Below are 230,686 nucleotides of genomic sequence, written 5' to 3'. Positions count from 1 at the left end.
AGGGCTACAGCAGCGTCTATAGTGATTTAGGAAAAGTGGAAAAATCATACAAAGAAGCTCGAACAGTATTATCAATAAAAAGAAAATTCCCTGATGAAGCAAAAGACATCCATGGCTACCAAAGCTTAGGAATCTATAAGTATATTGATGTTTTGATAGAAAAAGCGGGTACAGACCAAAATGAAAACTATTCGCTAAAAAAGCTTCAAGAATATGATAAAAAAAATAACACCGATCTCGTCGAAACATTAGAAGTGTTCTTAAACAAAGACAGCAATGTCCACGAAGCCGCGTGTTTACTAAATGTTCACACCAACACGCTAAACTACCGGCTGAAACGAATAGCAGAAATTGGCGAAATTAACTTGAGAGATCCAAACCAAAAAATAACCCTCTACCTAGACCTTAAACTTGAAAAGTTCAAGTAATAGTGGTGCCTGTCACCTTGGTGACAGGCACCGTCTGTTTGAAAATTTAAACAAAACAAAATTTGATTTTTTTGATTTGAAAGCCCTGTCATTTTTCCTTTTATATCAAGGAATTTGTGAACGTTTTGTGTAAATCTACAAATTGAGTTCTTTTATTTCTGCTATCTAAACAAAGAAAAATTCTTGCGAAGGGATTATTCTAAAGTCAGAAAAAATCACTAAGGACTTCTAAGGGGGATAACGATAATGATTATTGGCGTAGTGAAGGAAATCAAAAACAATGAAAACCGTGTGGCATTAACTCCAGCAGGGGTGGTTTCATTTGTACAGGCCGGACATAAAGTATTAGTTGAAAAAGGGGCTGGAATTGGAAGCGGTTTCGTAGATGTGGATTACGCTCAAGCAGGTGCTGAATTGATTGAGTTAGCAGCTGATGTTTGGAATCAGTCTGAAATGATCATGAAGGTGAAAGAACCGCTTGCAAGTGAATACAAATATTTCCGTGCAGGTTTAGTATTATTTACGTATCTGCATTTAGCTGCAGAGCCTGCTTTAGCTCATGCACTTAAAGACAGCGGTGTAATTGCCATTGCTTACGAAACAGTATCCGTTAACCGTACGCTTCCGCTTCTTACACCAATGAGTGAAGTAGCTGGCCGTATGTCTGCACAAATTGGGGCACAATTTTTACAAAAGTTTAATGGTGGTAAAGGTATACTTCTCGCAGGTGTTCCAGGGGTTAGCCGTGGTAAGGTGACCATCATTGGCGGCGGTATTGTCGGAACAAACGCAGCAAAAATGGCAATTGGTTTAGGCGCAGATGTAACGATTATTGACCTAAGCGCAGACCGTCTTCGTTACTTGGATGACGTTTTTGGAAACCAAATTAAAACATTAATCTCAAATCCTTTTAATATTGCTGAAGCAGTGAAGGAAGCAGACTTAGTGATAGGTGCGGTATTAATTCCAGGTGCAAAAGCGCCTAAACTAGTTACTGAAGAAATGGTTAAAACGATGAAGCCTGGTTCTGTTATCGTTGACGTTGCAATCGACCAAGGCGGAAGCGTTGAAACGATTGACCATGTAACCACTCACGACAACCCAACTTTTGAAAAACATGGTGTGGTTCACTATTCCGTTGCCAACATGCCTGGAGCGGTTCCAAGAACATCTACAATGGCGCTTACAAACGCGACTGTTCCTTATGCGTTACAAATTGCGAACAAAGGTGTTGTGAAGGCCATTTCTGAAAATCCAGCATTAAAGCTTGGAGTAAATGTTGCAAACGGTGAAGTTACGTATGAGGCGGTAGCAAAAGATCTTAACTATGTATATGTACCAGTGGAAATAGCATTAGAAAAAGAAATTGTATTGAACTAACCATCTTGGTACCCTCAAGTTTATCTTGAGGGTTTTTTCATAGGGGAATTCAGGAGGGAAATTCATGAATCAACAGAGTTATCGAGATACATGGGCTGAAGTTTCAATAGAGGCAATAAAACATAATACTAACCAATTCAAAAAATTCATAGGTTCGCCCGTGAGCTTGATGGCTGTGGTAAAAGCAGATGGTTACGGGCACGGGGCAGTCCCGGTGGCTAGAGCCACTGTGGAAGCGGGCGCAGATTACTTAGCAGTGGCCATTTTGGATGAAGCTATCGAACTGCGTGAGGCAAGGATAACCGAGCCCATTCTTGTATTGGGTTATACTCCCATCCGTTCCATCCGGCAGGCGATTATTGCTGGGGTTGATATAACTGTTTTTAGTGAGGATGTACTTGACGAAATTATTATTCATTCCGAGGAGCTTCAAAAAACGGCAGCCATCCATTTAAAAGTGGATACTGGCATGACCAGAATTGGTGTTCAAACCCGTGAAGAAGCACTGGTTTTAGCAGCCAAAGCGGTTGCGTCTCGATTTGTCTTTCTTAAAGGTATTTTCACTCACTTTGCCAACGCCGATAGTGAGGATTCCTCCTATACTCGTCAGCAATTCGAGAGATTTTGTTCGGTAATTACCTTTTTAGAAGAGAACGGAATGTCTATCCCTTTAAAGCATTGTTGTAATACCGCTGGGACAATGAATTTTCCTGATATGCACCTAGATATGGTCCGTGTAGGAATTGGTTTGTATGGTCTTTATCCTGACGTTTCGTTAAAAGAACATTCCATATCACTTCAGCAAGCTATGACACTTAAAACGAAAATTGCGGGTCTTAAAAAGGTAGCCAAATCGCAGCCGATTAGCTATGGATGCACCTATATCCCTTCAAGTGAAAGGGTAATTGCTACACTTCCAATCGGGTATGCAGATGGACTCTCCAGACACCTCTCCAACTGCGGGCAATTTCTTGTACACGGACAAAAGGTTCTCGTGGCAGGTCGGGTCTGTATGGACCAAACGATGATTGATGTAACAAGCGTACCCTCCTGTCAGCAGGGAGATGAAGTGATTATTTTTGGAGGAAATGGTGAAGCCTTTCAATCAGTCGATGAGATTGCGCTTCTTATGGGGACGATTAACTATGAGGTTGTCTGCTTAATTGGAAAACGTGTTCCGCGTATTTATAAGGTCACAGAAAACGAAATTCACGAACAAGTAAGTTCAAAAAAAATTCATGAATTCCTTTCCTTTGTTTAAATTTTTCAAAATTCCGAAACGGGTTGTGGTAACAAATACCAAATATATGTTACAATATTGTTAGTTTATTATTATAAACCTAGGTTTATTATTTAAAACAAAGGAAGGGGATTTTCATGGCTATTCTATTTAAAGGTATTATTCCACCCGTACCAACCATTTTGTTTAAAGAAGGTAAATTAGATAAAAATGGGATGGGAAATCTAATCGATTTTCTTATTGAGTCAAAAGTAGATGGGCTTTTCTTTTTAGGATCAGGCGGAGAGTTTGGACAAATGCCATTTGAGTTAAGAAAAGAAGTGGCTGAATTTACAACTCACTATGTAAATGGACGTGTTCCTGTTTTAATTGGAACAGGCTCCCCAAGTACAAACGAAACAATTTCATTAAGCCTTCATGCAAAAAGCGTTGGCGCAGATGGCGTCGTTGTGGTGAATCCTTTTTACTATAAGCTGACTGATGAAAGTCTTTTTCAACATTATGCAGAAATAGCTGAGAATGTCGACCTGCCAATTTTAATATATAACTATCCAGAATTAACTGGTCAGGATCTATCAGCTGACTTTGTGTTAAAACTTGTTAAACAATATCCGAATATCGTTGGTATCAAGGACACCGTTCTAGCAGTAGGACACACACGAGAATTAATTCAGGTCATTAAGTCCGAACGACCGGATTTTGCTGTGTTCGCTGGATATGATGAGCATCTCCTTAATACATTGGCACTCGGTGGTGATGGTTCAATTCCTTTAACAGCGTCTTTTGTACCTGAAATTTCAGTAGGAATCTATCAATCCTTTAAACAAGGAGACTATGCAAAAGCGATTGAGCAGCACCAAAAATTAGCTGCCCTACTTCCTTTATACAAACTCGATTCACCTTTTATGAATGTGGTAAAAGAAGCGATTCGCTTACGGGGAATTGACATTTCTACAGAAGTTTTAGCTCCGGTTCGTTCTGTCAGCACAGAAAAGCTAGAACGAGTTAGAAACATTTTAGAAGAAAATTCTATTATTGTTCCTCAACATCACTCTTAAGAAGTGTGGCTGTTCAGTGGCTTAAGGCATCTGGGCAGCTATTTTTTTCCATTATTCATTTCCCCTGTACATGTTATCCTCCTCTTTCATTTATAATAAAAACATATACATACTTAAGAATTTGAAAAAAGGTGATACTTTGTCAGAAAAATATTGGGTTCCCGCAATTGAACGAACCAACCTCGTGATTGGTTTAATAGCAAAGGAACCAGGAAAGCACAGATTAATAGACCTTTCAAAGGCCTTGAATATTAATAAAAGTACCATGTTTTCGCTGTTAAATACGCTGGAAACGCTGGGGTGGATTGTAAAAGATGATGGGGATACCTATACATTAGGACCCACTTTAGGAGGATATAGTGCCGCTTATTTTCGCAAGTTCAATCTCTTGGAATTATTTTATAAAGAAGCGTCAAAATCGGTAAAAGTTATCGATGAAACGATCCAAATGGGAACACTGCACGGAACCAATATCGTATATTTAGCAAAAGAAGAAACCGATTCCCGCGTCCGCCTTATGTCAGACCCAGGAATGCAATTCCCAGCTCATGCAACTGCTATTGGAAAAATCCAATTAACTCAATATAGCTATGAAGAGTTTCAAAAACTCTATGCAAATAAGCAATTAGACCAGTCGACTCCTTTTACGGTGAAGGATAAGGAAGAACTTTGGCAGCAAATTGAAGCCGCCAAAAAGGTCGGATATATTTGTGAAGAACAAGAGGCAGCCCTAGGATTTTATTGTGTCTCCGCCCCAATTTACAACCACGAAAATAAGCTAATCTATGGAATAAGCTTCACCATGATGGAAAACAGCTGGAACGCAAAAAAACAAAAAGCCATCGATGAAATAATCGACCTAGCTTCCCGGTTGTCAAAACACGCTGGATATGTTTCTTGATCGGTGCCTGTCACCAAGGTGAGTCCTGCAAACCTTTGAAAATAAATCCAAAAAAAACAGGTCACATCAACTTTGGATGTGACCTGTTTTAAACTATAATTCTATCTTTGAAACAGGTAAAAACAGCTTAATCCCACGTTTATTAAATGGTAATATTTTCAAATCGGCAATTAAATGACTGATATATCCACCAAGACAGGCATAATAAACACCATGTATTCCAAGGGATCCTTCTAGTTTTGAAGCGATAAACCCAAAGAAAATGATACCCAAGATAGAATGAGTATAGCTGCGGTGCGAGGAGATGGACGCTATTACGATATAAACCCCAAGCAGAATCAACCATATTTCAGATAACGAGATTCCCCCTGCAAGCACACCAATTCCTGTAATGGTTAACATATGCTTTTGTTTGATGAGTGATGAGACAATGATAATCGCGAGACCAATTCCGATACCAAGCCATTTATCCACTGCTCTGCCCTCATAAAAACTATAAAAGACCATTAGCATCCCGATAAACAATGCAGTCAGCCGAATCACTTTGTGGGATAGGGTAATTTTACCGCGAAGCTTTCCATCAATATCTAAATCCGGCATTAATCCCGAAACTGCTCCTAGTCCAACGAGAATCATAGTCTCAGTCGGAGAGGACTGAAAGGTGTTTGCCGCAATAAATCCTGTTGCGGCTCCAATTGCTGTGTGTGCGGTACCATTCAAAGTTACATCCACCTCTATTTTTGCTAATAAATCTTATCATACAACAAAACACTTGTTCTGTTTAGAAGTTTTCTATAAAATCCTACTAATATCCTATGAAAAAATCATCACTTCCCTAAATAATTTTCAAGAAACTCCGCCATCTCCGAATAGGAATTTAGTTTGTTTTTCAGTTTCATCATCGTATGTCCTTCTTCTTCGATGCGAATATACCGGACTGGATGTTTACGTTTCTTTAGTTTGCTGACAATTTGATCCGATTCTTTGATTGAAACACGAGGATCGTTCACACCATGAATAATCATTAGCGGTGCTGTAATCTTATCTGCATGATTCAAGGGGTCAATTTGGTCAAAAAAGGCACCATCCTTTTCAATGGTTCCATATTCGGCCTCTCGCAATTTTTTTCGCCAAGCGCTGGTTGTCTGCAGGAATGTTCGGATACTCGACATACCTACGATATCAATGGCCGCTGCCCACAATTCCGGAAAGTGGCTGATAGCAGCGAGTACGATAAATCCGCCATAGCTCCCTCCGACAATCGCTGCCTTATCAGCATGAATATCCCCTGTTTTTTTCAGCCATTCCATTAAAAAAATTACATCCTTTACCGCGTCCATTCGTTTTCGACCATCATCAAGATGCGTATAGGTTTTTCCATAACCAGTACTGCCGCGGATATTGGGGGCAACCACCGCATAACCCTGGTTTAAGAAATATTGCAAAAACGGGCTGTAGACCGCACGGCTTTGGCTTTCCGGTCCTCCATGAATATAGACCACCACTGGGGCTTTCTCAGCATTATGATTAGGCTTATAGTAAAAGGCAGGTATTCGAAGCTGGTCAAAGGACGGGAACGATATTTGTTCAGGCTCAATTAATTTTTCCTCTAAGATAGGTGCGCGCGAGATGTAGGTAAGCCGCTTCGCTTGGAGCGTCTTTATGTCCACCTCCCATATGTCAGGAGGATGAGTGGGTCCATTTAACACAAAGCCCAGCTTTTGTTGATTCGGTGAGAATCTGAGATTATAAATCACTCCCATGGGTGTATCCCACGTAAATAATTTACTTCGTTCCAAATCGATGAGGTGACCCTTTGATATTCCGCCTACATTTACGGAAAAGGCTATTTTGTTTTTATCCTTATTCATGGCTAAGTCTTCAAGATCCCACTCTGCCCTCTCCAGCCAGGTAAATTGTTTTGTAGATAACTCAATCAATGCGAGTCCAAAGAACTCACTTTCCTGATTGGTTAAAAAATATAGATGATTCCCTTCCTTATTAAAGTGAAAATCCTTATAACTGGCTTCACCTTGATGCTTAGTGATCCAGTCCATTTTTCCGGTAGAAAGTGAAAATACCCCTAAATCATGATCAAGGGGAGAGTTTGCTTTTTTTACTAAAAGCGATTTTCCATCAGGAAACCACTTTTCCACCATATACGTTCCGTCCTGGGTAAATACCCGGCGAATTTCCAGAGTCTCTAGATTTTGAATATAAATATCTAAATAAGCTTGATTCCGACGGTTACTGGACCAAGCAATCCATTTTCCATCTGGTGAGCTGTCACCAAATAAATGGAGATGTTCTGGCGAGTTGGTCAAAGCTTGTTTTTCACCATTCTCCTTTAATAAGTACAGCTGCTCCTTTTCATCGCCATCCGCATCCATCCCAAACACCAAGTCAGACGTTCCAGCAATATATTTAATAAAGGTAATTCCCTTCATCGTAAAAGAGGTTTGCGCCGGCCACCTGTCCTCTCGGTCAAGCTCCCATACCTGCGGGACTCCTGTAAAATCCGAAATAAAGCTTATTTTCTTACCTCTCGGATCGTATTCAAAACTTTTTACCATACGAACGTGGATATAAGGGTCAATGGTTATTTCCTTCATTCTATTACCACCATTCACTTGGACTTTGTAAAAAATATCCTCCTTTCATTCTATTTAGGTTGGTTACTGTTCATTCGGTATTATTGGGCAGAAAAAAGAGTCTTTTGTTGGATGATGGACAAATCTCGATAAGGAAGTTAAAGATTTGTCTTTCATCAGGGGGATGAAGGACAAATCTCATAAAGAGAGCTAGACATTTGTCTTTCATCAAGGAGATGAAGGACAAATCTCGTAAAGAAGACAAAAGATTTGTCTTTCATCATGGGGATGAAGGACAAATCTCGTAAAGAAGGCAAAAGTTTTGTCTTTCATCATGGGGATGAAGGACAAATCTCGTAAAGAAGGCAAAAGTTTTGTCTTTCATCATAGGGATGAAGGACAAATCTCGTAAAGAAGGCAAAAGTTTTGTCTTTCATCATGGGGATGAAGGACAAATCTCGTAAAGAAGGCAAAAGTTTTGTCTTTCATCATGGGGATGAAGGACAAATCTCGTAAAGAAGGCAAAAGTTTTGTCTTTCATCATGGGGTCGATAACGAGATTTGTCAGTATTGCATTTTTCAGACTTCAGGCGATTGAAATTTAAATCGTCTATTGTTACTCTAAAAATTCAATAAACCATTTTACACATTGATAGGTGGTTTCCCAATCCGCTAAATCCTCTACACCCCAGCATGCATAAAGTGTTCCTAGTGCAATCGCAGCTTTTAGCAGTCGCCCGCGATCAAGTCCCATTTGTCCGCTGATTGTATCGATACGTAGCTTCAGGATAGTTCTTGGATCGGACTTTGATTCTAATTGATTGATTAAAAAAGAAATCACATCAAAATATGGGTCCCCTGCGACACCTTTTGGGTCAATGGCCATCCAGCCCTTTTCCTCAGAATAGAGAATATTTTCATGGTGCAAGTCGCCGTGAAGCAGCTGGGGTCCTTCCGATGTTTCCATTACCTGATGAAAATACTCCTCTGCTAACTGAACATGTTTCAAGGGAATAGGGCCCTCTCCAGCATTCCGGTACCGTGTTAGTCCCTCAAACCAGTGGGAGAGGGATGGCGTCGGTGTTCCTACTGGTACCGGTCTGCGAATGGCCTTCCAAACTTTTATGAAATTTTCTAAAACAACCATTTCATCACTTTCAGCAGAAAGCATTTTTCCAGGGACCAGACGTTCCAGCAGCATGACACCATTTTCAGGGTCAGACTTCAAAAGCTTGGCACACCCTTCCCCATTATAGGCTTGAAGCGTCACCATCTCATTTCTGGTGTCAAAGTTCGGAACACCAAGTTTTAAAATCAATGGAGTTCCATGTGAATCCGTCACTTTTATAACGAAATTATAAGAAAGATTATCCACAGGACCTTCACTCGTTAGCTCCCATTTTTGTAAATAAGTTTCGACTCTTTTTTCTAAAGACTCTATCCAAGCCTCTCCAGCCTGGCCAAATGCGTTGATGATTTTTTCCTGAAATTTTCTAGAAATTATCATAAAATAGTATTCTCCTAACTTATTGCATTTTCTAGAATTTATAATTCACCATTCCCCCTCATAATCCCTTTTTTACAAAAAAAGAGACGAATCGAGGGGGGACGATTCGTCTTTTTCAAAGCATTTTACCATTCTATCCCCTTTGTCTCGAGGGCTTTTCGTAACCTTTTGATGGCTTGATTATGAAGCTGTGAAATGCGGGATTTATGTAATCCAAAAACTTTACTTACATCGGTAAAGCTTAAATTTTCAAAGTATACTAATGCCAAAATGAGTTTTTCCCTTTCTGGCAAGGTATCAATCAGCTCAGCTAAAGCTTTTTTCCGTTCTTTTGCTTCTAGCCATTCTTCCTGCTTAATCGATTTATTGTCCTCAAGTTGTTGAACCGCTGCATTTTCTTCTAAGCTTTTCGGTTCGTCTAATGAGTCTTGATGAATAAAGGAGAGCTGTAATTGTGTTTGTTCATATTCCTTCATGCTTATTCCCATATGTTCACTCACTTCTTTTGGAGTGGGACGACGCATGTAGGATTGTTCTAATGTCTCCAAGGCATTCCGGTATGTTTTCTCTTTTTTTCGCAATGTTCGGGATACATGGTCATTTTGGCGTATTCCATCGAGAATTTCGCCACGAATCCGCTGAGCAGCATAGGTTTCAAATTTGATTCCTTGGGTAGGATCAAACTTTTTACCCGCATCCCACAAGCCTGTCATTCCAAAAGAAATGAGATCATTTTCATCCGCCGCATCAGATAGGCTCCTTTTCATATGCCTTACAACCTTATGAACCAATGGAATATATTGATCCATTGCCTCTTCCACATTCCAATTCACTATATATTCCCCTTCCCAAACATTATGACCTTAGCATTCTAGAGAAATTTCGAATAAACCCTTTAATACCTTTGTGTTCTTGTGACACCGCTGTACCTGCAACAAATCTTTCAGCTAAATTTCTTAGCGTCGTTGACGCAGTCGATCGTGGATAAGCGATATAAAAAGGAACTTGTTTCAATACAGCTTGTGTAACGGCAGAGTCATCTGGAATCGCTCCAAAGATCTTTATTTCTTTGTTTAAAAAGGATTGAACAGCTAGTTTCACTTTACTGGCAACCTCTATTCCTTCTTTTTGGCGCGATACACGGTTTACTACTAATTGAAACGAAAGCGCAGGATTTTGGCTATGTAATATTTTTATTACAGAATAAGCGTCTGCTATTGCAGTCGGTTCAGGCGTTGTAAGGAGGATAATTTCATCCGCTGACAAATGACATTGTTGGGATTCAACGGTTAATCCTGCCCCCGTATCAATCAGAATAATATCGGCATACCCATGAAGTTTTTCTATCTCCTGAAAAAAATACTTTCTCTCCTCATCCTGTAATTGAAGAAGTTGCTGAAATCCAGAACCGCCAGCAATATATTCCAACCCTCCAGGTCCTTTTTCTAATACACTCCAAATACTTTTCCGTTCTCGAATCATATCCCACAAATGATGCTTTGGGGTCGTCCCCATTAAAATATCTAAGTTTGCCATGCCGATATCGAGATCAATTACGACTACCTTTTTTCCTAGCTCCATTAAACTAAGTGCAAAGCTTAAAGTGAAGTTTGATTTCCCCACCCCTCCCTTACCAGAAGCAATCGTAACAACTTGGGAAATCCACTCATGGCTAACTAGGGAGTTAGATAATTGTCTTAATTGATGTGCTTGATCCTGCTTCATTCTCATCTACTCCTAGAATCTTTTTTGCCATAAAAAGGGGGTCTGTCTTCATAATATCCTGAGGAACTCCCTGTCCTAAACTCACATAGGACAAAGGATAAGGATAGTGATAGACCATATTAAGAGCAACACCGTAGTAGCTCGTCTCATCCCACTTTGTTAAAATAAGCTTGTCGATTGGGACTGATTTCATCTGTTCAACGATGTTCCGCATATCTCTCCATCGGGTTGTCATACTAAGAACTAAATAATTTTCCTGCGGTATTGTGTAGTGTAAATATTGATTGATTTCTTCAATATATTCTTCCTCTAGATAATTTCGGCCGGCACTATCCATAAAAACCATATGGCAGCCTTTCAATGCCTCCATCGATTTTTGCAAATCGTTTGGGTTGGAAACAACTTCTAACGGGATATTCAAAATCCCCGCGTATGTTTTTAACTGCTCCACCGCTGCTATCCGGTAAGTATCCGTCGTCAACAAACCAACCTTCTGCCTTTGTTGAAAAACACGAGCTGCAGCTAACTTGGCAATTGTTGTCGTCTTACCTACACCGGTAGGACCTACTAAAGTAATCAAAAACGGGCTTGAATCTATATCTTTAGCTTTTCCTTCTTCTAAAAGCTGTTCAATATTCGCTAAGAAGCATTGCTCAATCTCTTGAGCAGATAAGTTTTGAATCTGCTTCATTTTCACCTTTTTTACAATATACTGAATGACTTCTTCGTCCACTTCTTGTTCCCGGAGGCGAAGCACCCACTTTTCCACTGCCTTTGGTATGGAGTTCTTTTCATCCTTAACGATGGCACTAATTAATCCCTTTACCTCGGAAATCTCTTTCAGTACTGCGTGCTGAGTATCATTCACAGGTTTTTCGGTTTCTATAGCCAATTCCATATGAGTCGGATTTACTGCATAATGATCGGCTGCAGCCACCACTTCAACCTGTTTTTTTCGAAATAACCCGAAAAATCCTCCCGTTTTAATTGGCTTCGTACTTAAGATGAACGCTTCCGTCCCTAAATCATGAAAGATCATCGGATAAGCTTCCGTTACGTTGTTGACGACATATGTTTTGATGATCATAGATTTACCACTCCAACACTCTGCACTTCTACATTTGGTTCCAACTCGTTATAGGAAAGAATTGGAATATCAGCTAATGTCCGTTCCATCATTTGCCGGACATACATCCGAATTCCTGCGGATGTTAGAATAATTGGCCGGATTCCCAGTTGTGACATTTGCTCAATTTTTTGAGAAAAGGAATGAATCATCTGATTGCTTGATTCAGGATCAATTGTGAGGACATCACCTTGCTCGGTCCTAGAAATCGACTCGGCTAGTTTCTTTTCAATACCCGCACCGACCTGAATCGCGTGAACAACGCCGTTTCGAACATATTGAGACGTTAATTGACGGGCTAAGGCTTGCCTAACATATTCCGTTAGGATGTCGGGATTTTTCGTATAAACCGAATAATCGGCGAGCGCTTCAAATATAGAGGTAAGGCTTCTAATTGAAACATTCTCCTTCAACAGCTTTTGTAACACCTTTTGAACATCACCAACAGAAAGGATATTCGGAATTAACTCATCTACTAAAGATGACTGGTTTTCTTTCACATGATTAATTAATTGGGTTGTTTCTTCTCGTCCTAAAATTTCATGAGCAAATTTACGAATCGTTTCCGAAAGATGCGTGCTGACAATCGAAGAAGGGTCGATGACGGTATAGCCAAACAGTTCTGCCTCGTCTTTCTTGTCCTCTGTAATCCATAACGCAGGCAGTCCAAACGTCGGCTCTACCGTTTCAATACCATCGATTCCATGTTCCTCATCATTAGGATTTAGCATCAAGAAATGGTCTAATAAAATCTCACCCTTGGCTACTTCATTTCCTTTTATTTTTATCACATACTCATTATGACGGAGCTGGATATTATCACGAATGCGAATGACGGGAACGACTAAGCCCAAATCCAACGCAATTTGCCGGCGAATCGCAACAACCCGGTCCAATAAATCCCCGCCTTGATTGACATCTGCAAGCATAATCAAACCAATCCCAAATTCGAATTCAATCGGATCCTCTCTTAGTAAGGAAAATACATTTTCCGGCTTCCTTACTGCTTCTAGCTCTTGTTCCGTTTGTGTACTCTCTATCGCTTCCTCTTGTTTTGTGCGTTTGTTTTGAATGCTATACGCAGCAAAAGCGAGCAGTCCGGCAATCCCCCAAGTAAGGAATATCCCAATCGGTGTGACGACTCCCAGCAACGCAATACATCCAGCTACAATATACAATAGGCTTGGGTACGCAGACATTTGCTTCGTTAAATCATCACCAAGATTACCCTCCGAAGCAGCCCTCGTTACCATAATCCCTGTTGCCGTAGAAATTAACAGAGCAGGGATCTGACTCACCAAACCATCACCAACAGATAATAGCGTAAATGTATTGATAGCTTGCGAAAAATCCATCCCGTGCATCGTCATTCCAATGATAAATCCACCTATGATATTTATAATTAGAATAATAATGCCCGCGATGGCATCGCCTTTTACAAATTTACTTGCACCATCCATCGAACCGTAAAAGTCCGCTTCTCGTTCGACTTTGCTTCTTCTTAGACGTGCTTCCTGATCATTGATCATCCCAGTATTTAAGTCAGCATCAATACTCATTTGTTTTCCGGGCATGGCATCTAACGTAAAGCGGGCAGCCACTTCCGCTACCCGTTCAGAACCTTTTGTAATCACGATGAATTGAATAATCACCAAGATTAAAAAGACAATAAAACCAACAACCATATTTCCGCCAATGACAAAGTCACCAAATGTTTCAATAACGGCTCCAGCTTTAGCTGTTGAAAGGATGGTCCTTGTACTGGATACATTCAAGGCAAGACGAAAGAGAGTTGTCAGCAGAAGAAGGGCAGGAAAGATCGAAAAATCCAGCGGTTCTTTCGTGTTCATTGTTATTAATAGAATCATAATTGAGATGGAAAGATTGATAATTAGCAATATATCTAACATGAATGTTGGCAGTGGAATAACCATCATCGCAACAATCATGATAACTGCAAATAATACACCGAAATTTTTTATCGTCACAACACGACCTCCTCTACTTGCTTAATGTACCTCTCACTTTATAAACATAAGCCAGTACTTCCGCTACCGCTTTAAATAGCTCTTCTGGAATTTCTTCTCCAATCTCAACGCTTGCATATAAGGTTCTCGCTAACGGTCTGTTCTCCATGATGACAACCCGATGCTCCTTCGCCACTTCCCTCATTTTAAGAGCTAAATAATCAGCACCTTTTGCCACCACAACCGGCACCTTCGTTTTCCCCGCCTCATAAGCAATTGCAACGGCAAAATGCGTTGGATTGGTAACCACTACCTGTGCTTTCGGAATTTCCTGCATCATCCGTGCACTTGAGATTTGACGTTGTTTTTCCTTGATTTTATGTTTAATTAACGGGTCACCTTCGGACTTTTTATGTTCATCTTTAATATCTTGTTTAGACATACGCAAATTCTTGGCATGATCAAATCGTTGATAAAAGAGATCCGCCACCGCAATGACAAGGTAGACAGCAGAAATAACCATACCCAGCTTTACCGTCAGGGAACCAAGAAACGAAACCATCCTTAACGGTTCCATTTGCGGCATTTTCAACAACTCCGCTTTTTGCTGCCAAAGAAATATCCCTGTTACCGTTACAATGACCACTAGTTTTAAAATCGATTTAATGAGTTCTACCAAGGTTCGTGCCGAAAAAAGACGTTTTGCCCCTTCAACCGGATTGATTTTTTTTAGGTCCATTTTCACTGCTTCAGTGGAAACAAGAAACCCAACCTGCGCTAACCCAGAGACAAAACCGCCCAGCCAGGCTGCCAGGATAATGGGACCTGCAATGATTACACTATCCTTTAATAGTTTAAAGAATAATAATGAAATCGATTGTTGTGTTACATCCATTACTAACCAATCCGTGAATCCTAGCCGATACATATGTAAAAAGCGTTCGGCTATCTGCTCCCCATAAAAGGACAAGAAAGAAAAAGAACATAACAGGACAATGGCATTCGATAAATCGGTACTTTTGGCTACCTGTCCTTTTTTCCTTGCCTCTTGCTTTTTTTGCGGTGTGGCTTTTTCAGTTTTTTCAGCAAATAACTGCAAATCTAATGTTAAATACATCTTTTAAGCCCCTAGTATCTTCAACATTTGTTCGAAGGAATGAATCATCGTCTGAACCAGCTTTTCCATTACGATTAAAAAGACCGGAATGAAAACAAATAAAACGATAAAATGAACGGCCATTTTAATTGGAATTCCGACTACAAATAAATTCATTTGTGGTACCGTTTTAGCTAATATTCCTAACGCGATATCCACTAAAAAAATCGTTGCAACAATGGGTGAAGCAATTAATATCGCAATCCAAAACATGTCTTTTACAATCATCAGCGATAACTGAACGAGGTTTTCCGAAACACCTGCAGGCAGCCAGGAATCGATTGGAATCCAATTGTAACTGGCCAACACTCCTCTTATTAGGACATGGTGACCGTCTATGGACAAAAAAAATAACATTGCGACTATATAGAAAAATCTTCCTGTTAGATTTTCCTGGATTCCGGTTTGTGGATTAAACATGGTCGCCATTGCAAAACCACTTTGCAAGTCAACAAAGCTTCCAGCCAGCTGAACAGCATACAACAAAAGATTTGTAAAAAATCCTAAGCATAAACCTATAAGGACCTCTTTTAAAACAAGCAGGATAAAAATAGAATCCATCTCAATCATCTGTTCAGGCTGAATCAAGCCAACCACTAGCAAACTGGTAACAAAAGCACTTCCCCACTTGAATGGCGCGGGAATTTGCCGTTCCATCCATAATGGTGCCGTTACAAAGAAACACGTTAACCGTACAAACACTAACAAGAATATTGGCAAAAGATTTAGGATACTCATAGTATTACCCTATGAAACGTGTTAGATTTGATAGGATATTCCTTGTGTAATCAACGAGATGAGTGAGCATCCAAGGACCAAAAAACAACAAACTGACAAAAACAGCAATGATTTTCGGGGCAAACGCCAGTGTCTGTTCTTGGATTTGCGTGATCGCTTGGAAAATACTAATAATTAATCCAACCGCCAAGGCCACGCCTAAAACAGGAGCCAAAACGAGGATGGTTAAATAGATCGAGCTTTGCGCAAGCCCCATAATGCTGTCTGGTGTCATAATGTTACTCCTTATTTAAAGCTTACGAATAAAGATTGCACGACCAAGTTCCAGCCATCCACTAAAATAAATAAGAGAATTTTAAAGGGCAGTGAAATAAGTGAAGGCGGCACCATCATCATTCCCATTGCCATAAGAACACTGGCGACAATCATGTCGATAATAATAAACGGGATAAAGATTAAAAAGCCCATTTGGAAAGCCGTTTTGAGTTCACTAATCGCAAAGGCTGGAACCAATGCCGTTAGTGGAATATCTTCAACCGATTGGATATTCTTCGTGTTTCTGTATTCTAAAAAAAGCTGTAAATCACTTTCACGCGTTTGTTTTGCCATAAACTCCTTCATAGGAGAAACTGCTTCATCCAATGCATCTTCTTGACTTATCTTTCCTTCTAGAAAAGGTTGAAGAGCCTGGTTGTTCACTTCTTGAAAAGTGGGTCCCATGACAAAGAAGGTTAAAATGATACTAAGTCCCATGATGACTTGAGTCGGCGGCATTTGCTGCGTGCCGAGTGCGGTTCGGACAAACGAAAGAACAATCGCAATCCTCGTAAACGAAGTCATTAATAATAAAATACTAGGTGCAACAGATAGAATCGTAAGAAGGAGGATTAACTTAATCGATAAAGCTGTACCTTCTATATTTTCCGAGCCTCCCATATCTATGTTAATCCCTGGAATGGAAGTGGTATCTATTTCAGCAAAAACAGGATCTTGTCCTAAAAATAAGAGCAAAGGTGTAAGAAGGAGGAGCTTTTTCATCCATTCTCCCCCTTTTTTGGTTGGTGATTACCGGATTTCACTTCTTTTAATTGCTTTAAGAGGAATTCATCCCACTTTTCCTGTGAGGTCTTCTTTAGCTGAGATCCCCATTTGGTTACCGGAACAATTGGTTTGTCCGCAACCGATTCGAGCATCCTTCTTTGTTCTTCACCCGGCGGAATGGTTCGAATGAGATTCACATCTTCCCCCACACCCAATAGGTATAAGGTATCTCCCACCATCACCATTTGTAAGGAACGATTGTTACCGAGTGAATGCCCGCCTAGTGCATGAAACGGACCCCCTCCGGAATAGTTCTTCGTTTTCTTAGATAAGTATTTTAGTACGATAAAAAGAAGTAACAAGATTAATAGGAAAGAACCGATAAATTTTAATGCATAAGGGACCACTGAAGCCTTTCGTGGTTCGGGACTTGCTTTTGTTACCGATTGATCTGCCGGTGATTCTTTTTCGAATTGTTCATATACGGTTCCCTCTTTTGCTTCTACAACCGATAGTGGTAAAAGGGAAACCAGCAGACTAATCGTAAGTATTCTAATCCATTTTTTCCATGTACACACAAGACTGTCCCTCTTTACTTAATTTTTCTCTCTTTTTCCTGATCAGATATCACGTCTGTAATCCGGATCGCAAATTTGTCATCCATAACTACTACCTCGCCGACAGCAATCGAATGTTTATTAACCAGCACATCCACATATTCTCCTGCTAGTTTATCTAAGCCAATAACCGAACCCCTTTTCAGCTGAAGAAGTTCCCGAACCGTTTTTCTGGTTCTGCCCAGTTCAAAAGAGACTTGAAGGGACACGTCCGTTAATAGCTGTATTTGTTGTCTCTCAGCAGTTGTTGGTGTCTGTTCTGGAAGTGGTGAAAACTGCACTGACTGAACTGCTCCAAGGACTCCGTTCTTCTGTTCCTTCACGTTTGTCCGCTCCTTTCAAAAGAGGGTCTTACAGGGATAGATGTTGATTAAAGTGGCGAATCGCAGCCATTTCATCCATCAGATCCTGCTCGATTTTTTTCTGTTTCTGGACATACTTTTCAAACGCCTTATCACGCAAATGATTCCATGTTTTTTCATCCTTTTGTTTATCTAATAAATCCAGTTTCTTAACTGCCATTTCGTTATCAATTAGATGGATCTGCGCTTCTAACTTAGACATTTCTTGGTTTAAATATCTGAAATACTCATTTCGTTGTTGGATATCAGCAATGGAGGCAGTCCCTTTTCCTGTTTCCACCTGTTGTAAAAATAGGATTCTTTTCTGTTCCAAGGACCGATGTTCTTCCATGATAGCTTCCTTTTTCCTCCCGATTTCCCCCAACTCTAGTAAAGCTTGCTCTTTTTCCTTTTCTTTAAGGTTTAAAATGTGAATATATGGAAATTGAAAAGTCACAGTCGTCCATCCTCCCCAAATTTAGTTAGCAGTTGTTCAATGGTAGATTCTATCGATGGGGATTCATTTGTCCCTTGCTTCACAAATTGATCAATCCATTCCTTCACATCCACAGCCCGGTCAATATCCCGGTCCGTCCCCCTCTTGTAAGCCCCAATTTGAATTAAATCCTCTGCATTTAGATATACACTTTTATGCTGCTTTAGGATCTCCGCTGCCTGTATATGTTCACGGGTTACAATTTCACTCATCACACGGCTTACACTCGATAAAACATCTATCGCCGGATAAACCCCTCTTCGGGCAAGGTTCCGGTCTAAGACGATGTGACCATCTAAAATCCCGCGAACACTATCGGCAATCGGTTCATTCATATCGTCGCCATCTACCAATACCGTATAAAATGCCGTAATACTTCCATTTGCATTCGTTCCTGCTCTCTCCAATAAACGCGGCAGCAAAGCAAAAACGGAAGGAGTATATCCTTTCGTTGCTGGAGGTTCACCAATCGCTAAACCAATTTCCCTCTGTGCCATCGCATAACGTGTGACAGAATCGAGCATTAAATTAACATTCATCCCTTGGTCCCGGAAAAACTCGGCAATCGCAGTAGCAATCATCGCTCCCTTGATACGAATCAGTGCCGGCTGATCTGAAGTAGCTGCGACGACCACCGACTTTTTCAACCCTTCCTCACCTAAATCCCGTTCAATGAAATCCAATACTTCTCGGCCTCGTTCACCAATTAATCCAATGACATTGACATCTGCTTCTGTGTTCCTGGCAATCATGCCTAAAAGAGTACTTTTCCCTACACCGCTGCCAGCAAAGACCCCGACCCTTTGCCCTTTTCCGACGGTTAACAACCCATCAATTGTTCGAACACCTACACTCAAGGGTTCTGTGATCCTTGGTCTAGTTAAGGGGTTCGGAGGGAGATTATCTGTTCCTGCTTCCAGGAGTCCAGCAGGAAGTGTGCTTCCGTCCATCGGATTGCCTAGACCATCCAACACTTTACCTAAAAGGTCCATTCCTACCTTAACGGTTAGCGGTTTTCCTGTTGATACAACATCACAACCAGGTGCAATCGATTGAAGTTCTCCAAGCGGCATCAATAACACCTTATGATTACGAAATCCTACCACCTCAGCCATTATTGGTCTCTGCTGCTGCGGGGAAAAGATATGACAGATATCCCCCAGTTTCACATCGGGACCTTGAGACTCAATGGTTAAACCAATCACCTGTGTAACCTTTCCGTTCATTTTGATTGGATTAATCGTTTCTAGCATATCGAGATAGGATTTAATCTTCCATTTACTCACGTGAATCCTCCTGTTGATAAGCAAGAAGCACTTTTTTGATTTCACTTAGCTGTACATCAATTCTTGCATCCACACTGCCAGACGAGGTTCTAATAATACAACCACCCTGCTGAATGGAATAATCTGGGAAAACCTTTATCTCTATCTGTCCGTTATTCATGGCCAGTAATTGCTCTCTTTGTTTTTGGACAAATGAGAAATCTTCAGGAGCCACACCAATTGAAATCGAGTCTGTCTCGTACACAGACGACAGTGTCTGTTTAATAATTTCGAGTAAAGTCTCAGGATGAGTTTTCAATTCTTGCTGTATCACCTTTTTCGCAATTTCCATCGTCAATTCCATCACAAACGGGTCAGCTTCTTGAATGATAACAGCTTTTTCTTGATAGGCTTGCTCTAATAAATCGGCTGCTTTTTGCAAATGAATTTGATACTGTTCCTTTGAATGCCGAATGCCATCCTTGATCCCAAGCTGATAGCCTTCATCATACCCCCGCCGTTTTTCTTCTTCCAACTGTGAACGAAAACTTTCCTCTTCCCTTGTGCGCCATTCGTTTAATTCTTCTTGTGCACGTTCCTTTTGCTGCTCTATCTCCAACAGTAGTTGTTCTTTCTGAAAATCAAATGGCTGGATCTGCATTTCTTCCGCCAACATTTGCACTCGTTGTTTCACACCGACAACCTTTTGACCATTTTTTGCTACAACATTAAATGATTTTACGAGTCTAGATGACACGATTCTCTTCCCCATTTCGAGAAATGATGATGACACCATCTTCCTCTAATTTACGAATGACGGTTACAATTCTGCCTTGTGCATCTTCCACATCTTTCACACGAACTTGCTCATTTGAGTTCAACAATTCTTCAAGACCCTCTTCGCGTCGTTTTGAAATATTTCGATAAATGGCATCCTTTACTCCTTGGGTTGTCATTCTTAACGCCAGATAAAGATCCTGATTTTGAACATCCATTAACACTCGCTGAATCGATCGATTATCAAGATAAGCAATATCATCAAACACAAACATCCTCTGTTTGATTTCATTGGCTAATTCAGGATCCTCATTTTCCAATGTTTCAAGAATATTTTTTTCAGTCCCGCGGTCTACACTGCTTAATATACTGACAATGGAGTCAATCCCTTTTTGCGCTTCATGCTTCTGAGAGCTTGTCATCGTTAATTTTTCTTGTAAAACCTGCTCCACTTGTTGAATAATTTCCGGTGACGCGGTGTCCATCATTGCAATTCGTTTGGCAATTTCAATTTGTCTTTCTGGTGGAAAGACAGAAAGCGTCGCTGCTGCCTTTTCTGCATCTAAATAGGATAAAACCAATGCCACGGTTTGAGCATTTTCGTATTGAAGTAAATGATAAATTTGTGATTGCTCGACCTGTTGAATAAACTGAAACGGTTTGTTGTTGGTCCGATTGCCCATCCGTTTGAGAAAACCTGCAGCTTTATCCGGACCAAAGGTACGTTTTAATAATTCTGTTGCCGTATCAATTCCTCCATACGAAACGATATTTGAGTCTACGGCCAGTTGATGAAATTCCCTCATGATCTTCTCTTTTACATCTGAGGTAACCCTGCGCAATTCGGTAATTTCCTTTGTGATACTCTCGATTTCTTTTTCTTCTAAATGTTTCATAATCCCCGCAGAAACATCAGGTCCGACGGACAGCAATAATATTGCAGCCTTTTGTGTGTTTGTATACTGTTCCATCTAATCGCTCCTTACCCCTAATCCCTTGAAAGCCAATTTCGCAGCAGTCCTACAAATTCTTCAGGCTGTTGCATTGCCATTTGTTCCACTTGTTTTTTTATGGCCACCTTTTCATCTTCCTTCAACTCAACAGGCTTGACCGGTGCTTCTTGAAAAATCGGAAACGGATCGTCCTCTTCCTCTTTTGATTTTCTCCGTCGCACTAAAGTGAATAGGATAATTAACAAAACTAATCCGCCAGCACCAATGAGGGCATACCTCCACCAGGCCCCTGGTGGGAAGATACTAGATTCTTCCTCTATTTTCGGCATTTCTGCTTTCCCGTTAAATTCCTGAGAGAACACGGTAATTCGTGATTGGATATCTTGATTGGTTAAAGCTGGATTTGAGCTTAGTGCCGTTCGAACAACATTGGAAAGTATTTGTTGAATACTATCCTTCGTACCCTGTGTCAAGGATGCAGGCTGCTCTGGATTTGGGGGTTCCACTCCGACATTGATGGTCAAATCTTCAATTTTATATGGACTTTGTACGATTTCATTTGTGATTCGATTTACCTCATAGTTCACACGTTCTTCTGTTTCAACTGAATTATTTTCTTGAGATGGATTCGTAGCAGCATATCCAGCAGCCACTATATCCGTTTCTCCCGTTCCATCAACACCAGCAGCCGTATCTTTGCCGCTGTAAGTTTTCTCTATTTTTTCCACACTGACTTTAAGGCCATCGTTTTCAGCAGCCGGCTCTACTAAATCCTCACTTGTCTTAACTTGGTCGAAATTAAGACGTACAAAGGCTTTAACAAGAACTTTATTATGACCCATGATCGTACCGAGCATTTGTTGCAGATCCTTTTGAATATCGACTTCAATATCTTTTTGAATCTTCCGTTGCTGCTCATAATTATCTAATGCACCAGTCAATTGTTCCGGCAGGTCCAATCCTTGCCCGCCCTGGTCCGTCATAACAATATTTTCTTTAGGCAGGTTCGGAATACTTTTTGAAACTAAATGATATAAAACTTGAATTTCCTTTGGTTCTAATTCATATCCCGGCTCCAGTTCAATGACTGCGGAGGCTGAGGCTTGATCCTTCTCATCCGGTTGGACAAACAAGCTTTCCTGAGGAGTTGTGATCACAACAGCAGCATTTTTCACTCCTTCGACATGCCGCAGCAAATCGGCTACTTCTCCTTGAAGTGCCTCTTTTTCCATTGCATCCAACTGCCGGTCAGTTGCTCCAAACTGCAAATCCTTTGTCATATCAAAAAAACTGATGGTACCCGTTTCCGGGAGTCCCTTTGAAGCCAATGAAACTAATAAATTATCAACATCTTCCTGTGGCACAAGAATTGTTGTCCCATTACGATCCAGTTTATAATCGGTATATCCTTCTTGATCCAATTCTGCTTTGATATCGCCAATTTCCTTTTGACTCATCTCCGTAGTGAATAATGGGACATAAGTAGATCTTGATAGAAAAAAGATAGAGAGAGACAATGCCACTATGATGGCGATAAAAATACCAATAAATAGAAACTTTCTTTTTTTACTGACCGAATTCCAAAAATATATGTATTTTTCTTTAAAGTCACGTATTTGTTGATTCATGCTCACTCCACTATTTCATCTGTAGATTTTTACTAGATTTGCATTCTCATCATTTCTTGATAGGCTTCAACCGCTTTGTCCCTTACTTGTGTCGTTAGGGACACGGCAATACTTGCTTTTTGCGCAGCGATGGTGACATCATGTAAATTAACCGCTTCCCCTTTTGCCAGCGATAATGACTTCGATTCAAAGTTTTTCACCGCACCATTTGCGTCCTGGATATACTGATTCAGCAACGTTCCAAAAGAAGAATCAGCTGGACTTTGAGGCTTATTCATCGTAGGTAAACTATTCGTAAATGCTTGAATACTTGATATGTTCATCATCTATTTACCACCTTATCTTCCAATCTCAAGAGCTTTTACCAGCATCGATTTGCCTGCATTAAACGCAGTTACATTTGCTTCGTAGGCACGTGAAGCTGCCATTAAATCGACCATTTCTTTTGTTACATCTACATTCGGCATCATCACATAACCTTGCTCATTACTGTCAGGATTCGAAGGATCATACACCGCCTGAAATGGGCTGGTATCTTCTACGATTTTATTTACTTGGACTCCAGAGAGTTCTTTCTGCAGATAATCGCCAAAAGATGAGGGGTGGTTTGCGGTCACTTCTACCATCTTTCGGCGATAGGGCGCCCATTCTCCGTTAATAAATTGCCCTCTAGTTGTATTCGCATTCGCAATATTAGAGGAAACGACATCTAACTTTAAACGATTGGCGGTTAAGGCCGATCCGCTAATCGAAAGAGATTGAAATATCGACATTGTTTTGATCACCTCGCCCTAATGGCTGTTTTTAGTAAATTAAACTCTTCATTCAATCCATATGTTAACGACTGATACCAAATGGTATTTTCACTTAGCTTCGTCATTTCATAATCTAAATCCACACCATTACCACTGTTTTGGAAAACGGTATTTTCCTGCTCAAGCTTAGGAGAAGGAAGACGAGATGTTTCTCCAATCAAGACATGCCTTGAATTGGTGCGGTTCCCAATAAACTGTCCCTTTACTTCTTGCTGTAGCATTTCTTCAAAGGATACCTTCGTAGGTTTAAAATAAGGGGTATTTACATTGGCGATATTATTTGAAATGGACTTTTGACGTAAAGAGGACGCATCTAAAGCTCTCGACATAATTCCAATCATCTGATTCATCTATTCACCCACTTTTATAAATCTTCTAAACTAGAATGATTTCATCGCCTGTATCCAGGTTGTTTTTAACTCTTGGAACATTCCCTCTATTTCCTTAAGAATCTCGATGTCTTTCGTGATGTTCGCTTCAATCAATCTTTGTTTCATATAATCATAGAGAGAAAAAAGAGAGTTGGATGTTTCAATTTCCATGTTTAGTGTCACCATGAGTTCTGTAATAATTTCTTGTGTTTTCATAATCAAAGAATGCGCCTTCGCTGGATCCTTTTTCTCAATGGCTAGCTTTGCCTGATTCAGAAATTTTACACCTCCACTATAGAGCATGAGTGTCAGTTCTTCTGGTTTTGCCATCATGATTTGATTTCTTTGGTAGATTTCATTTGGATTAATCATCATTCAGCACGTCCTTTACTTCTTACTGTCATAAAAAACTCCCTTTGAAACCGTGACCCAATCTTCGTATTGACTTCTAAGGTATTGTTCATTTTGTGCGTAACGAACACGGTGTGAAAGTCTTTTCATCATATGTTGCATTTTGCTTTGAATTTCCTTCTCAAGAATGATAAGTTCCTCGAGCTGCGCCTGAATGTTTTCATTGATGAGGACCATTCCAGCTTCCGCATCCAACTTATTAATAGTTGAAATACAGGCTTCCCTCTTTTCAATCAAAACAGGTACCTTTCCCTCTTCTCCTTGATGCAAAGCTTTCGATACTGCCTTCGTTAGCTCCAAATATTGCTTCAACTGTGTTTCTTTTTCCTCTATCATCTTTTCCTCACCCTAATGACTGTCATAAAGGAGATTGGCAAATTTCCTTTATTCTTACCCCGAAGTGTTCTTCAATCACCACCACTTCACCTTTTGCAATCAACTTGTTGTTCACATAAACATCCACTGGTTCGCCGGCCATCTTATCTAATTCGACAATCGATCCACTGGTCAATTCAAGAACTTCACTAATCTTCTTTTTTGTTCTTCCCAACTCCACAACAATCTCTAAAGGAATATCTAATAGAAGGTCCAAATTCATTTTTCCATCTAGGTTTGGCCCAAAATCATCCGACTCTAGCTCGGTAAACTGAAACGATTCATTGATTACACTCTGTTTGTTGTTTCCCAGAAGTACATCCATTTCATCTTGTGTGAGTTTCCCCTTTTCAATCATTTCTGCCTTCTCCTTCTATCAAGTGCTCAATCTTAACAGCAACTCTAGACTTCTTCGTTCCCGGGTGCGCTAAGAACTTCAATTCTTCATTTACCCTTACTTGCAGAGGTTCATCCACTAATTGGTCTAATTGGATGACATCATTGACGTTTAAACCTAGGATTTCTTCCATGGTAATCGTCGCCCGCCCTAACTCCGTAATAACAGGAACAATTAAATGCTCAATCCGTCCTTGTAAAAATTCACTTTCTTCCTTGTTTTTGACCCATTTTCCATGTCCATACCAATTATGGGAGGATAACTTTGGAATAAACGGTTCTAATAATATGTATGGAATACAAAGATGCATAGTTTCTTCCACTTTTCCAACTGATAGTTGGAACGTGATAACAATTACCGTCTCCGTGGGGATACCCAATTGCAAAAACTGGGGATTGGTTTCCATGTTCACAAACTTCAGCGGGAGCACCATAATATCACTCCAAGCTTTCTGCAGGATTTGAACAACTCCCTCCAACAAACGCTTTAATACATTGGCTTCGATGGGAGTTAGGGCAGCCCTTCCCCATTCCCCTGCTGTTCCTTTACCACCTAAAAGACGATCAATCATTACAAATGCCATTTCAGGTTTTAAATCCATCGCCATTCGGATCCCTTGTTCACCTGATTCAAATACACTTAAAATCGTGGTGTCCGGCAGCTGGTTAATAAATTCCTCATACAGCATTTGTTCAACCCTAGTGACCTCTACTTGGACAAATGAACGTAACTCAGACGAAATAAAGGATGCAAGCTGATAAGCAAAGTTTTCATGGATTCTCGTCAGCACCCGTACCTGATCCATCGATAACCGCAATGCTTTTTTAAAATCATATACTTTCAAATTGGTAGAGGTACTACCAATTTGGGAATTTGACACACGATAGTCCATTCAATCACACCTCTCCCTTCCGAATACCTGTAAAAAAAAACAACAAAAAAAGACGAGACTATTCCGAAGAAATAGTCTCGTCCATAGCTAAATAAACTAATAGATTAGGACAATCTATATTTCGGCAACTGGCTGGCATACTGTTTCCACAATTTAGCCCCTATAGCTTTGCGTCGCTGAGTTTCCTCAGGTTTGCCTTTTTCAATTTTTTAGAAATTATTAAGTACAAAAAAAGCATAACATTACAATTATTATTTTTCAAATATATTTTGTAGAATACCCCCATAAAATGACGAATTAAATCGAATGTTTACAAATATTTAACATTAGCTGACAGTTTTTTGTAAAAATATATCAAAATATGTAAAAAAAGAGAGAATATCACTATTGATACTCTCTCTTACTCTATTATCTTTTTAAATTCACCAATTCTTCCAATATTTGATCTGACACTGTGATGATTTTGGAATTCGCTTGGAATCCACGCTGGGCGGTAATCATTTCGGTTAATTCTTCGGATAAATCAACATTTGACATCTCAAGTGCTCCTGAGATAATTTGTGCATTGCTTCCATTTGTAAGGAGAGTAGCAATGGAGTCTGGATCTGCATTAGGTGTTAAAGAATACAACGACCCACCTGCTTTCAATAACCCCTTTGGATTGTCAACTGCTATGGTTCCAATTTTCAAACCGGAATCTTCACTTGTTCCATCCGGGTTGACACCAATAATGCGGCCATTTGCGTCAATGGAAAACGTAATGTATTGATCTGGGATGTTAATGGGTTCCCCATCTTGGCCGACTACAAACATACCATTCTGATTGACCAAATTATTACTGCTGTCTAATGTGAAATTCCCAGCTCTTGTTAAAAACTGCTTCTGAGCCGGATCTTCAACCACAAAAAAAGCATCACCATCAAGATAGAGGTCGGTGCCAATATTAGTTGTTGTCGGACTTCCCGGTGTGTGAAGAGTATCAATGCTGCCAACTCTTATTCCCAAACCCACCTGAATCGGATTTGTCCCACCTGATAGTGGAATTGGATTCGGACCTGGTGTTTGTGTTGGACCTGTTGCTCCTTTAACTGTCTGACTAAAAATATCTTCAAATACAACACGGCCTTTTTTAAATCCAACTGTATTAACATTCGCGATATTGTTACCAATCACATCCAATTTTGTTTGAAACCCTTTTAATCCGGATACCCCTGAATTTAATGAACGAAGCATGTGTTTGTTCCTCCTCTTATTGATTCATTTCCATTGAATGGATAGAACTTGATAAAATTTCTTGGTCACCGATTTTATAGTAAACTTGATTATTCTTGTAATTAATTCCTGTAACCGCTCCGCTCTCTTGTACATTGGTTTCTGGATTTGTCCAGGTAACGTTATTGCCAAGAACATAAGAATATTGACTTAAGTTATTGCTTGAATCCAGGTATGCTGTCAGCGAGTTATTCAAGTTGGACAGCTGTTCTAAGACACTTAACTGTGCCATTTGCGCGACGAATTCCCCATCTTTTTGCGGTTGTGTTGGATCTTGGTTCTGAAGCTGTGTAACCAATATTTTTAAAAATGCCTCTTTTCCCAGCTCCTGCTTTGGCTGGGTGCTCGTTGTTGATGTTGAGTAGGAATTAATCGTAGTGATGGATGTCATTTTCTCCCTCCTTACACGGTTGTATTGATTTGTGAAACCCATCCGGGGTCTGTTATGTAATCGCGGTATTCATCTTGTGTTGGAAGCTGAATTGGTTCACTTCGCTTTCGCGAATCCTGCTGACCCTGCCTTCCGTTCGATTCTCCCTTTTGAGAGAACGCACCCATAAAGTTTAATTGGGTAGAGGTTTGCTGTGTAATATCAATCTTCCCGACTTGCAATCCTTGTGTTTCTAGTGCCGAGCGTAACACTTGAACATGCGATTCAAGCAATTCCTTTCCTAAAGGAGTACTGGTAAGAAATTCAGCTGTTAACTGTCCATCCTGAATCGTTACCTTTACATCTACCTTCCCTAAATGCTCAGGAGTAAGAGTAAATGCAGCCTCGATTCTATCTCCCATTCCAGTAACATTTATCGATGATTGGAAAAACTTTGTTATTTCTTGATCAAATTGGTCAGCATGTACGGTTTGAGAAGTAGATAGTACGTTCTCACTTGAAATAATCGGCTGATTCGTCGGCGTTGGATTGTTCAGGGTAATGAACTCTGCCGGAGAGTTTTTATTGGGTTGGACTGCAATCTGCCATTCACTTTGCCCTGAATCCTCACTAATTTGATTTAACCCTTCTAATCCTTTAATTGTTTCAGTTCCTTCTGTTACCTTAAAAAAGGATACAGCATCAGGCTGTATTTCTCCCATTTTCCCAGCTGGTGGCGATGGATCATTTTTGAACGATTCGAGAACGGGATTATTGAATCCTTGTTTCGAAAATATTGGTTCACCTTGTGAAGGAAAATTTTCAACTAACATAGGTTTAAGAAGAGGTTCCATTAATGGATGCTGCTGCGGTAAAAGCAGCTGGTTAACCAGCTCCGTTGACTCTGCATCTTTTTCTTCCATTTGCCCAATAAGTTGCAAAAACGCTTCAAAACCAGTAGCCTGTTCTCCCTCTTTCGCTGCCATTTTGCCTGTTTGATTAATTCCGTTAATTTGTATTCCTGAAAGCTGGATCACGTTCTGCCACCTACTCTTTCCTTTTTATAAAGGGTACCCATTAAGCCAAATTACTCCCCATTGTTAAGGTATCAAAGTAGCGCTGAACACCTGTTACCCAGTGATTATTAAGTTGAGTTGGGTCATTAGCCGCTCCGATTGGTGCATACTTGGCTCCGATTTGAGCGATGGTTAATTTCCCTTTATCTAAATAGTTTTGACGGAGGTTACGAGCCATATCAAAAATGCTCTCTTCAATGGATGAATAAGATTTTAAACCGTTTTTCCCCATCATTCCTGCGACATTTAATTTAAAGCGCGCCGCGTTAGAAGATCCATTACCCGTTTCATGGATTGAAATAGCTGCCAGAAGAGCAGGATCGATGTCATACTTTTTACCAGCCTCTTCAAAAAGGTGACCTGTATTCTGTAAAACCCCCTTTAGATGGGAATTAAGATCGTCGCCACCAGTTTTGGCAGGAGTAAGGGAAGTAGTTTGCAAAGTCCCCACTTCTGGCTGAGAAACAAACGAATTGAAACTAGTAAGGAGCAGGGATGAAATATCTAGATTACTAGTAGATTTCTGATTCAATTCGGTTTGCAACAGAACTTGTTGAAGTAAATTCTCGAAGGAACTGCTGGTAAGACCTGATTGATTGGAAAGATTACTTTGCCCTAGGCGCGCTGTATCCAAGATAGTTTTTTGAAGTAACCAATTACTAGACAATGATCCAATATTCATAGCCTACATCCTCCCGCCCATTTGCTGAGATAGCCATGAGCTTTGTGAATTAAGACGAGACATCGCTTGCTCCATTGCTGCAAATTGGCGATAGTATTGTTCTTCTTTACTTTGTAGCTTGACTGTTTGGCGGGCAATATCTGTTTGCGTATTCGACAATAACTTCCCTATAATACTTTGATCATACTGGTTATTCCCGGTGTAACCCGCTTTATTGGTCAATTCTTTAATCCCGTCCTGTAAAGTCTCAGAAATCTGATTAATAACACCACTTGTTCCTTTACTAGGATCTCCAAGTTGTGAAAACAGTTTTTCAACTGCATCAGGGTCAGCTTGAATGGCCTCTCTTAATTTTGTTTCGTCCACATAAAGTTTTCCTTTGTCCTGATAGCTTCGAGATGAAATCCCGATTGACGAAAGTGAATTGTATGAACTTCCATTATCAATAATAGAAGTCATCGTACTGCGCATTTTTGTAACCAGTCCAGATAAAATACTATCACTGCGAAGAAGACCGCTTTTTGCTTTCTCCTCCCACATTTCAATTTGTTTCTCTGACATCTCACTTTTCTGCTCTTCCAAAAGTGGCAGGTAATCCCTATAAACAGGATCACTTACAGCCTTATTTATTTTTTCTAGCAGACCATTATATTGATCGACAAAATCTTTTATATTTTTAACGACTCCGTCCGTGTTTTGTGAAACAGTAACCGTGCTTGCCCCAATGGTTGGACTTTTAAAGGAAAAATTAATTCCCATGATGGTCGCATGATTTGATGTTAAGGTCGTAATTTCATTTCCATTAAAGATGACATTGGCATTTTGTCCTGTAGCAACTAAGTTTGATGTATCTTGGCCAAGTGTGTTACTTAAAAATGATTGACTCGCTGCACTAGTATTCATGCCTAGGTCAATTTTGGTGGTTTCACCTGTTTCCTTTGTTTTTAACGTAAATTGCTGTAAGGTCGGATCATAAAAAGCTTGCAGTCCTAAGCTTTTCCCCGTACTATCCTTGGCACCATTTATTTTTCCGACTACATCATTGATCGTATCTGTCGTTTTAATATCAAGCGTTACCGTTTCATTGTTTACATTCATTACAATCGAAGTATCTGCAGTTAATTGCCCTGCACCTTGAACGGTATTTCCAAGCGACTTCGTTGGATCTAAATATACTTTTTCCCCAGTAAAAGTAGCTGAACTAGCCAATTGCTTTACTTCCACAGAATAAGTACCTGCTAGGGAAGTGCCTGAAGAAGTGGCTGAAACGGAATGCTCTTGGCTAGAAGTGACATCAAACGTATTATACGATTTTGATAGACCCATATTTAATACAGTATTCGACCGAAACGCTAACAAATCCGCATTCCATTGCCGATATGTATCACTTAGCCATGTTTGCTTTTGTTGGTTTTGTTTCAGTTTATTAAGCGAGATACTCTCGGCACTCATCAGCTTTTTAACAATAGAGTCTGTATCCATTCCTGAAGCAAACCCTGTTAACCTAGTGATAGAGGAATAATTCACTGCTAATCACCCCATATAAATTTAATCTCTGTAATAGTATCGGCAGGTTGTTTAGAGGAATAGAGGGTTTTTTGTAAAAAAATAAGGTTTGTCTGATATTTTTGGGGTATCCTGAAATATTGTTTGCTTCTGATAAACCTTCTCAGCAAAGCAATTTACTATGCAAAACTGGCCCTAGGGGATCCTAGGGCCATCATGTTATTTTACTTCTACAGTTTTCTTGGCAATGATTAAAGTACCATTTTCTAAATAACCACGTAATTCAAGGGTGACTTCGCCTTTTTGCCAATCAAAGTCTTCCCGTTCGAACTTAAAATGACCTTTTTCAGCTTGCTTTTGCAATCCATTATTCTTTGGATCCGCTGCTACACCGTTTAACGTAACGCTAGAAATATCAAAGGAGAAAGATTGGTAGTCTTCAGGTAATATTGCTTTTACCGTGAAGATTCCTTTATTTCCTTTAATTACTTTCGGTAATACCTCAAGAGTAGCCGGAATGTTCACTAGGAATTCCTTTTCTACTTGAGTGGTCCATCCAGCAGCATCAGTTACAGTAACAAGAAGCTTGTATGCACCTGGTTCGCTAAGCGTAATCTGGTCACCTTTTTGAAAAGACTTACCGTTAACCGTAACCTCTTCAACTGCGATACCTGAAAGGTTATCTGCTGCAAGGAAATCCAATGTAAAGGTTGAACCAAGCTCCTGTTCTGCTGCGATATCAAACGAAACCGTTGGAGCCGTTTTATCAATCTTCACTTCTACAGTTTGCACTTCTTCTACATTACCTGCGTTATCCACGCTGTAGAAAGATACTTCATTTACACCTTCTTCAGTAACTGTAAATGCTGTTCCTGCAACGAATTCTGCGCCATTAATAGAATAGAAGGTTTTTGCTACGCCACTAAGTGCGTCCGTTGCTGTTAATTCTACTGCTACTTCCCCTTGATTCCACTGGTCGGTAACATTCGAAATAGTCTCTGGCGCTTCAGTATCAATCTTCACTTCTACCGTTTTCTCTTCTTCTACATTGCCAGAGTTATCCACGCTGTAGAAAGATACTTCATTTACACCTTCTTCAGTAACTGTAAATGCTGTTCCTTCTACGAATTCTGTGCCGTTGATAGAATAGTAGGTTTGTGCGACTCCACTAAGAGCATCCGTTGCTGTTAATTCTACTGCTACCTCCGCTCGATTCCACTGGTCGGTAACATTCGAAACGGTTTCCGGTGCCTCAGTATCAATTTTCACTTCTACTGTTTTTACTTCTTCTACATTACCTGCGTTATCCACACTGTAGAAAGATACCTCATTTACTCCTTCTTGAGTAAAGGTAAAGGCTGTTCCTTCTACGAATTCTGTGCCGTTAATAGAATAGAAGGTTTTTTCGACTCCACTTAAATCGTCGGTTGCTGTTAATTCAACAGCCACTTCTCCTTGATTCCATCCATCCTCTACATTCGAAACAGTCTCCGGTGCCTTAGAATCAATTTTCACTTCTACTGTTTTCACTTCTTCTACATTACCTGCGATATCCACGCTGTAGAAAGATACCTCATTTACTCCTTCTTGAGTAAAGGTAAAGGCTGTTCCTTCTACGAATTCTGTGCCGTTAATAGAATAGAAGGTTTTTTCGACTCCACTTAAATCGTCGGTTGCTGTTAATTCAACAGCCACTTCTCCTTGATTCCATCCATCCTCTACATTCGAAACAGTCTCCGGTGCCTTAGAATCAATTTTCACCTCAACTGTATTCACTTCTTCTACATTCCCTGCGTTATCCACGCTTAAAAAGGATACTGTATTCACTCCTGGATCACTTACAAAAACGGTCGCACCTTCAACATAATCAGCACCATTCAAGGAGTAATATGTTTCTTTAATTCCACTAAAATCATCGGTTGCCGTTAGTTTCAATAGGTATGACTCGTTTAACCACTCGTCCGTTACGTTCGAAGTAGTTACCGGAGGAGCTTCATCAATTTTCACTTCCACTGTTTTCACTTCTTCTACATTTCCTGCGTTATCTACGCTGTAGAATGAAACAGTAGTAACTCCAGCTTTACTAACTACTAAGCTAGCACCTTCAACAAAATCAATACCATTTAAAGAATAATAGGTATTCGCAACTCCGCTTACATCATCGGTTGCGGTTAATTCTACTGATACAGCCTCGCGATTCCACTTATCAACTACATTTGATTCCGTTACCGGTGCGGTCGTATCATTTTCTCCAACCTCGACAACAACTGTGCTGGATGAACTAGACTCTGTGCCTGCTGGTGAAACCGGAACAATAACATACGTATGTTCACCCGATTCTAAGCCTGGCAATGATAATTCCGGATCACTCGTATTTCCAACAAGAACCCGTTCTCCATTTACTTCTTCATACACATTATAGGAATCCGCATCCTTAACGGTTTCCCAGCTAAGAATAACATCGTCACCATTTGCTGTTGCTTTTGGTGCCTCTGGTGCCTCTAACACAGGTTCAACCTTGCCAGTAACCTGGTTTGAAAAAGGTGAATCTCCATACTTACTGTGTGCAATAACTTCATAGGTGTAAGAACCATATGGCATATTGTTAAATACGATACGGGTATTTGGTGTAGGCTGAATCAACGTACGTTCACCATCCACCACCTGATATATATCGTATGAAGTTGCATAATCCACTACATCCCACCAGAGAGCAATCGACTTAGCTTCCTGATTAACGAATACTTGTACATAAGGTGCCTCTATTTCAGGATAAACAATCGTCGCTTCCACTAGAGAAGCCTGTGCAGATTCACCAAAACGATCACTGTAAGAGGTGATTTCATACACATAATCGCCTTCTGGTAAATTATTAATCGCTGTATACGTATTGTTAATATCAGCAACAAATTTCCGTTCACCATTTATTACCTGGTATAACTTATAGCCTGTTGCATATTCTACTTTGTTCCATTTTAAATAAAGTGTATCTACATTTAAGACAGAGCCTGAAAATCCTTCTGGTTTCTGCATATCTGGATAAATCACTCGTTGCTCCAACCGTGCAGGTGCTGATTCACCAAAACGATCACTAAATCCAGTTACTTCAAAAATGTAGTTGCCTTCTTCCATATTAGGTAAACTCAGTTGCGGATAAGGTGTCTGTGTAAGTAAAACCCTTGAACCATCAATGATTTGGTAAACCTTGTAGTTCGTGGCATAATTGACTTTATTCCAAGTTAAGGTTCCATCATTTCCATTCGTTATCGATAAATTTATATTCCCAGGGACCAGTACATCTGGATGAATAAGAGGAACCTCGATACCTGCAGCATTTTCTGATTCTTTAAAGGTATAGCTGTAGGAAGTTACTTCGTAAAAATGGATTCCTTCTGGTACATTTGTAAGCGTCACATTTAAATTAGTCGTTGAAGTAACGAGCGTTCTCTTGTTATCTTCAACTTTATAAATATTATACTTATTCGCGTGGTTAGAACGATCCCAGCTTAAGGTCACGTCATTACCGTTCGCTACAGTATATTTCAGATTAGCAGGTGCCTCCATATCTGGATACACAATATCCGCTTCAACCCGGGCTGCCTGTTCGGATTCTCCAAAAACACTATTATATGATGTTATCTCATATACATAATGCCCTTCTGGCAAGGTAGTAAACGCCTGGGTCGTCTTCTCCGTTGTCGTGACTAATTTTCTTACTCCATTCACTACTTGATAGACTTTATAATAATGGACATAACTTGCAGCATCCCAAGTTAATGTTAAATCATAGAATCTTTCAACCTTTGATTGGATATTGCCAGGTGCTTGCATTTCTGGGTAAATAATTTCGATTGAAACGGGCGCAGAAAGTGGTGACTCTTGACCGCTGACAATCGCAGATACAGCAAATGTGTATGTTCCTTCTTTTAAGGATATAAACGCCTTATTCGTGGTAGGCTGTGCAACCAGTGTTTTCGTTTCACCATCCAATCTGTACACTTTGTATCCTGAGCTGTAAGAAACGGCATCCCATTCGACCACAGCGCTGCCAGGGTAACGTTCATAGACTTTTACATTCGTTGGTGCCTGCAAACTTGCAGCATAAACTCCCATAACAGGCAGTATCAGTTGAATGAATAGCAAAACACTAATAATGGCTGAAAGCTTTCTCATTTTTTTCAATATAAACCCTCCTTTTTATAAAAGTAATAATTTTTATCAAAAAAAAGAGATTTAAGACGCCTTAAATCTCCTTTTTTATTTGTTAACGTAGTAATTGAAGAACTGCCTGAGGCTGTTGGTTAGCTTGAGAAAGCATCGCTTGAGCAGCTTGAGAAAGAATATTATTCTTTGTGAATGTCATCATTTCTTTTGCCATATCAACATCACGAATACGAGATTCTGCAGATGTTAAGTTCTCAGCTGTTGTGCTTAAGCTGTTATTGGTAAATTCAAGTCGGTTTTGTACAGCACCCATTTTCGAACGCTCAGCAGCAACCGTTTCAATCGCTGTGTTGATAGCTGTAATGGATGTGTTAGCAGCAGCTTGTGTTGAAATGTCTGCACCACCTACTTTAAGTGAATCTCCGTCTGTTAATGCTACGGTAGATGAAAATACTGTTGTACCTTCGTCTCCTTTGAATACAATTCCGTTAGTAGAACGTGCTACGACTTCTCCGTGTGCATCTAAAAGAACATTATCTCCTGCATTGTAAGTATATGAACCTGCCTCAAGACCAGTGTTGCCGAAAGCAGCCGTTGCTTTCACATTTGTTCCATCATAGCTTAATGTACCTGATGTTACTGCTTGACTAAAGACAAAGTTATCATCACCAGCGGTTCCATCAAATGCCTTTGTAGTAAAGGTCAATCCATCCGTACTAGCTGCGACAACCTTACCGTTTTCATCCTTTACTTCATAATTCCCAGCACTTCCAGAAACACTGTATGTTCCAGCCTTAAGTGTATCCCCAGTTATAGTCCCAACTTCTGTAATAGTGTCAGTTTGTTCGATTCCAACTTTCCCCGCAACACCTAAGCTAAATGATTGAGCATCACCAATCTTAAGGCTCATGTTTTGGTCTTGGTTCGCACCAATTTGGAATGTACCGTCAAATGAACCGTTTAATAGTTTCTTACCATTAAATTCCGCAGAGGAACCGATACGGCTTACTTCTTCAGCTAATGTGTCAATCTCCGCTTGAAGCTTTACACGGTCAGATGATGTATTAGTATCGTTGGCAGACTGAACAGCAAGTTCACGCATACGTTGTAAAATAGAATGTGTTTCGTTCAATGCGCCTTCAGCTGTTTGAAGTAAAGAAACACCGTTTTGTGCGTTCTTTTGTGCCACTTCTAATCCACGGATTTGTCCACGCATTTTTTCAGAGATTGCTAGACCTGCTGCATCATCACTTGCACGGTTAATACGAAGACCTGAAGACAATCTTTCCATGTTTTTCGCTGCTGCATTAGATCCAGCTGTTAACTGACGATGTGTGTTAAGTGCTGCTACGTTCGTGTTAATTCTCATTTTATGTACCCTCCTATAGTTGAGGAATATTTTCCCTCTCTACTTTTATATATCGACATGGAATTAGAGAGTGTAGAGGGGATTATAGAAAAACTTTTTATTTTATTGCAATTTTTCTTCGCTGGTTTTCCATGGCAAAGATCTCTTTCACCAACCGCTTTTCATCACTACTAGATAGATTTAAAAATTGAATTCCATAAAAAAAACTGCTTCTATTGATTCTCTCAATTTTTCGAACAATTCTCCCTTCTAATGAAAATTCCTCATCATTTAGGTAAAAATGAACCCTAACATATACCTGCTGCTTTAAAGGAAAGTCATAATAGGAGATGATTCCTGCTCCACCTGCACTTATATCCTCGATCTCACAATAATTATTTCGATTCACATCGATACTTCCTACTTTGAGAACTTCCATAATTGAATTTTTGATCATCACTCGTAGTCTGAAATTGTCCCTTCGATTAGTCTGTTTCTCTTCTTTTTTTAGCTTTTTTTGTTTCTTCAATTCTTTTAGTCTAGCTAAATATATAATAGAAGAAACTATGATCACTGCAGTTACTATTATTAAAATTAAATACGTTTCCATACTTCCCCCTCATTTAATGATGAAATAAGACATCCCCATCTCATAAGGGAAGATGGGGAAATCGAAAAACTATTTTTTATCGTAAAAAGTCAGCTAAACTTAACTGCATGATTTTACCACCAGCGGTTAGCGCAGCTTTTAAAGCTGTTTCTTGCAAGGTCAATTCAGTAAAGGCTTTAGTAATATCCGTATCCTCGGTATTTGACAGCATTTTTTCATTTAAAAATTGAGCTTGATCCAATTTATTGGCAGCCAGTTCAAGTAAATTTTGATTGGTGCCGACTATGGTCCGTTGCGTAATCAGGTTATCAATTTGTTTGTCTACAGAATTCAATAATGAACCTGGATTTTCCCCATTTTCTAATGTTAGTGCAAGATTCTCCATTGTTTTAAATAAGTTTTTCCCATCAACTTCAAATCCAAATACGGAAGAAGCATGAACCTTTCCATTTACACTGATTCCTTGGCCGATACTCCATTCTTTTCCGTTCTCACTCGTCTGTTGCAACATATCATTTTGATATGGCTGAGTATTCAGTTCTGTTCCCGAAAATAGGTAACCACTGCCATACGCTGTATTCGCAATATTCCCCACTTGCTGGATCAGGGAGCGAATTTCAACTGCAATATTTTTTCGATCGCTGCTATTTACAGAATCATTACTGGCCTCTACGGTTAGCTCGCGAACGCGATGTAGAACATCGGTGACATTCCCAAGTGCCCCGTCCATCGCCGTGCTCCAATCGATGCCATCCTGTGTATTTTTTTGAAATTGCTCAACATGACTAAGGGAGGAACGATAGGTTAATCCTTTTAGTGCGTCACCAGGTTGATCCGATATCTGTTCGAACTTTTTCCCAGAGGATATTTGTCCCTGAAGTTTCTCCATAGAGGTATTATTACGATTTAAATTTTGGATAAATTGCTGGCTCAGCATTTGATGTGTAACGCGCATCCTTCTCCTCCTTTCATGTCATAATCTATGACCTTTACTTCATTCCATTAATCAATGTATTTAGTAGATCGTTTACCGCGGACACATAACGTGCAGCAGCATTATAGGCTTGCTGGTATCGAACCATGTTTGTCATTTCTTCGTCAATTGAAACTCCAGAAACAGACTGTCTACGATTGTCTACCATTTGAACCATCGACGTAGCATTTTCACTTGATAACTGTGTCTCCTGAACGTCGGTTCCTAATTGTCCAATGACTTTTTTATAAAAATCACCAATGGTTGTGTTCGTCCCACCAATATCCATTTTTTGAAAAAACACATCACTCATCAAAGTTGCATTAGAACCATCACCAATATTATCGGACGCTGCAGCTGCTACTTTAGCAGGGTAGTCAACCAAAACTGGATTGATGATGATATTTCCTGCATCTTTCGGAGGCTGAGTCGGATCATCTTTATCGACAAAAAACAGTAATTTTTCTAATGGAGCATTTGGATTCTCACTTCTCGCTTGGACATCATCCAAATTCCTTGCATTATCACCTGCATGAATCGCATTCATGCTATCTGCTATAGTCGTAGCCAAAAGATTAATACTTGTTCTTAACTCAGGAATCCGTCCGATGGTTGTACCAGATGCATCCATATAACCAAGTGTTTCAATCAAACCCTTGATTTCCCCGCCTTTTAATCCCACCAGATTACCAGCAATTCTGGCCCCGCCGTCCTGCGGATTCACAGTAAATGAGTTGGCTGTATTACCTTCAACTAGCTTTACGCCACTAATCGACACATCTATCTTTCCATTAACGGTGGAAGTAACCTCGATGTTAGCAATTTTAGAAAGGTTATCGAGCAGTAAATCGCGGCGATCAAGCAAATCATTGGGTTGTTTCCCAGCACCAATATTTTGTGCGATTTGTTGATTTAAAGTAGCTAATTCACTTGCTGCTGCATTCACTTCATTCGCTTTAACTTGAAGCTGATCTGCTAAATTTTTTTCGTAATCTGCAATACCCGAAAAGATTTGATTTAAGTTACTCGCTACTTCTTTTCCGTTCGCTACGACAACTACTCTTGTGGATATACTTTCCGGTTGTTTTGAAAGCTCCTGCAAGCCTTGCCAAAAACGATTGAGGGAGCTGCTTAAGCCCGAATTTGAAAGTTCATTAAAAATATTTTCAAGCTGAGAGAGAGAATTTGCTTTTGCTTCCCAATACCCAGCTTTCTGCTGTTCATTCTGAAACTGGTTGTCTAAATAACTTTCGCGAATGCGTCGAAACTCCGAAACCTCCACACCCGTTCCCATTTGCATAGGTAGCGTTCCGTTATTCGGATTCGGAGAGGCTAGTGGTAGAGTAGCCTGCAGCACAGCTTCTTGCCGCGTGTATCCCTTCGTGTTCGCATTGGCGATATTATGTCCTGTTGTACTAAGTGCGGTTTGTTGGGATAAAATCGCTCTTTTCCCGATTTCTAATCCATGAAAGGTTGAGTACATCTTTTTTCTCCCCTATGCTTTTAAATCAAACAAACGAGCATATTCTCTTGAATCTTGGGCTTCCGCTTCTGAACTATAAAGACCCGAATCCTTTGATTGCGGCAGCATTTGCTCGATCATGAACTGTGTATAGGTTAAAGACTGCTGAATCAATTGCTGATTATGTTTGTTTACCTTATCAATTTCTTCGAATAAACGCTGAAGTAATTTCAGTTTTGACTCCCACTCTGCTTTTGTGACTCCGTCTGGCTGTTGTTCTATTAACTTTGAAAGGGGAAGATAGGATTTGTCGTGCTCTAATACTTCCATTCTCATCTCATCTACTTCTTTAATTTTTTTGATGAGCTTCGATTCATCCGCCATGATACCAAGTAACGGATTAATTTCTGCAGAAATTAAGATTTCCTGCTTTTTCTTTGCCGTTTCTAATAATGTGATATGCAGGTCAGTTAACATCTGCAAGACTTCTGTAAGGTTATTCATCGATTTTGGCACCTGACTTCCAAGCTGAGAGTAATTTATCCGCTAACTTTTCACTGTCCACTTTGTAGGTACCATTGGCAATTTGACTTTTCAATTGCTCAATTTTTGCATCTTTTTCTTTTTGTATCTGAAGTTTAGCTTCACTTGATAATTCTACTTTTTCAGCTTGTTGTTTGGTTGTTACTTCTTCCCTTTTTGGCTGGTTATTCTTTTGGTATGCCTGATATGCCGCATCAAGTCGATTAATTGGATTGATTTTCATAAAGTCCGCTCCTTTTAACTCTATCCATACTTTTTCTATCGGCAGTTTATCGTTTAATGTTTAGAGTATTTCTCATATTTTTTCAAAAAAAGAAACGGCAGCATTTAACCGCCGCCGCTTGTTTAGTATTTATTACGTTATGACCTCATGATCCCATTTGCAATTCCCATCATTTGATCCGCATAGCTAAGCGCACGGGCATTCGCTTGATAGCCTCTTTGCGCTTTGATCATATCAGTCATTTCCTGATTTAAATCCACGTTAGACGATTCTAAAAACCCTTGTCTGATTTGAAAGTTAGAATCTACAGCCCTAATGGTTCCGCCCGTTATTCGGTATACCCCTCCATCATCCTTTAACTGCTGTGGATTGGTGAAATCGACCAAACCAATTTGCTGGTTTGTCCCCATAATGGTTCCGTCAACGGCTACCACAAATTCATTGTCCGCGCTCCATTCAATTGGATTTCGATTTTGATCAAGCAGCACGTCTCCATGATCGTTTACCAGTTGAAATCGACCGCCGCCAACGGGAGATTGTTGAAAGGCCCCACCTCTCGTATACAAGATTTCCGTTGTTGTTCCTGTTGTTCGTTGTACTTGGAAATAGCCGTTCCCTTCAACCATGAAATCAAAGGGTTGGTTCGTTTGCTTAGGTGCACCTTGAGTCAAATCCAATGGTGTAGCTGCAATACGTGATCCAAAAGTAGTTCGAATGCCTTGAGGAGACAAACGTCCCACCTCCTTTTCTTGCTCTGCTTGGTTTTGAATCGAAACGGTTAGATTTTCACTAAAAGCGGTTTCTCTACGCTTAAAGCCTGTCGATTCCACATTGGAAATATTATTTGCGATGGTATCTAACTTCCCTTGGTAGGCGCGAACACCGGACGAGGCAATAAATAAAGATGTATTCATAGCTTTTATACCCTTCCAATCGTGTTTAATTGTTCTAGTGTTTTATCGTAGGCTTGAAGTACTTTTTGATTGGCCTCATACAACCGAATATTCGTCATCATTTCGGTAATCGTTTGGGATGTATCAACGTTTGATTGCTCGATCATTTTATGGTGCAGCTGCAAACCTGCAGGGAGAGTCTGTGCAAGCATAGCTGGTACTGCCCCCTCTAGCTCATAAAGACCATTATCTTTTTTCACTAATTGGTTGGGGTTTTCGACCACCATGATTCCAAGTGAGGCAACGGTTCGTGCACGCGCTGGGTCATCAGGGCTAACAATGATATCCCCGTTACTTTGGATGGACACATTTCCAAGTGTCAATTCTTGGTCCGATATGGGTCGGCCATTTTTTCCTAAAACCAAATCTCCGGACGAGGTCGTCAGCTGTCCATTTTGATTTACCGAAAACCTTCCGTTTCGTGTAAATTGGAAACTGCCATCAGCGGTTTGCACGGCAAAAAAGGCAGCTGGTTTTATGTTTTCCCCGTTTTCTACAATGGGAGGCAACGCTTGGTCGTTAATAGCGACATCAAAAGGCAAGTTACTGTTCACCAGACTTCCCTGCGAAAAAAGAGGTAAGGTTTCTTGATTATACACTCCCATGGACAAAGTACCGATTTTTGGTGCTTCTCCCGAAGTTTCTGTTTGACGAATGCGCTCCAATAACATTTCGGGAAAGGAACGAAGCGGACTTGAATCCTGTTTAAAACCTGGAGTCTCAACATTAGCCAAATTATTCGTAAGTGCATTTTGTCTTCTTTGCAACGCAATCATCCCAGATGCAGCGGTATCAATTCCTCGAAGCATAGTCGTGCTCCTCTCTACATGTATAAGTTTACTAATAGTCCTTTAATTTCACCGATAGTCTTCAAAAGGTCAACCGAAACAGTTTGTTTTTCCATCACCTGTTCCGAAAGTTTGATCAACTGCTGATCAATTTGTTTAATTATTTTTAGTCTTTTATCTCTTCCATTGGAGTGAAATGACCGATACTCTTCTATGGAGTAACCATTTTGTACCACTTCTTTTAAAAAATCTTGAATGCTTTGTTTATACGCTAGTAAATCTTTTACAGATTGAGAGGTACTTAACCGAGTACCGCTTTGATCCAAATCCTTGAGAAGGGTTTGCAATCGCTCCTGTGTTAAATCAAATTGTGTTTCCTGAAAAATTTGTTGAAAGGAAGAGGATTCTTTCCCTTTCTCCCGCACAGTTATAAAGCGATCCTGACTGATAGTTTGACTTTGTTGGATCTTCAAGCGGATACCCCTTTCATGATGGTTAACATCACTTTATTAAAAAAAGAAAACTGTCGAAATTTTCCGTTTCACGTAGAATGCAATTTATTAAAACTAAATTAAAGATAAACTAAAGGAGAAATTTATGTCTAGTATTTTTGGAATTTTATTGGCACTCCTCGCAATTGGTATAGGGATGATGTTAAAGGGAGCACCACTCGCATCCTTGAACAACCCCGCGGCATATCTGATTATTTTTGGCGGAACAGCCGCTGCCGTGCTTATTGCATTTCCGTTTCGAGAAATCAAAAAGTTTCCGAAGCTGTTAAAAATTTCTTTATTTGAACCGAAGCTTCCTTCGAAAGCAGAACAGGTTGCTAGATTAATAGAATGTGCGGAAATGGCCAAAAAAGAGGGTTTTCTAGCTTTAGAGGAAATTGCTGAAACAACAGACGATCCTTTTTTTAAAAAGGGGCTCGAAATGATCATCGACGGCTATGATGCGGAATTCATTGAGGAAGTGTTATTCGATGAAGTCGAGGCGATCGAGCAACGTCATAAAACAGGCGCACTTATTTTCACCCAAGCTGGTACGTATGCTCCGACTCTTGGTGTACTTGGGGCCGTAGTCGGTCTAATTGCCGCACTCGGCTCATTATCCGAAGTAGAAAAACTCGGTCATTCGATTTCAGCTGCTTTCATTGCTACCTTACTTGGGATTTTTTCCGGTTATGTACTTTGGCATCCATTAGCGAACAAATTAAAGAGACTTTCCAAACAAGAGCAAGAATTAAAGCTGATTATCATTGAAGGGCTGATTTCTATCTACCAGGGAGTTTTACCAAGTGCCTTGGAGAAAAAGCTGACGGTTCATATTCCTCCTTCTGAACGCCATAAAGCAGAAAAGCAACTTGAACAAGATGATGATTTTGAGGAGAAATCGGCATGAGAAAACGGAAAAGAGCCTTTAACTCTGACCACGATGAACATATAGATGAATCCTGGCTGATACCATATGCTGACCTTTTAACTCTGTTACTTGCATTATTTATTGTCTTATATGCATCCAGCACCGTTGACAAAGATAAATATCAATCGATCATGGAATCCTTTCAATCTGAATTAACGGGGACAAAAATTGACAATCAACAAGCAGGTCTATCGCCGAACCCTTCCTCTCCACAACTAGAGGTAGGACTGCCAGAGGAAGAAGTAAAAGGCGAAACCAATGACAAAGAACTGGATGTATTAAGGGAACAGCTCGAAAGCTATATAAATAACAATAGTCTGCAGGATATGGTCTCTCTCCAAGAAACGGAAAAGGGAATTGAAGTTTCGTTAAAAGACGTTGTGTTATTTGATTCTGGAAGAGCGGATTTAAAAGAGCGCTCGTATCAAACCTTAAACGGGCTTGTCGGTTTGATTAATACCGTTCCGAATCCGATCAGCATTGAAGGTCATACTGACAATGTTCCGGCACACAATACTGTCTATAATTCCAATTGGGAACTGTCTGCCGCTCGGGCCGCAAGTGTTCTCCACTACTTTGAGTCACAAAAGGTTCAAGCAAATCGCATGCAGTTTTCAGGATTTGGAGAATTTCAGCCTCTTTATCCAAATGATTCGGATGAAAATCGCCAGTCAAATCGGCGAGTAACTGTTGTGATTTTACGAGAAAGTTAAAAATTTCTGGGGAGCAGAGGATGCAACTGTGAAAAAGGTTGTTATATATGGGGTTAGTATACTAGTTTTATGTTTTTCTATATTGGCAGACGTGGGTACAGGCCGTAACGAAGAAGACGCGGCTGCTACTCCCTTTACAAAAGTGGTGTTGGCCGAGGAAATCCAATTGGATGTACCTTTACTCAATCAAATGGATGAACCCCGGTTATTCAACGGCTGTGAAGTAACCAGTTTAGCTATGTTACTGCAATATTGGGGAATCGACGTAACTAAAAATGAACTCGCCGCACAAATCCCAAGGGTTCCTCTTCTCTACGATGATGGGAAAAGTGGAAATCCCAATATGGGATTTGTTGGTGATATGGAAACTGGTCCTGGTTTAGGTGTCTACCATGGACCGATTTTTTATTTAGCGAATACCAATGTCAATGACCAGTTGGTGGTTCAAAATTTATCAAACTATCCTTTTTCCTCCATCCTGGAAAAAGTAAGTCAAGGTCTTCCTGTTTGGGTGATTACCACCACCAGCTTTTCACCCTTACCCGATTTCGAAACATGGTCTACACCACAAGGGACCGTTGGAATTACGTTTAAAATGCACAGTGTCGTCATTACCGGCTACGATCAAGAATACATCTATCTCAACGATCCATACGGTACAAAAAACAAAAAAGTGGATAGAAAAAATTTCATCTCCTCATGGGAGCAAATGGGCTCACAAGCAATCGTCATCGAACCCAAATAAAAGGTTGCTAAAGAATCTATTTAAGTTATTTATCATGTTTTTAGTTTTTTTCGACATTTTATTAAACTTTTAAATCAATGTTGTCGATACAATAGAATACTAAGGAAAATTCACCAAAAATAAAAAAACATTAATCGTACGAAAAGGCAAAATGACCGAAAGGTGATGACGCAAAACTATAGGGGCTAAAGTGAAAAACAACGCTAGCCAGTTACCGAATATGTAATCCTTCCTACGATTAAGTGAAAATGGAGGAAAAATTAATGTTAACTTTTATACTAGGCGTAGCCATAGGAGCACTTACCATGCTAATCACCATGAGTCTAATGGCAGTAGCAAAAAACGCCGATCAACAAATGAATCTTTTCATATCAAAAGAATAATAAAATTGCTAGAATGACTGTCCGCCTCAGGTGGACAGTGTCCACGGGCGGTGCCTGTCACCCATAAAAAAGACGATTCGGGGGGAACGAATCGTCTCTGTGCCTACAAGTTAGGCAGCTGCTTTATTTTTTTCAGTATGAGTATTTAGTGTTTTACGGATGAATGGAACCACCCAGCGGTCTAAACCATATCTTCCAGCATTGTAGCCCGCTGTTAAGATAATGAAGCCTAAGAAGATGTCTGTTGGGTTATGAGATACGGTTCCTGCTAAGAAGAAGCTGAAGTTCATTACTAGACCGAAAAACATTGCTGCTGTTGTTAAACATCCTAGAAGAAGTCCTAAGCCGATTAACGTTTCGCCCCAAGGAACGATGAAGTTGAATACATCGATGTTTTGTAAAGCAAAGCTTTCTAAGAAGTTAGCGTACCATCCGTATACCATGTTGCCATCTGGTCCTTTTACTGGATTTGCAATCGCACCTTTTAGAAAACCAGAAGCGTCAAACCCGCCTGTTAATTTATGAAAACCAGCAGTGAACCAAGAGTAGCCAAGGTATAAACGAATAATAGTTAAAATAGCTGCTGAGATTTTATTTTCTCTTAAAAAGTTGTTAAACATAAGTCATTCCGCCTTTCAAAATTTGTTTGCTCTTTATACTTACACTATATTGGATTTTGTTAGTTAGTAACATAGGTATAGTGTTAAGTTCACAGTTTGTTTGAAATGTTATGACGGAAGTTTGAACAACAGTTATGGTAATCAGGATAATGCAGATAAAACGTCTTCTAACGTAGGTAATGCAGAAATTGCACCCACCTTAGTACATACTAAAGCACCAACTCTATTACTAAAGTAAATAATTTTTTTAAGCTTCTCAAAGTCTTCTATCTCAGGGTTATCTTTTGCGAATTGGAATAAGGTTGCCCCAACAAATGCGTCACCGGCACCTGTCGAGTCAACGGATTTTATTTTTACACTTGGAACAATTTCACTTTTTTCCCTATTTGACAGATATGTTCCCTCACTACCTAATGTTACAGCAACTACTTTCGCTCCTAATTCATGAAGATGATTTGTTCCCTCTGCCAAGTTAGGGATTCCTGTAATTAGTTTTAGCTCCTCATCGCTCACTTTTACAAAATCAGCTAAGGAGCTTCCCTTCTTTGCCAAGTGGATAAATTCGGAAATTCTGTTTTTCCATAAATCTTTTCGGTAATTAGGATCAAATGAAATAAATTTCCCTTGTTCCTTTGCATGACGCATTACTTGAAAATAAGTGGATTGAAAGGGGTCGCTTAATAAAGCAGTGGCAGAACCAAAATGATGAATTGCAGCCTCATTTAGCTTATCGATATCAATTTCTTCCTCCACTAAGAAAGCATCAGCACCGCGATTAAATACAAAATCTCTTTCGCCATTTGCCTGTAGGGATACAAAGGCCAATGTGGTTGGATGAAAATCATCGAACACAAGCATTGCTGTATCTACTTGGACATCATCCAGCGTTTTCTTGAGAAAATGTCCAAATGGATCATTTCCGACTTTTCCGCTAAAAAGAGCTGTCCCCCCTAATTTCGCAATCGTCGCACAGACATTAGCCGGCGCTCCCCCAGCTTGTTTTTGAAAATTTTGTCCTTTTAATAAGTTAATGTCCACATCGGTACAGAAAAAATCGATTAATAATTCACCCATGCATATAATTGATGAACTCAAACCAAACACCCTCCTTTTAAAAAATAAAGCTCTAACCATTTAACCGATTAGAGCTTCCATATTTCGTTTACTTGCTCCAAATGGAATCAAGTTCCGTGACGTTTAATTCCAACACATTTGTAGTTCCTTCATTTGAAAATAAAACGAGTTTTTGCCCTGATTGGGATGGAAACAGTAAGCTGGTAATAGCAGCCTCACCATTGTTTGCAAATACCTCGACTGAGGATGTATCTAAAAACAACTGAAGTTTCAATCTTTGATTATCCAACTTTAATGGTGCTTCTTGTACCGCTTGGAAGGATGTCGAAAAGGTATGTTCTCCAGAAAGTGTTCGGTCAACAAATAACTTCTCTTCTGCTGCATTATAACCAATGACTGTTTTTTCCTCTTCAGAGTGTTGGATGATAAGTCCAAATTGGCCTGAACTTTCTTTTTCAAACTCAATGGTGATTTCCATTAAAGAATGAGGTAACGGGATTGAAATCGCGTTTCCTGATTCAACTGACAATTTTGGGTAGGATTTCGTTTCTTTTCTAATTCTACTAACCTCAGCAACTGGTTGTTGGAATAAGCGGATGCCAGCATCATTTGCAGCCAAGGATAATTCTCTTGGTAACGTCATGGCACTTCGCCATCCCTCTGTAGGGACTTGATTGGCATAGCGCCAGTTACTCATCCATCCAAGATAAATACGTCTTCCATCTTGGATATCAGACCAGCTCACACCTGCATAATTATCACGGCCGTGATCTAACCAAAGAATCGTCGAATCCTCATGGTCATTTACAAAAGTTGTTCCATCAAACTGGCCGATAAAATATTGCGTTCTGGAACCTTCTGCTGATTCACCGTTATCACCGATACTTACAATCATTACCCACTTTTCTTGACCGCCATCTACCGGTAGTTTGAATAAGTCAGGGCATTCCCAAACACCATCATGGGAACCGGCAGTATGTCCAAATTCGCTGGCAAACTCCCATTCTTTTAAGTTAAGGGAAGTATAAATCGTAATCGTTTGACCTGTAGCCAGGACCATCACCCATTTATTTGTCTCTTCATGCCAAAAAACTTTAGGGTCACGGTAATCGGTAATGTTCACATCTGAAAGGACAGGATTGCCTTCAAACTTCACCCACGTTCTTCCATTGTCCTGACTGTAAGCTAAGCTTTGTTGCTGAAGTGGCCGATCAGAATCAGGGTAAGTGCCGGCACTCGTATAAATTGCAACCAATCCTGGGTGATCTTTTTCAAAAAATCCTGTGGTATTGTTCCAATCGACGACCGCGCTCCCTGAAAAAATGGCTCCCAGATCATCCGGATATAAGGCAATCGGAAGGTGCTCCCAATGAATCATGTCTTTACTTACCGCATGTCCCCAGTGCATGGGTCCCCAGGTCGTACCAAATGGATGGTGTTGATAGAACAAATGATATTCATCATTAAAAAAGACCATTCCATTCGGATCATTCAGCCACTTTTCTTCCGGTGAAAAGTGAAATTGTGGACGATACTGTTCTTTATAGGTTTTTGTCATTTTTTTCGCTCCCTTTTTAAATAAGGCTGTACGTAGACAAAAGCACCTGTACAGCCTCGAGACGTTTACTGGGTATTATTCCTGATTTCGGTCGTAACCTTTTTGCTTAATATCCAGCCATTCTTGTAGCCCTAGGCGATCTAATTCTGCTAGATATTCCTTCCATTCTTTTTCAACACCGCCATTTGCAATCCATTCCGCACGTTTTCGCTTAATATAAGCAAACAAATCTGTTTCGATCACAGAAAGTCGATCTAGGTCCTCAATTGAGAAGAATACACGTGGGTAAATATTATCAGCTTCCATGTAAGGAACCATAACTTCTTTCATTAAGTTCAATCTCCATGCAGCATCGTCTGGTTTTGTCGTCACCGTACCGTAGTAGCTGTCTAAGATCGCTAATGGGCCGCCAACAGATGTTTTTTCTCTTAATTCAACGGGTGCTGTACCTTCTAAAGGAAGATGTTTTAACATCTTTGAAGCCTCATCCATCCCAAAAATATTTTGTTGCTTTTCGTCACCATACGTACCCCAGTTATTCTGTACGGATTGAGACGGATCATAAAGCTGGTCAATCCACTTCGCAGTTAATTCAAGGTTTTTATTTGCGGATGTAACCACTAAACGTGAGCGGTCAAAGCCCATTCCATTTGTTCTCGCAACATTTTGATGGCCTTCTGGACCTTTTAATGGCGCTAACAGGTCGTAATTATCGCCCATTCCAGTGATATTTCCTTTATCCCATGTGAAGTACAAACCATATTTTTTGTCTCGGCCTTTTGCAAGATATGTGTTCCAATCATGCTCAAATGCCTCGATATCGATTAATCCTTCATTGTATAAATCGTTGAACCAGCTAATGGCCTTTTTATAGCTTTCATCAGCTGCAGTAAGTTTTACTTCTCCATCATTCGTTACCACCGTGAAATCCCAGTTATCTCCTAAACCAAATGCACCGAATAATGAATGGGGATCCTGTCCGCCATCGTTAATAATGAATGACATTGGAATCTCGTCCGCTTCACCATTACCATTTGGATCCTGGGTTTTAAAAGCAAGTAAGACTTGCTTTAACTCTTCGGTGGTCTTTGGAACCTCTAATCCTAATTTGTTTAACCATTCCATATTAATCCATGGGAATGCATCAAGAGAATGAATACTTTCTTTTCCTTCACCCAACTCCTCAATCCATGGAAAAGCATAGATATGGCCATCAGGCGCCGTCATCATGGCTTTGTATTGTGGTGCTTTTTCAAGGACAGCTTGTAAGTTCGGCATATACTGAATTAGATCCTCAACCGGTACAATAACTCCATCCTTCGCATGCTTTAATAGTTCATAATCGCTGAAACCGGCATTAAAGATAGCGTCTGGAAGCTCACCACTAGCGATAGCTAAATTTCTTTTTTCATTGAAGATGTCAGTGGTGTAGTTTCTCCAATCAATTTTGACACCCGTTTGATCTTCTAAGCGTTGAAAAATTAACTTCTCATTTGGATCCTCAGGAGCTAATGGTGAACTGGATGTCATAATCTTTAGTGTTTTTTCCTCTTTCAATGGGAAGGTTACATCCTTTAACTCATAATCCTTAGAAGAGAAACTTTCGCTGCCACCGCTTTTGCTGGTACATCCCGTTAATAGTAACGAACCTGAAAGGAGTAGTGCTGAAGCGGTTGTAAGCATTCTTTTTTTCATCATAAACCCTCACTTTTTTGTATTATTTTAGTGAACCAACCATTACTCCCTTTTCAAAATACTTTTGGAAGAATGGGTACATAATCAATAACGGTAAACTTGCAATGACAATCGATGAATAGCGAATCATTTCTGAAATCCTCATTAACTCATTCCTTGCCTCTACATCCGCAACCATTCCAGGCTGTACTTCGTTTTGAATCAATATCGAACGCAAAACTAATTGCAGAGGATGTAATTCCCGATTATCGAGGTACATCATGGCATCGAAGTAGGCGTTCCATTGTCCAATGAATGCATATAAAGCTAGAACAAAGATAATCGGTTTCGATAAAGGTAAAATGATTTTAAAAAAGATTTTTAAATCGGAGGCGCCATCAATTCGTGCAGCCTCCTTCAGTTCATTTGGAACCGCTTTAAAATAAGTTCTGGCAAGAATAATGAACCAGACATTAACAGCACCAGGCAGGATAATCGCCCAAATCGTATTCAGCATCCCTAAATCACGAATAACAAAATATGTTGGAATCAAGCCTCCTCCAAAAAACATGGTAAATAAGAAGAAAACCATAAATACTTTTTTTCCAACTAAACCATCTACTGATAACGTGTATCCCGCAAAGAGACAAACGAGTACAGTCACAATCGTAAATCCAGTGGAATACAGGAGTGAGTTGATAAATCCTCTCACAATGGTGTCATCGGTAAAGAGTCGCGTATAACCTTCTAATGACCAATCAGAAGCATTTAACGATAGTCCTTTTCGAATGATTGCATTCGGTTCTAGGAAAGACGATAGAAAGACATATAATAGTGGTCCTACTATGGCAAGGACGATAATCGTTAGTAGAATATTATTGGTCAGAAGTAGAATTCGGTCGCCCTTTGGGTGTTTGATTTGGTTGTTCATACTTTTCCTCCTTCCTTATACGAGTCCTTCGCCTTCGTTTAGTTTTTTAACCACTTGATTGACAACTCCAAGTAAAATCACATTCACAACGGCATTAAATAATCCAACCGCGGTTGCAAAAGAATAATCACCTGCCAGCAGTCCTCGTTTATAAACATACGTAGCAATAATTTCTGATGCTGGTGAATTCATTGACGTTTGCATTAGGTACGCTTTTTCAAAACCAATTCCCATAATTCCTCCAGCTGCTAAGATAAACAAGACAGCCATAACTGGCTTGAGTGTTGGAAGATCGATGTGCCAGATTCGTTGGAGGAGTGACGCCCCGTCCAGTGTTGCAGCTTCATGAAGCTGCGGGTCAACGTTCGCCAGTGCGGCAACGTAAACAATCGATGCCCAGCCTGCACCCTGCCATACTCCCGACCAAATGTAGATGGATCTAAAATAATCAGGATCTGACATGAACGAAATCGGCTTATCGAGAAATGATGATAACAATGCATTTATAGGTCCAACCGGTGATAGAAAAAGAAAAACCATTCCGGAAACAACAACCACTGATATGAAATGCGGTGCATATAGGGCCAATTGAATATTCTTTTTCACACTCGATTTTCGCAGTTGGTTTAACATCAAGGCCAAAATAATCGGAATCGGGAAACCGATGAGTAGTTCAAATGAACTTAATTTAATTGTGTTCATCAGAATCTCCATAAAATTGGGTGATGTTAGGAAACTTGTAAAATGTTTAAACCCTACCCACTCACTCCCCGCAATCCCCCGGATAGGACTAAAATCTTTAAAGGCTATCGTCGCACCGTATATAGGGATGTACTTAAAGATAATTGTAAGAATAACGGCAGGAGCAATAAGCAAATAAAGAATATAGTTCTTTTTAATATAAGTAAGGTTCTTGCTTAGTTTTGTAGTTGTTGCTGGTTTACTAACCGATATGGTTTGCTCTGCTTTTACTATTTCTTCCACTCTCTTAACCTCCTATCACTTAGTTCAGCTGAAAGCACTTTCAACTTGGGTTAAATATAACAAAATGGTAGAAAGGAAGAGTTTAATATTTTTGGTTAAGGCAGTTTAATATTTTCGGGAATTTGACATCGCTTTCACTTTGTTTTTTCGATATGATGGGAAGGAGAAAGGATGTGGGAAATGGGATGTTGAATATGCCATACAAACCCAGGAGTGAATCACTTTTATTAAAGGTTTTACGAATTTTGAACAAACGTATGAAATTAACCGAAGATGATCAGAGGTATTATCAAAATCAAGAAAAAGGGTATCAAGGGGAAGTGCAATTCGATAGGTTGACGGAGAAACTTCAACGTGACTGTCATATTTTGAATGATTTGCAGCTTGAGAGCAACAAGTCTAGTTTTCAACTAGATTCATCCCTTATTTTTCAAGACACCTATTCCCTTTTTGAAGTAAAAAATTTCGAAGGCGAGTACGTTTATGATCCTGAATATTTTAAAACACTCAGCGGACGAGATTTCCAGAACCCCCTAGACCAACTAAAACGAAGCAAGTTAATGCTGAGTCAGATTCTTCATTCACTAGGAATTAAACTAACAGTTGAAGCATATGTCATTTTCATCAACCCCCAGTTTACCTTGTATCAAACTCCACCTGACCTGCCTTTTATTCTTCCAACCCAGCTTGAAACCTTTATGAAAAAATTAGACCAGAAGCCATCACGGCTCAATCAGTCGCATGTAAATCTAGCGGACAAGCTTATTTCATTGCATCAAACAGTACCGCCCAAGATCCAGCTTCCTAACTATAGCTATGAAACGTTGAAAAGAGGGTTAACCTGCTGCAATTGTGAATCATTTTCAGTGACGATTGTTGGGAAGAAATTGATCTGTGATAACTGTGGAGGCGAAGAAATGGTAACAGTCGCCGTAATGCGTAATGTAGAAGAATTCAAGCTTCTGTTTCCCGAGCGGAAAATCACTACAAACGTTATTCATGAATGGTGTGGCGTAATCGATTCTAGGAAAAGAGTAAGCAGAGTTCTGAGAAAGAACCTTAAAATTACAGGTCTTGGCCAGTGGGCCTTTTATGAGTGAGATGGAGAATGTCCTATAATAAAGTTTTTTATCCTTAAGGCATTGACTTAAGGATATTTTTTACTCTCGTATTTTGAAGATTGATTAAAAAGACATATCTTTTTGTTACTCTTGGGGGTTTTGTCATCAATGTTATCGGTTGGGAACTAATCTTATTGGGCTCCAGCTTGATTTGTCCTCAATACCCCTCCTTGTGGACAAATCCTGATCTAGCCCTCGCTTCTTTTGTCCTCAATCCCCCTTCTTGAGGACAAATCCTGATTCAGACCTCGCTACTTTTGTCCTCAATCCCCCTCCTTGAGGACATATCCTGATTCAGACCTCGCTACTTTTGTCCTCAATCCCCCTCCTTGAGGACATATCCTATTTCAGACCTCGCTTCTTTTGTCCTCAATCCCCCTCCTTGAGGACATATCCTGATCTAGACCTCGCTACTTTTGTCCTCAATCCCCCTCCTTGAGGACATATCCTGATCTAGCCCTCGCTACTTTTGTCCTCAATACCCTTCCTTGTGGACAAATCCTGATCTAGACCTCGCTACTTTTGTCCTCAATGAGGACATATCCTGATCTAGACCTCGCTACTTTTGTCCTCAATCCCCCTCCTTGTGGACAAATCCTGATCTAGACCTCGCTACTTTTGTCCTCAATCCCCCTCCTTGAGGACATATCCTGATCTAGCCCTCGCTTCTTTTGTCCTCAATACCCCTCCTTGAGGACAAATCCTGATCTAGACCTCGCTTCTTTTGTCCTCAATCCCCCTCCTTGAGGACATATCCTGATCTAGACCTCGCTACTTTTGTCCTCTCCTTGAGGACAAATCTAGCATTCACATGAAAAGATTTGTCCTCAAGCACGTGTACAACCGGAATCTATTCTCACATACATAAAAAAATCCCCTAGCCACAAAGACTAGAGGATTATTTTTTGATATCCTTTAAACCATTATTAATCTTTTTGACAGCTATGTTTGCTGCCTCTTCGACATCCTTTCCATGCAGCCCGACTTCTTCAAATAGATCCTTAATCGCTTCGCTGATGACTGGATAAGCCGGAGTTATTGGTCGACTTTTCGAGTAGTTTTGGTCTTGTTGGACAAAGATATTTTTGGGATATTCATTGAGTTCAGGAAAGTCTTTAGCTACAGAGTATCTTGCAGGTAAGTCACCGGAAATTTCAACGAACAATTTCGAACCCTCATATCCTGTAGCGAATTTCACAAATTCCCAAGCTTCCTCTGGATGCTTGGTCCGCGACGATATCCCAAGTGCCCATCCTCCATTCGGGACAACTTGATTTTCCCCCTTCGGCAGGGGTGCCACCCCAAAATCTTCACCTAACACAAAACCAGGTGTTTGTTGCAATTGCCATATATCCCAAGAACCCAATACTGTCATCCCAAGCTTATCTGTTTCGAAAGGGGCCGGAGGCATTTCAACGGCCGCTACCCCATGCTTACGATATAAATCTTGATAAAATTGCAGGGCTTTTAATGCTTCGGGAGAATTGAGATACCCCTCAGCTGTTGACCCATCTGGACTAATAACATCTGCTCCGAACTGCCAAAGGATCGGCATTTTAAAATAAGCTGGCCCTTCTCCAACATTAAAGCCTTGGGCTGGGTCAATCCCTATCACACCTTTTGCAGGATTGTTGATTTTTTTAGCAATCTCCATCACTTCATCCCATGTCATCGGATTGTCTGGATTTCCCGAAGGAAAGGGAATTCCCGCCTCCCTGAAAAGATTCATATTGTAGAATAAGGCAATACTTGATTCGACAATGGGGGCAAGGTAAATTTCATCTTTATAAGTTAAACCCTTTAAAACCCCTTCTGGAATATCGTCAATATTACCTTCCTCTTTCATATAAGAATCAATCGATAATAGTGAACCGGAATTAGCATAAAGAGCCAAGTTCGGGCTATCAATCGCCATAATATCGGGATGGTTTCCTGCCGCCAGTTCCGTACGCAGCCTTAATTCGTATTCACTTCCCCAGTGCATTGATTGCATATTAATTTTAATAGTGGGGTGCGCTTCTTCAAAGGCAGCAACCATCTCTTCATAGGCCTGATTAAACGCTGGATTCGCTAGATTCCGTAAAAAGGTAAGCTCGACTTGCTTTATCGGTTTCTCTTTATCTGGACTTTTACCTGATAAAGAAAAAAGGGCTAATCCCGCTATACCAAAAACAATGATGAGGATTATCCATTTCTTCATCTAATATCCTCCTCCCTACAAACCAACCTATTCCCCTATCGAGTTGCGAAATTCCACAGGTGTTTGTCCAACGTGTTTTTTAAATACCGTACTAAAATACCCCGAGTTTGAAAACCCTACTAAGTTACTGACATCAATGATTTTCAGCTGTTTATCTCTAAGCAATTGTTTGGCATGATTCATCCTCAAATTAACCAGATAATCACTGAAGTTTTGACCGACTTGATGTTTGAATGTTTCCGATAAATGGGCACTATTAATGTGAAACAAGGCCGATAAGGTGGTAAGGGATATTTCACTCGCATAGTGCTGGTCCACATAATGGCGGATACTATCGATTAATTTCTTATTGGAAAAACGAGCAAGACGCACTCTTTCAATGATTAATGAGGCCAATTGAATCAGGTCCTCTTTCACTTTATGTTGAGAATAAAGCTTCCATATATTTTGTTGGCAATTCCAAATCGTATTTTGAATGTCCTTTGTCTCGACATCGTACTTCTTAGCTAATGACCCCAACATAAATAACACTTGGTTAGCCGCAAAGGAAAAGGACATAACCGAACGTCCTTCTGATCCTTCAAGAATAATCTGCAAATTATCATTAAATGCAGCGAAATCTACATTTTCAATTGAATTGGTTATTCGTCTCTCAAAATCCGGAGAAAAGTCAAACACTTTTTCGCTAGCAGCAGTTTGATCGATAATCTGTGACTTCGCTCCAAGTTGACTTTGGCTCCAAGCAAGTAAACTGGATATATATCCACTTCTAAATTCTGAAAGTCCATTCACAATCGTACCAATACCGATGACTGTTTCTAAATTTAATAGCTTGTTAACGGTTTGTTGAATTTGCAAAACAAAATGATTAGCCGCTGAAGAATTGGAATCAATTAACTGTAATAATTGAACCATATTAGGATAGCTTGGATCCGTAAATAAATAGGTTGCTTTCTGCTGTTGCGCGATTTCCTTACACAATAACTGAAATGGAGTTCTTAGTTCCTCTAGGCGAATTGGATCATTACTTTCCCTAATTTCCACTGTTATAAACTGTACCCTCGCATTTTCATTTGCCAGTTCCTCTAGCTGAAGCTGCTGCAGCCTCTCAATCACAATCGGAAGCTGTAATCGTTCTTCTTTTGCTAAATGAAGAATAAATTGTTCCTGCAATTCTTGTAAGTGAGAATGAACGAGTCTACTCATTTGCGCCATTTCAACCTGTTTTCTTTTCTCTTCCTCTATTTCTTTCCGTATTTTCCTCAATGCTTCTACTAATTCATCTGGGGCAACAGGTTTCAATAAGTAGTCTTTAACACCTTGCTGCAGTGAATTCCGTACATAATCAAAATCGGAATAACCTGATAAAACGATGACTTTTACATGAGGAAACTCTTGATGACAACGTTTGGCCAATTCTACTCCATCCATAATAGGCATTCTCATATCAGTAATCACTATATCGATATCCTGGGTTTGGAGGATTTCAAGAGCTTCTAGTCCATTTGAGGCCTCTTCTACAAGTTTAAATCCCTCTTCTTCCCAATCTACTTTTAAGCGTAATCCTTTTCGAATTTGAATCTCATCATCTGTGATTAACACCTTCATCCTGTCTATCCCCCCTTTTCAAATCAATCAGCAATGTAATCTTCGTTCCTTCATTTTTTGTAGATTCAATTTGATAGGAAAAGTCATCACCATAGGTAAGTTTTAACCGTCCAACTACATTTCTTAGCCCAATGCTGTTCCCTTTGCTTTCCAATACGTGTAGGGTTTCATCTGATTGGGATAATAAATCCGAAATGATCTCCTCTGACATCCCCATCCCTTTATCTGCCACTGACAGGCACAACTGACTATCAATCACTTCCGTTTTTATAAGAATATCTGCAAACGTCTTTTCACTGAAACTATATTTCACAGCATTTTCAACAAGTGGTTGTAAAATGAATTTTATTATAGGAATCGTTATCGTGTCAGGATTTACATCCATTTGAATCGCAATGGTGTTCTCATATCTTAACTTTAATATGTTCGTGTAACTTTTAATATAGTTTACTTCTTCACCTAACGGCACAATATTGCTTTTTGTATTAAGAGAATATCTCAGCATTTTTCCTAAATAAATGCTTACATTCATGACCTCTTTATTTTTCTCTTGAAGCGCTAAACTTCCTATAATTTCAAGGGTATTATTTAGGAAGTGAGGGTTGATTTGTAATAATAAGGCTTTATATTCCGCATCTTTCCGGCGCAAATTGGCTTCATATTCTGTTTCAATTAAATTCTGCAATTGATCAATCGTATGTTCCGTAACATTAATAAGGTAATCCACTTCATTATTCTGAGATTTAATGTGGGGCATAAAACGTTTTGCCCCTGAAAAATCTCCCCGTTCGATAAACACAAGCGCTTTTGCCAGTTTTCCTAAGGGACTTGTTATGTTGTTAGAGAATATGACCGAAGCCACAATCGTGATCAAAAAAAGGACTGCACTCGTTAACAGAAGGTTTCGCTGTAAATGATTGGCCCTTGCGAATAAATCGGACTCTGTTACTTCACTGACTAAGATCCAATTCCCTACTGGCAGCTTTTGAAAGAAAACTAAATACTTCTCCTTCTGATAAGCAGCTTCAATTAGCCCTTCTTTAGCATCGCTAGTGGTGATTTGCTTTAAACTTTGTTTCAGGATTGAATTTGGAGTCTCTATCTTTCCTGACAAAATGTTTTCACCCTGCTGATTTAACAAATAGGTATGCTCATTTTGTCCGATTGTTATTTTATTTAGAGCGGTTTCTAGTAAAGCAGATGGGAAATTCACCTTAATGACCCCGGCACGTATCATCGTATTAGTATCAATGAGGGGTAAAATATAGCTATTGATTTTCTTTTGTTGCAGTTCATGACTTTGCTGAAATGGATCTAAATGCGACTTAACATAGTCCTGATGATGTTGGGTAAAGTCCTGATACCAATCTGTTTCATGAAGTGAGGAATGAACTCCCCAAGTCCCCGTCCCATCATCAAGCATCACCGAAATCGACATCGTATTAGAATTATTAATCATAATCGAGGATAGATCCTGTTTTAGTTGGTTCATCAATAAATCGATTTCTTCCTTCTCAGCCCCCTGTCTATTTAATCGAATCCATTCTTGCGTGGTTTGGTTAACAAGCACCTGTTTGCCCAAATCCTCTGCCTGAGTAGTGACGGAATCAACATAAAGTGAAAACTGATCCATCATTTCTATGGTCAACTCTTGAGTCTGTTCTCGAATAACAGAGGTAAAAAAGCTAGGAATAATAATTGATAGAATCACAAATGGAATTGTTAGCAAACATGTAAAAATAAGTAATAAACGATTGCGTAATGAAAAAAACATGCCACCCTCCTTCAAAAAAGAAGCTCGGAAACCCTTACAATTTTTTTATTAATAGGAATAATCCATTATAGCACTTAAATATTGCTAGTCTCTAGTACGTGCAAAACAGAGAAAAGCAGGAGCAATTTAGGAGTAAATTTTGATACTTTCAGGCTTATGTGTCAAAATAGGTAGGAAAATCCATTGGTAGTATCGAACTTGTATAATGATGTACGCAATTCTTTCAAAACGGAGGACATAGATGATGAGAACAATGAGACTAGGAAGCAGCACGTTAGAGATACCGGTTGTAGCGGTTGGCTGCATGCGGATCAATTCACTTGAAAAGAACGAGGCTGAACGCTTTGTCCAAACAGCGTTAGAGCAAGGGGCGAACTTCTTTGACCATGCTGATATTTATGGTGGTGGAGCCTGTGAGGAAATTTTCGCCGACGCGATACATATGAATGCCGAGGTTCGTGAGAAAATCATCCTGCAATCAAAATGCGGTATTCGAAAAGGGATGTTCGATTTTTCAAAAGAGCATATTTTACATTCGGTGGATGGAATTTTGAAGCGGCTAAATACCGACTATCTGGATACATTGCTCCTGCACCGTCCGGATGCGCTGATGGAGCCGGAAGAAGTAGCAGAGGCATTTGATACACTTGAAAGTTCAGGAAAAGTACGTCATTTTGGTATTTCCAATCAGAATCCCATGCAAATTCAACTGCTCCAAAAATATGTGAAGCAGCCTCTTGTAGCCAACCAGCTGCAGCTAAGTATTACGAATGCTAATATGATCTCCAATGGAATCAATGTAAACATGGAGAATGAATCCGCCATTAATCGTGATGGCAGCGTGCTAGATTTTTGTCGATTGAACGACATCACCATTCAGCCTTGGTCACCATTCCAGTACGGATTCTTTGAAGGTGTATTCCTTGGTAATGAAAAGTTCCCAGAATTAAACCAGAAAATTGATGAAATAGCCGCTAAGTATGAAGTAAGTAATACCACTATTGCGATTGCGTGGCTGCTTCGTCATCCAGCCAAAATGCAGCCAGTAGTTGGTACGATGAATGTCGACAGATTGGTGGAATGTTGCAGGGCAAGTGAGATTCGTCTAACACGCGAAGAGTGGTACGAAATATACCGTGCTGCTGGAAATATCCTTCCATAAACATACAGTTCCAAAGGAAAGGAGTGCCGTTAAGGGCACTCCTTCTGTCTTGAGTTGATATGATAAAAGGGTTTAACCCTTATTCATCATCAACCTCGCCATCACCAATTTCATCCTCTTCCTCTACATCCTCAAGCTTTTCCCCTTCTTCAGGCGGCTCATCCCTTCCACAACCCGTAATGTTGAAAAGAGAAAACCCTAAAAGTAACATCATCAATAACCTTTTCATTTTCATACCAATCACCCTCCTTTTATCTCTAGCGTTTCCAGATTAACCAGTAATATGAAAGAAATTTGGTGCCTGTCACCACACGTGGACAGTGTCCACGTGTGGTGACAGGCACCATTTATACATCACTGTATAATTGTTTTCTATTCTTCATCTGTCGGTTCTTCTTCTGCCGCTTCAACAACTGTTTCTTCTTCATCTACCACTTCTTCTTGTTCTTTTTCTGCTTTTATTCTGGTGATTTCTTCAGTTAGTTGTTCAAATGCATTGAGTCTATGATTGGCACTAGCCAATAGATCATCGATGATATGAATGAATTTTTCATAGGGGACGCCATTTTCGCTGCAGCCTGTGATCATTTTGAGCAAGTCTTTTTCATACAAATGATAGCGTTCTTTGAAGGTTTTTGAATCCATGGTTAAAAAATACTCGTCATCGACTACAAATTCGTTAAACACTTTTTTCGTTAAACGTCTTTTGGTAACCTCTATATCTTGTTTATCCTTTTCATTGTCGTAGTGAGCCTCATCCTCATATTCAGAACAAAGGGTGTCATAGATTTTCTCCAATAGCTCGGTCGGATTTAAATACTGTAACTCTTCCACAAAATCCCTCCCTTTATTATATTTGCCCAAAAAGGGTACTTTTCGACAACAATAACAAAAAAACCGCCCCAAAAGGAAGCAGTTCGGTTATATATGTATGAGTTTTACCCTTTGACCAGGTTTAAGATAGGACAGAAGCACAATATCTTCCTCGACTACTCTTCCGACAACATTAACCCGATCTTCGGCTGGCAGGTCACAAAGGGTGATTTGAATTTCTCCACGGTATCGCCCGTAGAGATCATTATCCCTTGTAATACTTCCAACAATACGTTCTGAAGTATTCTCAGGCACGATAGGTTCCACAGTTCTTGTATCCATAAATCGTAAAACATCACGAGCAAAATCTGGACGGAGTTTAAACTCACCTTCTTGAAATCCCTCAATGCGAATAGCTACATTAGCATTTTCATTAAATTCTATTAACCTCTTAAGAAGAGTCTCACTTACCTCTGGATCACCAATATAGATGTCCTCAACCCCAAAATGGGCTAGCTCCAAGGCCGCCAAAAACGGATCCATTTCTCGATGCTCCTCCAAAGTTGGAAGTCCTTCAAAAAGTGGACCGCGTTTTTCCCCATCACCTGGAATATATGCACTCACCGGTATTCCATATTTCCCAAAGCGTTCATTTTGTCTTTCAAAAAACAAATCAGATAATCCCGTCTCAACCCTTGGATAGAAATTATGCCAAGCTAAAAGCTGATCCGCTTGTAACCCATCATCCAAAAGTGCACGCACTTCATCTTCAAACAAAATGCTCGCATTCAGCGCAAGTTTAAACTCCTTCGCTAAATTCAAAATTAGCTCATTTTCAAAAAAGTCATCGAGTCTGAGGCCGCTAACCCCAAGTGATTTTAAATCAAACAAGCTTTCTAATCCCAAGTGGCCAGGCGTTTTCAACGAAACATCTGCATACACTTCTATGCCCGCTTCCTTCGCACACTGAAGCAGCGTCATCGCTCGACCCGCTAAATCGCCAGATTCCTCTGGAATGTGAAGCGAGGTAAACGCCCGCTTCACACCCATTTTTCCAGCACTTGCAATTCTTTCTTCTGCTAAAGAATCATTTAAATAAAAGGAAATACCGATCAAATTTGCACCCACTTTTACTATTTTTTCTCAATACTATCTGTTCAATCCAAATTCGACCAAAACAGCACGTACATTCCCATTATGGTAATCAAGCCGTTCAGAAATTTTCTCTACCGGTGAATTTGTTAAAAGGTGAATAATAGCTGGTTTAACCTGTTCATTTGAAGCTTCAAAGGCACGAGCTGCCTCTTCAAGTGTGGAACCCGTTGCTTCCTGAATAATTCTTATAGCCCGGTCCCGAAGCTTATGATTACTAACACGCAAATCCACCATTAAGTTTTGATAAACTTTACCTACTTTAATCATTGTGGCAGTAGAAAACATATTCAAAGCCATTTTTTGGGCAGTCCCCGCTTTCAAGCGCGTTGAACCTGCAATCACTTCAGGACCCGTCTCGATCTCAACAGCCACATTGACCAATGGAGAAATGGCTGCCGCTTTATTGCAGCAAATTAATCCTGTGAATGCTTGCTTGGAAGCAGCATACATAATAGCCCCCTTAACAAAAGGTGTCCGTCCACTAGCTGTTAAACCAATAACAAGGTCATTGGATGTGACGGAATAGGCTTCAAGCGCTGCTGCCCCTTGAGATTCACTGTCCTCTATCGCTGGCTTCGAATTCCGAAGCGCCTCATCACCTCCAGCGATTATTCCAATAAATTGGTTCGGAAAAAGATTGAAGGTCGGCGGAATTTCCGAGGCATCCAAAACTCCCAATCTGCCACTGGATCCAGTTCCAACATAGAACACTCTTCCATTTCCATTAATAACTGGCACTGCCGCATCTACTAACTGAGCAATCATCGGGAGCACATCTTTTAGTGCCCTTGCTACCAACTCATCTTCCTCATTCATTAAACGTGCAATATCAAGAGATGACAGGGTGTCAATACTAGTTGTTTTATGATTAATTTGTTCTGTTGTTAGATTACTTAATTTCATTTACTCTTCCTTTCAAATATCTTGTCGATTGTTTCTTATTTGATTTTTCCTAAGAAGATTGTTTGTCATGAATCCAAATAATCCTGTAAAAATAAATACCACTAGTGCAGGGATATTCCATTCCAGATTATAAAAGCTAATTAAATCCTTAAAGGCTTTTTTATGATTAAAGAAAAAGATGCCATTCAAAATTAGAAGTAATAGAAACACAGCTCCAATCGCAATTAAATACTTCCAAGCGTTTACTTTTCCATCATTTTTAGCCAAATCATCTTCATATTTTACATTTTGCTGTTTTAATTGTTTATTTTTTTCAATCAATTGCTGATTCTGATCTTCCATCTTTATTTTTTCATCCAGTAGAGCTTGCTGCGTTGTTTTTTGAACATTAAGAATTTCATCCAGCTCTTTATTCCTCATTTCTAATTCTTTATTCGCTTCCTTAAACTCCTCAATTACCTGAAGTGCAGTTTTATTATCTAATAGCTGGTTACCCGAATGGGAGTAACTTACTATGGATTGCACCATTTCAGTAACCGGTAAATCCATTAGCTCCTCAAACTTTAACATCGCACTCACACATTTTAATGTGGTATTTGCTTTGTTATCCCACTTAAAGTCGATACCCGCTTCCCCAGGGTTTGTATTGGTCATGTTTTGCATAATGATAACCGTTGGAAATACTAGTTTTTCAATCGTTTCCTCAATATCCGCAGTATAAGCATCATGTTCCTTTAACATTACTAAGGCCTCAAGCAACAAATTAACAATATTTGCGGATATTGCAATATCAATCCATAGCATTTCTTGATTTCTTTTTGTTTCCAGCGTAGTAATAAATGTCTTAATTTTTTCAATATCTTTTAATAAAATGGCCGCTTTGATGTAATGAACAATTTCAATTTCATTATATCCAGTTAAGTCCTTACTGGTAATCAGACTGTTTAACTGTTCTGTCGTGAACTCAGTATCGATTTGAAGCTCTAAGAGAGTGTTATACGCTAATACACATTCAATCTCCGCCTCTTCACCACTTAGGAGAGCAAGTTTCATCCAGTTGATGGTGTTTTGAGTTTCCTCTGCCTCTACGCCTAAATACTTAGCCCGAAGCCATAATAGTGAAGAAGTAGGTACTAAAAGTCCATTATAAGATGCATTATCTACTAAATTTTTCTGAGCATACTCGAATACAGGCTTAACTATCTCCAAGGTAAAAGTAGAACAAACTTCTTCCATTTGAGTAAGGACCTTTAACGTTTCCACAGAGCTCCAAAAGCTATCATCAATTAATTTATTTTGTTGGAAAATCCTATGAATCTTGATTTCTGTATCCTGCAAAATTCTTAAAGCGAATTTCTCACGTCCTGCAATAAAAAATTGCTTGAAGTTATTCCCTTCAGGTTCAATTCCTATATATTTAACCTTCCCCTCATTAATATATGGATTAAGGAATTGATCGACCTTATTTAACAATTCCCCTTTTTCTTGATAGTCACAATCCAAATTAGTAGGACCTAAGACAACAATCGAATGAATACCTTGTTCAATCTGTTTTTTAAATTCTGACAAGTCACTAGAAAGCTCATACAACTTAAAGCGATAGTTCTGTGAATTTAGGGTTTTCAAGAAGAATTCGAAGGCCATGCTATTGTAGGCTGCATCCTTTAAAATGGCCGTATTGCATTTCCCTTCAAGGACAAACAAAATCATATTTTGAAGTAATATTTCCTCTCTCTGCCAATCCAAATTTAACGAGGAAATTACCACACGGTGTTTGGAGGTCTCACGGGGAGTTATAAGTAACGGTCTCCTAGAAGAATTCTCACTTTCATCGTGTAAAAGAACATCCCATTCTGTGGAATCAACATCATCCAAATAGTGCCAATAAAGCCCCTTTTTCCGTATACAGTGTTGCTTTAATTCCTCAATCGATACGTAATTGGGATAATTAAATAAAGGATGTGATTCTGTTATTCTGGACTTAATAAAGTCCCCCTTTGTTACATCTTCCTTTACTCGTTTTACTGCCTTTGGTGATTTCATAGGTAAAAATTTGTATGTACCTCCGGGGTCACTTGAACTTCCTGAAGCGATATTCAATTGATGAAGAATCAGACATCCCTTGCCCTGATTCAGAAAAATAGAGAATGCATGCACAAACGAATCGGATTCTACTTCGGCTTTAATACTTTTCTCACTTAGCGAGTTAGAACTGAAAATTACGGCATCAATCTCGCCAGTACCCAGTTCATATTTCAGCTTTTTAATATTATGTGATGTATATAGATTTACATTTTCCGATTGATATCCAAAGTTTGCTAACAATGGGCGAATATCCGATTTACTAGCATAAGACATATAAACTTGGTTTTGTATAAGTGCGATTTTTTGCACAAGACCACCCTTTTTACCGATAAATAACATATAGGTATATATTATCATAAAAAACTAGCAAATTTAGGTAAACTCAAGGGATTTCATATTTAGCATGCTCTCCGGATTAAATAGGCATGTTTAAGAAATACTAAAAGACGATTCGCAAGTGAACGAATCGTCTTTGTGCCTACAGCTAGGCTGCTGCTTTATTTACCACCCTAGCCGACTACTAAGGGAGGTAATATGGGCGATATGATGACGTCCATGCCATGCATACATTCCAATAGTGTTCCCTACTGTTTGAACACCGGAATCAGGATGGACGAAAGTTTTTTCTAAATCAGATTCTATCAAAGAACGCAGCAATGTTACCCACCTCCCATGCAATGCTTCTAGGAGAGACAACGAAATTTCAATCGGTAACTCCGAATCCGGAAGTTCCGCCCACCTATCTTCGAAATAAGGTCTAATCGTTGGCTTATCCTCCGTCAGCGCTAATTTGAATCGAATATAGCTGTTCATATGGCTGTCTGCAATGTGATGGACAACTTGGCGAACAGTCCATCCTCCTGGACGATAAGGTGTATCGAGCTGTTCCTCACTTAAATTCCTTACTGCCTCTCTTAGTCGAAATGGTGCAACTTCAATTTCCTTGACCCAATTTTCAACCACTTGCATTGAAAATATACCAATCGGATACCGTAAATCTGCCATCTTCCAACTCCACCTCCAATTATTCATTAGGCTCTTTTCTCAAAGGTTGTTGCTTTTTAAAGGTAAAACCAATTGATTGAGCATTATTTTCATTGAGAATAGCCTAAATTAATGAGAAAAGAGCCTGCAAACTTAGTTCAAAAGCTCAAAACAGCTTATTCCACGTTAAAATCAGCTTTAAGATTTTAACAGCAATGTTCACGAAAACAGCCATTCATTAACATATTCTCAAAGTTTGCGACTATGTATCTCCCGAAAACTCCGACTGTTGACTTCACAACTAATCGTTTAATTAAGACTACTACAAAATCGAACTTTTAACAGTTTCTAAGAAAATTCTTTGTCGAGGAATAGTCAAATGTATTCGCCTAATATTGGTTTAGGAGCACTACTTGTACTTGGTTATGGAATAATAATTGGCTATTTTATCCTGTTTGTCCAAGCGATAAAAAGACTCAAAGCAAATAGACCATGTCAGCCAACATGGTCTTCAAAGTATCTGTGGTACCATTGGATTGTTTTAATCAATCCGGATTCAAAGTCATACAAGGGTTTCCAGCCCAACACATCCCTGGCTTTTTGCGCACACAGATATTGAATGCTAGGTTCATGACTTGTTTGATTTTGAATAATCGGCATTAAATCATTTTTCATCAACTTTGTTATTTTATCCACAACTTCCAAAACCGTCCGCGGGCTTTCATAACTGAAATGAAAGGCTTCACCTGCAATCGGGCTGCTTTCCATTTTCTCTGCCACTAGTAAATGAGCGCGAATACCATCTTCTATATAAAAAAAGTCCCTGGCAGAGATCCCATCACCCCTTATTACCGGTGCTTGATTTTTACTAAGGGATTGAATCGTTTCTGGAATCAGCCTGGTAAAATTCAGATCTCCACCGCCAAATAAGTTTCCACAGCGAACCATACAAACCGGAAGCTTATAGGTATGAAAGTACGCAGCGGCTATTAAGTCCGCACAGCTTTTTGAAACGTCATAAGGATGTCTCCCGGCCAAAGGCATGGACTCGACATATGGCGGATTTGCGCGATCACCATACACTTTTTCACTAGAAGTAACAATTACTCTTTTTACGGAAGTCTGCCGGCAGGCCTCTAAAACGTTCCAAGTGCCGCGGATATTTGTCTCAAATGCCGTGATGGGATTGAGGTGTGCCTCCCCCACCACAGCTAGTGCTGCCATATGAAAAACAGTATCAATTTCATTGTCTTCGAGGGCTTTTTTAATTATCTGAAAATCACCCAGGCTCCCCATAACATAATTTATTTTGTCATGTAACAGAGGCTTTCTAACAAGCGCAGTTACATTTGCGCCTAAACGCAGCAGTTCCTGCACCAGATGACTTCCAACAAACCCTGTACTGCCAGTCACAAATACGTTTTTATTTAGCCAGCTCTGCATTTAACATCATGCCTTCCACCAATAGAATTAAGAATCTCTTATGCAGAATTCTTGAACGGTATTTCTGCCTTGCTCAGAGATTACCCATTTCAATTGGTCTAGATTTCTCTCAAACTGAAACTCACCACTTTTAACCAATATTCCAAAATGAACGCCAATTTTGGCAATAAGAAACGGAAGAACTTCGATTTCCTCCTGTGTCAACGGCCCGTACCCTTTCAAAAATTCCTGCGTCACCATTTCATTTCGCCGCTGGATAAGAAAGAAATAAAGTGCATAGGCAACATCAAATACCCGTTCACCCTGCTGTAAAGTATCAAAATCCATGAAACTGCAAACCTCGTGATTCTCGTTAAACAATTGATTACTTGGATTCCAATCACCATGAATGATTGTCTTCGGCAGGTTACTTTTGTTGATGGCAGAAGTTTCCAACAAGCGATACAAGTCATCAATTGCATTCCCCTCATGATTGGGCAGGGTATGACCATCTTTTATCAATTCCTGTATCATGGTTGCAGGATCAAGCTGAAAATAGTGATAAACACCCGTTGATTTCGGACCATTCCCTATCCCAATTAGAGTATCGTGCATCCGGCGCAGCGTTTTCCCACTATAATAAGCTTGCCTAGGGACCCATTGAAAACGGGAGGCTTCTACGAAAGGTGTAATCTGGACCACAAACTCCTTATAATTAGTGTAAGATAAACCTTCCGTATTAAGAAGTGGCAAAAGGGCTGGAACACCCTCTTCAGCAAGCTTCGAAACAATAGAATAAGCGTAATGCAGCCTTGCTTCTTCGACTTTCCTAAGGAAGATTCGAACCACGAAGCTGCCCTTGGTCGTGCGGATTTTCAGATTACCGTTAATGTAACCACCCCCGAGAATGTCTTCTACCTCCTGCAGTCTTCCAATCCTGAATTCCCTGCAAACCCGCATAAGGTCTTTCACTGCTGCCCCTCCTTTTCATGAAAACTACCAATACTTTTGTAAATCCTCTTTCGTTGCAAATCCGTCAAACTTAGGCTCAATTTGCTTCACCAGCATCACAATCCCTGCAAGAACATCTTGATAACGCGTGAAAACAAACGGTGTGTTTTCCACTGTTTCGTGGACGAGTTCCACTTTATTTTCATTATTTATGACCCTAACACCGCTAAAGTGATAAAAAATAAGCGGGGTTTTGTCGATGAAGACTCGATCCTCTTTTTCTAAAAAAGTATATTTGCGATAATTCCATATTCCAACATTCACACCCGCTGTTGTGATATCACAGATGTTTGAAAACAATTTCGGCATTTCGTTTAGATACCTCTGATCGCCAAATATCCCCTTCTGCGGGTCAATTCTACAAGCCTCTAGTGTCTTTTCCTTCCACCAGGATAAACAGGATATTCCCATCTCATCACGCTTAAAGCTGATAAATCCCGAGTTATACTCACCTGTTAACCTTGTCAGCTTTTTGACGAAGCTCGCTCTCCACTTAGGACTGTATTTCTCCTCTCTGGATAATAAAACTGAGCAATCCCCCTGCGCTTTAAAAATCTTTTCAGGGTCGTCCCAAAAATATAAATCTGAATCCATAAAGGTGACGCGCATGACTTCAGGATATTTTTGAAAAATTGTCTCCAGCCATAACCCTTTTAACGACCAGCAGTATTCATGAATTCTCCGTTCTTTTTTTAAAGCTAAAATTTCCTCACCCAGCTCTTCATCGAGGGTGGCATGGACGTTTTTCCAATTCAATTTGTTCAGTACCTCAAATGCCTCTTGGTCCACACAAAGGACATAAAAACGAAAATCCCCAGCCCTGACTTTATTTAATGATGAAGCTAGTGTAAGAAACTGATACAATCTACTTTTCGTCATAATCGTGCAGTAAACACTTTCCATAAGATAACACCTCATTTCTTTCATAGACCTGCTATACTAAGCTTTCTTTTGAGTTTTTTGATATCAATGAGAATCGGGTCACTATGAATGCTGCGTGATTCCTCTATCGGCATAGCTTCCCCAACCAATCCATAATAGCGAAGATCCATATGCTGACTAATGATAAAAAAACAGGGAACTAAATACGTGGGCGAGAATAATTCAATCACCTTGGTTGCGGGGGTGCAGAAGACGATATTGGTAAGCCCCGCACCATGTGGAGAAACAATTACTTTTGCAGATTGAAATAGTTGTAATTTTTCTATAAAAGATAAGGTTGATAGTTTGACCTTCTTAAATCCGTATTTTTCCAACACATTGAATACTTCGTTTTCATTCAATAACGGGCGATGTAAAGCATCTTCACGGCTAATAAAAATACGCTCATATCCAATTCCCTTTGAAATAGAACCCTTCTTTAAAAATTCCCTTCTGAGAAACTGACAGACACTTTTGGATACATGGGCCGTGTTTGAGGTAGGCGAGGAAACGATTAATTCCTTGGCTAAAAGATGCGTCTGTGCATCCACTTCTAGGAGCTGATCCTTTGAAATACCGAGTAATTGCAGGCTTTCATCCTGAAACTGACAATAGTCCTTCCGGTAATGCTTACCTCGATTAATCACAATCCGGTCGAAAAGAAAGCCACCTTGGCGAAGTAATTCCAACCGCGGCAGCACATCAAACATCCAATGGAAGTAATTAAAACTAACTTGAAATGTGATGACCGCTACTCTTTCAGGCAAATAGGTAATCGAAGGAAGATTCTCATGTTCATAAATGGAATGTGTCGGGGGAAGGCGGTTGTACTCAAACGAAACATCCCACAGCAGTTTGTTATCAGGAGTTATCACACTCCCGTTAGTTCCCCAAACTCTCCCAAAGGGAATTCTAGCGATAAAGGGGTGTGCCGGTTCAGGATAGAAGTTCCACCTTATACCTTTTATTCCTTTATCCCGCCAGTTGATTTTCGTTGTCTCCTGCGGAAATGTTTGATAATTTAATGAGGATACATAATCGATTGTTTTTAAGTGATAGCCGATGGGGGGTTTTATTTTCATTCACCACCTTAATTCCAATATTTTTGCAAATCTACTTCATCTGCGAAACCATTAAACGTTGGATCAATCTCCTCTACTTGCTCAATTACCTCATCAATGGCTTCATAATATATTTGATAAAGGAATGGACGTTTCCTAAGATTCACACGATTAACAGATTGTATTTTATTTTTGCCTGTCACGCGTAAACCACTAAAGTGGAAAAAAATCAGCAAATGCTCGTCTATTGAAAAGGTTCCATCTACATTTGAAAACTGATATTTCAATTCATTCCATGGACCAATATTGACTCCAGGTATCGTGATGTCGCAGATGCCAGGGAATAAACCAGATAGCTCGTCTAAATATTTCTGATCCCCGAATATTCCTTCTTCAGGGGCAATCTTACAATTTTCCAAGCATTTTTCCTTCCACCAGGTAACTGCTTGAAGACCAATTTCATCCTGTTTAAAGGAGATAAAACCCGAATTGTATAATCCCGTTATTTTGCTGCGGCGCTGAATGCTTTGATTGGCTCTAGGGCTATATTTTTCTTCGATTGAAAGCAGCACCGAACAGTCATAATGATTTTTAAAAATCACCCTTGGGTCTCCCAAAAAATACAAATCTGAATCTAAATACGTAATCCGGTTAACGAAGGTGTAATTCCGGAGTACAAATTCGCAAATAACCGGCTTCAACGTCCAACAGTATTCATGAACCTTTCGTTCATTCTTAAGTAAGACAATCCTTCCTGGTAATTTTTTTTCGCGAATGAGCTTCGAATTTTTCCAGTTCATTTTTTTTAAAAGGTTGTATGATTCCTCATCTATACAATGAATAAAGATGTAAAAGTCATCACCCATCACTTTTTTTAGCGAATTCAGTAAGGCTAAACCTTGATAAAGTCTTGTCCTTGACAAAATTGTGCAAAAAATGTTCTCATAATGATCAAATCGATTCCTCATTTTAACTTCGGATTCCATGCATTGTTCCCTTGCTCCCACATCTCATTGATATCTAATACATTTTTGTAAGTATCAATGGCTGTCCAAAATCCATCATGAAGATAGACTGATAATTGACGGTCCTGCGTTAATTTTTTCAACGGTTCCTCTTCAAATATGCATTGGTCATCGTCCTTTAGGTAGTTGAAGACCTCAGGATTTAAAACAAAGTAGCCCCCATTGATAATTCCGTCAGTCTGCGTTTTTTCCTCAAAGGATTCTGCGATTCCCTGATTGACGGTTAAGGTGCCAAATTGACTCCTTTTCTTGATCCCTGTTACAGTCGCAATCGTTCCTTTCGACTTATGAAATTGAAGTAACTCATGTAAATTAACATCAGATAGTCCATCACCATAGGTTAACAGGAAACTTTCATCCCCGATATATCCCTCAGCCTTCTTAATTCTGCCTCCAGTCATGGTATTCAACCCGGTATCAACAAATGTAATCTTCCACTTTTCTGCCGGACCTAAGATTTTAATACCACCAGTAGAGGAGTCCATTGTAAAACTATTATTCTTCCATTCGTAGTCCATAAAATATTCCTTGATTTTGTCGCCTTTATAACCGAGTAATAAAATAAATTCATTAAAACCATAGTTTTGATAGAATTTCATAATATGCCAAAGAATCGGCTTATCCCCGATCATTGCAAGCGGCTTCGGAAGCTCATTGGTGATTTCATTCATTCTCGTGCCTTTTCCTCCGCAGAGTATAACGACTTTCATAGTTCTCCCCCTTTCGTTTGGTTAGCTTTTTAAATATTCGTCGATTTGCTGTAAGCAGACAGCCTTAACATCCTTTTGGGCTAAATAAGCCCTTGTCCATTCCACACTTTTGTCAATTGCCTGCTCGACATTCCATCTCGGATACCAGCCCAATTTGAATTTAGCCTTCGAGCAATCGAGACGTAAATAATGGGCTTCATGGGGGTGCGGTCCTTGGTCCACATCATAAGAGGCGCTGGTTCCCCATTTCGCACAAATTTGTTTAACAATCCATTCCACCGTCTTCCCATCCCCATCATCCGGACCGAAATTCCATCCTTCAGCGAACGTCTTTCCCTCACTGTATAGCTTTTCCGCTAAGAATAAATAGCCGCTTAATGGATCTAATACATGCTGCCAAGGTCGAATCGCATAAGGGTTACGGATTTTAATTGTTCCACCCGTTTGCAGTGTACGAAAGCAATCCGGAAGCAAGCGGTCAACCGCCCAATCTCCTCCGCCAATCACATTACCTGCCCTTGCACTTCCAATTCCGACCTCACCTTGAAAAAAAGAATTCCGATACGCGTCCGTTACGAGTTCAGAGCAAGCTTTGCTATTGGAATAAGGGTCATAGCCTCCGAGCGTATCATGTTCCCGGTATCCCCACGGCCATTCTTGATTGCTATAGCATTTATCTGTCGTCACATTAACCACTGCTTTAATGTTGATTCCCTTTTGGACCGCTGTTCTCACTGACTCTAATACATTCACCGTTCCCATCACATTAGTTGCGTAGGTTTCAACCGGATTTACGTACGAGGCACGTACCAAAGGCTGTGCCGCCATATGAATCACAATATCCGGCGTCGCTGAGTGTAGAGCATGTTCTAATGCTTTTTGATCACGGATATCACCATAGTGAGTGGGGATAACATGTTCCAGCTGGCATATCTGAAATAAACTAGGTGTGGTCGGCGGAGTTAAACTATATCCTGTTACATTTGCTCCTAAGGAATGAAGCCATATGCTCAGCCATGAACCTTTAAACCCAGTGTGACCGGTGACAAATACATTTTTATTTTTCCAAAAGTCCTGATTGACCATTTGTTCGTCCCTCTCTCATCTCTTAGTGGACATCCCCTTTGAATCCTTACACATTCTATGACTCATTGAAATAAAGGGTTTGGATGAATTGACTACTATCATCATTTTTCTAGTAATTCTCGGTATAGTGCTAACTGCCTTTTAGCACTGTGCTCCCAGGTGAAGTTTGCTCTAACGTGTAAGGCGCAGTCCACGCCCATCCTCATACGTTTTTTAGGATTAGAAAGCAATTTAGGAATCTGAAATGTTAGTTCTTCAACTACCCGTTCTGGATCAATGAGAATTCCCGTTTTTCCATGTTGGATGATTTCTGGTATTCCCCCTGAGTTTGTTCCAATAACCGGAGTTCCCACGGCCATTGCCTCGACATTCACAAGTCCAAACGGTTCAGCAGCAGACGGGACCAAAAGCAAGTCCGCCATTTGATACCAAGTGTGGATCTCATTATGGGTTATGAAAGAGGCAAAAATCACATGACCCTTCACTTTCTCAGCCAAATCCCGTAAATGTGCTTCATATGCAAGGTTTTCGGAAGTTGGAGAGAGGGAAGTTCCTGCAATAAAGAGGATGATGGAAGGGTCTACTTTTATCAACTCAGGCATTGCTTCTAGAATATGATGAACACCTTTGATTTTAATCAGCCTGCCCGCATAAAGAAGAATTCTCCTATCCGTCACACCCCATTTTTTTCTTAACAGCTCCGCCTTTTCTTTCTGTTCCTGGTGCCATTTAGGTTGAAATTGTTCAGTGTCTACTCCTAAATGATTCACAGTAATTTTAGAGGCAGAACACAGCGTTTCTTTTATTATATGATTCTTTAAAAAATGACTATTAACGACTATTGCATCCGCTGCCTTTAAACAGGTGACCAATTCCGCTTTGCCAATAAGCGGTCGCGACATAAACAGCGTAGACTGGAGAGCCAAGACGATTTTAGCGTTAGGCATTGCTAAACGGACGGCCTTGGCAAATCGTGGGCGATTTTCAATGTGAATAATATCAGGCTTTAGTACCTGCAGCTGCTCAATACTTTTATTAATATACGTTTGGTTTTTGGTGGAATGATAACGATAGTAAGTAATGGAACCCTTCGTTTCAAATTCAGGCTGCTTTCTAAACCTTTTGCCAAACAAAAAAACATCTGCCTCTTTTTGAAAAAGAAATGCCAGTTTCTTCATTAACATTTCAATTGAACTAGATTTTCCACCCGAAATTGGAAAAGTTCCTGGTGAAATCATCGCAATCTTTAACCTTCTGCCCACAATGCCACCCTCCCGATAATTGTCTATCACACTAGCTTATTCATTTGTGTAAAGAATGGTGTGGACAAGTTGATTTACTACCGGGAAAAATTAATTTCGATTTAACTTTATTGTGCTATAATTTATAAGGTTTGTTTTAAGAGAGGAGTTGCTTTTTTGGAGTACTTAGAATCAAAAGCAAATACAAAATCAACATATATATATTTTTTTATTGCAGGGATTGTCCTTATTGCTTTTAATCTGCGCCCAGCGATTACATCGCTCGGACCTTTAGTGGGTATGATTCAGGAGGATGTAGGACTGGCACATTGGAGTGCAGGTTTATTGATGAGCTTGCCTTTAGTGGTGTTCGCGGTCATGTCTCCACTCGTTCCCAAAATAGCAAATCGGTTTACAAATGAATTAACGTTAATTATAGGGTTATCATTTCTTTTAATAGGCATTGCGATCCGGTCCATCCCTATGACCTTTTTCCTTTTCACTGGGACTCTGTTAGCGGGTCTTGGTATCGCGATAGGGAATGTTCTGTTGCCTGCCGTGGTGAAGGACAAATTTCCACATAAATTTGGTTTAATGACAAGTGTTTATTCAACATCCATGGGATTAGTCGCGTCGTTAGCATCAGGGATCAGTATTCCTTTAGCGGTGGATTTAAACCTTGGGTGGCAGGGGGCACAAGTTGTATGGACTCTACCAGTTGTAGTTGCCATCATAGTGTGGGTACTTCTTCGTAAAAATAACGGAAGGGACGATTCGAGAGCCATTAAGCTGCAGGAGGGTTCTGCCTCCAATACCATGTGGCGCACTCCCCTTGCATGGCAAATCGCCATTTTCATGGGATTTCAGTCCTTTTTATTTTATGTAACGATTTCTTGGTTACCTGAGATCCTGCATAGTCATGGAATGAGTATGGAAACCGCCGGCTGGATGTTGTCCTTTACCCAGTTAGCAGGATTACCAGCAAGTTTCTTCATTCCCGTCCTTGCAGGACGTTCTCAATCACAAATTTGGATCGCATTTATGTTAGGGATGTGCTCTATCATTGGTTTTAGTGGGTTACTGTTAGGCTCAACCTACTCCATTTTAATTGTAAGTATCATCCTAATTGGTATCGCGTTGGGAGGAAGCTTTCCATTAGCTCTAAGCTATATCGGTCTCAGAGCGAGGAATGCCAAACAAGCAGCAGCGTTATCTGGAATGACGCAATCAACAGGTTACATCCTTGCCGCTGTAGGTCCTTTGTTTATTGGCTATTTATATGATATGGCGCATTCATGGACCCTTCCCATACTTACCCTGATTGTCGTTTCAATGGTCATTGTGGTATTTGGAATGTTGTCTGGCCGGGGTAGGTATGTATAAGGGATAGCAAAAAGACGATTCGAGGGGGACGAATCGTCTTTTTTGTTACCATTTATGCAACTGATTTTGTCTTGCTTTTTCCAACTGTTTTGTTGATAAATGGTACCACCCAGCGGTCTAAACCGATTCTGCCAGCGTTGTAACCTGCTGTTAAGATGATGAAGCCTAAGAAAATGTCTGTTGGGTTATGAGATACTGTTCCTGCCAAGAAGAAAGAGAAGTTCATCACTAAACCAAAGAACATGGCTGCTGTTGTTAAACAGCCTAGTAGAAGTCCTAAACCGATTAATGTTTCGCCCCAAGGAACGATGGTGTTGAACACATCGATGTTTGGTAGTGCAAAGTCTTTTAAGAAATCAACATACCACGCATAAACCATGTTACCATCTGGACCTTTAACGGGATTAGCTGTTGCTCCTTTTAAAAATCCTGAAGCGTCAAAGCCGCCTGTGAGTTTATGAAAACCAGCTGTGAACCAAGAGTAGCCAAGGTATAAACGAATTATAGTTAAAATAGCTGCTGAAATCTTATTTTCTCTTAAAAAGTTGTTAAACATGAGTCATTCCGCCTTTCAATATTTGGTTGTTCTTTATACTTACACTATATTGGATTTTGATAGTTAATAACATGGGTGCAGTGTTAAGTTCACAGTTTGTTTGAAATGTTATGGCGGAATGTTGAACGCACTGGATTTAGCGGTGATATGAGAGAAACTCTGAACAATAATAGCTTGGGCACCTACTTAGTAGAATAGAAGAAAACACAAAAAACCGAAGGAAAATCCCTTCGGTTTCTCATTAAATATTGATTAATTTTTTAAGTCAATTTCGACAATTGCATTCTCTTCAGTTACAATTTCAGTTCCTACTTCAATAACTTCTTGAGCAGGTACTACAGCTTCTGCAACCTCTTCAGATTCAACTTCGGTTTCAACTTCAACAGCTTCCTCAGCAGGTACTTCTACTGCTACTGCTAGTACAGCTGAATTAGCTGCTGCATGTTCTTTAGCAGTTTCGCTTGCTTTAACACTAGCTTGTGACTTTGCTTTGTTAGCTGCAGACGGGTTTACTTTTTCAACCTCAGTTACTTCTGCCTCTTCTTCAACTACTTCAGTTTCTACTGTTTCAGTTTCAACTACTACTGTTTCTTCATCAGCCACTACTTCTTCTGCAACCTCTTCAGATTCAACTTCGGTTTCAACTTCAACAGCTTCCTCAGCAGGTACTTCTACTGCTACTGCAAGTACAGCTGAATTAGCTGCTGCATATTCTTTAGCAGTTTCGCTTGCTTTTACACTAGCTTGTGACTTTGCTTTGTTAGCTGCAGACGGGTTTACTTTTTCAACCTCAGTTACTTCTGCCTCTTCTTCAACTACTTCAGTTTCTACTGTTTCAGTTTCAACTACTACTGTTTCTTCATCAGCCACTACTTCTTCTGCAACCTCTTTAGATTCAACTTCAGTTTCCACTTCAACAACTTCCTCAGCAGGTACTTCTACAGCTACTGCATGCACAGCTGAATTGGCTGATGCATGTTCTTTAGCAGTTTCGCTTGCTTTTACACTAGCTTGTGACTTTGCTTTGTTAGCTGCAGACGGGTTTACTCTTTCCTCTTCTTCATCAATCTCTGCTTCTTCGTCATCTTTAGTTTTTACAATTGCGTCTTTTTCAAAGTCGATGTCTTGGGAACCTTCATCTTCATCCTCGTCTTCTTCATCTTCAATTCTTACAACTGAGTCAGAGTCAGCAGTTTTTTCTTCTTCCCCGTCTTTTGCCGCGTCATCTTCTTTTGCAACTACATCGTTATCAACGTCAACTGCTACTTCAGATTCAGAATCTACAGTCGTATCCGCTTCAGTTTCATCCGTTACTACAGGCTCAAGTTCAATGACAGGTGTGGTTTCCTCAACTGGTGCTTCTGCCTCTACTTGCTCTTCCACCACCACATCTGCAGCTTTTTCTCCCTTTCCAAGAACAGCTGAATTTGGGGCTGCATGTAATTTTGCATTTTCGCTTGCATGTACGCTTGCCTGTGACTTACTAGCCTTTTCTTCATTAGGCTTTACTTGTACGCTTACTTCATCCTTTGCTTGTACTGCTGGTGCTGCCGGAACAACTGGCTTAACATTCACATTAACCTTTGCGTTAGTGGATTGATTCGCTTGAACAGGTTTTTCAGTTTTAGCGTGATCGGGCCCTGCTGCTTCTGTAAATTGACCTCCCGCAAAAATTCCAAATGATAATGCTCCTGCAAGTACAAAAGATTTAGCAACTTTATTAGTGTTTAAGTAATGTTTCATTTTTTTAATTCGCTCCTTTTATTATCATGATCCGTGGCTTTTAGCTGCGGGTGACATTAGTGAAAAAAGGAGCTGCCTGCGGCGGTGGCGATGGCGGAGCATTCACCCATTGAGTATTCATCAATGCCAACCGGGAAAGGTACGGCTGGACAAGTTTGATTTCAAAGTAGTGATTCCATTCAAACCATTTATCCAAAAAGCTTAAATTATTTATCCCTTGATTAACCCGATCATTTGATTGACCCCCAGAACTGTTGCTTCTCTGTGATTGATTCAGTACTTGGTTCACCTTAGGAAACTCTTCCTTGCTGGCAGGATTTTTCTGTGGCTCCTGCACAACGGATTCTGATTCTGTTATGTCTACGTCTACATCTTGCACATAGACAGTATGATTTACTGTTTCTCGTTTTACTTGTTCGACATAGCCTTCAGAATCAGTATCTTGGATAGAATTATTTGGAGCCAACTTTTCTACTGTATGATTTTCCTGGACAGCCTCTGCTTGTTCGGGAACATTGACCTGAGCAACATTCTCAGCTTTCTTTACCACGGACTTCATATTTCCATTAGCCTGCTCTGGCAAACTTTTTTCTAACGCAGCCTGATTTTGGGCTGGTAGTTGTTTTGCTTGTACTTGGTTTTCACGAGCATGTTCAGGAATTGTCTTATTCAGCGATTTCGCTTCTTCAGACTTTGCTGGTACTGCTATTGTCGCAGGTTCTGGTATTGAAGCAGCTTCTTGTACTGCTGCCGGTTCTGGTATTGAGGCCGGTGTTGAAGCTGGAGCTTGTCCCTTTTGAGGACGAAGTTCATTCTTCTCCGCAAAAGCATTGTCTGGAAAAAACATCGCAGCACCAACCAACAGTGCTAATATAAGAAATTGGCGGAAGTGCACATTTTCACCCCCTTTCAATGAATATGAATGTTGCGTTCACGGACAAAATTCGTGCAAAATCTTCATTTTCTGTCGTTTTCCCTAAAAAACCATTCTTTTCACCCAAATCCCTCGAACCTTATGGGTAATTTATAACAAGTACACCCCGTTACAGAAGAAACAAGATAAATAGATTCTTTCATGGGCTTGAGGACAAATCTCAGAAGGGCTACTATACGTTTTGTCCTTAATAAGGGGGCTTGAGGACAAATCTCAGAAGGCCACTAAACGTTTTGTCCTTAATAAGGGGGCTTGAGGACAAATCTCAGAAGGCTACTATACGTTTTGTCCTTAATAAGGGGGCTTGAGGACAAATCTCAGAAGGGCTACTATACGTTTTGTCCTTAATAAGGGGGCTTGAGGACAAATCTCAGAAGGCCACTATACGTTTTGTCCTTAATAAGGGGGCTTGAGGACAAATCTCAGAAGGCTACTATACGTTTTGTCCTTAATAAGGGGGCTTGAGGACAAATCTCAGAAGGCCACTATACGTTTTGTCCTTAATAAGGGGGCTTGAGGACAAATCCTAGAAGGCTACTAAACATTTTGTCCTTAAGCACCAAAAAGACGATTCGGGGGGAACGAATCGTCTCTTTGTACCTATTAGTTAGGCTGCTGCTTTATTTTCTTCAGTATAAGTCTTTGTTGTTTTACGGATGAATGGTACCACCCAGCGGTCTAGACCATATTTACCTGCATTGAAGCCTGCTGCTAAGATGATGAAGCCTAAGAAAATATCAGTTGGGTTATGAGATACGGTTCCTGCTAAAAAGAATGAGAAGTTCATCACTAATCCAAAAAACATGGCTGCTGTTGTTAAACATCCTAATAGAAGTCCTAAGCCGATTAAGGTTTCGCCCCAAGGAACGATGAAGTTGAAGACATCAATGTTCGGTAACGCAAAGCTTTCTAGGAAGTTCACGTACCAGCTATACACCATGTTGCCATCTGGACCCTTTACTGGATTCGCAATCGCACCCTTTAGGAAACCGGAAGCGTCAAACCCGCCTGTAATTTTATGAAAACCAGCTGTGAACCAAGAGTAGCCTAGGTATAATCGAATAATAGTAAGAATGGCTGCTGAGATTTTATTTTCTCTTAAAAAATTGTTAAACATAAGTCATTCCGCCTTTCAAAATTTACTTGTTCTTTATACTTACACTATATTGGAATTTGAAGGTTAACAACATAGGTATAGTGTTAAGTTCACAGTTTGTTTGAAATGTTATGACGGAATGTTGAACAGCTGCTAGAAATGGTTATTTTTAAATTCATCTTCAATCTTCATTCGCTAATTTCCTTCTATCCTCAGCTAATGACGGCTGTTCGAGCCAGCCCCTTTTTTTTAAAAAAGTTGAGCTCCCTCCTCTGCGTACCTCCCTATTTCGACCATTAGGTAGGTATATTTCCTTAACCTTATTGTCTTGGGTTGTCTCAAGCACATGACTAAGGATCGTTCATATATTGAGTCCATAGTTTGGCTATCTCACCGGTAGTTAATGGAACGTTATGTTTACTCTCCTCCACAAAAAAACCATTTCATAACTTCATATAGAGTTATTATGTAAAGTCTGGATAATATTTAATACAAAAATTGTTGCAATTTAGACGTTATTATAAAATAGCGTATTGTGGCCGAAATCATGTGTAATCAGCGGTGTTTTTCAGTAGTAAGATATATCAATATCATTTCACCTTTTCTCAATTTTCCTACTATTTTATTAAGTATTCACAGCAAAGATGTTCTATGTTACTATCGGAAAGGCTTTGGAAAAATGCTATCCATCATAAAATTGAAGCACTTGGAAATCAAGTCATCTCACCTTCCAAACCAAATTACAAAAAAACATACGAGGTGTATGATGAAAACAGATAAATCAGCCCAAATCGAAAACAAAAAACTATTAATGGACATTGTGGAGTTAAAAATAAAACTAAGTGAATTATTTACCCGAAGTGGCCCAAATACTTCCGAATATATAAGTCTATCAATCAAACTCGATTGTCTGATGAATGATTACTTTAACGAGAAAATAGAACAACTGATTTAAACAAGTAAGAGACCAGCAAAAAATTTGCTGGTCTCTTTTTAATTTGCTTTTATAATCTATCTTCGGGTCACTCCAGCTTAAATTTATTTTTTCTGACCATGTCCTTTTCGCCTGTTTTTCTATATATAAAGGGTGAAAGGAGGTGATAACGATGGCACAGGCAGTTGTAACATCGTCTAAACTACGTTTGGTGTTTCAAGTAGGCATGGATGACGAAGGGAAACCGGTTTTAAAAGCAAAGATACTTAGTAATATCCAGAAATCTGCGACAGCTGATCAACTATTCCAAGCAGCACAAGCGTTGATTGGATTGTCCAACGACACTCTCAGCAATATTGAGAGAGTTGACAGTGCAGATTTACTAGCGTAATCAAAAAATTAATAGTGATAGGAGGTGAATGAAATGGCTAAAACATTAGAATTGGAGTTTACGACAGAGTTTGGTAAATCAGCACGCTTATCGATAGACAATCCGAAGGAACCAATTGACGAATCTGTGGTTAAGGCGGCGATGGAAGAAATGATCACGTCAGGAGTTTTCACTTCTACAAACGGTAATTTTGCTACTGTAAAAGGAGCTCGGGTGATTGATCGAAATGTAACTGAATATGAGATTATTTAATAGAGTAGGAGAAGGCCGGGTTTCGAGAGAAGCCGGTCTTTTTTAAAAGAAAGGAGTGAAATCTCGTGGAGCAAATGATACCTCTGATTAGTGAGGTAGGATTTCCAATCGTTGTGACCCTCTATTTGCTATATCGGATTGAGTCGAAGCTAGATATGGTAGTCCAATCGATTCAAAATCTTCCCGAGCGCATGAAGGCGTAGAAGCTGATCCGAAAGATGTCACGTTCAAATTAATAGAACCTTAAACCTTTGTTCATAGTTTGTTCATACTTTGGGGGTAAGATAAATACATGAAGAGGACAAACATTTTTCTCTCTCTTTCATAAACCCCCTTTTATAAGATTTCTTTTTGGATTCGGCAACCGGCTGAATCCCTTTTTTTATGAAAATTTTTTGCGCCTAACCTGCATAGAATGGAATGTTACTTATTATTTTTGTAACGTTTCGTTCTTTTTTCGTCATTTGATGTGAAAATTCACTATGGAGGCAGGTGTTTTATGAATTTAACCATAAAAAAATGTTTAGAATGCGGTGGAACTTCCTTTACTCAGGCAAGTGATCACATATGCCTTCGTTCGATCGAAAAAAGTTTTACAAATGGATCAGTAGAGAACTATATTGTTTGTTTAAACTGTGGTGAAATTCTTTCCATTAAGATCCTACACCCCGGTAAATTACAATACGGCAATCACTAACTCATGTGATTGCCGTATGAAGTCTTCAGCTTATCCAGAAAAATCTCCTACTAAGCCCGCTACTTCTATCATCCTTTATCCATCCCCACAAGATAAATTCTTTCAAACCTTTTTTTAAAAGTTTTACTTGCAAAAGCGCTTACAATGAGTTTATAATATCCATAAACCGATTTACTAAACCGGTTTATAAAAAATATATACTTACTTCAAAGAAGGTGTTATTACCATGCAAAATGTAATTGTTCCTTTAAATGCTTTTGATAGAGTCGAAGTCTTAGAGAAAGGACAAACTTCTTTTATTAAGCTTATTGCCGGTTCCGGTGCTTTTGGAATTGAGATTCGCCGGGAGTTATTTTCAGAACAAGATCCGCCGTTAGAAAGCATGAAACAAGAAATAAAAAAACATCAACTCTTTACTGTGTATTCGGCACCCATCGAGTTATGGAATGCGAATCATCAGTTAAACGAACAAGAGTTAACGACGATTTTTGAAGAAGGAAAGAAGCTTGGTGCCAATTGGATCAAAATATCACTAGGACATTTTAGTAAAGAGCAATCCAATGTTAGCCACCTCCACTCCTTTTTAAAGCAGCATCTTGAAATTCAATTATTCATTGAGAACGACCAAACGCTGTATGGCGGAAATGTATCCAATTTAAAGTTATTTTTTGAAAGCGCCTCCGAACAGAATGTGCCGGTTAAAATGACTTTTGATGCAGGAAACTGGTACTATTCCAAACAGGAGATAGACGACGCTTTAAGTCAGCTATCACAATATGTCCAGTATCTTCATTTGAAACAAGTTGATTTGGAAAATGGGGAACTTGTAACACTTCCACTTCAAAAAAACATTGGACACAGCTGGGAAAAAGTGATGAACAGCCTTCCTTCCGATCTAGTGAGAGCGCTTGAGTTCCCAATACAACCAAAGGAACGAACAAAAGAGTATATCCAAATGATGACAGAAAGCGAGGTACTACTGTGAAAAAGTTAGATGTCGTAACATTTGGCGAAGCAATGGCGATGTTCATGGCGAATCATCCTGGTTCCTTACATGAGGTTAACCAATTCACCCGTGAGCTTGCAGGCGCCGAAACCAACGTCGCAATCGGTCTTGCCCGCCTTGGGCTCGGCTCTGGCTGGGCGAGTAAAGTAGGTAATGACGCGTTTGGAACATTTATTATTGATCGGCTGAAAAATGAAAACGTCAACACTAACCATGTTTTAGTCGACAACACCTACCCAACTGGGTTTCAATTAAAATCAATGGTGTTACAAGGAGATCCTGAAGTTCAATATTTCCGTAAAGGATCCGCAGCGAGCCATCTTGCTGTAGAAGATTTTAATGAAGAGTATTTCACAGCCGCTAAACACCTTCATATGACAGGGATTCCATTAGCGATTTCAAAAAGTGCACGAGCATTCGCCAAACATGCGTTAACTACTATGAAAAAAAATGGCCGAAAGGTCTCCCTGGATCCGAATTTACGCCCTACTCTTTGGGCATCACAAGATGAAATGGTAAAAGAAATCAATGAAGCAGCTTTCCAAGCGGATTACGTTTTACCGGGGTTAGCCGAGGGTGAAATTTTAACTGGTTTAAGTAATCCTCGTGATATTGCTTCCTTTTACTTGGATAAGGGTGTCGAGCTTGTGGTTATTAAGCTTGGACCGGCTGGTGCTTTTTATAAAACAGCAACACAAGAAGGAACCGTGCTCGGTTTTCCTGTAGAAAAAGTCGTCGATACCGTTGGTGCAGGTGATGGTTTTGCTGTCGGAGTAATCAGTGGACTCCTTGAAGGTCTCTCGATTCATGACGCGGTTATTCGAGGAAATGCAATCGGTTCACTAGCTGTTCAGTCACCAGGTGACAATGATGGCTATCCAACCAAAGAACAGTTAGAAAAATATCTAGAAAATAACCTACAGGGAGTGAAGTAACATGAACCAAACAATTGCTAAAAAAAGATGGTTTTATTTGATTCCAATTGCTTTTATCACTTACAGTCTTGCCTATCTTGACCGTGCCAACTATGGATTTGGAGCTGCTTCCGGATTAGCGAAGGACCTTGATATTACAGCTGCAACTTCCTCCCTGCTTGGTGCACTTTTCTTCTTGGGTTATTTCTTTTTCCAAGTACCAGGTGCAGCTTACGCAGAGAAAAAGAGTGCAAAGGTATTAATCTTTTGGTCATTAATTGCTTGGGGCTTACTCGCTACAGCTACAGGAATGGTAACCAATGTTAAGTTACTATTCGTGATTCGTTTTGCTCTTGGTGTTGTTGAAAGTGCTGTCATGCCGTCCATGCTTGTCCTGCTAAGCAACTGGTTTACGAAAAAAGAACGTTCTCGTGCCAATACATTCTTAATTCTTGGGAACCCCGCAACTGTTTTATGGATGTCAATTGTTTCTGGTTATTTAGTGGAATCGGTCGGCTGGAGATGGATGTTTATTATTGAAGGACTACCTGCTGTCATTTGGGCATTCATTTGGTGGAAGTTAGTTAACGATAAGCCGAAAGATGCAAAATGGTTAACCGATAAAGAAAAGTCAGACCTTGAATTACAATTAGCTAAAGAACAAGAAGGTATCAAGCCGGTTAAAAATTACGCCGAAGCGTTCAAATCAAAACCCGTTATTTTACTTAGCATTCAATACTTCCTTTGGAGCATTGGTGTCTATGGATTTGTGATGTGGCTCCCTTCTATCATTAAAGCGGCGCCGAATATGGATATTGTCACAACAGGCTGGTTGTCTTCAGTCCCTTATATTTTAGCAATTGTTCTAATGTTAACGGCTTCTTATTTCTCTGATAAAATAATGAACCGAAGTGCCTTTGTTTGGCCATTCCTATTAATTGGCGCAATCGCATTCTATGCTTCTTATGCAATTGGTACAGAGCATTTCTGGATTTCCTTTGTCCTGTTAATCATTGCAGGTGGAGCGATGTATGCTCCGTACGGACCATTCTTTGCGATTATTCCTGAAATCCTGCCACGTAACGTTGCTGGTGGTGCAATGGCTTTGATTAACTCTATGGGTGCATTAGGATCATTCGTTGGTGCCTATATTGTAGGATATTTAAACGGTGCAACAGGTGGATTTGGTGCTTCTTATATCTTTATGGCAGGATCTCTTTTCCTTTCTGCAATCTTGACTATTTGGGCGGTAAATGTCGCAAAAAAGGATAGCAGCAAGCCCACAGATATGAAAGTGAGTGCGTAATATTTCACTTAGCACGGTTAGTATAATGGTTGAGGATGACAAAAATTTGTCATCCTCTTTTCGTTTTAAAAAAGACCGTTCATTGCAGATACTGGATAATTAGCTGATTTGTCGCTAAAATGGAAGCAGTGACCATAGGAAAGAGGAAAATAGGCATGGAAATAGTAACGATGGCAGATGTGGCTCGTGAAGCAGGTGTATCAAAAAGTACCGTTTCTCAATACTTAAATAAACGATATGAATATATGAGTGAAAAAACAAAGCAAAAAATTGAAGAAGCCATTGAGACCCTAGGGTATCAACCCAATTTTTTAGCCAGGAGCCTCAAACAAAAGCGTACCTCTCTTATTGGAATCATTGTTGCGAATATAACACATTATTTCTCAACAGAAGTGAGCCGTGCGATTGAGGATTTCTTTCATCAATATGATTTGCAGACCATCGTGTGCAATGCCGATGATGATCCTGAAAAGGAAAAGAAGTATATTGAAATGTTGCGGGCGAAACAGGTCGATGGGCTGATTATTTTTCCAACTGGTAAAAATAATGAGTTATATGAGAGCATGGTAAAGCAAGGCTATCCTGTTGTGTTTGTTGATCGAAAAGTAGAAAATCTTGATGTGTTTTCCGTGATTACCGACAACACCGAATCCACCTACAAGGCCATTCAGCATTTCATCGAAAACGGACATAAAAATATTGCCTTTGCCGTCCAGCCGCTAACGGTCAGCACGCGGATAGACAGATTAGAAGGATACAAAAAAGCTTTGAACGAGGCAGGTTTAGAGGTAAATCCAGATTACATTATCGAAGCAGGTATCCCCGAAATGAAAAAGAAATTGGCACGGGTTTTTTCATTAGAGGTAAAACCAACAGCCCTATTCGCAGCGAACGACCGTGTTTTTATCGCACTTGGGGAATTTTTAAAAGAAAAAGGAATGAAGTTTGGAAAAGACCTTGACGTAGTAGTATTTGATAACATACCCTTTTCCCAAATGCTCGAGACGACCCTTTCCTTTATCATACAACCAGCTGCAAAAATGGGGACCAAAGCCGCCGAACTCCTTTATGAACAAATTCTCAAAGAAAGCCATGCCCCCGAAGTAATCGTATTTCCGAGCGAGATCAAGTAAGTTGGGTGGCTCTCAGGTTGGGTGCCTGTCACCGCTCGTGGACACTGTCCACCTCAGGCGGACAGTTATTGACAGGCATTTTCCCTGCTTCCTCCCTTCCATCCCTCTATACTTTTCTATTGAATAACGCTTACATTTAAAGTATAATCAATTCATAAACCGGTTTAGTAAATCGATTTATCTAACTGCCGAAAAGGAGTTTAAACAATGAAAATACAACTTGCTTTGGATCGGATGGAAATAAATGAAGCGATTGAATTAACTAGAAAAGTGGAGGATTCCGTCGATTGGATAGAGGTAGGTACCTCACTAATTAAGGAATTTGGGATGGCAAGCGTTAGAGAGATGAAACAAGCTTTCCCGGCCAAAACGATTGTTGCCGATATAAAAACGATTGATAATGCCCGCTATGAATTTGAAATGTGTTTTGAAGCCGGAGCGGATGTGGTGACTGTCATGGGCGTGTCTCCTCTTGTAACCATTGACGCGTGCATGGAGGTTGCAGAACGATACAATAAGATCGTCATGATTGATTTATTAAATACAACAGAGCAGCAAAAAAGAGAACTAATGAAATATAAGAAAGCCGTTTTTTGTGAGCATGTAAGCAAGGATCAACAAGAAGAGCTCGGAGCTAGTAATCATGGTGCAGTGGCTAAAAATATCTATGGACCAGACATGACCATTGCAGCTGCAGGCGGCATTACACTCGATTCATTGCAACTATTACGTAAAACACTTAATCCTTCCATTGTGATAATCGGCTCTGCCATCACAATGGCAGAGAATCCAGCAGAAGCAGCAGCCAAATTTAAAAAAGTGGAGGCAAAATAAATCATGTTATTGATTCCTACTATTATCAAAGAAATTGAAACCGTACTCAGTCAGGTAGAAGAAAATAAGCTGGAAGAAATCGCCGGCAAATTGCAAAAAGCTAAGCGGATTTTCGTTATTGGTGAAGGTCGTTCCGGGTTGATGGCCAAATCATTTGCCATGCGCTTAATGCATTTAGGAGCTGCCGTTTTTGTTGTAGGTGAAACGATCACCCCATCTATTGAAGAGGGCGACCTTTTAGTAGCGATTTCTGGTTCAGGAACAACCAAGAATGTAGTTTGGACCGCTGAAAAGACACATTCTCTTGGCTGTTCTGTGGTAGCTGTTACCACAAATCCAGAATCACCATTAGCAGATTCTGCAACAACCATTCTTCACGTCCCCGCTGCTACTAAATATCGCCGTGAGAGTGAATTAAAAACGATTCAGCCACTTGGTTCTCTATTCGACCAGTGTGCTCACATTGTATTCGATACCCTATGTCTGCAATACAGTGCGCTTACCAAAGTGGACCACAGCGCAGCATTCGGACGTCATAGTAATTTAGAGTAGACCCATATCAGATGGGTCTTTTTTTTCGACAAAGTCTTAGAGAATTCACCTTAAACAAGCGTTTGATTAATACATCCTCAAACCCTTTTTAAAAAAGAATGTTTGGTACTTTTCCGGGAAATATTTTGTCGAAGATAGCTTAGTGGATTTCGACACTAAAACAAAAAACATTTTTATGAAGGTCAAATCTACTTTTTCCAAATTATATAAAACTATATAGACAAGTGATACTATTAAATTACTTTCCATATACTTGTTTGAAAGGAGTTTTTTATCATGCAGCGGATTAAATTTATGATTCAACTTTTTCTAAAAGAGCCCTTATGGTTTAAAATGCTCATCTTCATAACGTTACTAACCTCAATCATTTTCAGCAGTTCCTTTTTTTCAGACACACCTCTTTACCAAGGCATTTCCAAATTAGCAGCAGCGATCTTTTTCTTTGCATATGGATATAAATTGAGAATGAATCGTCGAGTTTCCATCCTTTTTTTCACTGTAGCAGCACTATGTATTTATCTATCATTTCTGGTTCTCAGGTAATAAGAAAAGCAGTGAACACACACTGCTTTTGCTTTGCCTATTCAAACGCTTTAATCGATGGAGCCTCGTAATTTAAAAATTTATCAAGTAATGCCGCTGGCTCTTCCTCAATAATCGCCATCGATCGGAACTTTTCTTGTAAAAACTTTTGGTCAATCATATGGTCAAACAGGCTGATTAAGGGGTCATAATAGTGGTTAATATTAAGAAGACCGCACGGCTTTTTATGCAAGCCAATCTGACCCCAGGTAAATACTTCGAAAAACTCTTCAAGGGTCCCGGTCCCGCCAGGCAAGACCACAAAACCATCAACCAAATCAGCCATTTTTGCCTTCCGCTCATGCATGGTTTCAACCGTAATTAACTCCGTTAACCCTTTATGGGAGATTTCCCTTTCCTCTAACACCTTAGGTATCACACCAATGGCTTGGCACCCTTCACTTAACACCGTATCCGCGACAGCACCCATCAACCCGATACTTGACCCGCCGTAAACTAAGGTAATATTCCGTTTTGCGAGTTCTTTCCCCAGTAGAATAGCTCCTGTTTTATAAGCCTCTGAAGCCCCCAAACTTGAACCGCAATAAACCGCCACTCGTTTCATGCCGCTGCCTCCCTATAGGTAAGTTTTAATATAATTATAGTTAATGCTAGAAAAGAAAACAAAAAACAGGAAGAATGAACTTCCTGCTTGTTAAGAAAAGCTGCGCTCCTGCATGGTATAAATGTTAGACATTTCTCTTGGTTTCTTCCACACGTACGGCAAATGGCTGGTTTTCTGATTAAAGATCGCAATCAGTTCATCGAAGCCCTTCATCGCATAGAGATTAAACCCTGGACCGCTCGCAGTCTTAACGAGTATACGACGAGTCGTCAAATGATCTTCTTCACTTTCATTATCATAGTATTTGGTTTGTGTAACCTCTTCCCACCGATATTCATGGAGAGACTTGCCCTTGGCTCTGCTCTCACTCTTAACAGTGAAGCCTTTTTCGTTACAAATAACAGTTGTATCCGTACCATAATAAAAGAACAATATGAAAGCAATTACCGCTGACAAGAGAGCCAATGAACCGAGTAATACATGAATAGTAATAACTCCTACACCGATTATTCCAATGATGGATCCAGCTATCCAAGCCATTCTAGTTGAATTATTATTCGAAAACTCCTTACCCATCATTACACCTCCCTTTATTAAATTTATGAAATTCGTTAACTTATATGTTATGTCCTATTAATAAACATAAAAAACACACAAAAGGGTGCTGGTCTAAAGTTACGCGTTTACTATTGTATTGAAATATAATCAGTCTGTCCTTTTTCAAGTTTTAGAAAATATTATGAAACTTCACCACCGTCGGGTCCGGCGCTTTCTGAAACAACAAAGCTTCGAGGCTATCCTCACGCTTTGTCATTTTACCGTGTAAAGGGTTGAAGCGATGCTTGGAACTATAATATTATAGAGTTAGAGATATCCATGAAATTCCATAATTTTTCTTAAAAAGTACTCGAGTTTTAAAAAACTACAATTCAAAATGGAGGAAAGAGTATGTACCCAAATATACTAAGGCACCCAGGACCCACTCCAATACCTAAAAGAGTTCAGCTTGCCATGAGCCAGGACATGATTAGCCATCGCACAGCAGAGTTTGTACAGTTATATCAAGAAACTACCAATCGTGTAAAACCTATTTTCGGGACGGCACAAGATATTCTACTTCTGCCATCAGGTGGAACAGCGGCATTAGAAGCTGCAGCGGTAAATACTGTTTCCCCTGGTGAAGAAGTAGTGGTTATCACAGTTGGCGCCTTTGGCAATTATTTCGTGTCTATTTGTGAGAAATACGGTTTTAAAGTACATAAGCTCGAAAAAAGTTGGGGTGAAGCTTGTAGCGAGGAAGATCTTATTGAGTTCCTTAAACCTCTATCAAATATTAAGGCAGTTTTTGCAACCTATAATGAGACTTCGACAGGAATTCTAAATCCGATTGAAAAATTGGCAGAGGTTGTTCGTACTCATACCGACGCTTTGTTTATTGTCGATGGAGTTAGCTGTCTAGGCGGAGCTCCGGCAGAAATGGACCAATGGGGAATTGATATTTTAGTAACCGGTTCACAAAAAGCAATGATGCTCCCTCCCGGACTTGCACTATTAAGTGTCAGCGAAAGAGCATGGAAAGTGATCGAGGAAACGATTAAACCAGCTTATTATTTAGATTTACTCAGCTATCGTGAATGGGCAGCGAAGGGCATGACACCTAACACCCCTGCCATCTCATTGATTATGGGACTTTCCGCTGTCTGTGACTTAATTGATGAGGAAGGTGGATTTCCGCAAACAGTGGCAAGACATGAATTAATGAAGAATATGGTGCGGCAGGCAATGAGGGCTCTTTCTATCGGACTCCTAACATCCGACGAGCATGCTTCACCAACGATTACGGCTATATGCGCTCCAGAAGGATTGGAATTACCCTCATTTATTGGTCATCTAAAGGAGAAATATCACCTTGATTTTGCTGGTGGACTTGGGCATCTCCAAGGGAAGATATTCCGATTCGGCCACATGGGCTATTGCTTCCCAAGTGATATCCTTCAAGCCGTTTCTCTAATTGAAGCTGGTTTACAAGACTTCTCCTATTCCTTCGAGCCCGGGGCAGGAGTGGCTGCGGCACAAAATGTTTTCTTAAAATCCCTACGGAAGTAATCCTTTAAAGAGAGGTGTGGTCTTAATAGACTGTGCCTTTCTTTTCGGTAACTCCAGACTATCTTTCCTTTTTCAAATAAGTGCATGGTTCACCCACCAAAACCCATATTATGGTATAGTACAAATATTAAGGAATTTCATTAGTTTGGGAGGAATTGGTGCATGCAATATCGACGTCTAGGCAATACCGGATTAAAGGTTAGTGAAATTAGTTTAGGCAGCTGGCTTACATATGGTGGATATGTAGAAGAACAAAATGCAGTTTCCTCGATTGACCTTGCGTACGAATCAGGAATCAATTTTTTTGACACTGCGAATGTTTATATACGTGGTGAAGCAGAAAAGGTCGTTGGGAAGGTACTTAGTAAATATCCACGTAGCTCTTATGTATTAGCTACAAAGGTGTTTGGAAAAATGGGTGAAGGTCCAAATGATCAAGGATTATCCCGCAAACATATCATGGAACAGTGCGATGCTAGTTTAAAGCGTCTTGGCATGGATTACATAGATATTTATTATTGCCACCGTTACCACCCAGATACTCCATTACACGAAACGCTAAGAGCTTTAGATGATTTAGTACGCCAAGGGAAGGTTCTATATGTCGGCGTAAGTGAATGGACAGCCGAACAAATTACCGAAGCAGTGCACCTTGCGGATAAGAAACTTCTTGACCGCATTGTCGTGAATCAACCAAATTACAGCATGCTGCAGCGCTATATTGAAAAAGAAATCATCCCTGTCAGCGAAAAACATGGTATCGGTCAAGTGGTCTTCTCCCCATTGGCACAAGGTGTGCTAACTGGAAAATATAAAAATGGTGCAAACATTCCAGAAGGAAGCCGTGCAGCACAAGCGAACACAAACATGTCTCATATCCTAACGGAGCAAAATTTAGATAAAGTGGAACAATTAAGAGCAGTAGCCTATGAGGAAGATTTAACCTTAGCACAGCTTGCAATCGCATGGATTTTACGCCAGCACAATGTAGCAAGTGCCCTAGTTGGCGCAAGCCGTCCAGAGCAGCTTGAAGAAACCATAAAAGCATCCGGAGTCAAACTATCGGGTGATACGCTTGAAAAAATCAACGAAATTTTAGCTAACTAAATGAAACAAGGATACCGACAATAGACCGTATCCTTGTGATATATTCCATTAGGTGACAGGCACCCTAGTTTGGACTTTTAATTTAATTCATAATAACTACAAACAACATGACCAACCGCTTTGGCAGCTACTAGGAGGGCATCTTCATCAATATCAAATTTCGGATGGTGATTGAAGTAAGGCTGTTCTACTCCTTTTGGTGTACAGGCAATATAAAAGAAGCATGCCGGGAATTTTTCGGCATAATAGGCAAAGTCTTCGGATGGAGCCATCGCCGGAAATTCCTTCACTTCTTTAATATCAGGATCATTCATGCTTCGCAAGCTTTCTGCGACCAATGCCGTAAGCTCAGGGTCGTTGTATAATGGCGGATAATCTGGTGTATACGTAAGCTCACAGGTCACGCCAAATTCCTCTTCAATCCCTCTTACAATCCGCTTCACTTCTTTTTCAATCGTTTCTTTTGTTTCTACCGTCATATAGCGAATATCGCCTTCAAGTTCTACGCTATCCTTAATTACGTTGAATGTCCCTTTTCCATCAAAAGATCCAATGGTGATGACACCTACATCAAAAGGACTTAATCTTCGGCTGACGATCGTTTGCGCTGCTGTAACAAAATGTGAGGCAGCGACAATTGCATCGTTCGCGAGATGAGGTGAGGAACCATGCCCGCCTCTTCCTTGTACCTTCAATTTCATGTATGCTCGTCCGTTGAAGGAATACCCGGCATGATAACCTACTGTACCAGCTGGTCCCATTGGCAGCAAATGAATGCCATATACTGCATCTAAATCGTCAATTAACCCAGACTCGACAATACTTTTTGCTCCACCTGGCGGTACTTCCTCTGCATGCTGGTGAATGATTTTGATCGTACCTGGAATGAACTCTTTTAAATGAATAAGGCAATCAGCCAAAACTAACAAGTACGCTGTATGTCCGTCATGTCCGCACGCATGCATGACCCCTTCATTCTTTGATTTAAAGGGAACATTCGCTTCTTCTACAATCGGAAGGGCATCAAAATCTGCACGAAGACCAATCGTTTTTCCAGGTTTTCCACCTTTAATCGTTACGATAATGCCATACCCATTCCCAACATTTGTTTGAATCTCAACATCTTTTCCCTTATAAAAATCTACAATATACTGAGCCGTCTTCTCCTCTTTAAAAGAGACCTCAGGATTTTCATGTAAATGGCGGCGGATTGCGATGATTTCTTCTTTACGTGATTCTAACATTCCCATTAAATCGCTTTTCATCATTCTCATCTCCCCTTTTGATGGCAAAGAATAAAAGAAATCTCCATACTATCGTTATAATTAGAATGCACCTATCGATAAACACTAGTCAAACAGAAACTCTTTGTTGTGTCTTAAAAGAAGAAGAATATAAGGAAATTATCGGGAGAATAAAAAATTCACTTTAATATAAAAGGATGGTGCAAAACTGCACCATCCTTTTATATTAGATTCTATAGTACCTTACTCAAGAATGCTTTTGTTCGTTCATGCTGAGGGTTGCCGAATAACGCATTCGGTTCATTTTCTTCCACAATATAGCCGCCATCCATGAAAATAACTCGGTCTCCAACTTCTCTGGCAAAGCCCATTTCATGGGTAACAACGACCATCGTCATTCCCTCTATAGCAAGCTGCTTCATGACTTCTAAAACATCACCGACCATTTCCGGATCAAGTGCTGAAGTCGGTTCGTCAAATAGCATAATTTTCGGATTCATCGCTAGTGCCCTTGCAATTGCAACACGTTGCTTTTGTCCTCCGGATAGTTCTCCCGGGTAGCTATTTGATTTTTCTCTCAGTCCTACTTTATCTAGTAACTCAAGAGCTAATTTTTCCGCTGCAGACTTCTCTGTAGAATGAATCTTAATAGGTCCCAATGTGATGTTTTCTAGGACGGTTTTATGAGGGAATAGATTAAATTGTTGAAATACCATTCCAACCTCTTGTCTCACTTTGTTAAGATCGACTTTTTTGTCCGTTATATCATGTCCATTAATGACAACCTGTCCGCCAGTAATCTCTTCTAAGCGATTTAAGCAGCGTAGGAATGTACTCTTACCTGAACCAGAAGGCCCGATGACACAAATAACTTCTTTTTCCTTCACTTCTGCATTAATATCTTTCAAAACCTCTAGGTTACCAAATGATTTTTTCAAGTTTTTTACCGTGATCATGCTCATCGAAGTTGAAACCTCCTCTCAACGAAATTAGCAAGAAGTGTTAACAAGTAAATGACGATGAAGTAAATGACACCTACAGCCAGCCAAATCTTGAAAGCTTCAAATGTGGCTGAAGCTTGAATCTGTCCTTGCTGTGTTAAATCGGCAATACCAATGACCGATAAAAGCGAAGTATCTTTTAAGCTGATGATGGATTGATTCGTAATGGTTGGAAGCATTCTTCTAAAAGCCTGTGGAAGAATGATATAGCGCATTGTTTGTGCACCAGTAAAGCCAATCGATCTTGCCGCTTCCGTTTGTCCCTTATCAATTGATTGAATCCCGGCTCTAATAATTTCAGCAAAATAAGCCCCTGCATTGATCGCAACCGTAATGATACCGGCTGTGGTACTGTTTAAGGAAACGATTTGGAGTGAATTAACACCAAAATAGATAAAGAACAATTGCACAATAAATGGCGTTCCTCGAATGGCATCAACATAAGCCTTTGCAATCCAATTCAAGATCTTAATCGGTGCCAATCGGAATAAGGCGATTACTAAACCAATTAAAAAACCAATAATAATAGCGATCACAAATATATATAATGTTACTTGAAGTCCTTTTAATAACATCGGCAAAGCAGCAGAAATAATATCCATTCCTATCATCCCCTTTCAAAAAGAAGACGCGCTTGCTTTAAGCACGCCTTATCCTATTATTTTATTCACCAAGATACGTTTTTAATATTTTATCATATGTTCCATCTTTTTTAAGCTCAGCAAGTCCATTGTTAATTTTTTCTAATAACTCCTGGTTTTCACCTTTCAATACAGCAATTCCGTACTGATCTCCATTTAAACGATCTCCCACAAGTTTTAATCCTAGATCCTTCTGGGCAATCGCATAAGAGATAACAGGGTAATCTTCAATTAATGCATCTGCATTTCCATTGGATACTTCTTGGAACATCGCAGGACTATCGTTAAATTGAACAATTTCAATTCCTAGTTTTGAAGCATTATCTACTGCATATTTCGCACCTGACGTACCCTTTTTAACAGCAACTTTCTTCCCTTTAAGGTCATCAACGGATTTAATGGTTGAATTATCATCTTTAACAACAACGATTAATCCTGCGTCAAAATATGGTGTTGAGAAATCTACAATTTTCTTTCTATCTTCAGTAATACTCATACCTGCAATCGCAACATCAAGCTGGTTAGCTTGCATAGCTGGGATAATTCCGCCAAAGTCCATTGGAGAAAGTTCGATTTCAAATCCTTCCTTTTCCGCAATGGCATTAATCAATTCTATATCGATACCCTTATATTCGTCTCCTTCTTTAAATTCAAACGGAGGATAAGTTGTATCAACACCAACTTTATATACTTTTTCACTATTAGCACTTTCACTCGCTGTTTTATCGGTCCCGCATGCCGCAATAAATAGAGAAAGAACCAAAAACAACGTTAATAGACCAAACTTTTTCATTTCCTTCACTCCCCATATAAAAGTTATTAATATTACCGTAGTAATAAATTTATGACTTTAATAATATAGCATAAATTTAGCTAAAAATAATAGTGGCAATTATTGAAATATAACAAATTGATAGAAATCTGACGATGATATCCTTATGAACATAGCGATTGCAAACCTAAAAAAGCTATTTATATGAGAATAAACACACGAATTGAAATAAAAAAAACATAAATTGGGATGTAAAAATTCCATCATATTTTCATTTCTTCTCTATTAATAAGGAGCATGGTGAATGTCCTCTCTTCTGAATGTTATTTTCTGATTACTAATTTATTTCAGAAATATTATTGCAATATAAATGCCATGGATGTAACCGAACTAACACCTCCCTGTTCTTTTTCTCAGAAAATTCTATGTTACGATGATAAAAAAATTAGCAACCAAAGAACATGGAGGGTAAAAGAATGCTTAAGAAAATCATATCAATTTTAGCAGTTGCTGTACTCTCAGTAACTGTAAGTGCTAATGTACAAGCTGAAAGTATTACGGTTCAAAAAGGGGATACCCTATGGGCTCTATCAAGGACAAATAACATGTCTTTAGAAAATCTCCAAAAGATAAATAATCTTTCTACTGACCTTATTCATCCAGGGGATGTACTAACTGTCGCACCGGAAAAACAATATACGGTTATTCAGGACGACACATTATGGGACATTGCCATGGATCATCAGGTAACAGTTTCACAATTAAAAGAATGGAACCAATTACATACAGATCTCATCCATCCTGGATTAAATCTTGTCATCTTTGAAGGTTTCGAAACTACTAATATAGTATTAACCGCTCAACCAAAACAGGAAACTGCACCTGCAGCAGAAGCGCAAACTGAAAGTATACCTGCTGTAGAGGAGCAAGCGCCAGCACCTGCTGAAAGTGCACCCGCAGCAGAAGCGCAAGCGCCAGAACCAGCTGAAGTTGCACCTGTTGTAGAAGCAGCAGCACCTAGTACAAAAGAAATTACAGTAGAAGCGACAGCCTATACAGCTTCTTGTGAAGGCTGCTCAGGTATTACCGCAACTGGCATTAACCTTTTAGAAGACCCAAATCAAAAGGTCATCTCCGTTGACCCATCTGTTATTCCGCTTGGCAGTAAAGTGTATGTAGAAGGCTATGGTGAAGCAATTGCCGGAGATACGGGCGGCGCCATTAAAGGAAATAAAATTGATATATTTATTCCTTCCAAACAAGAAGCCATCAATTTTGGAAGAAAACAATTAAAGGTAACCATTTTAAACTAACAGGAATACACTGCAAAACCTGACCAATTAAGGGATTGCAGTGTTTTTTTTTCAAATAAACATGATAAAAAAAGTGCTTTAGTTTATTCCAAAATGCACTCAGTTTTAAACTTCCCTATAATACTCAAATGAAACTAACAAAAAAAGGAATAAACTCCAAGCAAAAAAAATTTAAATTCTCTATTGCGGCGACATTTATATTCTGCTAATATGAAATAGCGTTGTTATTGGAAAGCTGTTATTCATTATATCTTTGAGTCTTTCCAAGCAGATAATTTTTGACCACTTCCCTAAAGAAGTTAAGGCCATACGGACAGCCGGGTCAAATGCCGATTGGCAACTTTAGTTGCCTTATTGATTGAGTTAAAAGCTCAAATTTTATAAGTTGGTTACTTTACAACCAGTGCAGATGCACACAACTTGTGAAACGGTCAATAAGAGTAGTAAAAGTGATTATTTGCTATATAGACTCTGATCCTATAAAGATATATTTTGAATATTAGTAAGCTTTCTTTCATAATGTCCTAGGACTTTTATGCTAAGGGTATACCCACGTTTTAGGGGATACTATGCTTATAATATTGATTAGATATCTAAACAAGTGTTGTGCGCTGTCTAGCGTTTTTTCACTTGTTTTTTTTGTTGGGAAAAAAATCTATTTAGTTGGGAGATAGGAGAATGGGAAAAGCACTTATCATTGGTGCCGGCGGCGTGGCATCAGTAGCAGTTCATAAATGTGTACAAAACAGTGAAGTATTTGAAGAGATTTGTATTGCAAGTCGTACGAAATCAAAATGCGATGATTTAAAAGCAAAATTAGATGGCACAACTAAAACAAAAATTACCACTGCTCAAGTAGACGCAGACAATGTAGATGAGTTAATTGCATTAATCAATGAAGTAAAACCAGATATCGTAATGAATTTAGCATTACCATATCAAGACTTAACTATTATGGATGCTTGTCTTGCAACAAAGACAAACTATATGGATACAGCAAACTACGAACCAGAAGATACAGCAAAATTTGAATACAAATGGCAATGGGATTACAAAGAGCGCTTTGAAAAGGCTGGAATTACAGCTCTTTTAGGCAGCGGCTTTGACCCAGGTGTAACAGGCGTATTCTCTGCTTATGCGTTAAAACATTATTTTGATGAAATTGAATATATCGACATTCTTGACTGCAACGGCGGCGACCATGGATATCCATTTGCAACAAACTTTAACCCTGAAATCAATATCCGTGAAGTTTCTGCGAACGGCCGTTATTGGGAAAATGGTGAATGGATCGAAACTGAACCAATGGAAATCAAACGCGAATATAACTTCGCTGAGGTTGGACAAAAGGATATGTACTTGCTTTACCACGAAGAGCTTGAATCTCTTGCGAAAAACATGCCAGGACTTAAGCGTATCCGTTTCTTTATGACATTTGGTCAAAGCTATATTACACACCTTAAAGCTCTTGAAAATGTAGGAATGACTTCTATCGAACCAATTGAATTCGAAGGAAAACAAATCATTCCGCTTCAGTTCTTGAAGGCTGTATTACCAGATCCTGCTTCTCTTGGACCACGTACAGTAGGAAAAACAAATATCGGCTGTATCTTCCAAGGAAAAAAAGACGGAAAACCGGTAAAGTATTATGTTTACAACGTTTGTGACCACCAAGAGTGCTACAGAGAAGTTGGTTCTCAAGCAATCTCTTATACAACAGGTGTTCCGGCAATGATCGGTGCAGCAATGGTTATGACTGGAAAGTGGAATAAACCAGGCGTATTCAATATTGAAGAATTTAATCCAGATCCATTCATGGAAGAGTTAAACAAATGGGGACTTCCATGGGTAGAAGATTTTAATCCTGTGCTTGTAGATAAGCCAGTAAACGAAAAAGAGTTGGAGCAGGTTCGATAAAATGCGTTTCGAAGAATTACCAACACCATGTTATGTAGTCGATGAAGGTCTTCTAGAGAAGAACCTGAAAATCCTGAACGGTGTCATGGAACGTACAGGAGCTAAAATCGTTTTAGCACAAAAAGCATTTTCTATGACAACAATGTATCCCCTCATTGGAAAGTATTTAAGCGGTACAACAGCAAGCGGATTATTCGAGGCACGTCTTGGTCACGAGGAAATGGGCAAAGAAAATCATGTCTTTGCCCCTGCCTACCGTGAAGATGAAATTGACGAGATTATATCCATTTGTGATCATATTATTTTTAATTCCTTCTCACAGTTGGAAAAGTTTAAAGATAAAGCCCTTCAAGCTGGCAGAAAAATCGGCTTGCGCATCAATCCTGAATGTTCGACGCAAGTTGGACATGAAATCTATGATCCATGTTCACCAGGTTCTAGATTCGGTGTGAGAAAAGAAGATTTCCGCCCCGATTTACTAGATGGTGTTTCAGGCTTACACTTCCATACCCTTTGTCAGCAAAACTCTGACGATTTAGAGACCACTCTAAATGCATTCGAAGAAAAGTTTGGAGAATATCTCCCGCAAATGGAATGGATTAACTTTGGCGGCGGCCACCATATTACAAGAGAAGATTATGATATTCCTCGTTTAGAAAAATGCATTAGAAGAATGCAGGAGAAGTACGGATTAGAAGTATATCTTGAGCCAGGTGAAGCGATCGCGCTAAATGCAGGCTATTTAATCACTTCTGTCCTTGACCTCCACCGTAATGGAATTGAGATTGCCATTCTTGACACTTCTGCAACTTGTCATATGCCTGACGTACTGGAAATGCCTTATCGTCCACCACTGTTTGGTTCAGGTGAAGCAGGCGAAAAGCCTTTTACCTATCGTCTTGGCGGACAAACTTGCCTGACCGGTGATGTAATCGGTGATTATTCTTTTGATCAGCCTTTAAAGAGCGGTGATCGTTTAGTATTTGGTGATATGGCCATCTATACAATGGTGAAAAACACTACATTCAACGGTATGCCTTTACCAGCAATAGCTGTTCAGGACAAAGATGGCGACTGTCGTATTGTCCGTGAATTTGGCTATCAGGATTTTAAAATGAGATTAGCTTAAATAGTTCGTAAAACCAGATTCTGAAAAAGGGTCTGGTTTTTTTATATGCTGTGTTACAACTGAATGTTGATTTTACTGTGTTAGGAAAATAAGCGGAGAATTTCCGTTTAAATTAGGAAATACCCATATTTCCTTATAAATAAACGGAGTTTTTCCGCCTATCGTATCCAAATCCTTGGATTTTGTCTTATTTAAAGCAGGTAACCGGAATATCTCCGCTTATATCCGCTACTTAAGCTTCCTCTATATATAATAGCCGGAAATTCTCCGCCTATGGATTCTCAACCTCAACAATAAATAATCAAAGAGCCCTTTTTTTAAAATATGTCCATTAAATAGTAACAATATAGTGAAGCTTTATCCCATTAATGAGGTATAATAGAAAGAAATTGGAAAAAGAAGATGATATTTTGATATGTAAAAGCCTGGAGTTCAAAAATAATTTTGGACAAAAGATTAAAGTCATGGATATCCCTGTATTAGATACAAGCAATCAGTACTATTTTGTGATACAAGTTCGATTACAGCGATATATTACACTTCTTAATAGTCAGCCTCAAGAAAAAAACAGCCATTCTTTCCGTGAACATTTGAAACGAAAAATGAACTGGGTTGAATTTAAGGAATTATACAGTATTCAAGTCTTTAAAAATAACGCATAATCTCTACATAGGGTCTACTTCCACATCTGGGGGCGGACCTTTTTTCTTTTTAGATACTCTATCCCCCTTTCATTTCTCATCAGTATCACTCCAGAACCTCTACACATCTTAATGAGAAAAACAGGCTTATTTGAGAACAGACTATTTAAGGTGATCAAATGATTTAGGGTTACCCTGAAAATATATAACAGAAAAAATAAAACATAATGGTTGACAAGATGGGTGCTTTTATATAATAATAAACATTGTATTAGAATTATTCTAATTTAGTTATTAGTATTTGATGTTAACAATTCTCAAAATTATTTTTAGGAGGAAATAGATTATGTCATTAATCGGTAAAGAAGTACAAGCATTCACAGCAAACGCGTATCAAAATGGAGATTTCATCACTGTTTCAGAAGAAAACTTTAAAGGTAAATGGAGTGTTGTTTGCTTTTACCCAGCAGATTTCACATTCGTATGCCCTACTGAATTAGAAGACTTACAAAATGAATACGCAACATTAAAAGATCTTGGCGTTGAAGTATACTCTGTATCAACAGATACTCACTTCACACACAAAGCATGGCACGATCACTCACCAGCTATCAGCAAAATCGAATATATTATGATTGGTGACCCTTCTCAAAAACTTACTCGCGCATTTGATGTACTTGATGAAGAAGAAGGTCTTGCTCAACGCGGAACGTTCATCATCGATCCAGACGGCGTAGTACAAGCTATGGAAATCAACGCAGACGGTATCGGCCGTGACGCTAGCACACTTGTTAACAAAATTAAAGCAGCTCAATATGTTCGCAACAATCCAGGTGAAGTTTGCCCAGCTAAATGGCAAGAAGGTTCTGAAACACTTAAGCCAAGCCTTGACCTAGTAGGAAAAATTTAAGGAGTAGATAAAAATGTTACTAGATGCAGATATAAAAGCTCAGTTAACCCAGTATCTTCAACTGATGGAAGGCGATATTCTTCTAAAAGTTAGCGCAGGAACCGATAACGTATCTCGCGACATGTTGCTTTTAATAGATGAATTGGCAACCATGTCACCTAACATTAAGGTTGAAAAAACAGAACTAGAGAGAACACCAAGCTTTAGTGTAAATCGTATCGGCGAAGACACTGGAGTAACGTTTGCTGGTATTCCTCTAGGACATGAATTTACTTCCTTAGTGTTGGCTCTCTTGCAGGTTAGCGGAAGAGCGCCAAAGGTAGAACAAAAAGTAATCGATCAAATCAAAGCTATCAAAGGTGAATATCACTTTGAATCATATATCAGCCTGACTTGCCACAACTGTCCTGATGTTGTACAAGCCCTAAACTTAATGAGCATTCTCAACCCTGGTATTACCCATACCATGATTGATGGTGCAGCTTTCAAAGCTGAAGTGGAAAGCAAGAACATCATGGCAGTTCCAACTGTTTTCCTAAATGGAGAATCGTTTGGCAGCGGCCGTATGACAATTGAAGAAATTCTCGCTAAAATGGGCACAGGTCCAGATGCAGCTGAGCTTTCTAATAAAGAGCCATACGATGTCCTTGTTGTCGGCGGCGGCCCTGCTGGTGCAAGTGCAGCAATTTATGCAGCACGTAAAGGTATTCGCACAGGGATTGTGGCTGAACGCTTTGGCGGTCAGGTAATGGACACGATGGGTATTGAGAACTTTATCGGTACGAAATATACAGAAGGTCCTAAACTTGCAGCAAGCCTTGAAGAGCATGTGAAAGATTATGGCGTAGATGTTCTAAACTTGCAACGTGCGAAACGTTTAGAAAGAAATGAACTTGTTGAAATTGAACTCGAAAACGGTGCTGTTCTTAAAAGTAAAGCCGTTATCCTTTCAACTGGTGCACGCTGGCGTAATGTTGGTGTCCCTGGTGAAGCTGAGTTCAAAAACAAAGGTGTAGCTTACTGCCCACACTGTGATGGTCCATTGTTTGCAGGAAAACGTGTAGCTGTTATTGGCGGCGGTAATTCCGGTATTGAAGCGGCTATCGACCTTGCTGGTATCGTTAAGCATGTTACAGTACTTGAGTTCGCAGCTGAGCTAAAGGCCGATTCAGTGCTTCAAGATCGTCTATACAGCTTGCCGAATGTAACAGTTATTTTAAATGCTCAAACAAAAGAAATTCACGGTACTGACAAAGTAAATGGAATTTCCTATATGGATCGTGAAACAGAACAAGTTAAGCACATTGAATTAGAAGGTATTTTCGTTCAAATTGGTCTTGTACCAAACACTGATTGGTTAGAGGGTACCCTTGAGCGCACTCGCTTCGGTGAGATTATTGTGGACAAGCACGGTGCTACTAGCATCCCAGGCGTATATGCGGCTGGTGACTGTACAGATAGTGCCTACAAGCAAATCATTATTTCAATGGGTTCCGGTGCTACCGCTGCATTAGGTGCATTCGATTATTTAATCCGTAATTAATCTCTTCAAGGAAAAGTCGCTGTACTATCTTTACTGATAGTATAGCGGCTTTTTTCTTTCTTTTCCGGCCTTCTCTCCCCCTCCCCATCTAAAAGAATAGTATTTTCAATTCTAAGACAACCTAATAATAGACCTAAATTTTTCTTCGAGTGATTATGACGCTAACCATATAGAGTTGATGAAGGGAGATTGATCCGTGAAACTATATCAAGTAAGAAAAGGACAATTTGTATATTACAACAATGAGTTACACAAGGTATACGGGGTAAAACCCATGTATAAACTGTCCGTGCACCTTATTAAGCTTAGGGATTTAACACAGCATATTACCAATGCTGCAAGCGTAGAAAAATACAAGCCAACGGAAAATGACAGTTTTATTTTTAACCATAAGGCATATACGCTAAAAAAGGATCGAAGAGCTGAATCTGGAGATTATATTTTAATACATAATCCATTGCCCGATTCCCTTGATACTTATACATTAAATGAAATTGAATTGGTTGAAACGGCGGATAACAAAGGGGTTATCACAAGTAATTCTCACGGAGTCAAACATAATGAGTATTTATTAATGGTACCAGGCCGTGCTGCTGACAGCAGTCGTATCGATTATCAAAACAAGGAAAATGCTGAAGAGGAGAGCCTGATAGACATCGAGCCAGGTATGCCTACCAGCGAACTACTGCCGTCTTTAGGAGACATCTATAAAAAGAAAGACAATAACTCAATAGTTGAAGCAATGGTGGTCGCCATTAAAGACCAAACGGTATACCTTGGAGGCGGATTAGAGATTACACAGGAAGAGTTGATGAACAGTGAAAAGTGGGAATTTCTCTATAACCTCCTTGATAAGTGATGTACTTTCAAAAACTTTATCTGACACCAAGCATTACTAGGAGGTTTCTATGAACAGCAATAATAATAAAGGAAACAGTGTGTTTATTATTTCATTATTACTAACGTTCATTTTTATTGTTTGGGGAGTCTTTTTTACCGAAAATCTCACCAAAGTTACCGATATAATCTATAATGGTTCGATTGATTACCTTGGGTGGGTGTATCTTGGTGCTACCCTCTTCTTTGTAATCTTTTCCATCTATTTGTTGTTCTCTAAATATGGTGATATTCGGCTGGGCAAGAAGACAGACCGTCCTGATTTTAACACGGCCTCTTGGCTTGCGATGTTATTCGGTGCTGGGATGGGAATCGGAATTGTGTACTGGAGTGTCGCCGAACCTGTAACGCACTATACAACCCCTCCTTATGGGGAAGGATATACGGTTGACGCAGCCAACACGGCAATGAAATATACCTTTTTCCATTGGGGTCTTGATCCATGGGCTATTTACACGGTCATTGGTCTAGCTCTGGCATTTTTCCAATATAACAAAAGGCTGCCCGCAGCCATAAGTTCGGCCTTCCATCCAATCTTAGGGGATAGAATTTATGGGCCTATTGGAAAAACCATAGATATCCTTTCAATCTTTGCCACAGTCTTTGGGATCGCAACCTCATTAGGTCTTGGTGCCATGCAGGTTACAGCCGGAATGCATGAAATATTCGGTGTTCCCAATGAGTTATTTGTTCAAATGATTGTGATTGTTGTCGCAACAGTTATTTTTATTATTTCCATCAATACAGGATTAGAAAGGGGTATTCAATACCTATCCAATGCTGCGATGATTCTATCTTTTCTGATCATGCTGCTGATTATGATTGTGGGTCCAACTCTGACTATAATTAAGGTTTTCTTTAATACGACTGGTCTTTATATTAGTGACTTTATACATATGAGTTTAAGGTTAAAGCCTTTTGGTGAAGGGGAATGGATTGCCTCCTGGACACTATTTTATTGGGCATGGTGGATTGCTTGGGCACCTTTTGTTGGTATGTTTATTGCAAGGGTTTCAAAAGGAAGAACAGTAAGGGAATTTGTGATTGGCGTGTTGGTTGTGCCTACCCTGGGAACATGTCTCTGGATGTCGATCTTTGGCGGCTCAGCACTTGAATTGGTTCAAAACACAGGCAGCCATGACCTGGCAAAAAAGATTACCGAGGACGTTTCATTGTCAATCTTCACATTCTTTGATTATCTTCCATTAAGTTCTGTGCTAAGTATTTTAGGGTTTGCTGTCGTAGCAATTTATTATATAACTGTCGCCGATACAGCCACATTTGTATTAGGAATGCTAAGTGAAGGCGGCACGTTAAATCCATCGAATAAAATTAAAATGACATGGGGTGTCATTCAATCCGCTTTAGCTGCTGTATTGCTTTTAGCTGGCGGGCTGAATGTATTACAAACAGCTTCCATTGCAGCTGCACTCCCTTTTGCGATCATCATGATCGTCATGTGCTTTTCATTGGTGAAAGGATTGAAAAGTGAAGTTGAAGTACAAAGAGGAAATAAAAGAAACGTGTACCCCTCCTAAAGGGTCTTTAATGTGAAAAATAATCCAAAAGATTTGACGATTGAGCTGACTGAAAAACCAAGAATGTATATGATATTGAAAAAACCCCCTTTAAGAAAATGATTATTTCTTAAAGGGGGTTTTTTAACTATTTTTAAAAGGAACAGGCTAACCGTCCTTAACTTGAAAAAATGGCTCCGCAGGTAGGACTCGAACCTACGACCGATCGGTTAACAGCCGATAGCTCTACCACTGAGCTACTGCGGAATAATAACAAATTATTTTGCTTCGCAAAAAATTCTGGTGGGCCTAAATGGACTCGAACCATCGACCTCACGCTTATCAGGCGTGCGCTCTAACCAGCTGAGCTATAGGCCCAAAATTGGAGCGGGTGATGAGAATCGAACTCACAACATCAGCTTGGAAGGCTGAGGTTTTACCACTAAACTACACCCGCATATTAAAATTTGGAGGCAACACCCGGATTTGAACCGGGGATAAAGGTTTTGCAGACCTCTGCCTTACCACTTGGCTATGCTGCCCAAACTTTTAAAGAGCTAACCCAATTTATTAAAATTCATTGGGGCGACTGATGGGAATCGAACCCACGAATGCCTGAACCACAATCAGGTGCGTTAACCACTTCGCCACAATCGCCATAATGGTTATTTTTAACTTCAGCAAAAAACCTAGGATATTTTCAAACGAAAATAACTTGGTGGAGGGGGACGGATTCGAACCGCCGAACCCAGAGGGAGCGGATTTACAGTCCGCCGCGTTTAGCCACTTCGCTACCCCTCCAAATATAAAAGACAAAAAAAGTTTAAAAAAATGATGGCTCAGGACGGAATCGAACCGCCGACACAAGGATTTTCAGTCCTTTGCTCTACCGACTGAGCTACTGAGCCATACAATCTATATCTATATCAACAGTAGAGTTACCCTACTGATATAAAAAATGGCGGTCCGGACGGGACTCGAACCCGCGACCTCCTGCGTGACAGGCAGGCATTCTAACCAACTGAACTACCGGACCAAAGTTTTTTCAAGTATTTTTCTTGAAAATAACTTAATTGCGGGGACAGGATTTGAACCTGCGACCTTCGGGTTATGAGCCCGACGAGCTACCAGACTGCTCCACCCCGCGACAATAAAAATATTAAATTATATCCATGCCCCTAGTTTAGGACTGTATCAATCTCAGTAAGACTATTCAAGCAGCAACTCGATTGATACAACTCGCAGTTAATTCATTGAAGCAATGCTCGTTGCTCCACCCCGCGACAATAAGAATATAGAAATTATGGAGGAGGAAGAGGGATTCGAACCCCCGCGCGGTTTGACCCGCCTGTCGGTTTTCAAGACCGATCCCTTCAGCCGAACTTGGGTATTCCTCCGAATAAGTGGAGCCTAGCGGGATCGAACCGCTGACCTCCTGCGTGCAAAGCAGGCGCTCTCCCAGCTGAGCTAAGGCCCCATTTTGTTATTAAAAGCATGGTCGGGAAGACAGGATTCGAACCTGCGACCCCTTGGTCCCAAACCAAGTGCTCTACCAAGCTGAGCTACTTCCCGTATTATATGGCGCGCCCGAAAGGAGTCGAACCCATAACCTTCTGATCCGTAGTCAGACACTCTATCCAATTGAGCTACGGGCGCATTTTAATGAAAGTTATTTTTCTCCGAAAAATAACTTGGTGCCGAGGACCGGAATCGAACCGGTACGGTAGTCACCTACCGCAGGATTTTAAGTCCTGTGCGTCTGCCAGTTCCGCCACCCCGGCAACATTGGAGCGGAAGACGGGATTCGAACCCGCGACCCCCACCTTGGCAAGGTGGTGTTCTACCACTGAACTACTTCCGCATATATGGAAGATTATTTTGCTTAGCAAAAATTCTTGGTTATTTTCTAACGAAAATAACTTGGTGCGGGTGAAGGGAGTCGAACCCCCACGCCTTGCGGCGCCAGATCCTAAGTCTGGTGCGTCTGCCAATTCCGCCACACCCGCATATTAAAATGGAAAGTTATTTTCGCCTTCGCGAAAAAACTTTGGTTATTTTCTAACGAAAATAACTTGGTGAGCCATGAAGGACTCGAACCTTCGACCCTCTGATTAAAAGTCAGATGCTCTACCAACTGAGCTAATGGCTCGAATAATGAGATTTATCTAAACTCATTTTCTCTGCTTAAAATCCCTTTCGGGATTTTGCGCATGCTTCCGATGATGTAAAATCAACGTAGCAAGAAGCATGGTGCCGGCGAGAGGACTTGAACCCCCAACCTACTGATTACAAGTCAGTTGCTCTACCAATTGAGCTACCCCGGCGTATCAAAGATAAACTTCATTTCTTGAAATTAAATTGGTGGAGGATGACGGGATCGAACCGCCGACCCTCTGCTTGTAAGGCAGATGCTCTCCCAGCTGAGCTAATCCTCCATATAGATGGAACATTATTTTCGCTATCGCGAGAAAATGTTGGTGACCCCTACGGGATTCGAACCCGTGTTACCTCCGTGAAAGGGAGGTGTCTTAACCACTTGACCAAGGGGCCGTAATAATATTTGAGGCAAAAAAATAGCCCCAAAGGGGTAGCCTGGCAACGTCCTACTCTCACAGGGACAAAGTCCCAACTACCATCGGCGCTGAGAAGCTTAACTTCCGTGTTCGGTATGGGAACGGGTGTGACCTTCTCGCCTTAATTACCAGACTATTTTATTGAGGTATCATTCCCTCAAAACTAGATAATCAGAAGAAGTTTGTAAAACGAGTTCGCTTTTAAAAATTGGTTAAGTCCTCGAACGATTAGTATCAGTCAGCTCCACATGTTACCACGCTTCCACCTCTGACCTATCAACCTGATCATCTTTCAGGGTTCTTACTAGCTTGACGCTATGGGAAATCTCATCTTGAGGGGGGCTTCATGCTTAGATGCTTTCAGCACTTATCCCGTCCGCACATAGCTACCCAGCGATGCCTTTGGCAAGACAACTGGTACACCAGCGGTGCGTCCATCCCGGTCCTCTCGTACTAAGGACAGCTCCTCTCAAATTTCCTGCGCCCACGACGGATAGGGACCGAACTGTCTCACGACGTTCTGAACCCAGCTCGCGTACCGCTTTAATGGGCGAACAGCCCAACCCTTGGGACCGACTACAGCCCCAGGATGCGATGAGCCGACATCGAGGTGCCAAACCTCCCCGTCGATGTGGACTCTTGGGGGAGATAAGCCTGTTATCCCCGGGGTAGCTTTTATCCGTTGAGCGATGGCCCTTCCATGCGGAACCACCGGATCACTAAGCCCGACTTTCGTCCCTGCTCGACTTGTAGGTCTCGCAGTCAAGCTCCCTTGTGCCTTTACACTCTGCGAATGATTTCCAACCATTCTGAGGGAACCTTTGGGCGCCTCCGTTACTCTTTAGGAGGCGACCGCCCCAGTCAAACTGCCCACCTGACACTGTCTCCCACCCCGATAAGGGGTGCGGGTTAGAATTTCAATACAGCCAGGGTAGTATCCCACCGACGCCTCCACCGAAGCTAGCGCTCCGGTTTCTCAGGCTCCTACCTATCCTGTACAAGCTGTACCAAAATTCAATATCAGGCTACAGTAAAGCTCCACGGGGTCTTTCCGTCCTGTCGCGGGTAACCTGCATCTTCACAGGTACTATAATTTCACCGAGTCTCTCGTTGAGACAGTGCCCAGATCGTTACGCCTTTCGTGCGGGTCGGAACTTACCCGACAAGGAATTTCGCTACCTTAGGACCGTTATAGTTACGGCCGCCGTTTACTGGGGCTTCGATTCAGAGCTTCGCTTGCGCTAACCCCTCCTCTTAACCTTCCAGCACCGGGCAGGCGTCAGCCCCTATACTTCGCCTTGCGGCTTCGCAGAGACCTGTGTTTTTGCTAAACAGTCGCCTGGGCCTATTCACTGCGGCTCTTCGAGGCTATTCACCTCAAAAAGCACCCCTTCTCCCGAAGTTACGGGGTCATTTTGCCGAGTTCCTTAACGAGAGTTCTCTCGCACACCTTAGGATTCTCTCCTCGCCTACCTGTGTCGGTTTGCGGTACGGGCACCTTTTATCTCGCTAGAGGCTTTTCTTGGCAGTGTGGAATCAGGAACTTCGGTACTATATTTCCCTCGCCATCACAGCTCAGCCTTCACGGTAAGCGGATTTTCCTACTTACCAGCCTAACTGCTTGGACGCGCATATCCAACAGCGCGCTTACCCTATCCTCCTGCGTCCCCCCATCACTCAAACGATAAAGAGGTGGTACAGGAATATCAACCTGTTGTCCATCGCCTACGCCTTTCGGCCTCGGCTTAGGTCCCGACTAACCCTGAGAGGACGAGCCTTCCTCAGGAAACCTTAGGCATACGGTGGACGGGATTCTCACCCGTCTTTCGCTACTCATACCGGCATTCTCACTTCTAAGCGCTCCACCAGTCCTTACGGTCTAGCTTCAACGCCCTTAGAACGCTCTCCTACCACTGACACCATACGGTGTCAATCCACAGCTTCGGTGTTACGTTTAGCCCCGGTACATTTTCGGCGCAGAGTCACTCGACCAGTGAGCTATTACGCACTCTTTAAATGGTGGCTGCTTCTAAGCCAACATCCTGGTTGTCTAAGCAACTCCACATCCTTTTCCACTTAACGTAAACTTTGGGACCTTAGCTGGTGGTCTGGGCTGTTTCCCTTTTGACTACGGATCTTATCACTCGCAGTCTGACTCCCACGGATAAGTCTTTGGCATTCGGAGTTTGTCTGAATTCGGTAACCCGATGAGGGCCCCTAGTCCAAACAGTGCTCTACCTCCAAGACTCTTACAACGTGAGGCTAGCCCTAAAGCTATTTCGGAGAGAACCAGCTATCTCCAAGTTCGATTGGAATTTCTCCGCTACCCACACCTCATCCCCGCACTTTTCAACGTGCGTGGGTTCGGGCCTCCAGTAAGTGTTACCTCACCTTCACCCTGGACATGGGTAGATCACCTGGTTTCGGGTCTACGACCACATACTCATACGCCCTATTCAGACTCGCTTTCGCTGCGGCTCCGTCTCTTCAACTTAACCTTGCATGGGATCGTAACTCGCCGGTTCATTCTACAAAAGGCACGCTATCACCCATTAACGGGCTCTAACTACTTGTAGGCACACGGTTTCAGGATCTATTTCACTCCCCTTCCGGGGTGCTTTTCACCTTTCCCTCACGGTACTGGTTCACTATCGGTCACTAGGGAGTATTTAGCCTTGGGAGATGGTCCTCCCAGCTTCCGACCGGATTTCTCGTGTCCGGCCGTACTCAGGATCCACTCAGGAGGGAACGAAGTTTCAACTACAGGGTTTTTACCTTCTATGACGGACCTTTCCAAGTCGCTTCATCTACCCCGTTCCTTTGTAACTCCATGTTGAGTGTCCTACAACCCCAAGAGGCAAGCCTCTTGGTTTGGGCTATGTCCCGTTTCGCTCGCCGCTACTCAGGGAATCGCGTTTGCTTTCTCTTCCTCCGGGTACTTAGATGTTTCAGTTCCCCAGGTCTGCCTTCAATACCCTATGTATTCAGGTAAAGATACTGCTCCATTACGAGCAGTGGGTTCCCCCATTCGGAAATCTCCGGATCAAAGCTTACTTACAGCTCCCCGAAGCATATCGGTGTTAGTCCCGTCCTTCATCGGCTCCTAGTGCCAAGGCATCCACCGTGCGCCCTTTCTAACTTAACCTAAAAGGTTATTTTCTTCTTATTAATAAGAGAGAAAAACTAAAATGGCAATTCTCGGTTTTACTTTGACTTCTTCTTACGATTATCTAGTTTTCAAGGAACGAATGTTTCGAGAGAAAATTACTCTCTCAAAACTAAACAAACAAGTAACAGTCAACGTTTTATCAGTCCACATGGACTGCATTATCCTTAGAAAGGAGGTGATCCAGCCGCACCTTCCGATACGGCTACCTTGTTACGACTTCACCCCAATCATCTGTCCCACCTTAGGCGGCTGGCTCCTTGCGGTTACCCCACCGACTTCGGGTGTTACAAACTCTCGTGGTGTGACGGGCGGTGTGTACAAGGCCCGGGAACGTATTCACCGCGGCATGCTGATCCGCGATTACTAGCGATTCCGGCTTCATGTAGGCGAGTTGCAGCCTACAATCCGAACTGAGAATGGTTTTATGGGATTGGCTTAACCTCGCGGTTTTGCAGCCCTTTGTACCATCCATTGTAGCACGTGTGTAGCCCAGGTCATAAGGGGCATGATGATTTGACGTCATCCCCACCTTCCTCCGGTTTGTCACCGGCAGTCACCTTAGAGTGCCCAACTGAATGCTGGCAACTAAGATCAAGGGTTGCGCTCGTTGCGGGACTTAACCCAACATCTCACGACACGAGCTGACGACAACCATGCACCACCTGTCACTCTGTCCCCCGAAGGGGAAAGTCCTATCTCTAGGAGTGTCAGAGGATGTCAAGACCTGGTAAGGTTCTTCGCGTTGCTTCGAATTAAACCACATGCTCCACCGCTTGTGCGGGCCCCCGTCAATTCCTTTGAGTTTCAGCCTTGCGGCCGTACTCCCCAGGCGGAGTGCTTAATGCGTTAGCTGCAGCACTAAAGGGCGGAAACCCTCTAACACTTAGCACTCATCGTTTACGGCGTGGACTACCAGGGTATCTAATCCTGTTTGCTCCCCACGCTTTCGCGCCTCAGCGTCAGTTACAGACCAGAAAGCCGCCTTCGCCACTGGTGTTCCTCCACATCTCTACGCATTTCACCGCTACACGTGGAATTCCGCTTTCCTCTTCTGTACTCAAGTCCCCCAGTTTCCAATGACCCTCCACGGTTGAGCCGTGGGCTTTCACATCAGACTTAAAGGACCGCCTGCGCGCGCTTTACGCCCAATAATTCCGGACAACGCTTGCCACCTACGTATTACCGCGGCTGCTGGCACGTAGTTAGCCGTGGCTTTCTGGTTAGGTACCGTCAAGGTACCGGCAGTTACTCCGGTACTTGTTCTTCCCTAACAACAGAGCTTTACGACCCGAAGGCCTTCATCGCTCACGCGGCGTTGCTCCGTCAGACTTTCGTCCATTGCGGAAGATTCCCTACTGCTGCCTCCCGTAGGAGTCTGGGCCGTGTCTCAGTCCCAGTGTGGCCGATCACCCTCTCAGGTCGGCTACGCATCGTCGCCTTGGTGAGCCGTTACCTCACCAACTAGCTAATGCGCCGCGGGCCCATCTGTAAGTGTCAGCGTAAACCGACTTTCAGCTTTTCCACATGAGAGGAAAAGGATTATCCGGTATTAGCTCCGGTTTCCCGAAGTTATCCCAGTCTTACAGGCAGGTTGCCCACGTGTTACTCACCCGTCCGCCGCTAACCAAGAGGTGCAAGCACCTCAAGATTCGCTCGACTTGCATGTATTAGGCACGCCGCCAGCGTTCGTCCTGAGCCAGGATCAAACTCTCCAAGAAAGTTGATTAGCTCATTTGTTACGTTGGCTTAGCTTTTATAAAAAGCTAAAAAATTGTTTGTTGACGTTCTTGTTTGTTTAGTTTTCAAAGAGCAATTATTTAAAGCGACAAAAACTATCATACCATGCTGATTCATTAGTGTCAACATAAAATCACTTTAATTTTTTTATATTGAATGTCTTCACGAAGCAGCTTTTCAATAATAACACCGTTGGTGTATTAATGCAATATAAAGTTTTTATCTTTTTCTCTATTAAAAGAGAATCAAAAGACTAAAAGTCTTTCGCCTGGCAACGTCCTACTCTCACAGGGACAAAGTCCCAACTACCATCGGCGCTGAGAAGCTTAACTTCCGTGTTCGGTATGGGAACGGGTGTGACCTTCTCGCCATTGCTGCCAGACTATTTTGTTGAGGTATCATTCCCTCAAAACTAGATAATACAGAAGAAGTTTGTAAAACGAGTTCGCCTTTAAAAATTGGTTAAGTCCTCGAACGATTAGTATCAGTCAGCTCCACATGTTACCACGCTTCCACCTCTGACCTATCAACCTGATCATCTTTCAGGGTTCTTACTAGCTTGACGCTATGGGAAATCTCATCTTGAGGGGGGCTTCATGCTTAGATGCTTTCAGCACTTATCCCGTCCGCACATAGCTACCCAGCGATGCCTTTGGCAAGACAACTGGTACACCAGCGGTGCGTCCATCCCGGTCCTCTCGTACTAAGGACAGCTCCTCTCAAATTTCCTGCGCCCACGACGGATAGGGACCGAACTGTCTCACGACGTTCTGAACCCAGCTCGCGTACCGCTTTAATGGGCGAACAGCCCAACCCTTGGGACCGACTACAGCCCCAGGATGCGATGAGCCGACATCGAGGTGCCAAACCTCCCCGTCGATGTGGACTCTTGGGGGAGATAAGCCTGTTATCCCCGGGGTAGCTTTTATCCGTTGAGCGATGGCCCTTCCATGCGGAACCACCGGATCACTAAGCCCGACTTTCGTCCCTGCTCGACTTGTAGGTCTCGCAGTCAAGCTCCCTTGTGCCTTTACACTCTGCGAATGATTTCCAACCATTCTGAGGGAACCTTTGGGCGCCTCCGTTACTCTTTAGGAGGCGACCGCCCCAGTCAAACTGCCCACCTGACACTGTCTCCCACCCCGATAAGGGGTGCGGGTTAGAATTTCAATACAGCCAGGGTAGTATCCCACCGACGCCTCCACCGAAGCTAGCGCTCCGGTTTCTCAGGCTCCTACCTATCCTGTACAAGCTGTACCAAAATTCAATATCAGGCTACAGTAAAGCTCCACGGGGTCTTTCCGTCCTGTCGCGGGTAACCTGCATCTTCACAGGTACTATAATTTCACCGAGTCTCTCGTTGAGACAGTGCCCAGATCGTTACGCCTTTCGTGCGGGTCGGAACTTACCCGACAAGGAATTTCGCTACCTTAGGACCGTTATAGTTACGGCCGCCGTTTACTGGGGCTTCGATTCAGAGCTTCGCTTGCGCTAACCCCTCCTCTTAACCTTCCAGCACCGGGCAGGCGTCAGCCCCTATACTTCGCCTTGCGGCTTCGCAGAGACCTGTGTTTTTGCTAAACAGTCGCCTGGGCCTATTCACTGCGGCTCTTCGAGGCTATTCACCTCAAAAAGCACCCCTTCTCCCGAAGTTACGGGGTCATTTTGCCGAGTTCCTTAACGAGAGTTCTCTCGCACACCTTAGGATTCTCTCCTCGCCTACCTGTGTCGGTTTGCGGTACGGGCACCTTTTATCTCGCTAGAGGCTTTTCTTGGCAGTGTGGAATCAGGAACTTCGGTACTATATTTCCCTCGCCATCACAGCTCAGCCTTCACGGTAAGCGGATTTTCCTACTTACCAGCCTAACTGCTTGGACGCGCATATCCAACAGCGCGCTTACCCTATCCTCCTGCGTCCCCCCATCACTCAAACGATAAAGAGGTGGTACAGGAATATCAACCTGTTGTCCATCGCCTACGCCTTTCGGCCTCGGCTTAGGTCCCGACTAACCCTGAGAGGACGAGCCTTCCTCAGGAAACCTTAGGCATACGGTGGACGGGATTCTCACCCGTCTTTCGCTACTCATACCGGCATTCTCACTTCTAAGCGCTCCACCAGTCCTTACGGTCTAGCTTCAACGCCCTTAGAACGCTCTCCTACCACTGACACCATACGGTGTCAATCCACAGCTTCGGTGTTACGTTTAGCCCCGGTACATTTTCGGCGCAGAGTCACTCGACCAGTGAGCTATTACGCACTCTTTAAATGGTGGCTGCTTCTAAGCCAACATCCTGGTTGTCTAAGCAACTCCACATCCTTTTCCACTTAACGTAAACTTTGGGACCTTAGCTGGTGGTCTGGGCTGTTTCCCTTTTGACTACGGATCTTATCACTCGCAGTCTGACTCCCACGGATAAGTCTTTGGCATTCGGAGTTTGTCTGAATTCGGTAACCCGATGAGGGCCCCTAGTCCAAACAGTGCTCTACCTCCAAGACTCTTACAACGTGAGGCTAGCCCTAAAGCTATTTCGGAGAGAACCAGCTATCTCCAAGTTCGATTGGAATTTCTCCGCTACCCACACCTCATCCCCGCACTTTTCAACGTGCGTGGGTTCGGGCCTCCAGTAAGTGTTACCTCACCTTCACCCTGGACATGGGTAGATCACCTGGTTTCGGGTCTACGACCACATACTCATACGCCCTATTCAGACTCGCTTTCGCTGCGGCTCCGTCTCTTCAACTTAACCTTGCATGGGATCGTAACTCGCCGGTTCATTCTACAAAAGGCACGCTATCACCCATTAACGGGCTCTAACTACTTGTAGGCACACGGTTTCAGGATCTATTTCACTCCCCTTCCGGGGTGCTTTTCACCTTTCCCTCACGGTACTGGTTCACTATCGGTCACTAGGGAGTATTTAGCCTTGGGAGATGGTCCTCCCAGCTTCCGACCGGATTTCTCGTGTCCGGCCGTACTCAGGATCCACTCAGGAGGGAACGAAGTTTCAACTACAGGGTTTTTACCTTCTATGACGGACCTTTCCAGGTCGCTTCATCTACCCCGTTCCTTTGTAACTCCATGTTGAGTGTCCTACAACCCCAAGAGGCAAGCCTCTTGGTTTGGGCTATGTCCCGTTTCGCTCGCCGCTACTCAGGGAATCGCGTTTGCTTTCTCTTCCTCCGGGTACTTAGATGTTTCAGTTCCCCAGGTCTGCCTTCAATACCCTATGTATTCAGGTAAAGATACTGCTCCATTACGAGCAGTGGGTTCCCCCATTCGGAAATCTCCGGATCAAAGCTTACTTACAGCTCCCCGAAGCATATCGGTGTTAGTCCCGTCCTTCATCGGCTCCTAGTGCCAAGGCATCCACCGTGCGCCCTTTCTAACTTAACCTAAAAGGTTATTTTCTTCTTATTAATAAGAGAGAAAAACTAAAATGGCAATTCTCGGTTTTACTTTGACTTCTTCTTACGATTATCTAGTTTTCAAGGAACGAATGTTTCGAGAGAAAATTACTCTCTCAAAACTAAACAAACAAGTAACAGTCAACGTTTTATCAGTCCACATGGACTGCATTATCCTTAGAAAGGAGGTGATCCAGCCGCACCTTCCGATACGGCTACCTTGTTACGACTTCACCCCAATCATCTGTCCCACCTTAGGCGGCTGGCTCCTTGCGGTTACCCCACCGACTTCGGGTGTTACAAACTCTCGTGGTGTGACGGGCGGTGTGTACAAGGCCCGGGAACGTATTCACCGCGGCATGCTGATCCGCGATTACTAGCGATTCCGGCTTCATGTAGGCGAGTTGCAGCCTACAATCCGAACTGAGAATGGTTTTATGGGATTGGCTTAACCTCGCGGTTTTGCAGCCCTTTGTACCATCCATTGTAGCACGTGTGTAGCCCAGGTCATAAGGGGCATGATGATTTGACGTCATCCCCACCTTCCTCCGGTTTGTCACCGGCAGTCACCTTAGAGTGCCCAACTGAATGCTGGCAACTAAGATCAAGGGTTGCGCTCGTTGCGGGACTTAACCCAACATCTCACGACACGAGCTGACGACAACCATGCACCACCTGTCACTCTGTCCCCCGAAGGGGAAAGTCCTATCTCTAGGAGTGTCAGAGGATGTCAAGGCCTGGTAAGGTTCTTCGCGTTGCTTCGAATTAAACCACATGCTCCACCGCTTGTGCGGGCCCCCGTCAATTCCTTTGAGTTTCAGCCTTGCGGCCGTACTCCCCAGGCGGAGTGCTTAATGCGTTAGCTGCAGCACTAAAGGGCGGAAACCCTCTAACACTTAGCACTCATCGTTTACGGCGTGGACTACCAGGGTATCTAATCCTGTTTGCTCCCCACGCTTTCGCGCCTCAGCGTCAGTTACAGACCAGAAAGCCGCCTTCGCCACTGGTGTTCCTCCACATCTCTACGCATTTCACCGCTACACGTGGAATTCCGCTTTCCTCTTCTGTACTCAAGTCCCCCAGTTTCCAATGACCCTCCACGGTTGAGCCGTGGGCTTTCACATCAGACTTAAAGGACCGCCTGCGCGCGCTTTACGCCCAATAATTCCGGACAACGCTTGCCACCTACGTATTACCGCGGCTGCTGGCACGTAGTTAGCCGTGGCTTTCTGGTTAGGTACCGTCAAGGTACCGGCAGTTACTCCGATACTTGTTCTTCCCTAACAACAGAGCTTTACGACCCGAAGGCCTTCATCGCTCACGCGGCGTTGCTCCGTCAGACTTTCGTCCATTGCGGAAGATTCCCTACTGCTGCCTCCCGTAGGAGTCTGGGCCGTGTCTCAGTCCCAGTGTGGCCGATCACCCTCTCAGGTCGGCTACGCATCGTCGCCTTGGTGAGCCGTTACCTCACCAACTAGCTAATGCGCCGCGGGCCCATCTGTAAGTGTCAGCGTAAACCGACTTTCAGCTTTTCCACATGAGAGGAAAAGGATTATCCGGTATTAGCTCCGGTTTCCCGAAGTTATCCCAGTCTTACAGGCAGGTTGCCCACGTGTTACTCACCCGTCCGCCGCTAACCAAGAGGTGCAAGCACCTCAAGATTCGCTCGACTTGCATGTATTAGGCACGCCGCCAGCGTTCGTCCTGAGCCAGGATCAAACTCTCCAAGAAAGTTGATTAGCTCATTTGTTACGTTGGCTTAGTTTTTATAAAAAACTAAAAAATTGTTTTGTTGACGTTCTTGTTTGTTTAGTTTTCAAAGAGCAATGAACACGCCTTAAGCGACAGTGATATTATCTTATCACATCTCTATTAATATTTCAATATAATAATTTAACTTTTTTTCATTCTTGCTTTCAACTAGTAAAACCGGCGTTAAAAGCAACTTCCTAATATTAGCACCTTCAATTCAAATATGCAACAAAAAGTTTTCTTTTTTTCCGAAATAACATTACTCCAATACTATACTTAGGATAACAATGCTTGTTTAATGTAAGCAACAACCAAAACTGAGTCCTTATGCAATCAAATAAACCTACAATATTAATTACTTTGATTAATAAAAATTAATAAAAAGGGGTTCGAATTGGATTTTAAAACTTACCCTTCTGAACAATATCGTAAGGCTCCTTCTACATCAACCATGCCTTAGGTGCATTAAATTACTTCATGCGACGAAAATAACACAAAAACACTGCAAAACCTTTATCTATATGGTGTTGCAGTGTTTTTGGTGCTTAAACAAGCATTTAATCAACCTAAGAACCATTCTCCTCCTCGAGTATTCTTTTCCTATATTCAGTAGGTGAACAACCGTTATATTTCTTAAAAATGGTACTAAAATAAGTAGAATTATTAAAACCAACTTGGTCAGAGATTTCATAGGAAAGGTATCCGGACACCTTTAAAAGGTATTTCGCCTTTTCAATTCTGAAAGAAGTTAAATAATCTACAAAGGTCTGTCCCGTTTCTTGCTTGAATAAGATACTAAAATAGCTGTTACTAATGTTGACATAGCGTGCAACCGCTTCTATTGAAAGATCGGGATTTTGATGGTGCTGATGAATATACAGCTTAGCTTTTTCAATGATATAAGCGTATTTTCCAAATTTCCTTTCATTTATATAATCAGCAATTTTAAACAACATAACTAAGAGTTTATCTTCTACCCTTTCAATAGTTGGATTGGAAGCAAGCTGCTTGAATTCCTCTAAAGGATGATGAAATACTTCCTCCACATTTCCTCCAATTTCCTTTAATGCTTTAATGGCAGACATATAAATATTACTAATAATCAATTGAGAATAAAGGTAAGAATCACGGCCGGTATTTTTAAGTTCAGACATTAATTGGTTAATATCCTTTTGGAGACGTGGCTTATCTGTAAAATCCAATGAGTAGATTAGGTCGTAATCCTTGTTATTTATCACATTTGAATATGCTGTTACTCGATCTTTGATGCTGTTATAATCAATGTCCTGTCCATTGCCTAATATAAATTTATATTCTAAGGCTTCTAAGGCTTCTTCGTACGATTGAGAAAGTTGAAGGATAGAAGGATAAATATTTCCTAAACCGATAGTAATTGACGCATTGACCTCATCTCTAATTCTGTTACAGATTGTGCTCCTCTTGCTTTTAACATCCGCTTCATGAGTACCTAAGATAAGGAACGTGTATTCCCTTTGATTCATTTCGATGATAAAGATTTCTTTTTCTCTTTCAAACTGCTCTTTGTTTAGGAAAGTTTCATTTGTAATTTCAGATTCATCTAATTGGACAAGTAAAGCAGTATTGTACCCAAACTCTATAATCTCTAACTCTTTTATTTTTTCCTCAACAGCATCTCTATCAAACTTTTTAAAAATCAAATCCTTAAAAAAGCCTTCTTGCAAAATAGACCGAATGTTTTCTACTTTTTCTTTTAGTACTTGTACATCTTTTTCTTTTTCCATCTTTACCGCAAAATCTGCATTGATTTTCGTTAAAATTTGTTCCAAGTAATCCAATTCTATAGGTTTAAGAATAAAATCAAACGCTCCTAATTTCACAGCTTTCTGAGCATATTGAAATTCATCATATCCACTGATGATAATAATATACGTGTTGTCATTTTCAGCTTTTACTTTTTCCAGAAGCTCTAAACCGTCCATAAAAGGCATTTTAATATCTGTCAATATTACCTGAGGCTTGTGTTTCGAAAAGATCTCCAATGCCTCTTCTCCATCTTCCGCTTCTCCAATTACACGCATATTAAAATTGTTCCAATCCACACTATGCAAGATCCCTTGCCGAATCATATCCTCATCATCAACCAATAGAACATCTATCACTTTTTATTCTCCAATCATTTTTGGTATTTTAATTTCTGCCGTAGTTCCTTCTCCTAAGATGCTGTGAAATGTAATACCATAACCTTCGCCAAAAAACAGCTTAATACGTTCTTCTACATTTTTAAGACCATATATGTTTAATTTCTCCCCTGGTCCATCCTTTAACGTATTATTCAACCTTTTTACCGTTTCTTCATCCATCCCTTTGCCTGTATCTTTGACAATCAGCAACAGATGGTCCTCTCTATCTTTCACGCTAACCGATATATGCCCTTTCTCTTTCTTCAACTTAATTCCATGGTAAATGGCATTTTCTACGATTGGCTGCAGGATAACTTTAAAAGTTTTATACCGATGAAAGCTTTTTGGTATCTCAATGGTATAGTCAAATTTCTTAGAATACCTCATATGCTGGATCGTAAGATAACTCCCCACATGTTCGATTTCTTCTTCAAGCGTAATAATATCTTCTCCCCTGCTAATCCCAATCCTAAACAGTTTGGTAATGGCTATTACCATTTTGATAGCTTCCTCATTTTTATTCGCTCTTGTTAACCAAACGATTGAATCTAATGTGTTATATAAAAAATGGGGATTAATTTGATATTGTAATGATTTAAGCTCTGCCTGACGAAGGGATTCCTGTTCCGTAAGTACCCGATCCATTAACTCTTGTATTCTTTGAATCATCACATTAAAGCCGGTGTTTAACTGCCCTATTTCATCGTTACCGATTGACGGAAGTTTAACATTAAAGTTCCCTTCTTCAACAACTTTCATTGAATGGGTCATATCTTTTAATGGTTTTACTGTCAGCCTTGAGAACTGATATGCAAAAAATAACGCACTCGAACAAACAAGAAAAAGAATCAATATGATAATATTCCGAATCACAATACTATCTTTAGTTAATTCACCAATCGGGATTGTTCCAATGATCTTCCATCCCGTTACGGTAGAGGTTTCTTCAATCAAAATTCTGCTAGCTGTATAAATAACCTTCGTATTTTCGGATGTGATAATTTTTTTTGACTGATCCAATTTAAGTTTTGTCGTAATTAAATTACGATTAGGATGAGTGATAACTGAATTTTCATCATCAAGGATCGATATATATCCCTTTTCACCTAACTTGGCTTGAGCAATCGTGGCTAACTGCTGCTCAGGAACGTCAACCATGACAATGCCTGAAATCTTTCCGCTAGCTTTATCCTTAATGGGATACCCTGCTGATATGAAGAATTCCCCTGCTGTTTTCACAAGCAATGACCCAACTCTTGCACTAAACCATGTGACATCACGTTTTACCACTACATCCTTGTACCACAATGAATGATTAATATCATATGTCAGTTCGGTACCATAATTTGATTTAAATCTGCCGCCATTATTTCCAATTACATAAATACCAAATAATTTCTCGTTATAATTGGCAATTAAATTTAATCGCGTGTTAATTTCTAATTCTTGCGAGTATTTTTTGGCAATATCAGAGCTAATCGGATTTCTTAACGCTTCTTGAACAGCTGGTTCTTCAGCTGTGATCAGGGCAGATTTTTCGACTTCTAGCAGCAATTCATCAATTTTTTGAGTCGTTTGGTGAACAATTTCTTTACTAAACTGTATCGCATTGTTTTTGGTAATGTTATAAGTAATAACAACCGAGACTGCTCCAAGAAGTAGAATGGGTACAATCGAAAGTATAATAAACTGAATGAGAAGCTTTTTTTGCATTGACAAGTTGGTATAGAATTTATTTATTTTCATTGTTTACATCCAGTAAAAATTTTTTTATATTTCTATTATATAAGAAAATTCCTAATATAAAAACTTTGAAATCTATTCCAAAATAGTAATAACCTTAACAACTCAATTTAAGTGCTATTTTCCTTTTTACTAGTTTCAAATAAATGTAGTACTATTAAAAGTATGCGTTTACATAAAAGCGGGGTGTAAGGATGAAAAATTCGTATTGTCGATTAAACATTATACTAGCGATTGGTTTTTCATTATTATTATTAACTTCATGTAATCCTGTATCCCCATCTACTAAAACAGATGTAAAGGGCGAATCAGAAGAAAGCTCCAAAATTCGAGTTGGTTTCTCACAAGGGGAGAATAATAATCCCTGGCGTATTGCTGAAACCAATAGTATTAAAGAAGAAGCCGTAAAACGCGGATTTGAACTCATTTATACGGACGCACAGGGTTCTTCCGAAAAACAACTCGCAGATGTCAAAGAAATTCTCTCTCAAGACGTGGATTATCTGATTTTAGCACCTAGACAATATAATGAGCTTGGTCCAGCTTTAAAAATGGCAAAGAAAAAAAAGGTCCCTGTCATTTTGGTTGACCGTGAAGCAGAAGGTGCTCCTGGAGAAGATTACCTCACGTTTATTGGTACCGATTTCCTCTGGGAAGGTAAACAGGCGGCGAAATGGTTAATAGAACAAACCAATGGCAAAGCAGATATCTTAGAAATAACTGCTACAACTAATTCCACAGCTGCTAAATTACGTGCAGAGGGTTTTAGAAAGGTAATCCAACAATACCCAGGGATGAAAATAATTGCTTCTCAATCAGGAGAATCCTCTAGGGCTACCGGCCAAAAGGTAATGGAACAAATGATTCAAACAACAGAATCTAAATTTACTGCTATCTTTTCACATGCTGATGAAAGCACAATTGGTGCCATACAGGCCTTAAAAGCAGCTGGTATCAAACCTTCAGAAACCACAATCGTCTCAGTGGATGGAGAAAAGGATGCATTGAAAGCGATTATTGCTGGTGAATTAGGAGCGACTGTAGAATGCAGCCCTTTCCTTGGCCCCAAGGCTTTTGAAGTAATAAAAGATCATTTAAGTGGTAAAGAGACCCCAATCAGGATTATTCACCCCGGCCGGTTCTTTACAAAAGATAATGCAGCGGCACATATTGACCAAGCCTATTAAATAAACAAGATTGGGCTGACACAAGTGTGCCAGCCTTTTTCCATTTATGCTTTGTTTAATAATAGTTGTCCAACCGCTCCACCTGGGTGGATTACAGCAAATTGTTCTTGTGTGTAATTCATTTCATGCATAAGGGCAATGGTAATCGCATCAAATACGGAAATAACGGCAAGAGTACTGGCAGTAGCCAACATATTAAAGGGATCTGGTTCACGTTGTACCTTTATCTTGAGAACAATATCCGCTTCTTTCGCAAGAATAGAATCCAAGTTCTCTGTTACGGTAATTAACTTGGCCCCTTTCACTTTCAGTGCTGGAAGAAGCCCTACTAATTCACTCGTTTTTCCACCTTTTGATATTAAAATAACTACATCATCCTTTTGTACCAGACCAAGCTCACCATGAACAGCATCAGAAGGATTTAAGTAAGCAGCCGGACGCTCAATACAGCATAATGTGTGAACAATTTTCTTGGCTACAACTCCTGATGTTCCGCAGCCAGCGACAACGATTCTTCCTTGACACTCTTTGATTGCTTCAATGACTTGAAAAACAGCCTCCTTTGATAGCGTGGAGGAAAGTTCTTGTATCGATTCTGCTTCAATGGATAGTGTGTTACTAACGTGCTGCCATAATTGATTCGTTGTCATGCCGTGTTACATCTCCCTTTTTCAAAGTTTTCAACCGCTTCATCACATCATTAAGTCCACGGCCAAAATATTCATTTAATCGTTTATATTCCGCAAACAATTGTTGATAAATCTGATGATGCTCTTGATTTGGGTTGTACGTGTCATCCAATAAATTAGCCATTCTTGATGAAGCATCAAAAACATTATCATAGCCGCTATTTACTTTACCTGCTGCAACGGCCCCATAAATGGCTGCACCTAATGCAGGCGTTTGTGGGGATCCTGCGATATGAATCTTCATGTTGGTAACATCTGAAAAAATCTGCATAAGCAGTTTGTTTTTTTGAGATAGGCCGCCACAAGCAACCAACTCATTCACATCAATACCAGCATTTTTATGTGTTTCAATAATCAAATTCGTGCCAAATGCTGTTGCCTCGAGCAACGCTCGGTACATTTCCTCCGGCTTTGTTGATAACGTTAATCCTAAGATGATTCCGGACAAATCAGCATCCACAAGAGGTGAACGGTTTCCATTCCACCAATCAAGCGCTAGAAGTCCGCTTTCTCCTGGTTTTAATCTTGAAGCCTTATTTTCTAATAATCTATAAATATCAATATTTTGTTCCTCTGCTTCACGGTGGTACTCAGCGGGAACACAATTTTTCATAAACCACTCAAAGATGTCCCCGACAGCACTTTGCCCTGATTCATAGCCAAACAGCCCTGGCATTGCTCCATCTTCAACACTTCCGCAAATTCCTTCTACCTTTACTTCTTCTTCAGAAAGGATGAAATGACAAAGTGAGGTTCCCATCACCATCACCATTTTACCTGGTTCAGTAACACCTACGGCCGGAAGGGCTACCGGAGCGTCACAGATAAACGTTGAGACGGCTGTACGAGTGGTTAAACCTGTTAAACTAGCAGCAGCTTCTGTTAGGAATCCTGCTTGATGCCCTATTGGATAAACCTCTCTAGAGAGCTTTTCATCGACAACCTTCTCTAATCTAGGATCAAGAGCCTTAAAAAACACTTCTTCAGGATAGCCAGTTTGTTTTTGCCAAAGTGCTTTGTACCCTGCTGAACAGCTGCTTATTACCTTTTCTCCAATAATCTTCATGACCACCCAATCACCAGCCTCAATGAAAAGATCGGCTGCATCAAAGATTTCCGGTGATTCTTCTAAAACTTGCATAATTTTTGGAATCATCCATTCAGAAGAGATTTTTCCACCATAAAGGGAGAGAAATGCTTCTCCTCTTTCCGCTGCAATTTCATTAAGTTTATTTGCCTGTTTTTGTGCAGCATGGTGCTTCCATAATTTTACCCAGGCGTTAGGAGTGTTCCTATATTCATCAAGAAAACATAGCGGCGTCCCGTCCTTCTTGATAGGAAGGATCGTACAAGATGTGAAGTCAACTCCTATGCCAATAACGTCCTCTGGCCGAACACCTGCATGTTTAATCACTTCAGGAATGGTTTTAATAACGTCAATATAATCATCTGGATGCTGAAGCGCCCAGTCTTGCCCAAGTTTTATATCTGTTCCTGGAAGGCAATCTTCAATTACTCCGTGTTTATAAGAGGTAACCATCGTAGCAATTTCCCTGCCTGTCTCCACTTCTACTAAAAGAACCCTTCCTGATTGGGTGCCGTAATCAATACCAATTGAATACTTCTTAGTCATATTTTACTTCTCCTCTATAAACGCTTCATTTGCTTTTGATTACTGATATAGTTTGTAATCATAACAATAATAAGTACTGCTCCCCATATGAAATCCTTAAAAAAGTTGCTGATATGCAGCATATTAAAGCCGGTTGATAGAAATTGAAGGGTCAGGACTGCAACAACCACACCAGCTACTTTACCAAAGCCACCATTTGGATTAACTCCGCCAAGAATGGCTACTAAAAGCGCCTGTAAGGTATAGCTGCTGCCATAGTCCGCGTTAGCTGAATTTGTACGTGATGCAATAAGCAAACCTGCAATGGCTGCAAGTGCACCAGAATACATATATGTTTGAATCGTAATTTTTAAATTATTAATACCAGAGTAAGTCGAAGCCGTTGGATTAGTCCCCATCATATAAAGTTTTAATCCGTAAGACGTCTTTTTAAGCAGTATGTAGAAAGTCACAATGATGATACCGAAAAGAATCAGTGGTATTGGTACATAAAGTACGGATCCAGCACCTAAAATCGTGAATTCTAATGGGAATCCATAAATAGCTTTCCCTTTTGTAATAATAATTCCAAGACCTGTGAATAATTGCATCGAACCTAGTGTTGTTAGAATTGGTGGAATTCCAAAAGCTGAAATCGCAATACCATTTAGTAACCCACACGCTAAACCAGTGAGAACAGCAATCGCAACCGCAAGTAAAATTACGATTAAAATTTGACCAGCGCCAGCGCCTTCAGGGATGAATTTCACCATGGTAACCGCTGCTAGAATAGAAGAAAGGTTGGCTATTCCAATGATCGATAAATCAATCCCTCCCGTAACCATACAGATCATCATTGCAATGGCTAGTATTCCAAACTCAGGGAACTGAAAAGCCATTGACAGAAGACTGTCTACAGTCGGGAACAAATTAGGTTTTAATAAGCTCATCGTAATAAATACAAGAACCATCATGACTACTAATCTAGTTAAGTTTCCATCATTCGAAAGTACGTTTTTTATATTGAAATTAAAAGCTGATAACCCCTTTTTATTCAGGTTTTCAGTGCTCGGTTTTACTGTCTGCATAACTTCCCCTCCAATCTAATTAAGTGGTGCTTGGCATTTTAACTGCAGACCTCTTCGCTTGATATGCAGTGATACCTGTTCCAACTAAAATGAGTAAGCCAACAATGAATCTCTGCCAATAAGAAGGGATTCCTAACAAAATTAAGCTATTGTTGATGACAAGAACTAAGAAAACACCTAGAAACGTTCCAAACATGGTGCCATGTCCTCCTGTAATTCTTGAACCACCAAGAACAACCGCTGCAATAACGAGCATTTCCGCTCCCATAAAATCCATTGGATTACTATTTCTCATTAATGAGGTGTGAATAATCCCCGCGATTCCCGCAAGAAATCCAGTGAAACAATAGATGAAGAATTGAATTTTCTTGATGTTAAAACCAGCTCTTTCGGCTGAGACAAGGTCACCACCAATAGCATAAATCCCCCTGCCAAGCATGGTATAACGGAAAATAAACCAAACCACACCAGCTACTGCTACTAAAGCAAGAACCGCCAAAGGAAGACTGTAAACAACCCCGCTGTCTGTCGTTACTCGAAATAGTTCCATTTTTGAAAAATCAGTCATACCTTTAGGTACGTCTGGAATCTCTTTGTAGCCAATAAAAGTTAGTAAAAACCCTGTGAACATACTTGCTGTACCAAGCGTTACAATTAAGGTTGGCAAGTTAAAGCGTGAAATTAAAATGGCATTAATTAAACCTAGAAAGGCTCCAATTAACCCTGCAATAAGAAATGCAAGCAGAATAGATCCTTCGTATCCATAAGAAGTTAAGATTTTAGTCGTTGTAAACATGGCAAATGCTGCAATCGCTGGGAAAGATACATCAATTCCTCCAGATACAATGACGATCATCGTTATCACAGCAAATATCCCTGTTACGATACTACTTCTAAATAAATCAATCATATTACCCGCTGAAAAGAATGTAGGATTTATCACTCCAATGACTAATGCAAGGACTAGTAAGGTTAATGCAACAAAAAATTCGTTTGTATTCATAAGTTTTTTCAAAATGGTATCACTCCCCACTCACAGTAATAGAGATTAACTGCTTAATTGATGTCCTAATTCACGTTCTGAAATGGCTGTATTACGAAACTCGTTAACGATCTCGCCTTTTTTCATGACAAGGATTCGGTTACAGTTATGAATGACTTCTGAAATATCATCTGAAATGATGATTACTCCAACACCTTGTGATGCTAACTTTCTGACAATGTTATGAATATCGGCTTTCGAACCAATATCCACTCCGACTGTTGGTCCATTTAAGATTAATAACCTAGGATTGGTGGCAAGCCATTTCGCCAGGACAACTCTTTGTTGATTTCCTCCTGATAGAGCGGAAACAGGAAGTTCTGCTGATGGTGTTTTAATAGTAAGATCTTTAATCCACTTATCCATTTCTGCTTTCATTTTTTCTTGATTCACTAGTTTTGATCGATTTAAGAGTTTATCAATAACACTCACGACCATGTTTTTCCCGATAGACTGCTGTAAGAATAGCCCTTCCGTTAATCGGTCTTCAGGTACGTAGCCAATTCTATGTTTGATGGCATCATGTACACTTTTTAACTTTACTTGTTCTTGCTCGAGATAAATGGCACCTGAATCAGCTGGGAGGATTCCGAAAAGAGCCTTTGCTAATTCTGTTCTTCCTGAACCAAGCAAACCAGTGATACCAAGTACCTCTCCTGGATATAAATCCAAGGATATATTAGTAAAGGCGCCCTTTTTAGTCAGATTTTCTGTTCTTAAAAGGGGAGTTTTGCCGATGCTTTCAGGTGTAAATAGTTCATCTTCAATCTTTCTGCCAGTCATATATTCAACTAAGTTTGTTTGATTAATCTCTTTTACATCACCATCTTTAACATTCTTACCGTTTCGTAAGATGGTAATGGTTTCACAAATCTCATATACTTCTTCTAGCTTGTGACTTACAAATAGAATCGAAATTCCTTGTTTTTTTAAGTCCCTCATGATTTTAAATAATGAGTTGACTTCCTTTTGCGTTAGTGCAGTGGTTGGTTCATCCATGATAATCAGCTTTGCATCCTGAAGCAGTGCTCTAGAGATTGCCACTAACTGTTTATCGGCAACGGATAAAGTTTCTACTTTAGCCGTTAAATCAATATTGATTCCAATCTTCTTGACAGCTTGATCGGCAATTTCATAGATTTTCTTCCAGTTTACTAACTTTTTGTTATTGGTAAGCTGTAAATTCATTGCGATATTTTCGGCAACGGTTAAGTTCGGAAAGATCGAAAAGTCCTGGTAAATAACCTGAATTCCTTCTTTTATGGCATCGATTGGAGAAAAGTTTTTATATTGTTTTCCGTTAATTTCAATCACGCCGCCATCTGATTTATAAACACCAGAGATCGTTTTAATTAAAGTTGATTTTCCGCAGCCATTTTCTCCGGCAAGACAGCGTACTTCCCCTTTATTAATGGTCAAGTTTACGTTCTGTAAGGCTTTTACACCGGCAAAAGATTTGCTTATATTCGTTAACTTTATAAATGGTTCACTCATCGTGTAGTCTCTCCTCCCAGTTATTCACTGTTGGCTACTTGGAATATAAGGAAGCAATTATACAGTCAAGCTGTATAATTGCTATTATTTCCTTTGGTTGATTTAAAAGTTGTAATCATCCATGTTTTCTTTTGTTACATCAATCCAAGCTTCACCATAGAATACTTTACCGTCTAGTTTAAGCTTGTTATATCCAGGAGCTCCTAAGTCCACTCCTTCTTTTAATTGATCTTCTTTACCTTCCAAAATCATGTATGCAAGCTTGTTCGCAGCGTATCCGGCATCAGCTGGGTCCCAGAAGGAAATCATATCTAATGAACCACTTTCTAAATATTTTCCTGCTACTGATACAAGGCTTGTTCCAACGATTTTCACTTTACCCGTTAATCCCATTTCCTCAACAGCAAGTGCTGCTCCAGCGGCATCAGGCATTCCACTTCCCTGAATTCCTTTTAAGTTTGGATACTTCTTAAGAAGTTCTCTTGTTGTTTCATAAGCTGTTTTTTGGTCATCATTAGACTCGTTTCGATCTGCAACAAGTTCCATTTTTGGGTATTTATCTTCTTGAAGCTTAACCGCTGCATCAATCCACTCGTTATGTGATTTTGTTGTTAAGTTACCCACAAATGTTGCATATTCACCTTCGCCGTTTGTTAACTCTCCAAGTTTAGCCATTAGATGTTCACCATAATCAGCATTATTAAATGCCTCAATATCGTAATCTACGTTTTCTAAGTTTGATGCTTCATGGCTGATCACAACAATTCCCTTGTCTCTTGCTTTTTTAAGAACTGGTTCAAGCGCTTCTGGAGAGAATGGTACAACCACAATCGCGTCAACATTTTGAGCAATTAAGTCTTCGATCATTTGAACTTGAAGTGCTGCATCTGCCTTTTGCGGCCCGATTTGATAGGCATCGACTCCCGTTTCATCAGCAAATTTCTTTACCCCATTGTCCATACGCTCAAACCATGCACTGTTACTAAGTTTGACAACGGTTGCAATTTTGTATTTACCGTCTTTTTCTTTTTCCTTAGAAGCTCCACCTGCGGATTCTGTGGTAATCCCTGTACCCGCACAACCAACAATCATGGATAATGCTAGAATGGAAATAAACATTAATGATAATACCTTTTTAAACCTTTTCAAAACGCTTCCTCCTCTTTTGAGTTAAGTTGTAAACGCTAACAAATTACTGATGTTATTTCTAGTAATCTCTTACCGCCTGAACCTATCTTACTATCGGAAGGTATTCTGAGTTAATAAAGGATTCTTTAAAAATACTTAAATATTATTTAATTTTAAAAATGGATTTTAAATTATTTTTATAGAAAAAAATTGGGTGAAGGTGGATGAAAGTATATAATAAAATATACAATCTGAAGGTAGTTCCTTTTGGTCTTATACTAAAAAAGACTTCTAAGGAAATGGTAGTTTGATAATTAGAGAGGAAGTTATTTATGTTAGCTGAAATTTTTGCCACGCTTTTTAATGTGATTGTACCACTCTCTATACCAGTAATAGCCGGGGCCTTGCTTAGTCGTTATGGGAAGCTGGAAATCAAGCCACTTTTAAACTTTGCCTTATATTACATAACGCCTTTCTTGATATTTGATACTTTAATGGAAGCGCGCCTTTCCCCAGAAGATATTTATTTGACTCTTGCATATTCCTTATTAAATCTAATTTTGCTTGCAGTTGTTGCTAATTTCTTAGGCAAATTACTCAAACTGCCAGCCAATGATATAGCTGGATTAACCTTGATTTCCTCATTTACCAATGCGGTTAACTATGGAATCCCACTCATGTTGCTTGCTTTCGGTCAGCTGGGGCTCGAAAAAGCTTCAATATATATAGTAATGCAGATGGTTATGATGCATACGCTAGGAATCTTCTTTGCAGCGCGCTCTCATTTCACCATAAAAAATGCGATTAAATCAGTGTTTGCCCTGCCGGCTATTTATGCGGTATTGCTAGCCATTGGGTTACGCATACTTAATCTAAACCTTCCAGGAGGACTCTCCACAGGAGTTTCCATGATCGCAGAAGCCTATCCACCCATTGTGCTAGCCGTTTTAGGAGCACAAATGGCCAATGTGAAAACAGAAAGTATCACCAGGAATACACGAATCACCTTTTGGACTGGTATGGGCATGAGATTATTGATTGCACCGCTGATTGCATTATTATGTTTACATCTATTAGAAATTGAAGGCATTATGTTCTCCACTCTATTGGTATTATCATGTATGCCCGTTGCGATTAATGCCGGTATATTAGCAGAAAAATTTGATGCCTCACCAAAAGTGTTAACCAAAACCATTCTTTGGACTACCCTATTGTCCTTTTTCGTATTACCTGTACTGATTGTTTTGGTTAAGTAGTGTATTTAAGTAACTAAAATGCTTTTGCAGTAACTATATTTTTTTAAAAAGCCGCTTCACATTCGTTAATTGCAAGCGGCTTTTTTTGATAGCCCCCCCTCTTCTGACTCCTCCCCACTTTTTTCACCTTCGCCTGTCAAAAGGTTACCCTCGTCCACCTACTCCAAAATCTTCGCCAGTTTCCTGCTTATCCATTTATTCGTCAAAGCATATAGCTTCTTTATTAAATAAATGACGATCAGAAAAACAAATACAAAGTATTCAGGAACTTCCATAACACGAAATGGGCTTATGGCATTACGTAAAGCGGTTTTCATTTCAAATCCCAACAAGAGATCTATTCCAAAGGAGCAACTTATTAATACGGTTAACATCATAATTGCAATAAAGATAATCTTCATTTTTTATCACCTTTTTTATGTATGATTCCTCTTTCTCCTCGAATTCCAGTTGGTACTTTTTAGAAAATCAAGAATACCTTTTCTAAATTGGTGAAAAATAAGAAAAAAAGAGGAAGGTTAGTGACGATGTCTCTATTTTCCCTATCCAAAAAAATGAAAAAATTAAAAATACAAAAGAAACATTCTCAACAGCGCAATCAGCCACCTAAAGCACTTCAAAGTTCTTTACAAGATCAAATAGATTACATAAGAGAAAAAACAGGGAATAGCACAGATGTGATTATTCGAAGATTGCAAATTGGCAACGGTAGAGGCCCTGATGCCGCGGTTGTGTTTGTTGAGGGAATTGCAGATAGTAAGGCAATTAACGACTTTTTGATTGAATCCATTATGAATCAACATCCTGTTGACAGCAGCAGGTCTATTTTTGAAATCCTTTTTAAAGAGGTAGTAGCACTGGGTGATGTTAAAGAAATTACGGATTGGGACAGCTTGTACCTGTCCTTGATGTCTGGTGAGAGTATCATACTGGTTGATGGTGCACAAAAAGCACTTAGTGCCAGCACCAGAGGCGGGGAGCAGCGTTCCGTTCAAGAACCTGGCAGCCAAGTAACGGTCCGGGGGCCGAGAGATGGGTTTACCGAATCCATAAGAACCAATACCGCTTTAATTCGCAGACGGATTCAGAACCCTGATTTGTGGATGGAAACGATGAAGATTGGCAGCGTCACGAAAACAGATGTTTCCATTATGTATATAAAAGGCATTGCAAAGGATGAAATTGTAGACGAAATTCGGAATCGGTTAAAAAGAATTGAAATTGACAGTATTCTTGAATCAGGGTATATAGAACAGCTCATCGAAGACCAGGCATCTACGACCTTCCCAACCCTCTATCATACAGAAAGACCGGATTTGGTCGCCGGGAATCTCGTTGAGGGGAGGGTTGCGATCATTGTGAATGGAACGCCATTTGTCCTAATTGCACCGGCAGTTTTTATCCAATTCTTCCAGTCAGTAGAAGATTATTATGGGCGCGCTGATATCGCCACTTCACTAAGATTCTTAAGGATTTTAATATTCCTAATCTCAATTATCGCACCCGCTACGTATATAGCGGTGACAACCTTTCACCAAGAGATGATCCCAACACAGCTGTTGGTCGCAATCGCAGCACAAAGGGAAGCAGTGCCTTTTCCTGCGTTGGTCGAAGCATTGATTATGGAAGTGGCATTCGAAATCCTCCGGGAAGCAGGAATAAGAATGCCAAGAGCCGTTGGTTCAGCCATCTCAATCGTTGGTGCGCTGGTTATTGGTCAAGCAGCCGTCCAGGCAGGGATAGTTTCCCCTGCTATGGTTATTATTGTGGCAATAACTGCAATAGCAAATTTTGCAACTCCTGCTTTTGCAATAGCGATATCGGCACGTTTAATTCGCTTTGGATTTATGTTTGCAGCTGCAACCTTTGGTTTTTACGGGATCATTTTGGGGGTCATTGTTTTAGCTGTGCATTTATGCAGTCTTCGTTCTTTTGGGGTGCCATATTTAACCCCAATGGCCCCTCTTATCCCGGCAAACCTCGGTGATACAATCGTCCGTCTGCCATTGTGGGCACAAAAAAAACGACCAAAGCTATTAAGCAATGATAAGGAGAATCGGGTAGGCGATAACCAGAAACCACAACCTCCCAAAGGCAGGGAAATGGTCAACTCAACAATAGAAAAAGGTGACCAGAATGACAATTAAGCGATTATGGGTTTTATTAGTAATTTTAAGCACTCCCCTCCTGTTATCAGGTTGTTGGAGCAAAAAAGAATTAACCGACTTGGCTATTGTCGCTGCAATGGGAATCGACAAAAACGAAGAAGGCAGATATGTTGGTACTATGCAAATTATCAATCCAGGGAATGTAACTGGCGGTATGCAAGGCGGTGGCGGGAGTCAAGGACCTCCTGTTTCCATAGCTACCGGAACAGGAGATAGTATTGTTGAGTTAAGCAGAAGGACATCACGAAAATTGTCAAGAAGACTTTATTATGCTCATACAAATTTAGTTGTCATCGGTGAGGATCTTGCAAAGGAAGAATCAATCAGCAATATTCTCGACCCCCTTGAACGCGACGCACAATTCCGGAGTACAGCAATGATCGTGATCGCCCAAGGAACAAAAGCGTCCGATATTGTTAAAGTGTTAACATCAATTGAAAAAATACCATCAAATAAAATAATCAAAACATTAAAATCCACTGAAAAGTTATGGGGAGAAAATATCTCTGTTAATATGCAGGATGCGATAAGGACACTTGTCTCGCCCGGTAAGGGACTGCTTATTTCAGGATTTCGTTTAGATGGAGATGCAAATAAAGGGAAAAAAATGGAGAATACTCAAGAAACAGAACCCTCTTCTTCCATTTACGCAGGGGGTCTAGCAATGATTAAAAACGGGAAGCTAACTGAATGGATTGAGGGTGAAGCTGCAAGAGGGTCTATCATTCTCCTCGATAAATTAAATGCATCTGCATTTGGTGTAAAATGGGAAGGGAAAGAAGAGGCTATCATTTATGAATTAATCGGAATAAACACAAAGGTAATGGCAAAAATGGAGAAGGGAAAGCCCCGTGTTTCAATTAAGGTTCATGCAGAGGGAAATATTGGTGAGGCAAGAGTGCCAGTAGATCTTAATAACCCTGATCTTCTTTTAAAATTAGAAAATGAAATAGAAAAAGAAATTAAAAAAGAGATTACTATCGCTGTGAAAGAGGCCCAAAAAAATAAATTGGATATTTTTGGTTTCGGAGACGCACTTCATCGAGCACACCCTGACGAATGGAATAAAATGGAGAAAAAATGGAGTGAGGTTTATTTTCCAGAAGTTAAAACAGATATATCCGTTACTGCCTTTATTCGTCGAACCGGGTTACGGAACAAACCCCATCAAATGCACTAGAAATAATTAAAGGATGAAAAGGATGTGACAAAAGCATGGAAAAGGCAAAAATAAGCTTATACCAGCTTTTTGTCCTAATTTTGTTATTTGAGCTTGGCAGCGCGATATTGGTGCCTCTTGCCATCGATGCCAAACAGGATGCCTGGCTAGCCATTCTGTTTGGCATGTTTGGTGGTTTGTTCTTATTCTGGGTAAATTACCGGTTATTCCTTTACTACCCAGAGTTAGTTCCCCCAGAATATATGCAAAAGCTGCTTGGAAAAATACTCGGTACACTCCTTGCATTTTCTTATACTATTTACTTTATGTATATCGCGGCCAGAGTACTTCGCGATTTCGGAGAAATGCTCCTGACCTTTGCCTATATTGAGACTCCCTTATTTATTGTAAATGCCTTACTGATGCTGGTTATTATTTATGCAGTTAGGAAAGGTATTGAGGTTTTGGCAAGAACAGGAGAATTATTTTTTGTTTTTATCTATTTTCTCGCTATTACTGGTTTTATTCTAATTGTCTTTTCTGGGCTCATTGATCTAAATAATTTAAAACCTATACTAGAGGAAGGCATTTTTCCAATAGCCAAGGTCGTATACACACAAACCTTATTTGTTCCATTCGGTGAAGCTATCGTTTTTTCAATGATTTTCCCGTATGTAAAAAAGGGGAAAAATGGGAAAAAAGTAAGTTTATTTGCAATAGCACTGAGCGGAATTAATTTGGCCATTACCATGGCGATTAACATTGGTGTATTGGGTGTTGACCTTACGGCACGTTCACAATTTCCACTTTTAAGTACCATTCAAAGTATACAAGTGGCTGAATTTCTTGAACGTCTTGATGTTTTTTTTATGATATCTACCGTCATCTGTATTTTTTTTAAAGTAAGCATTTATTTTTATGCGGCCATTGCAAGTACTGCGGTCATATTCAAGATAAAAAAAACTTCAAGTTTAGCTTATCCCTTAGGAATGGTTGTTTTGTTCATGTCTGTTACCATCGCAAGCAGTTATGCGGAGCATTTAAAGGAAGGGTTGCAATTTGTTACACACTTTTTGCACCCGTTCTTCTTTGTCGTTATTCCCTTACTGCTCTTAGGAATTGCCTTTTTTAAAAACCGAAAAAAGAGTATTCATCAATAAAACATAAAGGACAATCAGCCTCGCCCTTGTCCATCTTCTTCTAGTGGGTTCAGAATAAATAAAGAAATGAAAAGGACGTGACAAAGGCATGGAAAAGGCAAAAATAAGCTTATACCAGCTTTTTGTCCTAATCTTGTTATTTGAACTCGGCAGTGCGCTACTAGTGCCCCTTGCAATTGATGCTAAACAGGATGCCTGGATGGCCATTCTATTTGGCATGCTGGGAGGACTGTTCTTATACTGGGTATATTACAGGTTATTTTATTACTATCCAGAATTATCACCTCCAGAATATATGCAACAGCTGCTTGGAAAAATCTTAGGTAAAATCATATCTTTTTGTTATATTATTTTCTTTCTCCTTATTGCCGCTAGAATACTTCGTGATTTTGGAGAGATGCTCCTGACCTTTGCATATATTGAAACCCCCTTATTTATTGTAAACGCCCTCCTAATGTTGGTCATTATCTATGCTGTTAGCAAAGGCATCGAAGTACTGGCAAGAACAGGGGAATTATTTTTTGTTTTTATCTATTTCCTGGCTATTGCTGGCTTTATTTTGATTGCCTTCTCTAGACTCATTGATATAAACAATTTAAAGCCTGTCCTAGAGGAAGGTATTTTCCCAGTAGCGAGAGTAGTTTTCACTCAAACTCTATCATTTCCATTTGGTGAGGTATTCGTTTTTTCGATGATTCTTCCCTATGTAACAGACCGAAAAAAGGCGAAAATGACTGGTCTTTTTGCTATTGCGCTAAGCGGGATCAACATCGCTATTACTATGGCGATTAACATTGGTATATTGGGTGTTGACCTAACCCTCCGCTCGCCATTTCCGCTTTTAAGTACCATTCAAAGCATACAAGTGGCAGAATTTCTAGAACGTCTTGATGTTTTTTTTATGATATCTTCTGTCATCTGTATTTTTTTTAAAGCAAGCATCTTTGTTTATGCTGCCGTGATAAGCTCAGCTATCCTATTTAAGGTAAAAAAACCATCAAGCTTAACCTATCCCTTTGGGATGGTTATTTTGTTCATGTCTATTACAATCGCAAGCAGCTATGCTGAGCATATAGCGGAGGGGCTTAAATTTGGGACACGTTTTCTGTCCCCTACCTTCTTTATCTTCATCCCATTGCTGCTCTTAGCCATTGCCTTTTTAAAGAACCGTAAAAATAGTAGTCATCAATAATAAAGGACAAGTGCACTAGCTCTTGTCCTTTTTCCAATTGTATTCAGCTGCTTAAAACACATTCCCGGTTTTTATAATGTTCACCTTAACCACTGGCTCAATTTGAACATTTTTATATTCCTGGTCCCAATTGATTTTCTTCCATAGTTCAGGATGGAAGCTTGAGATTTGCCGGCCAATTCCAAACGCGTCACAATTAGCTTTTACTAACGTATTGGTGATTTCCTTAGCCTGTTTGGTCAGTTCATTAGAAAGATCATGATTTAGTTTTTTGATATTTAATTCATTCTTGATATTCTGAGGATAGCTGATCACTTCAATATCTATTTTAAGATTAATTTTACAAGAAATTTTTTCATCGTGATCCACTTGGACCACTAAGTTTCGTGTTAAATCTCTAGTTGCCAATGAAATCGATGGCCATCTTTTTTTGAACCGAGGACCAATGCCATTCTATTCGTTTTGTCTAGTTGATTCATTAAAGACAATAGTAACCCGCTTTTTTCCTTAGATAATGTTTTACCTGTATATTTATCACCATTAAACAAGGCCACCCCTGCAACCTGTACCTTATCCGACTCTACTCTTTCAAGATATGGTAATACCATATCCTTACCGGGATCTAAAATATTATTCCAGACCGTAAAGGTATTCTTTTTCGGAATAACCGTATCTGCCTCTGCCCCCTGAAGTAATTGCAGGATGACAAAAGCGTTGCATCGTCAAGGCCTCCACAAAAGGCGGAAACGGAACATACTCTAAGGAAGTCCGGATGGAGTATAGGATTCCAATCGGAAGCACCTCTGAATGAAAGGAAACAATGGCTATGTAGATTGCCGGCAAACTAATTGCGACAATGAAGCTAAAAATACGAATAATTCGAAAGAAAGAACCAACCAGCCAGCGACTATTATAGTCATCAGGTGCCTGATAAAAGGCAAAAAAAGTAATCGGAACGACTAGCACTCGGGGACTTCCATCCACAATGATGGTAATTTTCCCATCCGCTAAATAGGACACTGCTCTGTCCGGTCTTTCTGTTGCTAAATTTTGCGGAAAAGGTGAAAAGGGATGATCTTCAATCAGCTCCTCTAAATCACCAGTGGAATAAAGCTGGTCGATTTCAATCGAGGTTAATCTACGCTTTACTTCGTCAACCAGCTCTTTGTTCGCTAGATTTTCTAGATACACCATACCCACTTTCGTATGGGTGAGGTTTCCGATTGTAAAATATTTCACTTTCATATATGGGCTTTTTATTCTCTTTCGTAAAAGCTGCAGATTGGAGCTAACCTCTTCAACAAAACCATCATGGGAACTTTTAATATTCTGCTCATTAACCGGTTCTGCAATGGACCTGCCTTCGATTCCTCCTACCGAAGCTGTATATGCCTGTGATTCGTCTTCAAGCAGAATCACACAGAAACCATCTAATAATTGTTTCCCCACTTCTGCTATCAGGGTAGTCTTTTTTATTTCTGCCGCATGGACAATATGTTCAATATCATCGAGTTCGCTTTCCAAAATGGGCTCGATAATAGAGGTTTGGAGAAGTTCCTTCTTTACCAATGGATGAAGATAAAGAATGACACATTTCTTTTTGGAAAAAAGGAGTTCTTTTTTCATCAAATCTTCTGTATGGCAAAAATGCTCTTCTACCATTTTTATATTTTTTTCAATATCATCAGAAAACTGCCCCGCTTTATTCAAGAAACTCATGTCGGAAAACTCCTTAAACAACTAGATATTTCCTATTACTTCCCTAATTTCCTCCTATATTCTTTTGCGCGGGGGATGTATCGATTTAGTCGATTGATTCGTTACCACTTTTTAGAAAAAATAAATATATAAAATTTATACAAATAACGACAAAGTTTACGATATACTATCTTGTAGAATTGTAATGAAAGTTTAATAGTAATGTAAAGTAATTGGATATTAATGGTATTATAAGGTACAGAGCAAAGGTATGTGGAGGGAATATTTGTGGGAAACGCATTAGAACAAAGTGTTGGGGAGATTAACCATTCACGGAACAATAAAACACAGTGGTACAAAAATTGGAAGCCCTTGTCAGCAATCATCGGCATTTTGATTGCACTAATCTTGTCGGGAATTAGTATTTATCAGGCAAAGCACTTTAATGTGAATATATCGATTAATAGCATAAAAGTTAGCGGCTTAACTGCTGACGATGCACTAAAAAAGTTACAATCTACTGTTTTAACCAACAAAGTCTATATTGGAAAAGAATTAATAATAGACGGAAATGATGCAAAGATGGAATTTACTGAGGGCGATCTACCTGAAGTTAAAAAATTATTAAAAAGCCAGTGGACATTTTTCCCCTCATTTAAAGGAAAGGATTATATCTTAACGCCGGGCAAACAGGACGAATATCGTAGTGCAAACTTAAAAAAACAGCTGGAACAAGAACTCAATGCAAGGAATAAGAATTTACAAGCTCCTAAAGATGCGCAGGTAACCTTACAAGAAGGAAAAATAACGATTATAAATGGTAGTGATGGTACGCAATATGATATTCCTAGTCTAGTAAAAGAGTATGAAAAACAGCCATTTACGAGTGAGGTCCATCTGAATCCTATATTGATTCAATCGTTCAAGGAAGACAGTCAACTGGTAAAAGACCAAGAGAAGAAGCTGCAAGAGCTCCTTCAAAGTACAGTTGACTATAAGGTACAGGATAAAGTTTATACGTTAAAGGGCAGTGAGGTTATTCAAAATGCCACAGTGTCCACAGATATGAAAGTTTCAATTGATCCAAGCACGATTAAGAATAAAATTACGGAAATTAATAACGCCCAATCCACATTAGGGAAAAATTTCACCTTTACGACCCACTCAGGTTCAGTCATTTCAGTTAAAGGTGAAGGCTATGGCTGGGCACTTGATGTTGAAAAAGAAACAGCATTAGTTCAAGGCGCTTTTGAAAAAGGAGAAAAATCCATTTCTGCTTCCAATATCCACGGGAACGGCTGGAGTAATGAGGGCTATGGTTACGAAACCATTGCCAACAATGGCATTGGTGGTACCTATGCTGAAGTGTCCATTGCCGAACAACGTATTTGGCTTTACAGAGATGGAAATTTGGTATTAACGACAAATGTGGTTACCGGAAAACACAGTACGGCTGAAGATACTTCACCAGGTGTATGGTATATTCTCTTTAAACGCACCCCTTACACACTTAAGGGAAGTGCTGTCGGCAAAGCAGATTATTCCGTCCAAGTTGATTATTGGGCACCTTTTACCAACAGCGGACAAGGATTCCACGATGCCAGCTGGCGAACAAACTGGAACAACAACGCCTATCTTACACAAGGATCCGGCGGCTGTGTCAACGTATCCCCTAGTATGATGAAAGCCGTTTATGATAACCTTAGTGTCTACCAGCCAGTCGTAGTTTATTAAAGGCTCCTTCTGAATAACCTGTATTTCTTTGAAACACACTACACATGTGTGATCAAAGATATACAGGCTTTTTTATTGTAAAAAAACAATGAAAGAAGGTGTTGGGATGAAGTATGAACAATTAGCAAAAGACATCGTACAAAATGTCGGTGGAAAAGAAAATGTAAACAGCGTTGTACATTGTATTACTCGTTTACGTTTTAAATTGAAGGACGAAGGAAAAGCCAACACAGATGTTATAAAAAATATGGAAGGCGTCGTCACCGTGATGAAAAGCGGTGGTCAGTATCAAGTAGTTATCGGAAACCATGTACCAGATGTATACAAAGCAGTGGTAGACGTAGGCGGTTTCCAATCGCAATCACCTGTCGATGCGGACGGCGGCGACAACCAAAAATCAAGTTTCATTGATATTATCTCTAGTATTTTCACCCCAGTTCTTGGAGTGCTAGCCGCAACAGGGATGATCAAAGGGCTAGTAGCCCTGTTCGTCGCATTAGGTTGGTTACAGAATACAACGGGGACCTACCATATTTTAAACGCAATCGGTGACTCCCTGTTTTATTTCTTCCCGATTTTCTTAGGCTATACGGCCATCAAAAAGTTCGGAGGATCTCACTTTATCGGGATGGCCATTGGGGCATCACTGGTTTATCCGACCTTAACTACGTTAACAACGGGTGACCCGATTACCACTTTATTTTCTGGGAGCGTTTTTCAGTCCCCCATTTATATTACTTTCTTAGGGATACCGGTTATTTTAATGAGCTATGCCTCTTCAGTTATCCCGATTATCCTAGCCGCTTATTTTGGGGCAAAAGTTGAGAAATTTTTCAAAAAAGTGATACCGGATGTTGTTAAGGCATTCGTTGTTCCGTTTTTAACTCTTTTAATTGTTGTACCGATTACGTTCCTTATCATAGGGCCAATCGCTACTTGGGCTGGTGTCCTTTTAGGTCAAGCCACTCTTTGGTTATACAATCTCAGCCCAATGATTGCAGGTCTTTTTGTAGGAGGCTTATGGCAAGTATTTGTTATTTTTGGATTACATTGGGGTCTCGTCCCTATTGCGATTAACAATCTTACCGTGCACGGTGCAGACCCTGTTCTTGGAACGATGTTTGCAGCTTCCTTTGCTCAGATTGGTGCCGTACTGGCAGTTTGGTTAAGGACTAAGGATCAGAAAATCAAATCACTGAGTATACCCGCTTTTATTTCAGGGATTTTTGGTGTCACGGAGCCCGCAATCTACGGGATTACTCTACCTCTAAAAAGGCCGTTTATCATCAGTTGTATTGGCGGTGCAGCCGGTGGTGCAATTTTAGGCTTTATGGGGTCGCAAATTTATATGGTTGGGGGCCTTGGGATCTTTGGTATTCCAACCTATATCAGTCCTAAGGGAGGACTAGATGCAGGATTCTGGGGATCCATAGTCGCGATGATTGTCGGGTTTATCGTCGGCTTTATCTTAACGTGGCTGTTTGGGATGGGGAAAAATAATACAGCTGGCCAAAATACGCAAACAGTTGAATCCCAACCTACAGCTCAAACTCAAACAAATCCGAGCCATGGAAATGAGGTTCTTTTCAGCCCATTCAATGGTGAAGTAAAAGCTCTTTCAGAAATTAAAGACCAGGCCTTTGCTTCAGGGGCACTTGGACAAGGAGTGGCAATAGAACCTTCCGAGGGAAAATTGTACTCCCCTATTTCTGGTAAAGTGACTGCGCTTTTCCCAACCAACCACGCGATTGGGATAACCTCAGACAATGGTGCAGAAATATTAGCTCATATCGGTATGGATACCGTTCAGTTAGAAGGTAAGTTTTTCACCGCTCATGTTTCGCAAGGAGCGCGTGTAGAAAAAGGACAATTACTGATTGAATTTGATATTCCAGGTATCAAAGGGGCAGGATATATTGTCACTACTCCTGTGATCGTTACCAATACAGATCACTATCAACCCCCGATTATAACGGACCAAAAGCAAATAAAACCTGGTGATCGATTACTTGAGTTGAAAACGAAGTAGCTAGGACACACGAATAGTTAGAATTCATTTAAGTATGAAGGTTTATTTTAATGCGAATTAAGGTGAAGGGGTGAATGGGATGAGTTCACAAACAAGAAAATTTCCAGATGGTTTTTTATGGGGCGGCGCCGTAGCAGCTAACCAATTGGAGGGTGCCTATCAAGAAGATGGAAAAGGGCTGTCCACTGCAGATGTATCACCGAATGGGATTATGAGTCCTCCTGATTTTTCTATGACTCAATTTAATTTGTATCATGAAGGTATCGATTTTTACCATAAATACAAAGAAGATATTGCGTTATTCGCCGAAATGGGATTCAAAGCGTTCCGCTTCTCGATTGCTTGGTCCCGTATCTTTCCTAACGGTGATGATCAAGAGCCAAACGAAAAGGGATTGCAATTTTACGATGATATGATAGATGAATTACGCCGGTATAATATTGAACCGGTTGTGACAATTTCTCACTATGAAATGCCGGTTGGGCTAGTTAAAAATTATGGCGGTTGGAAGAACCGTCAAGTGGTTAATTTTTATGAGAAATTTGCTCGAACCATCTTTACTCGCTTTAAAGACAAGGTAAGATTATGGATGACCTTCAATGAAATTAACGTCCTCCTTCATGCACCGTTTACCGGCGGCGGACTGCTTTTTGAAGATGGGCAAAAGAACGAACAGGACATTTACCAAGCGGCACATCATCAATTTGTGGCAAGTGCGCTCGCTGTAAAAGCCGGGCATGAAATCATTCCGGTATCGCAAATCGGCTGTATGATTGCATCCATGATTACCTACCCGTATAGCTCTAGACCAGACGATATGTTCGCAGCCTTAACACAGGATCGAAAAACATTATTCTTTTCAGATGTTCAATCACGAGGCTATTATCCAACCTATATGTCAAATTACTTTATCGAGAATAATATCGATATCAAGATGGAGAATGGCGATTTAGAGCTTCTACAAGAAAATACGGTTGATTACATTGGCTTTAGCTATTATATGTCGTTTGTCGCGAGTACCGCACCAGAGCATGAAGCGGCTAAAACAGCTGGAAACTTGTTTGAAGGTGTCAAAAACCCTTATCTACAAGCCTCCGAATGGGGCTGGCAAATCGACCCGAAAGGCTTAAGAACGGTATGTAACCAGTTATATGACCGCTATCAAAAACCGTTATTTATTGTAGAAAATGGACTTGGCGCAGTGGACAAAGTCGAAGAAGACGGTACGATTAATGATGATTACCGGATTGAATACCTACGAGAGCATATTAAGGAAATGAAAAATGCCATTGGCGATGGGGTCGAAATTATGGGGTATACTTCATGGGGACCAATCGACCTTGTGAGTGCCTCGACTGCTGAACTGAAAAAACGCTATGGCTTCATTTATGTTGACCGTGATAGCCAAGGGCAAGGTTCAAATGCAAGGATTAAGAAGAAAAGCTTTGATTGGTATAAGCAGATTATTGCTACCAATGGAGAAGATCTTTAAACGAATCCCCGATAACGGTTACTGGTACGAATCACTTTTGCATCACTATTAAAAAGAGAGGGGAAATTTCCCCCTCTCTTGATAGTGATCCACCTTATTTTTTCGAATTATCGTGCTTTACAATAATCTGGTTGGATTGGATCACAGAATTTCCTGCATGATCCCATGCCTTGTAGGTTACAGTATAAACTCTATCCCCGCTTCCACTTCTCTCAGCTCTTAGTAGAAAATCAGTATCATAGGTTCCAAAGTCTGCTCCCTGAATATCTTGGACCGTAGTTCCATCACCATCTCCATTGTCTGGTTGATTACTTGTAATGGATACTAATTCAATTCTCTCTAGCCCTGAAAGAGTGTCTGCACCATCAACCAACGCTTTAATTGGAATGAGTGCATGGTTTCGATCGTTTAGGACGCTCGTATTAAACGAAACGTTCAACGTTGGAGCACTTTTATCGATTTTTACTGTAACAGATTGATCATCTTCAATGTTGCCAAAGAGATCTGTACTTCTATATTGAACCACATTTACTCCTTCAGTACTTACATCAAATGGCCCCTGATAGGTTTGCCAATTACCGTCATTAATTTTATACTCTGTTTTTGCTACACCAGATTTATCATCTGAAGCACCGAGAGTAAGATTCACATTCTGGTTATACCATCCATTACGGTCTTGCCCTGAAAGGACCGCCTCCGTTATGGGTGCCTTAGTATCACCACCTGCGCGGTATAAATAGAAATCATCTAATGTTCCCCATGCACCTGCATTTGCTTTGATACTTGCCCCAATCGTAAGGGTTCCATCTGTAACAAGAATCTCATTGATTTGAGGATTGCTCCAATTCACCCAGCCGTTTACGGAAGTATTGGCTTTTAATTCTTTATCGCCGGTTTTCGCAAACAAGTACATTTCTGGGTTTGCTGCGTCCCCACCTTGCAGGAACATTGAAAGGTTGTAATAACCCGGTTCTAAGCCAGTAATGGTTTGCTCTACTTTGAAATCTACACCTTTATCTGAGTAAAAATGAAAAGCATATTCTCCTGATTTCGCATCAGCCGCCTTTTTTTGAAATGAAGTATGCGGCTGAGTTCCATTTCCATAACTAACCTTCCACATTGCTCGATCACTATTTTCAAAGCCAGGGTTTACCACATAATTTTTTGGATTAATAGTAAGGTGTGCTTTTACAGTCGCACCACCTTCAATTATGCCTTCAATTACGTATATTCCAGCACCGCTGTTTATCGCTTGTTCAAGTGCTGGAGCATCCCAAGTAACAGAAGTGGACCCTTTGGTTCCATTATTATAAGTAACCGTTACGGTTTCAGGCAAAGTTATGTCTTCTCCTAAAATCGCACTTACTCTTATATCTTTAATTTCATCAATTTTTAACGGGGTAACAGCTCCCGTATCGACATAATTAAACACGTTTAATGAAGACAAAGGTTTACCAGTAAAATCAAATAACGCTTGGTTATCTACGGCACTACCGCCATACCATGCACCTGCATCATGAGGATCATATTCCCCAGCGAAGCTAGTTGCCCAACCAGAACCATACTGTTCCCAAATTGCTTTATTTTGTTCGTGCTGACTAGCTGGACCAACTGGAAGCCATGCCGGTTCCCAATAAAACACACCAATTCCCGCATCACCAACGTTTGCAACCGCTTGGATTACATCTCTTACAGCGTTCGCTTGTCCTTGTACTGTAATCGGATAATTTAACGTCTGTCCGGAATCCTTCGGTGCTGTGTTTCCGTGGCCATCTCCATCTTCAGCTGTATACGCATAAGAGGTTTCAGCAACCATTACCTTTTTGCCATAGGTATCGGCAACATTTTTAAGAACAGCTGTTAAATTGCTTAATGTACCATGCCAGAATGGATAGTAGGAGCTGGCAAATACATCATAGTCTACGTTATTTTCAGCAAGAGTTTTAGCATAGGAAGCATATCTTCCTGCTGATTCTGGATTCGTAAAGTGCACAGCTACTAAGATATTCGGGTCTATCGATCTAACTGCTTTACTTCCTTCATTAAATAAAGCACTAACCTTTGTCCAATCCTTTTCTCCTGCAACTCCACCATTTGTTTCATTCCCAACCTGAACCATACCAATGTCAATTCCTGCAGCCTTCATCGCTTCCAGGCTTTCTTTTGTATAGTTGTATAAAGCTGTTTTCTTATCTTCAAAGCTTAAGTTTGCCCAAGCCTTTGGTGCTTGCTGTTTAGCAGGGTCCGCCCAGAAATCCGAGTAATGGAAGTCTACTAATAATTTCATTCCATTTGCTGTTGCTCTTTTCCCGATTTTGATTGCAGTTGCTAAATCATTGTTTCCGCCGCCATAACCGTTTCCAGCAGCATCAAATGGATCGTTCCAAACACGAACGCGTACGTAATTAACGCCGGAATCTGCTAATGTCTTGAAAATATCCTGTTCTGCGCCTGCTTTATTTTTAAAAGTCACACCGCTGTTTTCTAAAGAAATAATACTTGAAACGTCTACACCTTTAATAAAGTCCTCACTGATACCGTCTACTCTTTCAACAAAAATATCAGCGTCTACTGGATCTGGGACGCTTGCAGTTAGCGACTTTAAGCTAAAGCTATCTAGGTAACCCCAAGCCTTAGGGGCACCCGTAACGATCGCACCCACTTCAAAATTAGAAGTTTCTTCGGTAACTTTAAAATTCAAAGTGATCGTTCCCCAGTTATTGTAGTCTTTAGTAAATACTGCCTCTGTATTATCATTTCCAGCAAACAGTTTCACGGATCCTGCTGCAGCACCTGTACCACCCATAGAATGAACGGATAGTTCATAGCTTCCGGCTGGAAGTGTTGCTAGAGTCTGCTTAACAGTAAATGATTGGGTTCCGCTTGCTGTTTCTTTAATCCAATATTTAAATGCATGCTCACCCTCATCCTTTGTCATCCATGAATCTCCGGAATAGGCGAAGTATTGTAAATCAAGATGATCCCAAGCAGATGTTTCAATTTCCCATGATCCATCTGCCCAAAAATCCGATTCAAACCCACCATTTACCAAAGACGGTAAAGCTGCTGCCTTTGCGGGTTTGAGATTGAGAAATAAGGAACTAAACACCATCAAAAACGCTAAAAACATTGCTATAATCCTGCCACTTCGTTTTCCCATTCTCCCATCACCTTTACAATATTTTGTATTGTCTGCTATATGAATGATGTCAATCTAGAGGTAAGCGATTCCAATTAATCTAGCAAACTATTAATATGAACAGAAACCACCCACCCTAAGAATAGAATGAATGGTTCCGTAATCATCGTGATTTGTCCTCAAGACCCTTTGTTGAGGACAAATCTCTCTCTTGCAGGCTTAGTTTTGTCCTCAAGACCCTCCGTTGAGGACAAATCTCTCTTTTGCAGGCTTAGTTTTGTCCTCAAGACCCTTTATTGAGGACAAATCTCTATCTTGCAGGCTTAGTTTTGTACTCAAGATCCTCCGTTGAGGACAAATCTCTCTTTTGCAGGCTTAGTTTTGTACTCAAGACCCTTTGTTGAGGACAAATCTCTCTCTTGCAGGCTTAGTTTTGTCCTCAAGACCCTTTATTGAGGACAAATCTCTCTTTTGCAGGCTTAGTTTTGTCCTCAAGACCCTTTATTGAGGACAAATCTCTCTCTTGCAGGCTTAGTTTTGTCCTCAAGACCCTTTATTGAGGACAAATCTCTCTTTTGCAGGCTTAGTTTTGTACTCAAGACCCTTTGTTGAGGACAGATCTCTCTCTTGCAGGCTTAGTTTTGTCCTCAAGACCCTTTGTTGAGGACAAATCTCTCTCTTGCAGGCTTAGATTTGTCCTCAAGACCCTCCGTTGAGGACAAATCTCTCTCTTGCAGGCTTAGTTTTGTCCTCAAGACCCTTTGTTGAGGACAAATCTCTCTCTTGCAGGCTTAGTTCTGTCCTCAACAGTCCTTATTGATGACTCAATTTCATTTTAGGATGCTAAATTCAGTCACTAAAACAGCTTCATAGTGACCGAATTAGTTTTGGACTGTCCGCCTGAGGCGGACAGTGTCCACGGACGGTGACAGGCACCATCGAAAACACCATCGACGTCACCACCGACGTCACCAACGCACCACTATTTCTTATTCTCAAGGATTCTTACTTCATATTTTTCTAAGGTGATGTCACCTGTTAACTCTTCACCAGTAAGATGGTCTGTTACTTTTGATTCGATGGTGATTGGCTGTTTTTCCTCTGTAAAGTTCATGACGAATATATAGTCCCTTTCAGGGGATTGTCTCACTTGGACTGAAACGCCTAGCTCGTGTTTTACTTTAAAGGCTGGTTCAAGTGACAAGTCATTAATCAATTCTTGGTAGAAATCACGCTGGAATTGGTCTTCTAATCGGCCGCCAATATAGTAGGCTTTTCCACCTTGATACTCATGGCTTGTTACTGCTGGTGTCCCTGCATAGAAATCGTCCTCATAGGTGGCTTCCACTGTTGCTTTACCAACCTTAATAATCGTTGCGTAATCTTTTAATTCGTACGACTGATTTTGATAGGTCACTGCATTTCGATCAGTTGGATAGTACGTATCAGTTTCCACTGGATTGATTCCAAAGATGTCTTGGAGATCCTTGTGCCAACCGCCTGTATAGGTTAAATCATGTTCATTAACAATACCGCTAATATAAGTCGTTACTAACGTACCGCCGCCGGCAACAAAAGCCTTAAGACGCGCAATGGTTTCTTCACTTACTAAATAAAGCATAGGAATAATCAATAATTTATAGCGAGTAAAATCCTGTTCCTTGGTAATGACATCAACAGGAATATCCTGTTCCCAGAAAGCTCGATAATGCTGAACCAAGGTTTGCGGATAACGCTTTGTCTGCAAGCCATATCCTTGTGCGTCATTAAGCGCCCAATTGCTTTCCCAATCATAGAAAATGGCCACTTCAGCAGGACGATTGGTACCAACAATTTCACCCAATTTCCCAAGCGTCTTACCAACCTCGGCAACTTCTTGAAATACACGATTTTCAGAACTATTATCATGATCGACAACGGCACCATGGAATTTTTCCGAAGAGCCTCGGGATTTCCGCCATTGGAAGTAAAGAACACTATCAGAGCCATGTGCCACCATTTGCATGGAAGCAAGCATGTGCATGCCAGGTCGTTTCGCTTTGTTGACTGGGTGCCAATTAACCATGCTTGGAGTGGATTCCATTAGTAAAAATGGCTGCTGCTTTAGGCAACGATATAGGTCATCAATAAAGCCTACTCTCATTGCTAGATCGGCTGTGCTCTCCCAATCATTATGCCAAGCAGGATAAGCATCCCAGCTAATAACATCCAAGTGCTTCGCAAATTTGCTATAATCCAGCGCCTGGAATGGGATTAACTCATGGGTGTCCGCCATAAAGTTCGTGGTAATCGGAATCTCTGGTGTCAATTCGCGAATCGGAAGGATTTCATTTTCATAGAAATCAATTGTTTGGTCGGTAACAAAACGGCGCCAATCTAGATTTAAGCCGTGAACCATGCTTTCTCCGATCGAAGAAGGAGATTCAATTTGCGACCAATCTGTGAAAGTGTGGCTCCAGAAAGGACCCCACCATGCGTCGTTCAACGATTTTAAATCATTATTATATTTCTTTTTAAGCCATCCTCTAAAAGCTTCATGGCAAAGATCGCAATGACATTCACCGCCATACTCATTTGAAATATGCCACATAAGTAAACCAGGATGATGCCCATAACGTTCTGCCAGCATGCGATTAATCTTCTGCGTTTTTTCCCGATAAACGGGCGATGTAAAACAGTGATTGTGCCTTCCGCCATGCAGCATTTTAACTCGTGAGCCATTTACACGCAGTACCTCAGGGTATTTTTGTGACATCCATGCTGGTCGAGCCCCGCTTGGTGTCGCCAAAATCACTCGACCATTGAAGCTATAGATGTCATCAATTACTTTATCAAGCCATTCAAAGTTGTAGACACCTTCTTCTGGCTCAAGCGCCGCCCAAGCAAAAATTCCCACCGAGAATGTATTTGTATGGCTCATCTGCATTAACTTTATATCATCTTCTAAAATATCTGGACGGTCTAACCATTGGTCCGGATTATAGTCTCCGCCATGCAGCATAAAGTCAGCCTTCGTCACGTAAGTTTTTTCATGTTTAGACATAGTAATCTCCTTTTACATTTGTTACTTACTCTACCATTACCCTTTCGTACCACCTGCAGTTAAGCCAGAAACGAATTGCTTTTGCAGCAGCAAGAAGGTAATCGCAATCGGAATACTAATTAAAATCGCACCAGCTGCGAATGTCGTATAACTCGCACCCATTACATCGTTCACTAATTTATATAACCCAATTGGCAATGTGAAAGAATCAGGTGTTCTAAGAATAACCGATGATAAAACGAAATCCCCAAGCGGACCTGTGAATCCATTCATCGCTACAACCGCTAACATCGGCCTTGATAATGGAAGGATAATTTGCCAAAAGATTCTAGAGTTGCTAGCGCCGTCAATTTTTGCGCTTTCATCTAAATCCATCGGAATCGAATCCATATAGCCCTTCATTAGATAGGTATTCATCGGAATTTGTCCGCCTATATAGAGAAGGATCAATAACCAATGACTATTCATCATCCCTAAGATTTGCGCTAATACGAACAGTGCAATTAACGCAGCAAATTGAGGAATCATTTGTAATAACAGAAATAACATTAATGCATTTTTTCTTCCTTTAAAGCGAAAACGTGAAAAAGCATAAGCTGTAAATGATACTGTGATCATCGTCCCAAGCATGGTAAAAATGCTTATTTTTAAGGAGTTCAAATACCATTTTCCATATTGAAGACTTTCTTTTCCCGCAAATAACTCTTTATAATGATCAAGCGTTGGATTTTCCGGGATAATCGAGGTACTGATTAAACTGTTACCTGGGTTAAAGCTTGCCCCTACGGTCCAAAGTAAAGGATAAATAATCAGTACAGTCATAAAAAGCAGCAGGGCATAGGTGAAAAATAGACGAACGAATCGATTGGTTTTCATAGTTGTCTGCATATTTTATGCCCCCTCCTTGAATGAATTTGTACGTCTGAATTGCCATAAGGCGATACCGATAACGAAGATCGATAACAAAATCGTTAAGGCTGCTGCCAGCGAGTATTGACTGGATTGCATGGTGAGTTTATAGATCCATGACACCAAGATATCGGTTCCGCCAGCTGTTGATCCAGCCACCGCAGGACCACCGCCATTGAAAAGATAAATAATATTAAAGTTATTAAAGTTAAAGGTAAACTGCGTAATGATAATTGGTGCCATCGCAATCAATATCATTGGCATCGTAATATTCTTAAATTTAGCAAAAATAGAGGCACCATCAATCGTGGCCGCTTCATATAAATCCTCAGGAATCGACTGAAGTACACCTGTTGTTACGATGAAGATATACGGGAATCCAAGCCACCCCTGCATAAGAATTAGTGCGACTCTCGCCCACTTCTCATCTGTCATCCACGGGATAGGATCCATTCCAAAAAACGCTAAAATATCATTGTTGATTGCACCAAAACTATCATTAAATAGTCCGGCAAAAATCAGGATCGTTACAAACCCTGGCACTGCCCATGGTAAAACCAAAATGGTACGGAAGAACTTCTTGAAGCGTACTTCCTTTTGGTTCACTACAATCGCTAAGAAAACGCCAAGGCTTACTTGAAGTGATGAGGCCACAAGCGTCCAAATAACTGTCCATGCTAAAACATCAAAGAACGTGGAACGCCAAATATCAACAGTGAAGATTTCTGCAAATGTTTCTAGCCCCACCCAATCGGCTAAGTTTGCAGGTGGTGAATGGTATAAGTCATAATTGGTAAACGCTAATGCGAAACTAAACAAAATCGGAAAGATTACTGCAAAAATCAGTAGAAACAATGATGGACCACTAATTAAGTAAGGATATCCTTGTCCAATTAAATTTTGATATTCACTCTTCAGTGAAGTGACAGGGAAATTTTCATCTCGTAGTTTTCCATTTTTATAAGCATCTTTAAGATTCCAATAATAAATACCTAGTCCAAAGCCAGTTACAATTAAGGCAATTATCCCTTCTGCTAAAAGAAAGATTGAGTTATCTCGAGGCACTTGAGTTCCTAAGGTAAAAAGTCCCCAAAACCCCATATTCAAAAGGTCTCCAAATGCCACCACAAACGAAGCACCAAGAATAAGAAACACAAGACCCTTCACCCATTGCTTATTGTAAAACTGACCTAGTCCAGGAATGATAGATAAAAGCGGGGCTATAGTACGATGTTGCACTTTCTTCACCTCTCTATATAGATGACCGTTAAAAATGTAAATTTTTATTGGCTCTAATATTCAGATTCATATAACAAATGGTGTCAAACATAAGTAGCGTTTGACACCATTATTTTGATTACTACTTATTTTTTACCGTGTTTTGCTTCAATTTGACCTTTGATTGTTTCAACTGCTTGATCTAATGCTTCTTTTGGTTGCGCTTTACCAGTTGCGATTGTTTGCAGGGCTGAATCAGCAGGTGCCCAAACTTCGTTCATTTGAGGAATATTAGGCATTAATACTGAGAATTTAGATTGCTCAGCAACAGCTTTTGCAGCTGGGCTTTCAGTAACAACAGGATCAGTAGCTAAAGATGCTACAGCTGGAACTTCTTTTGTAATTTCATATCTTGTTTTAGAGTTTTCTTCGTTTGCAATGAATTCAACAAACTTTTCAGCAAGCTCAGGGTTCTTAGAATAAGAACTTACGTTGTAGCTTTTTACACCAATAAACGCAGCCATGTTCTTACCATTTCCAAGCTCAGGTAATTTTTGTACACCAAAGTTTACGCCCGCTTTTGTAAATGGCTCGATATTCCATGGACCAGAAATAATTGCCGCAGCTTTTCCTTCAGTAAATAATGATTCGATTACATTAATACCTTGTTCACCAACAATACCTGCTGGGAATAAGCCTTCTTTATAGAACTTTTGAATATATTGTGCACCTTCAACTGCACCAGCGTTATTGATTCCGATATCAGTTGGATCATAACTGCCGTCGTCATCTTGACCAAAGATGTAACCGCCATATCCGCTTAATACACTGTTCGCATAGTAAATTTGGTCAAATAGAGCTAGGAAACCAAACTTTTCACCATTGGCAACACCTTTAGAATAGTCATACCATCCTTCAAGAGTAGTTGGAAGCTTGTCCTCAGTGATAAGGTCTTTATTGTAGAAAAGCATTGTTGTTTCTACTGCTTTTGGTAATCCGTAAACCTTACCTTCAACCTTTTGTGCGTCCATTGCCGCTTCTGTATAAATTCCTTGAGTTGTATCATCAACATCTAATTCTTTGATTAACCCTTCAGTAACAGCCGTACCAATCTGGTCACTCGGCATAGTAAGAACGTCTGGACCTGTACCTGCTGGTCCATCAAGACGCAAGTCTTCAATTTGCTTTGTATATTGTTTTTCTACCATCTTTACTTTTACATTGTTTTCTTCTTCAAATTTGGCGATGGCATCTTTAATGCCTTCACCCTTCATAATATCTTCCCAAACGAGTAATTCATTTGATTTATTTGCTTCCTTTTTGTATCCAGTATCTTTCGCGTCGTCCTGTGGTCCACATGCCACTAAGGATAAACTTAAAGCAACACCACTCATAAGGCCAAAATATTTTTTAAACTTTTTCATGGATGTACATCCTTTCAAAATATAATATTAATCGCTTTACCTTGACGCCTATTGAAAGCGTTTCAGTAAATATAATATATCACCGCGAGGAAAACATGTAAACAATTTTTTTACTAAAAATAGTAAATTATTTTACTTTAACTTTAGTTAGTGCTTTTTCGAACCACTAACTCAGAACCAATATATAAAGTTTTCACAAGTTTCCTTTTATCCATCACTTGTTCAAGCAATAGCAGAACCGCATTTTTGCAGATTTCCCTTAGATCAATATGAAAGGTAGTAAGCGGCGGGGAGACATATTTTGTCACACTAATATTATTCACACTGACAATACTTACACGATTGGGTATCGTAATTCCATGCTCATTCAACGCCTGAAGGCAGCCTACAGCTATTGGATCAGCAGCAATATAGAAAGCTGTTGGCAGCTGGTCCCCGAGCTGTTGAATGGCTTTTTTCATTAGAAGATAACCACTCTCTACCGAAAATCCTCTGCGATGAAAAATATAAGAATCTTTCAATAAACCCTTTTGTTCCATATATCTGCGAAACACACGCTCCCGCAAATCCATTTCATCCTCATCGGTGTTTGGATTGTGGTAGGTCCCTCCAATAAAACCAATCTCCGTATGACCTTTTTCCATTAAGAAATCTACAGTCTTTCTTGTAATTTGCGGAAGATCCGGTCTTACAGAGTCAAAATGATTCGGATCAGGTGATGTATCTAGAAAGACCCCATTTGTCGTTATGCTTCTCAAATGTGCAAGTTCTTTGTCAGAAAAGGTCCCCACAGCAATGAATCCCTCAATCGTATCAGGAATTTGATGAATGCCATCGGAAATTTTGTAAGTAATCATTTCAACATTGTATAACCTTGCCATTTTTTCAATCTCAATGCGCATTGTTTTAAAATAGACATCCTCTAATTCCTCTATATCCGTAAGCCAATATAAAAAAGCGATATTCTTTACTAACAGCCTCACCGTTTTCCTGCGGTAATTAAGCTCCTCCGCCACCTCATAAATCTTTTCACGCGTCTCATCTGAAACAGACAAACTTTGGTCATTATTAAGAACTCTTGAAACGGTAGAAGCCGAATAACCCGACTTTTCAGCTATATCTTTTATAGTCGCCATTGTGAAACCTCCATATATTCATTATGTTCAATTCTAAAGATGTATATTATTTAGTAAACTTATTTACTAAATTTTACGACATTATACATATAAATTCAAGTGAATATATGGACAGTCTTTATCTAAAAAACATCTTTTAAAAAAATTCACAAAAAAAGTGCAGAGCCTGTTAAACTCTGCACTTTTTCAAGCTATTAATTAGAAGAAGTAATTAGCTTACCTGCAAACAATCACTTCACGGGAAAATGCCCCTTTTTTTGCAAGTGCAGTGTCAACAATCTCAAATCCCGCTTCAATCAGTAACGGATCGATGTGTTCCACGGTTACCACTACAACCTTATCCGCAAACCTTCGTGCACTTTGAAGCATTTCCAGCTGCTCTTTTGGAGATATCACTGAACATAGATTGTAGGGTAAATCGATAATCGCGACATCGTAATGATTGGTGATGGTACGCATGTCTTTAAACTTTACTTCTCCAGTAAACCCAAAGTGTGCGATATTTTCTCTTGTACCAGCAAGAATAACAGGGTTATTGTCGCTCCCCTCGATATCAATGCCCATCGATAGTGCTTCAATCAGTACGGTCCCTATTCCACAACAAGGGTCAATAGCTTTTATCCCAGCTGGGTTTGGGATTGCGATATTAACCAACGCTCTTGCCACGCGTGTACTGAGCGCGGTGGAATAATTGTGTGGCTTTTGCTGATGGCGAAACCAAACAGACTCACTTTTCACATAGTCACCAAAAACCCATCTACCGTTTACATGCATGAGTGCAAACAAAACCTGTGGATTCCGAATATCCGCTACACCCTTAATCCTCTGACCTCCTTCTCGCTCAATCGTTCGCCGCTTCTCAAATGGTTCCTCGCCATTTTTCACACAAATCACCTTAAACGTTTCTCCGGTTACTTGGAAGTATGCTAATTTTTCAAGAAGTCCTTCCATACTCTCTCCTTCAAAAAGTACTGCGATTCTCTCCTTTATAAACGGACTACGACTGGGATCAATTTTTACAGTGCTTTCCAAGATATTCGTTTGTGATTCCGTCCCAAACAATGAGCGCATCTCCAGCGCACGTAAGGAGCGTTCATCCTCATAACCCGAGTAAGTATAGATATAGGTACTTACCATTTCAACCTCATCCTTTATAAAAAAAAACAATAGGCATGGTCATTTATAGACATTACCTATTGCCTTTATTGTTATCTAAAAAACACTTTGTCGATATTGTACTTCGACTTTGATTCATTAATGATAAACGTTTCATAAATTTCTCTGTGTGTTGGGTCTTCAATGACACAAACTTCAATCTTTGTGATTTCATCTCGATGGTTTTTTACTGGAGATACGGTATCCTCAAAATGTTTCTTGATTCTTGGTCGCAGCTTTCTTGCTTTCCCTACAAACAGCAGCTCTTTATCCTTGTTATAAAACATGAAAATTCCACCCTTATCACGCGGGATAAGATGAAAATCAGTAAACCCATAAATGTTGCTCATCTCTGGATTATCTTGTTTCGTAATGGTAACTTCTGGCTTTGGCACGGTTATATTAATCACGCAAGCTCACTTCCTCTTTCTACAGTGCTTTATATGCTATCACAATTCCACATATATTACTATATCCTGATATCAATCATTTAGCCAAAAAATAACAATAAAATACCCTTCTTAAAAAATTTTAACTCTTAATGGAAAGTTTTTGCATATACTAAAAAGGCAATCTATAGGGGGTGTTCATGATTACCAGTATCCAGGAAGTAAATGAAGTCCTCTCCGGTTTACAACATCCATTAGCCCAAAAATGGCTTTGCCACGATCTCATCAAAAAAACGATTGCAGTTAGTTATGATTATTGGTTAGAAGACACCAATATCCCCATGACCTTAGATGAATTTGTATTACAGTATCTCGACCATGCAGAGTATCTAGGTGAAATGTTTGCTGACGATTAACACCCGTGGTCTGCACTTAAAATTCATAAAGTTCAATCGGTAACCCATCCGGATCCGCAAAGAAAGTAAATTTTTTTTGTGTCCATGGGTCTATCCGTATGTCCTCTACTTCCAATTGCATATCTTTTAATTGTTGGACAGCCTCTTCGATATTGTCCACTTCAAATGCCAAATGTCTTAACCCTGCAGCCTCGGGAGAATTGACCCGTGCCGGTGGGTTTGGAAAGGAAAATAACTCAATTTGGTATTGTCCATTTACCTCAAGGTCCAGTTTATAAGAGTCTCTTTCCTCGCGATACACTTCCCTTATTGCTGTTAGTCCTAAAACTCGCACATAAAAATCCTTCGAAACTTCATAGTTAGAACAAATAACTGCGATATGGTGTATTTTCTTTAAGTTCATTTCCTATTCTCACTTCTTTCGCCTTTTTATCCAAGTATACCATTCGGCACCTTATTCGTTGAGAGATAAGGTTAAGCACCCTAGTGATAAATAGACGGAAAAATTCCGCTTATCAAGTAAATATTATCAAAAAGGGCTTAACTAGACGGAGGGATTCCGCCTATTGACTCGAAAAATTCTAAAATGGAGGATTTTGCTTTGCATAAGCGGAAAACCTCCGCTTGTCTCCCCAGAAACGAGCTCCATTCTTCATTTAAACGGAAAATCTCCGCTTAATCCCACTCAAAAATCTTCCCCAAAAAACATTTCTTATTAAAATTTCAAATAATTTTTCAATCACCATGTCCTTTTTTCCTATTTTTTTATATATAAAAGGGTGAAAGGAGGTGATAACGATGGCACAAGCAGTAGTAACAGCGTCTAAGTTACGTTTGGTGTTCCAGGTAGGTATGGATGATGAAGGCAAACCGGTTCTTAAAGCAAAGGCATTCAGTAATATCCAAAAATCCGCCACACCCGATCAACTTTTACAGGCAGCACAAGCCCTTATTGGGTTATCCAATGATACTCTCAGCAATATCGAGAGAGTTGACAATGCTGATTTACTAGCATAATCGAAAAATAAATTTGATAGGAGGTGAATAAAATGGCTAAAACACTAGAGTTAGAGTTTGTTACCGAGTTTGGAAAAACTGCACGTTTATCAGTAGAAAACCCAAAGGAACCGATTGAGGAAGGAGTAGTAAAGGCTGCGATGGAGGAAATGATTTCGTCTGGAGTCTTCACATCTACAAATGGTAACTTTGCCTCTGTAAAAGGAGCACGCGTGATTGACCGCAATGTTACTGAATATGAGATAGTTTAATAGCTAGGAGGCCGGTTTCAGTTGAAGCCAGCCTCTTTTCTTTCATCTAGTGAAATTAATAATAACGTAAACCTTTATTCATAGTTTGTTCATGAATACGGGGTAAGATATATGTATGAGAAGGACCTCCTATTATCTTTCTCGCTTTTTCATATTTCCCCCTTTTTATGATTCGGCAAATTGCCGAATCTTTTTTCGTATACAAAAAATAATCCTACCCCAACGAAGGAGTAGGATTGCTATTATTGCCAATTTGTATGAAAGACTCCAGGCATATCCCTGCGTTCGTAGGTGTGGGCGCCAAAGTAATCACGTTGGGCTTGTAAGAGGCTGGCATTTGAGACAGCTGTCCGGTAACCATCATAGTAAGAAAGAGAAGCACTTAAGCACGGAAACGAAATTCCAGCAGTAATGCCATCACAGACAACCTTACGCAATCCCATTTGGTAATCTTTCACCTTTTCAGCAAAATAAGGGGCGATCAGCAAATTCGCCAAAGCTGGCTGCTCATCATAAGCTTCACTAATAACGTTTAAAAATTCTGCACGAATGATACAGCCGCCGCGGAATATAAGAGCAATGTCTTTTAAAGGTAAATCCCATCCATACAGTTCAGAAGTCGTTTTATATTGAGTGAATCCCTGCGCATAAGCACAAACTTTACCGACATATAATGCTTGTCGAATGGACTCAATCCACTCATCACGATCGAAATTCTGCGCTTCGAACGCTGGACCAGCTAAAATATCCTGAGCATGAACTCGTTCTTCTTTTAGGGAGGATAGATAGCGGGCAAACAAAGACTGTGTAATAATAGATGCCGATATTCCGTTATCGATGGCTTGCATGCTCGTCCATTTACCTGTCCCTTTTTGTCCTGTTTTATCAAGAATCACATCAATCAGTGGTAAGCCCGTTACCTCATCCTTTTTACGTAAAATTTCTGCAGTAATCTCGATTAGATAACTTTTCAGTTCACCTTGATTCCAGGTTTCAAAAATGTCAGCAATTTCATCAACGGATAAGTGTAACCTTTCTCTTAAAAACGTATAGGCTTCTGCAATGAGTTGCATATCGGCATACTCGATCCCGTTATGTACCATTTTTACAAAATGACCGGCACCTTTTGGCCCCATATAAGCGCAGCAAGGGGTATTGTCGACCTGGGCCGCTATTTTTGTAAGAATGGGTGCTGCTTTTTCATAAACGTCTTGATCGCCGCCAGGCATGATAGATGGTCCTTCCAATGCTCCAACCTCGCCGCCAGAAATCCCGATTCCCAAATAACCGATACCTTTTGACTTTAACTCATCATATCTACGTTCCGTATCTTCGTAATGAGAGTTACCGCCATCCATAATGACGTCACCTTCTTGAAGATGTGGTACCAATGAGGCAATCACCGAATCGATAGCTTTGCCGGCAGTAACCATCACAAAGACTTTTCTCGGAGTCTCTAACGATTGTACAAAATCTTGAACTTCATAGTATGGGGTAATTGCCTGGCCATCAAGTTTTTCCACAAGCTGATCTGTTAAATCTCTCGTGTAATTATAAACAGCGACTTGTTCCCCTTTATTCGCCATATTTAAAGCGATATTACTTCCCATAACGCCTAAACCAATAACTCCTATTGTATTCAACATATTTTCATACTCCTTTTTCTAAGGTGAATAGGCAGTAAAACCCTTAGGTTTACTGCCTGAAAGTACCTATACAAACAAGCTTAATAATAAAACAAATCCTAATCCCGCTACGGAAATAATCGTCTCAAGTAAGGTCCACGTTGCAAATGTTTCTTTCATACTTAAACCAAAGTATTCTTTAAACATCCAGAAACCAGCATCGTTTACGTGGGAAAGAATGACACTTCCCGCACCTGTTGCAAGAACGACCAGTGCAAGGTTAACATCAGATTGTCCTAACATTGGAATCACTAAACCAGCTGTTGTTAAGGCCGCAACGGTAGCTGATCCTAATGCTATACGTAAAATGGCAGCAATCATCCATGCAAGGATAATCGGTGATATAGCAGTTCCTTTGAATAATTCCGCTACATAGTCACCAACGCCGCCGTTGATTAATACTTGTTTGAAGGCTCCGCCGCCTCCGATGATTAACAACATCATACCAATGTGCAGAATCGCTTGTGTACAAGACTCCATAACATCCTTCATCGGAATCTTTCTTGCAATACCCATTGAATAAACCGCAAATAATAGCGAGATCAACATAGCTGTACCCGCTTCACCGATAAATCGAATGACTGCCAGTACAGTATTATCTTCAAAGCCCAATGTTTTTTGCATCAAGGTAATGATAGTTGCAATTGACATTAAAATAACCGGAAGTAATGCAGTAAATACACTGATACCAAATTTAGGTGTATCTTCAAGTTTAAATGTTTTTAGTTCACCTAATGAAGCAATGCTGCCCATTTTTGTAAATGAATCAGGAACAATTTTTTTCGCAATCTTTGTAAAAACTGGTCCAGCCAAGATAACCGTAGGAACAGCACAAATGAAACCATAAAGTAATACTTCACCAATGTCAGCACCAAGCTCACCAGCAATCGTTGTTGGTCCTGGGTGCGGCGGCAAGAAACCGTGTGTTACGGATAGTGCTGCTGTCATTGAAATACCGAGTGACAAGATCGAAACTTTTAATTCTCTTGAAATCGCAAAAACAATTGGAATCAATAATACTAAACCTACTTCAAAAAATAACGCGATACCAATAATGAATGAAGCAACTACTACTGCCCATTGTGTATTTTTTTCACCGAATTTTTTTACAAGCGTCATCGCAATTCGCTGCGCACCGCCTGAATCAGCGATTAACTTACCGAGCATTGCTCCAAGTCCAAAAATCAAACCAATATGTCCAAGTGTTCCGCCTAATCCGGCTTCGATGGTTTTAACTACTTCTTCTAATGGCATGCCAAGGGCTAATGCCACCCCAAACGATACGATGATTAAAGAAATAAAGGTGTTTAATTTCAAACCCATGATTAAAATAAGTAAGGCTACAATTCCAAGTGCTACAATAATTAATGGCATGATGAAAACCTCCAAGTTAGTTGTGTGGTGTAAGCTTTCTTTGATAATTAGCTATCCGTGTATAATCTTCTTCTAATACTCTTGATAAGTGAATAAAGATCGGCAGCAATTGCCTGTATTCTTTTGCTGCAGCTTCTTCAGGTGCATGTGTAAAGGTGCTACCAACCATTTCAGAAACAACATCAAATGAATCGATTTTTCCTGTGGCATATAGCCCTAAAATACAAGCCCCTAGGCATGAACTTTCATAACTTTCGGGAACGACTACTTCCGATTCAAAAATATCGGACATCATTTGCCGCCAAACCTCCGACCTTGCGAAGCCTCCTGTTGCTTGGATTCGAGTTACGGGACCATCCATGCATTCCGTTAATGCTAAGAAAACAGTGTATAAATTGTAAATGACACCTTCTAACGCTGCTCGAATCATATGTTCTTTCTTATGTGACAGAGTTAAACCGAAGAATGAGCCGCGTACATCAGGGTTCCATAATGGCGCTCTCTCACCTGCGAGGTAGGGATGAAATAATAATCCATCCGAGCCTGGTCTTACGCGTTCGGCAATCTTGGTTAATACTTCGTATGGATCAATTCCTAATCTTTTCGCTGTTTCGATTTCAGAAGAGGCAAATTCATCCCGAATCCAGCGAAGGACGATTCCACCATTGTTTACCGGGCCGCCGATGACCCAATGCTTTTCCGTTAACGCATAGCAGAAAATTCTTCCCTTGTCATCCGTTTGCGGCTTGTCAATAATCGTGCGAATCGCACCGCTTGTCCCAATGGTAACAGCTATCTCGCCTTTTCCAATCGCATTGACACCAAGATTAGAAAGGACTCCATCACTGGCACCAATGACAAAAGGAGTTTGTGGATCGATACCCATTTGTTTGGCGATATCAGGATTACAGTTGCGGAAAATTTGCGTTGTTGGAACGAGTTCAGATAATTGATTTCTTGTTACACCCGCGATTTTTAATGCTTCTTCATCCCAATCCAAGTTTTCTAGATTCATCATGCCCATACATGATGCGAGTGAATGATCGACAACATATTGATCAAAGAACTTTTTAAAAATAAATTCTTTAATCCCGATATATTTTTTTACATTAACAGCGATTTCAGGACGGTCTTTGACAATCCAAGCGATTTTGGTTAATGGTGACATCGGGTGAATCGGTGTTCCAGTCCGTTTGTAGACTTCATGTCCGTTCAACTCATCCTTTATTTTATGTGCCCAAGCTTCACTGCGATTATCCGCCCAAGTGATACAAGCTGTCAGCGGCTGGTCGTTTTCATCCATTGCGATGACACTATGCATGGCGCTGCTAAATGATATGAAAGATAATTTTTTATCAGGATGACGTTTCGATATATTGGTAATCGCTTGCAAAACAGCTTGATAAATCTCATTCGGATCTTGCTCGGCTGTAGACATATCCGGTGTGTAAAGTGGATACCCATGATTCTCTACCTGGATCACTTCGCCTTTTTCCGTAAATAGTGCTGCTTTGGTACTTGTTGTTCCGATATCTACGCCTAACATATAGTTAGTCATTTTTTTGCACAGCCCCTTTAGCTAGCATTTGTTGTGACATCCAGAGGTCATCAACTGTTCCTTGAACTTGAACATCATCAAAGTTTAGATGTAAAGATTCAAGCATGAGCTCTCGATCCTTCGATTCGATCGCTTCTATATAAATCTCATGATTTCGTATAACCCTGGTAAAGTCTTCGTACTCTTCTTTTATGCGCAAACGCATCGATAAAAGAATTAAGCATTCCATCACAGGCTTTAAGTTATCCCAAATCATCAGCATGTGCGAATGGTTAATTGACCGAATAATCGTTTCATGAAATAAGACGTCCTGCAGGGCAAATTCGTCAGCATCACGATATTTTATCGCGACTTTCATCATTTCTAATATTTTACTAAGCTCTCTTGATAGTTGTTTAGTTTCCAGTTTTATAAGACGTTCGAATACAAACGTTTCAATAAGCAGCCGAACATCATAAATCTCATGTATTTCTTTTTCTGTTAAACCAATAACAACTGCACCCATTCTTTCTAATCGGATGATATTTTCTGATGCTAGTATTTTTAACGCTTCCCGAATGGGTGACCTGCTCACCGCAAAATCAGCAGCCAATTTATTTTCAGATAAGATGGTGCCGCTTTCAATTACACCTGAAATAATACGCATTCTAAGCTCGCAAGCTACACGGTCACCAGCAGAAGCTTTTGAAAGACTTTTCTCGGGATAAAGAAATTCCTTTGTTTCTGTCATAGTTTCACCCTCTTAATGTAATACAAGGATACTTGTATACAAGTATTATAAAACTAGGTTTCTAATTTTGCAAGCGCTTTTCTTCTTCCAATATTTTGCTACCTTCCTCTATAAAAATAGTAAAAGCTTGAGAAAGGTCCTCAAGCTTTTACTTTGGTAGTAATCGTAGTGCGCTTTATTGTTCAACAAAATCTACGTACCTGCCAAATGCCACGCTTTACCTGCAGATTTCCTCCTTTTATCTGCATATTTTCCTTTTTATCTGCCTATTCCTTTTGTTTATCTGCCTAACTAATTCCACACTCAAACGGATAGCTAAAAAGCCTGGCAGCGGCATGGCTACGGGTATTAAATTCCCTAAATATGGATATCCCACTCTGAATTAAGCCTAGAATCATGATCGAAGTTCGCTTTTTTAGTTACCTTTTTTATTCACCAACGTCGTACCTGCCAAATGCTCCCCTTTTCCTGCAGTTTTCCTCCTTCTATCTGCATATTTCCCTTTTTATCTGCCTATTCCCTTTGTTTATCTGCCTACCTAATTCCACACTCAAACTAGTAGCTTAAAAAGCCAAGCTGTGGCATGGCTATGGTTATTAATTTCCCTAAATATGGATATACCACATTAAATTACGCCTAGAATCTTAATCGAAGTTCGCTTTTTTAGTTACCTTTTCTACTCACCAACATCTTACCTGCCAAATGCTCCCCTTTACCTGCGGATTCCTTCCTTCTATCTGCATATTACCCTTTTTATCTGCCTATTCCCTTTGTTTATCTGCCTAACTAAATTCCACACTCAAACTAATAGCTAAAAAGCCTGGCAGCGGCACCTAATAAAATAAGACCTGCCCTCATTCCAAGAGCAGGTCTTCACGTTACTTCATAATAAAATACAAAACCATCATTAATACCGAAACACCCTGCCCAACAGCCAGCCCAATCAGCCATTTTTTAAACAGTCCTTCTCTCTTTTCAGCACTTTTAACACTCTGCTTCCACTTTTCATCCCACTTGTCCTGAGCCGCTTTCTGGACTTGCACCACCTGCTGTGTCAACTCTGCTATTTCCGCTTTATACCTGTCTTCAATGGCGATAATCTCTTGTAAAATCAACCCTAATCGATCACTCACCACTTCAAATTTCACATTCAAGGCGGAAGACTGCTCACTCAAAGCTTCCTGCAACCGCCTAATATCCGTCCGTACCCGATCTGTTTCCCCGATGATAAACGCTTGATCCTCCTGCTGGAACCCTTTTGCTTCAGCTAACAGCTTTTCCGTCTTCTCCAGATTTTCCTGATATTGCTGGTGCCAAAAGGCAATCTTCTTTTCTAGAACGAGAGTATTCTCATTAAACCTTTCCATCCCGCGCTCAAATATCTCGTTCTGAGGGTCAATCACCTCTTCCCTCAGCCTCTCACTCACCTGAATAGGGAAGCCTTGCATGGAACGTTGCATATTTTCAATAGATTCATAAACTTCTTCATTCAAGGCCGCAATCGTTTCTTCTCGGTCTTTCATCAGCTTTTTCAAGTCATCATAAAAAAGGTCGTCATTAATTTTCCTAAGTGATTGAATGGCCTCGGTATATTTCTCATCAACAGTATTAGACGTATTCATATCCAATGATCCTCTCCGCTTGCTTTAAGATAATTTGACAGTACTGGTGGTAGGCCCATCGTTCCTCATCAGAAGCATTCTCCGCGAATAACTTCTCCCGCCAGTATGACACGGTTTTCACAAACTCTTCTTTTAACATATCATCCAGCACTTTTGGTCGCAGTCTATTCTGTTCCCACTTCGTCTTCGCTCTACCCAATTTATCTTGAATCTCGAGTAGATGTTTTTCCTTCTGATTAATTTTTTCCTGCAACTCTAGTACTTTTTCTTCAGCTAATAGTTTATTCCCGTTCTCATCATGAATAAGCCGCATAATTTCTTCTTTACAATTCTTTTTATACTGGTCAATCTGGTTGTCATAATACTCATAAACGGTATTATTATTCCATTCCAATGTATCATGGACAATCCAATAATCTTCTTCAAAATTTCCTACCTTTATGTAGTGGTCCAGTCCCCTGCCATGCTTCAAACTTACAGCCACTACGGGCGGATTGGTTTCAATATCAAACTTGGCATTGGACGAGATGTTCTGCATGCTCTTTGTAAACAACAGCCAAATATGCGATAGCTGTCTTTGATAAAAATCTACCATATCCATCTCGACTAGTTGATAGCTTTCCAACAACCTAGATACCTTTCGCTCCTTAAAGACGACCTGATTCTTTCTATCAAATGTAAACTTGTCATCCAACAAGCACTCGAACTTTTCCAACTGAATCTGATCCAAGGCCTTTTCTTCACCCTCGTAAATCGCAAGTTCCTTATGTAAAACATCACATGTTAACTCCAAGTTCTCAATCGTTCGCCTATCCGCCTCCATGCCTTCTACCAGCGTTTTCAGCTCTATCTCCATCCGCTCGAGATCAAGACTCCTCTGCATGAACATGCTTTTCTCGTTGTTTTTCATCTCGATAACTTGATTCTCAGCAGTTCCATCCTTTTGATCTCCAAAGACCAGAAACCGTTCATTAAAACGATCTATCGCTTCATAAATCCATTTGTTCTTTCCATCTTCTAACGTGGTTAGCAAATCGGTGATCATGCTTCATAACCTTCTTTTAGTAACTGTTTATTCAAAAAATTATATAGACTCAACATCCATTCACTCCCAGAAACCCGATGCTTTCATTCTACTATATCTCCACCCAGACTTCGACACTTCTCTGCAAACTTCCCTATCAATCAAACGATTGTGTAAAAACAGGATAAATCCCAGCATAGAAAAGTTTCTATCATAATTTAGTTAAAATAATTGTCTTTTATTATAAAAGAATTATGAAAATTTAGCATTTCTATCAGAGATTATCACTATGGGTCATTGGCACTAATTGTTCCGAGGTTGAATACTGTGTTAAAAAGCTTTTTAGGAGTGATTTTTCATGGATATCCCTGTTTCTGGCTTTATGTATGCTTCTGATGGTTCAGACCCGATGCATTCCCATCGAATGTATATTACATCTTGGGACGGAAGGCCTGTTCATGTTCACAGCTTTAGCGGCATTACCTCTTTTGAAGATGGACACAGCCATCAATACGCTGGAACAACCGAGCCAGCACCCACTGGGGTCCCGCATAACCATCGATATTTTACCTTTACTTCTGTTGACGACAGACATAGACACCAAATCCAGGGAGTAACAGGACCAGCAATTCCGCTTCCAAATGGGGGCCATTATCATGAATTTAATGGTGTTACCACAGTGGAAGGAGCCCGGCCACATAGACACTTTTATAGTGGAAGAACAAGTCTCTAAAATCAAATCCTGTACATTAAAAAGGGAGCATTCTAGTCAATAGAAATGCTCCCTTTCAAAATTACCAGCATCGACATCTAAATATACAACCAATATTCCTGCATGGTCTGCGTCCGTAATAATCATTGTCTTGCTTTTGATCATGATTATGATCATTATCTTTCATTTGACCACATCTGTTGTCTTGCTTTTGACCACAGTCATTCTTTCTGTATTGATCATGTTTGTTATAGTTGTCTTGTTTGTTACAACCACAATCATCGTGCTTGTCATTCTTGTCCTTGTCGTGGCAATCATCATGGCGTTGATTGTTTTTGTTTTGCTTTTTATTACAGCCACAATCTTTGTGTTTGTCATTCTTGTCCTGTTTATTCCAACCATCATGCTTGTTGTTATTATCCCACTTGCTGCCATCATGGTGGTGGTTGTTATTGTCTTGCTTTTTACAGCCACAATCATGTTTGTCATTCTTGTCCTGTTTGTTCCAACCATCATGTTTGTTGTTATTGTCCCACTTGCTGCCATCATGGTGGTTGTTATTGTCTTGCTTTTTACAGCCACAATTACGTTTGTCATTCATGTCCTGTTTGTTCCAACCATCATGCTTGTTGTTATTGTCCCACTTGCTGCCATCATGGTGGTGGTTGTTATTGTCTTGCTTTTTACAGCAACAATTACGTTTGTCATTCTTGTCCTGCTTGTGGCAATCATCATGCTTGTTGTTATTGTCCTGCTTTTTACAGCCACAATCATGTTTGTCATCCTTGTCCTGCTTGTGGCAATCATCATGCTTGTTGTTATTGTCCTGCTTTTTACAGCCACAATCATGTTTGTCATCCTTGTCCTGCTTGTGACAATCATCATGCTTGTTGTTATTGTCCTGCTTTTTACAGCCACAATCATGTTTGTCATTCTTGTCCTGCTTGTCGTGATCATCCTGCTTCATACAATCTTCATGTTTGTCGTTTTGATCTTGCTTATTGCCGCCATCATGCTTGTCGTTATTGTCGTGCTTATTTCCACCTCCGTGCTTATCGTTTTTGTCCTGTTTATTGCCGCCACTGTGCTTGTCGTTTTGATCTCGCTTATTGCCACCATCGTGCTTGTCGTTTTGATCTTGCTTATTGCCACCATCGTGCTTATCGTTATGTTCGTGTTTTTTCTTATTGTCTTTCTTATCTTTGCCATGTTGATGCTTATGGTGTTTTTTCTTACCTGGCATTTTCCTTACTCCCTTCTTAACAAACTTATTTATATAGTTAGTTTATTAAGAAATCGAAATATGGCTTGGACGAACATCCAGCATAAGGCTTTTTAAGAAAAACGCGATCTTTTTAAAAAAATAATCTGGACGCAGCCCAGCTCTGGTAATATACATATACGATTGGTTTGAATGAATGTAAAAAGGAATAAATGCAAATAAATATATACATCTCGTTACATCAACTTGTGATCTGGTGAGCATTATTTGATCATGGTGCGCTAGCAATGGACAGGATTCGTTAAGGAGGAATACGAATGGGTAGATGTGAACTTTGTGAGCGAGATGAGGTTGAGACAACAGTTCATCATCTGCTGCCCAAAGAAATGGGTGGTACATTTGGACCTACCGCCAACTTATGTATCCCTTGCCATAAACAAATCCATGCTCTTTATACCAATGCAGAAATCGCAGCCCGATTAACAACCATCCCTGAATTAAAAGAAGATCCTCAACTATCACGTTATCTGAAATGGATCTGGAAGCAGCCTTCGACAAAGCTAATGAAAATAAAAAAATCAAATGAGCGGAAACGGAAGCGTTAGACTGGGGAACTTGGGAGACGTTTAAAGCTACCTTTTTTCTTAAAAGTCCTCTACCTGCATAAATTTGGTCCTTACCTGCGGATTTTTTTCGTTTACCTGCACAAATTCCATTTTACCTGCATATTTCCTTTGTTTATCGGCATAACAAATCATCCACCCCAATCTAACGTTGAAAAAGCCAGGCTAACGGCCTGGCTCTGGCATTTATATTTCCTATTTATTTATGGATATTAGACTCAGATTTAAGCGTAGATTCTGGATTCAGGTGCTGTTTTTAAGCTATCTTTTTTTAAAAGTCCTCTACCTGCATAAATTTGGTCCTTACCTGCGAATTTTTTTCGTTTACCTGCATAAATTCCATTTTACCTGCATATTTCCTTTGTTTATCGGCATAAACAAATTCGCTTAAACTCAAGGATGGAGGCAGTTTAAACTTTACGGTTCGAACCAGCATAAAATCGATCTCTTACCCGCTTAAGCCTTGCATGATAGTTTAGAATATCCAACCGAGCCTTTTCTGCTTCAGGAGCAATCGGTCTAAGATTCTCAATATCCCAATATTCCACAATAACATCCAGCACTTGATCAAAGTATTCAAGCGGCCCGTAATTGGCTTCCTTTGCAATAATAGACATCCGGTCTTCAAAATCAGGCATAACCGTTCCTGGCATTTGGAAATTCTTAATCACATAACCAAGGTAGTAGCAATAATTCGGTTCCAATTGCAGGTGTAGCTTGATAACATCGCGATAAAAAGCATAATGCAGCGTTTCATCCTTGGCGAGACGTCTGAGTAGCGTAGCCAATTCTTTATCATGTGATCCTGCTACCTTCGCAACATTATAATAAAACACCATGGTTGCCAGTTCCTGGAGCGACGTATATACCATCGTCTCAAAAGGGGTATGAAAATCAGGCTCCCAACCTCCTTCTACCGTCATCTTGTGCAATTGACGAATACGTTTAGGATCTGCGTTTCTTGTTATCAAAAGATATGTCTCCAAAAGGTTTGAATGCTGATCTTCTTCTGCTGTCCAGGTATGGACAAAATCCTTGATGACAGAAAGCGACCCTTTAAAGGTTTGATCCAGGTGGGATGTAAACCAAGGTAGATTCACCTCAGTTAAAAGAGCCGTCTCTACTGCAGTTACCACACCCGCCGGCAATGTTACCTGCTCAGGGTTCCAAGGTACCCTCTTAAAATCCTGCGCTTTATCCCAAGGCAAGAAATCATGATAGCCCCAATCTATTTTTGCAGCTCTTCTCTTATGTTCTTCATAGAGCTCTTTTAATTGCGGTTCAAGTCTAAAATCTAAATGGTTCGTAAGCAACTATCTTCCACTCCTTTTGACTACTTTAACGTATCACTCTATTAAAACACAAAATTAACAACATTCCGAATTTAAGAGCCTCATTTAAAAAGGTGAAAAAAGGTGACAGGCACCAAAAATGACACGTTGTCACTTTTTTATTGACTTATGACACAGTGTCATCTATAATCTGTTAGTACTCAGTTGTGACACGATGTCACATTTCGGATAGGAGAATCATTATGCCAAAACAAACGTATTTTCACTTATCGAAGGATAAACAAGAAACTTTAATTGCGGCTGCTAAAACGGAATTTTCTAGAGTTCCGTTACATGAAGCATCCGTTGCTAACATAATCAAAAGCGCTGGAATTCCGAGGGGTAGCTTTTATCAATATTTTGAGGACAAAGAGGATCTATTTTATTATTTGCTAAATCAATTAGCGAAAAAAAATAATCAACGATTTATTTCTGTTCTTATGGACAAAAAAGGAGATTTATTTGAGTCGTTTATTGCAACCTTTCAATTTATGCTCGAGGTCCATCGAAATCCAGAACACAAAAACTTCTTTAAAAATGTTTATTTAAATATGAACTATAAGCATGAAAAAACCTTGGCAAATAATGTTTATGAGGAAACCCAGAAAACTCAATATTTTAATACCATCAAATTAATTGATACAAGCAAATTGAACATTAATGATGAACAAGAACTTCACCATGTATTGAAAATTCTGATGGGTGTCACCTTTCAAAACCTTGTTCAACTGTTCGTTAAGGAATATAGCGATGAAGAAGCGCTAGAAAATTATCTCGGACAAATTGACCTCCTAAAAAGAGGCTTGCAAAAATTTTAACAAAAGGGAGAAAAAAATATATGGATACAGCACTACAAAAGAAACCACCATATTTGATGATAGCGATCTTATTTGTTGGGGCATTTGTCTCTTTTTTAAATAACTCACTATTAAACGTGGCACTTCCATCGATTATGGTAGATTTAGAAATCAAAGATTACTCCACCGTTCAGTGGTTAGCTACAGGCTATATGCTTGTCAGCGGAATCTTAATTCCGGCGTCAGCCTTTTTACTAACACGGTTTTCAAATCGTAGTTTATACATTACATCCATGGTACTATTCACACTAGGTACACTACTCGCAGCTTTTGCGCCAAACTTTGGTCTCTTACTTACAGGTCGCATGGTTCAGGCAGCAGGTTCTTCCGTCATGGGACCTTTATTAATGAACATTATGTTAGTAAGCTTCCCACGTGAAAAACGTGGTACCGCAATGGGTATCTTCGGTTTAGTTATGATTACAGCACCAGCAATCGGACCAACGCTATCCGGTTACATCGTAGAATACTACGACTGGCGCGTATTGTTTGAAATGATTTTACCATTAGCCGTTATTAGTTTATTATTGGCTGTTTGGAAGCTAGAAAATGTAATGGAACAAAACAAAAATGCAACACTTGATTACCTTTCAGTCGTATTATCGTCCATCGGTTTTGGCGGATTACTCTATGGTGTAAGTTCAGCAAGCTCGGACGGATGGGATGATACCATCGTTTTAACCACGATCATCGTTGGTGGCATAGCCTTAATCGCGTTTATTGTTCGTCAATTAAAGATGGATCAGCCATTATTAGATTTACGTGTTTATAAATATCCAATGTTTGCACTTGGATCTGTGATTGCGATTGTCAACGCAGTAGCCATGTTCTCAGGTATGATTTTAACACCTGCTTATGTACAAAACGTTCGTGGAATTTCACCACTTGATTCAGGATTGATGATGCTGCCAGGTGCGGTTGTGATGGGGATTATGTCACCTATTACCGGTAAACTTTTTGATAAATTTGGCCCGCGTATACTAGGAGTCATCGGGCTTACCATTACCGGCATTTCTACTTATATGCTGGCGCATTTACAAATCGATTCTAGCTACACCTATATTATTCTTGTTTACACGTTACGTATGTTGGGGATGTCTATGGTAATGATGCCAATCATGACAAACGGGTTAAACCAATTACCGACTGTGTTAAATCCGCACGGTACAGCGATTAACAATACAGCTCAACAAGTGTCCGGTTCCATCGGGACAGCAGTACTCGTAACGATTATGAACTCCGTTACAAAATCAGAAGCGAAGAGCCTTATGGCTGGTGTTGATCCAACGACTCTAACAGAAGCTTCAACTGCTTTATTAACGCAGCAGGCTTTATTAGCGGGGATTCAATATTCCTTCTATGTAACACTCGTTATCAATATCGTTGCACTCGTATTAGCTCTATTCGTTAAACGAGTGGATACAAGCTTAGAAGTGGTTAGAAAGTTAGAACAGCAGGGCAGCAGACAAATCAAGCCTGTGGCACAATCGAATTAAGTTAGAATTGGAAGTAATTATTTCAAAGAAAAACCATGCAAGCAAATGATAAAAACGCAGACCGTTTAACAGGTCTGCGTTTTTGTATGAAGATCTTTTTTGCTTATGGAAGAAGTCGGTTACTGCACCTGTCTTTGCTAAATAAATTGATTTAAAGGAATATTGATCTGTCCTTCATTTACGCCAAACCCATTTTCCTTGTACCCTCCCAGCATTTTAAGAACAATAGGGACGGTTCTTATGGTTTTTATAGACCACAAGAACCGTCCCTATTGTCTCTCTTTTGTCTTTAAATGCATTACTTCCATTTTCTTTTAAATTTTAGAAACTCTTGTAGGTAACCGTAAACAGATACAGGAGACATGATTATTTGGTAGCAAAGAAAGTAAAAAATAAAGCCTATTATATTTTTACGAATTCTAAGTTTTAAACGTTTGAATACAAAATTTCTTTGATAGAAATAGAGGAAACTATAACTGATAAGTGTTAAAGGCAAAACAAATAATGTCGCTGGCCCAACAATCAAGAAGTTCCCGAAAAACGCCAATATGAGACTGGGAATCCAACATAATGTGAAGGTTAAATCTAAGAAAGGCATGATTAAATTAATTCCGGTCATATATTTCACATAAATTTGCGGCTGTTTCCAAGGTTTCACTTCATGTAATCCTTCAATCATGCCCCTTGCCCATCTTGCTCGTTGCCGTACCAAATGTTTAAAGGAACTGGGAACTTCCGTAAAGGCAACCGCACATGGCTCAAAGTAAACCTTCCATTTTCTTTCAAGCAGACGCCAAGTTAAAACGATATCTTCACCTATGGCATCCGGCCAACCTCCCACTTCCTTAATGCATTCTGTCTTGTACAGACTGTATGCACCCTGGGCTACTAAGGTCCCCTGATATAGCCCCTGAAGTCTTTTAATAGAGGCGATACCCAAGAAATAATCCCATTCTTGCATTTTAGTTAATAAATTCTCTCTACTGTTTTTCGCCAAAACACTGCCTGCGACAGCGCAAACTTCTTCTGGGCTGAATTTCATTCTTGATACAAGATAACGGATAGAAGAGTGATGAAGCAGTGTATCAGCATCTAATGTAATGAAATAGGGTGTGGGAATAGACTTTAGCGCATAATTTAGGGCGTGAAACTTTCCAGGTTTTCTTTCATGAACCAACCTAATATCAATCGATAATTTTTTCTTTGCTTTTCTCACTTCATTAACCGTTTCATCTGTTGAACAGTTATCAATGACTATTACCATTAATTTACCTAAATAGTCTTGTCTATCTATATATTGCAACGTTTGAAAAATTTTATCTTCTTCATTATGTGCAGCGATAAGTATCGTAATTTCATCGTGAGGATCTTCATTCTTAGAGGGAGGCTGGCGATCTAAAATTAGGCTTATGACCAGAAAAGCGTTCATATAACCCGGAATGTACGCTAACCCGCCAATGATAAGTAAAGCCAGAGGATAGGATACATGATAAGCTAAATCTTCTAACCAAGGGTGAGCTATATAAATCGAAATGCATAACCATAAAAGTGCAAAACAATGGCTTATCCAAAACTTACCTGCAACTGGAATGTATAGTGGATTGTGTTTAGTCTCTACTTGTGAATCAATTGGTTTTAGTTTAGGTATCATATATTATGCACCTTTCACAATTAAATTTATAACTTCACCATTTTTCTATGAGTTTCTTAGTGTAGTTTTGATTAATGTAATCAATAAGCTTTTTACACAACTTCACATATTCAAGTCTAACGCTCGTTTTCTCTTTTATTTCTAAAAAAATTTCGAAAAGTAAATTAACTATTCGACAAGAACCCCTCCAATTCCTTCGAAATTAGATAAAATAACCCATGACATTTTACCTATATTCTTCGACAAACTTCGAGTGAAGTGGCAGGGTTATGACATCAAACAAGGTAATTAAACATTTGATTAGTTTGGGGAGAAACCTATTATCATCACGGGTTTTCACCGAAAATAAGTGCGAGGATTGACGAAATGGAGGGAGCTTTTAATACTTTTGAATAAACTCTTAAAATTTACAAAAAAACCCATTCCAGATGAAAACTAGAATGGGTTAGAATTACTTTATTATTTTATAGCCTGAACCCTTAAAGAAGCTTTTCCGACTAATCCGTAATAAGATAAGAATGCCAGTAAGCTTGCTGAAAACATAATAACCGCCATTGGAATCGCTGAATATTCCCCGGCAATTCCTACGAGGGGCGCCGTTAATGATCCTAGTACAAATGGAAGGAGTCCTAATAGCGCAGAAGCACTTCCTGCAATATGTCCTTGTGTTTCCATTGCTAATGCAAACGAAGTGGTACCAGTGATTCCAATTGATGAGACAAAAAAGAAAATTGGAATGGCAACAGCAATCAGCGGTGCCTTAACTAGAAGAGCAACCAATAAAGCCAAACCTGATAAATTGGCAATCAATAACCCGATCTTTAAAAAAGCTCTCTCTGAAAAAACACCTGCAAAGCGGCCAACCATCTGAGTTCCAATAATGAGCGCAATTCCATTGACTCCAAACAATAGACTGAACACTTGGGGAGTCACACCATAAATATTCTGATAGACAAACGATATTCCCGAAACATAAGCGAAAATTCCTGCAACCATGAAGCCTTGCGTAAGGGCATAACCGGTGAACTGGCGATCTTTTAACAAAGAGCCAAAATTCTTCACAATTTGTGAAATATCACTCGGGACACGGTTTTCATTTGGTAATGTTTCTTCCAGTTTCCATAAAACGATTAAAAACAATACAATCCCTATACAAGCTAGAACAAGAAAAACGCCTGACCAATCGGTAAATGCCAGTATAATCCCGCCTGCAATCGGTGCTACAATCGGCCCAAGGTTCCCCACTAACATCAATAAAGCGAAGAACTTGGTGAGTTCCCTTCCACTATAGACATCGCGAACAATGGCTCGCGAAATAACAAGCCCTCCTGCTGCTGCAAAGCCTTGCAAGAAACGAGCCCCGATAAAGATGTAAATAGTAGGGGCAAATGCACATATCACAGAAGTGATTAAATACATAATGAGGAAAAATCGCAACGGCTTCTTACGCCCTTGAACATCACTCATGGGTCCAATAACCAATTGACCCAATCCCAATCCTAATAGGCATGTCGTTAAACTAATTTGTACTAAGGAAGCAGTTGTGTTGTACTCCTTTACAATGGTGGGAAAGGAAGGTAAATACGTATCAATGGTAAAAGGACCTAATAATGAAAGTGACCCTAAAAGTAAAGCTAGTTGCAATCGTTTTGTACCTGTTAATTTATTCACTATTTCTGTCCTTTCTATTCACCCGTTTCCACTCATTTGGCTGCATATACTTTTTAGTTCATTCTTAATCCACTCTATTTGTGCAATAACGGGTGACATGCTATTTATTAAGAAATGGATTATAAAGTGCATGCAATGAAATTAGCATAGGGTAAACATTTCGTCAACCGAAGTGAATTTCCCTAAACATGAATCCTCCACATTCAAGAACTTATTTTGAAATTGAAAAATATTAATATAATTCCTTAAAGAATTCTAGGAGTTAATACCCATAATCGTTGCATCAAAAAAATGATATATTACAGTTACGTTAATACATATGAACTAAATTTGAATTGGGAAATGCTGTTTTTATCATTGATATAAAGTTTACCCATATAATTAGTTTACACCACTATTTAAGGGGGAATTGGTTATGAATCAACAAACCTTAATATTGGACCTGGATGATACTCTAATCCACTGTAATAAATACTTTGAGCAAGCGAAAAACCAATTTGTTAAGCAAATAAAAGAATGGATTAAAACACCATCCGATGAAGAAATCAAGCAAAAGCAATTAGAAATTGATTTAAAAAGTGTCGAGATACACGGCTTACTTTCAGAAAAATTTCCTGAATCGCTTGTAGCAACCTATTTTTACTTTTGTCAAAAATATGGTAAGGGAATAAAGGCAAATGAAGTAGAACAAGTTCGAAATATTGGCCGGAGTGTTTTTGAGACAGAAGTGGAGCCTTTTCCTTATATGTATGATGTCCTGAATAAATTACAAGAGGACGGTCATCAACTCTACTTATTCACTGGCGGCGATGTAAAAAATCAAACCAGAAAAATTAAACAATTAGGATTAGAACCCTACTTCGAAGAAAGAGTGTATATTTCTCAACATAAAAACAATAAAGCCTTAAAAAAGGTTATAAATAAGATCCCCGCTAGCAAGAAATCCATTTGGATGATAGGCAATTCACTCAAAACAGATATAAAACCCGCAATAGAATTAGGTATAAATGCGATTCATATTCCATCAGAAATTGAATGGAGCTATAATATTGTGGATTTAGAAATGGAGCAAAAGAGTACATTTGCTGAATTACCTTCACTTCTTGATTTGCCAGTTTTTTTTAGAGAATACGTATTCTACAATGAAGCAATGTGATAAATCATGACCATGGGGACGGTTCTGGTGGCTCAAAAAACCACCAGAACCGTCCCCAATGTCAAATGTCATGTTATGCCCAGTTTCCATTTTTAAACAGAGGCACTTTTCTTCCATCATGATACTCAGCTTCAATCTCGAGATCGGCTGAACCAATCATAAAGTCAGTGTGTCCATTGCTATGATTAATGCCTTTTTTCTCATAATCCTCAAAGCTTATATTCTTTGCATCATGAAGTGCCATGGAAATCGCGTTTCCAATCGCCAGATGGCATGAAGCATTCTCATCAAACAATGTATTATTAAAGATAATACCGGAATTCGAAATGGGTGAATCATGTGGCACGAGCGCCACTTCACCAAGATATAACATACCTTCATCCATACTAAGAAGCTGTTTTAACGTCTCGTATCCTTTTTCTGCAGAAAAATCAACCACTTTTCCATCTTTAAACGAGAGGCTAAAGTTCTCGATTAAGTTTCCTAAAGCAGATAAAGGTTTTGTACTAGCAACGGTACCGTTTACTCCAAATTTATAAGGAGTCGTAAACACTTCTTCTGTTGGAAGGTTTGGAATGTACGTGGTACCAAAAGTCGATTGATGTCCACCACCTATCCATTTGTGGTCAGGATGAAGCTCGATGGTAAGATCTGTTCCTTTTGATTTATAATGCAGTGTCTTAAACTTTTGTTCGTTCAGATAATCCACTTTTTTTATAAGTGTAGCTGAATGTTCCTTCCACGCTGCGATCGGATCTGGTTGATCGACTCTTACTGTTTTAAAAATCGCTTCCCATAAAGCAGCTACGGCTTCATCTTTTTTCAACTCTGGATAAATACTCACTGCCCAGGCTTCAGTGGGTACACCGATGATTGCCCAGGGCACATCACCCTTTAGTCTTTTTTGAGATAAGGTTTGCAGTTTTTCAGCACCGTTTTTTTGTACGAACATAATACGTTCAGGTGGGATATTTGCGTATGCATTAGGATCAGTACCTGCAATGTATAGCATACAGTCGTTCTGGTCGGCAAGGCTATTGAACTTATCAATTTCCCATGGTTGGATGAAATCCTTTAATACTTCATCCGATGCGTTTAAATAATGAATTCTATTCAGACTCGGATCAACCCAATCTACAAACACTCGTTTACACCCGTATTCATAAGCATATTTCGTGATTCTTCGTGTGAAATCAGCTGTTTCAATAGAAGAATTGATTAGTAACCTCTGTCCTTTTTGAATGTTTAGACCTATCTTGACAACTAATTCAGCATATTGATCCAACTTCTCTTCAAAGCTTTTCATGCTTCTCCCCCTCATAAAATAAAGTCTATTTTGCGATTTCACTTTAGACTATACCATCCCAAAACAATGAAATAAAGTTAATTTATGTATACTCTCATTCACCAGAACTATATTGTTTTACCCACACTATTCGTTCTGAGAAGGCAAATTGAAAAATTGCTTTTAAGTTAAAAAATACAGAAACTGCCGCCACAAAAAAGGTTATTTCCGCCAAACAGAGAAATTATTAACGGAGATTAAAATTTAGATAGAGGGAAATGACATGATTACATTAAATGAAGTAACTAAACAAAACTGGTTAGACATTGTAAGACTTAGCAGTGCAGAAGACCAACGAAACAAAGTATTCGAAAAAACAATTGCCTCAAACTGTTTATCGTTAGCACAAGCGAGTATAGAAGAAAATTGGACCGTTAAAGCCATTTATCAAAATGATACGCCCATAGGCTTTACCATGTATGGCTATTCTGAAGAACTTGCTGGCTATGAAATATGTAGAATTATGATTGATTACAAGTTTCATGGTAACGGTTATGGCAAGCAAGCATTACTCTTAATCATAAAAGAAATGGTAAATCAATTTAATTGTAACGAAATATTTATAACCATTGTTCCCGAAAACGAAATAGCAAAACAACTATATTTATCAGTAGGTTTTAAAGATACTGGCAAAGTAATTAAAGCCGTTGAAGATGAATTAATCTTTTCAATTAAGCAGTAGTCAATAGGGACGGTTCTCTTGGTTTTTTAGACCACAAGAACCGTCCTCAAAGTCACAAAGTCAAAACAAAGGTCAAGATCTTGCCTTAGAAATAAGTGTTCGTGAAACGCCAAGGATTCTTGCTGTTTGATGTTGGGAAAGACCCTTGATTCCTTTTGTTTTTTTGAGTATTTCATCTCTTTGGAGTCTAGGTAAACTCTTAACATTGGCAATATCAATTTCATTCAGCAGATTCTTAAGTACTTCCCTAGCTTCTTCATCTGTTAGTCTTCTTTTATCCAAGTGGTGATCTAGACATTGATCTTGATTGACCTTTTCATTAAATTCTTTAAATCTCTCACTGGCCAGAATGGTATCCCCCGAAAACATTCCTAAAATGTAATCAGAGTCCACCAGTTTTCTTCTCTCATCATGATTACCGTAATATTGCCGGCAACTGCTCCATCTCCAGTCACCTACCCTTTTGACCATTCCTGCTTTAAGTGGATTTTGGTGGATGTATCTTACCACGGTCAATAAATACTGTACATTTTCTACGTTCTCACTTTTGAACCTGTCTTGAAAAAGATGTCCTGATGTTCTGTACTTCCAGTTATAGTATGAGACATAACTTACACCTATTCGCTTCATGGTGTTCGATATGTCTTCATTGCCCTCCCTTAATAGGAGGTGCACATGATTACTCATCAAACACCAACTGTACATCTCCACCTCGGATTTCAGCTTATAGATATGTAATAATTCAAGAAATTTCAAGCAGTCCTCATCATCATGGAAGATTTCCTGTCGATTGGCACCTCTTAGCATAATATGATAGATTCCGCTCCTGCTTTTCACTCTTGCTCCTCGTGGCATATTAAACACCACTGAAAAAAAACAGTCTATTTTTTTGATCCATTCCCCTAAAACAACAAAAATTTGCCAAGATATGATTCTCCTTTACACTAGTTTTATTTCCATAGGGACGGTTCTCATGGTCATGTGAGGTTAGACCAAATGAACCTACCCCATGATTTTTGATTATTGGGTCAAGTGGTTAAAAATTTGAGAGATAGATTAGATGAGGTAATACATTGAAATGAGAAGAAAAAAGACAAAATGATATTTTCATGTTGGATAAACATTCGAGGGAACTTTAAAAGGGAGAAAGAAGGAAACTATTACTATTAAAATTATCATACACCTTTTATCAAAATACTCCAGTCATTTTTTGCTTATATTCCCTACTAAAATAAAAGAATAATACCAATAGAACGTTCCAAACTAAAAAGGCATTGCTGAAGTCCAGCAATGCCCCCTCGTAAAAGCAAGTGATTATCAAGATAAAGCCAGGAGAACCGTCCCCATTGTCCCCCCTCATTCACTCATCGAACATGCATATCGTTTGGATTAGGGCCTTTTCGTCGATTACGATTAAGTTTATTAATTTCGTTCATTTCATCTGCACTAAGTTCGAAGTCAAATACGTTAAAGTTTTCTTCGATTCTTGATGGTGTAACGGATTTAGGAATGACGATGGTGTTGTTTTGTAAATGCCAGCGTAACACAACTTGCGCTGGAGATTTGCTGTGTGCAGCAGCAATTTTTTGAACCACTTTGTCTTGCAGCACCTCACCGCCCTGTTCAAGAGGACTCCAAGCTTCTAAAAAGATATTGTGTTTTGCGCAAAACTCTTTTAACTCATTTTGTGCAAGGTATGGATGACACTCCACCTGATTCAGTACCGGCACAACTTCACATTCTTTTAAAATGCGCTCTAAGTGCTCAATTTCAAAGTTACAAACCCCGATTGCCTTCACTCGTCCATCACGATAAAGCTTTTCTAAAGCTTTATAGGTGTCAACATACTGGTCAAAATTAGGAGTTGGCCAGTGAATCAAATATAAATCAATATAATCAAGTCCTAATCTGTCCAGGCTTTCCTCAAATGCACGTAAGGTTTTTTCAAAGCCTTGGTCAGCATTCCAAACCTTGGTGGTAATAAATAACTCTTCACGAGGAACGGAGGATTCTGCAATCGCCCTTCCCACGCCCTTTTCATTTTTATAGATCATCGCCGTATCAATCGATGTGTACCCAGCTTTTAGTGCAATTTCAACCGCCTCTGTCGCCTGGTCGTCAGGAACCTGCCAAACGCCAAAGCCCAGCTGCGGCATTTTTAAACCGTTATTTAAAGTTACAAAATTCATGCTACATTCTCCTTTTACTATCGATATGTAATTACCTTCATAGATTATCATACCTGTTAATTTATGCGCTATTTCTTGGATTTCTATTCATCTACTCTTATTGGTGAAATGATTTTAAATTCAGAGGGACGGTTCTCATGGTTTTTTATATGGCTAGTGCAGACCACGAGAACCGTCCCCATGATCTCCATGATCTCTTTTGCTTAACGGTAAATGAATTTGAAAAATATGGAGAGAATACATGTGTTAGACTGAATGAATATCTTATTGAAAATAGGAGTGTACATATGATCTCTTTAAAAGGAAAAAACGCGATTATAACTGGCGCTGGAAGAGGAATTGGCCGAGCTACAGCGATTGCTTTAGCGAAAGAAGGTGTAAATCTAGGATTAATCGGCTTAAACATGTCTAATCTAGAAAAAGTAACAGCTGAGCTAGCCTCATATGATATCAACGTTTCTGCCGCAGCCGCTGATGTAGCGGATCTAACGTCTGTTCAACATGCGGTAGAGCATATCCAATCAGACCTAGAGTCTATTGATATTTTAATCAACAACGCAGGTACTGCGAAATTTGGCGGCTTTTTAGATTTATCACCTGAAGAGTGGGAGAACATTATCCGTGTAAACGTAATGGGTGTCTACAATGTTACAAGAGCGGTCCTACCTAGAATGATCGAACGGAAATCCGGTGATATCATCAACATATCTTCTTCAGCAGGACAAAAGGGAGCTCCAGTAACAAGTGCATATAGTGCATCCAAATTCGCAGTCCTCGGGCTATCAGAATCGCTTATGCTAGAAGTTAGAAAACATAATATACGAGTGACAGCACTAACACCAAGCACAGTCGCAACGGACTTAGCCATTGATACCAATCTAATTACTGGAAATCCAGAAAATGTAATGCAGCCGGAAGATTTAGCAGACCTGATCGTCTCAGGTTTAAAGCTTCATCCAAGAGTTGTCCTAAAAACAGCTGGACTATGGTCAACGAATCCATAATACTCAATAGTACTCAATAGGGACGGTTCTCGTGGTTTTAATTTGGTTAGTTTAGACCACAAGAACCGTCCCCATGATCATGCACCACAAGAACCGTCCCCAAGATCATTACCACGAAACGACAATCCACCCTTCCTGCTTTTCAATTGAAAAATCATCGTCAAATTCTTGTGGACCTACGAGTTGAACACTTTCTCCCGTTTCTGCCACATGTTTGATGCCTTCTATAATTTTTTCTGCAGACTCGCCTTTATCTGCCATCAAATCACATAGAATATTGATCTGGTTTGGCGCAGCACTAGCAACCCCAGTACTCATACCGACCAGTACTTCTCCATCTTTCACAATCGCAAAAACATCCGAATACGGTATAGCATAAAGTGTGGTACCATATTTCACTGCAACATTTATCCAATCTTGAAATTTTTCTTCATGCATTAAATTAATATATTCCGAATCTCCGATCATAATAGAATCCTCGGCAGGAGTTTCTTCCTTTTCATCCACTAGGGGTTCCGTAGTTTCCTGTGATAGGGTAGTTATTTCAATTTTCTTTTCCTCTCCTGTCTGAGAAGAATTTACAAGGGAACTTTGCGTGTCAACGCTATCATTATTTTCATTGTTTACCAGTTGAATATCTTGATTGCTCTCAGTTATTTCTTTTTCAGTTATCAATTGGGTTGGTTCCAAGGTGACAGTTTGCGGAGATAATTCATTGATAGTATCAACCTTAATCGGAGTAACATCTTCAGAAGAACATGCAGTCATTAACATCAAAAAAGTTATCAAAATTAAACCCTGCTTCATTTTTCATTACCTCCCAAAATTAACCTATTTCTATTATACCTATTAAAACGTTTTAGAATTGGAAATGTTCCATATTTTCTAACAAATAGTTCAATGGTTACAATTTTAAAAAATTCATCCACTCCTAAACGACCACATTTTCCAAATACTAGATTTAAGATCAAGTAAAATCGAGGTTTCTTTTCTTCTCTCCTTTTTAATTACCCACATTTACATTGAACTAAACTACGTTTTTCTTAGAATCACAAATACCCCCTTATCTACTTGAGATAAGGGGGTATTCCTTAGTAGCCCGCGATCTATCACCGACTTCTAATCCACAATGTAATATTGTATTTTTCCTTCCAGCCCATTAATTTTTTTTTCTGTTACTAAAATGCATTGATTTAATTCAAATGCCTTACATAAGGTACTTTTATTATACTTTGAGCTATCTGCCAATACATAGCACTTCTTGGAATTGGTATTGACGATCGTTTTTTTACTCGCTTCTCTGATGTCAGGTGTATTAACTCCCATTTCATTACCAAATCCACTTGCTCCCAGAAAGGATCGATCAAAATAAAGGTTTTTTAAAGTATTGTCGGATAAAGGACCACTTATAGAATCTAAATTCTTATTAAAATCTCCACCAATAATGATACAGCTGATAATATTTGGATTATCCAACTCATTTAAAACTAAAATGTTTGAAGTAACAATGCGAATGTCTCTAGCTTTTATATATTTTACAATCGCCGCACAGGTTGTCCCTGAGTCAATATAAATGACCTCTTCATCCTTAACAAAAGAAGCTGCAAATTTAGCGATTCGTTCTTTTTCATCTAAATTTAGGAATTTCTTTGTGCCAACTGGCAATTCAAATGTATTAACCTTTCGTTTAACAGCTCCGCCTCTAAGAACCGTAATTTGATTTTCTTCTTCTAGATTTTTTAAATCTCTTCGAATCGTGGATTCTGAAACATCTTCAAAGATACTTACAAAATCATCAATATACATTAAATCCTTTTTTTCTAATTCTTCCATTATTTTTTCTCGTCTTACATAAGGAATCATATTCAATACCTACCTAACTAACATCAATCTATACATCAAAACTTGCTAAAACTTCCTCTAAATGAGGCATAGCGTCCTGGCCGCCAATTTTTGTAACGGTTTTTGAGCTAACTTTCGATGCGAATTTTCCCATCTCCTCTTTACTCAAACCATTTATCAAACCATATGCGATTGCACCAATATACGAATCCCCAGCCCCGGTGGTTTCGACTACATTTACCTTTTCAGGTGGAATACAAAACGTATTGGTTCCATCATATATAAGGCTGCCTTTTTCACCTAATGTGATAATTAAGAGTTCTCCAATCTGTTTGAATAATGAATCACAGCATTGTAATGCATCATCAACCGTAGCAATCTCTCGCCCCGCATAGAAACTTGCTTCGGATTCATTTACAACCAAACAATCAATTAACTCCATAACATTTTCTGAGAGATTGTAACTTGGTGCTGCATTCACGATCACATAGCAATTATGTTTTTTTGCTAATTTTATTGAATACTCGACTACATCCATTGGGATTTCCAATTGTAAAATAACAATTTGACTATCCTTTATAATCGGCTCGGCACGGTCTATATCCTCAACGATTAGAGAATAATTGGCACCTGTTGAAATCGTAGAAAGCAGTCTCCCATCAGGAAAAGAGTTTACAATTCCAAGCCCAGTATGCGTATCGGCTACACCAATATAATCCGTTTTCACATTATATTTCTTCAATGAATCAATTAATATAGTCCCAAAGTGATCATTACCTACTTTACCTACCATGTTTGTCTCAAGTCCCAATTTTGCACATTGAACGGCTTGGTTTGCCCCTTTTCCACCACCACAAAATGAAACCCCATCCACCGTAATCGTTTCACCAATTTCCGCTAATCTTTCCTGCTTTAATACGATGTCATAATTAAGGCTGCCAATGACAGCTACTTTGTTATTTTCCATAGAGTCTACATCCCTACACTTTTTGGATAGTTTGTATTTTTATTATTATTTTTAACGACACGAAGTTTTTTAAATTTATCTTGGATGACTTCAGAATAAGCTGCAACGACTATAATGGCACCGGTTGCAATATACTGCCAGAATGAGTCAACTCCTACTACGACTAAACCAACTTTTAATGCTGACAATAGAATAGCACCAAGTAAGGTAGCGATCATGTTTCCTTTACCACCTGCCAAACTAGCCCCGCCAATTGCAGCAGCGGCAATCGCATTTAATTCATATCCCTGTCCAGTTGCAGGTTCACCAGAACCTAGACGTGCTAACAAGATCATCCCAGCCAAAGCAGCTCCCACACCACATAGTGCATAAGTTAAAATCTTTGTTCGGTCAACATTAACACCTGACAGCTTTGTTGCCTCTTCATTTCCACCTATAGCAAAGATATACGTACCTAGTTTAGTATACTTTAAAACAATGTGACTTACTATTGTAAACGCAATCAAAATAATCACAGAAACTGGAACATCTTTCACAACATCCCCTGCAAGCATGGATCTAAAATTATCAGGAATGTCCAATACTGGCCAACCACCAGTATAGATATATGCAATACCTCTATAGGCACTCATGGTACCTAAAGTAGCAATGAATGGTTGTAATTTCAACTTAGTGATTAATAGTCCATTTACTACACCTAATACAAACCCTAATCCCATACCTATCGCAATCGCAAAAACGGGATTCATTCCTCTTACCAATAAGTCACCAGTAATAACAATGACCACTGCAAAAATCGAACCAATCGATAAATCAATCCCTCCAGTAATAATCGCATACGTAATACCTATAGCTAATAAACCATTAATGACGGTTTGATCGAAAATATCAAGTAAATTACCACCACTTAAATAAATAGGTTCTATGGCTGAAAAAATAATGACCATCATGATAATGGCAAAAATTAGACTAGCTTCACGACTAAATAACTTGGCTTTCATTTTTGTTTACCCCCATTGCATATTGAAGTACATCTTCTTCTTTTAGTCCATTATTCTTTAACTCTATTACTTTACGTCCTTCCCTCATAACAATAATTCGGTCCGACATGCCAAGTACTTCAGGTAATTCAGAAGAAACGATAATGATCGATTTACCTTTTTCCAATAGCCCTTCCATTACACGATAAATTTCCGCCTTCGCACCAACATCGACACCCTTAGTTGGCTCATCTAAAAATAAAATGCTTGCATCAGAAGATAACCATTTGGAAATAACTACTTTTTGCTGATTACCTCCACTTAGTTCATGTGTTAAATAGTGTGGATTTGCAGGTCTTAAATTGATTTCATTTATATAGGTCTCGCAGTTTTCTGTTTTCTTCTTATGGCTAATCAAACCAAATTTGGTGAACTTTTCGAGTTTAGTTAATGCAATATTATCAGCATTAGTAAAGAATTTAAGAAATCCTTGTGTTTTTCGATTTTCTGGAACAAGACCAAGCCCCAATTTAACAGCCTGCTGAGAGGACTTTATATCGACCTCTTTGCCATTAAGTACTATGGTACCATTTGTTTTCTTTTCTGCACCAAATATAGTGCGAATAACATCAGTTCTTTTCGAGCCTACCAGTCCAAAAAATCCTAGTATCTCTCCTTTTTTCAAATGAAAAGAAATGTCTTCAAATACATTATTAATCGTTAATCCTTTAACATCTAAAACAGTCTCTTCACCGATCATCCCTTTTTTATTTCTGACAGCAAAAGCGGAAACATCCCGACCAACCATTTTCCTGATTAATTGTTCTTTACTTACATCTCTAACATAAAAGGATTCAATAAAAGTTCCATCACGAAGTACAGTTGCACGATCACAAATTTCAAAAATCTCTTCTAATCGATGACTAACATATAATATAGTAATCCCATTTTGTTTTAATTCATTAATGATTTCAAACAGGGAGTCCGTTTCAGATTTTGACAAAGAAGCTGTAGGTTCATCAAAGGAGATGACTTCAGCCTTGTGATAGAGCGCCTTTGCAATCGCAACCATTTGCATTTCCCCTGTACTTAATGAGCCAGCCTTATCTTCGCTTTTAAAATTACATCTAAGTTTTGATAGAATTTCATTGGCGTGTTCATGAATCGATTTATTGTCTATTAACATACCCTTTTTGGGTTCGTACCCCAATACGATATTTTGACCAACACTTAGTTCTGGTATTAAACTTACTTCTTGGTGCACTTTAGAAATTCCGTGATGAATCGCATCATTGGCATTTTTAAATTTTGCAACCTGATTATTTAAGTGTACTTCCCCATCATATTCTGTATATACACCATGGAGTATATTTAACAAGGTTGATTTACCAGCCCCATTTTCTCCTAAAAGCGCATGAATTTCTCCTTTTTGTATATCAAAACTCACACCATTTAATGCCTTTACACCTGGGAACACCTTAGAAACATTCTGAAATTTTATGATCTTTTCCACTTGGTCCTTCACTATAAAATTCCCCTTTTTATTACTATAGCCGAATCATTAGTAGATTCGACTATAGTTATTTTAATCAAATTTATTGAGCAAGCTCAGGTTCAGTCCAGCCAATAATTTCTTCAGCCGGTGTATCCACATTAGTAGAATCTATTAATGCTTGTGGTGTCCAAATAACTCTAGGTAAATCCTGACCACCGATTTTTCTAATCATCATCTCGACTGCAATTTGTCCTTTATATTTAGGGAAGGAATCAATGGTAGCGTCAAGCTCACCCTTACGAATAGAATCATAGGCTTCACCAATTCCATCTACACCCATAACAAGAATATCTTTTCCGGATGCATTAACCGCTTCTTGTACCCCTAATGCCATTGTGTCATTGTTAGCAAAAATGGCTTTTAAATCAGGATGTTTTTTGATCCAAGTTTCTGCTGTATTTTTCGCTTTTTCGCGATCCCAGTCGGCATTTTGTTTTTCAACAATTTCAATACCTGGTGCGTTGTCTTTAATCCAAGATTCAAAACCTAGCGTACGTTGACGTGCAGCAAAAGCTTTCGGCATACCTACAACAATGGCAACCTTTCCTTTTCCATTAAGTTTTTCGGAAACCCATTCTGCTACTTTTTCGCCGTTTTCTACAGCTTTAGGTCCAACAAAATGAGGGGCTTCCGCAATAATTCCATCATTTACGTTAATAACGGGAATATCATCTTCTACTGCTTCTTCTACCCCAGGAACGAGATTACTATCAGAGATTGGTGATAACAACAGGCCTGAATATTTTTTATTAATCATATCCCGAACGATAGACAATTGCCCTTCTTCATCCGCTTCCCCTTGTGGAGATTTAACATCAGCGTTAATGTTGTAACCCTTGCTAGAGAATTTATCAGCACCTATTTCCATGCCTTCCTTTAGTGTTCTCCAGTATTCATTTTCAAACGCTTTTGCTACACCGCCAAGGTTCAATTCATCCGTAACCTTTGGTACTGCACCTAGCTTATCTCTAATTTCCGAATAGAGTTTACCATCTTCTTTATCAGGGTTAAATCCTGCGTTTGCTTTTGTTTCACCACCACTTGCTCCATTATTGCTACTATTAGCGCTACACGCGCCTAACAGTAAAGAGACTGATACCAATGATGCAAGAATTATTTTTTTATTCATATCCATTAACCCTCCTATATTTACTAACGAATATTATTTTGTTGTTACGGTTGAGTTGACATTTTGTAAGAATTTCATAAAAAGTTGTCTTGCTTCAATTGCACTATTTTTACTAATGACATTCTCTATATGACCCATTCCCACGGTATCGATCATTCTATTAATCTCTTGAATCATTTCGACATTTTGTTGAATTTCTGCTAACGGTTCTTCTCTTACGGGAAATGTATCAAAGTAAATAGCGCTTTCATAATTACCCTTCTTAAGGTAATACATAAATTCCAATGTTTGCATGAATGAAACCGTTCCAACCATTAGGCCATCATCGTGTTGGCCATATCCATCATTAATATGTACGCCAAACAATTTATTTCTCTCTGTTGCGATACTTAAGCCATATGCTGGATTTTCTCTTTTCATCAACATATGACAATAATCAACCGTTACACCAACATTTTCTCTATCAATCTCACTAACCATTAACATGGTAGAACCGATACTATCAATGAATGCATAAGATCTTTCTTGATACGGCTTATATTCAATACTAATCTTTAAATCAGGAGCATAATCTGCAATTTTTCTGATAAACTTTTTCACTTGATTCCATACTTTTGGGTAGTCAATTTGGAATGGATAATCAAAACCATCATAGCCTAACCAAAGTGTTATGACTTTACCATTAAGTTCTCTACAAGCATCTACTGCTTGATAACATAACTTTAATGCGTCTTCTGCAATCTCAATATTGCTATTACCTAATTCTCCATTAATAAAATGTTTACGAAATCTTAAAGCTAGTCCATTAACTTCTAACCCAGCTGCTTGCAACTTGTTAGAAACTTCAGAGACAGTATACTGTTCAAAGTGCTCCGGAAAGTTAAGGTCAACTGAAGTGATTCCATCAACTTTCGAAACCAGATCTATTGCTTGTAAAATATCACCATTGACAGTTGGGAGAACTGAATTTATCCTTGTTGCTAACTTCACTGATAATCACTCCAAAAAATGAATTTAGAAAACGCTTTCTGATTAATACTTTAACACCGTGATTCCAAATATTCAATAATTTTTTTCATATTTTTTCACCTTTTTTCAAAAATATTTAATTTTAATACTAGTAAAGGTCGTTTATTTGTAAAATAAATTAAATTTTACCTATTATTTCCAATAAATTTCACTTTATTTCAAATTTATTAACCATATTTAAAATAACATTGAATCCTACCTCAACATATTATGAAACTATCATTCTTCGAATAATTTAGATAAATATTTTCTGTTTAACATGTTAAGGAAAGGGTAAAATTAGTTTGAGGTGAAAATATGAAAGTAACTATTACGATAGACGCAAAGCAGCAACTGACAAATGTACTGGGTGAAGAGCCTACCATTAAGATTAATGAAATCCGAACAACTGGTTGAGGTGCCACCTATATGTACGAACTTGCTCAGGTTGAGCAGGTGGATAATGAGGAGATTTTTAAAGTGGAAGCTATAACAATCCTAATCGATCCATTGGTGATTAGCCATTTAGACGAAGATATTATCATTGATCATAAAAAAAATTATGGATTTATGCTAAAAAATAGTTATGAGATCTTAACATTTGGAATGAAATTAATGAAGAAGTAATTTATGTTCAAGGGTTCAATGGGGACGGTTCTCCTGGCTTTTATATTTCAACATGACCACAAGAACCGTCCCCACGGTTTCAGTCAACTAAAAATGAAAGCCGGAACATAATAGTTCCGGCTTTCCTTCTATCTATTCTAATGCTGCTTTCACTTCTTCTACCATGGATTGTGTTGAAGCAATTCCATTCCCTGCAATGTACCAGTTCACCGCATCTAAGTAGACAATCTTTCCATTTTTATACGCATTTGTTTTCTGTACTAACTCATTTTCAATGGTATCTTTCGCTGCTATTTCACCACCAATTGCGGCAGATCGGTCGATAACAAATAGAACATCTGGATTTTTCTCTAAAATATATTCAAACGAGACACTTTGACCGTGCTGTGAAACTTCAAGGTTTTCGTCTACCGCTTTGAAACCAAACACATCATGTACAAATCCGTAGCGTGAAGCTGGACCAAATGCACTTACTTTTCCTTCGTTCGCTAATAAAATTAATGCTTTGCTGGCAGAGGCGGAGGCTTCTTTGTTTAATTCAGCAATACTTGCTTTTAGCTCCTTCATCTTTGTATCAAGTACGTCTTCCTTTTCAAAGATTTCAGCTAAGAGTTTGAAATTCTTTTCTAGTGAAGACATGTAGTCTGCATAATCCACATTTACAAATACCGTTGGAGCTATTTCTGCAAATTGATCATATAGTTCTGCTTGCCTTGCTGAAATGAAAATAACATCCGGCTGCAATTCATGCAGCGCTTCAAAATCAGGTTCTTTTAAGCTCCCAACGTTGGTATATTCTTTACCTGCATACTTCTCTAACGTCTTAGGAACGATTGCTTGTGGAAGACCAGTTATTTCTACACCCATTGTATCTAATGCATCAAGTACACCAAAATCAAATACAACTACTTTCTTAGGGTTCTTTTCAATGGTAACTTCTCCATATTCATGGGTGATCTTAACTTCTTTTGCAACCTCCTCTGTTTTTTCCCCTTCAGTACCTGAAGATTTGCTCGTTTCTTCTGAGCTGCCGCACGCCGCTAATAATAAAATCAGTGCGAACATAAGAGAAATTAAACGTAACTTTTTCATCCTTTTTGTCTCCTTTTTTTAAAAAATATGTAGAGTAGAACTCTTGAACTATTGAAAAAAATCTCTCTGTTTTCAGCTCCTCTTAGTATTTTAACTGAAAATGATTATCATTATCACAAGTAATATATTATATTTTCGGATAAATCATGTCAATAGATAATTGAGAATTGTTTTCAACTAAAAAATCCTTGGGCGGGTTCTGAGAGCAGGGGGACAGTTCTCAGGCGACCAGAAGAACCGTCCCTATTGCACATTTTGGGGAAACTATTATTAAGAATAATAGTTAATAAGGTTTGATTTAGAAAGGCACAGGGAATGTATAGGACAAGCACATGAAACATAGATGACAACTAAAGGAGTGATAGTCGTGGACAAACAGTTAGATGAGAATAAGATAGAAAACCTGGTGTACAAAAACGGCGATTCGTTAACAAGTTTTGATGATTTTAGGGAATATCTTAGCGGAAAAGTTAATTTAGGAAAAAGATTAGGTATGGATGAAGAGCAGTTAGCCAACTCGGCTCAGAAAGTAGCCGATTACCTCGCGCATAAGGAGCCGCCTAAGAATTCTGAGGAGCGGTTATTACAGGAACTTTGGAACGTGGGGAGTGAAGAAGAGCAGCATAAACTGGCTCATATGCTTGTCCGTTTGGTGCAACAATCTTAGCCGCACAAGAATTTACTATAATAATAAAATATGAAATCGATAATAGAATTGGTTTTAAAGAAAATGGTAACCCGAAATAAACTGCCCCTTCTCAATCTTTGAAGGGGCTTCACTTCTGTGAACCTAAAACATTGGGAAGGTTCTCATGGTTTATCTGGTTAGGAATGTCAACAAGAACCGTCCCCATTGCCCCCACCTTAAATCGTAATAACACTACCTTTTTCTGCGGCTTCCATAATACCTAGAATAACTCTTAGTGAGGTAAGGGCATCATTTCCTGTCACAATGGGTTCTTGTTCAAGACGAATGCAATCAATAAAGGCGTCGATTACACCGCTATTTGTTTGGTTATCGTTCGTTTGGATACTTTCTAGTTCGTAATAGACCTTCTCACCATTTTTATAAATGACTTCTATTTGGTATTCTTCACTATGATAAATCTTTATAATACCCTTTTCACAATAAATGATAGTGCTATTATCTTCTTCTCCATAATAGGTCCAAGAAAATGTTGCCGTACCTAGACGACCTTTTTTCGTCTTTAAGCTACATACGATGTTGTCACATACTTCAATCGGCTCACCATGCTCATTGACTTTATCAAGAGCACCTTGAAAGGCACTAACTTTCTCGATTTCATCGTCTAATAAATAGTGCAGCAGATCAACCTTATGAATCCCTAAATCCCCAGCCACACCAAGGCTGGAACGATCTTTTTTAAAAAACCATGTAGAGTTTGATTTATTGATACTCCATTGTTCCGGTCCAGAGTGTCCAAATGTCGTTCGAAAGGTAAGAACTTTCCCGAGCTCTTCATTTTTAATGATCTCTTTCGCCTTTTGATGGGCGCGGGTAAATCGCTGGTTATGATCAACCATTAATTTTTTTCCAGACTTCTTCTCCGCATCGACAATTAAACTTGCATGCTCAACGGTTAAAGAAATCGGTTTTTCACATAAAACATGCTTTCCACTTTGCAATGCACTTGTAGAAAATATATGATGGAATTCGTTAGAAGAGCAATCACTGATGACTTCTACCGTTGGATCAGCCAGTAACTCTTCTACTGTTTGAGCTACACGTCCACCGAACTCGTTCGCAAGTGCAGTTGCACGTTCTAGATTCCGATCGTAAAAGATAATCTCATCCACATAGGGATTTGCTTTGTATTCGGGTGCATGGCGTACTTTAGCAATCGTACCACAACCAATAATTCCTACCTTAATACCCAATGGATTCCCTCCTACTCTCTCTTTTGGAATACTACTGCAATGATGATAATTAATCCTTTTACAAATCCTTGGAGGTGTGGAGAAACGTTCATTAAGTTCATCATGTTGTTCAGAATACCCAGGATTAGTACCCCAAAAAAGGTACCCATAATTTTCCCACGACCACCAGTCATTCTTGTACCGCCAATAATAACGGCAGCAATCGCATCAAGTTCATATTGAACACCTGAACTTGAAGAAGAAATCGAGTTTAATCGGGATGTTTCAATGATCGCAGCTATACTCACCAGTAACCCTACCAAGCTATAGATACCAATTTTTACACGATCAACTCGGATCGCTGAAAGAAGCGCCGCTTTCTCATTACTTCCAAGAGCATAGACATAACGTCCGAAGCGAGTTTTATGCATTAAAATATACACAAGTGCTGTCATAACAAAGAAAATAATGACAGGAAAATCAAAAATCCAGAGGTTACTATTCGCAATGGCTGTGAAACCTGAAACCTCTCCTGAAATACTGCCGCCTTCTGCAATATATAAAGCGATTGATCTTGCTGCAGCCATCATCCCTAAGGTCGCAATAAACGAAGCAATTCTCCCTTTTGCGACCATTAATCCATTTAAAAATCCTGCGAATGATCCTACTACCAAAGCCGTTAAGATTGCAACGAAAATACTGCCTGTAGCATTCATTGCTAAAACGGAAATGACACCGACGAATACCAGTACCGATCCAACCGACAAGTCAATGCCGCCAGAAAGCATAACAACGGTCATACCTAAAGCGACAATGCCAATAATCGAGACTTGCATTAAGATATTCAATTGGTTATTGATATCTAGAAATCTGGGATTCATTAATGCTGCTGCTATAAAAATAACTAAGAAAGCAATGATGACGCTATACTCGGACCATAGCCAAGAGAGGCGACTTTTTGTAGTTGAAGTTTGCGGATTTGGTTGTTTGATCGTATTAACATTAGCCAATGTTTTCGGCCTCCCTTTTTGAACCTGTTGCATAACTCATAATTTCATCTTCTGTTGCTTGTTCTCCCTTTAACCGGGCTGTGATTTCCCCTTGGTACATACAATAGATGTGATGACAAACCTTTTGTACCTCTGGTGCCTCTGAGGATAGGATAATCACGGCTTTTCCTTGTTCCGCTAATGACAGGATTTGCTGATAAATCTCATGCTTCGCCCCAACGTCAATCCCTTGTGTTGGATTATCAAAAATAATAATATCTGTATCTACCTCAAGCCATTTAGCAATAATGACTTTCTGTTGGTTACCACCGCTCAACTTATCGATGGTGATCCGCGGGTTGTGAACTTTAATGTTAAGTTTTTCCTTATAATAGTGGAATCTGTCCTTTTCTTTCTTCTCTTGGATAAAACCAGCTTTTTCAAAATGTCCGATAGACGATAAACTCATATTATGAATAACGCTTAAATCTTTTATAATGGCATTTTCTTTCCGGTCCTTCGGAACAAGTGCCAATCCTGCTTCTAACGCTTTTCGTGGATGATCTATTTTTACCAGCTGGTTATTAATCTTGATTTGACCAGTGAATTTTTTCCGGTATCCAAATAAGCTTTCAAAAAGCTCTGTTCGGCCATCACCAGCTAAGCCAGTAAAGCCTAATATTTCACCTTTCCTGAGGGTGAAGGTAATATTTTTATATAATCCTTGACTATTTAAGTCATTCACTTCTAACACAACAGGTCCAAACGACTGCTTATCTACCAATCGCTCTTGAGATATCGATTTACCCACCATAAGTTTTGTAATCGTATCTAAATTTTCATTTTCAATACTGCCAGTCCCCACTAGTTCTCCATCACGCAACACGGTATAAGTGTCGCAAATTTCCTTGATTTCCTTTAACTTATGAGAAATATAAATGATGGACACGCCTGATTTCTTTAGGTTCTTCATGAACTCAAATAAACGTTTCACTTCATGTTCCGCTAACGAGGTTGTCGGTTCGTCCATAATGATCAGTTTCGATTTATGTAGCAGCGACTTTGAAATTTCTATTAATTGTTTATAAGAGGTTTCTAGATTTCTGACATATTCCTTCGGATTGATATCCACACCAAGCTTGGCTAAAATTTCATTCGTTTGTCGGCACATCTCTTCTACTTTTAAAAAACCAAGTTTACTTCTAAGCTCTGAACCTAAAAACATATTTTCATAGACTCTTAAGTCAGCTACGACATTGAGTTCTTGATGGATGAAGCTGACTCCCTGCTCCTGAGATACTCTCGGATTAGACATTTTTACTTCCTGACCATTTATCTGAATCGAGCCATGATCGGGTTGATGAACACCCCCCAAAATGTTCATCAGCGTAGATTTCCCCGCACCATTTTCACCTAACAAAGCGTGAATCTCACCCTCCGCAACGGTAAGCGATACTTTTTTCAATACAGGTACACCGTTAAATGCTTTTTCAATGTTATTCATTGTTAAAAAAGGACTTGTAGTCATGTTCTTTTAATCCCTCCTTTTTAGAAAAGAGGAGATACACTATTTGTATCTCCACCACTTATTTAGAATTTTGATTCTGCATCATAGAACTCATCAACGTTATCTTTTGTCACTTGAGTTGCTTCTTTAACGACCATTGATTCTGCTGGTTTATTTCCTTTTGCAATGTCTGCTGCAATTTTCACCGCGTCCTCAACCATTGTTGGAGAGTATAGGAAAGTTGCTGTAATTAAGCCATCTTTCTTCATGTCTTCAAATACAGCCTTACCGCCGCCAGCACCTGTTACGAATTGAATATCCTTACGGCCAGCTTCTTTAATTGCTTGTAGTACACCTAGAGCCATTCCATCATCCTGTGTAAACACAGCGTCGATTTCAGGGTGCGCTTGGAGAATATTTTGCATAACTTCTAAAGATTTTTCCGTTGAAAAATCACCACTTTGTGAAGCGATAATCTCAATATCGGAGTTTTCCATTGCTTCTTTAAAACCAGCTCCACGTTGTTCAGTAACAGAACTTGGCGGTCCTGTGATTTCAACTACTTTACCTTTTCCATTTAACTTTTCTACAAAGTATTTACCAGCATTTACACCGATACCTTCGTTGTCACCTTTTACAACTACAGTAGCTGCGTCATTTTCAAGCTCACGGTCAACAATGACTAAAGGAATCCCTGCATCTTTAATTTTTTGCCCTACTGGAGAAAGTGCTGCAGACTCAATTGGAAGCATGACGATAACATCCACATCTTGAGCGATTAAATCATCGACGTCATTTGCTTGCTTATTTGGATCAGCTGCATTTGTCATCACGTATTCAATGCCATCACTTTTCTTCAGTTCCTTTGCTTGCTTTTCAGCACTATCAATTAAAGCTCCCATCCAACCATGTGTGGCAGATGGTAAAGAAATTCCGATTTTTAGTGTGTCATCATCTTTACCACCCTCGGAACCTCCTGTATCGCTGTTACATGCTACTAAACCAAACATTGTTACTAAAGACAAAAGTAATACTAATAATTTCTTCAAATCCTTCACCCCTTTGTAATTTTTAAAAGGCTCTCCCGATATGTACTGTAATCGATTACAATCATATCTAAGGTCAGCGATCTACTATTAAAAGTTTAATAGCAGAGCGCTAATCTTAGCGCATTTATCTTGATGTAGACTCTCGTATGACTAATTCGTGGTCTAATAGAATACTTTCCACTTCTTCACCTTTAATCTTTTCAATCAACATTCTCGCTGCAACATTTCCCATTTTGCGCATCGGTTGAGCGATGGTGGTAAGAGTCGGGTTTGTCATATTTGAAAAATCAATCTTATCAAAACCTACGACCGCAATATCATTGGGTACATGCAACCCAGCAGCATTAATTTCTTTCAGCGCCCCGATGGCTAACAGGTCAGATACGGCGAATACAGCCGTTGGCCGGTCTTGTAAATTTAAAATCTTTTTCATCGCACGCTGCCCATTTTCAAATCCTAAATTTTGAGTAGAAATGATATATTCGTTTCTCAAGGTGATTCCATTCTCTTCTAATGCTCGTTTGTAACCCATTTTTCGCTGGCGGGCAAATAAATATTTCTCATCGGCATTCATGAGGGCAATTTTGTGGTGTCCGATTTGAATCAGATGCTTGACTGCCCGGTAGGAAGCTTCCTCGTTATCAATGGTAACATACGGGATTCCCGAACATTCTTCATATTCGCTGCATTGGATAATGGCAAAATTCTCTGCTAACTTTTTCAGTGTTTCAACATTAACAGCCGGATCCATCGTAATAATTCCATCTGCCATCTTTTTTCGAATGAGATCGAAGTATATATTCTCCTTATTAGGATTGGAATCGGTTTCACAAAGGAGAATGTTATAATTTTGACTAATCGCAACCTGTTCGATTCCTTTAATAATTTCTAAATAAAATGGATTAGAGATGGTTGGAATTAAGATTAAGAGAAGCCGACTTTCTGAAGTTCTTAAGTTTCTCCCAAGAAGACTTGGTTCATAATTTAATTTTTTAATAGCCTCTTCGACTCTCATTTTTGTTTTTGCAGATACGGTATTTTGTCCGTTTAATACTCTCGATACGGTTGCAACAGAAACTCCTGCTTGTTTCGCTACCTGCTGGATGTTCGCCATCTTACTGTCCTTCTTTCTTTGATTTCATGTAGAAATTAATAATGAAATCGATTACATTTTCATAGTAATGTTTTCCAAATAATCTGTCAATATAAAAATTTATAATAAAATAAATTAGCTGATTTACTTGAATGATTCTACTATCTATTAAAATGTAATCCATTACATTTTAATAGATTCAGATTATAAAAAGAAGCCACTGTATTCATAGGTTGAAACATTGGCTTTTCCATGTCTGATTCCCTTTCAATTCCACTAAAAATAACTTATTAAAAATGTTCAGAAAATAAGCATTTACAAAACTTCTGGCATAACTTATAATCCATATAAGATTACTCGGTATTGAGGGGGTTGAGGATGAATAAATTAATTATTTTTTCTATAATCGGGTTTTTGGCCCAACTAGTTGATGGTTCTTTGGGAATGGGATTTGGTGCCACATCCTCCTCATTACTATTAATGTTCGGGATAGCACCAGCAGCTGCTTCTGCTTCCATTCATATGGCTGAAATTGCAACCACTGCGGCATCTGGCGCTTCACATCTATGGTTTAAAAATGTTGATAAAAGGATTTTATGGAGACTAACCATCCCTGGTGCAATTAGTGCATTTATAGGGGCGGCTTTTCTAAGCAGTCTGCCTGGAGATAAGATCAAACCGTTTATCTCAGTATTTCTAATAGTTTTAGGATTGTACATTCTAATCCGATTTCTATTTTTCAATCATTCTTCTAAGAATCAAGGTTCCACCATTTCAAGTAAATTCTTAACACCACTTGGTATGGTTGGAGGCTTTTTTGATGCAGTTGGCGGCGGAGGATGGGGGCCTATTACTGCACCCGTGTTGATTGCCAAAAATGGGATTTCCCCTAAAAAAGTCATTGGAACGGTGGATACGAGTGAATTTGCCATTGCGGTATCAGCGACATTAGGATTCATCTTGTTTCTAGGGGTGGATCAGTACCAATGGCAATGGGTCATCGCTTTTATGATTGGCGGAGTGATTGCGGCTCCTATAGCAGCTTGGCTTGTAAGAATCGTTCCTTCGTATATGTTAGGAGTATTAGTGGGTGGATTTATTATCCTTACCAACTCCATGACCATTATTAAAACAGTTGCACTACCAGTTTCTTTAGCAGCGCTAGCTTACACTTTCATTATCGGATTATGGGCCGTTGCTATCTTCTACCAAGTAAAGAATCGGAAACGGTTTGTGGTTGTTCATTAACGTGCAATGGGGACGGTTCTCATGGTTATTAAGACCACAAGAACCGTCCCCATTGCTCATTGCTCTCCCATTGCTCTCTTACCGTGACTTTAAAACTTTATGTCGGACGTAATCAAGATGTAGATACATTTGATGAAACGCCTCGAACGGATCCCTTTTTTCCAATGCCTTGTAAATCGCCATATGATGCTCGATGGTTCGTTCTGGTTCTCGGACTTTTATTTCACTGTCGATTTTGACAAGAGTGACAATTAATGAATCTACCATTCCCTCTACAATCTGGTTATTGGCACTTAAGGCGATGATCCGATGAAATTCAATATCGGCTTCGCCATAGTTTTGGTCTTTATTGTTTTCAATGATTTCAATGGTTTGTTTTAATCTTTTGAGATCTTCGTCGCTAATTTTCTCAGCCGCAATGGTAATTAAACCTAATTCCAATGCCATTCTCGCTTCTACCAATGCTTGCAGATTATCATGTGCAAGGGATAACATAATGGAAAAGGGATGGCTGCTAATTTTATTATTAAAAAAAGTACCTTCGCGTGTTTTTCGGTTAATCACACCCAATGATTCAAGAGAGCTGAGTGCTTCACGTAACACGGGACGGCTGACATTAAGTATTTCCATTAGTTCCATTTCCGTAGGAAGTTTATCTCCAGGTTTCATCTGACCACTAATCAATAGTTGAATAATACTTTCAACCACCTGCTTGGATAAAGTTGTACGATTTACTGATCCAACTATGATTTTTTTAGGAGTTTCGTCCATTTTTAGGCTCCTTGTTTTTGCAATTTTGTAAGCCCATTATATTATATTTCAGTCCTATTTCACCAGCGGAAAAAACGCTGCGAAAGCTCAACAGCGTTTTACACTATCACTATATCTTCAAGACTCGGCAAATATTTTCTGCCGCAAATGCTAAATTCGCTTCTCCGGAATCAAATGCTTCCTCTAATGTAGTCACACCTTTTAGGATTCCAATAATGGCATTAAATCCGTTATCGTATAGCGATTCCACTCCATTGCCAATTCTGCCGGCAAACGCAATAACAGGTACAGAGTATTTTTTAGCTACACTCGCGACCCCGTAAGGAGTTTTGCCATACAATGTCTGGGCATCGATACTGCCTTCTCCCGTAAAAACATAGTCTGCTCCTCTGACTTGTTCCTCCAGTCCCGTGTACTCAATGATAAGGTCAATTCCTTTTTTCAGCTCGGCATTTAAGAAGACCATTAACCCCGCACCAAGTCCGCCCGCAGCACCAGCACCATCGATATAGGCAATATCCTGACCTAACTGCTCTTTTATAACATCAGCAAAATAAGCTAGGTTTTGATCCAGAACGTGTACCATTTCAGAGGTTGCTCCTTTTTGGGGACCAAAAATAACTGACGCTCCATTTTCACCGATTAGTGGATTGGTGACATCACAAGCTACATCAAATTTTACATGATTAATTCTTTGATCCAACCCGCTTACATCAATCCTATGCAAACGACTCAATGCACCGCCGCCAAACGAGAGTTCTTTACCATCTTCATCTTTAAAAGAGACACCAAGTGCTTGGAGCATTCCTGCCCCTCCATCATTGGTAGCACTGCCGCCAATTCCGATTAAAAACCGGCTGACACCTTTGTCTAATGCATGTGTAATTAATTGTCCGGTTCCATAAGAAGTGGTTAATAAGGGATTGCGATCTTCCGGCTTAATTAATTCTAATCCACTCGCACTTGCCATCTCAATAACAGCAGTCTGCCCCTCGCCCAAGAGACCGTATTCTGCGACGACACTTTCTCCTAGTGGTCCGAGCACCTCTGTCTTAATCATCTCTCCATTTGTCATGCTAACGAGAGATTCAACGGTTCCCTCCCCGCCGTCCGCCATGGGGACAATGACACATTCTGCATCAGGGAAAACGGCTTTTACACCTTTTTCCATTGCAAGGGCAGCCTTCTTCGCCGTCATACTTTCCTTAAATGAATCGGGAGCTAGTACAAACTTCATCATAATCTGTCCTTTACATTTAATGAGTTTAATTGTTTAAAAAAAAGAAGATTGACCCTCATAGCCACCCCAATATCATTTAGCGAACAAGGCATGGTCTCTTATTATCAAATTTCCAGCCAGGGATGTAGAACTGCATACCGACTGCGTCGTCACGAGAGTTAAGCCCCAAATTTTTATATACTTCATGTGCCTTTAGGATTTGCTCCATATCTACTTCTACACCTAAACCTGGCTTATCCGGAATGTTCAAGTGCCCATCAACGATTTGGAATGGATCCTTCGTTAAACGTTCAATGCCTTCCTGCCAAATCCAGTGTGTATCAATCGCCGTAATTTCACCCGGAGCAGCAGCTGCAACATGGGTAAACATGGCAAGTGAGATATCAAAGTGGTTATTCGAGTGAGATCCCCATGTTAGTCCCCATTCATTACACATTTGCGCTACGCGGACAGAACCTTGCATCGTCCAAAAGTGTGGATCTGCAAGCGGGATATCAACAGATTGCAGCGAAATCGTATGACCCATTTGACGCCAATCCGTAGCAATCATATTGGTTGCCGTTGGAAGACCGGTTTGTCTTCTGAACTCAGCCATGACTTCACGGCCGGAGTAACCATTTTCGGCACCACAAGGATCCTCTGCATAGGTTAGAATTCCGTGCATATCTTTGCAAAGCTCAACCGCTTCTGATAATGACCAAGCACCGTTTGGATCAAGGGTAATTCTAGCATCCGGGAACCTTTCCTTTAATGCCTTAATGGCTTTGATTTCTTCTTTCCCCTCTAAAACGCCGCCTTTTAGCTTAAAATCTTTAAAGCCGTAAAGTTCTTGTGAAGCTTCAGCTAAACGTACAATCGCTTCCGGTGTTAAAGCCTCTTCATGGCGGACACGATACCAATCCACTTCAGAATCCGGAGTGCTATAATATGGAAGATCAGTCCGATTACGGTCGCCAATATAGAACAGGTAACCAAGAGTTTTTACTTTATCCCTCTGCTGGCCTTCACCAAGAAGAGCTGCAACCGGAACATTTAAGTGCTTCCCTAATAGATCTAATAAAGCTGCTTCAAGGGCAGTAACCGCATGAATGGTAATCCGTAAATCAAATGTTTGTAAACCTCGGCCTGCTGAATCACGTCCGGCAAATTCTTTTCGAACCTTATTTAAGATATTGTTATACTGACCAATGGATGAACCGACTACGATAGCTCTAGCATCTTCAAGGGTTTTACGGATTGCTTCGCCGCCAGGTACTTCACCGACACCGACATTACCATTGCTGTCCTTTAGAATCACAATGTTTCTAGTAAAATATGCACCATGTGCGCCGCTAAGATTTAATAACATACTGTCACGGCCTGCAACAGGATATACTTCCATTTCAGTCACAACTGGAGTAGCGTTCATCACTTTCTCAACTGTATTCATGGGAATGTCTCCAATCAAAATGATTTAGTTTTTATAAAAGAGAGAACGCAAAGCCACGTTCTCTCTGATGCCTTTTTCAATAAATTTAACAAGAAACCTCTGCATTCGCTAATTTTTCATAGTATTTTAATAGACTACTATGGTCATCAAACTCATGACCATCAACTTTTAATCCGTACATCATCTCTAAAACTGCTGATGTTAATGGTAGTGGTGCTCCTACTTCATGACCTGCTTCCATTGCATTTGTTAAATCTTTAATGTGCAGGTTGATACGGAATCCTGGGTTGAAGTTACGATCTAACATCATTGGTGCTTTTGCTTCAAGGACTGTGCTTCCAGCTAATCCGCCGCGGATTGCTTCAAATACTGCTTCTGGATTTACGCCGGCTTTTTGTGATAGTACAAATGCTTCTGAGACAGCTGCAATGTTTAACGCAACGATAACTTGGTTGGCTAATTTTGTAACATTACCAGCTCCAATTTCGCCAACTAGAACAACTGAACCTGCCATAGCTTCTAAAACTGGTTTAACTTTATCAAATACTTCTTTCTTACCGCCGACCATTACAGAAATTGTTCCATCAATTGCTTTTGGCTCTCCACCGCTAACCGGTGCGTCTACCATGTCTACGCCTTTTTCAATCAACACTTTATACACTTCTTGTGAAGCAGCTGGTGCGATGGAACTCATGTCGATATAAACTAATCCTTCATGTGCACCTTCAATTAATCCATTTTCACCTAAAGCAACTTGTTTCACATTTGGAGAGTTTGGAAGCATCGTGATGACGATATCAGATTTTTCTGCAATTTCTTTAGGTGTTGCTGCTACTTCTGCACCTAATTGTTCAAGTTCATTCACTGCATTTTTATTGAAATCACTTACAATCAGTTGATATCCAGCCTTGATCAAGTTTTTGCTCATTGGCTTACCCATAATTCCTAATCCAATAAATCCAATTTTCATTTTTAATTCCTCCAATTAAATATTGTATTATTTTATAGGAAGCAGCTTAGTACTTCCTTTAATTTTAGTAAGTTTTTATCCTATGAAGGCGTTTAAGATTAAAACACCGATTAAACCAAGGATACCTAGCGCGGTAGTATAGGTTGTTCTAACTTTTATGGCATCCGCCACCGATAAGTTAAGGAATTCCTTAAACATCCAAAAACCTGGGTCGGTTACATGAGAGAAAGCAATACTTCCGCATGAAACGGCAAGTACCATTAATTCCATCGGTATTCCTGACGCTTGAGCGATTGGCAGTACCACTCCAGCAGCTGTCATAACGGCAACCGTTGCTGAACCAAGAGCAATACGTAAGAGAGCTGCAATGAGCCAAGCAAGAATGATTGGGGACATAGCCCATCCATCTGTTATCGCTTTGATATAATCAGCAATTCCACCATCAACTAATACTTGCTTAAATGCGCCCCCTGCCCCAATAACCAAAAGAATCATTGCCATTGGCTTAACAGCATTGGAACAAGACTTCATTATGTCTGATAATGGACGACCAACTCTTGGTCCCAGTAGCCACATAGAGATTAAGAGGCTAATTAATAAGGCTGTTTCTGATGCACCGATGAAACTCATAGCATGTCTGAATCCATTATCTTCCGGTAAAAATAAGGTATTAACAGCATCGATGGCAATAAGGACTACCGGAATAAGAGCAACGAATACGCTGATTCCAAAGGATGGCATTTCTTCTTCTTTAAACTGTTTGTTTGAAACAAGACCCTCTGGAATATCCGGGTTAATTTTTTTAAAAAATGGAAGTCTAGTCCAGGTATAGGCAATGAAAGTCGCTACAGGTATAGCAATAATTAAACCGTATAAAAGAGTTAATCCCATATCAGCCTCGAACACACCAACAACAGCTGCAGGTCCAGGGTGTGGCGGAAGAAAACTATGAGTGGTAGATAACCCGATTGACATAGGCAGGGCAACCCATAAAAGATTTAACTTTGTTTGACGAACAATAACGAATACAAGCGGGATTAATAACACAAAAGCTACTTCAAAGAACATGGTAACGCCAAGAATAAAGGCAGTAATTAATATCGCAAGCTGAACACGATTAATCCCCATTTTGTCTACCAAGGTAGTAGCAATCCGCTGTGCTGCACCCGCATCAGCAATAACTGTTCCAAGCATAGCTCCGATACCAACAATAAGAGCAGTACCCGACAGCTGGCCTCCAAGACCATCACCAATGGTTTCCCAAATTTGCTCCACTGGCATTCCTACGAGAAAACCAACAAATATAGAAGTCAAGATCAGCGATATGAACCCGTTCATTTTTAAAGGAATCATCAAAATTAGTAAAAGGACAACTGCTAAGGCAACATATAATAATGGCATAGTTGTTTCTTCCTTCCAAAGGGAGATAATTTTTTAATAGATTTGATACAATTCGAGATCTTTTAAAACATTTGCTAATAACTCTCTACTTTCTGGATTCATCTCCGCTGCAGGAGCAAATGCATAACCCACATCAATTCCTACCATTCTCAAACCTTCTTTTAACACAACAGGGAACGTTGCTTTATCCACGGCTAAACGTAGTGGAGCAAGTTTAAACTGCAATTCTAGTGATTTTTGATAGTCACCTGCAACAAACGTATTGTAAATATCGGCTACCAATTTAGGGGCAATATTTCCTGTGCTCGCGATCGCACCAGTAGCACCATGACATAAACCTGCATAAATGAGTGTGTCGCGTCCAAGTAATACGGAAAATGATTCACGAGGGGTTACCCGTAAGTACTCAGCCGTTTTTGTCATATCTCCACTGCTATCTTTAATTCCGATTATGTTATCAACCTTACTTAGTTCTTCGCAAGTCTTCACATCAATTTTCACTTGTGTACGAGCTTCATTCCCATAAAGGATAATTGGCAGATTTGTAGACTTGGCGATTGCCTTAAAGTGCTGTGCTAATTCCGTTTGGGTTGGTGACATAAAATACGGAGTTAGTACCGATAACGCAGCAACACCGCCAATTTCTTCTACCATTTGTGCGGTTTGAATACAGTCTCTAGTAGTAATCTCACTAGCTCCGCAATAAATGGGAACTCTTCCAGCAGTATGATCGACTGTTACCTCTACAACCCTGCGCTTCTGCTCTGGCGTTAGACCGTAAATTTCGCCGCTGCTTCCTAGAACGAATAATCCATGAACACCACCTTCGATGGTGTAATCAATTACTTTTCGTAAAGCATCTTCCATCAAGTTTCCATTTCTATCTAAAGGTGTGACTAATGCAGGAATGACCCCATTTGGTTTAAACATTATTTTTACTCCTCTCGCTCTTTCATTAATTAAATTCATAAAAATTATGTAAGATCGTAGAATGTGCAGGTAGAGTTTATCCAGACTATTTTAGGCAAATGAACAAGTGGTTTACGATTTTTTTAGAATCTAAATAGCGAATATCCTTCATATGATTGTTTTATTGCAGTAAATCAGGTGTAGTTGGAATTTTTAAATAATTATTAGTAAACGCTTACAGGTTTTATTGTATAATTGTCTTACAAATAAAACAACTGGTAAAATTAATAAAAAACTGTTTAGTTTTTTGTGCAAATAAACAAATTATTAATTTTTTTGTAATATTCAGTTGTTGGTAGATATAAAAATAAAGTGAATGCTGTTTATGTTGGAACCTATGTTTTAACCAATATCTGAAGGGATTTTAACGAGACCCAATGTGTAATTTATCGTTTTTAAAACATACTATATGTAGAGGTGGTATAGTATGGAAAAAGGAACAGCTAATGAAGAAAATAATAATCATGTAATACATTCAAAAATTTATGAAGAAGTGAAAAGAAACAATCTTATGGACTGGGGTGAAATAGAACTAATAGAAAGCGTCCAACTTAACGAAACTCGGAAAGATTAATCCTGCAAATAATTGGAGGGAGACGAATGTATTCGTCTCCCCCTTCTTCGTATCCTGAATGAGCCTATTTAAGAAAACCGTAATTGTATCCCCTGTTAATCGCAGAAAACAAAAGCACCTATAATGATTAATAAAATAAACAACACGATTATAATGATAAAACTGTCGCATCCACGTGGTTGAACACAAGGAGCCGCATAGCCATAATGCATTTGAGGCTGGGGAAGTACATTAGCCCCCATAGTATATGACGGAATCATATTATCCATTGTAACACTTCCTTTCGTTTGCATTGAGACCTAGATTGCAATACACCATATAATATACAAGGAAGGGCAAAATGGAGCCCGTCTAGATAAAAAAAGAATGAAGAGTCGGTTATCTTCCGACTCTTCATTCTTTTTTTACTATCCTAACTCGATTTATGAAAAAAAGTAAAATTACTTCTGTTGACTACTTCGTTTCCAATATTAATTTTTCGATCGCATAGGCAACTCCATTTTCATTGTTTGATAATGTATGGAACTGAGCCGCTTCTTTTACAACAGATTCTGCATTAGCCATTGCTACTCCGCAACCAGCATACTCAATCATACTTAGGTCATTTTCGCCATCCCCAATGCAGATGACTTCTTCCTGTTTAATCGAAAGTTTTTCGGCAAGTAGTCTGACTGCATTTCCTTTGCTGACACTTGGGTCAAGAATTTCTAAAAAGAACGGAGTGCTTTTCACGAACGTATATTTTTCCCAGAATGACTCAGGGATGTTTGCAATGTTTTGATTCAAACGTTCCGGTTCGTCGATAAACATCACTTTCGGAATAAGCATGTCCTTTGGTACCTCATCAATTGTCCGATAATGGAGAGAAATTCCATTTATATGGGCTTCATGAATAGTGTATCGGCTTATGTCTCGATTCGGTGTATAAAGATTTTCTGTATCAAAGAAATGGAGAGGTGAATCAATCTTTTGGCTTAATTCGTATATTTCTTTTAAGTTTTCATAAGTTAAAGTGATTTGGGATTCTACCTCTTTGGTGTGAGTATTTTGCACAAGGGCACCATTAAAGGTAATCACATAGTCATCTTCATCATTTAACTTCAATTCCTCAATAATCGATTGGACACCAACGATTGGTCTCCCCGTACAGATTACCACACTTACACCTTTAGCTTTAGCAGCTTGAATCGCGTCATTTACTTCTTTTGTAATTTCCTTTCGATCATTCATCAGCGTTCCATCAATATCGATTGCGACTAATTTATACAAACCTTATCCTCCTAGATTCTTGTTGTTAGTAAAAGAAAGCATATAACTATACTACAAGAAGGGCAATTATTAATCCAGACAGATACAATTTCAAAAGGCCGTAGAACTGTTTATGGAGTGTGCTAAGTTGGTTAGGTTGATAAACAAATGTTTTATTAACGTAGGCTGAAGGGATTTGCAGGTAGAGCCCCATTTTGGCATCATTTATCGTAATTTATGAATATGGTTTTTGTTGTGTATTTCAGTAAATAACCACCGACACCCCTTAGGACTACAGGATACTCCAATATTCATCATTTTCAGGGAAATAATTCGTCAAAATATCCTATATTATAAATAAAAGCAACATCACTAATGGTTTAAACCATGAAGCGATTTTGCTTTTCTATTATATTTTCTACAGAATGGAATTTAATTAAATGATTGATTAACATTGTATATTTCCCCTATAAATCAATCTTTTCCCCTTGCATAAACTCCAGAAGTGGCATCAAGAACCGTCCCCATTGTGTACATTGTGTAAGCCACGATATTTAGCAGTAGTTAGTTCTTTGATATAAGGCTCAAGCTCAGGCATCCCAATTTCTTTTGCAAGGTTAATGGCCAATTCAATATTATAAGGAACTCGAATAAGTTGGATTGAGAAAATCCCCACTTCTTCCTCCCCATATTTTCCTTCCAAAATGGCATAGGATGCTTGTGGGATTTCAAGGGGATTTCCTACACTCCCTACATTACATAAGGTTCTCCCTTCCAAATTCTGAATATATGCATTGTGTATATCTCCATAACAAATAACATCTGGTTCCCTTATCCCCACTATATTTTGGGTATGTTGTGTGTTCTCAAATAAGCTTAATCTAGACTCTATTGAGTCCCATGGCTGAATCCTATCATATAAGCTTCTTGGGGAAGCGTGGAACATTCTGATCAATCTTCCACTCATGATGAATTCAAATGAAAATGGGAGTGATTCTAAATAATGGTTTTGCTGAGACGTCAATTGACTTTGATGCCATTTGATTGTTTCTGATTCATTTGGCCTTGTGATAAAATCATCCCAATTACCTTTGACCGTGATTTCGCAATATTGTTTTATCATATCCACTGCTTGACTCGATTGTGGTCCCTTCCCAACTAAATCCCCTAAACAAATAATTCTCTTAATTCCTCTAGTTCTAATATCTTGAAGGACTGATTCTAGTGCAGGAATATTCCCATGAATATCTGAAATAACAGCAATCTTATCCAATACTTTAACCCCTTTTTTTCTGCTCGATTTGCCTCATAATTAAAATAATAATATATTTATTAAGATTTCCCCATTAAAATGGTTAATCAATAAGTTCCTTCATATAAACCGCAGTTTGTGAGTGAGGTTTCATTCCCACTTGTTGGTATAACCGATTAGCATTGGTTAGGCTATCACTGTCTACATACAAAAGAATCGTTTTTTGATTCCGTTGGTAGGCGATTCCAAACGTGTGAAGGAGCAGCGCCTTACCAATTCCATGTTTTCTATATTCACGTTTTACACCTAACAAATCTATAAATAATCCATCATCCTGCATTCTACTCATGAGGAATCCTGCTGGCTTAGAATCCTTCCAGACAATAAACCAAAGACTTGGATCGTACCCGTCTCCCTTTTTTTGAGAAATCCAAGTAGCGAAATCTTTCTTAGTATACCCCCATGCATCTCGGAAGGTTTCGTCGTAGATTGAGAATAGAGTTTCTTCATCCTGATCGGGTTGAAAAGGTCGTAACGTCATTCCCTCTGGTAATTGGTACTGGCTGGGCTTCTCTTCTAACTCTATTTTCATTCGCTCATATAACCTGCTGAATTGATATCCCCTATCCTCAACCAATTTTCTAGCAGAATGATTGGTAAAAGAAATTTGGTTCATTAACTTTTGCTCACCCTCTCTCCCTTTCGCTAGAACATGGGCTCGCTCCTCCACTTTCGTTAGTAAAAGTGAACCAATTCCTTGATTTTTAAATTGTGGGTGGACAAAAACACACGTATCCATTCTGTTTGCACCGGTTACCTCAACAAAACCATACCCAATGACTTCATTCGTTTCAGAAAGAGCAATCCATGCATCTGTATCAATTTGAATGGAATTCCACATATCAAGTACATCCGACAATGTAATATCCGGCTCACCGATGTCTTCGATATCACACAATGATACCAAATCAGTAATCGCTTGCGCATCCTCCATTGTCGGATGCTTAATCATAAACTTCTGTATTTCTCTTCCCATCCATTTCTCTCTCCCATCGTTCAATTACTTGACCAACCACTTATCCAGTTGCTTTCTGATAATTTTATTTTAACTTAATACCTAAATATCATTTCGGATATTTATATACAAAAAACGACCTTTATCCCCGATCGAAATTCGTGTTTACCACTCTTAAAATAAGTAATTGCTACTCTTTTAGCATTTAGCTATTTAACCGAATAAGACGGTACTTATACTTAATTGTAGGTAAATAGACTCGCGTCTTTGAGCATATGTTTTTACATTTTACTATTTACTACTTTAAAATATTAATATCCAAAAATGTAAAAAATTAACACAATTAATGTATATTAACCATATCGAAAAGGAAATGGAAAATGACCTACAAAAATTATTACGATGGTCTTTACTATGAGATTAATGGTGACGGCTACCCTATCATTTTTTTACACGGAATTGGTGGAAGTCATCATATGTTTCATCCTCAGGTTGAGGAATTATCCCAACACTTTATGACCATAACGGTGGACTTAAAAGGAAATGGCAAGTCTACGTCTGTAAACACGCTAAATTATTTAGATGTACACGTAGATTCCATATTAAATTTACTGGATTACTTAAAAATTAAACAGGCTGTCTTTATCGGATTGTCCTATGGCGGAATCGTAACACAGGTATTCTCCATTAGGCACCCTGATAAAGTAAGTAAGATGATACTAATTGATACATATGGACAAACATTTCCGAAGGATGCAGAGGAAATAAAACTAACACTATTAGGAGCATGTGTCGTATTAGCTTCCTGGTTCCCCAAAAAACTGTTAAGAAAATCTTTGACTTACATTGATCCTTATCATAAATGGGAATTGGCCCAACAGCAATTATTATCGATTTCCGAGTCATGTAGAGCAAAGGACCTGACGATTCAAATGGTAGAAGTATTTAATATAAATTTATTAGAGGATTTAAAGAAACTTGATACACCTACTTTGGTTATTGTAGGCGACCAAATAAAAAGCGTTGTGAAGAAAAACAAAGAAATTAGTGACAATCTAGTAAACAGTCAATTTATGATTGTTGAAGACTCTGTTGACCCAACAAATCTTTGCCAACCTAAAATTGTTAATAGGGTAATTTTGTTATTCTTAAAGGAAAATTCATTTCCCTACTAAAGAATGTACCTATTCAATTTTTAAATATACACCACTTAAATACAGAGGAGTAAGCTATGAATGTGAAAGAGATTTTAGTCATTATGTTTGAAAAGGACATAGGTGTACTTAAGCAGGAAAGTAAAATTGGCTCTGAAAGTGACATCGTTTATTCATTAACGTTTCTACATAAAAATAAGATAAACATTAAGATTTTACTTTTTCAAACAGACCTATCCCATTGGGTTATTCATCATGAATTATCCAAGGAACATCCGCGTCTAGTAAAAAAGATTATTCGTATCTGTGCAAAAATTAAAAGAATAAAAACAGAAGATCAGCTATTGCTTTCAAAAGATTTGCTTGAAATACAAGATGGGAATTTTGTAAAAAATTTATCCAAGTCTATTCTTCAGAACTTCATGAATAAACACTTTACATTATTCAAATAAACGTATGATCAGACTATCAATTAATTTAATTTGTTATACTACAGAAATCTCGTTCAATAAGATGAACGAGATTTTTCATAGTTATGCGCATACGTTAGTTCCCATTCTTCTGAAACCGCATAGATTAGGGAGGGTCTTTATTTCGACAAAGTCAGTCAATAAAAAATCCAATCAAACGCTTGTTTAGTTGAGATAGAAACCTAGTATTATCATAGGTTTTCTAGAGTAAATGAATGCGAGGATTGACGAGAATTGAAAGAATGGCCGTACTCTTCCTGGGATAAAGCAGTAAACACACAGACAGAATAAGCACCAGAATACTGTGGGATATGTAAACAACTCCGAATTCACAAAAACGCGGGTTATCAATCAACAAACCAGATATCATAATAGCGATTACAGTCCACGCCACAATATAATATATTTTTTTATTTAAACTACTCGTAATCTCCTTCATAAAACCCCTTAATAATAATCTAATATACACATTCTAAAATATACTATTTATAGGCATAAAAGGGGAATACCACGAATACCAAGGGGACGATTCTTAGTTTTTAAGGAGAGTTAAGTGTCCCACTATTTCCTTCGCTTCATATTTTTCCATCGGAGGAAGTGCAATAACAGTCAAAGAACCCGATTTAACTTCGGTTAATCCACTATCACGAATACTAAAAAATCCTCTTTTCTCTAACTTTTCAAGCTCGGTTTGTTTACCCTTTAAAATAATTTTCTTCATTCCACTCTGTACCCATTCCACGAAATCCTCATGCTTTTCATGAAAAGGGGATTGTGAGGACATCAGGTTAATCGTACTTAGAGTTGCAGCATGAGCCACTTGTGCAGCTGTTTTACCTGTCGACATTTTTAAGTCTTGATTTACAACAAAATATTGAACTAGATCTCGTTTATCCATTTCTATTCTCATTCCTTCATTAAGAAATTCGTTCAAAGCTTCCTCAATTATAACGTCTCCTAGTTGATACTGAATCCCCTTTCCATTTAACAATCACTTCAATTTTCTTACTATCCTTTTCAAGTTCAAGGTTTTGCACGGTTTTACGATGGGTAATTCAGTAAAAAAGCCACCAGAACCGTCCCCACTGGTTGCCCCCTAACTGCACTGCTTATGAGCAAAATAAACGTAATCTCTCTTGTAAAACTTCTAAAACTTCTTCTGGCACTTCCCTGATCTTGATATCCCCACCTAGGAAAAGCAGCCAACTTGTCATTTCGGTCAATTCTTCAGGATTATTAACATTGATGTAAGTCTTTAGAATGGCTGTGGCCTGGTATGGATTCGTATAGGAAAGTGATACTTTTAAAGGGTGGTATTTTTTAAACTGAGCAATCGCTTTTGGTCCAAGTTCAAGAACAAGGTTGATTACTTCTTCCAGCTTACTTAGTTTTTCTACTATCTTTTTCTTACTTAGTCTTTTTTTCGTCGGGTAGGGCTCGACATTGGTGAGATTGTCGACATTAAAAATCTGCTTCTTTTCTTCCTTTAAGTCAAAACCTTCAATCAGCCACAGACTTCTTTCACGATAAAGATGCAAGAGATAAATCGGATAAGACTTTATTACCTTCTCTTCTTTAATAGTGATCAATAAATATCTATCCAAAAGAAGGATATGGATGAGTTTTTCTAACATGGGGTGGGGAAGGTCTGAAAGCTCAAGCAGATCGGGATTATTTGGGTTTGTTCCTTCAAAAAGCAAGATTTGATTTAAAACAACTAGGGTCTCTTGCTGGTTTTCTGAGATGAGTCCTAGTAATTTTTCAGCTAAAGACTGACGACTCTTTAGATAAGGAAGTTGTTGATTTCTTGTGGCCATAAAGGCAATAAAAAGAGCTTTAATCTCATTATCGGTAAAGCGAACAGTGGGAAGGACAGAGTTGTTCATGACAAAATAACCACCATCCCTACCAACTTCAGCGACAAGCGGCATCCCCATTGCTTCAATTTCTTTGATATCTCTAATTGCTGTCGAACGAGAGATGTTAAATTCCCGCATGATTTCAGAAATGGTAAAGTGGGCACGATTGTTAATATACCGCATGATGATATTAATCCGTTCAATTTTTTTCATTCAGCTTTGCACCTCCTAAACAGTATCACTTTTTGACATGATTTAAGGTTATTATAAACTCATCAAGTGGAAAGACAAATCCTTGAATAAAATTTTTAAAAAGGAAGGTTTTTTATTATGGCAGAATATATCCTAGAAGAAAAAGACAGCTTTACCGTTTTAGGTTTTGGAACGGAGCTTAAGAGCCATTACACAGACTATGCTGGCATAACGAAGGAAAAGGCTGACTTTTGGTGCGCTGTTATACAAAATGGAACGCTTGAAACATTAAAATCCGTAGCCGCAAATGATTTTATTTTTGCCGTGAATGAAGCGGTAAATAACAAGATGATGCACTATGCAGGCGTCATGACAGAGAAATCGTTACCAGAAGCAACTAGAGTAATCCAATTTCCAAAAGGGGAATACCTCGTTGTGAAAGGGGAAGCGAAAACGTCTGAAGAGTTGAGCAATATGCTAACTGGCATCGCCTTTGGTCAAGTCTTGCCAGAAGCAAAGGATTTTGCTTATGTTGGTGGGCCAAATGCAACGGTTGAGATGGGGCAGCGAAATGGCTTAGTATTTGGTGAAGTATGGATTCCTGTTGTTCGAAAATAAAAGGAGGGTTGGAATTGTCCTATACTGTTGATTTTAAAAATGTGTCTACGGTTGGTTTAGAGTCTTCACCTGTAGCAGATGCACTTGCTGGCTTACGCGCCAATGAGGCCCGTTATTTTATGAATAAATACAAGCATGAATTTACAGTTATACCAGCTAGCGAGTCCTGCGAAACCATTGATTACGTGAATCGAATTTTGAAAGAAGAACGTAATATTGAGTTTGCGGCCAAACCACTAGAAACAGCACGTTTCCAAGTGGAAAATATCAATTGGGCATTCGTCTTTTATGAAGATGGTCTTGCAGTCAACGTCCTGTATACGCTTGATGGCCTTAAGCCGAAACGGGCCGTTGGTTTTAAGCTTTCTGAGGGGATGGAAGTACCACAAGAGTTAGAAGCTAAGTTTAAGTTTGCCAGGCAGAAGTCAAAACTAGCTGGAACCATTCGGGGCTCGTTTTTTGTTATTAAAGGAGAATACTAAAGTAAACAAAAGGAATGTGGAGGATTACTCCACATCTTTTTGTATTTTTTTGGATAGGAAAACAGCTTTATTAAAGAAGGGGTCTCCTACACCATAGTGCAAGAAACCCCTTCCTTTATATAAAATAACCTATTTTCACTACATCATCTATTCAACAATTTTCTCCCTGCTAAAGAGGAACAAACGCAGTATTAACAAGCACTAATGTAAATTTAATCAAACGTTTAATTAACTCGAAATCTACTAATCAAACGTTTGATTAAAAATGCCTTAAAACCTTATTAAAAAAGAACCTTTACCTGTTTTCTTGAAAAAATCTTGTCGTGTGTTGCAGGTGTGTTGCAGGGACGGTTCTCATGGTTTCACAATGGGTAAATCTAGCAAAAAAAAGCCACCAGAACCGTCCCCACAGTTTACAGTTTTGATTACAGGCATAGTTTTTACTTTTTCCTGTATTTGTGACTGTGAGGGTTAAAAGGTGTAAAGTAAGAAACCGAATAATCCAAATTGATCATTTCGCTATATTCGAACACTTTACCATTTTGAAGAATTCCTCTATTAATAATTTTCATGGCGGCCACCCCTTTTTTACAGTTAAGAAGTTCAGCATCCTCTTTCGTAATATTTACAGGAGTATAGGTTGTAATGAAGTGAGAGATTTGATAATCACATTGCTGTACATAATCATGTACAGATTTTTTTATTTCTTCTTCATTTAGATCTGGAAAATAAGAAAAAGGTAATCTTGTGGTTTCAATTTGCATTTTGTGGTAGTTAACAATCCGAACTCGCTTATATTCCCATAATTTTGCGTGTTGTCCGTTTATATCAAAAATCTTTTCTAAGTTTTTATCGGGTACAATCTTTTTCAAATAAATAATTTTCGATTGTATATCTTTGAATTTATTTTCGGTTAAGGAATTATAAATTAATGGACTTTTATATCTTGTTTCGTTCACGAAAATTCCTGATCCTTGAACAATTTTAATACATCCAATATTAACAAGTTTTTTTAACGCCTCTCGAATGGTATATCGCGATACCTCATATTGGTCAGCAAGATCCCTTTCTGTAGGCATTTTTTCACCAGTTTTGTATTTATTTTGATAAATCTTACTTAGGATATCATCCGCAATGAAATCACGTTTGTTCATAGTAGTTACCTCAAATAAAAGAATGAATTTATTTTATCACATTACTATTAAAATACCTCTAAAGCGTAAATGCTCTAGAGGTATTTGATATATATTTTAAGGTGTGTGTATCGTACCATTTGGAATTCGTGATTGGGTCCATTCATGTTTACGATAAATGACTGGATATTCTTTGGCCATGTCTTCATTAAATTCCACGCCGATCCCAACTCCTTCAAGAGGATAAATATATCCATCCACTACTTCAACAGAGTTAGGGAACATTTTTTTGGTATTTTCATCTGGTTCCTGAATCTCTTGAATGGCTGCATTATGAAGATGAATATTTAAGTGCGTATTGACCGCAACCCCAATAGGAGTCATATCAGATGGGCCATGCCAAGCAATTCGAACACCAAAATTTTCACATAGTGCAGCGAGTTTTAGGGCCGGTGTAATTCCTCCGATTTGGGAAACATGGCAACGAATGAAATCGATTTGACGATTGACAATCAGATTTCTCCACTCAGTTGGATTATTAAATAATTCCCCTGTTGCGATAGGTGTCGTACATTGTGCTCGTAATTGAGATAACCACTCATTTTGATCCGGAGGTAAAATATCTTCTAAAAAGAAAAGCTTATATGGTTCAAGATCCTTTGCCAATTGTAGGGCTTGGTTAGGAAAAAGTCTTTCATGAACATCATGAAGAAAATGAATTTCATAACCATATCTTTCACGTAATGCCTTAAACATCGTCACGACATCTCTCATATAGATGTCTTGATCAAAGTATTCTCCCTCACTTAAATTTTCTGTTAAGTGCATATTGTGATTTTTGCCACCATACAAACCTAATTGACAACGAATATGGCGGAATCCCCTCTTGATTAATTGATCAACATTAGAAAAAAGTTCTTCGAGTGTTAATCCATCCGCATGCGTATAAGCCGCAATCGCGTTTTTTGACTTCCCTCCAAATACTTGGTAAAGAGGCATATCTGCTAATTTGGCTTTGATATCCCATAAAGCCATGTCCACACCAGCAATAGCGTTATTCAACACTGGACCATTTCTCCAATAAGAATTAACCATCATTACTTGCCATAAGTCTTCTATATTATTTGCATCGCGATCGATTAGTAGCGGTTTTAAATATTCATCAATAATCGTTTGAACGGCTAATGGTCGTTGCTGAAATGTTGCACAACCATATCCATAAATGCCTTTATTCGTTTCTATTTTAACTACAATAAGATTATGTCTACGCGGATTAGTCACATATGATTTTATATCTGTTATAATTGTGGGTTCCAACTGTGATTCTTCCTCTCTTTTTAAATTGCATTTTGTCAAATCGAAGCAATTTATATCTAAATTAAAACATAGTAAAAATAGCAGCGTCAATTTGGTATGGGAAGTAGTTTTATTTAAGCAATTTACCATACCAATTTTTAAAAAGTATAAAGGAAAAACCTTGATTTGATAAGGCTTTATTTAATTTTTTGGTTTTTTTAAACCGTTTTCAAAGTGTTTTTCATTATGCTATTATTGGCGTGTCAATTCGAATTGCAATTTAGCATCGATTATTTTTGGAAGTTTATAAATAATTCATTTTAAGGGGATGAAGTAACAGTGAAAGAAAAAGATACTGTGCTAAAAATCATCGATTATGTCGGTGGTAGAGAGAACATTAAGAAGGCTTGGCATTGCATGACTAGGCTGCGTTTTGATTTGTATGATCAATCATTAATAGAACATGATAAAGTTAAACAGTTACAGGGAGTTATCGGAGAACAACTACAAAGCGATCAATATCAAATCATCGTTGGTACAAATGTGCAAAAATATTATACAGTTTTAACAGATGAACTAGGGATCGAAGGAGAGGAAGAAAACGAGCAAGCAAGTGATAAGAAAAAAGGTTTCTTCGCACGATTATTTGATGTTGTGTCAGGTGTATTCGGACCAATTGTTCCTGCAATCGCGGGTGCCGGGATGCTTAAAGGGCTTATTGCCGGACTTATTGCATTAAAGGTATTATCAGCGGACACTGAAACAGTAAAAATCTTAGACTTGGTAGCAAGCAGCGTCTTCTATTTCTTGCCATTCTTCTTATCTGCTTCCGCTGGGAAAATTTTTAAAACCAATCAATATCTTGCCATTGCGATCGCAGCTGGCTTTATGTATCCAACCTTAAATGATGCGGCTAAATTAGGTGAGATTAGTCAATTTCATTTTCTTGGTTTACCAGTACCAGTCATAAATTATGCCGGTAATGTTATTCCTGTCATTTTATCGGTTTGGGCATTAAGCTATATTCACAAATGGGTAGATAAATATATGCCTAACGTGTTGAGAACTGTGTTTACCCCTACATTAACTTTATTTATTGCGCTCCCTTTTGCGTTGATCGTATCTGGACCATTGGGTAGTTACGTAGGAAAAGGAATCGCGGCTATGGTTGAAGGATTGTTTGATATTTCACCTATCTTAGCGGGTATTGTGATGGGTGCAACAAGACCAATTGAAATTGTATTCGGTGTCCATCACGCAATCACTCCAATTGCACTTCAAAACTTTGCCGATAAAGGTTTCGACATGCTGATGCCTATGATGTTTATGACAAATATGGCGATTGCAGGTGCCACCTTTGCAATGTTTTTCAAAGCAAAAAGCAAGACAGAAAAAACGATTGCACTTTCAGCAAGTGTTTCAGCTCTTCTAGGAATTACAGAACCAGCTTTATTCGGTGTATTGATTAAAAACAAGAAAGCGTTTATCGCATGTACGATTGGTAGTGCAGTAGCTTCCACATTCTTTGCTACAATGGGTGTTAGAATTTATGGCTATATCCTTTCAAGTATCGTAAGTTTAGTCGCGTATGTTGGACCATACTTCCCATATGCATTAATAGGAATCGCCATTGCAATCGGTACTTCATTCGCCATTACTTATATTCTTGTAAAAAAAACAGGAACTAACGAATCACAAAACGGTAATGTTTTGAAGAAAATCAGCTAATTATTGTAGCTTTGGAACCAAAAGATCTTAGCCAAATGCAATCATATTCGTTCATCCATACAAATAAACAAATCGATTATATGCTATAGTAATGCTTGACTGCTTTTAAGTGGTCAAGCATTATGTGTTTACTGAGAACTACAAAAAACAATATAGGTACGTGATGCTACTGTGTATCTCGGATACCATACATAATGAATCAAGACCATTCCAAGTAGTGGTCGTGAAAGATTTTTCAATGAGGAGTGACAGATATGAAACTAATTGCAATTGATTTGGACGGTACTCTATTGTCTCAGCATACTTACATTACTCAGGAAAATGTGCAGGCAATACGAAAGGCACAAAGCCAGGGACATATCGTGATGATATGCTCTGGACGTGCCCCTGAAGATATTCAAGAAATCCTTAAAAAATATGAGCTTTCTTGCCCCTTGGCAGGAAGTAACGGAACGGTTGTTCAGGCTGAAGGAAAATTGTTAGGAACCGTTTCTATGAGTCGGGATAATATCATGCAAATCGCAAAACAATTAGATGACGTGAGGGCTCCTTATCGCATCTATACCAATCAGGGAATCTTTGTACCTGACGACTGGTCGGAGCGAGTGAACACTAACCTACAAGGGGATACCATCAAAGTGGATGGCCTCTCAGATGACCTCTTTAAAAGGATTACAGAACAGCCACAGCAATCTGATTTAAATAAGTATTTTCATGATTATCATGAATTGTTTGGCAGAGAAGACTTGAAAGTTCAAAAATTCTTTATCCTTACTTTAAATCAACAGAAAAAGTCAGAGTTGGCTGCGTACCTTAACAATATTTCCGGAGCTGCCGCCACTTCTTCGGGTCCAATGAACATTGAAGTTATGGATAAGGATGGAAATAAAGGAAATGCCCTGAAAATCATGGCTGACTATTATGGTATTTCTATGGATGATACCGTGGCGATGGGAGACAGCTTTAATGACATCCCTATGCTCAAAGTAGCTGGACTCTCCATCGCCATGGGGAATGCAGACCCAGCAGTGAAACAACTTTGCAAAACCGTAACACTTTCCAATGCCGAAAACGGGGTCGCATATGCTTTGGAACAGTTTATATTTAAGCATTAAGAATACAAAAATACAACGGGGACGGTTCTCATGGTAACGCCATTGGTAAATCTGGCGAAAAAAGCCGGCAGAACTGTCCCTATGGTTTCTTAACCAATTGGTTAGACGAAGTTATAACGCATTATAAGGTGAATATTGTCGAGGAAATAATCTAGTTTTTCCCTTTATTTTCTCTATCCTGTCAATAAAAACTATTATCCTACACCCCCGACCACTTATCGACAAAACCAGCTACTAATTAATCGGTTGATTTAAATAAAAGATAAACTGAGGCCTCTAATTCACCCTGTCAGAACCTTGATCCCCTTCTGACTCGTTTCGTAATTCCGAAGCCGCCTTGGTCCGAATCAGCAACCTATCGAAATAGTCTAAGTTTAAATCTGCTCGAAAAACAACAATAAAATTTGAAAATACCCTTTCATTAAAACCAACAAGACCATTATCTACGACTCTCATATCGGTAAACCTTGTTTTCCGAATACGGGGGGCCAATCAATGCTACTACATAAAAAAGAAGCACGAGAACCGCCGTAACCGTCCCCGTGCTTCATATACTTCATTTAATTAAAAACCAACACTCATTGTATCCGGATGTGATCCTGCACGACTGTCTTCATTGAGTCCATCGATTTTTTCCATATCTTCTGCAGATAATTCAAAATCAAAAACATTTGAGTTATCAATAATTCGTTGTTCTTTAACAGACTTTGGAATGGTAACAACCCCATGTTGAAGATCCCAGCGCAAGATAACTTGGACGACGGATTTATTGTATTTTTGAGCAATATCTTCAAGAACAGGATGATTTAGAAGTTGACCTTGTTTCAATGGAGACCACGCTTCAAGTTGAATCCCTTCGGCTTTACAATAGGCTAGAAGCTCTTTTTGTGTTAGATGTGGATGGAACTCTACCTGGTTGACCATCGGTTTAATTTCGGCAGATGCGATTAAATCCTCTAAATGGTGAACCTGGAAGTTGCAGACGCCAATAGCACGCACACGCCCCTGTTTATAAAGCTCTTCAAAAGCTTTCCATGTTTCTTTGTATTTATCTTTCCCAGGCCAGTGAATTAAATAAAGATCCAAGTAATCAAGCCCTAGCTTGTTAAGACTTGTTTCGAAGGCCTGTAAGGTTGATTCATAGCCTTGATCGGCATTCCAAACCTTTGTAGTAATAAACAATTCTTCACGGGGAACACCAGATTCTTTAATGGCTTGTCCAACACCTTCTTCATTCTTATAAAAAGAGGCGGTGTCGATACTAATGTATCCATTCCTTATGGCAGCCTTTACAGACTCGATAACCTCTTCCCCGTCGGTTACTTTAAAAACGCCTAATCCCATCCATGGCATTTTCACACCATTATGTAAGGTAACAGTGTCTTTTAAATTCGTTGGTATCATACTAGTTCCTCCTCATTAATCAATTCCTAAGTTTTTTTAAAACTGGGCTATGAGAACCGTCCCCATTGTCTAGTTCCTCCTCATTATCAATACCTAATTTTCACCAAAATTAAACCATGAGAACCGTCCCCATTGTCTAAGAACCGTCCCCATTGTCTACCAAAACTGGACCGCGAGAACCGTCCCCATTGACTCCTTGACTCCATTTTAAGCTTCTCTAGCAGCTTGCACCTTAGCAACATACTGCTTCGCATATTCGGTGATCTTCTCGTATTCTCCTGTTTTGGCAGGTGCTACTAAATTGCCGCCTACTCCAACAGCGACACATCCGTTTTTGATCCATTGTTCTACGTTATTTAAATCTACTCCACCAGTTGGCATGATGTTTACTTGTGGAAGTGGTGCTTTGACGGATTTCACAAAATCTGGACCAAATGCATTTCCAGGGAACAATTTAACGATATCAACGCCAGCCTCTAGTGCTTGTTTGATCTCAGTGATTGTCATGCAGCCTGGCATATATGGCACTTGATAAAGATTACATAGCTTTGCAGTTTCTGCATCAAACGCAGGACTAACAACGAACTCCGCTCCTGCTAGAATCGCAATCCTAGCTGTCGTAGCATCAAGAACCGTTCCTGCCCCAATCACAACATCACCGTTATCCTTATACAAAGAAGCTAATTCTTTAATTACTTCATCGGCTCCCTGTACAGTAAAGGTAACCTCAATTCCTTGAATACCGCCTTCCACACAGGCTTCAGAAATCTTAACGGCCTCTTCCTTTGAATCTGCCCTTACAACAGCGACAACTCCACAGTCTGCCAGTTTCGATAAAATACTTATTTTTTTCATCATATTCATCCTTTCATCCTTTTTAAAAATTCACATTATTATTGATTTTACAAATCGCCTCTAATTAACGTATCATATAGTAGAATGATGTTCCATAATAAAGAACATATAAAAAGAATATCATTTAATTATCCCCAATAAAAGAGGTAGATTGTCATGTCTAATGTCCAATCAATTGAACGTGCCCTAACCATATTAAACAAGCTTTCTGAGTACCCAGATGGCATTCAAATTGCACGTCTGACAGAGCAGGTTGGTCTAACAAAAAGTACAATTCATCGTCTGTTAGCTACTTTAGTAAGTATGAATTATGTTGTAAAAGATGAAGAAACAGACAAATATAAACTCGGATTACAGGTCCTCTTTCTTTCTAGGAATCTATTAAATAACTCAAGTATTGTGACAACCGCAAAACCTTATCTCGAGAAATTATCACAAGACGTCAATGAAACCGTTCATTTATGCATAGAGGATCACGGAGAAGTGATTTATATCGATAAAATTGAAAGTAATCAAACCATCCGAATGTATTCGCGCATTGGAAGCAGAGCTCCCATGTATTGTACGGGTGTAGGAAAAGTATTACTTTCAGACGCTACCCCAGAGCATCTTGAAAAAGTGATTTCAAATACTGAGTTTATCCCAAAGACCCCGTACACCATCACCTCAAAAGAAGCCTTTTTAAAAGAAATTGAAAGTGTTAAGCAACAAGGTTATGCATTAGATAATTCCGAGAATGAAGAAGTTTTAAGGTGTATTGCTGCACCAATCTATGATCATAAAGGAAAAATCGTTGCAAGCTTTAGTATTTCTGGACCAAGTAATCGTGTGACACTGGCGCTAATCAACAGTACATTAATTGAAAAAATGAAACAATATAGTCTAGCAATCTCAAGGAACCTGGGATACCCTGGTTCTTAGGATAGGTGGTATTCTCATTCCTCGAGAATACCTTTTTTATAAAAGAACACTAAAAGCAAAAGCAAAGAAAACATAAAAATGGTTTCCTTTACTTTTGCAATCTAACTAAAGCTCTACTTGCGAGCCTTTCATATAACCTTCTAAACTCTCTCTATCAGGTAATCCATCATTATCTCCTGGTGACATGACAGCAAGAGCACCAATGGCGGCACCGCGTTTAACAGCTTCCTTGACAGGAAGACCTTCCAGTATGGCGCTGACCACACCAACAGCAAAACCATCACCTGCTCCTACTGTGTCAACTACCTTCTCAACAGGGAAACCTTCAGTATAAAATTGTTCTCCACAAGAGCTGGTAAATGCACCCTTTGCCCCGAGCTTGATGACAACGGTTTTTACACCCGCAGCATGATAGTGAGCCGCAATTTCATGAACGTCTTCGCTGCCCGTTAACAGCTTCCCTTCTTCAATACCAGGAAGAACGATGTCTGCATGACAAGCTAGGTCATTAATAACCCGAGCCATTTCTTGTTTGTCAGGCCAAAGACCAGGACGCAGGTTAGGATCATATGAAATTTGCACACCCCTTGCGCGTGCCTCTTTCATCAATTCATAGACCATCTCCCGACACCCAGCGGACAATGCTGGTGGGATACCTGTTAAATGAATATGGTCAAAGCCATCCCAGTTTATATTATTAATTGTTTCAAGATCCATATGTGAAGCTGCAGAATTCTTGCGAGCGGAGAACACTTCCGGGTCACCGCTTGACACCTTTTGTTTCCACTGCATTCCCGTCAAATAGCTAGGATCATAGGTTACATAACTAGTATCAATTTCGTTACCTTGAAGAAACTTTTCAATGTTTCTCCCGAATGGATCGCTTCCCAATTTGGTAATATACGTAACAGAATGTCCTAAACGAGACATCCCGATGGAAAAATTAACCTCAGCACCTGCTACATAACGATCAAAAGTATTAACATTTTCCAATGGACCCTCTTCTACTGCAACAAAGAGTGCCATAGGTTCCCCCACAGTAATAATTCGACTCATGTGATTTCCTCCCTGAATTCAAAGAGAGACATAGATATGTCTCTCTAGGTTAATTAAGCAATAATTTTTTCCCCTTTAGTACTACCTAACTCACCATTTTTCTTTTTCATATATTTAGAATAATAAGCTGTCAATATTGGTACTACTATTGAAGTAACAATAACTGATGTTGCTACCATCGCTGTAGCAGATTGTGCTGCTGTTAGAAATTCTGGTTTCATTTCGGCAATAAGCATTGGGTTGGCTACTGCAGCCCCAGCTGTACTAGAAGCAGCAAGTCCTGCTGTACCATTACCTTTTCCAATAAATTTATCAGCTAGCATTAATGGAACACCTGTAACAATGATAACGAGAACACCTAGTAAAATACCACTAAGACCAGTTTTTCCAATTACCGTTAAGTCAATTGTGTTACCTAAGGCAAAACCAAAGAATGGAATCATAGTTTCTGTTGCTCTACTGAAGAATTCACGTAAATCTTTATCAAGGTTACCAAGAGTGAAACCAATTAGGAACGGTAATACTGCACCAACAAAAGCTTGTGGTTCAAATACAGCTACACCTGTACTACCTAAAATCAACATAGTTACTAACGGACCTGATTCAAGGGACATTAATACGAATGCACCCGCATCTTCTTTTGATCCATATTGTTGCATAATAGAAGCATAAAGACCACCATTTGTCATATCCATTGCAGCTACTAGCGCAAGAACGGAGAATCCTGCAAATATACCTGTTTGTATTCCATCAACTGGTAGGAATTGCATGACAATAACAGCAACGACCCATGCAACCGCTATCTTTGTTACGACAAGTGTACCTGATTTTAGTAAAACTGTACCTGATGCTTTAATATTGATACTTGCACCCATACAGAAAAACCATACTGCTAAAATTGGAACCGTACCTGATATCAATCCATTCGTAAATCCTCCGAAATACTCGCCCGCTCCGGGTGTAAACGTATGGACAAGTGCTCCTAATATTAATGGGACTAACATTAATCCACCTGGGATTTTTTTAATTGACTTCAAAATATTCATGTTGAATACCTACCTCTCAAGTCTACATAAGGATATTTAATTTACTGGAATATAACAATGTCCTGCTTATATTTACCTCTAGTTCGTGTATGTTGTCGCTTACACTTTCACTTTAAGAACTACTTTTCTAACCTTTTGTTTCTCATCAAGCGTAATTCCCGCCATATGAGAATCCTCTGGGAGACAGATCATAACGTCTCCCGGATTCATTGTGATAATCGAATGGATATCCCCTTCAAAAAAGGTGGCATCCTTCTCTTCGTTGTATGCTTCTTTTACCTGCTGGTGTTCGATATGTTCGACTGCTATGTTTTCATTACCTTCTAGAATGTAATGAAAGTCTAGATATACTTGGTGAGCTTCCCAAAAGCAAGCTGCTGATTCTTTCGTTTCATATTCGTTCAAAAAGAAGAACAAATCCTCACCAAGCTCATGACGTCCAGCAGGATAGGCTGAAAAGTCATGTTCTTTTAATAGAAGTAATGTAGATTGTATTTTTTCAGAAAGAATCTGGCTTTCTACTAAGTCATTTAATTTACCTTTTAGCAACTTTATCAGCCCTTCCGATGTATATACTCTGTGTTAGCGGACTAACCAACCGCCGTCAACTGCAAGAACATGACCGTTCATATAATCAGATGCCTGACTAGCAAGGAAAACAACGACTCCCATGTAGTCTGACGGAGTAGCCCAACGGCCAGCTGGAATACGAGAAAGAATATCTGCACTACGCTCTTCATCTGCACGAATTGGAGCTGTATTGGCTGTTGCAACATAGCCTGGTGCAATCGCATTGATTTGGACATTGTATTGTGCTAACTCATTTGCAAAGGATTTGGTAATACCTGCAACGGCATGTTTACTTGCTGTGTATGGCGGAACAAATTTACCACCCTGGAATGACAGCATCGAACAGATATTAATGATTTTCCCACTTTTTTGCTCGACCATTACTTTTGCAACGGCTTGGCTTAAAAGATAGACAGAGTTCAGGTTAATTTCCATAACTGCATCCCAATCTGCTTCTTTGTATTCAAGTAACGGATTACGTCTGATTGTCCCAGCATTATTAACAAGAACATCAATTCTTCCATATTCACTTAGGCAAGTATCAACAACTTGCTGTAAAGTCTCTCTAGCTGTTAAATCTGCTTGATGGAAATATACTTTTCTTCCTGTTTCTTCAATAAGTTCTCTTGTTTCATCCCAGTTCGTATCATAAGAGACAACAAACAGATCTGCACCTGCTTTTGCTAGTGCGACAGCATACCCTTGGCCAAGACCAGTATTTCCTCCTGTCACGATTGCAACCTTACCTGTTAAATTAAAAAAGTCTAATGAAAAATCTCGTAAACTCATTATATAGCACTCCTATTTTTCGATTTTAGTAGTCTGACTTAAAGCAAATTATCTCAATTCGTCCATTGTTACTTGATCCATATCGTTGTAAGTCTTATTATCGCCTGCCATTGCCCAGATGAAAGTATAATTACTAGTAGCAGCTCCACAATGAATCGACCACGGGGGAGAAATCACCGCTTCTTCATTTTTCATCACAATATGACGCGTTTGTGTTGGTTCGCCCATCATATGGAACATTCTTGCATTTTCATCTAAGTCAATGTAGAGGTAAACTTCACTTCTACGGTCATGTGTATGCGTTGGCATTGAATTCCACACACTTCCCGCACTTAATTGTGTCATCCCCATAACAACTTGACAGCTCTGAATTCCTTCTTTGTGGATCATTCTGCGAATCACACGATCATTTGCAGTTTCTAATGCTCCTAATCGATCACCCTCAATATCTTTAAATGCCACGTGTTGAGTCGGATATTCTTTATGAGCTGGAGCAGAGTACAAGTAAAATTTCGCAGGGCTTGCTGCTGATTCACTTGAGAAAAGCAACTCTCTTTTACCCAATCCGATATATAAGCAATCTTTATTTTCCATCGCATACGTTTCACCATCAACCGTGATACTTCCGGTACCGCCAACATTGAAAATCCCAACTTCTCTTCTCTCAAGGAAATATTCAGCCTTCATCTGATCATTACCCTTTAAAGAAATACTTTCTTCAATTGGAGTGATACCGCCAACAATCGCACGTTCTTCCATCGTATAAACCAGTTTCGTTTCTCCTGGTACAAATAACTCTTCTATTAAATAGTGTTTCCGAATGTCTTCTGTCGTAAATGTTTTGGCATGATCTGGGTGTGTCGAATACCTGATTTCCAAAGTGTACATCTCCTTTTAGGTAACTGTTAGTTCGTTCCGTATTGTGGAACTATGTTTCATAATTTAATTATAACGCTTTCTTAACTAAAAAACCAGATATAATGTGAAAAAATAGTGAACGTTTCCAAGGGCGTTTCCATGGGGACGGTTCTCTCGGTCTAAATGAAAAAAGGCACAACCAGCTCTATCCACTAGTTGTGCCTTTTTGAACACAATACTTATTAAATTTCCAACAAAATCAAAGAACATTTTTTTACTTTTTGTGGTTTTGTAATTAATAGGCATCCCGACTATGATAATATTAGTATTATTTTTATATAATGTTAATTTAAAAACAGCCAGTCATTTCTTAGAGGAGCAACAAAAAGTGAACAATCAAAAACTACACAATAAAAATGTTTTGTTAATCAGTATTTTATGGGGCTGTTTTATCCTATGTATGCTAGTCCAAATTTTAAAAGATAAAGATCCTATTTTTATCGCTATCCTTTTTGGTAGTGGGATTTTAGTATGTGGAACCATATCCATTTTCGTTTTCAATAAAATTTTTATTGAGCAAACCATGTATTTATGTGTGCTGGGGATGTCATTTGTTACCTTTGTACTTATAGATAACGAGCCTGTCATAGCTAATTTCTACCTCATCTTTTTAGTAATTTTTATTCTATCTTTATATCATGATTACCGCCCAGTAATTTTAATGAGTATACTTAGTATTTTTATAGGCGCCCATTTTTATAAATACGGAGAACGCCTTAATTATACGTATCGCGAAGGTGACTTTTCTTATTTTTTATTTACACTTTCGGTTACCTTTCTAGTAGCTTTCCTGCAAATTCGCTATAGCAGAGCAGTAGAAAGAGATGACAATGCGAAAAAGGAAGAAGTAATAAAGGATAATGAACAACAAATCTTAGCTCTAATCAATTCAATGCCCGATTTAATTTATATCCAGGATAGTACTGGAAGATTTATTGAAATGAATCAGTATGCGAAAGATTTATTTACACTGAAAGATATTGATTATAGGAATAAACATTTAGAAGAGCTTTTTTCTGAAAATGAATGGTTTAGAAACTTCCAAAGTTGCTTTGCCAACGATGAAATTTCTTGGGAGAAGGGTATACCTTTTAGATTCGAATTGAATCTCGCTATAGGAAAACAATTTGATATTATAAAGGTTCCTACTTTTTTTGCAGACGGCGGTAGGAAAAATTTATTGGTAATAGGTCGTGATATTACAGAACAAAAGAATGCCAATGACCTCCTTTTAAGATCAGAAAAACTTTCTGTGGTAGGTGAACTTGCTGCTGGTGTTGCACATGAAATACGAAACCCACTAACTTCTATAAAAGGGTTTTTGCAGTTAGCGATTCAAAAAGGTGAATTTAATCCCGATTACGTTCAAATAATGTTAAGTGAAATAGTGAGAATTGAGTCGATTGTTTCCGAATACTTATCATTAGCGAAACCAAACCAAAACTCACCAAAATCTCTTCAACATATTGAGACTCTTGTTAGAAATGTGATTACTCTTTTTGAAAGTCAAACAAACCTAAAGAATATTACGATTCACTCAGAATTAGATGATACTTCCCAAATCATGTGTAACCCCAACGAAATTAAACAAGTGTTGATTAATATATTTCAAAATGCGATTGAAGCCATTGGAAGTAATGGAGATATTTTTATATATTTAAAGAATGTCCCAGAAAGTGGAGTAGAGATTATCATTATTGACAATGGATGTGGGATTGAGGAAGAACGATTAAAGAAGATAGGTGAACCATTCTTCTCAACAAAGGAAAAGGGAACAGGGCTGGGATTATTAACTTCCAACCGTATTATTGAGAAACATGGTGGTACGATTAAGATTACTAGTGAAGTAAATAAAGGGACTGAAGTTAGAGTTTATTTGCCTACTAGCTAATGGTCACCCGCTTTAGGTTCTCAAGATTTGCCATTTGACGCTTATTTTTAATAAAACAAATTAAAGGAAGGGGTCTCTTTCACCATGGTGCAAGAGACCCCCTCCTTATATCCATATAGTTAAAATAACTTGTTTTCACTTAGTCACGTCTCGACAATTTTCTTCCTGCTAAAGAGGAGCAAACAGAGTATTAACAGGAGGTAATGCAATTCTATCAAACGATTAGTTAACTCGAATTCTACTAATCAAACGCTTGATTAAATAGTGGATAAACTCCATTGTTATACATTTTTTTCTTAATTTCAGGCGAGGTATTTGTCGAAACTAATCGCTAACCTTCTGTGGATGTACAAACGGGATTTCGGGATTAATTTTTTAAAAATACTGTTTTAATAGAAGTAAAGAACTCAATTGCTGCTTGGCCTTGCTCGCGTGAATGAGAGCTTGATTGTTTCATTCCGCCAAATGGAGCCTGGAGTTCTACGCCCG

At 39.5% G+C, this 230,686-nt stretch carries 206 protein-coding genes, 20 tRNA genes, 6 rRNA genes, 1 pseudogene and 2 riboswitches (2 of these 235 running past the window's edge); of the genes and pseudogenes, 65 read left to right on the top strand and 168 right to left on the bottom strand.

Going from position 1 to position 230,686, the window contains the following annotated elements:
• The 5 genes from ABC255_RS03945 to ABC255_RS03925 all read left to right on the top strand — a co-directional run.
• Positions 1–428 carry the 3' end of a PucR family transcriptional regulator gene (locus ABC255_RS03945; protein ID WP_335537157.1) on the top strand. The gene continues 796 nt to the left of window position 1, outside the view, so only the last 428 of its 1,224 coding nucleotides appear in the window; its start codon lies beyond the left edge, outside the window; it ends in the stop codon at positions 426–428.
• A 246-nt stretch (positions 429–674) separates the two neighbouring features.
• Positions 675–1,808: an alanine dehydrogenase gene (ald, locus tag ABC255_RS03940; protein ID WP_412991465.1), complete on the top strand. Its 1,134-nt coding sequence runs from the start codon at positions 675–677 to the stop codon at positions 1,806–1,808.
• A 64-nt stretch (positions 1,809–1,872) separates the two neighbouring features.
• On the top strand, positions 1,873–3,069 hold the full coding sequence (alr, locus tag ABC255_RS03935) for an alanine racemase (RefSeq protein WP_412991463.1): 1,197 nt from the start codon (positions 1,873–1,875) through the stop codon (positions 3,067–3,069).
• A gap of 116 nt (positions 3,070–3,185) precedes the next feature.
• Positions 3,186–4,106 carry a dihydrodipicolinate synthase family protein gene (locus ABC255_RS03930; protein ID WP_412991461.1) on the top strand — a complete coding sequence of 307 codons (921 nt, stop codon included), beginning with the start codon at positions 3,186–3,188 and terminating at the stop codon, positions 4,104–4,106.
• A gap of 139 nt (positions 4,107–4,245) precedes the next feature.
• Positions 4,246–5,007 carry an IclR family transcriptional regulator gene (locus ABC255_RS03925; RefSeq protein ID WP_412991459.1) on the top strand — a complete coding sequence of 254 codons (762 nt, stop codon included), beginning with the start codon at positions 4,246–4,248 and terminating at the stop codon, positions 5,005–5,007.
• 93 nt (positions 5,008–5,100) lie between these two features.
• On the opposite strand, the gene ABC255_RS03920 is transcribed toward ABC255_RS03925, so the two are convergent.
• The 40 genes and pseudogenes from ABC255_RS03920 to ABC255_RS03725 form a co-directional block, all read right to left on the bottom strand.
• Positions 5,101–5,727 (bottom strand): metal-dependent hydrolase, encoded by a 627-nt coding sequence (locus ABC255_RS03920; RefSeq protein WP_412991457.1) that lies wholly within the window; start codon positions 5,725–5,727, stop codon positions 5,101–5,103.
• Positions 5,728–5,834: 107 nt separating this feature from the next.
• Positions 5,835–7,619, bottom strand: coding sequence for a S9 family peptidase (locus ABC255_RS03915; protein ID WP_412991456.1), 1,785 nt, complete (start codon positions 7,617–7,619; stop codon positions 5,835–5,837).
• 595 nt (positions 7,620–8,214) lie between these two features.
• Entirely contained in the window at positions 8,215–9,105 is an 891-nt protein-coding gene (locus ABC255_RS03910) for an aminoglycoside phosphotransferase family protein (RefSeq protein ID WP_412991454.1), read from the bottom strand.
• A gap of 125 nt (positions 9,106–9,230) precedes the next feature.
• A complete protein-coding gene (locus tag ABC255_RS03905; RefSeq protein ID WP_412991452.1) occupies positions 9,231–9,938 on the bottom strand; it encodes a sigma-70 family RNA polymerase sigma factor in 708 nt (235 codons plus the stop codon).
• A 22-nt stretch (positions 9,939–9,960) separates the two neighbouring features.
• Entirely contained in the window at positions 9,961–10,830 is an 870-nt protein-coding gene (locus ABC255_RS03900; protein WP_412991450.1) for a MinD/ParA family protein, read from the bottom strand.
• Positions 10,790–11,917 (bottom strand): flagellar biosynthesis GTPase FlhF, encoded by a 1,128-nt coding sequence (gene flhF, locus ABC255_RS03895; RefSeq protein ID WP_412991449.1) that lies wholly within the window; start codon positions 11,915–11,917, stop codon positions 10,790–10,792. Before flhF ends, ABC255_RS03900 begins: the two co-directional genes overlap by 41 nt.
• Complete coding sequence (flhA, locus tag ABC255_RS03890) at positions 11,914–13,944, bottom strand: flagellar biosynthesis protein FlhA (protein WP_412991447.1); 2,031 nt, start codon at positions 13,942–13,944, stop codon at positions 11,914–11,916. The genes flhF and flhA overlap by 4 nt, the downstream gene beginning before the upstream one ends.
• 13 nt (positions 13,945–13,957) lie before the next feature.
• Positions 13,958–15,040, bottom strand: a complete 1,083-nt coding sequence (gene flhB, locus ABC255_RS03885) for a flagellar biosynthesis protein FlhB (RefSeq protein WP_412991445.1) — start codon at positions 15,038–15,040, stop codon at positions 13,958–13,960.
• A gap of 3 nt (positions 15,041–15,043) precedes the next feature.
• Positions 15,044–15,787 (bottom strand): flagellar biosynthetic protein FliR, encoded by a 744-nt coding sequence (fliR, locus tag ABC255_RS03880; protein WP_412991443.1) that lies wholly within the window; start codon positions 15,785–15,787, stop codon positions 15,044–15,046.
• 34 nt (positions 15,788–15,821) lie between these two features.
• On the bottom strand, positions 15,822–16,091 hold the full coding sequence (fliQ, locus tag ABC255_RS03875; RefSeq protein WP_045518430.1) for a flagellar biosynthesis protein FliQ: 270 nt from the start codon (positions 16,089–16,091) through the stop codon (positions 15,822–15,824).
• Between the two features lie 11 nt (positions 16,092–16,102).
• The gene (fliP, locus tag ABC255_RS03870; RefSeq protein ID WP_412991440.1) at positions 16,103–16,855 is read right to left on the bottom strand and encodes a flagellar type III secretion system pore protein FliP; all 753 of its coding nucleotides are present in this window, start codon (positions 16,853–16,855) and stop codon (positions 16,103–16,105) included.
• On the bottom strand, positions 16,852–17,436 hold the full coding sequence (locus ABC255_RS03865) for a flagellar biosynthetic protein FliO (protein ID WP_412991438.1): 585 nt from the start codon (positions 17,434–17,436) through the stop codon (positions 16,852–16,854). The genes fliP and ABC255_RS03865 overlap by 4 nt, the downstream gene beginning before the upstream one ends.
• A gap of 14 nt (positions 17,437–17,450) precedes the next feature.
• Positions 17,451–17,798 (bottom strand): flagellar motor switch protein FliN, encoded by a 348-nt coding sequence (gene fliN / locus ABC255_RS03860; protein ID WP_412991436.1) that lies wholly within the window; start codon positions 17,796–17,798, stop codon positions 17,451–17,453.
• A gap of 28 nt (positions 17,799–17,826) precedes the next feature.
• Positions 17,827–18,273 carry a flagellar export protein FliJ gene (fliJ, locus tag ABC255_RS03855; protein WP_412991434.1) on the bottom strand — a complete coding sequence of 149 codons (447 nt, stop codon included), beginning with the start codon at positions 18,271–18,273 and terminating at the stop codon, positions 17,827–17,829.
• Positions 18,270–19,598, bottom strand: a complete 1,329-nt coding sequence (fliI, locus tag ABC255_RS03850; protein WP_412991432.1) for a flagellar protein export ATPase FliI — start codon at positions 19,596–19,598, stop codon at positions 18,270–18,272. The genes fliJ and fliI overlap by 4 nt, the downstream gene beginning before the upstream one ends.
• Positions 19,591–20,334, bottom strand: coding sequence for a FliH/SctL family protein (locus ABC255_RS03845; RefSeq protein ID WP_412991430.1), 744 nt, complete (start codon positions 20,332–20,334; stop codon positions 19,591–19,593). Before ABC255_RS03845 ends, fliI begins: the two co-directional genes overlap by 8 nt.
• Entirely contained in the window at positions 20,324–21,325 is a 1,002-nt protein-coding gene (gene fliG / locus ABC255_RS03840; protein ID WP_412991428.1) for a flagellar motor switch protein FliG, read from the bottom strand. The genes ABC255_RS03845 and fliG overlap by 11 nt, the downstream gene beginning before the upstream one ends.
• A 17-nt stretch (positions 21,326–21,342) precedes the next feature.
• Positions 21,343–22,935 carry a flagellar basal-body MS-ring/collar protein FliF gene (fliF, locus tag ABC255_RS03835; RefSeq protein ID WP_412991426.1) on the bottom strand — a complete coding sequence of 531 codons (1,593 nt, stop codon included), beginning with the start codon at positions 22,933–22,935 and terminating at the stop codon, positions 21,343–21,345.
• Positions 22,936–22,967: 32 nt separating this feature from the next.
• On the bottom strand, positions 22,968–23,261 hold the full coding sequence (fliE, locus tag ABC255_RS03830; RefSeq protein ID WP_412991424.1) for a flagellar hook-basal body complex protein FliE: 294 nt from the start codon (positions 23,259–23,261) through the stop codon (positions 22,968–22,970).
• Between the two features lie 12 nt (positions 23,262–23,273).
• Positions 23,274–23,708, bottom strand: coding sequence for a flagellar basal body rod protein FlgC (flgC, locus tag ABC255_RS03825; protein ID WP_412991422.1), 435 nt, complete (start codon positions 23,706–23,708; stop codon positions 23,274–23,276).
• An 8-nt stretch (positions 23,709–23,716) separates the two neighbouring features.
• Positions 23,717–24,100 (bottom strand): flagellar basal body rod protein FlgB, encoded by a 384-nt coding sequence (flgB, locus tag ABC255_RS03820; protein WP_412991420.1) that lies wholly within the window; start codon positions 24,098–24,100, stop codon positions 23,717–23,719.
• A 30-nt stretch (positions 24,101–24,130) separates the two neighbouring features.
• Complete coding sequence (gene fliS / locus ABC255_RS03815; protein WP_412991419.1) at positions 24,131–24,496, bottom strand: flagellar export chaperone FliS; 366 nt, start codon at positions 24,494–24,496, stop codon at positions 24,131–24,133.
• Positions 24,497–24,508: 12 nt separating this feature from the next.
• The gene (locus ABC255_RS03810) at positions 24,509–24,868 is read right to left on the bottom strand and encodes a hypothetical protein (protein WP_412991417.1); all 360 of its coding nucleotides are present in this window, start codon (positions 24,866–24,868) and stop codon (positions 24,509–24,511) included.
• 22 nt (positions 24,869–24,890) lie between these two features.
• Positions 24,891–25,181, bottom strand: a pseudogene (fliN, locus tag ABC255_RS03805) (flagellar motor switch protein FliN); the annotation flags it as partial.
• Between the two features lie 76 nt (positions 25,182–25,257).
• Complete coding sequence (gene fliM, locus ABC255_RS03800; protein WP_412991416.1) at positions 25,258–26,196, bottom strand: flagellar motor switch protein FliM; 939 nt, start codon at positions 26,194–26,196, stop codon at positions 25,258–25,260.
• Between the two features lie 120 nt (positions 26,197–26,316).
• Positions 26,317–26,403: riboswitch (cyclic di-GMP riboswitch) on the bottom strand.
• A 201-nt stretch (positions 26,404–26,604) separates the two neighbouring features.
• The gene (locus ABC255_RS03795) at positions 26,605–27,429 is read right to left on the bottom strand and encodes a flagellar hook-basal body complex protein (protein WP_412991414.1); all 825 of its coding nucleotides are present in this window, start codon (positions 27,427–27,429) and stop codon (positions 26,605–26,607) included.
• A 16-nt stretch (positions 27,430–27,445) separates the two neighbouring features.
• A complete protein-coding gene (locus tag ABC255_RS03790; protein WP_412991413.1) occupies positions 27,446–27,859 on the bottom strand; it encodes a flagellar hook capping FlgD N-terminal domain-containing protein in 414 nt (137 codons plus the stop codon).
• An 11-nt stretch (positions 27,860–27,870) separates the two neighbouring features.
• Positions 27,871–28,875 (bottom strand): flagellar hook-length control protein FliK, encoded by a 1,005-nt coding sequence (locus ABC255_RS03785; protein ID WP_412991411.1) that lies wholly within the window; start codon positions 28,873–28,875, stop codon positions 27,871–27,873.
• A 40-nt stretch (positions 28,876–28,915) separates the two neighbouring features.
• Complete coding sequence (locus ABC255_RS03780; RefSeq protein ID WP_412991409.1) at positions 28,916–29,596, bottom strand: glucosaminidase domain-containing protein; 681 nt, start codon at positions 29,594–29,596, stop codon at positions 28,916–28,918.
• A gap of 3 nt (positions 29,597–29,599) precedes the next feature.
• Positions 29,600–31,123, bottom strand: coding sequence for a flagellar filament capping protein FliD (fliD, locus tag ABC255_RS03775; RefSeq protein ID WP_412991407.1), 1,524 nt, complete (start codon positions 31,121–31,123; stop codon positions 29,600–29,602).
• A 198-nt stretch (positions 31,124–31,321) separates the two neighbouring features.
• Positions 31,322–35,275, bottom strand: coding sequence for an OmpL47-type beta-barrel domain-containing protein (locus ABC255_RS03770; RefSeq protein WP_412998475.1), 3,954 nt, complete (start codon positions 35,273–35,275; stop codon positions 31,322–31,324).
• 91 nt (positions 35,276–35,366) lie between these two features.
• On the bottom strand, positions 35,367–36,635 hold the full coding sequence (locus tag ABC255_RS03765) for a flagellin N-terminal helical domain-containing protein (RefSeq protein ID WP_412991405.1): 1,269 nt from the start codon (positions 36,633–36,635) through the stop codon (positions 35,367–35,369).
• 97 nt (positions 36,636–36,732) lie between these two features.
• Entirely contained in the window at positions 36,733–37,224 is a 492-nt protein-coding gene (locus tag ABC255_RS03760; protein WP_412991403.1) for a PilZ domain-containing protein, read from the bottom strand.
• Between the two features lie 76 nt (positions 37,225–37,300).
• The gene (gene flgL, locus ABC255_RS03755; RefSeq protein ID WP_412991401.1) at positions 37,301–38,179 is read right to left on the bottom strand and encodes a flagellar hook-associated protein FlgL; all 879 of its coding nucleotides are present in this window, start codon (positions 38,177–38,179) and stop codon (positions 37,301–37,303) included.
• Between the two features lie 34 nt (positions 38,180–38,213).
• A complete protein-coding gene (gene flgK, locus ABC255_RS03750) occupies positions 38,214–39,680 on the bottom strand; it encodes a flagellar hook-associated protein FlgK (protein WP_412991399.1) in 1,467 nt (488 codons plus the stop codon).
• A 12-nt stretch (positions 39,681–39,692) separates the two neighbouring features.
• Positions 39,693–40,163, bottom strand: coding sequence for a flagellar protein FlgN (locus tag ABC255_RS03745; protein WP_412991397.1), 471 nt, complete (start codon positions 40,161–40,163; stop codon positions 39,693–39,695).
• On the bottom strand, positions 40,156–40,425 hold the full coding sequence (gene flgM, locus ABC255_RS03740) for a flagellar biosynthesis anti-sigma factor FlgM (protein ID WP_412991395.1): 270 nt from the start codon (positions 40,423–40,425) through the stop codon (positions 40,156–40,158). Before flgM ends, ABC255_RS03745 begins: the two co-directional genes overlap by 8 nt.
• Before the next feature lie 137 nt (positions 40,426–40,562).
• Positions 40,563–41,339, bottom strand: a complete 777-nt coding sequence (locus ABC255_RS03735; RefSeq protein WP_412991394.1) for a flagellar hook-basal body protein — start codon at positions 41,337–41,339, stop codon at positions 40,563–40,565.
• Positions 41,340–41,344: 5 nt separating this feature from the next.
• A complete protein-coding gene (locus ABC255_RS03730; protein ID WP_412991393.1) occupies positions 41,345–42,187 on the bottom strand; it encodes a flagellar hook-basal body protein in 843 nt (280 codons plus the stop codon).
• A gap of 14 nt (positions 42,188–42,201) precedes the next feature.
• Positions 42,202–42,639 carry a YaaR family protein gene (locus ABC255_RS03725; protein ID WP_412991392.1) on the bottom strand — a complete coding sequence of 146 codons (438 nt, stop codon included), beginning with the start codon at positions 42,637–42,639 and terminating at the stop codon, positions 42,202–42,204.
• Between the two features lie 124 nt (positions 42,640–42,763).
• On the opposite strand from ABC255_RS03725, the gene motA reads away from it, so the two are divergent.
• The 4 genes from motA (at position 42,764) to ABC255_RS03705 (ending at position 45,429) form a co-directional block, all read left to right on the top strand.
• A complete protein-coding gene (gene motA / locus ABC255_RS03720) occupies positions 42,764–43,567 on the top strand; it encodes a flagellar motor stator protein MotA (protein ID WP_412991391.1) in 804 nt (267 codons plus the stop codon).
• On the top strand, positions 43,564–44,301 hold the full coding sequence (locus ABC255_RS03715) for a flagellar motor protein MotB (RefSeq protein WP_412991390.1): 738 nt from the start codon (positions 43,564–43,566) through the stop codon (positions 44,299–44,301). Before motA ends, ABC255_RS03715 begins: the two co-directional genes overlap by 4 nt.
• A gap of 28 nt (positions 44,302–44,329) precedes the next feature.
• Complete coding sequence (locus tag ABC255_RS03710) at positions 44,330–45,046, top strand: C39 family peptidase (protein ID WP_412991389.1); 717 nt, start codon at positions 44,330–44,332, stop codon at positions 45,044–45,046.
• Between the two features lie 135 nt (positions 45,047–45,181).
• Positions 45,182–45,265, top strand: a riboswitch (cyclic di-GMP riboswitch).
• Between the two features lie 44 nt (positions 45,266–45,309).
• Positions 45,310–45,429, top strand: a complete 120-nt coding sequence (locus ABC255_RS03705; RefSeq protein WP_412991388.1) for a DUF3789 domain-containing protein — start codon at positions 45,310–45,312, stop codon at positions 45,427–45,429.
• 110 nt (positions 45,430–45,539) lie between these two features.
• On the opposite strand, the gene ABC255_RS03700 is transcribed toward ABC255_RS03705, so the two are convergent.
• From ABC255_RS03700 to ABC255_RS03675, 6 genes are all read right to left on the bottom strand, one after another.
• The gene (locus tag ABC255_RS03700) at positions 45,540–46,049 is read right to left on the bottom strand and encodes a DoxX family membrane protein (RefSeq protein ID WP_412991387.1); all 510 of its coding nucleotides are present in this window, start codon (positions 46,047–46,049) and stop codon (positions 45,540–45,542) included.
• Positions 46,050–46,190: 141 nt separating this feature from the next.
• Positions 46,191–47,123 carry a carbohydrate kinase family protein gene (locus ABC255_RS03695; protein ID WP_412998474.1) on the bottom strand — a complete coding sequence of 311 codons (933 nt, stop codon included), beginning with the start codon at positions 47,121–47,123 and terminating at the stop codon, positions 46,191–46,193.
• A gap of 88 nt (positions 47,124–47,211) precedes the next feature.
• Positions 47,212–48,681: a glycoside hydrolase family 32 protein gene (locus ABC255_RS03690; protein ID WP_412991386.1), complete on the bottom strand. Its 1,470-nt coding sequence runs from the start codon at positions 48,679–48,681 to the stop codon at positions 47,212–47,214.
• Between the two features lie 75 nt (positions 48,682–48,756).
• Positions 48,757–50,376, bottom strand: a complete 1,620-nt coding sequence (locus tag ABC255_RS03685) for an ABC transporter substrate-binding protein (protein WP_412991385.1) — start codon at positions 50,374–50,376, stop codon at positions 48,757–48,759.
• A gap of 22 nt (positions 50,377–50,398) precedes the next feature.
• Positions 50,399–51,286 (bottom strand): carbohydrate ABC transporter permease, encoded by an 888-nt coding sequence (locus ABC255_RS03680; RefSeq protein WP_412991384.1) that lies wholly within the window; start codon positions 51,284–51,286, stop codon positions 50,399–50,401.
• Positions 51,287–51,301: 15 nt separating this feature from the next.
• On the bottom strand, positions 51,302–52,240 hold the full coding sequence (locus ABC255_RS03675) for an ABC transporter permease (RefSeq protein ID WP_412998473.1): 939 nt from the start codon (positions 52,238–52,240) through the stop codon (positions 51,302–51,304).
• A gap of 203 nt (positions 52,241–52,443) precedes the next feature.
• Here ABC255_RS03675 and ABC255_RS03670 point away from each other — a divergent pair, with 203 nt between their 5' ends.
• Positions 52,444–53,370: a nuclease-related domain-containing protein gene (locus tag ABC255_RS03670; protein WP_412991383.1), complete on the top strand. Its 927-nt coding sequence runs from the start codon at positions 52,444–52,446 to the stop codon at positions 53,368–53,370.
• A gap of 919 nt (positions 53,371–54,289) precedes the next feature.
• Here ABC255_RS03670 and ABC255_RS03665 read toward each other — a convergent pair.
• From ABC255_RS03665 to ABC255_RS03655, 3 genes are read right to left on the bottom strand one after another with little or no spacing between them, the layout of a single operon-like run.
• Positions 54,290–55,591, bottom strand: coding sequence for an ABC transporter substrate-binding protein (locus ABC255_RS03665; RefSeq protein WP_412991382.1), 1,302 nt, complete (start codon positions 55,589–55,591; stop codon positions 54,290–54,292).
• Positions 55,592–55,618: 27 nt separating this feature from the next.
• The gene (locus tag ABC255_RS03660) at positions 55,619–57,199 is read right to left on the bottom strand and encodes a response regulator (RefSeq protein WP_412991381.1); all 1,581 of its coding nucleotides are present in this window, start codon (positions 57,197–57,199) and stop codon (positions 55,619–55,621) included.
• Positions 57,177–58,973 (bottom strand): sensor histidine kinase, encoded by a 1,797-nt coding sequence (locus tag ABC255_RS03655; RefSeq protein ID WP_412991380.1) that lies wholly within the window; start codon positions 58,971–58,973, stop codon positions 57,177–57,179. Before ABC255_RS03655 ends, ABC255_RS03660 begins: the two co-directional genes overlap by 23 nt.
• A gap of 244 nt (positions 58,974–59,217) precedes the next feature.
• Here ABC255_RS03655 and ABC255_RS03650 point away from each other — a divergent pair, with 244 nt between their 5' ends.
• Complete coding sequence (locus ABC255_RS03650) at positions 59,218–60,135, top strand: aldo/keto reductase (protein WP_412998472.1); 918 nt, start codon at positions 59,218–59,220, stop codon at positions 60,133–60,135.
• Between the two features lie 79 nt (positions 60,136–60,214).
• On the opposite strand, the gene ABC255_RS03645 is transcribed toward ABC255_RS03650, so the two are convergent.
• The 14 genes from ABC255_RS03645 to ABC255_RS03580 all read right to left on the bottom strand — a co-directional run bounded on the left by ABC255_RS03645 (position 60,215) and on the right by ABC255_RS03580 (position 74,573).
• Positions 60,215–60,370 carry a hypothetical protein gene (locus tag ABC255_RS03645; protein WP_157411823.1) on the bottom strand — a complete coding sequence of 52 codons (156 nt, stop codon included), beginning with the start codon at positions 60,368–60,370 and terminating at the stop codon, positions 60,215–60,217.
• A gap of 137 nt (positions 60,371–60,507) precedes the next feature.
• On the bottom strand, positions 60,508–60,969 hold the full coding sequence (locus ABC255_RS03640) for a hypothetical protein (RefSeq protein ID WP_412991379.1): 462 nt from the start codon (positions 60,967–60,969) through the stop codon (positions 60,508–60,510).
• An 87-nt stretch (positions 60,970–61,056) separates the two neighbouring features.
• Positions 61,057–62,076: a MupG family TIM beta-alpha barrel fold protein gene (locus ABC255_RS03635; protein ID WP_412991378.1), complete on the bottom strand. Its 1,020-nt coding sequence runs from the start codon at positions 62,074–62,076 to the stop codon at positions 61,057–61,059.
• A 21-nt stretch (positions 62,077–62,097) separates the two neighbouring features.
• Positions 62,098–63,006, bottom strand: coding sequence for an N-acetylmuramic acid 6-phosphate etherase (gene murQ, locus ABC255_RS03630; protein ID WP_412991377.1), 909 nt, complete (start codon positions 63,004–63,006; stop codon positions 62,098–62,100).
• Positions 63,007–63,018: 12 nt separating this feature from the next.
• Positions 63,019–65,430 carry a hypothetical protein gene (locus ABC255_RS03625; RefSeq protein ID WP_412991376.1) on the bottom strand — a complete coding sequence of 804 codons (2,412 nt, stop codon included), beginning with the start codon at positions 65,428–65,430 and terminating at the stop codon, positions 63,019–63,021.
• Between the two features lie 162 nt (positions 65,431–65,592).
• Positions 65,593–66,096, bottom strand: a complete 504-nt coding sequence (locus ABC255_RS03620) for a YfiT family bacillithiol transferase (protein WP_412991375.1) — start codon at positions 66,094–66,096, stop codon at positions 65,593–65,595.
• Positions 66,097–66,570: 474 nt separating this feature from the next.
• Complete coding sequence (locus ABC255_RS03615) at positions 66,571–67,518, bottom strand: NAD-dependent epimerase/dehydratase family protein (protein ID WP_412991374.1); 948 nt, start codon at positions 67,516–67,518, stop codon at positions 66,571–66,573.
• Between the two features lie 27 nt (positions 67,519–67,545).
• Positions 67,546–68,469 (bottom strand): phosphotransferase enzyme family protein, encoded by a 924-nt coding sequence (locus ABC255_RS03610; RefSeq protein WP_412991373.1) that lies wholly within the window; start codon positions 68,467–68,469, stop codon positions 67,546–67,548.
• Between the two features lie 24 nt (positions 68,470–68,493).
• Positions 68,494–69,387, bottom strand: coding sequence for a glycosyltransferase (locus tag ABC255_RS03605; protein ID WP_412991372.1), 894 nt, complete (start codon positions 69,385–69,387; stop codon positions 68,494–68,496).
• A gap of 44 nt (positions 69,388–69,431) precedes the next feature.
• Positions 69,432–70,511 (bottom strand): glycosyltransferase family 61 protein, encoded by a 1,080-nt coding sequence (locus ABC255_RS03600; RefSeq protein ID WP_412991371.1) that lies wholly within the window; start codon positions 70,509–70,511, stop codon positions 69,432–69,434.
• A gap of 8 nt (positions 70,512–70,519) precedes the next feature.
• Positions 70,520–71,458 carry a glycosyltransferase gene (locus ABC255_RS03595; protein WP_412991370.1) on the bottom strand — a complete coding sequence of 313 codons (939 nt, stop codon included), beginning with the start codon at positions 71,456–71,458 and terminating at the stop codon, positions 70,520–70,522.
• Positions 71,455–72,225, bottom strand: coding sequence for a glucose-1-phosphate cytidylyltransferase (locus ABC255_RS03590; RefSeq protein ID WP_412991369.1), 771 nt, complete (start codon positions 72,223–72,225; stop codon positions 71,455–71,457). Before ABC255_RS03590 ends, ABC255_RS03595 begins: the two co-directional genes overlap by 4 nt.
• A gap of 21 nt (positions 72,226–72,246) precedes the next feature.
• Complete coding sequence (gene rfbG, locus ABC255_RS03585; protein WP_412991368.1) at positions 72,247–73,311, bottom strand: CDP-glucose 4,6-dehydratase; 1,065 nt, start codon at positions 73,309–73,311, stop codon at positions 72,247–72,249.
• Positions 73,312–73,412: 101 nt separating this feature from the next.
• Positions 73,413–74,573, bottom strand: coding sequence for a glycosyltransferase family 4 protein (locus ABC255_RS03580; RefSeq protein WP_412991367.1), 1,161 nt, complete (start codon positions 74,571–74,573; stop codon positions 73,413–73,415).
• Between the two features lie 156 nt (positions 74,574–74,729).
• Between ABC255_RS03580 and ABC255_RS03575 the strand changes: the two genes are divergently transcribed.
• A complete protein-coding gene (locus tag ABC255_RS03575; protein ID WP_412991366.1) occupies positions 74,730–75,935 on the top strand; it encodes a CynX/NimT family MFS transporter in 1,206 nt (401 codons plus the stop codon).
• A gap of 52 nt (positions 75,936–75,987) precedes the next feature.
• On the opposite strand, the gene ABC255_RS03570 is transcribed toward ABC255_RS03575, so the two are convergent.
• From ABC255_RS03570 to ABC255_RS03555, 4 genes are all read right to left on the bottom strand, one after another.
• The gene (locus ABC255_RS03570; RefSeq protein WP_412991365.1) at positions 75,988–76,491 is read right to left on the bottom strand and encodes a DoxX family membrane protein; all 504 of its coding nucleotides are present in this window, start codon (positions 76,489–76,491) and stop codon (positions 75,988–75,990) included.
• Positions 76,492–76,743: 252 nt separating this feature from the next.
• On the bottom strand, positions 76,744–78,234 hold the full coding sequence (locus ABC255_RS03565) for a hypothetical protein (RefSeq protein ID WP_412991364.1): 1,491 nt from the start codon (positions 78,232–78,234) through the stop codon (positions 76,744–76,746).
• Positions 78,235–78,274: 40 nt separating this feature from the next.
• Positions 78,275–79,129 (bottom strand): hypothetical protein, encoded by an 855-nt coding sequence (locus ABC255_RS03560; RefSeq protein ID WP_412991363.1) that lies wholly within the window; start codon positions 79,127–79,129, stop codon positions 78,275–78,277.
• A gap of 646 nt (positions 79,130–79,775) precedes the next feature.
• A complete protein-coding gene (locus ABC255_RS03555; protein WP_412991362.1) occupies positions 79,776–80,285 on the bottom strand; it encodes a DoxX family membrane protein in 510 nt (169 codons plus the stop codon).
• 685 nt (positions 80,286–80,970) lie between these two features.
• Between ABC255_RS03555 and ABC255_RS03550 the strand changes: the two genes are divergently transcribed.
• From ABC255_RS03550 to ABC255_RS03500, 11 genes are all read left to right on the top strand, one after another.
• Positions 80,971–81,219: a Spo0E family sporulation regulatory protein-aspartic acid phosphatase gene (locus ABC255_RS03550; RefSeq protein WP_412991361.1), complete on the top strand. Its 249-nt coding sequence runs from the start codon at positions 80,971–80,973 to the stop codon at positions 81,217–81,219.
• Between the two features lie 151 nt (positions 81,220–81,370).
• The gene (locus ABC255_RS03545; protein WP_412998471.1) at positions 81,371–81,589 is read left to right on the top strand and encodes a DUF1659 domain-containing protein; all 219 of its coding nucleotides are present in this window, start codon (positions 81,371–81,373) and stop codon (positions 81,587–81,589) included.
• Positions 81,590–81,622: 33 nt separating this feature from the next.
• The gene (locus ABC255_RS03540) at positions 81,623–81,841 is read left to right on the top strand and encodes a DUF2922 domain-containing protein (protein WP_412991360.1); all 219 of its coding nucleotides are present in this window, start codon (positions 81,623–81,625) and stop codon (positions 81,839–81,841) included.
• Between the two features lie 65 nt (positions 81,842–81,906).
• Complete coding sequence (locus ABC255_RS03535) at positions 81,907–82,044, top strand: YvrJ family protein (protein WP_034673739.1); 138 nt, start codon at positions 81,907–81,909, stop codon at positions 82,042–82,044.
• 720 nt (positions 82,045–82,764) lie between these two features.
• The gene (locus tag ABC255_RS03530; RefSeq protein ID WP_412991359.1) at positions 82,765–83,523 is read left to right on the top strand and encodes a sugar phosphate isomerase/epimerase family protein; all 759 of its coding nucleotides are present in this window, start codon (positions 82,765–82,767) and stop codon (positions 83,521–83,523) included.
• Positions 83,520–84,479, top strand: a complete 960-nt coding sequence (locus ABC255_RS03525) for a sugar kinase (RefSeq protein ID WP_412991358.1) — start codon at positions 83,520–83,522, stop codon at positions 84,477–84,479. Before ABC255_RS03530 ends, ABC255_RS03525 begins: the two co-directional genes overlap by 4 nt.
• A gap of 1 nt (position 84,480) precedes the next feature.
• On the top strand, positions 84,481–85,764 hold the full coding sequence (locus ABC255_RS03520; protein WP_412991357.1) for an MFS transporter: 1,284 nt from the start codon (positions 84,481–84,483) through the stop codon (positions 85,762–85,764).
• A gap of 155 nt (positions 85,765–85,919) precedes the next feature.
• Complete coding sequence (locus tag ABC255_RS03515; protein ID WP_412991356.1) at positions 85,920–86,897, top strand: LacI family DNA-binding transcriptional regulator; 978 nt, start codon at positions 85,920–85,922, stop codon at positions 86,895–86,897.
• Positions 86,898–87,104: 207 nt separating this feature from the next.
• Positions 87,105–87,731, top strand: a complete 627-nt coding sequence (gene hxlA / locus ABC255_RS03510) for a 3-hexulose-6-phosphate synthase (RefSeq protein WP_412991355.1) — start codon at positions 87,105–87,107, stop codon at positions 87,729–87,731.
• 3 nt (positions 87,732–87,734) lie between these two features.
• Positions 87,735–88,283, top strand: a complete 549-nt coding sequence (gene hxlB / locus ABC255_RS03505; protein ID WP_412991354.1) for a 6-phospho-3-hexuloisomerase — start codon at positions 87,735–87,737, stop codon at positions 88,281–88,283.
• A 276-nt stretch (positions 88,284–88,559) separates the two neighbouring features.
• A complete protein-coding gene (locus ABC255_RS03500; protein ID WP_412991353.1) occupies positions 88,560–88,826 on the top strand; it encodes a hypothetical protein in 267 nt (88 codons plus the stop codon).
• Positions 88,827–88,863: 37 nt separating this feature from the next.
• Here ABC255_RS03500 and ABC255_RS03495 read toward each other — a convergent pair whose 3' ends face one another.
• Entirely contained in the window at positions 88,864–89,430 is a 567-nt protein-coding gene (locus ABC255_RS03495) for an LOG family protein (protein ID WP_412991352.1), read from the bottom strand.
• A gap of 90 nt (positions 89,431–89,520) precedes the next feature.
• Complete coding sequence (locus ABC255_RS03490; RefSeq protein ID WP_412991351.1) at positions 89,521–90,006, bottom strand: hypothetical protein; 486 nt, start codon at positions 90,004–90,006, stop codon at positions 89,521–89,523.
• Positions 90,007–90,378: 372 nt separating this feature from the next.
• On the opposite strand from ABC255_RS03490, the gene ABC255_RS03485 reads away from it, so the two are divergent.
• Positions 90,379–91,536: a pyridoxal-phosphate-dependent aminotransferase family protein gene (locus ABC255_RS03485; RefSeq protein ID WP_412991350.1), complete on the top strand. Its 1,158-nt coding sequence runs from the start codon at positions 90,379–90,381 to the stop codon at positions 91,534–91,536.
• 162 nt (positions 91,537–91,698) lie between these two features.
• Complete coding sequence (locus tag ABC255_RS03480; RefSeq protein ID WP_412991349.1) at positions 91,699–92,643, top strand: aldo/keto reductase family protein; 945 nt, start codon at positions 91,699–91,701, stop codon at positions 92,641–92,643.
• 77 nt (positions 92,644–92,720) lie between these two features.
• Here ABC255_RS03480 and ABC255_RS03475 read toward each other — a convergent pair whose 3' ends face one another.
• The 4 genes from ABC255_RS03475 to ABC255_RS03460 all read right to left on the bottom strand — a co-directional run bounded on the left by ABC255_RS03475 (position 92,721) and on the right by ABC255_RS03460 (position 96,322).
• A complete protein-coding gene (locus tag ABC255_RS03475) occupies positions 92,721–93,908 on the bottom strand; it encodes an amidohydrolase (RefSeq protein ID WP_412998470.1) in 1,188 nt (395 codons plus the stop codon).
• A 212-nt stretch (positions 93,909–94,120) separates the two neighbouring features.
• Positions 94,121–94,849 carry an amino acid ABC transporter ATP-binding protein gene (locus ABC255_RS03470; protein WP_412991348.1) on the bottom strand — a complete coding sequence of 243 codons (729 nt, stop codon included), beginning with the start codon at positions 94,847–94,849 and terminating at the stop codon, positions 94,121–94,123.
• Positions 94,846–95,490: an amino acid ABC transporter permease gene (locus ABC255_RS03465; RefSeq protein WP_412991347.1), complete on the bottom strand. Its 645-nt coding sequence runs from the start codon at positions 95,488–95,490 to the stop codon at positions 94,846–94,848. The genes ABC255_RS03470 and ABC255_RS03465 overlap by 4 nt, the downstream gene beginning before the upstream one ends.
• A 61-nt stretch (positions 95,491–95,551) precedes the next feature.
• The gene (locus ABC255_RS03460; RefSeq protein ID WP_412991346.1) at positions 95,552–96,322 is read right to left on the bottom strand and encodes a transporter substrate-binding domain-containing protein; all 771 of its coding nucleotides are present in this window, start codon (positions 96,320–96,322) and stop codon (positions 95,552–95,554) included.
• A gap of 455 nt (positions 96,323–96,777) precedes the next feature.
• On the opposite strand from ABC255_RS03460, the gene ABC255_RS03455 reads away from it, so the two are divergent.
• The 8 genes from ABC255_RS03455 (at position 96,778) to ABC255_RS03420 (ending at position 106,189) form a co-directional block, all read left to right on the top strand.
• Positions 96,778–97,614, top strand: a complete 837-nt coding sequence (locus tag ABC255_RS03455; RefSeq protein ID WP_412991345.1) for a LysM peptidoglycan-binding and 3D domain-containing protein — start codon at positions 96,778–96,780, stop codon at positions 97,612–97,614.
• A gap of 678 nt (positions 97,615–98,292) precedes the next feature.
• The gene (locus ABC255_RS03450; RefSeq protein WP_412991344.1) at positions 98,293–99,531 is read left to right on the top strand and encodes a saccharopine dehydrogenase family protein; all 1,239 of its coding nucleotides are present in this window, start codon (positions 98,293–98,295) and stop codon (positions 99,529–99,531) included.
• A 1-nt stretch (position 99,532) separates the two neighbouring features.
• Positions 99,533–100,660 (top strand): carboxynorspermidine decarboxylase, encoded by a 1,128-nt coding sequence (gene nspC, locus ABC255_RS03445; protein ID WP_412991343.1) that lies wholly within the window; start codon positions 99,533–99,535, stop codon positions 100,658–100,660.
• 389 nt (positions 100,661–101,049) lie between these two features.
• Positions 101,050–101,322, top strand: coding sequence for a DUF2535 family protein (locus tag ABC255_RS03440; RefSeq protein WP_412991342.1), 273 nt, complete (start codon positions 101,050–101,052; stop codon positions 101,320–101,322).
• A 325-nt stretch (positions 101,323–101,647) separates the two neighbouring features.
• Entirely contained in the window at positions 101,648–102,211 is a 564-nt protein-coding gene (ahpC, locus tag ABC255_RS03435) for an alkyl hydroperoxide reductase subunit C (RefSeq protein WP_179594882.1), read from the top strand.
• A gap of 13 nt (positions 102,212–102,224) precedes the next feature.
• A complete protein-coding gene (ahpF, locus tag ABC255_RS03430) occupies positions 102,225–103,754 on the top strand; it encodes an alkyl hydroperoxide reductase subunit F (RefSeq protein WP_412991341.1) in 1,530 nt (509 codons plus the stop codon).
• A 196-nt stretch (positions 103,755–103,950) separates the two neighbouring features.
• Positions 103,951–104,613, top strand: coding sequence for a hypothetical protein (locus tag ABC255_RS03425; RefSeq protein ID WP_412991340.1), 663 nt, complete (start codon positions 103,951–103,953; stop codon positions 104,611–104,613).
• A gap of 49 nt (positions 104,614–104,662) precedes the next feature.
• Positions 104,663–106,189 carry a glycine betaine uptake BCCT transporter gene (locus ABC255_RS03420; RefSeq protein ID WP_412991339.1) on the top strand — a complete coding sequence of 509 codons (1,527 nt, stop codon included), beginning with the start codon at positions 104,663–104,665 and terminating at the stop codon, positions 106,187–106,189.
• A gap of 171 nt (positions 106,190–106,360) precedes the next feature.
• On the opposite strand, the gene ABC255_RS03415 is transcribed toward ABC255_RS03420, so the two are convergent.
• The 28 genes from ABC255_RS03415 to ABC255_RS03280 form a co-directional block, all read right to left on the bottom strand.
• Positions 106,361–106,435: transfer RNA gene (locus tag ABC255_RS03415), tRNA-Asn, on the bottom strand.
• A gap of 34 nt (positions 106,436–106,469) precedes the next feature.
• Positions 106,470–106,546, bottom strand: a tRNA-Ile gene (locus tag ABC255_RS03410).
• Between the two features lie 5 nt (positions 106,547–106,551).
• Positions 106,552–106,625, bottom strand: a tRNA-Gly gene (locus tag ABC255_RS03405).
• An 11-nt stretch (positions 106,626–106,636) separates the two neighbouring features.
• Positions 106,637–106,710: transfer RNA gene (locus ABC255_RS03400), tRNA-Cys, on the bottom strand.
• 39 nt (positions 106,711–106,749) lie between these two features.
• Positions 106,750–106,825, bottom strand: a tRNA-His gene (locus tag ABC255_RS03395).
• 59 nt (positions 106,826–106,884) lie between these two features.
• Positions 106,885–106,969, bottom strand: a tRNA-Tyr gene (locus tag ABC255_RS03390).
• Positions 106,970–107,003: 34 nt separating this feature from the next.
• Positions 107,004–107,076: transfer RNA gene (locus ABC255_RS03385), tRNA-Phe, on the bottom strand.
• Between the two features lie 51 nt (positions 107,077–107,127).
• Positions 107,128–107,204, bottom strand: a tRNA-Asp gene (locus ABC255_RS03380).
• Positions 107,205–107,241: 37 nt separating this feature from the next.
• Positions 107,242–107,315, bottom strand: a tRNA-Met gene (locus tag ABC255_RS03375).
• Positions 107,316–107,472: 157 nt separating this feature from the next.
• A tRNA-Ser gene (locus ABC255_RS03370) sits at positions 107,473–107,565 on the bottom strand.
• A 7-nt stretch (positions 107,566–107,572) separates the two neighbouring features.
• Positions 107,573–107,645: transfer RNA gene (locus ABC255_RS03365), tRNA-Ala, on the bottom strand.
• An 18-nt stretch (positions 107,646–107,663) separates the two neighbouring features.
• A tRNA-Pro gene (locus ABC255_RS03360) sits at positions 107,664–107,740 on the bottom strand.
• 7 nt (positions 107,741–107,747) lie between these two features.
• Positions 107,748–107,824, bottom strand: a tRNA-Arg gene (locus ABC255_RS03355).
• 36 nt (positions 107,825–107,860) lie between these two features.
• A tRNA-Leu gene (locus ABC255_RS03350) sits at positions 107,861–107,949 on the bottom strand.
• Between the two features lie 5 nt (positions 107,950–107,954).
• Positions 107,955–108,029, bottom strand: a tRNA-Gly gene (locus ABC255_RS03345).
• A gap of 60 nt (positions 108,030–108,089) precedes the next feature.
• Positions 108,090–108,174 (bottom strand) — tRNA-Leu (locus tag ABC255_RS03340).
• Positions 108,175–108,241: 67 nt separating this feature from the next.
• A tRNA-Lys gene (locus ABC255_RS03335) sits at positions 108,242–108,317 on the bottom strand.
• Positions 108,318–108,416: 99 nt separating this feature from the next.
• Positions 108,417–108,492 (bottom strand) — tRNA-Thr (locus ABC255_RS03330).
• 35 nt (positions 108,493–108,527) lie between these two features.
• Positions 108,528–108,603 (bottom strand) — tRNA-Val (locus tag ABC255_RS03325).
• Between the two features lie 40 nt (positions 108,604–108,643).
• A tRNA-Glu gene (locus ABC255_RS03320) sits at positions 108,644–108,718 on the bottom strand.
• 40 nt (positions 108,719–108,758) lie between these two features.
• Positions 108,759–108,874: ribosomal RNA gene (rrf, locus tag ABC255_RS03315) — 5S ribosomal RNA — on the bottom strand.
• Between the two features lie 75 nt (positions 108,875–108,949).
• Positions 108,950–111,886, bottom strand: a 23S ribosomal RNA gene (locus ABC255_RS03310).
• A 192-nt stretch (positions 111,887–112,078) separates the two neighbouring features.
• A 16S ribosomal RNA gene (locus ABC255_RS03305) occupies positions 112,079–113,628 on the bottom strand.
• A 285-nt stretch (positions 113,629–113,913) separates the two neighbouring features.
• Positions 113,914–114,029, bottom strand: a 5S ribosomal RNA gene (gene rrf, locus ABC255_RS03300).
• A gap of 76 nt (positions 114,030–114,105) precedes the next feature.
• Positions 114,106–117,042 (bottom strand): 23S ribosomal RNA (locus tag ABC255_RS03295).
• Between the two features lie 192 nt (positions 117,043–117,234).
• A 16S ribosomal RNA gene (locus ABC255_RS03290) occupies positions 117,235–118,784 on the bottom strand.
• Together the 16S, 23S and 5S rRNA genes with 20 tRNA genes alongside form the textbook arrangement of a ribosomal RNA operon.
• 587 nt (positions 118,785–119,371) lie before the next feature.
• Entirely contained in the window at positions 119,372–120,946 is a 1,575-nt protein-coding gene (locus ABC255_RS03285; RefSeq protein ID WP_412991338.1) for a response regulator, read from the bottom strand.
• A gap of 3 nt (positions 120,947–120,949) precedes the next feature.
• Positions 120,950–122,680, bottom strand: a complete 1,731-nt coding sequence (locus ABC255_RS03280; RefSeq protein WP_412991337.1) for a cache domain-containing sensor histidine kinase — start codon at positions 122,678–122,680, stop codon at positions 120,950–120,952.
• A gap of 224 nt (positions 122,681–122,904) precedes the next feature.
• Here ABC255_RS03280 and ABC255_RS03275 point away from each other — a divergent pair, with 224 nt between their 5' ends.
• Positions 122,905–123,897: an ABC transporter substrate-binding protein gene (locus ABC255_RS03275; protein ID WP_412991336.1), complete on the top strand. Its 993-nt coding sequence runs from the start codon at positions 122,905–122,907 to the stop codon at positions 123,895–123,897.
• Positions 123,898–123,941: 44 nt separating this feature from the next.
• Here the strand turns inward: ABC255_RS03275 and ABC255_RS03270 are convergent, their stop codons facing one another.
• The 6 genes from ABC255_RS03270 to ABC255_RS03245 all read right to left on the bottom strand — a co-directional run bounded on the left by ABC255_RS03270 (position 123,942) and on the right by ABC255_RS03245 (position 130,971).
• Complete coding sequence (locus ABC255_RS03270) at positions 123,942–124,547, bottom strand: KpsF/GutQ family sugar-phosphate isomerase (RefSeq protein ID WP_412991335.1); 606 nt, start codon at positions 124,545–124,547, stop codon at positions 123,942–123,944.
• The gene (locus ABC255_RS03265; protein WP_412991334.1) at positions 124,516–126,219 is read right to left on the bottom strand and encodes a ribulokinase; all 1,704 of its coding nucleotides are present in this window, start codon (positions 126,217–126,219) and stop codon (positions 124,516–124,518) included. The genes ABC255_RS03270 and ABC255_RS03265 overlap by 32 nt, the downstream gene beginning before the upstream one ends.
• Before the next feature lie 14 nt (positions 126,220–126,233).
• Entirely contained in the window at positions 126,234–127,286 is a 1,053-nt protein-coding gene (locus tag ABC255_RS03260; protein ID WP_412991333.1) for an ABC transporter permease, read from the bottom strand.
• A 19-nt stretch (positions 127,287–127,305) separates the two neighbouring features.
• A complete protein-coding gene (locus ABC255_RS03255) occupies positions 127,306–128,301 on the bottom strand; it encodes an ABC transporter permease (protein WP_412991332.1) in 996 nt (331 codons plus the stop codon).
• A gap of 33 nt (positions 128,302–128,334) precedes the next feature.
• On the bottom strand, positions 128,335–129,822 hold the full coding sequence (locus ABC255_RS03250) for a sugar ABC transporter ATP-binding protein (protein WP_412991331.1): 1,488 nt from the start codon (positions 129,820–129,822) through the stop codon (positions 128,335–128,337).
• 102 nt (positions 129,823–129,924) lie between these two features.
• Entirely contained in the window at positions 129,925–130,971 is a 1,047-nt protein-coding gene (locus ABC255_RS03245; protein WP_412991330.1) for an autoinducer 2 ABC transporter substrate-binding protein, read from the bottom strand.
• A 311-nt stretch (positions 130,972–131,282) separates the two neighbouring features.
• On the opposite strand from ABC255_RS03245, the gene ABC255_RS03240 reads away from it, so the two are divergent.
• Entirely contained in the window at positions 131,283–132,206 is a 924-nt protein-coding gene (locus ABC255_RS03240; protein WP_412991329.1) for an AEC family transporter, read from the top strand.
• 158 nt (positions 132,207–132,364) lie between these two features.
• On the opposite strand, the gene ABC255_RS03235 is transcribed toward ABC255_RS03240, so the two are convergent.
• Positions 132,365–132,607 carry a YczF family membrane protein gene (locus ABC255_RS03235; RefSeq protein WP_412991328.1) on the bottom strand — a complete coding sequence of 81 codons (243 nt, stop codon included), beginning with the start codon at positions 132,605–132,607 and terminating at the stop codon, positions 132,365–132,367.
• Between the two features lie 153 nt (positions 132,608–132,760).
• Here ABC255_RS03235 and ABC255_RS03230 point away from each other — a divergent pair, with 153 nt between their 5' ends.
• The 4 genes from ABC255_RS03230 (at position 132,761) to ABC255_RS03215 (ending at position 137,885) form a co-directional block, all read left to right on the top strand.
• Positions 132,761–134,353, top strand: a complete 1,593-nt coding sequence (locus ABC255_RS03230) for a spore germination protein (RefSeq protein ID WP_412991327.1) — start codon at positions 132,761–132,763, stop codon at positions 134,351–134,353.
• Entirely contained in the window at positions 134,343–135,554 is a 1,212-nt protein-coding gene (locus ABC255_RS03225; RefSeq protein WP_412991326.1) for a Ger(x)C family spore germination protein, read from the top strand. Before ABC255_RS03230 ends, ABC255_RS03225 begins: the two co-directional genes overlap by 11 nt.
• A 35-nt stretch (positions 135,555–135,589) precedes the next feature.
• On the top strand, positions 135,590–136,693 hold the full coding sequence (locus tag ABC255_RS03220) for a GerAB/ArcD/ProY family transporter (RefSeq protein WP_412991325.1): 1,104 nt from the start codon (positions 135,590–135,592) through the stop codon (positions 136,691–136,693).
• Positions 136,694–136,781: 88 nt separating this feature from the next.
• A complete protein-coding gene (locus ABC255_RS03215) occupies positions 136,782–137,885 on the top strand; it encodes a GerAB/ArcD/ProY family transporter (RefSeq protein WP_412991324.1) in 1,104 nt (367 codons plus the stop codon).
• Between the two features lie 51 nt (positions 137,886–137,936).
• Here ABC255_RS03215 and ABC255_RS03210 read toward each other — a convergent pair whose 3' ends face one another.
• The 3 genes from ABC255_RS03210 to ABC255_RS03200 are packed head-to-tail and all read right to left on the bottom strand — an operon-like array spanning position 137,937 to position 139,604.
• Positions 137,937–138,293: a Ger(x)C family spore germination C-terminal domain-containing protein gene (locus ABC255_RS03210; RefSeq protein WP_412991323.1), complete on the bottom strand. Its 357-nt coding sequence runs from the start codon at positions 138,291–138,293 to the stop codon at positions 137,937–137,939.
• The gene (locus tag ABC255_RS03205; RefSeq protein WP_412991322.1) at positions 138,275–138,493 is read right to left on the bottom strand and encodes a hypothetical protein; all 219 of its coding nucleotides are present in this window, start codon (positions 138,491–138,493) and stop codon (positions 138,275–138,277) included. The genes ABC255_RS03210 and ABC255_RS03205 overlap by 19 nt, the downstream gene beginning before the upstream one ends.
• Positions 138,494–138,515: 22 nt before the next feature.
• On the bottom strand, positions 138,516–139,604 hold the full coding sequence (locus ABC255_RS03200) for a spore germination protein (protein WP_412991321.1): 1,089 nt from the start codon (positions 139,602–139,604) through the stop codon (positions 138,516–138,518).
• A 267-nt stretch (positions 139,605–139,871) separates the two neighbouring features.
• Here ABC255_RS03200 and ABC255_RS03195 point away from each other — a divergent pair, with 267 nt between their 5' ends.
• The 3 genes from ABC255_RS03195 to bglH all read left to right on the top strand — a co-directional run bounded on the left by ABC255_RS03195 (position 139,872) and on the right by bglH (position 144,838).
• Entirely contained in the window at positions 139,872–141,317 is a 1,446-nt protein-coding gene (locus ABC255_RS03195) for a L,D-transpeptidase family protein (RefSeq protein ID WP_412991320.1), read from the top strand.
• A gap of 106 nt (positions 141,318–141,423) precedes the next feature.
• The gene (locus tag ABC255_RS03190; protein ID WP_412991319.1) at positions 141,424–143,346 is read left to right on the top strand and encodes a beta-glucoside-specific PTS transporter subunit IIABC; all 1,923 of its coding nucleotides are present in this window, start codon (positions 141,424–141,426) and stop codon (positions 143,344–143,346) included.
• 79 nt (positions 143,347–143,425) lie between these two features.
• The gene (gene bglH, locus ABC255_RS03185) at positions 143,426–144,838 is read left to right on the top strand and encodes an aryl-phospho-beta-d-glucosidase (RefSeq protein ID WP_412991318.1); all 1,413 of its coding nucleotides are present in this window, start codon (positions 143,426–143,428) and stop codon (positions 144,836–144,838) included.
• A gap of 94 nt (positions 144,839–144,932) precedes the next feature.
• Here the strand turns inward: bglH and ABC255_RS03180 are convergent, their stop codons facing one another.
• The 8 genes from ABC255_RS03180 to ABC255_RS03145 form a co-directional block, all read right to left on the bottom strand.
• Positions 144,933–147,998, bottom strand: a complete 3,066-nt coding sequence (locus ABC255_RS03180; RefSeq protein ID WP_412991317.1) for a glycosyl hydrolase 53 family protein — start codon at positions 147,996–147,998, stop codon at positions 144,933–144,935.
• A 961-nt stretch (positions 147,999–148,959) separates the two neighbouring features.
• Complete coding sequence (ganA, locus tag ABC255_RS03175) at positions 148,960–151,020, bottom strand: beta-galactosidase GanA (RefSeq protein WP_412991316.1); 2,061 nt, start codon at positions 151,018–151,020, stop codon at positions 148,960–148,962.
• Positions 151,021–151,056: 36 nt separating this feature from the next.
• A complete protein-coding gene (gene ganQ, locus ABC255_RS03170) occupies positions 151,057–151,908 on the bottom strand; it encodes a galactooligosaccharide ABC transporter permease GanQ (protein WP_335529762.1) in 852 nt (283 codons plus the stop codon).
• Between the two features lie 3 nt (positions 151,909–151,911).
• On the bottom strand, positions 151,912–153,168 hold the full coding sequence (gene ganP / locus ABC255_RS03165; protein ID WP_412991315.1) for a galactooligosaccharide ABC transporter permease GanP: 1,257 nt from the start codon (positions 153,166–153,168) through the stop codon (positions 151,912–151,914).
• 125 nt (positions 153,169–153,293) lie between these two features.
• Positions 153,294–154,571: an arabinogalactan oligomer ABC transporter substrate-binding protein GanS gene (ganS, locus tag ABC255_RS03160; protein WP_412991314.1), complete on the bottom strand. Its 1,278-nt coding sequence runs from the start codon at positions 154,569–154,571 to the stop codon at positions 153,294–153,296.
• Positions 154,572–154,714: 143 nt separating this feature from the next.
• Positions 154,715–155,707: a galactan degradation operon transcriptional regulator GanR gene (gene ganR / locus ABC255_RS03155; RefSeq protein ID WP_412991313.1), complete on the bottom strand. Its 993-nt coding sequence runs from the start codon at positions 155,705–155,707 to the stop codon at positions 154,715–154,717.
• A gap of 216 nt (positions 155,708–155,923) precedes the next feature.
• The gene (locus ABC255_RS03150) at positions 155,924–156,844 is read right to left on the bottom strand and encodes a TRM11 family SAM-dependent methyltransferase (protein ID WP_412991312.1); all 921 of its coding nucleotides are present in this window, start codon (positions 156,842–156,844) and stop codon (positions 155,924–155,926) included.
• A gap of 71 nt (positions 156,845–156,915) precedes the next feature.
• Positions 156,916–157,272 (bottom strand): nucleotide excision repair endonuclease, encoded by a 357-nt coding sequence (locus ABC255_RS03145; protein WP_412991311.1) that lies wholly within the window; start codon positions 157,270–157,272, stop codon positions 156,916–156,918.
• 179 nt (positions 157,273–157,451) lie between these two features.
• On the opposite strand from ABC255_RS03145, the gene ABC255_RS03140 reads away from it, so the two are divergent.
• Entirely contained in the window at positions 157,452–157,667 is a 216-nt protein-coding gene (locus ABC255_RS03140; RefSeq protein ID WP_307307580.1) for a hypothetical protein, read from the top strand.
• 16 nt (positions 157,668–157,683) lie between these two features.
• Here the strand turns inward: ABC255_RS03140 and gloA2 are convergent, their stop codons facing one another.
• Positions 157,684–158,070 carry an SMU1112c/YaeR family gloxylase I-like metalloprotein gene (gene gloA2 / locus ABC255_RS03135; RefSeq protein WP_412991310.1) on the bottom strand — a complete coding sequence of 129 codons (387 nt, stop codon included), beginning with the start codon at positions 158,068–158,070 and terminating at the stop codon, positions 157,684–157,686.
• A gap of 395 nt (positions 158,071–158,465) precedes the next feature.
• Here gloA2 and ABC255_RS03130 point away from each other — a divergent pair, with 395 nt between their 5' ends.
• Entirely contained in the window at positions 158,466–158,684 is a 219-nt protein-coding gene (locus tag ABC255_RS03130; protein ID WP_412991309.1) for a DUF1659 domain-containing protein, read from the top strand.
• 32 nt (positions 158,685–158,716) lie between these two features.
• Positions 158,717–158,935: a DUF2922 domain-containing protein gene (locus tag ABC255_RS03125; protein WP_412991308.1), complete on the top strand. Its 219-nt coding sequence runs from the start codon at positions 158,717–158,719 to the stop codon at positions 158,933–158,935.
• A gap of 242 nt (positions 158,936–159,177) precedes the next feature.
• On the opposite strand, the gene gnd is transcribed toward ABC255_RS03125, so the two are convergent.
• The 6 genes from gnd to ABC255_RS03095 all read right to left on the bottom strand — a co-directional run bounded on the left by gnd (position 159,178) and on the right by ABC255_RS03095 (position 166,949).
• The gene (gene gnd / locus ABC255_RS03120) at positions 159,178–160,581 is read right to left on the bottom strand and encodes a decarboxylating NADP(+)-dependent phosphogluconate dehydrogenase (RefSeq protein WP_412991307.1); all 1,404 of its coding nucleotides are present in this window, start codon (positions 160,579–160,581) and stop codon (positions 159,178–159,180) included.
• Positions 160,582–160,647: 66 nt separating this feature from the next.
• Entirely contained in the window at positions 160,648–161,994 is a 1,347-nt protein-coding gene (locus tag ABC255_RS03115; protein ID WP_412991306.1) for a GntP family permease, read from the bottom strand.
• A 16-nt stretch (positions 161,995–162,010) separates the two neighbouring features.
• Entirely contained in the window at positions 162,011–163,552 is a 1,542-nt protein-coding gene (gene gntK / locus ABC255_RS03110) for a gluconokinase (protein WP_412991305.1), read from the bottom strand.
• Positions 163,545–164,282 (bottom strand): GntR family transcriptional regulator, encoded by a 738-nt coding sequence (locus ABC255_RS03105; protein ID WP_412991304.1) that lies wholly within the window; start codon positions 164,280–164,282, stop codon positions 163,545–163,547. The genes gntK and ABC255_RS03105 overlap by 8 nt, the downstream gene beginning before the upstream one ends.
• An 878-nt stretch (positions 164,283–165,160) precedes the next feature.
• Positions 165,161–165,904 carry a hypothetical protein gene (locus ABC255_RS03100; protein ID WP_412991303.1) on the bottom strand — a complete coding sequence of 248 codons (744 nt, stop codon included), beginning with the start codon at positions 165,902–165,904 and terminating at the stop codon, positions 165,161–165,163.
• Positions 165,891–166,949: a hypothetical protein gene (locus ABC255_RS03095; RefSeq protein ID WP_412991302.1), complete on the bottom strand. Its 1,059-nt coding sequence runs from the start codon at positions 166,947–166,949 to the stop codon at positions 165,891–165,893. Before ABC255_RS03095 ends, ABC255_RS03100 begins: the two co-directional genes overlap by 14 nt.
• Before the next feature lie 337 nt (positions 166,950–167,286).
• On the opposite strand from ABC255_RS03095, the gene ABC255_RS03090 reads away from it, so the two are divergent.
• The 3 genes from ABC255_RS03090 (at position 167,287) to ABC255_RS03080 (ending at position 169,467) form a co-directional block, all read left to right on the top strand.
• On the top strand, positions 167,287–167,661 hold the full coding sequence (locus ABC255_RS03090; RefSeq protein WP_412991301.1) for a YmaF family protein: 375 nt from the start codon (positions 167,287–167,289) through the stop codon (positions 167,659–167,661).
• A 142-nt stretch (positions 167,662–167,803) separates the two neighbouring features.
• Positions 167,804–168,979, top strand: coding sequence for a hypothetical protein (locus ABC255_RS03085; protein WP_412991300.1), 1,176 nt, complete (start codon positions 167,804–167,806; stop codon positions 168,977–168,979).
• A 200-nt stretch (positions 168,980–169,179) separates the two neighbouring features.
• The gene (locus ABC255_RS03080) at positions 169,180–169,467 is read left to right on the top strand and encodes an HNH endonuclease (protein ID WP_412991299.1); all 288 of its coding nucleotides are present in this window, start codon (positions 169,180–169,182) and stop codon (positions 169,465–169,467) included.
• Between the two features lie 428 nt (positions 169,468–169,895).
• Here ABC255_RS03080 and ABC255_RS03075 read toward each other — a convergent pair whose 3' ends face one another.
• Positions 169,896–170,798, bottom strand: coding sequence for an acyl-ACP desaturase (locus tag ABC255_RS03075; RefSeq protein ID WP_335529596.1), 903 nt, complete (start codon positions 170,796–170,798; stop codon positions 169,896–169,898).
• A 221-nt stretch (positions 170,799–171,019) separates the two neighbouring features.
• Here ABC255_RS03075 and ABC255_RS03070 point away from each other — a divergent pair, with 221 nt between their 5' ends.
• On the top strand, positions 171,020–171,634 hold the full coding sequence (locus ABC255_RS03070) for a TetR/AcrR family transcriptional regulator (protein ID WP_412991298.1): 615 nt from the start codon (positions 171,020–171,022) through the stop codon (positions 171,632–171,634).
• Between the two features lie 20 nt (positions 171,635–171,654).
• On the top strand, positions 171,655–173,169 hold the full coding sequence (locus ABC255_RS03065; protein WP_412991297.1) for a DHA2 family efflux MFS transporter permease subunit: 1,515 nt from the start codon (positions 171,655–171,657) through the stop codon (positions 173,167–173,169).
• A gap of 298 nt (positions 173,170–173,467) precedes the next feature.
• On the opposite strand, the gene ABC255_RS03060 is transcribed toward ABC255_RS03065, so the two are convergent.
• Both ABC255_RS03060 and ABC255_RS03055 read right to left on the bottom strand, forming a co-directional pair.
• Positions 173,468–174,820 carry a glycosyltransferase family 2 protein gene (locus tag ABC255_RS03060; RefSeq protein ID WP_412991296.1) on the bottom strand — a complete coding sequence of 451 codons (1,353 nt, stop codon included), beginning with the start codon at positions 174,818–174,820 and terminating at the stop codon, positions 173,468–173,470.
• A 459-nt stretch (positions 174,821–175,279) separates the two neighbouring features.
• Positions 175,280–176,491, bottom strand: coding sequence for a multidrug effflux MFS transporter (locus ABC255_RS03055; protein ID WP_412991295.1), 1,212 nt, complete (start codon positions 176,489–176,491; stop codon positions 175,280–175,282).
• Positions 176,492–176,906: 415 nt separating this feature from the next.
• Between ABC255_RS03055 and ABC255_RS03050 the strand changes: the two genes are divergently transcribed.
• Positions 176,907–177,647: an HAD family hydrolase gene (locus ABC255_RS03050; RefSeq protein ID WP_412991294.1), complete on the top strand. Its 741-nt coding sequence runs from the start codon at positions 176,907–176,909 to the stop codon at positions 177,645–177,647.
• A gap of 73 nt (positions 177,648–177,720) precedes the next feature.
• Here the strand turns inward: ABC255_RS03050 and ABC255_RS03045 are convergent, their stop codons facing one another.
• Positions 177,721–178,953, bottom strand: a complete 1,233-nt coding sequence (locus tag ABC255_RS03045; RefSeq protein ID WP_412991293.1) for an aminopeptidase — start codon at positions 178,951–178,953, stop codon at positions 177,721–177,723.
• Between the two features lie 262 nt (positions 178,954–179,215).
• Here ABC255_RS03045 and ABC255_RS03040 point away from each other — a divergent pair, with 262 nt between their 5' ends.
• A complete protein-coding gene (locus tag ABC255_RS03040; RefSeq protein ID WP_412991292.1) occupies positions 179,216–179,674 on the top strand; it encodes a GNAT family N-acetyltransferase in 459 nt (152 codons plus the stop codon).
• 72 nt (positions 179,675–179,746) lie between these two features.
• On the opposite strand, the gene ABC255_RS03035 is transcribed toward ABC255_RS03040, so the two are convergent.
• Complete coding sequence (locus ABC255_RS03035) at positions 179,747–180,529, bottom strand: REP-associated tyrosine transposase (protein ID WP_412998469.1); 783 nt, start codon at positions 180,527–180,529, stop codon at positions 179,747–179,749.
• Between the two features lie 509 nt (positions 180,530–181,038).
• A complete protein-coding gene (locus ABC255_RS03030; RefSeq protein WP_412991291.1) occupies positions 181,039–181,863 on the bottom strand; it encodes an aldo/keto reductase in 825 nt (274 codons plus the stop codon).
• Between the two features lie 287 nt (positions 181,864–182,150).
• Between ABC255_RS03030 and ABC255_RS03025 the strand changes: the two genes are divergently transcribed.
• Positions 182,151–182,867, top strand: a complete 717-nt coding sequence (locus ABC255_RS03025) for a 3-ketoacyl-ACP reductase (protein WP_412998468.1) — start codon at positions 182,151–182,153, stop codon at positions 182,865–182,867.
• A 108-nt stretch (positions 182,868–182,975) separates the two neighbouring features.
• On the opposite strand, the gene ABC255_RS03020 is transcribed toward ABC255_RS03025, so the two are convergent.
• The 7 genes from ABC255_RS03020 to ABC255_RS02990 form a co-directional block, all read right to left on the bottom strand.
• Positions 182,976–183,674, bottom strand: a complete 699-nt coding sequence (locus tag ABC255_RS03020) for a putative periplasmic lipoprotein (protein WP_412991290.1) — start codon at positions 183,672–183,674, stop codon at positions 182,976–182,978.
• Between the two features lie 312 nt (positions 183,675–183,986).
• Positions 183,987–184,730: a DeoR/GlpR family DNA-binding transcription regulator gene (locus ABC255_RS03015; protein ID WP_412998467.1), complete on the bottom strand. Its 744-nt coding sequence runs from the start codon at positions 184,728–184,730 to the stop codon at positions 183,987–183,989.
• A 28-nt stretch (positions 184,731–184,758) separates the two neighbouring features.
• The gene (locus tag ABC255_RS03010) at positions 184,759–185,676 is read right to left on the bottom strand and encodes a ribokinase (protein WP_412991289.1); all 918 of its coding nucleotides are present in this window, start codon (positions 185,674–185,676) and stop codon (positions 184,759–184,761) included.
• Between the two features lie 5 nt (positions 185,677–185,681).
• The gene (locus ABC255_RS03005) at positions 185,682–186,677 is read right to left on the bottom strand and encodes an ABC transporter permease (protein WP_412991288.1); all 996 of its coding nucleotides are present in this window, start codon (positions 186,675–186,677) and stop codon (positions 185,682–185,684) included.
• Positions 186,658–188,169, bottom strand: coding sequence for a sugar ABC transporter ATP-binding protein (locus ABC255_RS03000; RefSeq protein ID WP_412991287.1), 1,512 nt, complete (start codon positions 188,167–188,169; stop codon positions 186,658–186,660). The genes ABC255_RS03005 and ABC255_RS03000 overlap by 20 nt, the downstream gene beginning before the upstream one ends.
• A gap of 82 nt (positions 188,170–188,251) precedes the next feature.
• The gene (locus ABC255_RS02995; protein WP_412991286.1) at positions 188,252–189,340 is read right to left on the bottom strand and encodes a sugar ABC transporter substrate-binding protein; all 1,089 of its coding nucleotides are present in this window, start codon (positions 189,338–189,340) and stop codon (positions 188,252–188,254) included.
• Between the two features lie 33 nt (positions 189,341–189,373).
• Complete coding sequence (locus tag ABC255_RS02990; RefSeq protein WP_412991285.1) at positions 189,374–190,330, bottom strand: sugar phosphate isomerase/epimerase family protein; 957 nt, start codon at positions 190,328–190,330, stop codon at positions 189,374–189,376.
• Positions 190,331–190,777: 447 nt separating this feature from the next.
• On the opposite strand from ABC255_RS02990, the gene ABC255_RS02985 reads away from it, so the two are divergent.
• Complete coding sequence (locus ABC255_RS02985) at positions 190,778–190,975, top strand: hypothetical protein (protein WP_412991284.1); 198 nt, start codon at positions 190,778–190,780, stop codon at positions 190,973–190,975.
• A gap of 132 nt (positions 190,976–191,107) precedes the next feature.
• On the opposite strand, the gene ABC255_RS02980 is transcribed toward ABC255_RS02985, so the two are convergent.
• Entirely contained in the window at positions 191,108–192,067 is a 960-nt protein-coding gene (locus ABC255_RS02980) for a siderophore ABC transporter substrate-binding protein (protein WP_412991283.1), read from the bottom strand.
• 367 nt (positions 192,068–192,434) lie between these two features.
• Here ABC255_RS02980 and ABC255_RS02975 point away from each other — a divergent pair, with 367 nt between their 5' ends.
• Complete coding sequence (locus ABC255_RS02975; RefSeq protein ID WP_412991282.1) at positions 192,435–192,734, top strand: DUF3243 domain-containing protein; 300 nt, start codon at positions 192,435–192,437, stop codon at positions 192,732–192,734.
• Positions 192,735–192,931: 197 nt separating this feature from the next.
• Here ABC255_RS02975 and ABC255_RS02970 read toward each other — a convergent pair whose 3' ends face one another.
• From ABC255_RS02970 to ABC255_RS02950, 5 genes are all read right to left on the bottom strand, one after another.
• Entirely contained in the window at positions 192,932–193,966 is a 1,035-nt protein-coding gene (locus ABC255_RS02970; RefSeq protein ID WP_412991281.1) for a Gfo/Idh/MocA family protein, read from the bottom strand.
• Positions 193,967–193,977: 11 nt separating this feature from the next.
• A complete protein-coding gene (locus ABC255_RS02965) occupies positions 193,978–194,955 on the bottom strand; it encodes an ABC transporter permease (protein ID WP_412991280.1) in 978 nt (325 codons plus the stop codon).
• Positions 194,948–196,462: a sugar ABC transporter ATP-binding protein gene (locus ABC255_RS02960; protein WP_412991279.1), complete on the bottom strand. Its 1,515-nt coding sequence runs from the start codon at positions 196,460–196,462 to the stop codon at positions 194,948–194,950. Before ABC255_RS02960 ends, ABC255_RS02965 begins: the two co-directional genes overlap by 8 nt.
• 62 nt (positions 196,463–196,524) lie before the next feature.
• The gene (locus tag ABC255_RS02955; protein ID WP_412991278.1) at positions 196,525–197,499 is read right to left on the bottom strand and encodes a substrate-binding domain-containing protein; all 975 of its coding nucleotides are present in this window, start codon (positions 197,497–197,499) and stop codon (positions 196,525–196,527) included.
• A 115-nt stretch (positions 197,500–197,614) separates the two neighbouring features.
• The gene (locus ABC255_RS02950) at positions 197,615–198,604 is read right to left on the bottom strand and encodes a LacI family DNA-binding transcriptional regulator (protein ID WP_412991277.1); all 990 of its coding nucleotides are present in this window, start codon (positions 198,602–198,604) and stop codon (positions 197,615–197,617) included.
• 357 nt (positions 198,605–198,961) lie between these two features.
• On the opposite strand from ABC255_RS02950, the gene ABC255_RS02945 reads away from it, so the two are divergent.
• Complete coding sequence (locus ABC255_RS02945; RefSeq protein ID WP_412991276.1) at positions 198,962–199,831, top strand: sulfite exporter TauE/SafE family protein; 870 nt, start codon at positions 198,962–198,964, stop codon at positions 199,829–199,831.
• A 78-nt stretch (positions 199,832–199,909) separates the two neighbouring features.
• Here ABC255_RS02945 and ABC255_RS02940 read toward each other — a convergent pair whose 3' ends face one another.
• From ABC255_RS02940 to dapA, 6 genes are all read right to left on the bottom strand, one after another.
• Entirely contained in the window at positions 199,910–200,602 is a 693-nt protein-coding gene (locus ABC255_RS02940) for a FadR/GntR family transcriptional regulator (protein WP_412991275.1), read from the bottom strand.
• A gap of 109 nt (positions 200,603–200,711) precedes the next feature.
• Complete coding sequence (locus ABC255_RS02935) at positions 200,712–201,839, bottom strand: glycerate kinase (RefSeq protein ID WP_412991274.1); 1,128 nt, start codon at positions 201,837–201,839, stop codon at positions 200,712–200,714.
• A 79-nt stretch (positions 201,840–201,918) separates the two neighbouring features.
• The gene (gene gudD, locus ABC255_RS02930; RefSeq protein ID WP_412991273.1) at positions 201,919–203,271 is read right to left on the bottom strand and encodes a glucarate dehydratase; all 1,353 of its coding nucleotides are present in this window, start codon (positions 203,269–203,271) and stop codon (positions 201,919–201,921) included.
• A gap of 85 nt (positions 203,272–203,356) precedes the next feature.
• Positions 203,357–204,241 carry a 2-hydroxy-3-oxopropionate reductase gene (gene garR, locus ABC255_RS02925; protein ID WP_412991272.1) on the bottom strand — a complete coding sequence of 295 codons (885 nt, stop codon included), beginning with the start codon at positions 204,239–204,241 and terminating at the stop codon, positions 203,357–203,359.
• Positions 204,242–204,316: 75 nt separating this feature from the next.
• Complete coding sequence (locus ABC255_RS02920) at positions 204,317–205,642, bottom strand: gluconate:H+ symporter (protein WP_412991271.1); 1,326 nt, start codon at positions 205,640–205,642, stop codon at positions 204,317–204,319.
• A gap of 33 nt (positions 205,643–205,675) precedes the next feature.
• Positions 205,676–206,572, bottom strand: coding sequence for a 4-hydroxy-tetrahydrodipicolinate synthase (dapA, locus tag ABC255_RS02915; protein WP_412991270.1), 897 nt, complete (start codon positions 206,570–206,572; stop codon positions 205,676–205,678).
• A 466-nt stretch (positions 206,573–207,038) separates the two neighbouring features.
• Between dapA and ABC255_RS02910 the strand changes: the two genes are divergently transcribed.
• Positions 207,039–207,185, top strand: a complete 147-nt coding sequence (locus ABC255_RS02910) for a hypothetical protein (RefSeq protein ID WP_412991269.1) — start codon at positions 207,039–207,041, stop codon at positions 207,183–207,185.
• A 95-nt stretch (positions 207,186–207,280) separates the two neighbouring features.
• Here the strand turns inward: ABC255_RS02910 and ABC255_RS02905 are convergent, their stop codons facing one another.
• From ABC255_RS02905 to ABC255_RS02890, 4 genes are all read right to left on the bottom strand, one after another.
• Positions 207,281–207,397: a YjcZ family sporulation protein gene (locus ABC255_RS02905; RefSeq protein ID WP_412998466.1), complete on the bottom strand. Its 117-nt coding sequence runs from the start codon at positions 207,395–207,397 to the stop codon at positions 207,281–207,283.
• A 241-nt stretch (positions 207,398–207,638) separates the two neighbouring features.
• Positions 207,639–208,454: a sugar-phosphatase gene (yidA, locus tag ABC255_RS02900; protein ID WP_412991268.1), complete on the bottom strand. Its 816-nt coding sequence runs from the start codon at positions 208,452–208,454 to the stop codon at positions 207,639–207,641.
• Positions 208,455–208,944: 490 nt separating this feature from the next.
• Positions 208,945–209,706, bottom strand: coding sequence for a metallophosphoesterase family protein (locus ABC255_RS02895; protein ID WP_412991267.1), 762 nt, complete (start codon positions 209,704–209,706; stop codon positions 208,945–208,947).
• 82 nt (positions 209,707–209,788) lie between these two features.
• Positions 209,789–210,721, bottom strand: coding sequence for a GNAT family N-acetyltransferase (locus tag ABC255_RS02890; RefSeq protein ID WP_412991266.1), 933 nt, complete (start codon positions 210,719–210,721; stop codon positions 209,789–209,791).
• Between the two features lie 359 nt (positions 210,722–211,080).
• Here ABC255_RS02890 and ABC255_RS02885 point away from each other — a divergent pair, with 359 nt between their 5' ends.
• Positions 211,081–211,875, top strand: a complete 795-nt coding sequence (locus tag ABC255_RS02885; protein ID WP_412991265.1) for an alpha/beta fold hydrolase — start codon at positions 211,081–211,083, stop codon at positions 211,873–211,875.
• Between the two features lie 56 nt (positions 211,876–211,931).
• Entirely contained in the window at positions 211,932–212,306 is a 375-nt protein-coding gene (locus ABC255_RS02880) for a hypothetical protein (RefSeq protein WP_412991264.1), read from the top strand.
• Positions 212,307–212,856: 550 nt separating this feature from the next.
• Here the strand turns inward: ABC255_RS02880 and ABC255_RS02875 are convergent.
• A complete protein-coding gene (locus ABC255_RS02875; protein ID WP_412991263.1) occupies positions 212,857–213,315 on the bottom strand; it encodes an aminoacyl-tRNA hydrolase in 459 nt (152 codons plus the stop codon).
• A 118-nt stretch (positions 213,316–213,433) separates the two neighbouring features.
• Entirely contained in the window at positions 213,434–214,396 is a 963-nt protein-coding gene (locus ABC255_RS02870) for a helix-turn-helix transcriptional regulator (protein ID WP_412991262.1), read from the bottom strand.
• A 117-nt stretch (positions 214,397–214,513) separates the two neighbouring features.
• On the opposite strand from ABC255_RS02870, the gene ABC255_RS02865 reads away from it, so the two are divergent.
• Positions 214,514–214,993 (top strand): GyrI-like domain-containing protein, encoded by a 480-nt coding sequence (locus tag ABC255_RS02865; protein ID WP_412991261.1) that lies wholly within the window; start codon positions 214,514–214,516, stop codon positions 214,991–214,993.
• 14 nt (positions 214,994–215,007) lie between these two features.
• Positions 215,008–215,475, top strand: a complete 468-nt coding sequence (locus ABC255_RS02860; RefSeq protein WP_412991260.1) for a phage tail protein — start codon at positions 215,008–215,010, stop codon at positions 215,473–215,475.
• A gap of 440 nt (positions 215,476–215,915) precedes the next feature.
• Here the strand turns inward: ABC255_RS02860 and ABC255_RS02855 are convergent, their stop codons facing one another.
• Positions 215,916–216,629 (bottom strand): GntR family transcriptional regulator, encoded by a 714-nt coding sequence (locus ABC255_RS02855; protein ID WP_412991259.1) that lies wholly within the window; start codon positions 216,627–216,629, stop codon positions 215,916–215,918.
• A 96-nt stretch (positions 216,630–216,725) separates the two neighbouring features.
• Positions 216,726–217,925 (bottom strand): enolase C-terminal domain-like protein, encoded by a 1,200-nt coding sequence (locus ABC255_RS02850; RefSeq protein ID WP_412991258.1) that lies wholly within the window; start codon positions 217,923–217,925, stop codon positions 216,726–216,728.
• 318 nt (positions 217,926–218,243) lie between these two features.
• Between ABC255_RS02850 and ABC255_RS02845 the strand changes: the two genes are divergently transcribed.
• Entirely contained in the window at positions 218,244–219,632 is a 1,389-nt protein-coding gene (locus ABC255_RS02845; protein ID WP_412991257.1) for a PTS transporter subunit EIIC, read from the top strand.
• A gap of 254 nt (positions 219,633–219,886) precedes the next feature.
• Positions 219,887–220,747, top strand: coding sequence for a Cof-type HAD-IIB family hydrolase (locus ABC255_RS02840; RefSeq protein ID WP_412991256.1), 861 nt, complete (start codon positions 219,887–219,889; stop codon positions 220,745–220,747).
• A 276-nt stretch (positions 220,748–221,023) separates the two neighbouring features.
• On the opposite strand, the gene ABC255_RS02835 is transcribed toward ABC255_RS02840, so the two are convergent.
• The 3 genes from ABC255_RS02835 to ABC255_RS02825 form a co-directional block, all read right to left on the bottom strand.
• Complete coding sequence (locus ABC255_RS02835) at positions 221,024–221,203, bottom strand: hypothetical protein (RefSeq protein WP_412991255.1); 180 nt, start codon at positions 221,201–221,203, stop codon at positions 221,024–221,026.
• 108 nt (positions 221,204–221,311) lie between these two features.
• Complete coding sequence (locus ABC255_RS02830) at positions 221,312–222,148, bottom strand: aldo/keto reductase (RefSeq protein WP_412998465.1); 837 nt, start codon at positions 222,146–222,148, stop codon at positions 221,312–221,314.
• Between the two features lie 210 nt (positions 222,149–222,358).
• Positions 222,359–223,006, bottom strand: coding sequence for a bifunctional 4-hydroxy-2-oxoglutarate aldolase/2-dehydro-3-deoxy-phosphogluconate aldolase (locus tag ABC255_RS02825; protein WP_412998464.1), 648 nt, complete (start codon positions 223,004–223,006; stop codon positions 222,359–222,361).
• A 156-nt stretch (positions 223,007–223,162) separates the two neighbouring features.
• On the opposite strand from ABC255_RS02825, the gene ABC255_RS02820 reads away from it, so the two are divergent.
• On the top strand, positions 223,163–223,927 hold the full coding sequence (locus ABC255_RS02820) for an IclR family transcriptional regulator (RefSeq protein ID WP_412991254.1): 765 nt from the start codon (positions 223,163–223,165) through the stop codon (positions 223,925–223,927).
• Between the two features lie 105 nt (positions 223,928–224,032).
• Here the strand turns inward: ABC255_RS02820 and ABC255_RS02815 are convergent, their stop codons facing one another.
• The 5 genes from ABC255_RS02815 to kduI form a co-directional block, all read right to left on the bottom strand.
• Entirely contained in the window at positions 224,033–224,983 is a 951-nt protein-coding gene (locus tag ABC255_RS02815; protein WP_412991253.1) for a sugar kinase, read from the bottom strand.
• Between the two features lie 53 nt (positions 224,984–225,036).
• Positions 225,037–226,029: a 2-keto-3-deoxygluconate transporter gene (gene kdgT / locus ABC255_RS02810; RefSeq protein WP_412991252.1), complete on the bottom strand. Its 993-nt coding sequence runs from the start codon at positions 226,027–226,029 to the stop codon at positions 225,037–225,039.
• A 99-nt stretch (positions 226,030–226,128) separates the two neighbouring features.
• Complete coding sequence (locus tag ABC255_RS02805; protein WP_412991251.1) at positions 226,129–226,578, bottom strand: NanQ anomerase/TabA/YiaL family protein; 450 nt, start codon at positions 226,576–226,578, stop codon at positions 226,129–226,131.
• A gap of 33 nt (positions 226,579–226,611) precedes the next feature.
• Positions 226,612–227,388: a 2-dehydro-3-deoxy-D-gluconate 5-dehydrogenase KduD gene (kduD, locus tag ABC255_RS02800; protein WP_412991250.1), complete on the bottom strand. Its 777-nt coding sequence runs from the start codon at positions 227,386–227,388 to the stop codon at positions 226,612–226,614.
• Positions 227,389–227,436: 48 nt separating this feature from the next.
• Positions 227,437–228,267 (bottom strand): 5-dehydro-4-deoxy-D-glucuronate isomerase, encoded by an 831-nt coding sequence (gene kduI / locus ABC255_RS02795; protein WP_412991249.1) that lies wholly within the window; start codon positions 228,265–228,267, stop codon positions 227,437–227,439.
• Between the two features lie 367 nt (positions 228,268–228,634).
• Here kduI and ABC255_RS02790 point away from each other — a divergent pair, with 367 nt between their 5' ends.
• Positions 228,635–230,197: an ATP-binding protein gene (locus tag ABC255_RS02790; RefSeq protein ID WP_412991248.1), complete on the top strand. Its 1,563-nt coding sequence runs from the start codon at positions 228,635–228,637 to the stop codon at positions 230,195–230,197.
• 367 nt (positions 230,198–230,564) lie between these two features.
• Here ABC255_RS02790 and gucD read toward each other — a convergent pair whose 3' ends face one another.
• Positions 230,565–230,686: the 3' end of an alpha-ketoglutaric semialdehyde dehydrogenase GucD gene (gene gucD / locus ABC255_RS02785; protein ID WP_412991247.1), read on the bottom strand. The gene runs 1,345 nt beyond the window's last position; only the last 122 of its 1,467 coding nucleotides appear in the window; the start codon falls outside the window, past its right edge; the stop codon is at positions 230,565–230,567.

It is taken from the genome of Neobacillus canaveralius, assembly GCF_047237705.1.
Lineage (GTDB): Bacteria > Bacillota > Bacilli > Bacillales > Cytobacillaceae > Neobacillus > Neobacillus niacini_K.
The sequence above is the reverse complement of the archived record's forward strand: the minus strand, read 5'-3'. Positions and strand labels throughout refer to the sequence as shown.

Excerpts from the sequence above, each read along its gene's own strand:
- ald (WP_412991465.1), top strand. The coding sequence starts at position 675 with ATGATTATTGGCGTAGTGAAGGAAATCAAAAACAATGAAAACCGTGTG.
- alr (WP_412991463.1), top strand. The coding sequence starts at position 1,873 with ATGAATCAACAGAGTTATCGAGATACATGGGCTGAAGTTTCAATAGAG.
- ABC255_RS03930 (WP_412991461.1), top strand. The coding sequence starts at position 3,186 with ATGGCTATTCTATTTAAAGGTATTATTCCACCCGTACCAACCATTTTG.
- ABC255_RS03915 (WP_412991456.1), bottom strand. The coding sequence starts at position 7,619 with ATGAAGGAAATAACCATTGACCCTTATATCCACGTTCGTATGGTAAAA.
- ABC255_RS03910 (WP_412991454.1), bottom strand. The coding sequence starts at position 9,105 with ATGATAATTTCTAGAAAATTTCAGGAAAAAATCATCAACGCATTTGGC.
- ABC255_RS03900 (WP_412991450.1), bottom strand. The coding sequence starts at position 10,830 with ATGAAGCAGGATCAAGCACATCAATTAAGACAATTATCTAACTCCCTA.
- flhF (WP_412991449.1), bottom strand. The coding sequence starts at position 11,917 with ATGATCATCAAAACATATGTCGTCAACAACGTAACGGAAGCTTATCCG.
- flhB (WP_412991445.1), bottom strand. The coding sequence starts at position 15,040 with ATGTATTTAACATTAGATTTGCAGTTATTTGCTGAAAAAACTGAAAAA.
- fliQ (WP_045518430.1), bottom strand. The coding sequence starts at position 16,091 with ATGACACCAGACAGCATTATGGGGCTTGCGCAAAGCTCGATCTATTTA.
- fliP (WP_412991440.1), bottom strand. The coding sequence starts at position 16,855 with ATGAAAAAGCTCCTCCTTCTTACACCTTTGCTCTTATTTTTAGGACAA.
- fliG (WP_412991428.1), bottom strand. The coding sequence starts at position 21,325 with ATGGAACAGTATACAAACACACAAAAGGCTGCAATATTATTGCTGTCC.
- fliF (WP_412991426.1), bottom strand. The coding sequence starts at position 22,935 with ATGAATCAACAAATACGTGACTTTAAAGAAAAATACATATATTTTTGG.
- fliE (WP_412991424.1), bottom strand. The coding sequence starts at position 23,261 with ATGATGAACATATCAAGTATTCAAGCATTTACGAATAGTTTACCTACG.
- flgC (WP_412991422.1), bottom strand. The coding sequence starts at position 23,708 with ATGTCGATATTTCAATCTCTTTCGATTAGCGGATCGGCCTTAACCGCC.
- flgB (WP_412991420.1), bottom strand. The coding sequence starts at position 24,100 with ATGAATCAGATGATTGGAATTATGTCGAGAGCTTTAGATGCGTCCTCT.
- fliS (WP_412991419.1), bottom strand. The coding sequence starts at position 24,496 with ATGATGATTAATCCAAATGAAATCTACCAAAGAAATCAAATCATGATG.
- ABC255_RS03810 (WP_412991417.1), bottom strand. The coding sequence starts at position 24,868 with ATGATAGAGGAAAAAGAAACACAGTTGAAGCAATATTTGGAGCTAACG.
- fliM (WP_412991416.1), bottom strand. The coding sequence starts at position 26,196 with ATGGACTATCGTGTGTCAAATTCCCAAATTGGTAGTACCTCTACCAAT.
- ABC255_RS03795 (WP_412991414.1), bottom strand. The coding sequence starts at position 27,429 with ATGCTTCGTTCATTAAATTCAGGGGTATCCGGATTAAAAGGGTTTCAA.
- ABC255_RS03790 (WP_412991413.1), bottom strand. The coding sequence starts at position 27,859 with ATGACATCCATCACTACGATTAATTCCTACTCAACATCAACAACGAGC.
- ABC255_RS03780 (WP_412991409.1), bottom strand. The coding sequence starts at position 29,596 with ATGAATATTGGATCATTGTCTAGTAATTGGTTACTTCAAAAAACTATC.
- ABC255_RS03770 (WP_412998475.1), bottom strand. The coding sequence starts at position 35,275 with ATGAGAAAGCTTTCAGCCATTATTAGTGTTTTGCTATTCATTCAACTG.
- ABC255_RS03765 (WP_412991405.1), bottom strand. The coding sequence starts at position 36,635 with ATGAGAATTAACACGAACGTAGCAGCACTTAACACACATCGTCAGTTA.
- ABC255_RS03760 (WP_412991403.1), bottom strand. The coding sequence starts at position 37,224 with ATGGAAACGTATTTAATTTTAATAATAGTAACTGCAGTGATCATAGTT.
- flgL (WP_412991401.1), bottom strand. The coding sequence starts at position 38,179 with ATGCGCGTTACACATCAAATGCTGAGCCAGCAATTTATCCAAAATTTA.
- flgK (WP_412991399.1), bottom strand. The coding sequence starts at position 39,680 with ATGTACTCAACCTTTCATGGATTAGAAATCGGGAAAAGAGCGATTTTA.
- ABC255_RS03745 (WP_412991397.1), bottom strand. The coding sequence starts at position 40,163 with ATGAATAACCTTACAGAAGTCTTGCAGATGTTAACTGACCTGCATATC.
- flgM (WP_412991395.1), bottom strand. The coding sequence starts at position 40,425 with ATGAAAATCAATCCAATTAATCGACTTGATGCGGCATATCAGGCATAC.
- ABC255_RS03735 (WP_412991394.1), bottom strand. The coding sequence starts at position 41,339 with ATGAATACATCTTTATTTATTGCCTCGTCCGGTGTTCGCGCCTACCAA.
- ABC255_RS03730 (WP_412991393.1), bottom strand. The coding sequence starts at position 42,187 with ATGCTTCGAGGAATTGATACCGCTGCATCTGGGATGATTGCGTTGCAA.
- motA (WP_412991391.1), top strand. The coding sequence starts at position 42,764 with ATGTCTAGTATTTTTGGAATTTTATTGGCACTCCTCGCAATTGGTATA.
- ABC255_RS03715 (WP_412991390.1), top strand. The coding sequence starts at position 43,564 with ATGAGAAAACGGAAAAGAGCCTTTAACTCTGACCACGATGAACATATA.
- ABC255_RS03705 (WP_412991388.1), top strand. The coding sequence starts at position 45,310 with ATGTTAACTTTTATACTAGGCGTAGCCATAGGAGCACTTACCATGCTA.
- ABC255_RS03700 (WP_412991387.1), bottom strand. The coding sequence starts at position 46,049 with ATGTTTAACAACTTTTTAAGAGAAAATAAAATCTCAGCAGCTATTTTA.
- ABC255_RS03695 (WP_412998474.1), bottom strand. The coding sequence starts at position 47,123 with ATGGGTGAATTATTAATCGATTTTTTCTGTACCGATGTGGACATTAAC.
- ABC255_RS03690 (WP_412991386.1), bottom strand. The coding sequence starts at position 48,681 with ATGACAAAAACCTATAAAGAACAGTATCGTCCACAATTTCACTTTTCA.
- ABC255_RS03685 (WP_412991385.1), bottom strand. The coding sequence starts at position 50,376 with ATGAAAAAAAGAATGCTTACAACCGCTTCAGCACTACTCCTTTCAGGT.
- ABC255_RS03680 (WP_412991384.1), bottom strand. The coding sequence starts at position 51,286 with ATGAACAACCAAATCAAACACCCAAAGGGCGACCGAATTCTACTTCTG.
- ABC255_RS03665 (WP_412991382.1), bottom strand. The coding sequence starts at position 55,591 with ATGAAGAAATGGATAATCCTCATCATTGTTTTTGGTATAGCGGGATTA.
- ABC255_RS03660 (WP_412991381.1), bottom strand. The coding sequence starts at position 57,199 with ATGAAGGTGTTAATCACAGATGATGAGATTCAAATTCGAAAAGGATTA.
- ABC255_RS03655 (WP_412991380.1), bottom strand. The coding sequence starts at position 58,973 with ATGTTTTTTTCATTACGCAATCGTTTATTACTTATTTTTACATGTTTG.
- ABC255_RS03650 (WP_412998472.1), top strand. The coding sequence starts at position 59,218 with ATGAGAACAATGAGACTAGGAAGCAGCACGTTAGAGATACCGGTTGTA.
- ABC255_RS03645 (WP_157411823.1), bottom strand. The coding sequence starts at position 60,370 with ATGAAAATGAAAAGGTTATTGATGATGTTACTTTTAGGGTTTTCTCTT.
- murQ (WP_412991377.1), bottom strand. The coding sequence starts at position 63,006 with ATGAAATTAAGTAATCTAACAACAGAACAAATTAATCATAAAACAACT.
- ABC255_RS03625 (WP_412991376.1), bottom strand. The coding sequence starts at position 65,430 with ATGTTATTTATCGGTAAAAAGGGTGGTCTTGTGCAAAAAATCGCACTT.
- ABC255_RS03620 (WP_412991375.1), bottom strand. The coding sequence starts at position 66,096 with ATGGCAGATTTACGGTATCCGATTGGTATATTTTCAATGCAAGTGGTT.
- ABC255_RS03615 (WP_412991374.1), bottom strand. The coding sequence starts at position 67,518 with ATGCAGAGCTGGCTAAATAAAAACGTATTTGTGACTGGCAGTACAGGG.
- ABC255_RS03605 (WP_412991372.1), bottom strand. The coding sequence starts at position 69,387 with ATGACGAAAAGTAGATTGTATCAGTTTCTTACACTAGCTTCATCATTA.
- ABC255_RS03600 (WP_412991371.1), bottom strand. The coding sequence starts at position 70,511 with ATGAAAATAAAACCCCCCATCGGCTATCACTTAAAAACAATCGATTAT.
- ABC255_RS03595 (WP_412991370.1), bottom strand. The coding sequence starts at position 71,458 with ATGAGGAATCGATTTGATCATTATGAGAACATTTTTTGCACAATTTTG.
- ABC255_RS03590 (WP_412991369.1), bottom strand. The coding sequence starts at position 72,225 with ATGAAAGTCGTTATACTCTGCGGAGGAAAAGGCACGAGAATGAATGAA.
- rfbG (WP_412991368.1), bottom strand. The coding sequence starts at position 73,311 with ATGGTCAATCAGGACTTTTGGAAAAATAAAAATGTATTTGTCACCGGT.
- ABC255_RS03570 (WP_412991365.1), bottom strand. The coding sequence starts at position 76,491 with ATGTTTAACAACTTTTTAAGAGAAAATAAGATTTCAGCAGCTATTTTA.
- ABC255_RS03565 (WP_412991364.1), bottom strand. The coding sequence starts at position 78,234 with ATGAAACATTACTTAAACACTAATAAAGTTGCTAAATCTTTTGTACTT.
- ABC255_RS03555 (WP_412991362.1), bottom strand. The coding sequence starts at position 80,285 with ATGTTTAACAATTTTTTAAGAGAAAATAAAATCTCAGCAGCCATTCTT.
- ABC255_RS03545 (WP_412998471.1), top strand. The coding sequence starts at position 81,371 with ATGGCACAGGCAGTTGTAACATCGTCTAAACTACGTTTGGTGTTTCAA.
- ABC255_RS03540 (WP_412991360.1), top strand. The coding sequence starts at position 81,623 with ATGGCTAAAACATTAGAATTGGAGTTTACGACAGAGTTTGGTAAATCA.
- ABC255_RS03530 (WP_412991359.1), top strand. The coding sequence starts at position 82,765 with ATGCAAAATGTAATTGTTCCTTTAAATGCTTTTGATAGAGTCGAAGTC.
- ABC255_RS03520 (WP_412991357.1), top strand. The coding sequence starts at position 84,481 with ATGAACCAAACAATTGCTAAAAAAAGATGGTTTTATTTGATTCCAATT.
- ABC255_RS03515 (WP_412991356.1), top strand. The coding sequence starts at position 85,920 with ATGGAAATAGTAACGATGGCAGATGTGGCTCGTGAAGCAGGTGTATCA.
- hxlA (WP_412991355.1), top strand. The coding sequence starts at position 87,105 with ATGAAAATACAACTTGCTTTGGATCGGATGGAAATAAATGAAGCGATT.
- hxlB (WP_412991354.1), top strand. The coding sequence starts at position 87,735 with ATGTTATTGATTCCTACTATTATCAAAGAAATTGAAACCGTACTCAGT.
- ABC255_RS03500 (WP_412991353.1), top strand. The coding sequence starts at position 88,560 with ATGCAGCGGATTAAATTTATGATTCAACTTTTTCTAAAAGAGCCCTTA.
- ABC255_RS03495 (WP_412991352.1), bottom strand. The coding sequence starts at position 89,430 with ATGAAACGAGTGGCGGTTTATTGCGGTTCAAGTTTGGGGGCTTCAGAG.
- ABC255_RS03490 (WP_412991351.1), bottom strand. The coding sequence starts at position 90,006 with ATGGGTAAGGAGTTTTCGAATAATAATTCAACTAGAATGGCTTGGATA.
- ABC255_RS03485 (WP_412991350.1), top strand. The coding sequence starts at position 90,379 with ATGTACCCAAATATACTAAGGCACCCAGGACCCACTCCAATACCTAAA.
- ABC255_RS03480 (WP_412991349.1), top strand. The coding sequence starts at position 91,699 with ATGCAATATCGACGTCTAGGCAATACCGGATTAAAGGTTAGTGAAATT.
- ABC255_RS03475 (WP_412998470.1), bottom strand. The coding sequence starts at position 93,908 with ATGAAAAGCGATTTAATGGGAATGTTAGAATCACGTAAAGAAGAAATC.
- ABC255_RS03470 (WP_412991348.1), bottom strand. The coding sequence starts at position 94,849 with ATGAGCATGATCACGGTAAAAAACTTGAAAAAATCATTTGGTAACCTA.
- ABC255_RS03465 (WP_412991347.1), bottom strand. The coding sequence starts at position 95,490 with ATGGATATTATTTCTGCTGCTTTGCCGATGTTATTAAAAGGACTTCAA.
- ABC255_RS03460 (WP_412991346.1), bottom strand. The coding sequence starts at position 96,322 with ATGAAAAAGTTTGGTCTATTAACGTTGTTTTTGGTTCTTTCTCTATTT.
- ABC255_RS03455 (WP_412991345.1), top strand. The coding sequence starts at position 96,778 with ATGCTTAAGAAAATCATATCAATTTTAGCAGTTGCTGTACTCTCAGTA.
- ABC255_RS03450 (WP_412991344.1), top strand. The coding sequence starts at position 98,293 with ATGGGAAAAGCACTTATCATTGGTGCCGGCGGCGTGGCATCAGTAGCA.
- nspC (WP_412991343.1), top strand. The coding sequence starts at position 99,533 with ATGCGTTTCGAAGAATTACCAACACCATGTTATGTAGTCGATGAAGGT.
- ahpC (WP_179594882.1), top strand. The coding sequence starts at position 101,648 with ATGTCATTAATCGGTAAAGAAGTACAAGCATTCACAGCAAACGCGTAT.
- ahpF (WP_412991341.1), top strand. The coding sequence starts at position 102,225 with ATGTTACTAGATGCAGATATAAAAGCTCAGTTAACCCAGTATCTTCAA.
- ABC255_RS03420 (WP_412991339.1), top strand. The coding sequence starts at position 104,663 with ATGAACAGCAATAATAATAAAGGAAACAGTGTGTTTATTATTTCATTA.
- ABC255_RS03280 (WP_412991337.1), bottom strand. The coding sequence starts at position 122,680 with ATGCAAAAAAAGCTTCTCATTCAGTTTATTATACTTTCGATTGTACCC.
- ABC255_RS03275 (WP_412991336.1), top strand. The coding sequence starts at position 122,905 with ATGAAAAATTCGTATTGTCGATTAAACATTATACTAGCGATTGGTTTT.
- ABC255_RS03270 (WP_412991335.1), bottom strand. The coding sequence starts at position 124,547 with ATGACAACGAATCAATTATGGCAGCACGTTAGTAACACACTATCCATT.
- ABC255_RS03265 (WP_412991334.1), bottom strand. The coding sequence starts at position 126,219 with ATGACTAAGAAGTATTCAATTGGTATTGATTACGGCACCCAATCAGGA.
- ABC255_RS03260 (WP_412991333.1), bottom strand. The coding sequence starts at position 127,286 with ATGCAGACAGTAAAACCGAGCACTGAAAACCTGAATAAAAAGGGGTTA.
- ABC255_RS03250 (WP_412991331.1), bottom strand. The coding sequence starts at position 129,822 with ATGAGTGAACCATTTATAAAGTTAACGAATATAAGCAAATCTTTTGCC.
- ABC255_RS03240 (WP_412991329.1), top strand. The coding sequence starts at position 131,283 with ATGTTAGCTGAAATTTTTGCCACGCTTTTTAATGTGATTGTACCACTC.
- ABC255_RS03235 (WP_412991328.1), bottom strand. The coding sequence starts at position 132,607 with ATGAAGATTATCTTTATTGCAATTATGATGTTAACCGTATTAATAAGT.
- ABC255_RS03230 (WP_412991327.1), top strand. The coding sequence starts at position 132,761 with ATGAAAAAATTAAAAATACAAAAGAAACATTCTCAACAGCGCAATCAG.
- ABC255_RS03225 (WP_412991326.1), top strand. The coding sequence starts at position 134,343 with ATGACAATTAAGCGATTATGGGTTTTATTAGTAATTTTAAGCACTCCC.
- ABC255_RS03220 (WP_412991325.1), top strand. The coding sequence starts at position 135,590 with ATGGAAAAGGCAAAAATAAGCTTATACCAGCTTTTTGTCCTAATTTTG.
- ABC255_RS03215 (WP_412991324.1), top strand. The coding sequence starts at position 136,782 with ATGGAAAAGGCAAAAATAAGCTTATACCAGCTTTTTGTCCTAATCTTG.
- ABC255_RS03205 (WP_412991322.1), bottom strand. The coding sequence starts at position 138,493 with ATGGTATTACCATATCTTGAAAGAGTAGAGTCGGATAAGGTACAGGTT.
- ABC255_RS03200 (WP_412991321.1), bottom strand. The coding sequence starts at position 139,604 with ATGAGTTTCTTGAATAAAGCGGGGCAGTTTTCTGATGATATTGAAAAA.
- ABC255_RS03190 (WP_412991319.1), top strand. The coding sequence starts at position 141,424 with ATGAAGTATGAACAATTAGCAAAAGACATCGTACAAAATGTCGGTGGA.
- bglH (WP_412991318.1), top strand. The coding sequence starts at position 143,426 with ATGAGTTCACAAACAAGAAAATTTCCAGATGGTTTTTTATGGGGCGGC.
- ABC255_RS03180 (WP_412991317.1), bottom strand. The coding sequence starts at position 147,998 with ATGGGAAAACGAAGTGGCAGGATTATAGCAATGTTTTTAGCGTTTTTG.
- ganA (WP_412991316.1), bottom strand. The coding sequence starts at position 151,020 with ATGTCTAAACATGAAAAAACTTACGTGACGAAGGCTGACTTTATGCTG.
- ganQ (WP_335529762.1), bottom strand. The coding sequence starts at position 151,908 with ATGCAGACAACTATGAAAACCAATCGATTCGTTCGTCTATTTTTCACC.
- ganS (WP_412991314.1), bottom strand. The coding sequence starts at position 154,571 with ATGAAAAAGTTTAAAAAATATTTTGGCCTTATGAGTGGTGTTGCTTTA.
- ganR (WP_412991313.1), bottom strand. The coding sequence starts at position 155,707 with ATGGCGACTATAAAAGATATAGCTGAAAAGTCGGGTTATTCGGCTTCT.
- ABC255_RS03150 (WP_412991312.1), bottom strand. The coding sequence starts at position 156,844 with ATGGTAAGTACCTATATCTATACTTACTCGGGTTATGAGGATGAACGC.
- ABC255_RS03140 (WP_307307580.1), top strand. The coding sequence starts at position 157,452 with ATGATTACCAGTATCCAGGAAGTAAATGAAGTCCTCTCCGGTTTACAA.
- gloA2 (WP_412991310.1), bottom strand. The coding sequence starts at position 158,070 with ATGAACTTAAAGAAAATACACCATATCGCAGTTATTTGTTCTAACTAT.
- ABC255_RS03130 (WP_412991309.1), top strand. The coding sequence starts at position 158,466 with ATGGCACAAGCAGTAGTAACAGCGTCTAAGTTACGTTTGGTGTTCCAG.
- ABC255_RS03125 (WP_412991308.1), top strand. The coding sequence starts at position 158,717 with ATGGCTAAAACACTAGAGTTAGAGTTTGTTACCGAGTTTGGAAAAACT.
- gnd (WP_412991307.1), bottom strand. The coding sequence starts at position 160,581 with ATGTTGAATACAATAGGAGTTATTGGTTTAGGCGTTATGGGAAGTAAT.
- ABC255_RS03115 (WP_412991306.1), bottom strand. The coding sequence starts at position 161,994 with ATGCCATTAATTATTGTAGCACTTGGAATTGTAGCCTTACTTATTTTA.
- gntK (WP_412991305.1), bottom strand. The coding sequence starts at position 163,552 with ATGACTAACTATATGTTAGGCGTAGATATCGGAACAACAAGTACCAAA.
- ABC255_RS03105 (WP_412991304.1), bottom strand. The coding sequence starts at position 164,282 with ATGACAGAAACAAAGGAATTTCTTTATCCCGAGAAAAGTCTTTCAAAA.
- ABC255_RS03100 (WP_412991303.1), bottom strand. The coding sequence starts at position 165,904 with ATGAATACGTCTAATACTGTTGATGAGAAATATACCGAGGCCATTCAA.
- ABC255_RS03095 (WP_412991302.1), bottom strand. The coding sequence starts at position 166,949 with ATGATCACCGATTTGCTAACCACGTTAGAAGATGGAAAGAACAAATGG.
- ABC255_RS03090 (WP_412991301.1), top strand. The coding sequence starts at position 167,287 with ATGGATATCCCTGTTTCTGGCTTTATGTATGCTTCTGATGGTTCAGAC.
- ABC255_RS03085 (WP_412991300.1), top strand. The coding sequence starts at position 167,804 with ATGATTATGATCATTATCTTTCATTTGACCACATCTGTTGTCTTGCTT.
- ABC255_RS03080 (WP_412991299.1), top strand. The coding sequence starts at position 169,180 with ATGGGTAGATGTGAACTTTGTGAGCGAGATGAGGTTGAGACAACAGTT.
- ABC255_RS03070 (WP_412991298.1), top strand. The coding sequence starts at position 171,020 with ATGCCAAAACAAACGTATTTTCACTTATCGAAGGATAAACAAGAAACT.
- ABC255_RS03065 (WP_412991297.1), top strand. The coding sequence starts at position 171,655 with ATGGATACAGCACTACAAAAGAAACCACCATATTTGATGATAGCGATC.
- ABC255_RS03060 (WP_412991296.1), bottom strand. The coding sequence starts at position 174,820 with ATGATACCTAAACTAAAACCAATTGATTCACAAGTAGAGACTAAACAC.
- ABC255_RS03050 (WP_412991294.1), top strand. The coding sequence starts at position 176,907 with ATGAATCAACAAACCTTAATATTGGACCTGGATGATACTCTAATCCAC.
- ABC255_RS03045 (WP_412991293.1), bottom strand. The coding sequence starts at position 178,953 with ATGAAAAGCTTTGAAGAGAAGTTGGATCAATATGCTGAATTAGTTGTC.
- ABC255_RS03040 (WP_412991292.1), top strand. The coding sequence starts at position 179,216 with ATGATTACATTAAATGAAGTAACTAAACAAAACTGGTTAGACATTGTA.
- ABC255_RS03035 (WP_412998469.1), bottom strand. The coding sequence starts at position 180,529 with ATGCCACGAGGAGCAAGAGTGAAAAGCAGGAGCGGAATCTATCATATT.
- ABC255_RS03030 (WP_412991291.1), bottom strand. The coding sequence starts at position 181,863 with ATGAATTTTGTAACTTTAAATAACGGTTTAAAAATGCCGCAGCTGGGC.
- ABC255_RS03025 (WP_412998468.1), top strand. The coding sequence starts at position 182,151 with ATGATCTCTTTAAAAGGAAAAAACGCGATTATAACTGGCGCTGGAAGA.
- ABC255_RS03020 (WP_412991290.1), bottom strand. The coding sequence starts at position 183,674 with ATGAAGCAGGGTTTAATTTTGATAACTTTTTTGATGTTAATGACTGCA.
- ABC255_RS03015 (WP_412998467.1), bottom strand. The coding sequence starts at position 184,730 with ATGATTCCTTATGTAAGACGAGAAAAAATAATGGAAGAATTAGAAAAA.
- ABC255_RS03010 (WP_412991289.1), bottom strand. The coding sequence starts at position 185,676 with ATGGAAAATAACAAAGTAGCTGTCATTGGCAGCCTTAATTATGACATC.
- ABC255_RS03005 (WP_412991288.1), bottom strand. The coding sequence starts at position 186,677 with ATGAAAGCCAAGTTATTTAGTCGTGAAGCTAGTCTAATTTTTGCCATT.
- ABC255_RS02995 (WP_412991286.1), bottom strand. The coding sequence starts at position 189,340 with ATGAATAAAAAAATAATTCTTGCATCATTGGTATCAGTCTCTTTACTG.
- ABC255_RS02985 (WP_412991284.1), top strand. The coding sequence starts at position 190,778 with ATGTACGAACTTGCTCAGGTTGAGCAGGTGGATAATGAGGAGATTTTT.
- ABC255_RS02980 (WP_412991283.1), bottom strand. The coding sequence starts at position 192,067 with ATGAAAAAGTTACGTTTAATTTCTCTTATGTTCGCACTGATTTTATTA.
- ABC255_RS02960 (WP_412991279.1), bottom strand. The coding sequence starts at position 196,462 with ATGACTACAAGTCCTTTTTTAACAATGAATAACATTGAAAAAGCATTT.
- ABC255_RS02950 (WP_412991277.1), bottom strand. The coding sequence starts at position 198,604 with ATGGCGAACATCCAGCAGGTAGCGAAACAAGCAGGAGTTTCTGTTGCA.
- ABC255_RS02945 (WP_412991276.1), top strand. The coding sequence starts at position 198,962 with ATGAATAAATTAATTATTTTTTCTATAATCGGGTTTTTGGCCCAACTA.
- ABC255_RS02940 (WP_412991275.1), bottom strand. The coding sequence starts at position 200,602 with ATGGACGAAACTCCTAAAAAAATCATAGTTGGATCAGTAAATCGTACA.
- ABC255_RS02935 (WP_412991274.1), bottom strand. The coding sequence starts at position 201,839 with ATGAAGTTTGTACTAGCTCCCGATTCATTTAAGGAAAGTATGACGGCG.
- gudD (WP_412991273.1), bottom strand. The coding sequence starts at position 203,271 with ATGAATACAGTTGAGAAAGTGATGAACGCTACTCCAGTTGTGACTGAA.
- garR (WP_412991272.1), bottom strand. The coding sequence starts at position 204,241 with ATGAAAATTGGATTTATTGGATTAGGAATTATGGGTAAGCCAATGAGC.
- ABC255_RS02920 (WP_412991271.1), bottom strand. The coding sequence starts at position 205,642 with ATGCCATTATTATATGTTGCCTTAGCAGTTGTCCTTTTACTAATTTTG.
- dapA (WP_412991270.1), bottom strand. The coding sequence starts at position 206,572 with ATGTTTAAACCAAATGGGGTCATTCCTGCATTAGTCACACCTTTAGAT.
- ABC255_RS02910 (WP_412991269.1), top strand. The coding sequence starts at position 207,039 with ATGGAAAAAGGAACAGCTAATGAAGAAAATAATAATCATGTAATACAT.
- ABC255_RS02905 (WP_412998466.1), bottom strand. The coding sequence starts at position 207,397 with ATGCATTATGGCTATGCGGCTCCTTGTGTTCAACCACGTGGATGCGAC.
- ABC255_RS02890 (WP_412991266.1), bottom strand. The coding sequence starts at position 210,721 with ATGGGAAGAGAAATACAGAAGTTTATGATTAAGCATCCGACAATGGAG.
- ABC255_RS02885 (WP_412991265.1), top strand. The coding sequence starts at position 211,081 with ATGACCTACAAAAATTATTACGATGGTCTTTACTATGAGATTAATGGT.
- ABC255_RS02880 (WP_412991264.1), top strand. The coding sequence starts at position 211,932 with ATGAATGTGAAAGAGATTTTAGTCATTATGTTTGAAAAGGACATAGGT.
- ABC255_RS02870 (WP_412991262.1), bottom strand. The coding sequence starts at position 214,396 with ATGAAAAAAATTGAACGGATTAATATCATCATGCGGTATATTAACAAT.
- ABC255_RS02865 (WP_412991261.1), top strand. The coding sequence starts at position 214,514 with ATGGCAGAATATATCCTAGAAGAAAAAGACAGCTTTACCGTTTTAGGT.
- ABC255_RS02855 (WP_412991259.1), bottom strand. The coding sequence starts at position 216,629 with ATGAACAAACGTGATTTCATTGCGGATGATATCCTAAGTAAGATTTAT.
- ABC255_RS02840 (WP_412991256.1), top strand. The coding sequence starts at position 219,887 with ATGAAACTAATTGCAATTGATTTGGACGGTACTCTATTGTCTCAGCAT.
- ABC255_RS02835 (WP_412991255.1), bottom strand. The coding sequence starts at position 221,203 with ATGAGAGTCGTAGATAATGGTCTTGTTGGTTTTAATGAAAGGGTATTT.
- ABC255_RS02825 (WP_412998464.1), bottom strand. The coding sequence starts at position 223,006 with ATGAAAAAAATAAGTATTTTATCGAAACTGGCAGACTGTGGAGTTGTC.
- ABC255_RS02820 (WP_412991254.1), top strand. The coding sequence starts at position 223,163 with ATGTCTAATGTCCAATCAATTGAACGTGCCCTAACCATATTAAACAAG.
- ABC255_RS02815 (WP_412991253.1), bottom strand. The coding sequence starts at position 224,983 with ATGAGTCGAATTATTACTGTGGGGGAACCTATGGCACTCTTTGTTGCA.
- kdgT (WP_412991252.1), bottom strand. The coding sequence starts at position 226,029 with ATGAATATTTTGAAGTCAATTAAAAAAATCCCAGGTGGATTAATGTTA.
- kduD (WP_412991250.1), bottom strand. The coding sequence starts at position 227,388 with ATGAGTTTACGAGATTTTTCATTAGACTTTTTTAATTTAACAGGTAAG.